At 61.5% G+C, this 229957-nt stretch carries 206 protein-coding genes, 6 tRNA genes, 1 pseudogene and 1 riboswitch (2 of these 214 running past the window's edge); of the genes and pseudogenes, 132 read left to right on the forward strand and 81 right to left on the reverse strand.

Annotated elements, in window-relative coordinates:
• The 4 genes from J2R99_RS14320 to J2R99_RS14335 all read left to right on the forward strand — a co-directional run.
• Positions 1-187 carry the end of an ABC transporter ATP-binding protein gene (locus tag J2R99_RS14320; protein WP_307155089.1) on the forward strand. The gene continues 599 nt to the left of window position 1, outside the view, so the window shows 187 of its 786 coding nt (coding positions 600-786); its start codon lies off the left edge, out of view; its stop codon occupies positions 185-187.
• Between the two features lie 2 nt (positions 188-189).
• Positions 190-618: a pseudoazurin gene (locus J2R99_RS14325; protein ID WP_307155090.1), complete on the forward strand. Its 429-nt coding sequence runs from the start codon at positions 190-192 to the stop codon at positions 616-618.
• Between the two features lie 150 nt (positions 619-768).
• The gene (locus J2R99_RS14330) at positions 769-1515 is read left to right on the forward strand and encodes a hypothetical protein (protein WP_307155091.1); all 747 of its coding nucleotides are present in this window, start codon (positions 769-771) and stop codon (positions 1513-1515) included.
• Positions 1516-1660: 145 nt separating this feature from the next.
• Positions 1661-2092, forward strand: a complete 432-nt coding sequence (locus J2R99_RS14335; RefSeq protein ID WP_307155092.1) for an OsmC family protein — start codon at positions 1661-1663, stop codon at positions 2090-2092.
• Between the two features lie 72 nt (positions 2093-2164).
• On the opposite strand, the gene J2R99_RS14340 is transcribed toward J2R99_RS14335, so the two are convergent.
• The gene (locus J2R99_RS14340) at positions 2165-3706 is read right to left on the reverse strand and encodes a gamma-glutamyltransferase family protein (RefSeq protein ID WP_307155726.1); all 1542 of its coding nucleotides are present in this window, start codon (positions 3704-3706) and stop codon (positions 2165-2167) included.
• Positions 3707-4083: 377 nt separating this feature from the next.
• On the opposite strand from J2R99_RS14340, the gene J2R99_RS14345 reads away from it, so the two are divergent.
• Both J2R99_RS14345 and J2R99_RS14350 read left to right on the forward strand, forming a co-directional pair.
• A complete protein-coding gene (locus J2R99_RS14345) occupies positions 4084-4389 on the forward strand; it encodes an ETC complex I subunit (protein WP_307155093.1) in 306 nt (101 codons plus the stop codon).
• 19 nt (positions 4390-4408) lie between these two features.
• A tRNA-Arg gene (locus tag J2R99_RS14350) sits at positions 4409-4484 on the forward strand.
• A gap of 71 nt (positions 4485-4555) precedes the next feature.
• On the opposite strand, the gene J2R99_RS14355 is transcribed toward J2R99_RS14350, so the two are convergent.
• On the reverse strand, positions 4556-5785 hold the full coding sequence (locus J2R99_RS14355) for a glycerate kinase type-2 family protein (protein WP_307155094.1): 1230 nt from the start codon (positions 5783-5785) through the stop codon (positions 4556-4558).
• Positions 5786-5941: 156 nt separating this feature from the next.
• On the opposite strand from J2R99_RS14355, the gene J2R99_RS14360 reads away from it, so the two are divergent.
• Genes J2R99_RS14360 through J2R99_RS14375 form a run of 4 tightly spaced genes read left to right on the forward strand, consistent with a single transcriptional unit; the run spans position 5942 to position 9537 of the window.
• Positions 5942-7666: an ArnT family glycosyltransferase gene (locus J2R99_RS14360; RefSeq protein WP_307155095.1), complete on the forward strand. Its 1725-nt coding sequence runs from the start codon at positions 5942-5944 to the stop codon at positions 7664-7666.
• Positions 7663-8484 (forward strand): phosphatase PAP2 family protein, encoded by an 822-nt coding sequence (locus J2R99_RS14365; RefSeq protein ID WP_307155096.1) that lies wholly within the window; start codon positions 7663-7665, stop codon positions 8482-8484. Before J2R99_RS14360 ends, J2R99_RS14365 begins: the two co-directional genes overlap by 4 nt.
• A complete protein-coding gene (locus tag J2R99_RS14370) occupies positions 8481-9224 on the forward strand; it encodes a glycosyltransferase family 2 protein (RefSeq protein WP_307155097.1) in 744 nt (247 codons plus the stop codon). The genes J2R99_RS14365 and J2R99_RS14370 overlap by 4 nt, the downstream gene beginning before the upstream one ends.
• The gene (locus J2R99_RS14375) at positions 9217-9537 is read left to right on the forward strand and encodes a lipid-A-disaccharide synthase N-terminal domain-containing protein (RefSeq protein ID WP_307155098.1); all 321 of its coding nucleotides are present in this window, start codon (positions 9217-9219) and stop codon (positions 9535-9537) included. The genes J2R99_RS14370 and J2R99_RS14375 overlap by 8 nt, the downstream gene beginning before the upstream one ends.
• 49 nt (positions 9538-9586) lie before the next feature.
• Here the strand turns inward: J2R99_RS14375 and metC are convergent, their stop codons facing one another.
• A complete protein-coding gene (gene metC / locus J2R99_RS14380; protein WP_307155099.1) occupies positions 9587-10774 on the reverse strand; it encodes a cystathionine beta-lyase in 1188 nt (395 codons plus the stop codon).
• A 228-nt stretch (positions 10775-11002) separates the two neighbouring features.
• Between metC and J2R99_RS14385 the strand changes: the two genes are divergently transcribed.
• The 5 genes from J2R99_RS14385 to J2R99_RS14405 all read left to right on the forward strand — a co-directional run bounded on the left by J2R99_RS14385 (position 11003) and on the right by J2R99_RS14405 (position 16972).
• A complete protein-coding gene (locus J2R99_RS14385; RefSeq protein ID WP_307155100.1) occupies positions 11003-12019 on the forward strand; it encodes an amino acid ABC transporter substrate-binding protein in 1017 nt (338 codons plus the stop codon).
• Positions 12020-12118: 99 nt separating this feature from the next.
• Complete coding sequence (locus J2R99_RS14390; protein ID WP_307155101.1) at positions 12119-13330, forward strand: amino acid ABC transporter permease; 1212 nt, start codon at positions 12119-12121, stop codon at positions 13328-13330.
• Between the two features lie 3 nt (positions 13331-13333).
• Positions 13334-14719 carry an amino acid ABC transporter permease gene (locus J2R99_RS14395; protein ID WP_307155102.1) on the forward strand — a complete coding sequence of 462 codons (1386 nt, stop codon included), beginning with the start codon at positions 13334-13336 and terminating at the stop codon, positions 14717-14719.
• A 68-nt stretch (positions 14720-14787) separates the two neighbouring features.
• Positions 14788-15537, forward strand: a complete 750-nt coding sequence (locus tag J2R99_RS14400) for an amino acid ABC transporter ATP-binding protein (protein ID WP_370872420.1) — start codon at positions 14788-14790, stop codon at positions 15535-15537.
• 241 nt (positions 15538-15778) lie between these two features.
• Complete coding sequence (locus J2R99_RS14405) at positions 15779-16972, forward strand: AI-2E family transporter (protein WP_307155103.1); 1194 nt, start codon at positions 15779-15781, stop codon at positions 16970-16972.
• Between the two features lie 4 nt (positions 16973-16976).
• Here J2R99_RS14405 and J2R99_RS14410 read toward each other — a convergent pair whose 3' ends face one another.
• Positions 16977-17474, reverse strand: a complete 498-nt coding sequence (locus J2R99_RS14410) for a MarR family winged helix-turn-helix transcriptional regulator (RefSeq protein WP_307155104.1) — start codon at positions 17472-17474, stop codon at positions 16977-16979.
• A gap of 130 nt (positions 17475-17604) precedes the next feature.
• Between J2R99_RS14410 and J2R99_RS14415 the strand changes: the two genes are divergently transcribed.
• Positions 17605-19260 carry an MFS transporter gene (locus J2R99_RS14415; protein ID WP_307155105.1) on the forward strand — a complete coding sequence of 552 codons (1656 nt, stop codon included), beginning with the start codon at positions 17605-17607 and terminating at the stop codon, positions 19258-19260.
• 73 nt (positions 19261-19333) lie between these two features.
• Here J2R99_RS14415 and J2R99_RS14420 read toward each other — a convergent pair whose 3' ends face one another.
• The 5 genes from J2R99_RS14420 to J2R99_RS14440 form a co-directional block, all read right to left on the reverse strand.
• Complete coding sequence (locus J2R99_RS14420; protein ID WP_307155106.1) at positions 19334-20374, reverse strand: OmpA family protein; 1041 nt, start codon at positions 20372-20374, stop codon at positions 19334-19336.
• A 770-nt stretch (positions 20375-21144) separates the two neighbouring features.
• Entirely contained in the window at positions 21145-21705 is a 561-nt protein-coding gene (locus J2R99_RS14425; RefSeq protein ID WP_307155107.1) for a GNAT family N-acetyltransferase, read from the reverse strand.
• Positions 21702-22550, reverse strand: a complete 849-nt coding sequence (gene sseA, locus J2R99_RS14430; protein WP_370872376.1) for a 3-mercaptopyruvate sulfurtransferase — start codon at positions 22548-22550, stop codon at positions 21702-21704. Before sseA ends, J2R99_RS14425 begins: the two co-directional genes overlap by 4 nt.
• Before the next feature lie 2 nt (positions 22551-22552).
• Positions 22553-23284, reverse strand: a complete 732-nt coding sequence (locus J2R99_RS14435; RefSeq protein ID WP_307155109.1) for an alanyl-tRNA editing protein — start codon at positions 23282-23284, stop codon at positions 22553-22555.
• A complete protein-coding gene (locus J2R99_RS14440) occupies positions 23281-24330 on the reverse strand; it encodes a cysteine synthase A (protein WP_307155110.1) in 1050 nt (349 codons plus the stop codon). The genes J2R99_RS14435 and J2R99_RS14440 overlap by 4 nt, the downstream gene beginning before the upstream one ends.
• Positions 24331-24648: 318 nt before the next feature.
• Between J2R99_RS14440 and J2R99_RS14445 the strand changes: the two genes are divergently transcribed.
• The 16 genes from J2R99_RS14445 to J2R99_RS14520 all read left to right on the forward strand — a co-directional run bounded on the left by J2R99_RS14445 (position 24649) and on the right by J2R99_RS14520 (position 38814).
• Positions 24649-25065 carry a HutP family protein gene (locus tag J2R99_RS14445; protein ID WP_092816060.1) on the forward strand — a complete coding sequence of 139 codons (417 nt, stop codon included), beginning with the start codon at positions 24649-24651 and terminating at the stop codon, positions 25063-25065.
• 1075 nt (positions 25066-26140) lie between these two features.
• Positions 26141-27130, forward strand: a complete 990-nt coding sequence (gene mdcB / locus J2R99_RS14450; RefSeq protein ID WP_307155111.1) for a triphosphoribosyl-dephospho-CoA synthase MdcB — start codon at positions 26141-26143, stop codon at positions 27128-27130.
• A gap of 123 nt (positions 27131-27253) precedes the next feature.
• Positions 27254-28462, forward strand: coding sequence for a Na+-transporting malonate decarboxylase, carboxybiotin decarboxylase subunit (madB, locus tag J2R99_RS14455; protein ID WP_307155112.1), 1209 nt, complete (start codon positions 27254-27256; stop codon positions 28460-28462).
• An 89-nt stretch (positions 28463-28551) separates the two neighbouring features.
• Positions 28552-29391: a biotin--[acetyl-CoA-carboxylase] ligase gene (locus J2R99_RS14460; RefSeq protein WP_307155113.1), complete on the forward strand. Its 840-nt coding sequence runs from the start codon at positions 28552-28554 to the stop codon at positions 29389-29391.
• A gap of 23 nt (positions 29392-29414) precedes the next feature.
• Positions 29415-31088: a malonate decarboxylase subunit alpha gene (mdcA, locus tag J2R99_RS14465; protein WP_307155114.1), complete on the forward strand. Its 1674-nt coding sequence runs from the start codon at positions 29415-29417 to the stop codon at positions 31086-31088.
• 17 nt (positions 31089-31105) lie between these two features.
• On the forward strand, positions 31106-31423 hold the full coding sequence (gene mdcC, locus J2R99_RS14470) for a malonate decarboxylase acyl carrier protein (RefSeq protein WP_128294183.1): 318 nt from the start codon (positions 31106-31108) through the stop codon (positions 31421-31423).
• Positions 31424-31434: 11 nt separating this feature from the next.
• Positions 31435-32391, forward strand: a complete 957-nt coding sequence (locus J2R99_RS14475) for a biotin-independent malonate decarboxylase subunit beta (RefSeq protein WP_307155115.1) — start codon at positions 31435-31437, stop codon at positions 32389-32391.
• 34 nt (positions 32392-32425) lie between these two features.
• Positions 32426-33319, forward strand: coding sequence for a biotin-independent malonate decarboxylase subunit gamma (gene mdcE, locus J2R99_RS14480; RefSeq protein ID WP_307155116.1), 894 nt, complete (start codon positions 32426-32428; stop codon positions 33317-33319).
• Positions 33320-33341: 22 nt separating this feature from the next.
• A complete protein-coding gene (locus J2R99_RS14485) occupies positions 33342-34442 on the forward strand; it encodes an acyl carrier protein (protein ID WP_307155117.1) in 1101 nt (366 codons plus the stop codon).
• Positions 34443-34444: 2 nt separating this feature from the next.
• Positions 34445-35221, forward strand: a complete 777-nt coding sequence (gene mdcG, locus J2R99_RS14490) for a malonate decarboxylase holo-[acyl-carrier-protein] synthase (protein WP_307155728.1) — start codon at positions 34445-34447, stop codon at positions 35219-35221.
• Positions 35218-35430 carry a biotin/lipoyl-containing protein gene (locus J2R99_RS14495; RefSeq protein WP_244514641.1) on the forward strand — a complete coding sequence of 71 codons (213 nt, stop codon included), beginning with the start codon at positions 35218-35220 and terminating at the stop codon, positions 35428-35430. Before mdcG ends, J2R99_RS14495 begins: the two co-directional genes overlap by 4 nt.
• 70 nt (positions 35431-35500) lie before the next feature.
• Positions 35501-35941, forward strand: coding sequence for a malonate transporter subunit MadL (gene madL, locus J2R99_RS14500; protein ID WP_307155118.1), 441 nt, complete (start codon positions 35501-35503; stop codon positions 35939-35941).
• Positions 35941-36702, forward strand: a complete 762-nt coding sequence (gene madM, locus J2R99_RS14505; RefSeq protein ID WP_370872421.1) for a malonate transporter subunit MadM — start codon at positions 35941-35943, stop codon at positions 36700-36702. The genes madL and madM overlap by 1 nt, the downstream gene beginning before the upstream one ends.
• Positions 36703-36908: 206 nt before the next feature.
• The gene (locus J2R99_RS14510; protein ID WP_128294176.1) at positions 36909-37589 is read left to right on the forward strand and encodes an energy-coupling factor ABC transporter ATP-binding protein; all 681 of its coding nucleotides are present in this window, start codon (positions 36909-36911) and stop codon (positions 37587-37589) included.
• Positions 37586-38284, forward strand: coding sequence for an energy-coupling factor transporter transmembrane component T (locus tag J2R99_RS14515; RefSeq protein ID WP_307155120.1), 699 nt, complete (start codon positions 37586-37588; stop codon positions 38282-38284). The genes J2R99_RS14510 and J2R99_RS14515 overlap by 4 nt, the downstream gene beginning before the upstream one ends.
• 26 nt (positions 38285-38310) lie before the next feature.
• Positions 38311-38814, forward strand: coding sequence for a biotin transporter BioY (locus J2R99_RS14520; RefSeq protein WP_307155121.1), 504 nt, complete (start codon positions 38311-38313; stop codon positions 38812-38814).
• Positions 38815-38840: 26 nt separating this feature from the next.
• Here the strand turns inward: J2R99_RS14520 and J2R99_RS14525 are convergent, their stop codons facing one another.
• From J2R99_RS14525 to J2R99_RS14535, 3 genes are all read right to left on the reverse strand, one after another.
• The gene (locus J2R99_RS14525; protein WP_307155122.1) at positions 38841-39191 is read right to left on the reverse strand and encodes an AzlD domain-containing protein; all 351 of its coding nucleotides are present in this window, start codon (positions 39189-39191) and stop codon (positions 38841-38843) included.
• Positions 39184-39927 carry an AzlC family ABC transporter permease gene (locus J2R99_RS14530; protein WP_307155123.1) on the reverse strand — a complete coding sequence of 248 codons (744 nt, stop codon included), beginning with the start codon at positions 39925-39927 and terminating at the stop codon, positions 39184-39186. The genes J2R99_RS14525 and J2R99_RS14530 overlap by 8 nt, the downstream gene beginning before the upstream one ends.
• A gap of 463 nt (positions 39928-40390) precedes the next feature.
• Positions 40391-40466, reverse strand: a tRNA-Asn gene (locus tag J2R99_RS14535).
• Positions 40467-40556: 90 nt separating this feature from the next.
• Between J2R99_RS14535 and J2R99_RS17755 the strand changes: the two genes are divergently transcribed.
• From J2R99_RS17755 to J2R99_RS14565, 6 genes are all read left to right on the forward strand, one after another.
• Positions 40557-40970, forward strand: a complete 414-nt coding sequence (locus J2R99_RS17755; protein ID WP_370872377.1) for a hypothetical protein — start codon at positions 40557-40559, stop codon at positions 40968-40970.
• Positions 40969-41180, forward strand: a riboswitch (cobalamin riboswitch). It overlaps the preceding gene by 2 nt.
• Positions 41181-41502: 322 nt before the next feature.
• Positions 41503-42033: a bifunctional adenosylcobinamide kinase/adenosylcobinamide-phosphate guanylyltransferase gene (gene cobU, locus J2R99_RS14545; protein ID WP_307155124.1), complete on the forward strand. Its 531-nt coding sequence runs from the start codon at positions 41503-41505 to the stop codon at positions 42031-42033.
• A complete protein-coding gene (gene cobW, locus J2R99_RS14550; RefSeq protein WP_307155125.1) occupies positions 42030-43064 on the forward strand; it encodes a cobalamin biosynthesis protein CobW in 1035 nt (344 codons plus the stop codon). Before cobU ends, cobW begins: the two co-directional genes overlap by 4 nt.
• Position 43065: 1 nt before the next feature.
• Positions 43066-46842, forward strand: a complete 3777-nt coding sequence (cobN, locus tag J2R99_RS14555) for a cobaltochelatase subunit CobN (protein WP_307155126.1) — start codon at positions 43066-43068, stop codon at positions 46840-46842.
• A complete protein-coding gene (gene cobO, locus J2R99_RS14560; RefSeq protein ID WP_307155127.1) occupies positions 46839-47462 on the forward strand; it encodes a cob(I)yrinic acid a,c-diamide adenosyltransferase in 624 nt (207 codons plus the stop codon). The genes cobN and cobO overlap by 4 nt, the downstream gene beginning before the upstream one ends.
• A 49-nt stretch (positions 47463-47511) precedes the next feature.
• Positions 47512-48987, forward strand: coding sequence for a cobyric acid synthase (locus J2R99_RS14565; RefSeq protein ID WP_307155729.1), 1476 nt, complete (start codon positions 47512-47514; stop codon positions 48985-48987).
• A 2-nt stretch (positions 48988-48989) separates the two neighbouring features.
• Here the strand turns inward: J2R99_RS14565 and J2R99_RS14570 are convergent, their stop codons facing one another.
• From J2R99_RS14570 to J2R99_RS14580, 3 genes are all read right to left on the reverse strand, one after another.
• A complete protein-coding gene (locus tag J2R99_RS14570) occupies positions 48990-49724 on the reverse strand; it encodes a cycloisomerase (RefSeq protein WP_307155128.1) in 735 nt (244 codons plus the stop codon).
• 225 nt (positions 49725-49949) lie between these two features.
• The gene (gene cbiB, locus J2R99_RS14575) at positions 49950-50915 is read right to left on the reverse strand and encodes an adenosylcobinamide-phosphate synthase CbiB (RefSeq protein WP_307155129.1); all 966 of its coding nucleotides are present in this window, start codon (positions 50913-50915) and stop codon (positions 49950-49952) included.
• Complete coding sequence (locus tag J2R99_RS14580; RefSeq protein WP_307155130.1) at positions 50912-51901, reverse strand: aminotransferase class I/II-fold pyridoxal phosphate-dependent enzyme; 990 nt, start codon at positions 51899-51901, stop codon at positions 50912-50914. Before J2R99_RS14580 ends, cbiB begins: the two co-directional genes overlap by 4 nt.
• Before the next feature lie 160 nt (positions 51902-52061).
• Between J2R99_RS14580 and J2R99_RS14585 the strand changes: the two genes are divergently transcribed.
• From J2R99_RS14585 to J2R99_RS14625, 9 genes are all read left to right on the forward strand, one after another.
• Positions 52062-52135 (forward strand) — tRNA-Cys (locus J2R99_RS14585).
• 194 nt (positions 52136-52329) lie between these two features.
• Positions 52330-52986: a protein-L-isoaspartate O-methyltransferase family protein gene (locus J2R99_RS14590; RefSeq protein ID WP_307155131.1), complete on the forward strand. Its 657-nt coding sequence runs from the start codon at positions 52330-52332 to the stop codon at positions 52984-52986.
• Positions 52987-53135: 149 nt separating this feature from the next.
• The gene (locus J2R99_RS14595; RefSeq protein ID WP_307155132.1) at positions 53136-54518 is read left to right on the forward strand and encodes a TolC family outer membrane protein; all 1383 of its coding nucleotides are present in this window, start codon (positions 53136-53138) and stop codon (positions 54516-54518) included.
• A 362-nt stretch (positions 54519-54880) separates the two neighbouring features.
• On the forward strand, positions 54881-55570 hold the full coding sequence (locus J2R99_RS14600) for a PopZ family protein (RefSeq protein WP_307155133.1): 690 nt from the start codon (positions 54881-54883) through the stop codon (positions 55568-55570).
• 151 nt (positions 55571-55721) lie between these two features.
• On the forward strand, positions 55722-58427 hold the full coding sequence (locus J2R99_RS14605) for a valine--tRNA ligase (RefSeq protein ID WP_307155134.1): 2706 nt from the start codon (positions 55722-55724) through the stop codon (positions 58425-58427).
• Between the two features lie 280 nt (positions 58428-58707).
• Positions 58708-60432 (forward strand): dihydroxy-acid dehydratase, encoded by a 1725-nt coding sequence (gene ilvD / locus J2R99_RS14610; protein ID WP_307155135.1) that lies wholly within the window; start codon positions 58708-58710, stop codon positions 60430-60432.
• On the forward strand, positions 60419-61192 hold the full coding sequence (locus J2R99_RS14615; RefSeq protein WP_307155136.1) for a tetratricopeptide repeat protein: 774 nt from the start codon (positions 60419-60421) through the stop codon (positions 61190-61192). The genes ilvD and J2R99_RS14615 overlap by 14 nt, the downstream gene beginning before the upstream one ends.
• A gap of 681 nt (positions 61193-61873) precedes the next feature.
• Positions 61874-62395 carry a copper chaperone PCu(A)C gene (locus tag J2R99_RS14620; protein ID WP_307155137.1) on the forward strand — a complete coding sequence of 174 codons (522 nt, stop codon included), beginning with the start codon at positions 61874-61876 and terminating at the stop codon, positions 62393-62395.
• On the forward strand, positions 62395-62997 hold the full coding sequence (locus tag J2R99_RS14625) for an SCO family protein (RefSeq protein WP_307155138.1): 603 nt from the start codon (positions 62395-62397) through the stop codon (positions 62995-62997). Before J2R99_RS14620 ends, J2R99_RS14625 begins: the two co-directional genes overlap by 1 nt.
• A gap of 15 nt (positions 62998-63012) precedes the next feature.
• Here J2R99_RS14625 and xth read toward each other — a convergent pair whose 3' ends face one another.
• Positions 63013-63795: an exodeoxyribonuclease III gene (gene xth / locus J2R99_RS14630; RefSeq protein WP_307155139.1), complete on the reverse strand. Its 783-nt coding sequence runs from the start codon at positions 63793-63795 to the stop codon at positions 63013-63015.
• A gap of 31 nt (positions 63796-63826) precedes the next feature.
• Entirely contained in the window at positions 63827-64204 is a 378-nt protein-coding gene (erpA, locus tag J2R99_RS14635) for an iron-sulfur cluster insertion protein ErpA (protein ID WP_307155730.1), read from the reverse strand.
• Between the two features lie 72 nt (positions 64205-64276).
• On the opposite strand from erpA, the gene J2R99_RS14640 reads away from it, so the two are divergent.
• From J2R99_RS14640 to J2R99_RS14700, 13 genes are all read left to right on the forward strand, one after another.
• Positions 64277-65482, forward strand: coding sequence for a deoxyguanosinetriphosphate triphosphohydrolase (locus J2R99_RS14640; RefSeq protein ID WP_307155140.1), 1206 nt, complete (start codon positions 64277-64279; stop codon positions 65480-65482).
• Between the two features lie 52 nt (positions 65483-65534).
• The gene (gene argS / locus J2R99_RS14645) at positions 65535-67301 is read left to right on the forward strand and encodes an arginine--tRNA ligase (protein ID WP_307155141.1); all 1767 of its coding nucleotides are present in this window, start codon (positions 65535-65537) and stop codon (positions 67299-67301) included.
• Between the two features lie 47 nt (positions 67302-67348).
• The gene (locus tag J2R99_RS14650; RefSeq protein WP_307155142.1) at positions 67349-69382 is read left to right on the forward strand and encodes an SPOR domain-containing protein; all 2034 of its coding nucleotides are present in this window, start codon (positions 67349-67351) and stop codon (positions 69380-69382) included.
• Positions 69383-69407: 25 nt separating this feature from the next.
• A complete protein-coding gene (nagZ, locus tag J2R99_RS14655) occupies positions 69408-70436 on the forward strand; it encodes a beta-N-acetylhexosaminidase (RefSeq protein WP_307155143.1) in 1029 nt (342 codons plus the stop codon).
• Positions 70433-71230 carry a segregation and condensation protein A gene (locus J2R99_RS14660; protein WP_307155144.1) on the forward strand — a complete coding sequence of 266 codons (798 nt, stop codon included), beginning with the start codon at positions 70433-70435 and terminating at the stop codon, positions 71228-71230. The genes nagZ and J2R99_RS14660 overlap by 4 nt, the downstream gene beginning before the upstream one ends.
• On the forward strand, positions 71223-71876 hold the full coding sequence (gene scpB, locus J2R99_RS14665; RefSeq protein ID WP_307155145.1) for an SMC-Scp complex subunit ScpB: 654 nt from the start codon (positions 71223-71225) through the stop codon (positions 71874-71876). Before J2R99_RS14660 ends, scpB begins: the two co-directional genes overlap by 8 nt.
• 368 nt (positions 71877-72244) lie before the next feature.
• Positions 72245-72472 (forward strand): twin-arginine translocase TatA/TatE family subunit, encoded by a 228-nt coding sequence (locus tag J2R99_RS14670; RefSeq protein ID WP_307155146.1) that lies wholly within the window; start codon positions 72245-72247, stop codon positions 72470-72472.
• 47 nt (positions 72473-72519) lie between these two features.
• Positions 72520-73011 carry a Sec-independent protein translocase protein TatB gene (gene tatB, locus J2R99_RS14675; RefSeq protein ID WP_307155147.1) on the forward strand — a complete coding sequence of 164 codons (492 nt, stop codon included), beginning with the start codon at positions 72520-72522 and terminating at the stop codon, positions 73009-73011.
• Positions 73008-73793, forward strand: a complete 786-nt coding sequence (gene tatC / locus J2R99_RS14680; protein WP_307155148.1) for a twin-arginine translocase subunit TatC — start codon at positions 73008-73010, stop codon at positions 73791-73793. The genes tatB and tatC overlap by 4 nt, the downstream gene beginning before the upstream one ends.
• Before the next feature lie 153 nt (positions 73794-73946).
• Positions 73947-75248: a serine--tRNA ligase gene (serS, locus tag J2R99_RS14685; RefSeq protein ID WP_307155149.1), complete on the forward strand. Its 1302-nt coding sequence runs from the start codon at positions 73947-73949 to the stop codon at positions 75246-75248.
• Positions 75245-76033: a 5'/3'-nucleotidase SurE gene (surE, locus tag J2R99_RS14690; protein ID WP_307155150.1), complete on the forward strand. Its 789-nt coding sequence runs from the start codon at positions 75245-75247 to the stop codon at positions 76031-76033. The genes serS and surE overlap by 4 nt, the downstream gene beginning before the upstream one ends.
• Positions 76030-76701 (forward strand): protein-L-isoaspartate(D-aspartate) O-methyltransferase, encoded by a 672-nt coding sequence (locus J2R99_RS14695; protein WP_307155151.1) that lies wholly within the window; start codon positions 76030-76032, stop codon positions 76699-76701. Before surE ends, J2R99_RS14695 begins: the two co-directional genes overlap by 4 nt.
• A 95-nt stretch (positions 76702-76796) precedes the next feature.
• Complete coding sequence (locus tag J2R99_RS14700) at positions 76797-78005, forward strand: peptidoglycan DD-metalloendopeptidase family protein (RefSeq protein WP_307155152.1); 1209 nt, start codon at positions 76797-76799, stop codon at positions 78003-78005.
• Positions 78006-78037: 32 nt separating this feature from the next.
• On the opposite strand, the gene J2R99_RS14705 is transcribed toward J2R99_RS14700, so the two are convergent.
• Positions 78038-78904, reverse strand: coding sequence for an ATP-binding protein (locus J2R99_RS14705; RefSeq protein WP_307155153.1), 867 nt, complete (start codon positions 78902-78904; stop codon positions 78038-78040).
• Positions 78905-79059: 155 nt separating this feature from the next.
• On the opposite strand from J2R99_RS14705, the gene yajC reads away from it, so the two are divergent.
• From yajC to J2R99_RS14730, 5 genes are read left to right on the forward strand one after another with little or no spacing between them, the layout of a single operon-like run.
• Positions 79060-79398 carry a preprotein translocase subunit YajC gene (yajC, locus tag J2R99_RS14710; protein ID WP_092816151.1) on the forward strand — a complete coding sequence of 113 codons (339 nt, stop codon included), beginning with the start codon at positions 79060-79062 and terminating at the stop codon, positions 79396-79398.
• A 19-nt stretch (positions 79399-79417) separates the two neighbouring features.
• Positions 79418-81022, forward strand: a complete 1605-nt coding sequence (gene secD / locus J2R99_RS14715) for a protein translocase subunit SecD (protein ID WP_307155154.1) — start codon at positions 79418-79420, stop codon at positions 81020-81022.
• Positions 81023-81030: 8 nt separating this feature from the next.
• Positions 81031-81969 (forward strand): protein translocase subunit SecF, encoded by a 939-nt coding sequence (gene secF / locus J2R99_RS14720; protein WP_307155155.1) that lies wholly within the window; start codon positions 81031-81033, stop codon positions 81967-81969.
• Complete coding sequence (locus J2R99_RS14725) at positions 81969-82382, forward strand: Mth938-like domain-containing protein (RefSeq protein WP_307155156.1); 414 nt, start codon at positions 81969-81971, stop codon at positions 82380-82382. Before secF ends, J2R99_RS14725 begins: the two co-directional genes overlap by 1 nt.
• Positions 82383-82399: 17 nt before the next feature.
• Complete coding sequence (locus tag J2R99_RS14730) at positions 82400-83239, forward strand: phytoene/squalene synthase family protein (RefSeq protein WP_307155157.1); 840 nt, start codon at positions 82400-82402, stop codon at positions 83237-83239.
• A 34-nt stretch (positions 83240-83273) separates the two neighbouring features.
• Here the strand turns inward: J2R99_RS14730 and trmFO are convergent, their stop codons facing one another.
• Positions 83274-84674 carry a methylenetetrahydrofolate--tRNA-(uracil(54)-C(5))-methyltransferase (FADH(2)-oxidizing) TrmFO gene (trmFO, locus tag J2R99_RS14735; RefSeq protein ID WP_307155158.1) on the reverse strand — a complete coding sequence of 467 codons (1401 nt, stop codon included), beginning with the start codon at positions 84672-84674 and terminating at the stop codon, positions 83274-83276.
• Positions 84675-84867: 193 nt separating this feature from the next.
• Here trmFO and J2R99_RS14740 point away from each other — a divergent pair, with 193 nt between their 5' ends.
• The gene (locus tag J2R99_RS14740; RefSeq protein ID WP_307155159.1) at positions 84868-85833 is read left to right on the forward strand and encodes a cation diffusion facilitator family transporter; all 966 of its coding nucleotides are present in this window, start codon (positions 84868-84870) and stop codon (positions 85831-85833) included.
• A 224-nt stretch (positions 85834-86057) separates the two neighbouring features.
• Positions 86058-87122, forward strand: coding sequence for a cytochrome-c peroxidase (locus tag J2R99_RS14745; protein ID WP_307155160.1), 1065 nt, complete (start codon positions 86058-86060; stop codon positions 87120-87122).
• 95 nt (positions 87123-87217) lie between these two features.
• Here J2R99_RS14745 and J2R99_RS14750 read toward each other — a convergent pair whose 3' ends face one another.
• Positions 87218-87706 carry a single-stranded DNA-binding protein gene (locus J2R99_RS14750; RefSeq protein ID WP_307155161.1) on the reverse strand — a complete coding sequence of 163 codons (489 nt, stop codon included), beginning with the start codon at positions 87704-87706 and terminating at the stop codon, positions 87218-87220.
• Between the two features lie 183 nt (positions 87707-87889).
• Here J2R99_RS14750 and J2R99_RS14755 point away from each other — a divergent pair, with 183 nt between their 5' ends.
• The 5 genes from J2R99_RS14755 to J2R99_RS14775 all read left to right on the forward strand — a co-directional run bounded on the left by J2R99_RS14755 (position 87890) and on the right by J2R99_RS14775 (position 93133).
• Positions 87890-88303, forward strand: a complete 414-nt coding sequence (locus J2R99_RS14755; protein WP_307155162.1) for a VOC family protein — start codon at positions 87890-87892, stop codon at positions 88301-88303.
• 117 nt (positions 88304-88420) lie between these two features.
• Positions 88421-91303 carry an excinuclease ABC subunit UvrA gene (gene uvrA / locus J2R99_RS14760; RefSeq protein WP_307155163.1) on the forward strand — a complete coding sequence of 961 codons (2883 nt, stop codon included), beginning with the start codon at positions 88421-88423 and terminating at the stop codon, positions 91301-91303.
• Positions 91304-91326: 23 nt separating this feature from the next.
• Entirely contained in the window at positions 91327-91779 is a 453-nt protein-coding gene (locus tag J2R99_RS14765; RefSeq protein ID WP_307155164.1) for an NUDIX hydrolase, read from the forward strand.
• A 269-nt stretch (positions 91780-92048) separates the two neighbouring features.
• Entirely contained in the window at positions 92049-92798 is a 750-nt protein-coding gene (locus J2R99_RS14770; protein WP_307155731.1) for a potassium channel family protein, read from the forward strand.
• Between the two features lie 176 nt (positions 92799-92974).
• Positions 92975-93133, forward strand: a complete 159-nt coding sequence (locus J2R99_RS14775; RefSeq protein WP_092816670.1) for a DUF1127 domain-containing protein — start codon at positions 92975-92977, stop codon at positions 93131-93133.
• Positions 93134-93223: 90 nt separating this feature from the next.
• Here J2R99_RS14775 and J2R99_RS14780 read toward each other — a convergent pair whose 3' ends face one another.
• On the reverse strand, positions 93224-93832 hold the full coding sequence (locus J2R99_RS14780) for a hypothetical protein (protein WP_307155165.1): 609 nt from the start codon (positions 93830-93832) through the stop codon (positions 93224-93226).
• 126 nt (positions 93833-93958) lie between these two features.
• Between J2R99_RS14780 and J2R99_RS14785 the strand changes: the two genes are divergently transcribed.
• Positions 93959-94522 (forward strand): type 1 glutamine amidotransferase domain-containing protein, encoded by a 564-nt coding sequence (locus J2R99_RS14785; protein WP_307155166.1) that lies wholly within the window; start codon positions 93959-93961, stop codon positions 94520-94522.
• 75 nt (positions 94523-94597) lie between these two features.
• Here J2R99_RS14785 and J2R99_RS14790 read toward each other — a convergent pair whose 3' ends face one another.
• Positions 94598-95233 (reverse strand): MarC family protein, encoded by a 636-nt coding sequence (locus tag J2R99_RS14790; protein ID WP_307155167.1) that lies wholly within the window; start codon positions 95231-95233, stop codon positions 94598-94600.
• Positions 95234-95498: 265 nt separating this feature from the next.
• Between J2R99_RS14790 and gyrA the strand changes: the two genes are divergently transcribed.
• The 7 genes from gyrA (at position 95499) to tgt (ending at position 102851) form a co-directional block, all read left to right on the forward strand.
• On the forward strand, positions 95499-98312 hold the full coding sequence (gene gyrA, locus J2R99_RS14795; protein WP_307155168.1) for a DNA gyrase subunit A: 2814 nt from the start codon (positions 95499-95501) through the stop codon (positions 98310-98312).
• A gap of 15 nt (positions 98313-98327) precedes the next feature.
• Positions 98328-98939, forward strand: a complete 612-nt coding sequence (locus tag J2R99_RS14800) for a LysE family translocator (protein ID WP_307155169.1) — start codon at positions 98328-98330, stop codon at positions 98937-98939.
• Positions 98940-99000: 61 nt separating this feature from the next.
• Positions 99001-99501 carry a pantetheine-phosphate adenylyltransferase gene (coaD, locus tag J2R99_RS14805; RefSeq protein WP_307155170.1) on the forward strand — a complete coding sequence of 167 codons (501 nt, stop codon included), beginning with the start codon at positions 99001-99003 and terminating at the stop codon, positions 99499-99501.
• A 46-nt stretch (positions 99502-99547) separates the two neighbouring features.
• Positions 99548-100096, forward strand: coding sequence for a peptidylprolyl isomerase (locus tag J2R99_RS14810; RefSeq protein WP_307155171.1), 549 nt, complete (start codon positions 99548-99550; stop codon positions 100094-100096).
• Between the two features lie 37 nt (positions 100097-100133).
• Positions 100134-100598: a peptidylprolyl isomerase gene (locus J2R99_RS14815; RefSeq protein ID WP_307155172.1), complete on the forward strand. Its 465-nt coding sequence runs from the start codon at positions 100134-100136 to the stop codon at positions 100596-100598.
• Between the two features lie 37 nt (positions 100599-100635).
• Positions 100636-101736: a tRNA preQ1(34) S-adenosylmethionine ribosyltransferase-isomerase QueA gene (gene queA / locus J2R99_RS14820; protein ID WP_307155173.1), complete on the forward strand. Its 1101-nt coding sequence runs from the start codon at positions 100636-100638 to the stop codon at positions 101734-101736.
• Positions 101733-102851, forward strand: a complete 1119-nt coding sequence (gene tgt, locus J2R99_RS14825; RefSeq protein ID WP_307155174.1) for a tRNA guanosine(34) transglycosylase Tgt — start codon at positions 101733-101735, stop codon at positions 102849-102851. The genes queA and tgt overlap by 4 nt, the downstream gene beginning before the upstream one ends.
• 103 nt (positions 102852-102954) lie before the next feature.
• Here the strand turns inward: tgt and J2R99_RS14830 are convergent, their stop codons facing one another.
• Together J2R99_RS14830 and J2R99_RS14835 are read right to left on the reverse strand one after the other, a co-directional pair.
• A complete protein-coding gene (locus J2R99_RS14830; protein WP_255701279.1) occupies positions 102955-103083 on the reverse strand; it encodes a hypothetical protein in 129 nt (42 codons plus the stop codon).
• Positions 103083-103625: a hypothetical protein gene (locus tag J2R99_RS14835; protein ID WP_307155175.1), complete on the reverse strand. Its 543-nt coding sequence runs from the start codon at positions 103623-103625 to the stop codon at positions 103083-103085. Before J2R99_RS14835 ends, J2R99_RS14830 begins: the two co-directional genes overlap by 1 nt.
• Before the next feature lie 351 nt (positions 103626-103976).
• Between J2R99_RS14835 and J2R99_RS14840 the strand changes: the two genes are divergently transcribed.
• Positions 103977-104198, forward strand: a complete 222-nt coding sequence (locus J2R99_RS14840; protein ID WP_307155176.1) for a hypothetical protein — start codon at positions 103977-103979, stop codon at positions 104196-104198.
• Between the two features lie 72 nt (positions 104199-104270).
• On the opposite strand, the gene J2R99_RS14845 is transcribed toward J2R99_RS14840, so the two are convergent.
• From J2R99_RS14845 to J2R99_RS14860, 4 genes are all read right to left on the reverse strand, one after another.
• Positions 104271-107423 carry an efflux RND transporter permease subunit gene (locus tag J2R99_RS14845; RefSeq protein ID WP_307155177.1) on the reverse strand — a complete coding sequence of 1051 codons (3153 nt, stop codon included), beginning with the start codon at positions 107421-107423 and terminating at the stop codon, positions 104271-104273.
• A 35-nt stretch (positions 107424-107458) separates the two neighbouring features.
• Positions 107459-108637 (reverse strand): efflux RND transporter periplasmic adaptor subunit, encoded by a 1179-nt coding sequence (locus tag J2R99_RS14850; RefSeq protein ID WP_307155178.1) that lies wholly within the window; start codon positions 108635-108637, stop codon positions 107459-107461.
• Positions 108638-108930: 293 nt separating this feature from the next.
• A tRNA-Lys gene (locus tag J2R99_RS14855) sits at positions 108931-109006 on the reverse strand.
• A 113-nt stretch (positions 109007-109119) separates the two neighbouring features.
• Positions 109120-110019, reverse strand: coding sequence for a DMT family transporter (locus J2R99_RS14860; RefSeq protein WP_307155179.1), 900 nt, complete (start codon positions 110017-110019; stop codon positions 109120-109122).
• Between the two features lie 103 nt (positions 110020-110122).
• Here J2R99_RS14860 and glmU point away from each other — a divergent pair, with 103 nt between their 5' ends.
• The 3 genes from glmU to J2R99_RS14875 all read left to right on the forward strand — a co-directional run bounded on the left by glmU (position 110123) and on the right by J2R99_RS14875 (position 114216).
• The gene (gene glmU / locus J2R99_RS14865) at positions 110123-111457 is read left to right on the forward strand and encodes a bifunctional UDP-N-acetylglucosamine diphosphorylase/glucosamine-1-phosphate N-acetyltransferase GlmU (RefSeq protein WP_307155180.1); all 1335 of its coding nucleotides are present in this window, start codon (positions 110123-110125) and stop codon (positions 111455-111457) included.
• Between the two features lie 113 nt (positions 111458-111570).
• Positions 111571-113397: a glutamine--fructose-6-phosphate transaminase (isomerizing) gene (gene glmS / locus J2R99_RS14870; protein ID WP_307155181.1), complete on the forward strand. Its 1827-nt coding sequence runs from the start codon at positions 111571-111573 to the stop codon at positions 113395-113397.
• Positions 113398-113478: 81 nt separating this feature from the next.
• Entirely contained in the window at positions 113479-114216 is a 738-nt protein-coding gene (locus J2R99_RS14875; protein ID WP_307155182.1) for a DUF502 domain-containing protein, read from the forward strand.
• A gap of 39 nt (positions 114217-114255) precedes the next feature.
• Here J2R99_RS14875 and recG read toward each other — a convergent pair whose 3' ends face one another.
• Positions 114256-116448, reverse strand: a complete 2193-nt coding sequence (recG, locus tag J2R99_RS14880) for an ATP-dependent DNA helicase RecG (protein WP_307155183.1) — start codon at positions 116446-116448, stop codon at positions 114256-114258.
• A 19-nt stretch (positions 116449-116467) separates the two neighbouring features.
• Here recG and J2R99_RS14885 point away from each other — a divergent pair, with 19 nt between their 5' ends.
• Both J2R99_RS14885 and mfd read left to right on the forward strand, forming a co-directional pair.
• Positions 116468-116764 (forward strand): FAD assembly factor SdhE, encoded by a 297-nt coding sequence (locus J2R99_RS14885; RefSeq protein ID WP_307155184.1) that lies wholly within the window; start codon positions 116468-116470, stop codon positions 116762-116764.
• On the forward strand, positions 116742-120251 hold the full coding sequence (gene mfd / locus J2R99_RS14890) for a transcription-repair coupling factor (protein ID WP_307155185.1): 3510 nt from the start codon (positions 116742-116744) through the stop codon (positions 120249-120251). The genes J2R99_RS14885 and mfd overlap by 23 nt, the downstream gene beginning before the upstream one ends.
• Here mfd and J2R99_RS14895 read toward each other — a convergent pair.
• On the reverse strand, positions 120248-120667 hold the full coding sequence (locus J2R99_RS14895; RefSeq protein ID WP_307155186.1) for a MerR family transcriptional regulator: 420 nt from the start codon (positions 120665-120667) through the stop codon (positions 120248-120250). The genes mfd and J2R99_RS14895 overlap by 4 nt on opposite strands.
• A gap of 67 nt (positions 120668-120734) precedes the next feature.
• Here J2R99_RS14895 and J2R99_RS14900 point away from each other — a divergent pair, with 67 nt between their 5' ends.
• Positions 120735-121376, forward strand: coding sequence for a cation efflux transmembrane domain-containing protein (locus tag J2R99_RS14900; RefSeq protein ID WP_307155187.1), 642 nt, complete (start codon positions 120735-120737; stop codon positions 121374-121376).
• 23 nt (positions 121377-121399) lie between these two features.
• On the opposite strand, the gene J2R99_RS14905 is transcribed toward J2R99_RS14900, so the two are convergent.
• Both J2R99_RS14905 and J2R99_RS14910 read right to left on the reverse strand, forming a co-directional pair.
• Complete coding sequence (locus J2R99_RS14905) at positions 121400-122083, reverse strand: DsbA family oxidoreductase (RefSeq protein ID WP_307155188.1); 684 nt, start codon at positions 122081-122083, stop codon at positions 121400-121402.
• A 37-nt stretch (positions 122084-122120) separates the two neighbouring features.
• Positions 122121-123950: an extracellular solute-binding protein gene (locus tag J2R99_RS14910; RefSeq protein WP_307155189.1), complete on the reverse strand. Its 1830-nt coding sequence runs from the start codon at positions 123948-123950 to the stop codon at positions 122121-122123.
• A gap of 194 nt (positions 123951-124144) precedes the next feature.
• Between J2R99_RS14910 and J2R99_RS14915 the strand changes: the two genes are divergently transcribed.
• Complete coding sequence (locus tag J2R99_RS14915; protein ID WP_307155190.1) at positions 124145-124783, forward strand: invasion associated locus B family protein; 639 nt, start codon at positions 124145-124147, stop codon at positions 124781-124783.
• A gap of 188 nt (positions 124784-124971) precedes the next feature.
• Positions 124972-126282, forward strand: coding sequence for an Nramp family divalent metal transporter (locus J2R99_RS14920; RefSeq protein ID WP_307155191.1), 1311 nt, complete (start codon positions 124972-124974; stop codon positions 126280-126282).
• Between the two features lie 25 nt (positions 126283-126307).
• Here the strand turns inward: J2R99_RS14920 and hspQ are convergent, their stop codons facing one another.
• Together hspQ and J2R99_RS14930 are read right to left on the reverse strand one after the other, a co-directional pair.
• Complete coding sequence (gene hspQ / locus J2R99_RS14925; protein WP_307155192.1) at positions 126308-126637, reverse strand: heat shock protein HspQ; 330 nt, start codon at positions 126635-126637, stop codon at positions 126308-126310.
• A gap of 66 nt (positions 126638-126703) precedes the next feature.
• Positions 126704-127609: a lysophospholipid acyltransferase family protein gene (locus tag J2R99_RS14930; RefSeq protein ID WP_307155193.1), complete on the reverse strand. Its 906-nt coding sequence runs from the start codon at positions 127607-127609 to the stop codon at positions 126704-126706.
• Positions 127610-127761: 152 nt separating this feature from the next.
• Between J2R99_RS14930 and J2R99_RS14935 the strand changes: the two genes are divergently transcribed.
• On the forward strand, positions 127762-128727 hold the full coding sequence (locus J2R99_RS14935; RefSeq protein ID WP_307155194.1) for an AEC family transporter: 966 nt from the start codon (positions 127762-127764) through the stop codon (positions 128725-128727).
• Between the two features lie 3 nt (positions 128728-128730).
• On the opposite strand, the gene J2R99_RS14940 is transcribed toward J2R99_RS14935, so the two are convergent.
• Positions 128731-129903: a UbiH/UbiF family hydroxylase gene (locus J2R99_RS14940; RefSeq protein ID WP_307155195.1), complete on the reverse strand. Its 1173-nt coding sequence runs from the start codon at positions 129901-129903 to the stop codon at positions 128731-128733.
• Positions 129904-130163: 260 nt separating this feature from the next.
• On the opposite strand from J2R99_RS14940, the gene J2R99_RS14945 reads away from it, so the two are divergent.
• Genes J2R99_RS14945 through J2R99_RS14955 form a run of 3 tightly spaced genes read left to right on the forward strand, consistent with a single transcriptional unit; the run spans position 130164 to position 132621 of the window.
• Complete coding sequence (locus J2R99_RS14945; RefSeq protein WP_307155196.1) at positions 130164-130901, forward strand: CDP-alcohol phosphatidyltransferase family protein; 738 nt, start codon at positions 130164-130166, stop codon at positions 130899-130901.
• Between the two features lie 17 nt (positions 130902-130918).
• The gene (locus J2R99_RS14950; RefSeq protein WP_307155197.1) at positions 130919-131647 is read left to right on the forward strand and encodes a TerC family protein; all 729 of its coding nucleotides are present in this window, start codon (positions 130919-130921) and stop codon (positions 131645-131647) included.
• On the forward strand, positions 131644-132621 hold the full coding sequence (locus tag J2R99_RS14955; RefSeq protein WP_307155198.1) for a quinone oxidoreductase family protein: 978 nt from the start codon (positions 131644-131646) through the stop codon (positions 132619-132621). Before J2R99_RS14950 ends, J2R99_RS14955 begins: the two co-directional genes overlap by 4 nt.
• Before the next feature lie 231 nt (positions 132622-132852).
• Here the strand turns inward: J2R99_RS14955 and doeB are convergent, their stop codons facing one another.
• Positions 132853-133857 (reverse strand): N(2)-acetyl-L-2,4-diaminobutanoate deacetylase DoeB, encoded by a 1005-nt coding sequence (gene doeB / locus J2R99_RS14960; RefSeq protein WP_307155199.1) that lies wholly within the window; start codon positions 133855-133857, stop codon positions 132853-132855.
• Positions 133858-134217: 360 nt separating this feature from the next.
• Here doeB and J2R99_RS14965 point away from each other — a divergent pair, with 360 nt between their 5' ends.
• The 6 genes from J2R99_RS14965 to J2R99_RS14990 all read left to right on the forward strand — a co-directional run bounded on the left by J2R99_RS14965 (position 134218) and on the right by J2R99_RS14990 (position 141708).
• A complete protein-coding gene (locus tag J2R99_RS14965; protein ID WP_307155200.1) occupies positions 134218-135603 on the forward strand; it encodes an aminotransferase in 1386 nt (461 codons plus the stop codon).
• A gap of 121 nt (positions 135604-135724) precedes the next feature.
• On the forward strand, positions 135725-136921 hold the full coding sequence (locus J2R99_RS14970; protein WP_307155201.1) for a M24 family metallopeptidase: 1197 nt from the start codon (positions 135725-135727) through the stop codon (positions 136919-136921).
• Positions 136922-137180: 259 nt separating this feature from the next.
• Complete coding sequence (locus tag J2R99_RS14975) at positions 137181-138296, forward strand: ABC transporter ATP-binding protein (protein WP_307155202.1); 1116 nt, start codon at positions 137181-137183, stop codon at positions 138294-138296.
• 101 nt (positions 138297-138397) lie between these two features.
• Positions 138398-139492 (forward strand): extracellular solute-binding protein, encoded by a 1095-nt coding sequence (locus tag J2R99_RS14980; RefSeq protein WP_307155203.1) that lies wholly within the window; start codon positions 138398-138400, stop codon positions 139490-139492.
• Positions 139493-139561: 69 nt separating this feature from the next.
• Positions 139562-140848 carry an ABC transporter permease gene (locus tag J2R99_RS14985; RefSeq protein ID WP_307155204.1) on the forward strand — a complete coding sequence of 429 codons (1287 nt, stop codon included), beginning with the start codon at positions 139562-139564 and terminating at the stop codon, positions 140846-140848.
• Between the two features lie 8 nt (positions 140849-140856).
• A complete protein-coding gene (locus J2R99_RS14990; RefSeq protein WP_307155205.1) occupies positions 140857-141708 on the forward strand; it encodes an ABC transporter permease in 852 nt (283 codons plus the stop codon).
• A 79-nt stretch (positions 141709-141787) separates the two neighbouring features.
• Here the strand turns inward: J2R99_RS14990 and J2R99_RS14995 are convergent, their stop codons facing one another.
• Entirely contained in the window at positions 141788-142285 is a 498-nt protein-coding gene (locus tag J2R99_RS14995) for an Hsp20/alpha crystallin family protein (RefSeq protein ID WP_307155206.1), read from the reverse strand.
• A gap of 286 nt (positions 142286-142571) precedes the next feature.
• Here J2R99_RS14995 and J2R99_RS15000 point away from each other — a divergent pair, with 286 nt between their 5' ends.
• The 8 genes and pseudogenes from J2R99_RS15000 to J2R99_RS15030 all read left to right on the forward strand — a co-directional run bounded on the left by J2R99_RS15000 (position 142572) and on the right by J2R99_RS15030 (position 152662).
• Positions 142572-143789, forward strand: coding sequence for an HlyD family secretion protein (locus J2R99_RS15000; protein ID WP_307155207.1), 1218 nt, complete (start codon positions 142572-142574; stop codon positions 143787-143789).
• Positions 143786-145357 carry a DHA2 family efflux MFS transporter permease subunit gene (locus tag J2R99_RS15005; RefSeq protein WP_307155208.1) on the forward strand — a complete coding sequence of 524 codons (1572 nt, stop codon included), beginning with the start codon at positions 143786-143788 and terminating at the stop codon, positions 145355-145357. Before J2R99_RS15000 ends, J2R99_RS15005 begins: the two co-directional genes overlap by 4 nt.
• 9 nt (positions 145358-145366) lie before the next feature.
• Complete coding sequence (locus tag J2R99_RS15010; RefSeq protein ID WP_307155209.1) at positions 145367-146893, forward strand: efflux transporter outer membrane subunit; 1527 nt, start codon at positions 145367-145369, stop codon at positions 146891-146893.
• 20 nt (positions 146894-146913) lie between these two features.
• On the forward strand, positions 146914-147645 hold the full coding sequence (locus J2R99_RS15015; RefSeq protein WP_307155210.1) for a TetR/AcrR family transcriptional regulator: 732 nt from the start codon (positions 146914-146916) through the stop codon (positions 147643-147645).
• Positions 147646-147770: 125 nt separating this feature from the next.
• Complete coding sequence (locus J2R99_RS15020) at positions 147771-148946, forward strand: alpha/beta hydrolase (RefSeq protein ID WP_307155211.1); 1176 nt, start codon at positions 147771-147773, stop codon at positions 148944-148946.
• 104 nt (positions 148947-149050) lie between these two features.
• Positions 149051-150112 (forward strand): annotated as a pseudogene (locus J2R99_RS17760) (quaternary amine ABC transporter ATP-binding protein); the annotation flags it as partial.
• A 981-nt stretch (positions 150113-151093) separates the two neighbouring features.
• Positions 151094-151660, forward strand: a complete 567-nt coding sequence (locus J2R99_RS17765) for an ABC transporter permease (protein WP_234629328.1) — start codon at positions 151094-151096, stop codon at positions 151658-151660.
• Positions 151661-151714: 54 nt separating this feature from the next.
• Positions 151715-152662 carry an ABC transporter substrate-binding protein gene (locus J2R99_RS15030; RefSeq protein ID WP_307155213.1) on the forward strand — a complete coding sequence of 316 codons (948 nt, stop codon included), beginning with the start codon at positions 151715-151717 and terminating at the stop codon, positions 152660-152662.
• Between the two features lie 65 nt (positions 152663-152727).
• Here the strand turns inward: J2R99_RS15030 and J2R99_RS15035 are convergent, their stop codons facing one another.
• Positions 152728-154419 carry an HAD family hydrolase gene (locus tag J2R99_RS15035; RefSeq protein WP_307155214.1) on the reverse strand — a complete coding sequence of 564 codons (1692 nt, stop codon included), beginning with the start codon at positions 154417-154419 and terminating at the stop codon, positions 152728-152730.
• Positions 154420-154650: 231 nt separating this feature from the next.
• On the opposite strand from J2R99_RS15035, the gene J2R99_RS15040 reads away from it, so the two are divergent.
• The 3 genes from J2R99_RS15040 to J2R99_RS15050 all read left to right on the forward strand — a co-directional run bounded on the left by J2R99_RS15040 (position 154651) and on the right by J2R99_RS15050 (position 158070).
• Positions 154651-155616 (forward strand): NAD-dependent epimerase/dehydratase family protein, encoded by a 966-nt coding sequence (locus J2R99_RS15040; RefSeq protein WP_307155215.1) that lies wholly within the window; start codon positions 154651-154653, stop codon positions 155614-155616.
• Positions 155617-156015: 399 nt separating this feature from the next.
• On the forward strand, positions 156016-157362 hold the full coding sequence (locus tag J2R99_RS15045) for an alanine/glycine:cation symporter family protein (protein ID WP_503167852.1): 1347 nt from the start codon (positions 156016-156018) through the stop codon (positions 157360-157362).
• A 147-nt stretch (positions 157363-157509) separates the two neighbouring features.
• Positions 157510-158070, forward strand: a complete 561-nt coding sequence (locus tag J2R99_RS15050) for a DUF2269 family protein (protein WP_307155217.1) — start codon at positions 157510-157512, stop codon at positions 158068-158070.
• A gap of 112 nt (positions 158071-158182) precedes the next feature.
• Here the strand turns inward: J2R99_RS15050 and J2R99_RS15055 are convergent.
• Positions 158183-158272: transfer RNA gene (locus J2R99_RS15055), tRNA-Ser, on the reverse strand.
• A gap of 381 nt (positions 158273-158653) precedes the next feature.
• On the opposite strand from J2R99_RS15055, the gene J2R99_RS15060 reads away from it, so the two are divergent.
• The 10 genes from J2R99_RS15060 (at position 158654) to mazG (ending at position 169031) form a co-directional block, all read left to right on the forward strand.
• Positions 158654-159658 (forward strand): septal ring lytic transglycosylase RlpA family protein, encoded by a 1005-nt coding sequence (locus J2R99_RS15060; RefSeq protein ID WP_307155218.1) that lies wholly within the window; start codon positions 158654-158656, stop codon positions 159656-159658.
• Between the two features lie 56 nt (positions 159659-159714).
• Positions 159715-160890 (forward strand): D-alanyl-D-alanine carboxypeptidase family protein, encoded by a 1176-nt coding sequence (locus J2R99_RS15065; RefSeq protein ID WP_307155219.1) that lies wholly within the window; start codon positions 159715-159717, stop codon positions 160888-160890.
• Positions 160881-161531, forward strand: coding sequence for a dTMP kinase (tmk, locus tag J2R99_RS15070; RefSeq protein ID WP_307155220.1), 651 nt, complete (start codon positions 160881-160883; stop codon positions 161529-161531). Before J2R99_RS15065 ends, tmk begins: the two co-directional genes overlap by 10 nt.
• Positions 161532-162623: a DNA polymerase III subunit delta' gene (locus J2R99_RS15075; protein ID WP_307155221.1), complete on the forward strand. Its 1092-nt coding sequence runs from the start codon at positions 161532-161534 to the stop codon at positions 162621-162623. It abuts the gene before it with no gap.
• 15 nt (positions 162624-162638) lie between these two features.
• Positions 162639-164201 carry a methionine--tRNA ligase gene (metG, locus tag J2R99_RS15080; protein WP_307155222.1) on the forward strand — a complete coding sequence of 521 codons (1563 nt, stop codon included), beginning with the start codon at positions 162639-162641 and terminating at the stop codon, positions 164199-164201.
• Positions 164201-164980 carry a TatD family hydrolase gene (locus J2R99_RS15085; protein WP_307155223.1) on the forward strand — a complete coding sequence of 260 codons (780 nt, stop codon included), beginning with the start codon at positions 164201-164203 and terminating at the stop codon, positions 164978-164980. Before metG ends, J2R99_RS15085 begins: the two co-directional genes overlap by 1 nt.
• 2 nt (positions 164981-164982) lie before the next feature.
• Positions 164983-165810 (forward strand): MBL fold metallo-hydrolase, encoded by an 828-nt coding sequence (locus J2R99_RS15090; RefSeq protein ID WP_307155224.1) that lies wholly within the window; start codon positions 164983-164985, stop codon positions 165808-165810.
• Between the two features lie 140 nt (positions 165811-165950).
• Positions 165951-166625 (forward strand): potassium channel family protein, encoded by a 675-nt coding sequence (locus J2R99_RS15095; protein ID WP_307155225.1) that lies wholly within the window; start codon positions 165951-165953, stop codon positions 166623-166625.
• Positions 166625-167974 (forward strand): TrkH family potassium uptake protein, encoded by a 1350-nt coding sequence (locus J2R99_RS15100; protein WP_307155226.1) that lies wholly within the window; start codon positions 166625-166627, stop codon positions 167972-167974. Before J2R99_RS15095 ends, J2R99_RS15100 begins: the two co-directional genes overlap by 1 nt.
• A gap of 223 nt (positions 167975-168197) precedes the next feature.
• A complete protein-coding gene (mazG, locus tag J2R99_RS15105; protein WP_307155227.1) occupies positions 168198-169031 on the forward strand; it encodes a nucleoside triphosphate pyrophosphohydrolase in 834 nt (277 codons plus the stop codon).
• On the opposite strand, the gene hflX is transcribed toward mazG, so the two are convergent.
• The 9 genes from hflX to dusB all read right to left on the reverse strand — a co-directional run bounded on the left by hflX (position 169028) and on the right by dusB (position 180543).
• Positions 169028-170353 carry a GTPase HflX gene (gene hflX, locus J2R99_RS15110; RefSeq protein ID WP_370872422.1) on the reverse strand — a complete coding sequence of 442 codons (1326 nt, stop codon included), beginning with the start codon at positions 170351-170353 and terminating at the stop codon, positions 169028-169030. The genes mazG and hflX overlap by 4 nt on opposite strands.
• Positions 170354-170418: 65 nt before the next feature.
• Positions 170419-170661: an RNA chaperone Hfq gene (gene hfq / locus J2R99_RS15115; protein ID WP_092812272.1), complete on the reverse strand. Its 243-nt coding sequence runs from the start codon at positions 170659-170661 to the stop codon at positions 170419-170421.
• 103 nt (positions 170662-170764) lie between these two features.
• Positions 170765-171628, reverse strand: a complete 864-nt coding sequence (locus J2R99_RS15120) for a D-amino-acid transaminase (RefSeq protein ID WP_307155228.1) — start codon at positions 171626-171628, stop codon at positions 170765-170767.
• 119 nt (positions 171629-171747) lie between these two features.
• Positions 171748-173124, reverse strand: a complete 1377-nt coding sequence (trkA, locus tag J2R99_RS15125; RefSeq protein WP_307155229.1) for a Trk system potassium transporter TrkA — start codon at positions 173122-173124, stop codon at positions 171748-171750.
• Positions 173125-173166: 42 nt separating this feature from the next.
• Positions 173167-174528, reverse strand: coding sequence for a nitrogen assimilation response regulator NtrX (ntrX, locus tag J2R99_RS15130; protein WP_307155230.1), 1362 nt, complete (start codon positions 174526-174528; stop codon positions 173167-173169).
• On the reverse strand, positions 174528-176807 hold the full coding sequence (locus J2R99_RS15135) for a sensor histidine kinase NtrY-like (RefSeq protein ID WP_307155231.1): 2280 nt from the start codon (positions 176805-176807) through the stop codon (positions 174528-174530). The genes ntrX and J2R99_RS15135 overlap by 1 nt, the downstream gene beginning before the upstream one ends.
• 96 nt (positions 176808-176903) lie before the next feature.
• Positions 176904-178439 (reverse strand): nitrogen regulation protein NR(I), encoded by a 1536-nt coding sequence (ntrC, locus tag J2R99_RS15140; RefSeq protein ID WP_503167853.1) that lies wholly within the window; start codon positions 178437-178439, stop codon positions 176904-176906.
• Positions 178340-179467: a two-component system sensor histidine kinase NtrB gene (locus J2R99_RS15145; protein ID WP_307155233.1), complete on the reverse strand. Its 1128-nt coding sequence runs from the start codon at positions 179465-179467 to the stop codon at positions 178340-178342. The genes ntrC and J2R99_RS15145 overlap by 100 nt, the downstream gene beginning before the upstream one ends.
• On the reverse strand, positions 179467-180543 hold the full coding sequence (dusB, locus tag J2R99_RS15150) for a tRNA dihydrouridine synthase DusB (protein ID WP_370872380.1): 1077 nt from the start codon (positions 180541-180543) through the stop codon (positions 179467-179469). The genes J2R99_RS15145 and dusB overlap by 1 nt, the downstream gene beginning before the upstream one ends.
• Before the next feature lie 42 nt (positions 180544-180585).
• Here dusB and J2R99_RS15155 point away from each other — a divergent pair, with 42 nt between their 5' ends.
• Both J2R99_RS15155 and J2R99_RS15160 read left to right on the forward strand, forming a co-directional pair.
• The gene (locus tag J2R99_RS15155; RefSeq protein WP_307155235.1) at positions 180586-181797 is read left to right on the forward strand and encodes a bifunctional 2-C-methyl-D-erythritol 4-phosphate cytidylyltransferase/2-C-methyl-D-erythritol 2,4-cyclodiphosphate synthase; all 1212 of its coding nucleotides are present in this window, start codon (positions 180586-180588) and stop codon (positions 181795-181797) included.
• The gene (locus J2R99_RS15160) at positions 181790-182290 is read left to right on the forward strand and encodes a CinA family protein (RefSeq protein ID WP_307155236.1); all 501 of its coding nucleotides are present in this window, start codon (positions 181790-181792) and stop codon (positions 182288-182290) included. The genes J2R99_RS15155 and J2R99_RS15160 overlap by 8 nt, the downstream gene beginning before the upstream one ends.
• 22 nt (positions 182291-182312) lie before the next feature.
• Here the strand turns inward: J2R99_RS15160 and J2R99_RS15165 are convergent, their stop codons facing one another.
• From J2R99_RS15165 to J2R99_RS15220, 12 genes are all read right to left on the reverse strand, one after another.
• Complete coding sequence (locus J2R99_RS15165) at positions 182313-182783, reverse strand: type II toxin-antitoxin system RatA family toxin (protein WP_307155237.1); 471 nt, start codon at positions 182781-182783, stop codon at positions 182313-182315.
• A gap of 4 nt (positions 182784-182787) precedes the next feature.
• Entirely contained in the window at positions 182788-183768 is a 981-nt protein-coding gene (lipA, locus tag J2R99_RS15170; RefSeq protein ID WP_307155238.1) for a lipoyl synthase, read from the reverse strand.
• Positions 183769-183777: 9 nt separating this feature from the next.
• Positions 183778-184098 (reverse strand): GlsB/YeaQ/YmgE family stress response membrane protein, encoded by a 321-nt coding sequence (locus J2R99_RS15175; protein WP_370872423.1) that lies wholly within the window; start codon positions 184096-184098, stop codon positions 183778-183780.
• Positions 184076-185497, reverse strand: coding sequence for a dihydrolipoyl dehydrogenase (lpdA, locus tag J2R99_RS15180; RefSeq protein WP_307155239.1), 1422 nt, complete (start codon positions 185495-185497; stop codon positions 184076-184078). Before lpdA ends, J2R99_RS15175 begins: the two co-directional genes overlap by 23 nt.
• A gap of 154 nt (positions 185498-185651) precedes the next feature.
• Entirely contained in the window at positions 185652-188012 is a 2361-nt protein-coding gene (locus tag J2R99_RS15185) for a glucose/quinate/shikimate family membrane-bound PQQ-dependent dehydrogenase (RefSeq protein ID WP_307155240.1), read from the reverse strand.
• 129 nt (positions 188013-188141) lie between these two features.
• Complete coding sequence (locus tag J2R99_RS15190; protein ID WP_307155241.1) at positions 188142-188567, reverse strand: rhodanese-like domain-containing protein; 426 nt, start codon at positions 188565-188567, stop codon at positions 188142-188144.
• Between the two features lie 152 nt (positions 188568-188719).
• A complete protein-coding gene (locus J2R99_RS15195) occupies positions 188720-188845 on the reverse strand; it encodes a hypothetical protein (protein WP_255701274.1) in 126 nt (41 codons plus the stop codon).
• A 466-nt stretch (positions 188846-189311) separates the two neighbouring features.
• Positions 189312-190709 carry a mechanosensitive ion channel family protein gene (locus J2R99_RS15200; protein WP_307155242.1) on the reverse strand — a complete coding sequence of 466 codons (1398 nt, stop codon included), beginning with the start codon at positions 190707-190709 and terminating at the stop codon, positions 189312-189314.
• Positions 190710-190799: 90 nt separating this feature from the next.
• Positions 190800-191603, reverse strand: coding sequence for a YdcF family protein (locus J2R99_RS15205; protein WP_307155243.1), 804 nt, complete (start codon positions 191601-191603; stop codon positions 190800-190802).
• Positions 191604-191699: 96 nt separating this feature from the next.
• A complete protein-coding gene (locus J2R99_RS15210; protein WP_307155244.1) occupies positions 191700-192533 on the reverse strand; it encodes an aldo/keto reductase in 834 nt (277 codons plus the stop codon).
• A gap of 80 nt (positions 192534-192613) precedes the next feature.
• Positions 192614-193918, reverse strand: coding sequence for a DUF2254 domain-containing protein (locus J2R99_RS15215; protein WP_307155245.1), 1305 nt, complete (start codon positions 193916-193918; stop codon positions 192614-192616).
• A gap of 107 nt (positions 193919-194025) precedes the next feature.
• Positions 194026-194646: a glutathione S-transferase family protein gene (locus J2R99_RS15220; protein WP_307155246.1), complete on the reverse strand. Its 621-nt coding sequence runs from the start codon at positions 194644-194646 to the stop codon at positions 194026-194028.
• Positions 194647-194892: 246 nt separating this feature from the next.
• On the opposite strand from J2R99_RS15220, the gene J2R99_RS15225 reads away from it, so the two are divergent.
• Positions 194893-195372 carry a methyltransferase family protein gene (locus J2R99_RS15225; protein ID WP_307155247.1) on the forward strand — a complete coding sequence of 160 codons (480 nt, stop codon included), beginning with the start codon at positions 194893-194895 and terminating at the stop codon, positions 195370-195372.
• A 30-nt stretch (positions 195373-195402) separates the two neighbouring features.
• On the opposite strand, the gene J2R99_RS15230 is transcribed toward J2R99_RS15225, so the two are convergent.
• From J2R99_RS15230 to J2R99_RS15250, 5 genes are all read right to left on the reverse strand, one after another.
• Positions 195403-195846 (reverse strand): VOC family protein, encoded by a 444-nt coding sequence (locus J2R99_RS15230; protein WP_307155248.1) that lies wholly within the window; start codon positions 195844-195846, stop codon positions 195403-195405.
• Entirely contained in the window at positions 195827-196264 is a 438-nt protein-coding gene (locus J2R99_RS15235; protein ID WP_307155249.1) for a GNAT family N-acetyltransferase, read from the reverse strand. The genes J2R99_RS15230 and J2R99_RS15235 overlap by 20 nt, the downstream gene beginning before the upstream one ends.
• Positions 196265-196268: 4 nt before the next feature.
• Positions 196269-197042 (reverse strand): glycoside hydrolase family 25 protein, encoded by a 774-nt coding sequence (locus J2R99_RS15240; protein WP_307155250.1) that lies wholly within the window; start codon positions 197040-197042, stop codon positions 196269-196271.
• A gap of 118 nt (positions 197043-197160) precedes the next feature.
• Positions 197161-198570 carry a magnesium transporter gene (mgtE, locus tag J2R99_RS15245; RefSeq protein ID WP_307155251.1) on the reverse strand — a complete coding sequence of 470 codons (1410 nt, stop codon included), beginning with the start codon at positions 198568-198570 and terminating at the stop codon, positions 197161-197163.
• A 101-nt stretch (positions 198571-198671) separates the two neighbouring features.
• A tRNA-Leu gene (locus tag J2R99_RS15250) sits at positions 198672-198756 on the reverse strand.
• Positions 198757-198941: 185 nt separating this feature from the next.
• Between J2R99_RS15250 and lipB the strand changes: the two genes are divergently transcribed.
• A complete protein-coding gene (lipB, locus tag J2R99_RS15255; RefSeq protein ID WP_307155252.1) occupies positions 198942-199703 on the forward strand; it encodes a lipoyl(octanoyl) transferase LipB in 762 nt (253 codons plus the stop codon).
• A 17-nt stretch (positions 199704-199720) separates the two neighbouring features.
• Here lipB and J2R99_RS15260 read toward each other — a convergent pair whose 3' ends face one another.
• The 4 genes from J2R99_RS15260 to J2R99_RS15275 all read right to left on the reverse strand — a co-directional run bounded on the left by J2R99_RS15260 (position 199721) and on the right by J2R99_RS15275 (position 203895).
• On the reverse strand, positions 199721-200152 hold the full coding sequence (locus J2R99_RS15260; RefSeq protein ID WP_307155253.1) for a hypothetical protein: 432 nt from the start codon (positions 200150-200152) through the stop codon (positions 199721-199723).
• A 75-nt stretch (positions 200153-200227) separates the two neighbouring features.
• Positions 200228-200512, reverse strand: a complete 285-nt coding sequence (locus J2R99_RS15265; RefSeq protein WP_307155254.1) for an acylphosphatase — start codon at positions 200510-200512, stop codon at positions 200228-200230.
• A gap of 19 nt (positions 200513-200531) precedes the next feature.
• Complete coding sequence (locus J2R99_RS15270) at positions 200532-201779, reverse strand: class I SAM-dependent methyltransferase (RefSeq protein WP_307155255.1); 1248 nt, start codon at positions 201777-201779, stop codon at positions 200532-200534.
• Between the two features lie 91 nt (positions 201780-201870).
• On the reverse strand, positions 201871-203895 hold the full coding sequence (locus J2R99_RS15275; RefSeq protein ID WP_307155256.1) for an acetyl-CoA carboxylase biotin carboxylase subunit: 2025 nt from the start codon (positions 203893-203895) through the stop codon (positions 201871-201873).
• Between the two features lie 196 nt (positions 203896-204091).
• Here J2R99_RS15275 and J2R99_RS15280 point away from each other — a divergent pair, with 196 nt between their 5' ends.
• Complete coding sequence (locus J2R99_RS15280; protein WP_307155257.1) at positions 204092-205219, forward strand: S-(hydroxymethyl)glutathione dehydrogenase/class III alcohol dehydrogenase; 1128 nt, start codon at positions 204092-204094, stop codon at positions 205217-205219.
• A 26-nt stretch (positions 205220-205245) separates the two neighbouring features.
• On the forward strand, positions 205246-206085 hold the full coding sequence (gene fghA / locus J2R99_RS15285) for an S-formylglutathione hydrolase (protein WP_307155734.1): 840 nt from the start codon (positions 205246-205248) through the stop codon (positions 206083-206085).
• Positions 206086-206135: 50 nt separating this feature from the next.
• Here the strand turns inward: fghA and J2R99_RS17770 are convergent, their stop codons facing one another.
• Positions 206136-206459: a YARHG domain-containing protein gene (locus J2R99_RS17770; protein WP_370872382.1), complete on the reverse strand. Its 324-nt coding sequence runs from the start codon at positions 206457-206459 to the stop codon at positions 206136-206138.
• Positions 206460-206673: 214 nt separating this feature from the next.
• Here J2R99_RS17770 and J2R99_RS15290 point away from each other — a divergent pair, with 214 nt between their 5' ends.
• Entirely contained in the window at positions 206674-208464 is a 1791-nt protein-coding gene (locus tag J2R99_RS15290) for a B12-binding domain-containing radical SAM protein (protein WP_307155258.1), read from the forward strand.
• Positions 208465-208480: 16 nt separating this feature from the next.
• Here J2R99_RS15290 and recJ read toward each other — a convergent pair whose 3' ends face one another.
• From recJ to J2R99_RS15315, 5 genes are all read right to left on the reverse strand, one after another.
• Positions 208481-210298, reverse strand: a complete 1818-nt coding sequence (gene recJ, locus J2R99_RS15295; RefSeq protein ID WP_307155259.1) for a single-stranded-DNA-specific exonuclease RecJ — start codon at positions 210296-210298, stop codon at positions 208481-208483.
• 126 nt (positions 210299-210424) lie between these two features.
• Positions 210425-211414, reverse strand: coding sequence for a class II fructose-bisphosphatase (glpX, locus tag J2R99_RS15300; RefSeq protein WP_307155260.1), 990 nt, complete (start codon positions 211412-211414; stop codon positions 210425-210427).
• A gap of 26 nt (positions 211415-211440) precedes the next feature.
• On the reverse strand, positions 211441-212757 hold the full coding sequence (locus tag J2R99_RS15305; RefSeq protein ID WP_307155261.1) for a homoserine dehydrogenase: 1317 nt from the start codon (positions 212755-212757) through the stop codon (positions 211441-211443).
• Positions 212758-212787: 30 nt separating this feature from the next.
• Positions 212788-214005: an LL-diaminopimelate aminotransferase gene (locus J2R99_RS15310; RefSeq protein ID WP_307155262.1), complete on the reverse strand. Its 1218-nt coding sequence runs from the start codon at positions 214003-214005 to the stop codon at positions 212788-212790.
• Between the two features lie 61 nt (positions 214006-214066).
• Positions 214067-214543, reverse strand: coding sequence for a hypothetical protein (locus J2R99_RS15315; RefSeq protein WP_307155263.1), 477 nt, complete (start codon positions 214541-214543; stop codon positions 214067-214069).
• 96 nt (positions 214544-214639) lie between these two features.
• Between J2R99_RS15315 and J2R99_RS15320 the strand changes: the two genes are divergently transcribed.
• From J2R99_RS15320 to J2R99_RS15330, 3 genes are all read left to right on the forward strand, one after another.
• Positions 214640-216490: a PHA/PHB synthase family protein gene (locus J2R99_RS15320; RefSeq protein WP_307155264.1), complete on the forward strand. Its 1851-nt coding sequence runs from the start codon at positions 214640-214642 to the stop codon at positions 216488-216490.
• 103 nt (positions 216491-216593) lie between these two features.
• Positions 216594-217727, forward strand: coding sequence for an aq_1923 C-terminal domain (locus tag J2R99_RS15325; RefSeq protein ID WP_307155265.1), 1134 nt, complete (start codon positions 216594-216596; stop codon positions 217725-217727).
• A gap of 101 nt (positions 217728-217828) precedes the next feature.
• A complete protein-coding gene (locus tag J2R99_RS15330; protein ID WP_307155266.1) occupies positions 217829-219805 on the forward strand; it encodes an aq_1923 C-terminal domain in 1977 nt (658 codons plus the stop codon).
• 115 nt (positions 219806-219920) lie between these two features.
• Here J2R99_RS15330 and aspS read toward each other — a convergent pair whose 3' ends face one another.
• Positions 219921-221705, reverse strand: a complete 1785-nt coding sequence (aspS, locus tag J2R99_RS15335) for an aspartate--tRNA ligase (RefSeq protein WP_307155267.1) — start codon at positions 221703-221705, stop codon at positions 219921-219923.
• Positions 221706-221941: 236 nt separating this feature from the next.
• On the opposite strand from aspS, the gene rnd reads away from it, so the two are divergent.
• Complete coding sequence (gene rnd, locus J2R99_RS15340; protein WP_307155268.1) at positions 221942-223132, forward strand: ribonuclease D; 1191 nt, start codon at positions 221942-221944, stop codon at positions 223130-223132.
• Between the two features lie 4 nt (positions 223133-223136).
• Here the strand turns inward: rnd and J2R99_RS15345 are convergent, their stop codons facing one another.
• The 5 genes from J2R99_RS15345 to J2R99_RS15365 all read right to left on the reverse strand — a co-directional run bounded on the left by J2R99_RS15345 (position 223137) and on the right by J2R99_RS15365 (position 229256).
• Positions 223137-224648 carry a Ppx/GppA phosphatase family protein gene (locus J2R99_RS15345; protein WP_307155735.1) on the reverse strand — a complete coding sequence of 504 codons (1512 nt, stop codon included), beginning with the start codon at positions 224646-224648 and terminating at the stop codon, positions 223137-223139.
• Positions 224644-226842 carry an RNA degradosome polyphosphate kinase gene (locus J2R99_RS15350; protein WP_307155269.1) on the reverse strand — a complete coding sequence of 733 codons (2199 nt, stop codon included), beginning with the start codon at positions 226840-226842 and terminating at the stop codon, positions 224644-224646. Before J2R99_RS15350 ends, J2R99_RS15345 begins: the two co-directional genes overlap by 5 nt.
• Before the next feature lie 85 nt (positions 226843-226927).
• Positions 226928-227611, reverse strand: coding sequence for an HdaA/DnaA family protein (locus J2R99_RS15355; RefSeq protein WP_307155270.1), 684 nt, complete (start codon positions 227609-227611; stop codon positions 226928-226930).
• Between the two features lie 5 nt (positions 227612-227616).
• On the reverse strand, positions 227617-228702 hold the full coding sequence (locus J2R99_RS15360) for an AI-2E family transporter (RefSeq protein ID WP_307155271.1): 1086 nt from the start codon (positions 228700-228702) through the stop codon (positions 227617-227619).
• Positions 228702-229256 (reverse strand): CDP-alcohol phosphatidyltransferase family protein, encoded by a 555-nt coding sequence (locus J2R99_RS15365; protein ID WP_307155272.1) that lies wholly within the window; start codon positions 229254-229256, stop codon positions 228702-228704. The genes J2R99_RS15360 and J2R99_RS15365 overlap by 1 nt, the downstream gene beginning before the upstream one ends.
• A gap of 90 nt (positions 229257-229346) precedes the next feature.
• On the opposite strand from J2R99_RS15365, the gene purM reads away from it, so the two are divergent.
• Positions 229347-229957, forward strand: partial view of a phosphoribosylformylglycinamidine cyclo-ligase gene (gene purM / locus J2R99_RS15370; RefSeq protein ID WP_307155736.1) — the 5' portion only. Its footprint extends 460 nt past the window's final position; 611 of the gene's 1071 nt are visible here — the first part of the coding sequence; its start codon is at positions 229347-229349; its stop codon lies beyond the right edge, outside the window.

Below are 229957 nucleotides of genomic sequence, written 5' to 3' on the forward strand. Positions count from 1 at the left end.
CTGCGACCGGCTGGGGTTGATGTCCCACGGGCGGCTGGAGGCGGTCGGAGCCCCGAAAGAGATCCTGACGGCGGCTCGGATCGAACGGGTTTTCGACGTCTGCTCGCGCTCAATCGGCGACCCGGCAAACGGCGAACCCATCCTGCGCTTTGTACTATCAGAAGAAAAGAAGCCTGTAGGAGATTGATTATGAGGGAGTTTCTGGCTTTGGCGTTTGTTCTGGCGAGCGGCATCGCGCATGCTGAGACCTTCGAGGTGCAGATGCTGAACCGGGGAGAGAAGGGCTCGATGGTCTATGACCCGGATTTCTTGCGCGTCGCGCCGGGCGACACGATCCGCTTCGTCGCGACGACGCCGGGCCATAACGCTCGGACTATCGCCGGAATGGCGCCCGAAGGTGCGGAGGAAATCAAGACTCCTCTCGGCGAAACGGCGGATGTGGTTGCCGAAACGCCTGGCATTTATGGCCTCAAATGCAGCCCTCACTATGCCATGGGCATGGTGATGATGGTTGCGGTCGGAGAAGAGGCCGACCCGGGGGCGTTTGAGCTTCCAGAGGGCTTGCCCTCGCGGGCTCGCAAAAGGTTGGAAGAGATCATCGCCGAGAATAGCAAGTGAGGCTGATCGCGGCCACGCGTGTCCGCGGAGGAACAAGGTTTCCGCGGGCTCGCCACTTTTTGATGGTGAAGCATTGCCGATCCGGGCGCAGGGATCGTTGTCCAACCCTCGGGCGTTTTCTCCGATTGCGGCGGCCAGAGATTGTTCATTATGCCTGCGAGCCTCGTTACGCTCAGTTTCTTCCGCTACCCGCGCAGGCAGGCGTGGGGGGCTTTTCTGCGCATGGGATTTCCGGGGGTGATCGACGGCCCGACACAGCGTTCCGGCCAATTGCGCTTGTTGGGTTGCGGAAGCGGCAGCGGCTTTTCAATTCTCCCGGACTTCACGCGCTACTGTCTCATGGGCGTTCCAGAGCGGCAGGAGGATTTGGCGGGGCTGCGCCACACCAAGCTTTACCGTAGCGTCGCTGGCCCGAGCATCGAACAGCTTCATTTTACCGTCCGTCCTGCGAGCGGACATGGCAGTTGGGACGGAGAGACGCTCTTCGATTATTCAGGACACGAGGTCGGGGAAGATCCGTTTGCGGTTCTGACCCTGGCGAGCGTCGCGCCGAAGCGTGTCCGATCCTTCTGGCGACAGGTTCCGCAGGTCGACCGTTCGCTCAGTCAGGCGGAGGGGTGCCTATGGCACGCCGGTTTCGGCTCCCATCCCTTGTTGCAGCTCGCGACCTTCAGCATATGGGAAAATATGGATGCCATGCGTGCCTTCGCCTATCGCGAAGGTCAGCATCCGAAGGCGATCAAGAAAGCGCGCGGCGAAGATTGGCTGCCGGAATCGCTTTTCGCCCGTTTCGAGATCGAGGCGATCGAAGGTGACGTGGATCGATATCCGGGGCTTGCGACGCTTGCCTCTTCAGATCGGATCCGGCAGCCCCAATCGCTCCCCATCGCATCCTAGGCGTCGCCTCTGGGAAGCGTCGCCTCTGACAGGCGTTGCCGCGGCCATGCCTTTGCAAGTGGTTGCGCTGGCCCATCTATCGTCTCGAAGCAATTGGCTCCGCTTCGCTCAACTTTGCGACGGAGCCCAGCACAGGAGCACTGACATGGCGATCACCAAACACGGTTCAGCAGTCTGGAAGGGCGGGATCAAGGACGGAAGCGGCACCATCTCCACGGAGACCGGGGCGCTTGATGCACATCCTTACGGGTTTGCGAGCCGCTTTGAAGGCGGCAAAGGCAGCAACCCCGAGGAGCTCATCGCGGCCGCGCATGCTGCCTGCTTCTCCATGGCGCTTTCGCTGATGCTGACCCAGGAAGGGATGGCGCCGGAAGAGCTCGATACCTCCGCAGCCGTCACCATCGAGCAGCAGGGCGAGGGCTTCGCCATCACCTCCAGCCGTCTGACATTGAAGGCAAAAGTGCCTGGGATCGATGAGGCGAAATTCCAGGAGATTGCCGGCAAGGCCAAAGAGGGCTGCCCGGTATCAAAGCTCTTGAATGCCGAAGTCTCGCTTGAGGCTAGTCTCGTTGGTTGACCCGGGCGGATTGACCCTGGAGATCTGACGACGCCGCAGCCTCCGCCCCGAGGCAATGGCTGCGGCGCGTGCCTAAAAGCCGACCGCTTGACCGTCCTTGCGGTGGTCGCTGCCGGCCACATAGCCGTCGGCGAGGCGATGAATGAGCTGCGCACCGCCGAAGCTGAAATCCGCATCCGGCGCGACACGCTCGATCTGATGGCCCATTTTCTTTAGCTCTGCCGCGACCTCGGCGGAGATGCCCGTTTCGAGGGCGACACGACGCCCGGCGATAAAGCGCCAGCGCGGCGCGTCACTCGCCGCTTGCGGGTTCTGTCGCCAAAGCTGCGTGCGTAGGACCATCTGAAGGTGGCCCTGCGCCTGCATCGCGCCGCCCATAACGCCAAAGCTCATGAGAGGGCCTCCTCCTCGCATGAGGAAACCCGGAATGATCGTATGGAAGGGGCGCTTGCCGCCTGCAACCTCGTTCGGGTGACCCGGGGCGAGGACGAAGCCGGAGCCCCGGTTTTGCAGATGGATGCCAGTCTCCGGCACCACTATGCCGGAACCGAAGCCCGCGTAATTTGACTGAATGAAGGAAACCATCCGACCGGCAGCATCGGCGGCGGTGACATAGACCGTTCCGCCCCGCCTCGGTGCGCCGGCGATTGCGTCGGCGGCCCGATCGCGATCGACCAGTGCGGCGCGGGAATCGAGGTAATCGCCGTTGAGAAGAATGTCGGGCGAGATCTCCATATTGGCAGGGTCGCCGACGAAACGATGCGCGTCGGCGAGCGCGAGCTTCATCGCCTCGATTTCAAGATGGAGGGTCTCGGCACTATCGGGATCGAGATTTTCAAGCTTGAGCCGATCCAGAATGCCGAGCGCGATCAGCGCGGCGATGCCTTGTCCGTTTGGCGGGATCTCGTGGAGTTCGGTCCCGCGGAACGGCTGGCTGATCGTCCCGCACCAATCGCAGGCATGGGCGGCGAGATCCTCTTCGTCGAGAACGGCATCATGTTGTCGAGCGAAATCCGCGATCTTGCGGGCGAGCTCGCCGCGATAGAAATCTTCGCCACGACTGTCGGCGATTTTTCTGAGCGATCGGGCGAGGTGCGGATTGCGATAGATTTCGCCGGACCTGGGAACTCGGTCTTCGATGAGGAAGTGGGGAGCGAAGCCGGGTTCGTGACGCAATCTGTCGGCGCCTCGCGACCATTGCAGCGCAATCGACGGCGATACCGCAAACCCCTCTTCGGCATAGGCGATCGCGGGCTCGAAGAGGGCCGTAAAGGGAAGGGCGCCAAAGCGCTCCGACAGAGCGGCCCAGCCCGAGATCGCCCCTGGAACGGTGACGCTTTCCCAACCTTGCTGCGGCATTTCGGAAAGTCCGCGGAAGCGCTCCGACGACCAGGCGCGTGGCGAGCGCCCGGAGGCGTTGAGGCCATGGAGCTCGTTCCCGTCCCAGACGATGGCAAAAGCGTCGGAGCCGAGACCGTTGCCCGTCGGTTCGACCACCGTCAATGTGATCGCTGCCGCAAGTGCTGCATCGATCGCGTTTCCGCCGGCAAGGAGCATACGCAGGCCGGCCTGCGCGGCCAGTGGCTGCGAGGTCGAGACAATGTTGCGCGCCATAATCGGGGTGCGCACGCTGACATAGGGATTGTCGTAAGAAAGGGCCGAGATGGTCGTTCTCCACGGCAGGGAAGCGGCGGGCGCTCGCAAAACTGACAATCTCGCGAGCTTCCTACAGCGACCACGGATCGGCAAGTCGGCCCCCGAGATTCTCGCTTTGCTGTCGGTATCCGAGATGGTGGACAGGAAACTCCATGCTCTGAGGAAGCGTTTGCTGGCAGACGGGACTTTTCGCGGCCCCGCCCAGATCCTATAGAGACGGGAACTGATCCTGCCGCGATGGCATGGAATTCGTCGGTATTCCTGCTAGTCTTCCCTCGAAGCGAGGCTGGAATCGGTGCGGAAGGTTTCGGCAAGGCAAAGGACGGCAGAGACGTATGCAGGCGCGCATCTACAAACCGGCTCGCACGGCGATGAGTTCGGGCCAGGCCAAGACGCACGAATGGATCTTGGAATTCGAGCCGGAAACACCGCGCTCGATCGAGCCCTTGATGGGCTATACCGCCTCAAGTGACATGCGCTCGCAGGTGCGTTTGCGTTTCCCCTCCAAGGAGGAGGCCGTGGCCTATGCGCAGCGCAACAAAATCGTCTACCGCGTCTATGAGCCGAAGGAAAAGAAGCGGGCGACGATCTCCTATTCCGACAATTTCAAATTCAATCGGCAGGTGCCGTGGACCCATTAGGCGCGGTTTTGCGCCTTCCGGCCCCGTAGCTCAGTGGATAGAGCACCGGCCTTCTAAGCCGATGGTCGCAGGTTCGAATCCTGCCGGGGTCGCCATTGATATTTTAGATCACGAAATGTCTCTAACCTGCTGATGTGGCGTAGTTATCGATCTCGTCAGCGCGAGGCTATAGAGCAAGAATCGCCCGGAAATCGTTGACGTTCGTCAGCGTCGGGCCGCTGATGACGAGATCGCCGAGGGCTTCGAAGAAGCCGTAGGCGTCGTTGCGCGCCAGGGCGGCGTGCGGGTCGAGGCCCAGGTTTCTGGCACGTGCCAGCGTATCAGGCGCACAAAGCGCACCGGCATTGTCTTCGGAACCATCGATCCCGTCCGTGTCGCAGGCGAGCGCATAGATCCCCTCTGCGGAATCGAGCGCGATCGCGAGCCCCAAAAGGTATTCCACATTGCGGCCGCCGCGCCCGTCGCCGCGCAGGGTGACGGTCGTCTCTCCACCCGAAAGAAGCACGAAGGGCCGCTCCAACTCGCCCCTGGCAAGCTTGATGCGGGCGAGGCGACCATGCTCGGCGCCGAGTTGCCGGGCTTCGCCTTCAAGGTCGTCTCCAAGAATGAGTGGCGTAACGCCACAATCGCGGGCGATCTTTGCCGCCTCCTCCAAGGAACGTTGCGGCGCTGCGACGAGGCGGAAGGCGCTACGGGAAAGACGCAGGGCACCCGGTTTTGGCGTTTCGGCCTGCGGGCGTGCAAGCCACGCCTCGGCCGCGGCGGGGAGCTCGATGCGGAAACGGGCAAGGACATTGCGTGCATCGGCGAGCGATGTCGGATCGGCGACCGTCGGTCCAGAAGCAATTGCCGCGGGGTCGTCGCCGGGAACATCCGAGATGGCGAGGGTCAAAACCGGAGCGGGCCAGGCCGCGGCCCCCAGGCGACCGCCTTTGACGGCGGAGAGATGCTTGCGCACGCAGTTCATGGCGCCGATCGGGGCACCGGAGGTGAGGAGTGCCCGATTGATCGCCTGCTTGTCGGCAAGGGTCAGGCCGTCCGCCGGAGCACTCAACAAGGCCGAACCGCCTCCCGAGATCAGGGCGATGACGAGATCGTCCTCGGTGAGATCACGGAGAAGATCGAGCATGCGTTTTGCAGCGTTTTCACCTGCGGCGTCCGGGACCGGATGGGCGGCTTCCACGATCTCGATCGATCGGCACGGCACCGCATGGCCGTAGCGTGTCACCACCAGGCCTTCGAGAGGCCCGTCCCAATTGTCTTCCAGGGCTTGCGCCATGGCCGCCGAAGCCTTTCCGGCCCCGATGACGATGGTGCGGCCGGTAGGCGGCGAGGGCAGGTGGGGCGGCAGGCAGGTCACCGGGTCGGCAGCCCGAACTGCCGCGGCAAAAAGCATTCGCAGGAAAGCCTTTGGCTGGGAAAGATTGGGAGCGCTCAACATCGAGATCGCATCGTCGCTGGCCCTTGTCTTTAGCACTGCCGCGCGCGGCGCTTGCGTGCCGGCTCTTGCCGGCTTAGCACCAGCCGCGAATGTTCAAAAGGCGAGACTTCGATGTCTGAGGCTCCGTTGGATGCGCGACGCTCGCGGCTTATCGGCTGGCCAAGCCGCTTTGCGCCCCTTGCGGGACTGATCACGATCCTCGTCGCGATCATCCTGTTCTTGCCCGGCCTGACGGCGCTGCCACCGATCGATCGGGACGAGGCGCGGTTCGTCCAGGCGACGAAGCAGATGCATGAAAGCGGCGATTTCGTCGACATCCATTTCCAGTCGGAACCGCGCTACAAGAAGCCGGTCGGCATCTATTGGCTGCAGGCGGCTGCAACCGCGCCTTTCGGTGGAGCCGAGGCGCCGATCTGGGCCTACAGGATTCCGTCGGCTGTCGGCGCCGTGCTCGCCGTTCTTGCCACCTATCTTGCCGGGCTGTCGTTGTTCGGCCGGCGCGCGGCCTTCATCGGCTCGCTGCTCATGTCCGCCACGATCCTTCTTGGTGTCGAGGCGCGGCTCGCCAAGACCGATGCGGTGCTGCTGGCGCTCACCGTTGTCGCGCAGGCGATCATGGCGCGTGCCTGGATGGGCGGGCGCGGCGAGACAGAAGAAAGTGTCGGACTATCGGCTCCGCCTTCGCGCGAGCCACTTTCCTGGCCGCTCGCGCTCGGATTCTGGATTGCGCTTGGCGTCGGGATCCTGGTCAAGGGCCCGGTCATCGTCATGGTTTGCGGCCTGACGCTGATTTCGTTGATGATCGGCTCGCGCTCGTTCGTCCCGCTCTTGCGGCTGAGGCCATTGCCCGGGCTCGTCGCGATGCTCATCGTGACGCTCCCCTGGTTCGTGGCGATTACGCTCCTCTCCGACGGCGCCTTTTTCGGGGATTCGCTGGGGCATGATTTGATGGCCAAGGTGGCAAGCGGGCAGGAGAGCCACGGCGCGCCTCCGGGAACCTATCTCGGACTTTTCTTCGCGACTGCCTGGCCTCTCACCCCCTTCGCGCTGCTTGCTCTGCCCATGATGATCCGGCAGTGGCGTCACCCTGACATCTTCTTCTGCCTGGTCTGGATCGTGCCGGCGTGGCTCGTCTTCGAGGCCGTGCCGACCAAGCTTCCCCACTACGTCTTGCCGCTTTATCCCGCTTTCGCGCTCCTTGCCGGTGCCGCGATCGCCCGGGGGGCGGTGCTCAGCCGGACCTCGCTGCGGATCATCATCGGGCTGTTGGCAGCGGCCGTTCCGGTCTTCGTCGCCATCGGCATCGTGGTCCTGCCGCTCTATCTGGAGAAACGCCTTCCCGCCGGGGCGGATGTCGCCGCAGTGGCTGCTGCAGTCATGGGGCTTCTCGCCGCGCGAGCGTTGATGAGGGGGCACGACGAGAGGGCCGTGGCCGCCTCGATCCTCTCCGCTGCACTCCTTTATGTCGGTGCTTTCCAGCTTGCCTTTCCGGGTCTCGATGCAATTCGCGTCTCGGAACGAGCCGTCGCTGAAGCCGACGACGTTTCTTCCTGCCCCGATCCGGAGCTGGCGGCTACGGGCTACACCGAACCGAGCCTCGTCTTCTTTGGGGGCACGGATGTCGTTCTCGGCTCCCCGGAAGAGGTTGCGGCATTCCTGCAGAAACCCGGATGTCGCATCGGTCTGGTGGAGGCGCGGCGGGACGCTGAGTTTCACGCATCGGCCGCCGAGACCGGGCTGAAGGTCGTGCGCCGTGGCGAGGTTTCCGGCTACAATTATTCGCGCGGGCGGCCCGTGACGGTCGGCATCTACGAGACGGCTCCGGCTGCCCAATGAGTGATTTCAAGGACCGCTGGAGCCATTCCGCGCGGCAGCATCTCGTGCGTGGACGCGAACGAGCGCTCGCCTTTTCGCGTCTTCTGAACGATAGGCAGCGCGATCGCCGTCATCCGCCATATCGTCCGACCCCGATCGGTTTTCTCAACGGCTTTGTCCTGGTCGGGAGCCTGCTCGTCATTCTTTTTATTCTGGCAGACCCCTATCTGACGTTGTTTCAGGCGACGATGCAGCCAGAGGTGCGCGACGTCCTCGAATTCGTGACCGACATCGGCAAGTCCGACTGGATGCTGATCGCCACCGGCGGGTTTCTCATCTACCAGATTTTTCGGGATATCTCGGTGCATGGGATCAGGCGGCGAGCCGCTGTCGTGCGGGCGTCTGCGACGGCCACCTATCTCTTCGTCTCCGTGCTGGCGGCCGGTCTCATCGTCGTCGTCCTGAAATATGTGATCGGGCGGGCGCGGCCGAAGCTTTTCGACACGGAAGGTCTCGCCGCGTTTCATCCGTTTTCGTTCGATCCAAGCTGGGCGAGTTTCCCGTCTGGGCATGCGACGAATGTCGCCGCACTTGGCGTCGCGCTCGCATTGCTGTTTCCGAAAGCGCGAATCGTCATCCTGACCGGAGCCTTCTGGATCGCCGTCAGCCGTCTTGCGACGCGTTCCCATTATCCGACCGATGTGGTCGCCGGGTTTCTTCTCGGTGGAGCGGTGGCCTGGCTCACCGCACGATTTTTCGCAGAACGCCGTCTCGTCTTTCGCCTGGACGAGGCTGGCCGCATTGAAAGGCGCCATGTGCACCAGAAAGGCACGTCATGACTTCGCCTCTCTCCCCGGAAGTCTCTGTCATCGTCCCGTGTAAGGACGAGGCGGGCAATATCGGGTTTCTGATCGACGAAATCGCAACGGCGCTTTCCGGGCGTCCTTTCGAGATCCTCGTCGTCGATGACGGGTCGCGTGACGGGACCGGTGAAGCCGTCCGCGCAAGCGCACGCCAGCACCCGCAGGTGCGTCTGTTGCGGCATGAGACGAGCGCCGGCCAAAGCGCCGCGATCCGCAGCGCTCTCGAAGCGGCAAAAGGGGATGCCGTCGTCACCATCGACGGAGATGGGCAGAACGACCCCGCTTATATTCCGGCGCTTCTCGATGCGCTCTCAGCCGGTGGCGATCAGGTTGGCCTTGCAGCCGGGCAACGTGTCGGGCGCAAGGCAAGCTTTGCCAAACGCTACGGGTCGCGTATCGCCAACCGGGTGCGGCGGGCATTGCTTGACGACCAGGTGCGGGATACCGGCTGCGGCCTCAAGGCCGTTCGCCGCACGCTGTTCTTGCGACTGCCTTATTTTGATGGTTGGCACCGCTTTTTGCCGGCACTGGTGAGACGCGAAGGCTACGAAATCGCACTCGTCGATGTGGCGGACAGGGAACGGCGGCACGGCACCTCCAAATATGGCATCTTCGATCGCCTCTGGGTCGGTATTGCCGATCTTTTCGGGGTGTGGTGGTTGGCCAGCCGGCGCAAGGTGCGTCCGCAGCTGAGCGAGGAGAAACTGGATGAGTGAGGTGTGGAACTGGATCCACGAGGTCTTTGTCGAGCAGTTCAGTCTGTGGATCGCGCTCGGCTTCGTCGCCCAGTTCATGTTCATGATGCGCTTCGTCATCCAATGGCTGGCGAGCGAAAGGGCAGGGAGGTCCGTCGTTCCCGTCGCCTTCTGGTTCTTCTCAGTCTTTGGCGGGTTCCTGCTCTTTATCTATGCGCTGCATCGGCAAGACCCCGTCTTCATCCTCGGTCAGGGGCTCGGCCTTTTCATCTATTTCCGCAACTTGTGGCTGATTTTTCGCGAAGAGAAATCACCCATGAACAGTGCCGGCTGAGACGCTCTCAGCCGGCCTGCCATTCACTCGTTCCGTGGCCTGAGATCGATCAGGCCGCGATCGCCGCAAGAGCCTGCTCAAGGTCTGCGATCTGGTCTTCGACGGCCTCCAGGCCGATCTGAAGACGGATCACCGGGCCTGCCTGCCAGGTTGTGACGCTTCGCGTCTCCCGCAGTTCCGCCAGGGTGGCCAGGCTCTCGAACCCGCCCCAGGAGAAGCCGAGGCCGAAGAGACGCAGGGCGTTCAGGAAGGTCGCGGCTTCGTCTTCGGTGCCGGCGAGCTCAAAGGCGAAGAGCCCGCTCGAGCGACCGAAATAGCGCTTCCAATTGTCATGCCCGGGACAGCTTTCCATCGCGGGGTGGAGAAGTCGGGCGACCTTCGGTTGGTTCGCCAGCCATTTCGCAACCTCAAGGGTCTGACCTTCGTGCTGATCCATGCGCAGCTTCATCGTGCGCAGGCCGCGCATGGCGAGGTAGATCTCGTCGGGACCCGCCTGGACGCCAAGATTGGCGTGCGTTGCGGAGAGTTTCGGCCACATCCTTTCACTGGCGCTGATCGAGCCGATGAGCACGTCGGCATGGCCGCCGACATATTTGGTGCCCGCCTGAATGGAGAGGTCGAAGCCTTCGGCGATCGGCTTGTAGAGAAGCGGCGTTGCCCATGTGTTGTCGATCATCGTGACCGCGCCGGCGGCTTTGGCGAGTTCGAGCGTCGCGCCGAGATCCGGAACTTCGAAGGTGAGCGAACCAGGAGCTTCGACGAAGACTGCGTTCGCTCCGCCCTCGAGACCCGACTTCAGAGTCTCGAGATCCATCGGATCGTAATAGCTTGTCCTCATCCCCCAACGCTTCAATGTCTGGTTGCAGAAACGTCGGGTCGGCCCATAGACGTTGTCCGGCACGAGGATCTCTTCTCCGGCCGAGAGTGCCGACAAGATCGCCACCGTGACCGCGGCGAGGCCCGAAGGGACGAGGACCGTTCCGGCGGCCTCTTCGAGTTCGGTCCAGACCTCGTTGAAGGCCTCGATCGTCGGCGTGTTCATTAGACCATAGGCGTAGCGGCTCTCGCGCCGGCCTTTCATCTCGTCCACGTCATTGAAGAGAACGGTCGATGCCCGAACCAGAGGCGGATTGATGAAGCCGTGAAATTCCTTGGGGTGGCGGCCGCCGTGGGTGACGAGAGTTGCCGCTTTGCGGGGGGTGTTGGACATGCCTGTCCGGGCCTTGTTTTCACTCATGCGGATCTCCGCGTCATTTGATCGCCTCTCGAAATTGCCTCTGTTTGCCTCAGACGACCGCAGGGTCGCAGGCTTGACCGGGGCCAGTAGATAGCTTTCGATGGCCGCATGGACGGGGTTGCGTCAAGCGGCGTCTGGCAGGGAAGAGCGAGGCGGGTCTGCTTCGCTTTGGATGCATGACTGCAAATCACCGTTCTAAGAACCAAACCGGTGAACAGGAATCGTCATATGAAGAAATCCATCGTACCGCTCGTAGCCGGAGCGGCCCTCGCTGTGACGGCCGTCTCCGCGTCTGCGGCGACGCTCGACGACGTGAAGGCCAAAGGCTCCGTGCAATGCGGCGTGAGCCAAGGTCTTCCTGGCTTTTCGAACCCCGATGCCCAGGGCAATTGGTCCGGCCTCGACGTGGACACGTGCAAGGCGATCGCCGCCGCAATTTTCGGCAATGGTGATGCCGCGAAGTTCACGCCTCTTTCGGCGAAAGAGCGCTTTACCGCTCTTCAGTCCGGCGAAGTCGACGTTCTCACGCGCAACACCACCTGGACGATGTCGCGCGATACCGATCTCGGGCTGAATTTCACCGGGGTGAACTATTACGACGGCCAGGGCTTCATGGTGCCGAAGGATCTCGGCGTGTCATCGGCTCTGGAGCTTTCGGGCGCCAGCGTCTGCACCAACACCGGCACCACGACCGAACTCAATGTCGCGGATTATTTCCGCAGCCATGACATGGATTACGAAGTGGTCGCCTTCGAGAAGGCCGACGAGGTCGTGGCCGCCTACGATGCCGGCCGCTGCGATGTCTACACGACCGATCAGTCGGGCCTTTACGCCCAGAAGCTGAAACTCACCAATCCGGATGACCACGTCATTCTGCCGGAGATCATCTCCAAAGAGCCGCTCGGCCCGGCCGTTCGCCAGGGCGACGACCAGTGGTTCAACGTCGTCAAGTGGACGCTGTTTGCGCTCATCAACGCCGAGGAGCTCGGTGTCACGCAGGACAACGTCGACGAGATGAAGAACTCCGATAATCCCTCGATCAAGCGCCTTCTCGGGACGGAAGGTTCGTTCGGCGAGTCGATTGGTCTCGACAAAGAGTGGGCGGTGAACGCGATCAAGGCCGTGGGCAATTACGGCGAGATGTTCGACCGCAATGTCGGCCCGGATACGGAGCTTGGCATCGACCGCGGGTTGAACAAGCTCTGGAGCGACGGCGGCCTGCAGTACGCGCCGCCGGTCCGCTAAGAATAAACATGGGCCCGGCCGAGCGATCGGCCGGGCCCCTTGCCATCAAACCGGGCGCTCACGATCCGGGGTGGCATGGAACCTGCTAGCCGAGGGGACATGGCTGTTCAGGACGTATTGCCGAGCCGCAAAGGCTCGAGTGGATTTTCTGCACTCAACGATCAGCGCGTGCGTGGGGCGATTTTTCAGGTTCTCCTGATCGTCGCCATCGTGAGTTTCGCCTGGTGGATCATCCACAACACCGCCGCCAATTTGCGGGCACAAGGCATCGGTTTCGGCTTCGGCATCTTGCGGGATTCGGCCGGTTTCCAGATCAATCAGACATTGATCGACTATCAGGAAACCTCGTCCTACGTCCGCGTCTACTTCGTCGGGCTGCTCAACACGCTGCTTGTGTCTTTCATTGGCGTGATCCTCGCTACGATCATCGGTTTTATCGTCGGGATCTCTCGCCTTTCCAAGAACTGGGTCGTGGCGCGGGCGGCCTATGTCTACATCGAAGTGTTGCGGAACATTCCGCTGCTGTTGCAGATCTTCATCTGGTATTTCGCAGTGCTGCGGCTCTTGCCGGCCAAGCGCGATGCGATCGATCTCGGACCCTTCGGGCTTCTCAACATCGCGGGCTGGTACGCGCCCAGTCCAGTTCTTGGGCGGGGCTTCGCGCTCGTGGTGGCTGCATTGGTCATAGGCATCGTCGCGACTTTCGTTCTTCGCGCCTGGGCAAGGCGGCGGCAGATGGCGACCGGCGAGATCTTCCCGCTCTTCCGCGTGGCGCTCGCTCTCATCGTAGGGTTGCCCCTCATTGCCTATTTTGTAGCCGGCTTCACGTTCGCCAATCCGCCATTCTCTTTGGAATATCCGACCCCGGGCAATTTCGGCCCGCGTGGCGGACTGCGTGTCTTTCCCGAATTCATCGGGCTTTTGATGGCGCTCAGCTTCTATACGGCGTCCTTTATCGCGGAGATCGTGCGCGCGGGGATTCTCGCTGTGCCGAATGGCCAGACAGAGGCATCTTATTCGCTCGGATTGCGGCCCGGTCACACTTTGCGGCTGGTGGTCATCCCGCAAGCCATGCGCGTGATCATACCACCGCTGACGAGCCAGTATCTCAATCTGACGAAGAACTCTTCGCTTGCCGTCGCGATCGCCTATCCGGATCTCGTCTCGGTTTTCGCAGGGACTGCGCTCAACCAGACGGGGCGCGCCGTGGAGTTCATTCTCATCACCATGGCGACCTATCTGACGATCTCGCTTGTGACCTCGCTCTTCATGAACTGGTACAACCGCAGCGTCGCGCTGGTGGAGCGCTGAGCCATGTCCGATATCCAATCCCAAACCGACCTCGTTTTTGTCCGCGACGAGATGCTGTCACAGGCTTCGCCGCCGCATCGCGAGAGAGGGCTCGTGGGCTGGCTGCGCAAAAATCTCTTCTCGAGCTGGTCGAACACCCTTTTGACGTTGATCGCGCTTTACGTGATCTGGATCGTCGTCCCGCCACTTGTCGATTTCGCCTTGGTTCAGGCCGTATGGTCCGGCGACAGCCGCGATGTCTGCACCACGATCAACCAGGGCGGCATCCAACCGAACGGATGGTTCGGGGCCTGCTGGCCATATGTGAAAGACTATTTTGCCCAGTTCATTTATGGGCGTTATCCGCTGGAGGAGCGTTGGCGGGTCAACATCGTCTTTGCTCTCTTCGTCATTGGCGTCGTGCCGCTCCTCATTCCGACGGCACCCTTCAAGAGCATGAACCTGATCTATATGGCCGTCGTCTTTCCAGTCGCGGCACTCCTGCTTTTGACCGGCGGCCACATGGAATTCGCGGGCATGATCGGCATCGGGCGCGAGCTTGCGCCGCTCGGCAGCGGGCTCGATTTCTGGATCGAATATGCGCTTTTGACCCTGATCGTGCTCGGGATCGCTTATGCGTGGGCGCGAGGAACCGGAGCACCGGCTGGTGGACTTTTGAAGCTCGTCCTCACGATTATGCTCGCGCTTGCTGCGGTCATCTTCGTGCTCAGCCTCGATCTTGGGCTTGAGTTCGTTCCGACATCCATCTGGGGCGGATTGCTCGTCACCCTGGTGATCGCCATCACGGGTATTGCCGCCTCGTTGCCGCTTGGCATCGTGCTCGCTCTCGGTCGCCGATCCGACATGCCTATCGTGCGTTTCGTCTGCGTCGTCTTTATCGAATTCTGGCGCGGCGTTCCCTTGATCACCGTCTTGTTCATGTCCTCGGTGATGTTGCCGCTGTTTCTGCCGGAGGGTGTTTCCTTCGACAAGCTCCTGCGGGCGCTGATCGGTGTGGCATTGTTCTCGGCCGCCTATATGGCCGAGGTCATCCGCGGCGGACTGCAGGCGATCCCGAAAGGGCAGTACGAGGGCGCGGACGCGGTCGGTCTTGCCTATTGGCAAAAAATGCGGCTCATCATTCTGCCGCAGGCGCTGACGCTCGTCATCCCGGGCATCGTCAACACCTTCATCGGTCTTTTCAAGGACACGACCCTCGTCTTGATCATCGGCCTGTTCGACTTTCTCGGCCAGATCCAGTCGAGCTTTACCGACCCCAGCTGGTCGACGCCGGTTCAGGCGACGACCGCCTATTTCTTTGCGGCCTGCGTCTACTGGATTTTCTGTTTTTCCATGTCACGGTATTCGATCTTCACCGAAAACCGTCTTCGCACTGGCCATGCGCGTTAGGAGCCCCTTTAATGAGTGATACCGAGACAAGCGCCCCCGTCTCCGCAGAAGAGAACGGTGCGGCCGACATGATGGATGTGAATGCCGGTCCGGCTGTGGAGATGCGCGGCGTCAACAAATGGTTCGGCGAGTTCCATGTGTTGCGCGACATCAATCTGAATGTGCGCCGCGGCGAGCGCATCGTGGTCTGCGGCCCTTCGGGCTCTGGCAAGTCGACTATGATCCGCTGCATCAATCGGCTCGAAGAGCATCAGAAGGGCGACATCATCGTCGACGGCATCGAGCTCACCAACGACCTGAAGAAGATCGACGAGATTCGTCGTGAGGTCGGCATGGTGTTCCAGCACTTCAATCTCTTCCCGCATCTCACGATCTTGGAGAATTGCACGCTGGCGCCGATCTGGGTGCGCAAGATGCCCAAGCGCGAGGCCGAAGAGGCGGCGATGCATTATCTGGAGCGGGTGAAGATCCCGGAGCAGGCCAACAAATATCCAGGACAGCTCTCAGGCGGCCAGCAGCAGCGTGTGGCGATTGCCCGCGCTTTGTGCATGAACCCGCGCATCATGCTCTTTGACGAGCCGACCTCCGCCCTTGATCCGGAGATGATCAAAGAGGTGCTCGACGTGATGGTCGATCTCGCCAAATCCGGCATGACCATGCTCGTCGTCACGCATGAGATGGGCTTTGCGCGCCAGGTGGCGAACCGGGTCATCTTCATGGATGCCGGTCAGATCGTCGAACAGAACGAGCCCGAGCAGTTCTTCACGAATCCTCAGCACGACCGCACCAAGCTCTTCCTGTCGCAAATCCTGCACTGATTGTCGGCAGGGGCGATTGATTATCGGCCGAGCCGGCGGCGGCTCGGCCGCGTTGCGACGTTCGGCAGACGAGCTGTTGCCTGTTCTCCGCAGTCTGCGCGGCTGCGGGCCTGGGAGGTTGGCGGCGAACCGTCGAGCACAATTTGAGGCAGCTAGGAAGTTATTCAAACTGCTGGCGATTATGGCGGAACTGAGGAGTTCGCAGGGCGTTTGAAGCGGGTAGCAGACACCCGCCAGGCCCATGACTTTAACCGATTCCGAAGCTGACGATCGTCCCTCGGAGGCGACGCCCCCACAAGCTGATGCTCCTGTCGAACCTCAGCGCCAGAGCGCGCCGTGGCCGCTGACCGGTCTGTTTCTGATCGCTCTCGTCGGTGCCTTATATCTGGCGAAGGGCTTCTTTCTGCCGGTCGTTCTGGCGTTTCTGTTCGCGCTCGTCTTGAGCCCCGTGGTGCGCTTTTTCTCTCGCCGGGGGATCGCGGAGTGGGTGACGGCAGCGCTTCTCGTCTCGTCCACTTTCATCATGCTTGTCGGCGGTTCCTACATACTGAGCGATCCGATCGGGGAATGGGTCGATCGTGCGCCCAGCATCGCGCGGGAGATGGAGCGAAAAGTCGGGTATCTGCGTGGCTCTGTCGAGCAGCTGCAGCGTGCGTCCAAGGAGGTGGATAAGTTCACCACTGGCAAGGGGGGCGCTGCGCCCGGCGCGGCTCAGGAGGTGGTTCTGCGGGAGCCGGGGCTCTTGTCGGATGTCGCGACCAGCACGCCCGATATCCTGGCGCGCGTTCTCCTGTGCCTCGTGCTGCTCTTCTTCCTACTTGCGTATTCGGAGCTCTTCTACGTCAAGCTCGTTCGATCGATGCCGTCCCTCAGTGACAAAAAGCGGGCATTGAGGATCGCTCACGACATCGAGCGCGAGCTCTCCCGCTATCTCTTCACCGTCACCTTCATCAATACGATGCTGGGCATTGCGATCGGCTCTGGCATGTGGGTTATCGGCATGCCCAACCCCGTGCTTTGGGGCATCTTGGCGACGTTGCTGAATTTCATCCCCTATGTCGGGTCGATGATGGGCATCGTGCTTTCCGTCGTGGTCGGCATCGTGACCTTCCCGACCCTCAGCGAGGCTTTCTACCCGCCGCTCGTCTATCTCTTCTTCACGGCAGTGGAAGGCAATTTCATTACACCGCTGGTGGTCGGTCGGCGCCTTGAGATGAACCCGGTGGCAGTGTTCCTGTCGATCGCCTTTTGGGGGTGGCTGTGGGGCTTCGTCGGCATGTTCATGGCCGTGCCGCTTCTGGTGGCGATCAAGATCTTTGCCACGAATATCCCGAGCCTTGGAGCGGTTGCAGAGTTTCTCTCCGGCGATCCGAGGCGGCCTGTCGAGGAGCCGGATGACGACGAGGGCGAAGCGAGTGCACCGAGCAGTGGATAACGCGTCACTCTTTCCGGGGCTTCGCCTTTCGCTGCCTCGCAGGCCTGGTGGGCTGCGGGGGCGGGGTGGGGTGGTCTTCCGCCAGCTCCTTGAGGGAGTCCGATAGGGCAAAGTTCACATGCGCAAGCATTTGCGCGAACTTCTCTCGGTCGGCCTGCTTCCAGGCTCCGAATAGCGTTTCGATACGTCCAAGCCGTGCAAGGCGCATCGTCTCGGCGCTCTCGGCGCCAAGCCGCGTCCGCTCGATCAGGGTGCTGCGCCCGTCGGCTGGGTTCTTGACGCGGCGGATCAGGCGCCGCCGCTGCATAGCGGCGATCTGCCTTGTGACGGTCGAATCGTCGAGATCAAGGTGGTGGGCGAGATCCGTGACGCTCGCAGGGCCCTCGCGCAATTGCAGCAGCAAAAGATAGTGGGCGCGCTCAAGGGGATAGCCGCGCTTGCGGTGGACCGCCTCCAGCCTTCGCGCAAAGAACGCCAGCTCGCGTTCCAGCTTCTCGATCACCGCTGTCGCCTCAGTCATACCAACCTCCCGCCCAGCGCGGCCTTTAAACTATCTGTATCATACAGCTTGTTCTCGGATGCCGACCGCGCATATGCTTGTATCATACACCTACTTTTGACTCAGGGTTCGTATGTCCGCCAATTCCGCATCCCCCCATTTTTTGGATCAGCCAAAAGCTGTATGGGCGACGGCTTTCGCATGTGTCGTCGGCTTCATGTCGATCGGCCTGGTCGATCCCATTCTCACCTCGATCGCAGCGGGCCTCAACGCATCCCCCAGTCAGGTATCGTTGCTGTTTACCAGCTACTTTTTCGTCACCTCCGTGATGATGCTGGTCACGGGGTTCGTTTCCAGTCGGTTGGGCGGTCGCAAGACGTTGATGGTGGGGGCACTCCTCATCGTTACGTTCTCCGCTCTTGCCGGAACCTCGCAATCGGTTGGCGAGCTGGTCGCGTTCCGAGCCGGGTGGGGCCTTGGCAACGCGTTTTTCGTGGTCACCGCTCTGTCCGTCATCGTTGCCTCCTCCCGCGGCGGCACAGCGGCAGCAATTTTGATGTACGAAGCCGCGCTCGGTCTCGGTATCTCAGCCGGGCCTCTCCTCGGCGCCGCACTTGGCGGTATGTCCTGGCGTTACCCCTTCTTCGGGACGGCGACATTGATGGCGATCGGCTTCGTCGCCGTCGCGGTGCTTCTTCCGGAACTGCCGAAGCCCAAGGAGAAGATCGCGATCACCGCGCCTCTCAAGGCGCTTCGCCAGCCGGGTCTTTTGACGACCGCGGTTGCGGCAGCTTTCTACAATTACGCCTTCTTCACGGTCCTCGCCTTCGTCCCCTTCGTTCTGCAAATGTCGGCACATGCGGTCGGATTGATTTTTTTCGGATGGGGGCTCCTGCTTGCGGTGTTTTCAGTTCTCGTCGCGCCGCGTCTGCAGGCGCGGCTGAGCGCTCCGCTCCTGCTCGCAGCATGTCTCGTTCTCTTCGCTGTCTTGCTCATGGTCATGGCTTTCAGCTCGGTTGAGATCGTTGCCGCTTGCGTGGTGCTTTCGGGCGCCTTGATGGGGGTCTGCAACACGGTCTTCACGGAGATGGCGCTGGAAGTCTCGACGGTTCCAAGACCGGTCGCCTCGGCCGCTTACAACTTCGTGCGGTGGTTCGCGGGCGTCGTCGCGCCCTATGCCGCGCCGCTTCTGGCGGAAAGTTTTGGCGCCCACATGGCCTTTTACGTAGCCTGTGTGGCCGCGCTCATTTCACCGATCGTGCTCTTTGCCCGGCGAAGCAGTCTCGGCCGTTATTCGGGATTGCGGGAAGGGGCCGGTGAGGCTCTTGGAGCCGTGCCGCCGATTGCGGCTCTCGCCGCGGTTGATGGAACGGACCAGGACTGGGGGGTTCTCAAGCGTGCTGCCGAGATCGCGCCGAAAGACGAGACCGTCTTCGTGCTGCATGTGCGCCCCTTCGAGGTGGTGGACGAAGACGCAGTCGATGCCGAGAGCGAGGCTGAGGCGGCGGCCGTTTTGGACCGCGCGCTCGTCTTTCTGCAAAAGCAGGGCGTGAGCGCAGAAGGAGAGGTGGTGGAGGCTGGCGCCGTTCATGTCGCACAGACCATTCTGGGCCGCGCAGAGGCAGTCGATGCCCCCATCCTGGTGATCGGGGAGCGGCACCGGGACGATATCGGAAATCTCGTCCACGGGAGCGTTGCCGACGCGATGGAACGTCAGGTTGAGCAGGGGCTGCGCCTCCTTACCGTAGCCGCGCCCGAGCTGCTCCGGGATGGTGCGACCGCCCGCTGAAAATAGGTCTCAACGAAAATGGGCCCGCCGTGGCGGACCCATTGGTGAGAGGCAGCGCTCGAAGAGAGGCTACTTACCGACTTGTGCTTTGGATGAGCGGTGTGATGCGGCGAACGGCGACACGCCGGTTCGCCCGTTCCGCGGTCTCCGTCGGGACTTTAAGGTATTGTTCGCCGTAGCCCTGGGTTACCAGATTTTCCGGCGGAATATCGAAATTCTCCGACAGCACGATCGCCACCGATTCCGCACGGCGGTCTGACAGTGCCAGGTTCGACACATCCGAGCCGATGGCGTCGGTATGTCCTTCCACGAGGAAGATCTCGTTGGGATTGCGCGACACCACGTCCTCGATGGCTTGGCCTATCGCGGAAAGCTGACCTATCTGGCTGCGTGAAATTGCGGCACTGCCCGTGTCGAATGTGATCGCATCCAGATCGACGCGACGGAGCTTGTCGCGCAGACGCGAGCTGTCGCGAACCTCCTCCAACGTATAGACCCGCTCCACGCTTTCGACCGGCGGCGCCATCAAGGTATCTTCGAGCTCGCCTTCAGATGCGCGCTGCATCTCGACGATGTAGCGATCTTGCGGCATCTGCAGGTCGAGGGGTGGCAGAGAGCGTTCGAAATAACCGGGCTCATATGCGCGATCGCTGTGATCGTAGCCGCGTTCGTCGATCAGCACGACCTGGTCGCCATCAGGGTACTGGCGGACGCGCCGAATGATCTCGCCATCATAATCCCGCTCCGTGATGACGCGGATTCCGTCCGAACGGGTGACGATGGTGCGCGTTCGTCCGCCCCCCAACTCGTCGACCGAGACATCCCGGGCTCGACGCAGAAGACGGTCGGTTTCGCTGTCGGACCGAATGAGAAGCTGGCCGTTGCGGCGAACGATGACGCGGTCGCCCGAATCTTGGACCACATCGCCGGAGGCGAAGGGCAGCATGAAGCCGCCGGCACCGCGGGGGGGGCCACGCCGATCGCGCCGGTCATCTTCGCCCGACCATTCACGACCATCCTGTCCGCGACGGCGGGCGTCTTCGCGATCTGGTCTATCGGCCTGCCGCACGGCGTCGCGCCGCTGCTGATGCAGTTTCTGGCGCAGCTCGCGCACCCTCGGATCTTCCTTCTCGCCGGCAATGCCGAGCTGGGGCGTTTGGGGAGAGGGCGCTTCGCCCGGCCGCTCCGCCTCCGGCCGCTGCTGTACGTTGCGCTTCGGTGGTGCTGCGTCCGGTTTCGGCGGGATTGGTGCCTTAGCGGGTGCCTCCGCGGGCGGCTGTCGCCGTTCCTTCGCCTGCTCCTGTTGCCGACGCAGGAATTCCGCGCCCGGTCCGGCTTTCTTTCGCTGTTGCTCTGCTTCGCGAGGCTGCTCTTCGCGCCGTGGTGGCGCGGCAGCAGGTTTTTCTGGACGAGCCGGTTCTGCACGCTTTGGCGAGGGCTGAGGCGCGGATTTCTGAGGCGGCGCAACTTGTTTCTGCGGCGCCTGTGGGGGCTGCTGTGGCCTTTCGGGCTGGGGCGTCGGCGCCGCACGCTGCTTTGGACCCGGGCCTTGGGGAGGTTTTTGGGGTGTGTTCGGTTGCGGTTGGGGAGCCTTTTGCGGAGGAGGGCCCGGTTGTCCGAGCTTTGGGCGCTCGCGGTTTTGCTCGCGCTTCTTCTCATCCTCGCCGTTGCCGCGTCTCGGACCGATATTAGGCGGCCAGTCGGGCTGTCCTGCCTGAGCAAGAACGGTGGGGTCCTCCATGCCGGCGGTGCCGGCGTAAGCGGGGTGGGCAAACGGCAGCGTGAGCGCCGTCGCCGCGAGCATAGCTGCAAATCTCATCGACGTATCCGTGTTCCGAGCCCCCTCGGACACGGCTAAATCCGTCGACGGCGAATTGTTCCGTCTTAAGGTGAATTCGCGGCCGGGACGTGGTTCGGCAGGCTGAAGCCTTCCGGGACCGGCAGCTGATGCTCTCGCCGCCCCACGGCCTCAAATCCGAGGCGCTGGTAGAGCGGCAAGGCTGCGGGATGATCCATCGTGCACGTATTGACGGTGACCGCTTCGGCGCCGCGAGAAAAGGCTTCATTGACGGCCGTGCCGAGGAGCCAGGGTCCGATGCGGCGACCCTTCCAGTCGGGCATGAGACCGAAATAGACGAGGTCGACGGTCATAGGGTCTGAAAAATTGAGCTCGAAGAAGCCAGCCGGTGCGCCGTTCCCATAAAGTACCCAAACTTCGATGCCGTCACCATGAATGCGTTCGGCCAATGTCGTATCGTCGAGCCCATGCCGTTCCACCCACAGATAGCTCCGACCAATCGTGGCGTAGAGATAGCGGTAGAAATGCAAGGGGCAGTTTTCGGCGCGCATCAGCGCCAGACGAATGCCGGCCGGGGGCGGGGGCAGATGCCGCGGAGGCGCAGTCATGCGCAGATCCGTAATCGTGGTCGGAACCAGACGCGTCATTCGCTTCCCCGTTCGATAGGTGTGTCGGTTCTGCCGCCCCATTCCGCCCATGAACCATCGTAAAGAGCGACATCCCGTTTGCCGGCAGTGGCGAGCGCGAAGCTCAAGACGGCGGCCGTCACACCTGAGCCGCAGGATGTGATGATGGGCCTGTGCCAGTCGACGCCGGCTTGCTCGAAAAGTCGACGGATGGTGCCTGGTTCGGCCAGGCTTTTGCCATCTTCCGCGAAAAGCGCGCCGAAAGGCAGATTGAAAGAGCCTGGCATGTGGCCGCTCTTGAGACCGGGGCGCGGTTCGGCCGCTTCGCCGCTGAAACGCGGCGCGGGGCGTGCATCGACCACCTGCGCATTCTTGTTGGCGATCGCATTGCGGACCCGCTCGAGATCGGCAACCGCGTCACGGTCGAACCGGACGTTAAAGGTTGTTTTGGGAGGCGAGGGTGTCTCCGTCTCCAGCGGCAGTCCCGCCGCACGCCAGGCCGGCAGGCCGCCCTCGAGAAGCCGCACATCTGTGGCGCCGAACGTCTTGAGCGTCCACCAGACCCGCGGAGCGGAGAAGCAACCCATTCCATCGTAGACGATGATGGTGTCCTTTTCCGAAAGGCCGAGCTTTCCCGCGGCTTCCGCAAAACCCTCATGGCTCGGCAGCATATGCGGCAGGTCTGTGTCGGGATCGGCGATCCGGTCGATGTCGAAATAGACCGCACCGGGTATATGTCCGGCCCCGTACTCCGCTTTGGCATCGCGCGCATGGGCGGGGAGGTACCAGGAGGCGTCGATTACTTTCACCTTTTCGTCCGCAAAGTGCTCGTTGAGCCACTTGGGACTGACCAGCATGGTGCCCATCGTCAGCTCGCCAGCTGCAGACGGATTCGGCGGTTCTGGCGGCCCTTCTTCTCGATCTTGCCGATCTTGAGGGCGCCGATTTCGCCGGTGGAGCGCACATGGGTGCCGCCACAGGGCTGAAGATCGACCGAACCATCGGCGCCGATCGCCACGAGCCGGACCTTGCCGGAGCCGGTCGGCGGCTTCACGCTCATGGTCCGAACGAGGTCCGGGTTGTCGGCGAGTTCTTCATCCGTAATCCAGCGTGTTGTCACGGCGTGGTCAGCTTTCACGAGTTCGTTGAGCGCATCGGTCAGCGCGTCTTTGTCGATGGCATCCGCCTCGGCGATATCGAAATCGAGCCGGCTCTCCGCCGCTCCGATCGATCCTCCGGTCACCGGGAAGGCGATCAGCGAGCAGAGGAGATGCAGGGCGGTGTGCATGCGCATATGCGCGTGACGTCGGTCCCAGTCGAGGATGACTTTCACGTGCTCGCCAACTGAAGGGAGTTTTGTCTCGCCAGCCGGCACATGCACGATCTCGGATTTGTCGTCGCCGTAGACGGTGGCGCCGATCGCGGCCTCTCCGTCGGCGAAGAGAAGGCGTCCTGTGTCGCCAGGCTGGCCGCCGCCGGTGGCATAGAAAACGGTCTTGTCCAGGATGATGCCGCCGCGATCGTTGATGGCGATAACCTCCGCCTCGCATTCCTTCAGATAGGCATCGTTGCGAAAGAGAAGTTCAGTCGGCGCACTCACTCGGGCACCTCCTCGAATGGGATATCGATCGCCGGCGGCTGTGACAGCCAGGCCGGCACCGGCAGGTTCTTAGCGCGCAGGAAGTCGGGATTGAACAATTTCGTGGCGTAACGTGCGCCATGGTCGCACAGAATGGTCACGATACGATGGCCTGGGCCCAGCTCGCGGGCCATGCGGATGGCTCCCGCGACATTGATCCCCGACGAACCGCCGAGACACAGCCCTTCCTTTTCGACGAGGTCGAAGAGGACGGCCATCGCTTCCGAATCGGGAATGTTGAAGGGCATATCGACGGGCGCGCCTTCAAGGTTGGCCGTGATGCGCCCCTGGCCAATGCCCTCGGTCACGGACGAGCCAGAGGATTTGAGCTCGCCATTGGCATAATAATTGTACAATGCCGCCCCGTCCGGATCGGCGAGCCCGATCTTGATCGAACTGTCCCGCTCTTTCAGGGCCATGCCGCATCCAGCGAGCGTGCCGCCCGTTCCGACCGCACAGATGAAGCCGTCGAGCTTGCCGTCCGTCTGCCGCCAGATCTCCGGACCCGTGGTTTCTATATGGGCGTTGCGGTTCGCAGTGTTGTCGAACTGATTGGCCCAGATCGCTCCGCTGGGCTCCTCCGCGGCGAGCCTCTCTGCAAGCCGGCCCGAGACTTTGATGTAGTTGTTGGGATTGCGGTATGGCACAGCCGGAACTTCAAGGAGGCGCGCGCCATGGAGGCGAAGGGCCTGCTTCTTCTCCTCAGACTGCGTTTGCGGAATGACAATGACGGCGTGGTAGCCAAGCGCCTTGGCGACGAGGGCAAGCCCGATGCCCGTATTGCCGGCCGTACCTTCGACGATGGTTCCGCCCGGCTGCAACAATCCACGCTTTTCCGCATCGCGGATGATGCCAAGAGCGGCTCGATCTTTGACGGACTGGCCTGGGTTGAGAAACTCGGCTTTGGCGAGGATTTCGCAGCCAGTTATCTCCGATGCGTGTCGCAGCCGCAAAAGCGGCGTGTTGCCGACCGTTTCGAGGACGGACGGGGTGATGGCAGCGGGCATCGGTTTTCCTCGCGTCTTGCTCCCGCGGCGGATCAGGGGTTGCGGCCGCAGAGTTATGGGGGATGGCGCAGGCGAACTCACCTTCGCTCGGGGCGTCTATCTTCACATTTATGCCCCTCGCACGCTCCGTAAAGGACAATCTCGATTGCAAGCCTGGAGCGATGTTTAGGGTTTACTGGAACCAAGCGACGCCCTATCGAGATGCCTCTCGGCACCGGCCCGACTGCACGCCTTGGGGGGCAGCATAGCGGAAGGGTTTCGCGCGATAACCTTGGGTTATCGCGGGCCGGGCATGTTCTCGCACAAGGAACTCCCCCAATGGACATCAATCCTGACCGTCTGGGTAAGGTCGCGATCATTGCCGCGATCAGCTCGCGCGAGGAGGAAGAGGTCTTCAAGCAGTATATCGCGGCGAGTACGCGCTTGAAGCTCGGCATCACCTTTGTCAGCGGTATCCGCACCGATGTGACGAAGACATTCGTGAAGTCGCTCGTCGCCTGCGCTCTCCAAAGCCATATCATTCACCACCATCACAACGAGATCCACGCGGTCATCCATGCCGGGCTCGAATGCCTGAAGGGCGTCAGCTCGGATGTTGCGGCAGAATCAAGCCTGAAGCTCAAGGTGGCCATCGTTTCAGACGGGAGGTGGCTCGCGATTGCCGCACATGGCGAATCTGCTTTTCATCCCGAAACAAACCATGAGCGGATGGGCTTCGGGGTCATGCATCTCTAGCGGCAGAGCCGCCGCTTTCTGAGACCGTCTCGGTCGTCGGGCGTGGCATGCCAGGTGGCCTTGTCTGTGTCACAGCTGCAATCCGGAAACATTCTCCACCTTCAGCGGTGTCACTTCGCTGGAGAGCGCGCACCGAAAAAGGCGAATTGCCTGATCGTTGGTCGTGTGAGCCTCCGGCTGTCCCGAGGGTGGAGGAGCGCATTCTCCGCCCTTGTTTCTGAACGCCACACCGATCGTCTGTGGGATCCGCCTGTCATTCCCGCCGATGCTTGTCACCCTTTTGCGTGACGGCGGATGAGGGAAGACAGCGATCGATGATCACAGGATTGTACGTGCATAACTATGAACGACTGCCTCGATCGTGTTCAATTTGGGGCTGACGAGCGGTGAAAACGTCGCGTTTTCAGATATTTGCGACGATTATTAGAAGTCGCAATTCTATGCCGCCACAACCGCATCGGAGGGCGCTCTGCGCGCCGGCGGGCTTCGGGCTTCTTCGCGTAATTTATTGAAAAACAACGATAATAATCTTTTGTGCGCCTGGCTTATAATGATGCCATTTTGCCGCAACCTATGTCCGGGCAGGGGTCTGGACTCTTCGGCTTCAGAGTGAGATATACGACTTAAGTCGGGGGTACCAAAACGGGAACCCGATGGGCCCTCGGGCCACGTGATGCTCCGCCTGGCGGAGATGTACTGCTCCTTCGGGAGCTAGTGATACAGTGATCAGGGGTGACGCCAACCGCATTCGCGGAGGCGGGCGCCTATCTTGAAAGCCCCTTTGGGGCGTGTGATCTCGTGATTGGAGCAGCTTGGGCGCCCCTTCGGGGAGTTCGTCTCATCCTTTGCTCACACCCATTCCTCACCAGTGAATCAGTGTTCTCCGTGTCGGTGAACTCCTGAATCTCCTTGCGGCTTTCGGCGCTTACCGGCGTTCGAGGTCAACGGGGAATTGCGCCCTCGCGCCGCCCGCTACGAGCGACGTTCGGACGCGGCGAAATCGCCAAAGCAGGTTTTGCGCGAACTGCGACCACCGTCAAAGCGCAGCCTGGGGAGGCGAAATGAGTGCGAGATTATGCAAGCCTCTCAGCAACTTACAGAAAACAAATCCGGGCAGACGCCGGCTTTCGAGGTCGGAGTAAGCGCTATCACCTGGCGCATCGGCTCGGCGTTCCTCGCCGGCGCATTGCTCGAGGTCGCCACGCATCCGAAGCCCGGGTTGGTGACTGCGCGCTCCAACGGTGCGCACCGCGACATGGACATCTCCACCTTCATGGTGTCCTCGGCTGCGATCGCTCCCTGTTTCTTCCAATGTGCCGACGCTGGCCAGCGTCATGAAGGGCCTGTGAGCAGCCTTCTGCCGAGCGTGCGCAACATCGGCTCGCATTATGAGGGCCTGCTTCTTGCCGCAACAGGCGGTGTCAACACACAACGTGGTTTCCTCTTTTCCGCCGGTATCTTGAGCGCTGCGGCTGGTCTGCTGGCGCGCGAACCGGCGCCTATCACTGCCGATGCTCTCTTCGCGACTGCTGCCTTGATGGTCGATGGGCTTTGCGCCCGCGAGCTCTGCAGTCTTGCCGGTCGCGAAGCTACGACGGCCGGCGAGTGGCTCTATCAGCGCTACGGTGTCCAGGGCATCCGCGGCGAAGTGGAGGCGGGTTTTCCGACCGTCGCCGAAGCCGGGCTGCCGGCCTTCCGAGCAGCCCGCGAAAAGGGAGCGTCTGTCCAGACGGCGCTCATCCATACGCTCATTTCTTTGATGGCTGTCGCCGAAGACACGACGCTCTTGTGGCGCGGTGGCTTTGCCGCGCTCGACTTTGTGCGCGCGGAAGCCCGCGAAGTGCTTCGTCTCGGCGGGGCGCTGAGCGAGGTCGGCATGGCCGCGATCCGCCGTCTCGATGCGGCATGCATCACCCGAAATATCAGCCCCGGAGGTTCGGCCGATCTTCTGGCCATCACCTTCGGCGTCGATGCGCTCTTGAGCGGCCATCCTGCCCCCGGAGCCGCTTTCACCGACCGGCCCCTCACGGCGGGTCAGTCTCCTAACCCCCCGAGGATCTCATGAACATCATTCTCTATGCCGGGATGTCCTACCTCATCACCGCAATCATCGCTTTCGGCGTGATCGGCGTGATCGTCGGCATCTCCAAATTCCTCTCACAGCCTTCCGAATAGACCGGCGAAAACAATGTTACATCAACTTCTTAGCATCTTCCCGGGCATCGGGACGCTCTTCGTTCAGGATCCGGTTATCGCGTTCTCGCGTATCGGTCTCATCATCCTCGGCTTCACACTTGCCTATCTCGGCTTCAAGCGGACGCTCGAGCCCTTGATCATGGTTCCGATGGGTCTCGGCATGATGGCGGTCAACGCCGGCGTCATGTTCCTGGAGGCCGGCAAGATCGGCACCCTCATCATCGCGCCGATGGTCTCCGAGACGGGCCCCTTGGTCGACATCATGCAGATCAACTTTCTGCAGCCGATCTACAACTTCACCTTCGTGAACTCGCTCGTCGCCTGCATGCTCTTCATGGGCATCGGCACGATGGCCGATATCTCCTTCATTCTGGCGCGCCCCTGGGCTTCGATCACGGTTGCGGTCTGCGCCGAGCTCGGCACCTTCGTGACGCTGGTGATCGGCTACTACTGCGGCCTGACGCCGGGGCAGGCGGCTGCGGTCGGCACGATCGGCGGCGCCGACGGCCCGATGGTTTTGTTTGCCTCGCTGATCATGGCGAAAGACCTCTTCGTCCCGATCTCCATCATCGCTTATCTCTATCTGTCGCTGTGCTACGCCGGCTATCCGTACCTTGTGCGCTGGCTGGTGCCTGAGAAGTACCGTGGCATCGAGGTCGAGATCGACTTCCCTGACGTCTCCCCGCAGGCGAAGTTCATCTTCACCATCGTTGCTGCGGGACTCCTCTGCCTGCTCCTGCCGGTGGCGTCTCCGTTGATCCTGTCCTTCTTCATGGGCGTTGCGATCAAGGAAGCCGAAATTGAGCCCTACCAGAAGCTCCTTGAGAACACGATCACCTATGGGTCGACCCTGTTCCTCGGCCTTGTGCTCGGCGTGCTTTGCGAGGCTTCGACACTCCTTGATCCGCGGGTCGCGATCCTGCTCGTCCTCGGCATCACGGCGCTCGCCGTCTCCGCTCTCGGGGGTATCGGTGGCGGCTGGCTGGTCTGGTTCCTGAGCAAGGGCAACTACAACCCGGCCACGGGCATCGCAGGTGTCTCCTGCATGCCGTCCACCGCCAAGATCGCCCAACGCTGCGCCTTCGAGGCAAGCCCCTACGCCATGATTATGCCTCTGGCCATGGGTGCTTCGATCTGCGGCGTCATCGTCTCCGCCATCGCCGTCGGCGTCTTCGCTTCGACGATCGGCCTGGTCGGATGACGGAGCGTCCGGTGTCTGCGCGCCCCCCAACCCTGCAGACACCGGACGCCAGTTTTCAAAGCATCGAAACCCTTACTCCGGACGAAACCATGTCCACCTTCTTCGCCCTCGCTGCCACGCCCACCGACCTCGCAAGCCATTGCGGTGTCGAGCGTCGGAACGGCGGGATCGACCCAGTCTACCGTATCTCCGCCGTCGATTCGACGAACCGGCTTATCCGGGATCTCGCTGCCGAAGGGGTGGCGCCAGGTCTTGCAGTGGTGGCGGAGCATCAGACGGCGGGCCGGGGGAAGGGCAAGCGTTTCTGGTTTTCGGAGCCGGGCAAGGGTTTCGCTCTGTCACTGCTGTTGCGGCCGACACGGCCGGTTGAAGAAGTCTCCCAGCTTACCCTCGTGCTGGGTGTGGCCGTCGCTGAGGCCATCGTGCAGGCGACCGGTGTCGCAGCCGAGCTCAAATGGCCAAACGATATCCTCGTCGACGGTCGCAAACTTTGCGGCATCCTGTGCGAGCTCGTTCTGACCCCGGAAGGGGACATGGCTCACGTGATCGCCGGTATCGGCCTCAACGTGAACGTCGCGGCCTCCGACTTCCCCCCGGTCCTTGAAAACATCGCCACATCGCTCGCGATCGAAGCCGGTCGGGCGATCGATGCCGAAGCGGTGCTGTCGGCGGTCCTCGTCTCGGTCGAGCGGTGGATGAAGCGCTGGGAAGACGAGGGCTTCGACCCCATTCGCCAGGCCTGGATTGCGCGCTCTTGCACGATCGGGCGGGAGATCTCCTTCGATGCGGGCGAAGCGCGCTGCCGAGGCGTTGCGACCGACCTCGGCCCTGACGGCAGCTTAAGTATTCGAGACGGAAGTGGCTCTCTACACCGCTTCTACTACGGAGAAGCGTGTCATTCGCCCGCCATTGCGAGCATTGTGCGCTAATAAAAGGAAACAGAGGTTGTTCCATGTCCACTAACTCTACAGAAAAGAAGTGGGACCGCCGCTCTGCAGATACTGCGGAGAGGCTGGAGGCTGCCTCCCGGTACATTGGTCCGGGAAAGCAGTTCAAGCCGGAGGACACGGTCGCGCTGCTTGAAGCGGTGATCCGCGCCGGCGACCGGGTCAATATCGAAGGCAACAATCAGAAGCAGGCCGATTTCCTCGCCGAGTGCCTCAACAAGGTGGACAAGTCGAGGATCCACGATCTGCACATGGTGCAGTCGGCCGTGCCGCTGCCCGTTCATCTGGACCTGTTTGAGAACGGCATCGCCAAGAAGCTCGACTTCGCGTTCGGCGGACCGCAGGCCGGCCGCGTCGCCAAGTTCATCAGCGAAGGCAAGCTCGAGCTTGGTGCCATCCATACCTATCTGGAGCTCTTCGGCCGCTACTTCCTCGACCTGACGCCAAAGGTGTCTCTCATCTGCGCCTACAAGGCGGACCGGCAGGGCAACCTCTACACCGGCTTCAACACCGAAGACACGCCGACGATCGTCGAGGCGACGAAGTTCCGTCAGGGCATCGTGATTGCCCAGGTCAACGAGATCGTCGACAAGCTTCCGCGTGTCGACATTCCGGCTGACTGGATCGACGGCGTCGTGCAGTCGCCGAAGCCGTTCTTCATCGAGCCCTTGTTCACCCGCGACCCGGCGCTCGTCACGGAAAGCCAGATCCTCCTCGCGATGCTGTGCCTCAAGGGCATCTACGCCGAGTACGAGGTGAAGCGGATCAACCACGGCATCGGCTTCCTGACCTCAGCCATTGAGCTGCTTCTGCCCACCTACGGCGAAGAGCTCGGCCTCAAGGGCAAAGCCTGCACGCACATGATCCTCAACCCGCATCCGACGATGATCCCGGCGATCGAATCGGGCTGGGTCGACACGATCCACTGCTTTGGTGGTGAGCTCGGCATGGAGAAGTACGTTGCGGCCCGCCCGGACGTCTTCTTCACGGGTCCCGACGGCACGCTGCGCTCCAACCGCGCTTACGCACAGACCGCCGGCCATTACGCCCTCGATATGTTCATCGGCGGCACGCTGCAGATCGACAAATTCGGCAATTCCTCCACGGCGACCGCATCGCGTGTCGCTGGCTTCGGTGGCGCGCCCAACATGGGTTGCGATGCCAAAGGCCGTCGCCATGCCACCGACAGCTGGTTGAAGGTCGGCAAGGAGATGCCGACGCTTGATCGTCAGATCGGCAACATGCCGCGCGGCAAACGTCTGGTCGTGCAGGGTGTTGAAACGTTCGGCGAGGGCAGGGCGCCCGTGTTCGTGGAACAGCTCGACGCCTGGAAGCTTGCCGAGAACGCAAATCTCGATCTGCCTCCGGTGATGATCTACGGCGACGATCTCACCCACATCGTGACCGAGGAAGGCATCGCCTACCTCAATCGCTGCGCGGACATCGAGGCGCGCATGGCCGCCATTCGTGCCGTCGCCGGCTACACCGAGATCGGCCTCAAGGCCAATCCGGACGAAACCCGGCAGCTGCGTGAAGCCGGCATCGTCAAGACACCGGAAGACCTGGGCGTCGACCGCTCCCGTGCCAACCGCTCGCTGCTTGCAGCCCGCAACATCCGCGACCTCGTGAGCTGGTCGGGCGGCCTCTACAACCCGCCGGCCCGGTTCCGCAACTGGTGACGAAGGACCTTTGAATCATGGCTTTGAATACCTTGGAATTCGACCTCAAGCTCGATGAGGTGACGCATTCGATCGACACGCCGATCCATCTCGGCGTCGTCGGCTCGGGCGACATGGAAGTCCTGATGGAGCCCAAGGATCTAAAGGGCGCCGTCTCGGTCCGCATCGTCACCCCCGTCGCTGGCTTCGACGATCTGTGGAAGCGCGTGGTGGAGAAGTTCGTCTCCGAAACGCTCCTCGGCGATGTCCACCTCGAGATCAACGACAACAACGCGACGCCCGCCGTCGTCCTGCTGCGCCTGCGCCAGGGCTTTGCGGAAGCGACCGGCGAGTAAGGAGAGATCTGATGCCGAAATGGAATGATCTTCAGGAGCAGAGCTTCCTGGAATCTGATGCACGCGCCCGGGCCGTCGGCCTGGTCGACGAGGGCACCTATACGGAACTCGCAGGTCCGTTCGACAGGTTCTACAGCCCGCACCTGGAAGTCCTGGGCGAAGCCGTCGAATTCGACGACGGGATCGTCACCGCGGTTGGCAAGATCGGCAAGACCCCGGTTTTCGTCATCTCGCAGGAAGGCCGGTTCATCGGCGGTTCCGTGGGCGAAGTCGGTGGCGCGAAGATGGTCAACACCATCCGTCTCGCCATCGAATTCCACGACAAGCTGGTGGCGGAGTATCCGGACATCTCCGACGAGGAGAAGCCGGTCGTCGTCATCTCTTTCGAGACCGGCGGTGTGCGCCTGCATGAATCGAATGCCGGTCTTCTCGCGCATGCCGAGGTGATGGACCAGTTGCAGAAGGCGCGCCACAAGGTGCCGGTCATCACGCTCATCGGCTCGAAGGTCGGCTGCTTCGGCGGCATGGGCTTTGTTGCGGCTGCGACGGACGCCATCGTGATGAGCGAGTTCGGACGTCTTGGCCTGACCGGCCCTGAGGTCATCGAACAGGAGATGGGCAAGGAGGAATTCGATTCCTCTGATCGTGCGCTCGTTTTCCGCACCACGGGTGGTCGGCACAAATACATCATGGGCGACTGTAACGTCCTCGTGCACAACACGATCGCCGCCTTCCGCGAGGCCGTCGCCAAGCTCGCCGTTCTGCCGGTTTCGGAATTCGAGAAGATGCGCCGCATCGGCTCGCCTGAGGCCGTCGAACGCCAGCTGCGTGCTGTTGCGCTTGCTGCCGAGATGCAGCCGCAGGACGCCCGTGACGTTTGGGCCAAAGCCGGCAATCCCGATCCCGTCGCTCTCACCGACATTCCGCTCGACGAGTTCATCGCCGACGTGAAGCGGCTGTCCGTCTGAGCCCGGTCAGAAATCCCATAATCAGGAGACAATCATGGAAGCCACTGAGACCATGATGGGAAGAGGTCGGGACGCGATCGACATGATCGTCGATGCCGACAGCTTCAACGAGGGCACCGTCGGTGCCAAAACCTTCGACGATCCCGAATTCGGTCCGGGTGCTGTTGTCGGGACCGCAGCCCTCAACGGCGAGGAGGTGACGATCATCGCCTCCGATGCCAACGCCTTCAACGAGAAGTTCCCCGTCGTCTATGCCGGCATCATCGGCATGGAGGAGGGCTACAAGATGGCTCAGGCCGTCTACGCCTCCCTCGAAGCCGATAAGGACAAGCCGGCTGCGCAGAAGCGTTCGCTCGTGCTCATCGTCGACACTCCAGGAAACGGTCCTGGCAAAGTCGAAGAGATCTTCGGCATGAACAAGGCGACCGGTGCCTATCAGCTGGCGCTCGCCGAGGCTCGGCTCGCGGGTCATCCGATCGTTGCCATGGTCATCGGCCGGGCGATCTCGGGCGCCTTCCTTTGCCACGGATTGCAGGCGGATCACATCGTGTCCCTCGACGCCAATTTTGGCACGATGATCCACGTGATGCCGCTCACCTCGGTGTCGCGCATCATCCGCAAGGATCTTGAGACGCTGCAGGAATTGTCGAAGGGCAATCCCGTCTTCGCGGCAGGACCGCGCTTCTTCTACGCCCTCGGCGGCGTCGAGGAGCTGGTCGGAACGCTCGACGGTATGCGTCCGACGATCATCGAGCACATCAAGGCGATCCGTGCCGCCAAGGCGGCCGGGGAAGCCGAGAAGCTCGGCCCGTGGGGCCGGGGCCAGCTCGGTGCCGAACGCGATGGCCGCAAGGTCCGGCCTGAAGTCATCAAGCTGATGAACCAAGAGTTCGCAGCAGTCGCCGAGAAATACGCTCCATCTCGCTGACGACCCCAAAGGGACGACGATCATGTCTGACGATCTGACGGTTCTCGAAGCAGCTCTGGACGCTTTCGGCACAGCTCCGACTTTGGAGGAGATGCCGCGGCGGACATTGGCGGACAAGGGTATCGACGGTCCTACCGCCGCCCATGTCATCGAGGAGGTGCATACGCCTTTCAATCTGGCGTATCTCACCTTCACGACAGGCTCTTCGGCGTTCCAGAATATCGTCGGCGTGGTCCATGGCGAGATTTCCGGCCGCTGCGCGGTGGCCCGGACCCTGTTCGAAAGACTTGGGTCCGGGCCAGGAGCGCGGATGCTTGTCAGCTATCCGCCTCTCGTCAATGTCTTCTCCGCAGAGGCGCTGCGCCAATGCGGGGTGGAATGGAGTTTCCTCAAGCGCTCGAGCCGCGATGCCTTCCTCGTCGCGGCCTGCCGTGAGAAACCTTCGATTATCCTTGGAGAATCCTCGTTCTTGCGGGCAAGCCTGGAGCAGGCGGGTCCGCTTGGACTGAAAGATGAATTGCCGGAGGGGGCTGTCCTCCTCACGGCCGGAACGCCGCTCGACGAAGGCCTGCTGCCGGTCGCGGAACGTTTCGGCTACACCGTCCATGACCTTTATGGCTGCCAGGAATTCGGCTGGCTCACCCTCGACGGCGTGCCGCTGCGCGACGACATCAGCCTCGTCGCATCACCCCGCGGGCCTTCGTATCGCGAACTCGTGGTCGGCGGCCTGCCGATGGGCGACAGCTTCATCGTCTCGCAGTCCGGGCATGTGTGCGACCGCGCGGGTGAAATCATCACCTATCGCCGCGAACGCACCTATCCAGAATATGAAGTCGTCGTCACCCACACGACGGCGAAGGCTGCCGAAACGGTGGAGAAGGCGGCTCGCACGATTTTGCGGATCAAAGGTCGGGTCGTGAAGGTGGCGCCGGACGTCGTGGTGGGCGCCCCGGCGACGCGGCTCAAGCTCATTCCCGGTCTTCCGGTCGGTGATGCCGCCACACATGCCGGCGTCGAGATCGTCGGACCTGAAAAGACGCGCCTCTTCGACGTGGTGGTCGAGGCGCAGGCCAATCTGCAGAAGACCGCAAAGACGGATCCTGCGTGGATCAAGAGGCGCTGATCATGCTGAACCGGCGCCATTTCCTCGCTTATCTCCATCCTGAGGCTCGTCAGGCGCTCGCGCCGGCACTCGTGGAAGCGCTGCCGCACACGATGCGCGACAGCGTCACTGAAACGGCGGTGCTGCACGGGTTCCTGACGGATCGGATTCCCGGCATCGTCTGCCGTCCGACCAGGCGTTGCACCGAAGGGCAGGGACAGCTCGGCTTTGCCTTCCCCCTTCGTGTCGGTGAAGAACGGGTGCGGAGCTCGGTTCTGGTCGAGCCGGAGCACATCGCGTCTTTCTTGTCGCCCTACGAGGTGATGGAGCGGGCGGCTCTCCGTTTTCCCCCACCGCATGCGGCTTTGCGGGTCGCGCTATCGCTCGCTCGCCGCTTCGATATCCGGCTCGGTCTCATCGGATCTGCAGCGCTCGCCGCGATGACTGGCCTTCCGTATGTGCGGCCTCAATCGGATCTCGATCTCTTGATCGATGCCGACCAAGGCGGCGACTTCCAAGCTTTTCATGCATCTCTTGCGACGATCTCGCGAGAGATAGGCGTTAAGGCCGATGTCGAACTGGAATTTAATTGTTCCGTCGGCGTCAAACTTTCCGAATATATTTCAGGAAGAGAAGTTCTTCTTGCGAAGACGATTAATGATGTGGAGCTCATAGACCGGATTGAATTGCAGAGTTGCTTGGCTGATGGGGCGCGAATTAACGCCTCTGTTGCCGGGCGTTGGGGGGAGCATTGCAAGGTCCCCACAACCGAAACCATCGAAAACCAATGGAGTGAATGATGGATATCAAAGTGAAAATGCCTTCGACCGTCGTGTCGATCGAGGTCGCCGTCGGAGATGCGGTGACGAAGGGTCAGAGCCTCGCAGTGGTTGAGGCGATGAAGATGAAGAACAACACGCCTTCGCCGGTCGACGGCACGGTCAAGTCGATTTCGGCTTCCGTCGGCGAGCGCCTGAAGCCAGGTGCCGTCCTCATGGTCGTCGAGTGATTGAGTGAAGTGGGGCGGCGCCTCGCGCCGCCCCCTCAAACGAAGGCTCCGATACTCTGGAGTAAGTGAAATGGTGATTTACGGACTAGCCCTAATGGGCGGATGCATGATCGTAGGTACCGGTCTCGGCTACCTGATCGGTCATCTCGTTGGCATTGACGCGAATGTGGGCGGCGTTGGCATCGCGATGCTGTTGCTCGTCGTCATCTCGCGCCAGCTTATGGACAAAGAGCAGCTTTCCAAGCTGGCCCAGGACGGCATCATGTTCTGGAGCGCGATGTACATTCCTATCGTGGTGGCCATGTGCGCCCGCCAGAACGTCATCGCGGCTTTCGATGCCGGTGCTCTGGCCTTCGTGGCTGGACTCGGTGCCGTCTTCGCCGGCTTCCTGCTGATCCGCCCGATTGCGGCGCTCAGCCCGAAGAGTGATCCGCTTCCGCCCCTCGACGCGGATAATGCTGCTCCCGCCGCCACCGTCGCGGTGCCTGAATCCGCGAAGGAGGTCAAATAATCATGGATATCCTGGTACAAGCAGTCTCCAAATATCCTCTGGTTACTGCCTTCGTCGTCATCGGCCTCATCATGTGGGTGTCGAGCTATATTGGCAAAATCTTCAACAACCGCATCCACGCTTCCGCGATCGCCATTGTCATTGGTCTGATCCTGGCCTTCATCGGTGGCAAATACACCGGCGGCAAGCATGGCATCTCCGACGTCGGATTGTTCGCGGGCATCGGCCTGATGGGCGGCAGCGTCTTCCGTGACTTCGCGATCGTTGCCACGGCCTTCGGCGTGAAGCTGGAAGAGCTGAAGAAGGCGGGCGTGCCCGGTGTGGTCGCTCTTGTCGTCTCGATGATCCTGTCGACGGCGATCGGTGCGGCGACGGCTTACGCGTTCGGCTACACGAACCCGGTCGACATGGCCACGATCGGCGGCGGTGCGGCGACCTTCATCGTCGGTCCGGTGACCGGTGCGGCTCTCGGCGCATCTTCGGAAGTTATCGCCCTGTCGGTTGCCGCCGGCGTGGTGAAGTCGATCTCCGTGATGATCCTGACCCCGTTCCTTGCCAAGATGGCGGGCCTCAACAACCCGGCTGCAGCGGCTGTGTATGGTGGTCTCATGGGAACGACCAGCGGAACAGCCGCAGGATTGGCTGCTACCGATCCGCGGCTGGTTCCTTATGGTGCGATGACGGCGACGTTCTACACGGGCTTTGGCTGTCTGGTCGTCCCCTCACTCGGTTACGCCGCGATCGTTGCCCTGGTTGGTTGAACCTTTTGCCGAAGGACCAGTCAGGGTTTCATCCTGCGCAACACACCTGAGAATGAGACACCTGAGACAGTGTTTCAAGCGATGGTGCTACGAATAGGGTTCTGGCGCACGAATATGTGAATGACGTTCGTATTCCGAACCTGCAGCCGCCGGCCTGTCTCTTTTACGAGAGATGCCGGCGGCGCCAACGCTCCAAGGGGCAGATTATGACGACGATCGAGATCCGCGCGGTTCATCAGCGCTTCGAGACCTTCGAGGCCTTGAAGGGCATCGACCTGACGCTGGACGAGAAGCGTATCGGTATCGTCGGCTCCAATGGTTCCGGCAAGAGCACGTTCGCCCGGCTCTTGAACGGACTTCTCATCCCCACCTCCGGACAGGTTCTCGTCGACGGCCTCGATACGGCCAAGTCGGGCAAGGCGGTTCGTCGCAAGGTGGGTTTTGTCTTCCAAAATCCAGACAATCAGATCGTCTTCCCGATCGTGGAAGAAGATGTCGCCTTCGGCCTCAAGGGGCTGAAGCTTCCCGCAGCCCAGCGTGGCGCCCTCGTCGAAGAGGTGCTCGACCGCTACGGGCTCGGACCTTTTCGTTCGCATCCGTCGCATACGCTTTCCGGCGGACAGAAGCAGCTTCTGGCCCTGGCGGGCGTCCTCATCACGCGGCCTGATTGCGTCGTTTTTGATGAGCCGACGACGCTCCTCGATTTGCGCAACGCCAGGCGGGTTGCCAAGGTCATCGACGAGATGGAAGAGACCGTCATCGTCGTCACGCACGACTTGCCGCTACTGGAATCATTCGACCGCGTCATCGTCTTCGACCAGGGCAGGGTGATTGCCGACGACGCGCCGAATTCGGCGCTCGCGCGCTATGTGGAGCGTATGCAATGAAATCCCGCGGCGAGATATCCTCATTCCTGCATGCGCTGCCGGCTGCGGCAAAGCTCCTGGTTCTGGCGGCCGCGGGCACAGGGCTGGTCCTCGTCGGCAGTCTTCCGGTTCTCGCCGGAGCGTTCCTCGGGACCCTGATCCTTTACTGGCTTGCAGGCATTTCGCAGCAGAAGGCATTCCAGCAATTGCGCCCGCTGTTGTGGCTGTTGGTGCTTCTCTTTGTCGTCCAAGGCTTCTGGCAGTCATGGGAAATTGCGGGACTCGTCGTCCTGCGGATCTCGACGCTCATCCTTCTGGCTGCGTTTGTGACGCTGACGACACGCACGGACGCACTGATAGCGGCTGTTGAAAGGGCGCTCACGCCGCTTCGGCGCTTCGGCGTCAATCCCGCCAAGGTCGGTCTCGCCTTTTCTCTGGCGCTCCGGTTCATTCCGGTCATCGCGCAACAGGCGAACGATATCCGTGACGCGCAGCGGGCGAGGGGGCTTGGGGCCAATCCCGTCGCGCTCGCCTTGCCGCTTATTGTCCGGACCCTTCGAATGGCGAGCGATGTTGCCGATGCGATCGATGCGCGCTCGCCCTACAGTGATCACTCTGGCGACGAAGGCGAGCTGCCGCCGCGCTTCGTTCTCGAGCCGAATACGTCCAATGCGAGGATGTCATGCAACGACGCGGAACCACAACTAAAGACATAGTCTACATCGCCCTTTTCGCCGCTTTCATGGCTGCGCTTGGGATTTTCCCGCCGGTGATGCTGCCGCTGATCGGCGTGCCCATCACCGCTCAGTCGATGGGACCGATGCTGGCTGGAGCCATCCTGGGGGCGCGCCGGGGCGCGCTGTCGATTCTACTCTTCCTCGCGCTCGTCGCCGTCGGACTGCCGCTCCTTGCCGCCGGTCGCGGCGGTCTTGGCGTCTTCTTCGGCCCGACCGCCGGCTACCTTTTCGGTTGGGTCGCGGCCGCCTTCGCCGTCGGACTTTTGCACGAATGGGGCTGGAACCGGCTTAATGTCGTCACGTCGTTCGTCTTCTGCGCGCTCGGCGGCATCGTGGTGCTTTATGCTATCGGTATCCCGTGGACCGCGATCAATGTCGGCCTGCCGCTGACGAAGACCGCGATCGCATCGGCAGCGTTTATCCCGGGAGATCTGGTCAAGGCCGGTCTCGCCGCCATCATCGCGGTTTCCGTAAAGCGCTCTTATCCGATCATTCAGCGGACGGCATAGATAGCGCGTTTCCGCTAACGGGGCGGTCAGCCGAGATAGAGGAGGCCGGCCGCCACGAAGCCCGCAAGGCCGATAAGGGTCGGCACGATGGTACCACCCTTCCACACGGCGATCGTGAAGGCGATGACGACGCAGATGATCGCGACCGCGGACCCGAGGAGCGGCGCATCGTGAAACAGGCCCTGGCCTGAGCGCAACGCCGATGTCGCGACGATACCGCCCAGAATGCCGTAACCTGCCCGGTCGAAGAATTCGCGGATGCGTTCACCTCCGATCGCCTCGCGCGCAAACAGCGGTACGAGTCGCAACAGCAGCGTTCCAAGGCCGGCGCCGACCGCAACCGCCCAAAGCTGCCAGTGAGAGAGAGCGTCAGGCATTCTTTTGTTTTCCTTGATCGACCAGCATGCTGAGGCCTGCCACGACGAGGGGCAGGACGAGAAGCGCGGATGCGCCCATGAAGGGCACACCGACCGGCACGAGAAGTGCGCCGAAGAGGGCGTTCACCATCAATGGTCGCAGCTTCTTTTGGCGGGCGATCAGCGTGGCGAAATAGATTGGGATCATCGCTCCCAAGGTGGCGCCAACGATAACTGGCACGGAGGCTGCGAGCTGGTGGCCAGCCACGGCGCCTATGACGGCGGAGAGCGAGCACATGCCTCCGACCATGCCGCAATAAAGAATCGGTCGTGGCGGCGGCTCCTCCATGAGGCGGGGGAGGATGACGGCGAAGGAACTCGCCGAAATCAGGCCGACACCGCCCAGGGCGCGCCAGAATGTCGTCTCCGGCAAGCGCGCCAGGACCGAGGCGACCATGACGATGAAGCGCAGATTGACGATGATGACGGCGACGACAGCTGCGGCCCATGCGGCGGCGGTTGCGCCTTCGCTCGTCAGGATCTGCATGGCGGCAGCCTGAGCGGGCGCGGCGACCGTCAGGCTGGTCATCAACGCTGTCTGCACGGCGTTGAGACCGGCTTCGGCGCTAAGCTGGCCGACGCCCATGAACATCACGAGGAAAGTGAGAATCACGACGAGAGCGTCGCCGGCGGCAATGCGGAAAACGTGTGCTGCGGACGTCTCTTCGTCGCTGGAGAGGTCTGGGGAGTCTGTCATCGCATCGGGGGATGTATCTCAATGTAGAATATTGGATACCCCTTTATTCCAGCTCAATTATTGTGTCCAGAAAAACTAATCGATATGAATAAACTTCATTTCGGAAAGTATTCACGCGTCTGTGCGTGCGACTACATGAGCCGTGTTTTCTTGTTCTGCGGTTTTGACTGCGCGTGGGCCGGCGTCACGAATCTCTATGCGATCGAGAGGCTCTTCTTAAATGAGGCTTGGGTGCTCAGATCACACCATGCGGGGTTTGTGCGCACCGCGAATCGCATTGGACTCTCGCCATTGAGGACGAAAGGCGATCGTTTCAGGTTTTTTGTGTCGATGAAGACGGGACCGAGCTTCGTGTGGCCTGGCCGCACTGCCCAAGGCGGGCAGATCCTGGCGCACATGGTTTCTGGCGCTCACCGTGCGGACACGGTTTCGACGATATCGTGGGATGAGAAGAGAAGGAAGGTGGCTCCCCGGGCCGGACTCGAACCAGCGACCCAGCGGTTAACAGCCGCTTGCTCTACCAACTGAGCTACCGGGGAATTGGGGCGCGATATACCAAACTCATCGGGCATTGCAAGCATCCTTTCGCAGCCCATTTTTGACGCATGCAAAACAGGCAGGAAGCCGAAGTGGTGAATAACGACAGCAGGCGGCGCTCGCGCCTCCATCTTTTTGGCCGGCAGATGCCTCTGCCGCACAGCCCGCTTTTGCGTGTTGGTATCGGGATTTTGCTGATTCTCGGCGGTTTTTTCGCGTTCCTGCCTGTGCTCGGCGTGTGGATGCTGCCCCTCGGCCTGATCGTGTTGTCGATCGACATTCCCGCGGTGCGGCGTTGGCGGCGACGGTTCACTGTGTGGATCTATACGCACTATCCTAGTGTGGCGCGGCGATTCGACGTCGCCGCGCCTGCGGGTAATGGCAAAGCGGCTGTCGCGGGTAAAATCGATTCGGAAACGCCCTTCGTTTCGCCGGATGAGACACGCGCGAGCGAAACGGAGCGGTCGACGGAATCGCGCTTGCGGCAGTCTTCCGATTCCGTTTAGTCTTTGAAATGGTTCCGGTTCCCGAAAGGTGCACAGCACCAGGGGATCAAAAGGGAATGCGACAGGGACGACCCAGATCGGGGTCCCTCATCCGCAGCTGCCCCCGCAACTGTACGCGGCGAGCCCCCTGCACAAGCCACCGGCAACGGGAAGGCGCAGAAGGGGCTGAGACCCGCAAGCCAGGAGACCTGCCGGACCAGGGCAACTCGAACGCCGTCGGAGGGACGGTAAAGGGGATAGCATGCAAGGTTCGGGAAAATTTCCCTCGGCAATTCTAGCCAGGACGGGTGCCGGGAGCGCTGCATCGACCTCGGGCGAACATCGCGCGAGCGTCGAGTTTGGTTTCGCGGGCATGCTCGTGCGGTGCCCTGCGCCTGACCTTTCAGGAAGCTCTTCCTCGCCGCACTGCCGCTGAGGCAGATATGTTTCTTCCCATTCAAGGTGTAGCCGCGGGGCAGGCGGCCCTCATGCCAACCGGCACGACGGCGAGCAGCCGGCCGCTTGAATTGCATGCCTTGTCCCTGGAATCCTCATGATGACGACGGCACTCGTTTTGGGGGGCGCCCGCTCGGGAAAAAGCGCCTACGCGGAACGTCTCGTGGAGGAAAGCGGGCTCACCCCCGTCTATGTGGCGACCTGTCCTCCTTCGCAGAACGACGCGGAGATGCGTGAGCGCATCGCCGCGCATCAGGCGCGACGCGGGCCGGCATGGCGCACGGTCGAAGAGCCGATCGCGCTTGCGGCAGTCATCGCCAGGGAGGCCGCGCCGGAGCACGCGCTGCTCGTCGACTGCCTGACACTCTGGCTCTCCAACATCTTGTTTGCCGAAGAGGACCTCGCGGCGCGCACGCGTGAGCTTTGTGCAGCCCTCTCCTCAGCGAAAGGGCCCGTCATCTTCGTTTCCAACGAGGTCGGCCTCGGCATCGTACCCGATAACGCCCTTGCTCGTCGCTTTCGCGATGCGCAAGGCCGTCTCAACCAGGAAATCGCCCGCTCGGCTGAGCTTGTCGTCTTCATGGCGGCCGGTCTGCCTCTGGCACTGAAAGGACAGCTTCCTTCATGACAAACACTTCGGAACGCATCCCCGCGACGATCATCACCGGCTTTCTCGGAGCCGGAAAGACGACGATCATCCGCCATATCCTCGAGAACGCGAACGGCAGAAAGATCGCGCTCATCGTCAACGAGTTCGGAGATACGGGCTTCGACGGAGGCATTCTCTCCGATTGCGGCAGTCCCGCCTGCGGCGAGGAGGACATCGTCGAACTTTCCAACGGCTGCATCTGCTGCACGGTGGCCGATGACTTCTTGCCCGCGATGGAAGGCCTCCTCGCTCGCGGACAGGCGCCGGACCACATCGTCATCGAAACCTCGGGTCTCGCTTTGCCGCAGCCGCTCGTCAAAGCCTTCGCCTGGCCTGCTGTCCGCGACCGGGTGACCGTCGACGGGGTGGTGACCGTCGTCGATGCCGAGGCCGTCGCGGCCGGGCGTATGGCGAGCGATGAAGCGAAGCTCGTCGCGCAACGTGAAGCCGACCAGTCGCTCGATCATGACGATCCGATCGAGGAATTGTTCGAGGATCAGCTGCGCTGTGCCGATCTCATCATCCTGTCGAAGAGCGATCTCGTCGATGAAGAGGGCATGATGCGCGTGGAAAAGCGCGTCGGAGAGGACAAGCGCGTGGCCGCGTCGCTCATTCGCGCCATACATGGCATCGTGCCGCCTGAAGTGCTTCTGGGCGTCGGAGCCGGGGCGGAGGACGATAGCGAGACGCGGCTTTCGCACCATGAGATGGAAGGCGAGGAGCACGAGCACGACGATTTCGATTCCTTCAGCATCGCCGTCACCGCACCCGACAAGGCCGAGGCCGAAGCGCGCATCGCCAAGGCACTTGCCATGCCCGGCGTCCTGCGCATCAAGGGACGTCTCGCGGTCGACGGCAAAAAGGTGCCGCTGGTCGTTCAGGCCGTGGGTCAGAGGCTGGAGAGCTGGTTCGACCGTGGCGACGGCGATTCGTCAGGCGAACCGAAGCTCGTGGTGATCGGCCTGTCCGATGTTGATCGGGCGGCCGTCACGGAGGCCCTCGGAGGCTGAATTGCATATCTTCAAGGGCCAGAGCCGGGGGCTCGACGCGGCCTCCGAAGCGGTCGATCTCGATCAAAGCCCGGGCGACATCGTCATCCTTTCTGCAGCTGATACGGAGATTGCCGGCTTGGCTGCGGCGGCGAACCGGCTGCCGGGTGATTTTCCGGCGACGCGGCTCGCCAATTGGATGGCGCTCGCGCATCCCTATTCGGTCGACCTCTATGTCGAGAAGGTGCTGGCCGAGGCGAAGCTGATCGTCGTCCGGCTTCTCGGCGGTGTCGGCTATTGGCGCTATGGCGTCGAGGAGACGCTGCGGATCGCGCGTGGCTCCGGCGCCAAAGTGGCGCTGATGCCGGGTGATACGAAATGGGACGGCGATCTTGCCGCCGAGGGCACGCTCGGCGCCGATGAAACGCGGCTTCTCTGGTCTTATCTGGCCGAGGGCGGGGCGGAGAATTTCGCAAACGCGTTGCGCTTTTCGGGCCATCTCCTCGGGTACGACGCTGCTCCTCCGCCGCCGAAGACGGTGCCGGCTTTCGGCGTTTACGAGGCCGGCCTAAAGCCGGATGCCAAGGGACCGACTGCGGCAATCGTCTTCTACCGCGCCCTCGTGCAATCGGGTCAGACGGCGCCGGTGGAAGCGCTTTCTACGGCTCTTGCCGAACGGGGACTGCGGCCGCTTCCGGTTTTCGTCTCAAGCCTCAAGGCGGCGGCGGACAAAGAGTTCGTAACGGGGCTGTTTCAGGAGCACGATCCTGCGCTTATCCTGAACGCCACTGCCTTTGCTCTCGGCAAGACCGGCGATCCGTCTGCCGAGACCGTTCTTGATGGCGGAAGGCGGCCGGTTCTTCAGGTGACGTTTGCGGGCGTGTCCGAGGCGATCTGGCGGGAGCATCCGCGCGGTCTCTCACCCTCCGATCTCACCATGAACGTGGTGCTGCCGGAGGTCGACGGACGTCTCATCACGCGCGCCGTCTCTTTCAAGGAAGAGGGGGCATTCGAGCCGCGTACGCAGTGCCGGCCGATGGCGCATCGCCCGCTTGCCGACCGCATCGCCTTCGTTGCCGATCTCGCGGCGGGCTGGGCGCGGCTTTCGGCAAAGCCGAACGCGGCGAAACATGTCGGCATCGTTCTGTCGAACTATCCCAACAAGGACGGACGGCTCGCAAACGGCGTCGGTCTCGATGCGCCCGAATCGACGGTCCGGCTCCTGTCTGCGATGGCCGAGGCCGGTTTCAACACCGAGGGCGCGCCCGGGACGGGCGAGGCCTTGATGCAGATGATTCTCGCCGGGCCGACAAACGCGATCGATGGACGCGTCGAGCGCACGGGCGGAGAACGGCTTTCGCTCGACGATTATCGAGAATTCTTCCGCACTCTGCCGGAGAACGTGCAGAGCGAGGTCGAGGCGGCGTGGGGGCGACCCGAGGATGACCCGTTCTTCGATCCTGACGAAGGTGCCTTTGCGCTCGCCCTGCATCGTTTCGGGCATATCACAATCGGCGTGCAGCCGGCGCGCGGCTACAACGTCGACCCCAAGACCTCCTATCATGACCCGGCGCTTGTGCCGCCGCATGGCTATTTCGCCTTTTACGCCTTTCTGAGGCACTCATTCGCGGCCGATGCGCTCGTCCATATGGGCAAGCACGGCAACCAGGAATGGCTGCCGGGCAAGGCGCTGGCGCTGTCACAGGATTGCTTCCCGGAAGCCACTCTCGGGCCTGTCCCGCTCATCTATCCCTTCATCGTCAACGACCCCGGCGAAGGGGCGCAGGCGAAGCGGCGCGCAGCTGCAGTCGTCATCGACCATCTGATGCCGCCGATGACGCGTGCCGAAAGCCACGGTGCGGCGGCCGAGCTTGAATATCTGATCGACGAATATGCGGCCGCCGATCTCGTCGATCCGCGGCGCTCCAAGAACGTTGCCGAAGCGATCGTGGAGCGGGCAGAAAGCGGAGGTTTCCTGGCCGATCTCGGTATTACCTCGGGCAAAGAATCGCGCGAGGAAATCATCCTCAAGCTCGACGAGCAGATTTGCGACCTGAAAGAGCTTCAGATCCGCGACGGGCTGCACATTCTCGGGCAGTCGCCATCCGGACGCCTGAGGACGGATACGCTTGCCGCGCTCGCACGTGTGCCGCGCGGCGGGCGCGAGGCGGGCGATGCCTCACTTTTGCGGGCTCTCGCCGATGATTTCGGCTTGCGCTTCGATCCGCTCGATTGCGTGCTGCATGAGCGCTGGGAAGGAAAGCGGCCAAAGCTCCTGGCGGATCTCACCAACGCCGCCTGGCGCACCAATGGCGACACGGTGGAGCGGCTGGAGATCTTTGCGGCTGCGCTCGTCGAGGCGCGGGTGCCGGAGATGCAAGAGGATGGCGCCCGCTCGGAAGCGCAAGGCGCGCTTCCAGATGTTCCTGGTCCGAAAACAATGGCCGTCCTGACTCAGTTGAGTGACGCGATCGCGCCGACGCTCGACGGGTCCGGCAGGGCTGAGATCGCGGCAACGCTCGCGGCCCTGTCGGGGCGTTTCGTGGCACCCGGCCCATCCGGTGCGCCAACGCGCGGACGCGCCGATTGCCTGCCGACAGGTCGCAATTTCTATTCCGTCGATGTCCGGGGCGTGCCGTCGCGTGCCGCCTTCGATCTCGGCTGGCGTTCGGCGCAGCTTCTGGCGGAGCGCTATTTCTCCGACGAAGGCGAATGGCCGACGGCCATGGCGCTGACCGTCTGGGGCACGTCGAACATGCGCACGGGCGGTGACGACATCGCCCAAGCACTGGCCCTTCTTGGAACACGGCCCGTATGGGAGCAGGCCTCGGGGCGTGTGACGGGTATCGATGTCGTGCCGCTCTCGGAGCTCGGTCGCCCGCGCATCGATGTGACGCTGCGGATTTCCGGCCTCTTCCGCGACGCCTTTCCACATCAGATCGATCTCTTCCATCAGGCGGTGCTTGCCGTCTCTGAGCGCGAGGAACCGGAGGACGCCAATCCGATCGCTGCACGTATCCGCCAGGACAGCGCCCGGTTGGGTGAGGCGGGGATGGCGGAGGACGATGCGCGCCGCGCCGCCTCCTTCCGCGTCTTCGGTTCCAAGCCCGGGGCCTATGGTGCCGGCCTGCAGGCCTTGATCGATGAAGGCATCTGGCAGGAGCGGGGCGATCTCGCCACAGCCTTTCTGGAATGGTCGTCCTATGCCTATGGCGGCGGTTCGGAGGGCGAAGGTGGCGAGCGCACACGGAAGCTCTTTGAGCGACGGCTCAAGACGACCGATGCCATCGTGCAAAACCAGGACAATCGCGAGCACGATCTTCTCGATTCCGACGATTATTATCAGTTCGAGGGAGGGCTCTCGTCCGCCGTCGAAACGCTGAAAGGGGCGGCGCCGCGGGCCTATCACAACGATCATTCGCGTCCGGAGCGGCCGGTGATCCGTGGCCTCGACGAAGAACTCGCACGCGTCGTGCGCGGGCGTGCCGCCAATCCGAAATGGATCGAGGGGGTTATGCGCCACGGCTACAAGGGCGCCTTCGAGATCGCGGCGACCGTCGATTATCTCTTCGCATTCGCGGCAACGACGCCCGCGGTCAAACACCACCATTTCGACCAGCTCTATGCCGCGTACCTCGAAGACGAGGATGTGCGTGCGTTTCTGGCCGACAACAATGCGCCGGCCTTGAAAGAGATCGCGGCGCGATTCAACGAAGCGATCGAGCGCGGCCTGTGGGCGCCGCGGCGCAACTCGGTCCACAATGAACTACACGAGCTCGCGAACGGAGGAAGTTTATGAGCAAGGCAGAGCTGAGCGAGGACGAGCTCAACCAGAAGCACGCCGAAAAGATGCGCCGAAAGAAAGAGGCGCGCGACAAAATCATCGCCACGAAGACGATCGAGAAGGGGCTTCTCGTCGTGCATACGGGCAAGGGCAAGGGCAAGACGACGGCGGGCTTCGGTCTCGTTTTCCGCGCGCTCGGCAACGGCATGAAAGTCGGCATCGCTCAGTTCGTGAAGGGCAAGCGCGACACCGGCGAACGCCATGCCCTGGAGAAGTTCTCCGATCAGATCACTGTCGTCTCGACGGGCGAGGGCTTCACGTGGGAAACGCAGGATCGCGAGCATGACATTGCCGCTGCGCGCGAGGTCTGGGAAAAGGCCAAGGCGATGATCGAAGATGGAGAACACGATCTCGTTCTCCTCGACGAGCTCAACATCGTTCTGCGCTACGACTATCTGCCGCTCGAGGAAGTGCTCGGGGTGATCGAGGCGCGTCCGACGATGAAGCATGTCGTCGTGACCGGCCGCAACGCCAAGGACGAGCTCATCGAGGCCGCCGACCTCGTCACCGAGATGACGCAGGTGAAGCATCCGTTCCGGTCCGGCGTGAAGGCGCAGATCGGAATCGAATTCTAGGTTCTCTCGCCAACCCTTCGGAGTTACCGTGTCTCGTACACCCGCCATTATGATCCAGGGCACCGGCTCGCATGTCGGCAAGTCGCTTCTGGTTGCCGGTATTTGCCGGGCTTTCAGCAATCGGGGTCTCAAGGTGAGACCCTTCAAGCCGCAGAACATGTCGAACAATGCCGGCGTGACGGCGGATGGCGGCGAGATCGGACGGGCCCAGATGACGCAGGCGCTGGCCGCCCGCGTGCCGCCATCCGTGCACATGAACCCGGTTCTGCTGAAGCCCGAAAGCGATATCGGCGCCCAGGTGATCGTGCAGGGACAGCGCGTAGCGACGCTGAAGGCGCGCGATTACACGGTGCGCAAGCCCGAGTTCCTCGGCGCCGTAATGGACAGCTTCAATCGGCAGCTCGATGCTGCTGATATCGTTGTCGTCGAAGGGGCGGGCTCCCCGGCGGAGGTCAATTTGCGTGAGGGCGACATCGCCAATATGGGCTTTGCGTTGGCAGCCGACGTGCCGGTTATTCTCGCTGGAGATATCGAGCGCGGCGGCGTGATCGCGAGCCTCGTCGGCACGCATGCAATTCTTGATGCGGCCGATCGCTCTCTCATAAAAGCTTTTATTGTCAATCGCTTTCGTGGCGATGTTACGCTTTTTGACGAAGGTATGCGGATCATCGAAGGGCGTACCGGTTGGGCTGGGCTCGGGGTCGTGCCGCATTTTCCGGGCGCTGCGAAGCTCCCGGCAGAGGATGTGCTCGGGCTCGAAGAGCCAGCGGAGACACCGAAAAAGGGTGCTGCCACGGTGAAAGTGGTGGTGCCGCGTCTCGGCCGGATTGCCAATTTCGATGACCTCGACCCGTTGCGGCAGGAGCCTGCCGTCGAACTCGTCATTCTTGAGCCGGGCGAGGCTCTGCCGGGCGACACGGATCTCGTGCTTCTTCCGGGCTCGAAGTCCACCATCGCGGATCTGGCGGTGCTGCGCGAGGCCGGCTGGGATATCGACATCGCGGCGCATGTGCGCCGTGGCGGTCACGTTCTCGGGATCTGCGGAGGGTTTCAGATGCTCGGCCGTCTCATCGCAGACAAGGACGGCATCGAAGGCTCTCCTCAGAATGTGCGTGGCCTCGGACTTCTCGACGTCACCACGAACCTCACCGCCGACAAGACGACGGTGCCGGTGCGAGGTGTGCACATGGCCTCGGGGGCCGAATTTTCAGGCTACGAGATCCATGTCGGCGAGACCGTGGGGCCCGGCCGCTCCGAACCTTTCGCCAAGCTCGAAGGGCGCCCGGATGGAGCCGTTGCCTATGACGGGCGCGTCATGGGCACCTATGCGCACGGCCTCTTCGGCTCCGACGCTTTCAGAGGGGCGTTCCTCGCCAATCTCGGTGCGACAAGCAGTGCGCGCTATGACGAGGGCGTCGAAGAGGTCCTCGACGCCCTGGCGCAGCATCTCGAAGAGCATCTGTCGCTCGACCAGATTTTTGAGATCGGCGCCTCTCGCGATTCGCACGAGCGCAAGAGCGCCTGAGATTATTCGGTGGCGGCCTGCTTTTTCGGCAGGTCGATGCGGGTCGCCGTGACCCGGCGTTCATCGCGAACAATCCCGTAGATGACGCCGGGCTCGGAACGGTCCCAGGCGATGCCCTGGCCGGCGATTTCCGCCGGGGCCGTGGCCACCCAGCGCATGACGGAGCCGAATTCGGGAAATTCCATCTTATAAATTTCGGCCGGATCGTGACCGGACAGCCAGAGATTGCCGTCGGGAGCGAACGAGCCACCCGAATTGCTCATGTCGTCGAATTTTTCCAGCAGCGCGTCGGGCAGGACCCAGGCTTCGGCGACGCGCCAATCGTCATCGAAACGCACGAGCTGGGTGGCGTATTTGTTGCCATAGGCCTGCTGGCTGCGCTCGAAGACACGATTGTAATTCGCAAAGGCCCCATACCAGACGCCGTCCTTGCGATCGAGCCAGGTGAGCGAGCCCCGATCGATCCCGAGGCTGTGGCTTTCCAGATGGTCGAGCGTTGCGGCGTCGAAGATCTCGACCGAACTCGTCATCGGCCATTCCGGATAATTGGAATGGGCGACATAGATCTTGCCGTCAACGACGGTGGCACTGTCGAAATGCTTCACGGCGCCGCCCTTGGCGCGGGCGAAGATTGCGACGCGCTCGCCCGTCTCCTTGGCGTATTTGGCGATGGTGCGATTATCGACCGCGTAAAAAAATGCCTCGTCGACCCCGACGGCCTGATTGGCCTCCGGCACGTTGTAAGAGCGAATGGTTTCGCTCTTACAACGTGCCGGTGGGTTCTTTGATGCCTTCTTGCGCCAGGGCGGAGGTGGCGAGAATGAGGAGGGCAGTGAGGGAGCAACACGCGATTCGAAACATGAGCGTCTCCTGAGAGATGGAACGCTCCGTCATTGCGATTTTGCGTGTCGCCCGTGCTTCACTCCTGTGACGCTTCGGCGAGGGCGCGTGGTCGCGCCCGTTTACCCCCAGATCAGAAGCGCGCCGACGGCCACGAGTGCCAGACCGAGCAGCCATGTCGCGTCGGCGAGCCTCAGCCCGCGGCGGAGATCCTTGAGCGTCACCTCGCGGCGACCTTCGGCATTCAACCAAACGCCCTCGACCGCTTCGCTTCCATATCGCCGTGGTCCTCCGAAGGCGAGGCCCAGCGCACCGGCGAGCGCAGCCTCCGGCCAGCCGGCGTTCGGGGAGCGATGGAGCGGTGCGTCGCGCCGTGCTGCTTTCAAGGCTTTTCCCGGGGAGGCTTCGGCAAAAATTGCGGCCGCCGCGATGAGGAGAGCAGAGAGGCGAGCGGGCACATAATTCGCCAGATCGTCGAGGCGCGCCGCGGCATAGCCGAAATCCTGATAGCGCTCGTTCTTATGTCCGATCATGGAATCGGCGGTGTTGAGCGCTTTGTAGGCGAGGAGGCCGGGAAGCCCGCCGATAAGGTACCAGAAGGCAGGTGCCACCAGCCCATCGGAGAAATTCTCTGCGAGCGATTCGAGTGCTGCGCGGTTGACGCCCGCTTCGTCGAGCTGCGTGACGTCGCGGCCGACGATCCAGGACAAGGCTTTCCGTGCCGGGCCGATGCCGCCCTCTGCCATGGCGTCGCCGACGGCCTGAACATGCTCCAAAAGGCTTTTCTGAGCGAGGAAGACGGAAACGATCAGCGCCTCGACGATCAGGGAGAGGGGAAGTGCTGTCGCGATTCGTTGCAGGACGACACCCGCGAAGACCGCTAGCCCAATCAGCACGGCGATGGCCAGCATGCCCCGCTTGCGGCGCTCCTCGCCGGTTTTTCGTTCATCGTTGAGGCCTTGATCCAGACCCTCGATCAAGCGTCCGATCCAGGCGACCGGATGGCCGATCTTCTTCCACAATTCGTCCGGATCGCCGACGAGCCGGTCGATCAGAAGGCCGAGGGCGAGAACGGCAAGACGGCTCATGACGGCAAAATCTCTTTTAAAGCGACCTCAAGCCGACGAAACTCGCTCTCGTCGCCTGGAAGCCCGAGGCGGAGCGAGCCCGGTCGGTCGGTGAAGATGCGGGTCCAAATGCCGTGCGCAGCAAGGCCTCGGTGCATCTCGGCCGCACGGTCGTCGCGGATCAAGGCCAGCAGCGGCGACTGGCTTTCGAACTGCAGAGCATGGGCCGCGAGGAGTGCCCGGAGTTCGTGTGCCTGCGTGTCGAGCCTGAGGCGTGTCTTTTCCTGCCATTCCCGGTCGGCGAGCGCATGACGACCGATGGTGATCGCCAGCTGCGAGACCGGCCAGTCTCCGAGGCGCTCACGCAGCGGTGCGATTGTTGGCGGATGAGCGATGATGAAGCCGAGGCGCAGCCCGGGCAGACCATAGAATTTGCCGAAAGAACGCAGCACGACGAGATTTTGCATCCGGCTCATGAGCGGGACCACCGAAGCCCGCTCGCTCAGCGCGTCCTCATAAGCCTCGTCCACCACGACGAGATCAGCGTCCTGCCGGCTCTCTGCGAGCGAGAGAATCGTCTCCGGCGATAGAATTCGGCCGTCGGGATTGTTGGGATTGACCAGGATGACGCTGGATCGCGCAGGGATCTCGCTCGGTCCGCGGAGGACGGGGATCTCGTCGTCGAAAGCCGTGCGATAGGACGCGTACGATGTGTCGAGAAGAACCGCCTTCCTCACGAGAGAGGGGAGTTGGCGGATCACCGGCTCGATGCCGGCAACGGGCAAGATCTCCGTCTCGTCCGGCACCCGGTAGGCGGCTCTTGCTGCGGTGGTGAGAGATTCCAGGTCACCCCGGGAAGGCAGCCGCTCGAGGGCGACATCGTCAAATTCGACACGTTGCCGCCACGGCCATGCGTGGGGATTGATACCCGTCGACAGATCGAGCCAGTCATCGCGCAAAATGCCGTAAAGTGCCGCTGCCGCCGCCGGGTCGCCGCCGTGATACATTTCGTTTCCCTTTGCCCGCGGGCCTCATAGCGCAAACAAAGGTCCTGCGACGAGAGCCGCGCTCCCCAAAAAGCGGGATGCAGCCCTTCGCAGCATCTTTTTGCCGCGGGGGCTGCTTGTGCTTGTCGGACCGGCAAAGCTTTGCTACGGGAGCGCCTCTGGCCTCGTGGCGGAGTGGTGACGCAGCGGACTGCAAATCCGTATACCCCGGTTCGATTCCGGGCGAGGCCTCCAGAGCCCTCCCATCCTCGCAGAGATGCCTCAAGCCTCCGACGACGAGTTTACAGCCTCTCGTTGAGATGCCGTAGACGGTCTCGAGCTACGATTTGCAGCTCTTTCTGCGGGCTTCGCCATGTTTGCAGGCGACCTTGCTTGTCGCACCGCTCGGCCCCCGCTAGGAAAGACGACGCAACGGTCAGGAACGAGCCATGACAGACAATGAAATCCTGCGTCAGCGGATGGTCGACAACCAGATCCGTACCCGGGACGTCACCGATCGTGAACTCATTCAGGCGTTTCTGAATGTGCCCCGCGAGCGTTTCGTGTCCGGCGTGCAGCAACCCTTTGCCTATTCCGACCTGGACCTGCCGCTCGAATCGCCAGGACGCGTGCTTCTCAATCCAGCGCTTATGGGCCGAATCATTCAGGCGATGGAAATCACGCCCAAAGAGGTGGTCCTCGATCTCGGCTGCGGACGCGGTTATGCCTCGGCGCTCATGGCGCGTCTTGCCGAAGCGGTCGTCGCCGTCGAGCCGGACGAGGAGCTTCGTCACGCTGCGGAGGCCAATATGGTCTCTTTGAAAATCGATAATGTCGCGATCGTCGAGGGATCACTCACCGAGGGCTATCCTTCCGAGGGGCCTTACGATGCGATTCTCATCGCAGGGGGAATCGAGGTGATTCCACCGGCTATTTTCGAGCAATTGAGCGAGTATGGCCGTCTTGCTGCGATCGAGATGAACAGCGAGGCGGGGCGCGTGATGCTCTATTCGCGGGTTGGCACCAATGTCAGCGGCAGGCCGGTCCTCGATGCGAGTGCGCCAATCATTCCGGGCTTTGAACGCAAGCGCGAATTCGTTTTTTAAGGCCTTTGATGCCCGATTGCCGGGTGTTGCAGAAGGGCCGCAGGCGAAAATAGAAATGCCGGAGGTCGTAGCAAAAGCGACGAGTTTCGTGCATCTGATGTTAAAACCCATATGACCGCGAGCGGCGGTCGCAGCTTCCGGTAGACGTCGTGCTTTTGACCCCGTGTAGATACTCCCTGGGCGTTGTTCTCGCCGCTACGCTTCTGGCTTCTCCGGCTGGAGCAGAGAGCATCACCGAGGCTCTCGCCTCAGCCTATTGGAATAACCCGACGATCAACTCTCAGCGTGCCGAAACGCGCGCGGTCGACGAGAACGTGCCGATCGCCAAGGCCGGCAATCGCCCTCAGGTCTCCGCCTACGGCGAAATCGATGGCACTCATACCGGCGGCTATGCACGTTCTGGGCGCGTCGGGGCTGATTTCAGCCGCAACACCTCCGACCTCGCAGTCGGCGTCCAGGTTCAGCAGAACCTGTTCAACGGGTTTCAAACCCGCAACTCCGTGAGCGGTGCGACAGCGAACGTTTATGCCAGTCGCTTCGCCCTGGAAAGCACGGTCCAGAGTGTCCTGCTCGATGCGGCCGAAGCCTATATGGATGTGCTGCGTGACGAGGCGTTGTTGCGTCTGCGGCGCCAAAATATCGACTTTCTCGATGAGCAATTGCGGGCGTCGCAAGACCGCTTCGATGTGGGTGAGAATACCCGCACGGACGTGGCGCAGACGCGCGCCGAGTTGAGTCTCGCCCAATCCAATCTCAGCCTCGCTGAGGCCAATCTCGTCGCCAGCAAGGCGATCTACCGACAGGTCGTCGGCCACGAGGCCAAAAATCTTCAGCTGACGTTCCCGTTCCGGAATAAATTGCCGAGCTCGCTTCAGCAGGCGCTTTCGCTCAGTCTCGACCGGCATCCGTCCATCATCGCCGCGCAATATTCCATGGACGCTGCCGCCTATGATGCAAAGCGCATCGAGGGCGAGCTTCTGCCGACGGTCAGCGTGACCGGCAATCTGCAGAAAGAGATCGGAGTCGGACGGCCTGACAATACCGAGACGGCGCAAATTATGGGCCGTGTCTCGATCCCGATCTATCAGGGTGGCTCGGTCTCGGCCCGGGTGCGGCAGGCGAAGGAGCTCCTTGGCCAGCGACGCATCGAGGTGGATGTGGCGCGCGAACAGGTGCGCGCCGCGACCGTTGCGGCCTGGGGAACTCTGGAGGCGACGAACGCCTCGATTCTCGCCGCGACGGCCCAGGTCGCCGCTTCGGATATCGCCCTGCAGGGCGTGATCGAGGAGCAGCGGGTCGGACAGCGCACCCAGCTCGATGTCTTGGATGCCCGCAGCACGCTTCTCGACGCCAATGTCAATCGCGTGGTCAGCCAGCGCGACCGCATCGTGGCCGCTTTCTCACTGCTCGCTGCCGTTGGCCGGCTCAATGCCGATGGGCTCAACCTGCCGGTCGAGCGCTATCACGCTGAAGCCCATTACGAGGCCGTGAAAGACAAGTGGTTCGGGCTGAGAACGCCTGACGGTCGCTGAGGCGAGCGACGCTGCTTTCCTAGTTGCTGCCGGCTCCCCAGGCGCGTAGGCCTGCCAGAGCCGGAGAAACGTTGCATTTTCTCTGTTTGGCGCGCTCCTGCGCTGCTTTATCGGTGCCGGTGTCGCCCGGCGCCCAGAGGCCTCCCTCTCTCTCCGCAGCCAGCCTAAAGAGATTCGTGCCGTCGGATGGTGCCGGCATCGGGCTCGCCCGTCCTGGGGATTATGCTCTTAAGCCCCTGGCGATGGGCTTTCTTTAACCTTCAAATGCGCATGTACAACCAAAGCGATTCGATGTGTGGAGGCTAAGGCCTCTGCCCAGGGAGCATTTTATGGCTAATCCGAGCGCGGCACAGGAACCGACCATGGAAGAGATCTTGGCGTCGATCCGCCAGATCATTTCCGAGGACGGCGACAAGTCGGAGGCGCGTGCTTCGAGGTCTCTGCGTGTTGCCATCGAGGATGACGAGGCGGAACCCGTTGCGAGTTCGCCTCAGCCTGTCTCCCCGCAACCTGTTGAAGCACCTGCCGCCGCCGAGGCGGAAGCCGTCTCGGAAACGTCTGGCGCCGAGGAAGCGGCGGACGATGACGAGGATGATTTCCCGGATTTCTCCGCCCCATTCGAGACTGCCGTCAGTGTTGAACCTCAGTCGTCGCAGCCTGAGCCGGCGGAGGAGCCTGAGCCGGTTGAGGAGCCGAAGGCTGCCGAACCGGCGATGACGGAAGCCGTGCAGCCTTCCTTTGGCCATCGCGCAGAGCCAGAGACATTCGAGACGGCAAGGCCGGCAGCGAAGGAGCCTAGCTCGATGACGACTTATGATGCGCGTATGCGCGCCGATGATCGGCTCTTGTCTGAGGACGCGGACGAGGCGGTATCCGGTGCCTTCAGTTCGTTGGCGCATACCATTCTGTCGCAGAACGCGCGCACTTTGGAGGATCTCGTTTCCGAGATGCTGCGCCCGATGCTCAAAGAATGGCTCGATGACAATCTGCCCCCGCTTGTGGAGCGGCTCGTCAAAGAAGAGATCGAGCGCGTTTCCCGCGGACGTCGCTGATCAAACCCGTCGCGGCCCTCAGTCGCGGCGACCCTTTTCTTCGCAGCCGTTACGGCTGCTGATCCAGACCGCTTGTTGACAGGCGGCGGGCGCACCAGTTTAACCGCGGCGGTTTCAGCGCCCGCTTCCGGGCCCATGGTGCGTTTCCCTCATGTTAGAAAAGACCTTCGACGCTCAGAACGTCGAACCTCGTATTTCCCAGAAATGGCTTGATGCCGATGCCTTCCGTGCCGGTTCCGGTGCGGAACCCGGCGCAGACACGTTCGCAGTCGTCATCCCGCCGCCGAACGTGACCGGCTCCCTGCACATGGGGCACGCACTCAACAACACGCTGCAAGATGTGCTCGTGCGCTATAACCGCATGCAGGGCAGGGACGTCCTGTGGCAGCCGGGCATGGACCATGCGGGCATCGCCACGCAGATGGTCGTCGAGCGGCAGATGATGCAGCGTCAGGAGCCTGGCCGACGCGATATCGGCCGGGAGGCCTTCGTGGAGAAGGTCTGGACCTGGAAGGCCGAGTCGGGCGGCATGATCCTCAATCAGCTGAAACGGCTCGGGGCCTCCTGTGATTGGTCGCGTGAGCGCTTCACCATGGATGAGGGGCTGTCGGCCGCGGTCATCAAGGTGTTTGTGCAGCTCTACAAGGAAGGGCTGATCTACAAGGACAAGCGCCTCGTCAATTGGGATCCGAAGCTTCTGACGGCGATCTCCGACCTCGAAGTGCAACAGGTCGAGATGAAGGGGCATCTTTGGCACTTCAAATACCCGATCGAGGGCGAGGAAGGCCGATCCATCACCGTCGCCACCACCCGGCCGGAAACCATGCTGGGCGATACGGGTGTGGCTGTGCATCCGGAAGACGAGCGCTACCGCGATCTCATCGGCAAGCACGTGATCCTGCCGCTCGTCGGGCGCAGGATCCCGATCGTGGCGGACGATTATGCCGATCCCGAAGCGGGCTCGGGCGCTGTGAAAATTACCCCGGCCCACGACTTCAACGATTTCGAGGTCGGGCGGCGGAATGACCTCGCTATGGTCAACGTCATGGATGTCGAGGCCAATCTCGTTCTCGATGGCAACGAAGACTTTCTGCGCGACGTGCCGCAGAGCGCCGAGCTCGCCGGGACTGTCGCGGCCCTCCACGGGCTCGATCGCTTCACGGCGCGCGACAAAGTCGTGGCGATGATGGATGTGCTGGGCCTTTTGGAGAAGGTCGAAGAGCACGTCCATGTCGTGCCGCACGGCGATCGCGGCGGTGTGCCGATCGAGCCGTTCCTGACGGACCAGTGGTACGTGGATGCCGCCACTTTGGCGAAGCCTGCCATCGCCTCCGTCCGTGAAGGCCGCACGACCTTCGTTCCGAAGAATTGGGAAAAGACCTATTTCGAGTGGATGGAGAACATCCAGCCCTGGTGCATTTCGCGCCAGCTTTGGTGGGGGCATCGGATTCCGGCCTGGTACGGGCCGGACGGCAAGGTCTTCGTGGAGGCTTCCGAGGAGGAAGCGGAGGCCGCCGCATCGCGTCATTACGGCAGCAAGGTGGAACTCACCCGCGACGAGGATGTGCTCGATACCTGGTTTTCCTCTGCACTTTGGCCGTTTTCGACGCTCGGCTGGCCAGACGAGACGGCTGAGCTCGCCCGCTATTATCCGACGAACGTGCTCGTGACCGGCTTCGACATCATCTTCTTCTGGGTCGCCCGGATGATGATGTTCGGACTGCATTTCATGAAGCAGGAGCCTTTCGCGGACGTCTACATCCACGCCCTCGTGCGCGATGAGCACGGTGCGAAGATGTCGAAGTCGAAAGGCAACGTCATCGATCCGCTCGAACTCATCGAGGAGTTTGGTGCTGATGCGTTGCGTTTCACGCTGGCAGCCATGGCGGCGCAGGGACGTGACATCAAGCTTTCTCCGCAACGTGTTGCAGGATATCGCAATTTCGGCACCAAGCTGTGGAATGCCGCACGCTTCTGTCAGATGAAGGGCTGTCGGCTGGACGCGAATTTCGATCCGGCTGATGCGAAGCTGCCCGTCAATCGCTGGATCCTGACGGAAGCTGCCCGCACTGTCGCCGCGGTCACCGAAGGGATCACCGCCTACCGCTTCAACGAGGCGGCCGACGCGATTTATCACTTCGTCTGGGACACGTTCTGCGACTGGTATCTGGAGCTCATCAAGCCGGTTCTCGAGGGCGACGATGAAGAGGCCGCCGCCGAGACACGGGCGGTCGCCGGCCGTGCTCTCGTCGATATCCTGAAGCTTCTGCATCCCTTCAGCCCATTCATCACCGAGGCGCTTTGGGATGAACTCGGTGGAGGGGAGGCCGGGCTTCTGGCTCTCGCGTCCTGGCCGGAAAGTGTCTTTGACGACAACGCTGCAGCTGACGACATCAACTGGTTGGTTCTGCTCGTGTCGTCAATCCGATCCGTCCGTGCGGAAATGAACGTGCCGGCGGGTGCGCGCACGCCACTCGTCGTCTGTGCGGCCTCGGAGCTGACGCAGGAGCGGCTTGCCCGTCATCAGGCGGCGATCGAACGCCTGGCGCGGGTGGATGCCATCTCGACCGCGCCGGATGTGCCCAAGAACGCGGCGCAGTTTCTCGTCGGTGAGGCGACCTGTGCGTTGCCACTTGAAGGCGTGATCGATTTCGATGCCGAACGCTCCCGCCTTGAGAAAGAGATCAGCAAGGTCGATGGTGAGATCGCACGCCTCGACAAGAAGCTCAGCAACGAGAAATTCGTCGCCCGGGCGCCTGAAGAAGTCGTGGCGGCAGAACGCGAGAAGCGGGCCGAATACGTGGCCGACCGAGAGCGTCTGGCGGCTGCGCTTGGACGGCTGAGCGACACGCACTGACCGGAGCATTTGACGGGGCCGTTGCGGCGGCCCCGTTGCCAATCCCTCTCGACGCCCTTGGCCACCTGCCGAAGCGTTTCTCGTCCTGCTCTCGTTTCGTCACGCGATCCGGCGTCGAGGGCAGGGTGCCGCTGTGGCCATTGCGCAACAGCCGCTTAGCGCAAGAAGCTCAGCCCCTTAGACCCATTAACAAGCGCCACGTTTCAGTCATAAACGAAGCGCAGGCGGAGCTTTATGACGAAGGCTCCACCTGGGGCATAAGTTCATGGGGCGTAGGGGCATGGACGCGAAAAGTTTTGATAAGTCACGTCTGCCAAGCCGCCATGTGACGGAAGGGCCGTCGCGTGCGCCGCATCGCTCTTATTACTATGCGATGGGTCTCGGGGCTGAGGAAATCCATCAGCCCTTCGTGGGTGTGGCGACCTGCTGGAACGAGGCTGCGCCGTGCAACATTGCGCTGTCTCGGCAGGCGCAGGTCGTCAAGAAGGGTGTTGCGTCGGCCAAAGGTACGCCCCGGGAGTTTACCACCATTACCGTGACCGATGGGATTGCCATGGGTCACGCCGGCATGAAGGCTTCCCTCGCGTCGCGCGAGGTGATTGCCGATTCCGTCGAGCTCACTATGCGGGGGCATTGCTACGATGCTCTTATCGGCCTTGCCGGCTGCGATAAATCTTTGCCGGGAATGATGATGGCGATGGTGCGGCTCAACGTGCCGTCGATCTTCATCTATGGCGGCACGATCCTGCCCGGGAGCTTTCGCGGCAAGGAGGTGACCGTCCTCGACGTCTTCGAAGGCGTCGGAAAGCGGCTGAGTGGCGAGTTTTCCGATGAGGATCTTGCCGAGCTGGAATCGGTTGCCTGTCCTTCGGCCGGCGCCTGCGGGGCGCAGTTCACCGCCAACACCATGGCAACGGTTTCCGAAGCGATCGGGCTGGCGCTGCCTTATTCGGCGGGCGCTCCCGCGCCTTACGAATTCCGGGACCGTTTCTGCTATGCGGCCGGCGAGCAGATCATGGAGCTTATCGCTCACCAGATCCGTCCGCGCGATATCGTGACACGTAAGGCTCTGGAGAATGCCGCGACGGTGGTTGCGGCCTCCGGCGGATCCACCAATGCCGGACTGCATCTTCCGGCAATTGCGCATGAATGCGGCATTGATTTCGACCTCTTCGAGGTCGCAAAGATTTTCAAGCGCACGCCTTATATCGCCGACCTCAAACCCGGCGGAAAGTATATCGCCAAGGATATGTTCGAGGCGGGCGGCATCCCGTTGTTGATGAAAACGCTCCTCGATAACGGATTCTTGCACGGGGACTGTATGACAGTCACCGGCCGCACAATTGCCGAAAATCTGGAACATGTTCAGTGGAACGATGAGCAGGACGTGGTTCATCCCGCGAACAAACCGATCAGCCCGACAGGCGGCGTGGTCGGTCTTTCCGGAAATCTCGCCCCTGATGGCGCGATCGTGAAAGTCGCAGGCATGACCAATCTGCGCTTCAAAGGTCCGGCGCGCTGCTTCGATACGGAAGAGGAGTGTTTTGAGGCCGTGCGGAGCAGTCAGTACCGGGAGGGAGACGTTCTGGTGATCCGCTACGAAGGCCCGAAAGGCGGGCCTGGGATGCGTGAAATGCTGTCTACCACCTCTGCCCTCTATGGGCAGGGCATGGGCAGCAAAGTGGCGTTGATCACTGATGGACGCTTCTCCGGCGCGACACGCGGTTTCTGCATCGGCCATGTCGGGCCGGAAGCGGCCGTTGGCGGACCGATCGCTCTCCTTAAGGATGGCGACATTATCGAGATCGATGCTGAGGCCGGTACGATATCGGTCGAGCTCGACGACACGGAATTGGATCGGCGACGCCAGAGGTGGACGCCGCGAGAGACGGATTATCGTTCCGGCGCTTTGTGGAAATACGCGCAGACCGTCGGAGCGGCGCGAAAAGGTGCCGTGACGCATCCGGGCGGCGCGGTGGAAACGGTGTGCTATGCGGATCAGTAGTGTTCTGCCTGCCGCGTGTCTGGCGGTGGCGATGGCGACGCCCGCTTTCGCCTTCGATCCAGATATGTCGGCTCGCGAGGCGTTTCGCGAGGGGTATCTCGCATACAAACAGGGCCATACTGCCGAGGCTCTGGAAGCTTTGTCCTATGCCGCGGACAAAGGACACACCGCCGCGTTGTGGAAGCTCGGGCGTATCTATGCCACGGGCGACGGCGTCAGCGAGGATGACGCGCACGCCTTTCGGATCTTCGCCAAGATCGCCAACGATTATGCCGACGGCAACCCGCGCGGCTCGGATGCGCGCTTCGTATCCGATGCCTTCGTCGCGCTTGCAGGCTATTTTCGCGACGGGATTGTGGGAACGGTCGTCGCCGATGAGGGGAAGGCACGGCGCTTTTATTCCTATGCCGCCTCCTACTTCGCCGATCCGGAGGCACAATTCCAGCTTGGCATGATGTATTTGAACGGCCGCGGCGGCGAGAAGAACGACCGTCAGGCGGCGCGTTGGCTGAAGCTCGCGGCCGATAAGGGACATGCGCAGGCACAGGCTGAATTCGGGCGGCTCCTTTTCGACGGCATCGGCATCCGGCGCAATGCAGTGAAGGGGCTGATGTGGCTCTCGATCGCGCGCAATTCCTACCGTGGCGATGATGCCATTCAATCGCTCCACGAGGAGGCCTTCGCGGCCGCAAGCGAGAACGACCGTCGCACGGCAATGGCTCTGGCGGAGGATTACCTCGCCAAGAGCAAGACGAAATAGCTTTTCTTCGCTCCGCCGTCTCGAGCTCCGTTTCCTCAGATACGTTCATCGACCAACACTGCCGCTGTCCCGTCGACGGCTGTCTCGATAGCACCTTTCTTTCTTTCTCTCTCTCTCTCTGCTGACTGTCTCGTCCACGCCGGCAGCCGGGCCGGACTGAATTCCTTCCTCTGAGTTTCCTCTTTTTGGCATTGGCTTCCTGTCCGTGATCGGGCAAGACTTCGCCATGCGCTTTATGAGGCAAGTGCTTGGTGACAGATTCGTCGGTGGCCTGGTCGCCGCCGTCGTCGCCTATATGCTTCTTTTGCAAGGTGTTTCAGGTGCTTATGCCATCGGCTTCATGGCCGGAGGTAGCGCGACGGTCCTGTGCAATCCGCTCGGATCACCTGACCAGAAGGGACAAGACAAGAGCCACGAAAACGGGGTATGCCCCTGTTGTTCTGCGCTCTGTCATTCCTCGAGCCTTTTGCAGCCCGCGGTGCCGCAAGATGGCACGATCCTCCTTGCAGGCTTCGGGCCATTTCTTGCGGTCGGCCGCGACGTTAGGCGCAGTGCCTCGCATCCGTCCGAGCTGCGTCTTGCAGCCGAAGCCCGAGCGCCACCCGCTCTCTCCAACTGACGCTTTTTTTCTTCCGTCCGACCTCTGTCGACGGTTCTCTTTATGCGCAGATGGAGAAATCGATGCGCCTCGTTACAAAGCTTTTTGCGGCTGCACTCGTCATTGCCGCCACTCCCGCTTTCGCTCACGGATACAAGCTCGGCAACCTTGAGATCGGGCATCCCTGGACACGGGCGACGCCGCCTTCGGCCACCGCCGGTGGCGGGTTTCTGAAGATCACGAATAACGGCGACGAGGACGATCGTCTCGTCTCCGCCTCATCGCCAATCGCCGCCCGGGTGGAACTTCACACCATGGATATGTCGGATGGCGTGATGAAGATGCGCCCGCTTGAAGATGGCATCCCGGTGCCGGCCGGAGCGACGGTCGAACTCAAGCCCGGTAGCCTGCATGTCATGTTCATCGATCTGACCGCTCCCATCGAAGAAGGTGAGAGCGTGCCGGCCACGCTCAATTTCGAGAAGGCGGGTTCGGTCGACGTGGAAATGTCCGCAACGGCCGTCGGCGCTCCCGGCCCGGACGCCAATGGGATGAAGATGGACGGGCACAGTATGGAAATGCCGGAAAACGACAAAGCGCAGTGATGTCGATGCGCAAAATCTGGCTGCTCGTTGCCGGAGTGGTTGCGATCCTGGCAGTTTCGGCGGTCTTTGCCGTTCTGCTAACGCCTCCTGAACGGTTGCAGCAAAGCGTTGGGGTGGCCGCCATCGGCGGCCCCTTCACGCTCGTCGATGAAGAGGGCAGGACGGTTACCGCGGAGGACTTCCGCGGCAAGCCGACGGTGATCTATTTTGGTTTCACCTTCTGCCCCGATGTTTGTCCGACCACGCTTTACGAGCTCTCGGGCCTGATCAAGCGTCTGGGCGATGATGCCGAGAAGCTCAATTTCGTCTTCGTCTCGGTCGACTGGGAGCGAGACGGACCGGAGAAGATGAAGGATTACGTCTCCGCCTTCGATCCGCATATCCGCGGGCTTTCCGGCAACGAGCAGCAGATCGAGGAAATCGCGAAGGCCTACAAGATCTACTACAAGAAGGTGCCGACCGAGGATGGTGACTACACGATCGACCACACCGCTTCCGTCTATCTGATGGATCAGGACGGAAAGTTCGTCGGGACCCTCAATTACGGTGAGGACAGCGACTCGATGTTCGCAAAGCTGAAGCGGCTTGCCGAGAATGCCTGACTTTCAGGTCGGTGCTCAGCTGAGCGCGCTCCACACCGGGACGTGATCTGAGGGTTTTTCCCAGGCGCGCACATGCTTGTCGATGCCGACGCCGGTGAGGCGGTCGGCCGCTTCGGGCGACAGGAGAAGATGGTCGATGCGGATGCCGTTGTTCTTTTGCCAGGCGCCGGCCTGGTAGTCCCAGAACGTGTAGATGTCGCCAGCATCGGCCACCGCACGAAGAGCGTCGGTCAGGCCGCGTGCCGTCAGCTTCCTGTAGGCATTGCGCGATTCGGGCTGGAAGAGGGCATCTTCCGTCCACCGTTCCGGGTGACGGGCGTCGATCGGCTCCGGAATGATGTTGAAATCGCCGGCCAGCACGAAGGGTTCTTCGAGTGCGAGACGCTCCTCAACCCAGGCCTCCAGGCGCTCCATCCAGGCAAGCTTGTAGGAGAACTTCTCCGACCCGAGCGGATTGCCATTCGGCATGTAGGCGGAGACGACACGGACGATACCGTTGTTTTCGTCCGGTACGATCGCCTCCAGGAAGCGGGCCTGGACGTCGTCCTCGTCGCCGGCAAGGCGGGGCGTGACGTCTTCCAGCGGCCGTTTGGACAGAACCGCAACGCCGTTGAAACCCTTCTGCCCATGCGTGGCGACATTGTAGCCGAGCGCTTCGATGGGGTCGCGCGGGAAGGCTTCGTCGACCGATTTGATTTCCTGCAGGCAAACGACGTCCGGGCTCGCTTCCCCGAGCCAAGTGACGAGGCCATCAAGACGCGCTTTCACGCCGTTGATGTTCCAAGTGGCAATCTTCAACGGCCTGTCCGATCTCTGCGCGTTCTTCGTGTCAGATTGAGAAGCTGGTGCCGCAGCCGCACGAGGCGGTAGCATGCGGATTTTTGATCTGGAAGGACTGACCCATCAAATCGTCGACGAAGTCGATCACCGCCCCCTCCATAAAGGGGAGCGACATGGAATCGATCAACACCGTCGCCCCGTCGCGCGAGAGCACGAGATCGTCGTCATCATGCGTGTCCTTGACGAGATCGTAACGGTACTGAAAGCCTGAACAGCCGCCGCCCTCGACGGAAATCCGCAGTGCCGTCTCCTCGGGCTCGCCGGAGAGAATCTTGGCGATGCGCTTTGCCGCACGATCCGTCAAAACAACCGCCGTCTCCGGGGCTTGTTCGGTCTTAGGGTCGTTGATCGTCGAGGCTTCGGTCATGGTGACCACCTTGCTCATCTCAATGCATCGTAGCTAAGAAGCACGGTCCCGCAAGTCAATCGCAGCAAGCTCATGAGTGCGAGCCTTCCTCGTCATCTCCTAAGACACGGCGCCCGTTGGAAAGCTCCCTACGCCACAGCTCCGGAAGAGGGGGGCGGCCGTGTGCATGAGGAGACGGAGGATCCGCTGCGCTCTCCGTTCCAGCGCGACCGGGACCGGATTGTGCATTGCACCGCGTTCAGGCGTCTGAAGCACAAGACACAGGTCTTCATCCGGCCGGAAGGGGATCATTTCCGAACGCGGCTGACGCATTCTTTGGAGGTCGCGCAGGTCGCGCGTTCGATTGCGCGCCCGCTCGGTCTCGACGAGGATTTGACGGAGACGATCGCGCTTGCGCACGACCTCGGGCACACGCCGTTCGGCCATGCCGGCGAGCGGGCTTTGTGTGCGGCGCTCAGCGAATATGGCGGCTTTGATCATAACCTGCAGAGCCTGCGCGTCGTCACGCGGCTGGAGCGGCGCTACGCGCGTTATGACGGCCTCAATCTTTCGCGCGCCTCTCTGGAGGGGCTCGTCAAGCACAACGGGCCGCTGAAAGGGAAGGCTTCGGCTCTCTCTCCGGTGGTGGTGGAGCTCAATGAGGCGCTCGATCTCGATCTGGAGAATTACGCGGGTGCGGAAGCGCAGATTGCCGCGATCTCCGACGATATCGCCTATGATGCGCACGATATCGATGACGGATTGCGCTCCGGCCTCCTGCATTCGGAAGATCTCGTTGAAGTTCCGCTGACGGCGCGCATCATCGCCGAGCTCGACCGGACGTTCCCCGCTCTGGAGCGCTCCCGATTTGCAGCCGAGCTGACGAGACGGCTGATCACCGTGATGATCACCGATGTGCTCGTCGAAACGGCCAGGCGGCTCGAGGAAAGAGGTGTGGCGTCAGCGCGCGCGATCACCCAGGCAGGGGAGCCGACGGTCGGCTTTTCTGAGAACCTGGCGCGCGAGGAGAAGGAGCTGAAAGGCTTTCTTTTTTCGCGGCTTTATCGCCATCAGAGTGTTATGCGGGCAGCCCATGCCGGTGAGGCGATCGTTACGGATCTCTTCAAACGCCTGCAGTCGGAGCCTGAGCTCTTGCCAGAGGTGTGGCAGGTGGAGCTCGACATCGCTGACGAACGAAGGCGGGCACGCCGTGCGGCCGATTATATCGCCGGGATGAGCGATGGCTTTGCCGTTGCCGAGCATCGGCGCCTGTTTGACCACACCCCCGATCTCGGCTAGGGGCCAAGCCTATCGAACGGTATGCCGCGTAGACGGCAACGGATATTCCAAAATGAACCTTTTTGATGATTTTGCGGAGCGGGTCCGGGCCGCTATCGCCCGGGTCGTAACGGAAGGCGAGATCGCGCCGGAGCTTCTTGCGCGGGTGGTGGTCGAGCCGCCGCGCGATGCCGCGCATGGCGACCTTGCCACCAACGCTGCGCTCGTGCTCGCGAAACCTCTGGCGATGAAGCCGCGCGATCTTGCGACCCGGCTTGGTGCGGAACTCTCCCAGCACGAAGACGTGGATGCCGTGGAGATCGCCGGCCCTGGCTTCCTCAATCTGCGTTTGGCGCAATCCTTCTGGGCGCGGGAACTCGCAGCCATCCTGAAAGCCGGCGACCGTTATGGCTACGTGCAGCCGGGGCAGGGTGCGGCCGTCAACATCGAATACGTCTCGGCCAACCCAACCGGGCCGCTGCATGTCGGCCATTGCCGCGGCGCCGTCGTCGGTGATGCGATCGCAAACCTTCTGGCGGCCTCCGGTCAGGCGGTGTCTCGGGAATACTACATCAACGATGCCGGCTCGCAGGTCGACCAGCTCGCGCGCTCGGTGCATCTGCGCTACCGCGAAGCGCTTGGCGAGACGGTTGGCGAGATCCCGAAGGGCCTTTATCCAGGAGATTATCTCGTTCCCGTCGGCAAGGCGCTTGCCGAAAAATACGGTGACGCGCTGCGGGACCAGGACGAAGGCGAGTGGCTTCCGCTGGTGCGCGACTTCGCCATCGCTGCGATGATGGAGAATATCCGCGAGGATCTCGCCAGCCTCAATATCCGTCACGATGTCTTCTTCTCCGAGCGCTCACTGATCGCGAACGGCCGTGACCGGGTGGCGGAACTCATTGGGTGGCTTGAAGAGCGCGATCTCGTTTACTGGGGAACGCTGCCTCCGCCCAAAGGTCAGGAGAACGATGACGAAGACTGGGACGAGCGCGAGCAGCTTCTCTTTCGGGCGACGTTGTTCGGTGATGATGTCGACCGGCCGCTGAAGAAGGCGGACGGCAGCTATACCTATTTCGCGTCCGACATTGCCTATCACTTCGACAAGTTCGAACGCGGCTTCGCTCATATGATCGATGTCTGGGGTGCCGATCACGGCGGCTACGTCAAGCGTATGACGGCCGCGGTTAAAGCCATTTCTGAAGGCAAGGGCGAGCTTGAGGTTCAGCTGTCGCAGCTCGTTCGGCTCTTTCGCGCAGGAGAGCCCGTCAGAATGTCGAAGCGGGCCGGCGATCTCGTGACGCTCGCCGACGTTGTCGACGAGGTGGGCCGTGACGCGGTTCGCTTCATGATGCTGACGCGCAAGGCCGATGCGCCGCTCGACTTCGATTTTCAGACCGTGACCGAGCAGTCGAAGGACAATCCGGTCTTCTATGTGCAGTATGCGCATGCGCGTACGGCCTCCGTGCGGCGGCAATTTGCGCAGGAAATGCCGGAGGTTAACGAGACCGCCGGAGAACTCGCCTCAATCGAACGACTTCTCCGGCTGGAGGATCCGGGCGAGCTTCAGCTCATCAAACATCTCTGTGACTGGCCACGTATCGTGCAGCTTGCAGCCCAGAGCAGAGAGCCGCATCGGATTGCGTATTATCTCTACGATCTAGCGAATTCCTTTCATGTTCACTGGAACAAGGGCAAGGAGTCGCCGCAATTACGCTTCATTAAGCCTGATGATGTAGAGATATCAAAAGCGAGGCTTGGCTTGGTGGATGCTGTTGGCATGGTGATCCGAGCGGGCTTGTCGGTGCTTGGGGTCGAGGCGCCCAAGGAGATGCGCTGAATCTCAGGGGCGCCCGGCGTTACCAGAACAACGCGTAAGGTTTGCCGATGGCGGATGAACGTCCGAAAACCTCCTACTCACATCACGGACCCGGCGGTGGACCTGCCGGCCCGGAGGAGGAAGATCCGCTCGTCGAGCTGGCGCGTATCGTCAGCGAAGACAGCTCCTATTATCGCCCGTCGCCCCGTGCCGAGGCTGCTCCTGCGAGGCGGGAGCCCGAGGTGGATGCGTTCTCGTCTGAGCTCGAGGCCGAGCTCATGCGGGAGTTCGAGCAGTCGAACCGTCCGCGCCAGCCCGAGACGCGCACGCCGGAGACCTACACGCGCGCAGAGCCCCGTTTTGCGCCTGCACCTCCCCAGGAGCCAGAAGCGGATGCGTCTTGGCAGAGTTATGAGCCGCGCGCCGAGCATCCGCTTGCATCCCTGGTGACACGGTTCCCGAGTGGTCCTGCCGCAGAGGAGGGGTATGACGACTCGCGGTCCGCCTCCGAGGATCGTTATGCATCCTCTGAGCCCTATGGCGCGCATGAAGATCCGCGTCAGTCGCCGGGTTATGAAGAGCCCTCGCAGGAGCCTTATGACCCTCCCGAGGGCGCTTACGCCGAATCCCACCGTGATGCGGCTCGAGATTTCGCCCATTGGATGGAGCACGAACTCCCGGGTGAGCTCGCGGCCCAATCTGTGAGGCAAGAGCCGTCGTGGACGGAGCCTGAGCAAGGCGGCGCCGATTATCGGTCGGCGGAGCGATCAGATTCTTTGGTGGGTGAGCGGGGCCCGCAGGCGCGCGATCCGTACGTCCCGCACGTTCAATCGGGCGCCCCGCGAGCGGAAGGTGACTGGCCCGCAAGCGATGATCTTGCCGACACGCCCGAGCCGAGCCCCGAAGAATTTCCCTTCCTGGTCGACAGTGACCCGCTCGTCAGTCGCGCCGACGGTGATCCCGACGGTCAGATCCGTATGGATGACGAAGGCGGTGAACGCAAAGGACGCCGCAAAGGATTGATGGTGCTTGCGGGGGTGTTGGGTGTCGTCGTGATCGGCGGCGGTGTCATCGCCATGCTCGGTGGAGGTGACGGCGATTCGGATGGTTCCGTCCCTGTCATCACCGCGGATGGGGGCGATGTAAAAGTCGCCGTCGAAAGCCCAGGCGACAACAAAGACAACGAGGTCGGCCAGGCCGTGTTCGACCGCGTCTCCGGTCGCAGTCCCGAGACGGATGAGAAACTCGTTGATCGCAACGAGGAGCCGCGCGAAATCGCTCGCATCGTGTTGCCGAATGCGCAGGACGGCGAGACCGCCGACGGTGCGGCCGCGACGGGCGATGACGAAGGCAAGATCTCGGCGCGCATTTCGGACGATACGGCTCAGCCATTGGTGGGGCCGCAGGTCACGCCGATCGGGCCGAAGAAGGTTCGCACTTTGACGGTCCGTCCAGACGGCACGATCGTGGAGAATGCTCCCAGCGCCGGGGCCGCGACGTCGCAAGAGCCGACGGAGCTTGCAGGCCCTGCGCCGGCGACAGATCCGGAGCCCGTTCAGGTGCAGAGCGTGCGCGTGCAGCCCGAAGATGGGGGCATGCCTGCTGATGCGACGGCCGGAAACGACGCGCAAGCGTCCGCGGAACCGAACGGACTGGGCGAAACGCCGACCTCTGCCGAAACTCCGAGTTTCGACATTGCGAGCCTTCCGCAGGCACGACCGACGGTGCCGGATCTCGTCGCGCCATCTCCCAGTGCGGCGCAGACCGCTCCGCAGCCCACGGCTTCTGCCGCGGCTTTGACCGCATCTGCTCCGGCTTCGAATGCCTCAGAGCCGCAGGTCGCTTCCACGGCGCCCGCCGGCTGGGCGGTTCAGGTCAGCTCCCAGCGTTCGGAAGAGCAGGCAAGATCGTCCTATAGCAATCTGCAGCGTCGATTCCCGTCGCTTCTCGGAGGGCAGGAGGCAATGATCCTGCAGGCCGATCTCGGCGACAAGGGCATCTATTACCGCGTTCGGGTCGGACCGATGGCCTCGCGCGAAGCGGCAATCTCGTTGTGCGAGAATCTGCAGAGCGCAGGCGGCAGTTGCTTCGTAACGCAGTAGAACTCCACGCAGGATATTGATCTGAATGATGGCGAAGGCCTTCGCTTGTGGCCTCGCCGGGCTCACGCTCGGCGAGGAAGAACGCGCGTTTTTGCGCGATGAAAAACCCTGGGGCGTGATTCTTTTTGCCCGCAATATTCAAGATGCGGAACAGATCCGACGTCTGACGGACAGCGTATGCGAGGCGCTCGAGCGTCCCGACGCTGCTATCCTTATCGATCAGGAAGGTGGTCGAGTGCAGCGCATCCGCCCACCGGTGGTGCGGTCGTACCCGCCAGCGGCGCGCTTCGGGGATATCTACAAGAAAGATCCCGTTTCCGGCATTGAGGCGGCACAGCTTGCCGCAAAGCTGATGGCGCTCGACCTCATTGAGCTCGGCATCAATGTGGACTGCCTTCCGGTCCTCGATGTGCCGGAGCCGGGCAGCCACGATATTATCGGCGACCGCGCTTACGGTGACACGGTGGAAATGGTGGTGACGCTCGGCGGTGCCGTCATGGCCGGACTGAGTGCCGGTGGCGTGACCCCGGTGATTAAGCATTTGCCTGGGCACGGTCGCGCGGCTTCCGACAGCCATGAGGAGCTTCCCGTCGTCGATGCGGATTTGGCGGCGCTCGAAGCCGTTGATTTCGCGCCGTTTCGGATGCTGGCCGGGCGTGCGTCCCTCGGCATCGTGGCGCATGTCGTCTATTCGGCAGTGGACGACGCACAGCCGGCCACGCATTCATCGACAATCATCGCTAACATCATTCGGGAGCGAATCGGGTTTGATGGTCTGCTGATGACGGACGACATCTCCATGAAGGCGCTGAGCGGCAGTCCGGCCGAACGCTCAAGGCGTGCGATTTCCGCAGGCTGTGACATCGTCCTTCACTGCAATGGCGAGATGGAAGAGATGCGCGACGTGGCGAATTCCGTTCCGGAGCTTTCCGGCGATGCGCTTACGCGCGCCGAGAAGTCACTTGTTGGCTGCGTAGCCGACGAGGTCGGAAATCGAGCCTTCTTGCACGAGCGGTTGTCGCAGTTATTAGGGTCGGACAGGGTGTGTGAATGAGCGTTGCGGCGGATGCCTTCGAGGAAGATACCCCCGTCGACGAAGCCGACGTGCTGCTTGTCGACGTCGATGGATTTGAAGGCCCGCTCGACCTGCTCCTTGCTCTCGCGCGCAGTCAGAAGGTCGATCTGACCAAAATCTCCGTTCTGGCGTTGGCCGAGCAGTATCTCTCCTTCATCGATCATGCGCGGAAGCTGCATTTGCAGATCGCCGCCGACTACCTCGTGATGGCGGCCTGGCTTGCTTATCTCAAGTCGCGGCTTCTCCTGCCTGATCCGGAACCGATGGAAGAGCCGTCGGGTGAGGAAATGGCGGCGAGGCTCGCTTTTCGACTGAAGCGCCTGCAGGCGATGCGCGAGGCGGCCGAGATGCTCTCGGAGCGCGACAAGCTCGGTTCCGGCTTCTTCGAACGTGGCATGCCGGAAGCCATCGCGAGCGACCGAACGATGCGATGGGGGGCGGAGCTCTACGACCTTTTGCAGGCTTATTCGGCTTTGCGTGCGCGTCAGTTTGCGAGCTTCGTCAAGGTGAAGAAGCGCAAAGTCATCGGTCTGCAGGAGGCGCGCGATCGCCTTATGCGCCTGATCGGCGAAGACGCGACCTGGATGCCGATGGACACGTATCTGACTGAGTTTTTGGCGAAGCCGGAACTGCGGGCGACTGCACGGGCGAGCGCGCTTTCGGCAAGCCTTGAACTGGTGCGAGAGGGCAAGCTGGAATTGACGCAGTCGTCCAATTTCGCACCTCTCTATGTGCGGCGGAGGTCAGTTTCGCTGGAGGCGAAGCGTGCCTGATCTTTTTGCCAGCGGCAGCAATGTCACCAGTCTGTCGCCGGAGGATCGCCGGCTGCATTTGCGTATGCTCGAAGCAATGCTGTTCGCCTCGGCGAAGCCCATGAGCGAGGCGGAACTCGCTGCCAAGATGCCGGAGGGCGTTACGGTCGACGTGCTCCTGCACGAATTGCAGACCGCTTATGCGAGCCGGGGCGTCAATCTCAGGCGCATCGGCGATTGCTGGGCATTCCGCACCGCGAGCGATCTCGGCTTTCTTCTGCAGGAGCACAAGGTCGAGGAGCGCAAGCTCTCTCGGGCCGCGATGGAGACGCTCGCTATCATCGCCTATCACCAGCCCGTCACGCGTGCGGAGATCGAGGAAGTGAGGGGTGTTTCGACCTCCAAGGGCACTCTCGATGTGCTTCTCGAGACGGGTTGGGTGCGGCCGCGGGGGCGTCGGCGTTCGCCCGGCCGTCCTTTGACCTTCGGGACGACGAGCGATTTCCTCGATCATTTCGGGCTTGCGGCGATCGGCGATCTGCCCGGTCTCGTCGATCTGAAGGCGGCCGGGCTTCTCAACGCCAACATTCCGCCGGGCTTCGAAGCTCCTCCCGCCTTTGGGAGCGACGAGCTGCGGGATGACGAAGAGCCCTTGGATCGCGACTGAGGAATTGATACGCCACCCCAACGCCCACGGGAATCCGCGTATTTTTCAGGAGCTCCCGATCTGCGGCAAAACGTCTGCTGTCCCGACCTCAATCGCACCGCTCTTGTGGACGCGCGTCGTTTGCCCAGGCGGACCCGACGGAAGGGTTCGCCCGATAGGACTGCGCAGAATTCGATGTGGCTTTGAATGATCGGGCCACCTATATCACTCCAAGACTGTTTGGAGGAAACGCCGGTCACCCGACCTGAATGCCCCCACCATTCTGGCGCGACGGGGCGGGGGATCGGAGAAGAGTGCGAGTTGATGCGAATCCGACGATTTGCAATAGTCCCGCGACCGGCCGTGGCGAGTTTTGAAAGGTTTATCCTATGTCGATAGGCTTCTGGCAGATCGTTATCATCGCGATCATCATCGTGCTCCTGTTCGGGCGCGGAAAGATCTCTGACCTGATGGGTGATGTCGCCAAAGGCATCAAGAGCTTCAAGACTGGCTTGCAGGAGGACGATGACACCACGTCGACCACGCAGTCCAGGACCATCGAGCACAATGACCCGGCCAGCGTTGAGCCGGCGGAGAAGAAGAACAAGGTCGGCTAACGTCATCGGCCACGGCAACCCGACACAATCTATGTTTGAGCTCGGCCATGTTTGATATCGGCTGGACCGAACTGGTGGTGATCGCCGGTGTGGCGATTATCGTCGTGGGGCCGAAGGATCTGCCTGGTATGCTGCGCACCTTCGGCAAGACGATGGGCCAGATCCGTCGTACGGCGAACGATTTCAAGCGCCAGTTCGACGATGCTCTGAAAGAGGCCGAGCGACAGGCCGGCCTGGATGAGACCCGCCAGTCGCTGCAGTCGATTTCCAAGTTGGACCCGCTTGCCGGCGTCAAGAAGGACGTCGAGGCTGCCGCCAACCGGCCGAGCCAGAAGCCGGCGCCGGAGACGGTGCCGTCAGCGCTCGTGGCAGCGGAGGATTCTCCTTCCGTGTCAGCCGAGCCTGTGACGGACAAGAACGACGAGACGTCACCGGCGGAAGAGCAGGCGCAAGACGTGGCATCGAGCAAAGATGACGGGGTGGCCGAAGAAGCCGCCGGCAACAGAGGCGGAAGCCCGCGTACGAGCGACGCAGCATGAGCGACGACGATATCGAAGCCTCACGGGCGCCGCTGATCGAGCATCTGATCGAACTGCGCCAGCGTCTTCTGCGCGCCCTGATCGCGATCGCCATCGCCTTCGTGGTCTGCTTCTATTTCGCCGACCAGATCTTCAATCTCCTGATTGTTCCCTATGAGCGGGCGGCTGGCGCCGACCGCAGCATCCGGTTGATTTTCACGGCCCCGCAGGAATATTTTTTCACGCAGATGAAGCTCGCCTTCTTCGGCGCGCTTTTCCTGGCCTTCCCGGTCATCGCCAATCAGATTTACAAATTCGTGGCGCCCGGGCTCTACAAGCATGAACGGCAGGCGTTTTACCCCTATCTGATCGCCACGCCGATCCTCTTCATCATCGGAGCGGCGCTCGTTTATTTCGTGGTGATGCCGCTTGCGCTCGCCTTCTTCTTGTCGATGGAACAGACGGGTGGCGAAGGCCGCGCATCGATCGAGCTTCTACCGAAGGTGAACGAGTATCTCAGCCTCATCATGACGCTGATCTTCGCCTTTGGCCTCGTGTTTCAGCTTCCGGTCATCCTGACGCTCCTCGGCCGCGTCGGGATCGTCGATGCGGCGCTCCTCAAAGCCAAGCGCAAATACGCCATCATGATCGCCTTCATCCTCGCGGCGATCCTCACGCCGCCTGATCCGATCAGCCAGATCGGTCTCGCGTTGCCGACAATTCTTCTCTACGAAATCTCCATCTACGCTGTTCGGCGGGTCGAGCTGAAAAACGCTGCAAGGGCCGATGAAGCTGCGACATAGTCAGGCCAACTTGGGCTGTGGCGGCTGATGTCATTCGGATCGGCGGATCTTCTTCAAAGCGAGACTTGACCGCGGCCGTCGTTGCGTTACGCCCTGCGGCGATAAACAAGCACGCGGAGTCGCCGCAAGGCGTCCAGCAGAGGTTCGCGAAAGATGCTCGACATCACATGGATTCGCCAAGATCCGCAGGCGCTCGACCGCGCTCTTGCTGATCGAGGGGCGGCACCGGCCGCTCAACGCCTGATCGATCTCGATGATGAGCGGCGCGCCCATATCCGGCAATTGCAGGAGGCGCAGAACGCACGCAACCAGGCTTCGAAGCAGATCGGCAAGGCGAAGGCTTCCGGCGACGAGGCCGCAGCACAAAACCTCATCGACGAGGTTGCCAAGTTGAAGAGTGCCATCCAGGAGGGCGAGGCCCAGGAACGGTCGCTGGAGGAGGCGTTGCGGACGGCACTTGCCGAAATCCCGAACGTCCCCTTGCCCGACGTGCCGGTGGGGCCCGATGAAGCGGCCAATGTGGAGCTGCGGCTCTTCGGCGATCCGATGTTGAGCGATAGCGCGCCGGAGCATTTTGAGATCGGCGAGGCCCTGGGCCTGATGGATTTCGAAAGTGCGGCGAAACTCTCTGGTTCACGTTTCGTGGTGCTGAAGGGCCAGCTTGCGCGCCTTGAGCGGGCGCTCGGCCAGTTCATGCTCGATCTTCACACGACCGAGCACGGCTATACGGAGGTCGCGCCGCCGATCCTGGTGCGGGACGATGCGCTTTTCGGCACCGCACAGCTTCCGAAGTTTGCTGAGGATTCCTACGCGACCGCGGCGGTCGATGACGATGAGGCCTCGGCCGCGCGTCTCTGGCTCATTCCGACGGCGGAAGTGCCGCTCACCAATCTCGTGCGTGAGACGATCCTGGACGAAGCGGAACTGCCGCTGCGCTTCACGGCGCTGACGCCCTGTTTCAGATCGGAAGCGGGCTCGGCCGGGCGCGATACGCGCGGCATGCTGCGGCAGCATCAGTTCAACAAGGTGGAGCTCGTCTCCATCACCAGTCAGCAGGCAAGCCTTGAAGAGCATGAACGGATGACGGCTTGCGCCGAAACCGTGCTCAAGAAGCTCGGATTGCCGTATCGCGTCGTCGTCCTATCGACAGGTGATATGGGGTTCGCCGCGCGTCGGACCTATGACATCGAAGTCTGGCTGCCGGGGCAGGGAGCCTACCGGGAAATCTCTTCATGTTCCGTCTGTGGGGACTTCCAGGCGCGGCGAATGAACGCCCGTTATCGGGCCGAGGGCGAAAAGCAGCCACGTTTCGTGCACACCTTGAACGGTTCTGGTGTGGCGGTCGGACGCGCGCTGATTGCCGTCATGGAGAATTACCGCAACGATGACGGTTCGATCACCGTACCGGACGTGCTGCGGCGCTATATGGGCGGCATGGAGCGGATCGGCGCATGAAGATTCTCGTCACCAACGATGATGGAATTTTTGCTCCCGGCCTGAAGGTCGCGGAGGAGATCGCGCGTTCGCTTTCGGACGATGTGTGGGTGGTTGCGCCGGAGACGGATCAGTCGGGCGTGGCTCATGCGTTGACGTTGAGCGACCCTCTGCGGTTGCGAGAGATCGACGATCGCCATTTCGCCGTTCGGGGAACCCCGACGGATTGCGTGATCATGGCCTTGAAGATCGTCATCGGCGAAAAACCGGACTTGGTGATCTCTGGTGTAAACCGGGGACAGAATATTGCCGACGACGTGAGTTATTCCGGGACGGTTGCCGGTGCGATCGAAGGGACGATCCTGGGGATCCGATCCTTCGCTTTGTCGCAGGCCTTCGGGGCGGACACGGTCGATGATCCGAGATGGGATTGCGCTCGCGCTCATGCTCCTGGAATCATCTCGCGCGTGCTCGATCTGCAGCTGCCGCCAGGCGTTCTCGTCAATGTCAATTTCCCCAACCGCGCGGCCGACGACGTCTCGGGCGTTCTCCTCACGCGCCAGGGCAAGCGTGCCGCCGACTGGATGCGTATCGATGAACGTCGCGATGGGCGCGGGCGGCCGTATTTCTGGATCGCCTTCAAGCACTCGAAGATGGATCCGCCTCCGGAGACGGATCTGGCTGCGCTCGCGCAGGGCTATATCTCGGTGACACCCTTGTCGCTCGACATGACCGATGAACCTGCGCGCCAGGAGCTTGCGCGCCATTTCTCTGCTCCGAGCGGGGCAAAACGGGCGTCTTCGTGAGCGACGAACCTGTCGTCGAACCTGATCCGGAGGCCCGCATTCGGCTGGCGAGCCTCATTCTGAGGTTGCGCGAACTCGGTCTTTCAGACCGGAAAGTGCTCGGGGCGATCGAGACGGTGCCGCGCGAGGCATTCGTTCCGTATGTGTATCGAGAAGATGCCTATCTCGATCGCGCCCTGCCGATCGAATGCGGGCAGACCATCAGCGCGCCATCGGTGGTGGCGATGATGACGGCGGCGCTCGAGCTCGAACCGCGCCACCATGTTCTCGAAATCGGTACCGGCTCGGGATACCAGGCCGCCATTCTCGCGAGGTTGTCTCGTCGGGTCACGACCCTCGAGCGCTATCGGACGCTGTTGGAGCTGGCGCAGACGCGCTGGGACCTTCTCGGCATTACCAATATCGCCGGCATCGTCGCAGACGGGTCAAAGGGATGGCAGACGCAGGCCCCCTTCGATCGGATCCTGGTGACGGCGGCGGCGGCCGTTGCCCCCGCCAAACTCGTCGCGCAGCTCGTCGACGGCGGCATTCTCGTTGCGCCTGTCGGCCCGGTCGATGCCGTGCAGCGCCTCACGCTCTTTCGCAAAGAGGGCACGCGGGTGGACACCCGCGATCTCGGCGCCGTCCGTTTCGTGCCGCTGATTGAAGGCATCGCCCGCAATCTTTGATTTTCGCTTCGTTTTGCCGGCGTCCCTTAACGCCTTTTCAATGTTAATGCTTTTACATCACGTCAGCATCCCCAATGCCTGCGTGAGTTTGTTCGATGAGGTCATACCGTCAGTCTGCCAGCTTCTGGTTCACCCGCATTAGTGCGCTTGCCCTGCTTGCCGGGCTAGGTGCCGGGTGCAGCGCCGATGCCATACGTCTGACTGAGCCCATCTACACCGGCTCTACGGCGAATCAGCAGCAAACGATTACCGCCCAGGCGAATGCCTATCAGGCGCCGCAACAGATCGCGGCTCCATCGCCGGCGGTCCAGTCTCGCCAATTGCCGCCGCCCTCCGGCGGTTATCAGACGGCCTACAATTATCCGGGCTCGGCCGGGGCGCAGCAGAGCTACTCGCGTGCGCCGACGAGCTCCCCGCAACAGCAGGCGGCTGCTCCGAAACCCTATACGCCGCCGGAGCCTTACGCGCCGAGCGGTATGCCAAAGCCGCTCGGAAAGCTGACTGTTGATTCGCAGGGGACGCCTCAGCCGCGCCGAGCCGAGCCCGCCGTTGCTCGAACCGAAGCGGCAACGCCGCAGTCGCGCCAGCAGAGCAATGTTGCTTCGAGCGGGGGATATACCGTCCGTTCCGGTGATTCGCTGTGGAGCATCGCGCATGCCCATGGTGTCACGACGAGCGAACTTGCGTCTGCCAACAACATTCAAGGTGGCAACATCCGCCCCGGTCAGACGCTAAGAATTCCGTCCGGCGGTGGGACGCAGGTCGCGCGGGTCGATCCCGGTGACGGAACGATGTCGGATGCCCAGCCGGAAGCCACGCCCGAGGTGCGGCCTGAAAAGACCCCGGTGAGCTATACGCCGCCGTCCGCTGAGCCCAAGCAGGAAAGCGCCGCTCCGGCGGCCGATACCACGGCGAAGTCCGGAGGCTCAGGCTTCCGCTGGCCGGTGCACGGACGCATCATTGCCGAGTTCGGCAGCAAGCCGAACGGCGAACGCAACGACGGCATCAATCTCGCCGTGCCAGAGGGCACAGCCGTGAAGGCCGCCGAAGACGGCACTGTGATCTATGCCGGCAACGAGCTGAAGAGCTACGGCAACCTGATACTCGTGCGGCATGAGGGCGGTTGGGTTTCGGCCTACGCCCACAACAGCGAGCTGCTGGTGAAACGCGGCGAGAAAATCCGGCGCGGTCAGATCATCGCGAAGTCCGGAATGAGCGGCAACGTGACTTCGCCGCAGGTGCATTTCGAACTCCGCAAGGGAGCTACCCCGGTCAACCCGGTCGGACATATGGCGTCCGCTTAAGCGGATGCCTTCCGGGCTCAATCTCGGGTCAGTCATCCGAGCGACTGACCCGTTCGGCCTGCGAGATCCTGGATGAATTGCCAGGCGACTCTACCGGAGCGACTGCCGCGCGTGGTCGCCCATTCCAGGGCTTGAGGACGCCATTCCTCTTCCGCCGTATCAATGGCGAAATGCGCCACATACGCGCGCACCATTGCCAGATATTGCGTCTGGTCGCAGTGGTGGAAGCCGAGCCACAGGCCGAATCGGTCTGAAAGCGACACCTTTTCCTGGACCGCCTCTGAGGGATTGATGGCCGTCGAATGCTCGTTCTCGATCATGTCGCGAGGGAGCAGGTGGCGGCGATTGGACGTGGCGTAGAAAATCACGTTGCGCGGCCGGCCCTCGACGCCGCCTTCAAGTGCGGCCTTCAAGGATTTGTAGGACGTGTCGTCCGCGTCGAAGGACAAGTCGTCGCAGAAAAAGATGAAACGCTCCGACCGCTCGCGGATGGTGTTCATCAAATCGGGCAGCGTGTCGATATCCTCGCGATGGATTTCGACGAGCTTCAGCGGCGTCTCGGGCGCTTCGGCGGCGACCTGCGCGTGAACCGATTTCACCAGCGAGGATTTTCCCATTCCGCGAGCGCCCCAAAGTAGGGCGTTGTTGGCCGCATAGCCCTTGGCGAAGTGCCGCGTGTTCTCCAGAAGCGTGTCGCGGGACCGGTCTATGCCCTGCAAAAGCTCGATTTCCAGGCGGTTGACGTGCTTCACCGGGATGAGGCGAGGCGGTTCCGGATCCCACACATAGGCGTCCGCGGAGAGATCGAGCGGAGGAGCTAGGGGCGGGGCAAGGCGCTCGAGAGCACCGGCAATCCGTTCAAGGAGCGGAATGAGGTTTTGCGTTTGGTCTTGAGTCACTTGGGTTCACGTCCTACAGGCGGGGCGTCTCGGTAACACAAGGATCGAGGGCTCGACAGATCGCTCGTGCCGGGACCGGTTGCAAAGGGGCGCGCCACAGCTATAGTCCGCGCCGGTTTGGACCGACGGGTCCGCAAGCAAATTCCGAGGCCTTTATGTTCGTGACTCCGGCCTATGCGCAAGGCGCAGGCGCAGGTGGCGGCGGTGAGATGTTGATTTCACTTCTGCCCTTCATCCTGATCTTCGTGATCATGTATTTTCTCATCATCCGTCCGCAGCGCCAGCAGGCGAAGAAGCGGGAAGAGATGCTGAAGGCGATCCGACGTGGCGACACGGTGGTGACCGGTGGCGGTCTCATCGGCAAGGTCACCAAAGTGATCGACGACAACGAGCTCGAAGTGCAGATTGCCGAAGGCGTGAAGGTGCGGGCGCAAAGAGGCCTCATTTATGAGGTTCGAGCAAAGGCCGAGCCGGTGAGCGGCTCAGCCGCCTGACACCAGGACCCGCCTTTTCATGCTCTATTTCGCTCGTTGGAAGATCGTCCTCATCGTCCTCGTCCTTGTGGCGGGGGTCATCGTGACGCTTCCCAATCTTTTTTCCGCCGCGACGGTGCAGGCGTGGCCGTCTTTCATGCCAAAGCGCCAGATCGTCCTCGGTCTCGATCTGCGGGGAGGCGCCCATCTGCTTTTGCAGGTGGAGCGCGATTCGTTGGTCAAAGATCGGCTTCAGACGCTGGTCGGCGATGTTCGGCAAACCTTGCGTGACGAACGCATCGGCTACCGCAATTTGCGTAGCCGCGGCGAAAGCGTGACGTTTACGTTGCGCGAACCGAGCGAAGCAGATCGCGTGATGCAGCTCCTGCGTCCGCTGACCAATCCCGTGCAATCGGGGCTCTTTGGACAGGGCTCCGTGAGCGAGGTGGAGGTTTCCCGGGACGGCGCGCAGGTGACACTGAACTTGACCGAGGCGGGGCTCGAAGAGCGCACCCGCTCCGCAGTCGAGCAGAGCCTCTCCGTTCTCGGGCGGCGTATCAACGCGCTTGGAACGACCGAGCCGACGATTCAGCGGGAAGGCAACGATCGCATTCTCGTCCAGGTTCCGGGTCTTGAAGACACGAGCCGGCTGAAGGAAATCCTCGGCCAGACGGCGAAGATGACGTTCCATCTGGAATGCCCGGAGGGCGATGTCGTCTCCGCGCAGCAAGGGCGTCCGCCCGCCGGATGTGAGATCGTCGAGCCGGCTGACCCCAATGACGGCCCGGTTCTCGTTGAATCGCGGGCACGGCTTTCCGGCGATGATCTCGTCGACGCACAGCCCGCATTCGATCAGCAGACGAATACGCCGATTGTCACCTTCCGCTTCAATTCCCGCGGCGGTTCGATTTTCGGACAGCTGACGCAGCAAAATGTCGGACGCCGCTTTGCTGTCGTCCTCGACAACAAATACATTACGGCCCCCGTCATCCGCTCGCCCATCCTCGGTGGTTCTGGACAGATCGAGGGCAATTTCACGGTCGAAAGCGCGCAAAACCTCGCCGTTCTGCTGCGGGCAGGCGCCCTTCCGGCCGACCTCACAATCGTCGAAGAGCGCACCGTCGGACCTAGCCTTGGCCGGGATTCTGTCGCTGCGGGCGAGATCGCCGCGTTGATCGGCACGGCCGGTGTCATCGTCTTTATGGTGCTCGTCTACGGTCTGTTCGGGGTCTTTGCGAATGTTGCCCTGATCTGCAACATCGTGCTCCTACTGGCGCTTTTGACGCTCCTGCAGGCGACGCTGACGCTTCCGGGTATCGCCGGCATCGTGCTGACCGTCGGTATGGCGGTCGATGCCAACGTGCTGATCTTCGAGCGAATACGCGAGGAAGCCAAACTGGGGCGGTCCGCGATCAACGCGATCGAGGCTGGTTTCAGTCGGGCGCTCGGTACGATCCTTGATGCCAACATCACGACCTTGATAGCAGCCTTTGCGCTTTTCGCCCTGGGCTCTGGGCCAATCCGTGGTTTCGCAGTCACCCTTGCCCTCGGCATCCTGACGACCGTCTTCACCGCCTTTGTTCTGACCCGTTTCATCGTCGCCATTTGGGTTCGCTCGCAGCGCCCCAAGACCGTGCCGATCTGAGTATCGCTATGCCATTCCGTATCGTTCCTGACGAAACGACGATTCCTTTCATGCGCTTTGCGCGCTGGGGCTTTCCCGCCTCAGTGGTCGCCATGGTGGCGTCGCTCGTCTTGTTTTTTGTCATCGGCCTCAATCTCGGCATCGATTTCAGGGGCGGTACCCTGATCGAGGTGCAAAGCCAGAGCGGGGCAGTCGACATCGGCGCGGTTCGGCAGACGCTGCAGCCGCTCGAGCTTGGCGATTTCGAGGTTCAGGGTTTCGGCTCTGGCAACGAGGCGATCATCCGCATCGCGACGCAGCCGGGGGGAGACGAGGCGCAGCAGGCGGCCGTGCAGAAGGTGCAGAACGCTCTTGGTTTCGACGCTTACAATTATCGTCGGGTCGAGGTCGTTGGGCCGCGTGTCTCTGGGGAGCTCGCGGAGACCGGGACGATCGCCGTTCTCGTGACGCTCGTCGGAGTGCTGCTTTATATTTGGTTCCGGTTCGAATGGCAGTTCGCCATCGGGGCCATCGCCTCGCTTCTCCACGACGTCATCTTGACGATCGGATTCTTCACGATCACCCAGATCGAGTTCAATCTGTCCTCGATCGCGGCGATTTTGACGATCGTCGGTTATTCGTTGAACGACACCGTGGTGATCTTCGACCGCGTGCGTGAAATGCTGCGGAAATTCAAGCAGACGCCGATCCGGGGCATCATCGATCTGTCGGTCAATCAGACCCTTTCTCGGACCTTGTTGACGTCTCTCACCACGCTGATCGCCCTTGCAGCCTTGTTCTTTTTCGGCGGAGCTGTCATCCGGTCGTTCACAGCCGCGATGATCTGGGGCGTCTTCATCGGCACCTATTCCACGGTCTTCATTGCCGCGCCGATGCTGATCTTCTTTAATCTGCGTCCTGAGAAGGTCGCCGCACCGGACGCCGCAAAGAAACCCGCGGCAAGCTGATGCCGGCCGGCGGAGACAGACAATCGGTGCCGCCTGAGGGCGGCCGTTTCCCCGGGCGTGCACCGGTCGATGCTTACGGGAATGGCGGTTTTCGGTTTGCCCGCATGTCGCATCGCGGGTCGATCCTGATGCTGCCTTCGGCGATCATCGGTTGGCATGTCACAAAGCCGGATGAGATCAGCCTCGAAGCACTTGAGCCAGCGCTTGCCGAAGCGTCTTCGATCGAGGTGCTTCTGATCGGGACGGGCCGCAATCTCGTTCCGCTCGATCCAAAAGTGAAATCGGATCTCGAAGCTGCCGGTGTGTGGCCGGAAGTGATGGCGACAGGCGCCGCCTCGCGGACCTACAACATCCTGCTTGCGGAAAAGCGGGCTGTTGCTGCGGCGCTGATTGCTGTCGACGATCCAGAATGAAACCCTAGCTCCGGCTCATGGCCGAGCCCGATCCCACCCTCGTTGAGCCCGTGCGCGAGCGCGATCTTCCGCGCTACTACTCGGTCTTGTTCGCGCCGCAGAATGTGCGTGAGGAACTCTTTTCGCTCTATGCCTTCGCAGTCGAGGCGGAAAAGGTTGCCGATGTCGTGCAAGAGGCGACTCTCGGAGAGATCCGTCTGACGTGGTGGCGCGATTCGCTCGACCTTGCGGTTGCGGGGCAGGCGAGCGGCTCTCCGATCGTCGATCGGCTCGCTTTGGCACTGCGCGAGCGAGGACTTTCCGCCGATGCCCTTGTGGCCCTCACGGAAGCGCGGCACGGCGACCTATACGCAGATCCTCCCGCAACGCTTGCCGATCTCGAAGGTCGGATGGGAGAGACGCAGTCGAGCCTCTTCCAGCTGGGCGGATTGTTTCTCGGGGGAGAGGCTGGCGAAATTGCCGAGGCTGCGGGGCATGCGGGCATCGCCTATGGGGTCGCCATGAGCCTTTGGGATGGCGCACGGGCGCGGGCGAGGGGGCGTCTCGTCATACCCTCTGAGCTTCTCCAGACGGTGGGTCTCTCCCCGCAGGAGGCTTATTCCGCCGAGGCGAAAGAGCTCGTCGCTCCAATCGGCGAGCTCGTCACTTTCGGGCGCATGCATCGAAGCCGCGCAGCGGCGGCGCTCAGGAACGTTCGGGGGCGCGCCCGCTCAGCGTTCTTGCCATTGCATGCGGCGGATGTCCTCCTCGCCCGAATTGCGCGCGATCCGACCAGATTTCTCGTTTCACCTCAGCCCATGCCGGCGCTCAGCGTGTTGAGCCGGATGGTGTTTGCCGGTTTCGGCATGGGCCGCTGAACGATCTGAGGTTGGCAGAAAGCCTCTTCGGCTCTCAGGCTGCCTTGCGCAATTCGTTCGCTGCAAGCCACGTCGCGAAATCGGCAAGTGCACGTGCGGCGAGCGCACGCTTGCGTGCCACGCCTCGCTCTTTGCCCTTCATTTTGCGCCCGTCCTCGCCTTTCACGGGCGCCGCGATCTCGGGGAAAAGGCCGAAATTGACGTTCATCGGCTGGAAGTCGCCATTCTCCTTATCCACGAGATTGCGGCCGGTAATGTGTGCGAGGAGCGCTCCGTGGGCCGTCGTGTCTGGGGGCAGGGCCGGTTGATCTCCCAGCGCTTCGGCGGCAGCGAAGCGGCCGGCGAGAAGCCCGATGGATGCCGATTCGACATAGCCTTCGCAGCCTGTGATTTGGCCGGCGAAACGGATATGGGGCTGTACCTTCAGGCGCATCGTTTCGTCGAGGATTTTCGGCGAACGTAGGAACGTGTTGCGGTGAATGCCGCCGAGACGGGCGAATTCGGCATTTTCCAGGGCCGGGATCATGCGGAGAATGCGTGTCTGTTCGCCGTATTTCATCTTGGTCTGGAAGCCGACCATGTTGAACAATGTGCCCTGCTTGTTGTCCTGGCGGAGTTGCACCACGGCCCAGGGTTTTTCCTCCGGACGGTGCCGGTTGGTAAGGCCGACTGGCTTCATCGGACCCCATCGCAGCGTTTCGGCTCCGCGCGCGGCCATGACCTCGATCGGAAGGCAGCCTTCGAAATAGGCCGTATCCTTCTCCCATTCCCGAAAATCGGCGGTCTCGGCCTGAAGAAGGGCCGCGATGAAGGCCTCGTACTGTGCGCGGTCCATCGGACAGTTCAGGTAGGCCGCCGTGTCGCCGCCAGGTCCGGGTTTGTCATAGCGCGACTGCATCCAGGCGATATCCATGTTGATGCTGTCACGATGGATGATCGGCGCAATGGCGTCGAAAAAGGCAAGCTGGTCTTCGCCCGTCGCCTGACGGATCGCGGTTGCAAGCGCTCCGCTCGTCAAAGGGCCGGTGGCGATGATGGTCGGCTGGTCCGAACTTGGAAGCGAGGAAATTTCGCCGCGCTCGATGTGGATCAAAGGATGGTCGGCAATGGCCTGTGTCACGGCTTCGGAGAAACCGTTGCGGTCGACGGCAAGCGCCGATCCGGCGGGCAATTGATGGCGGTCGGCCGCCCGCATGATGAGCGAATTGGCCGCCCGCATCTCTGCGTGGAGAACACCGACCGCGTTGCTTGTCGCATCGTCGGAGCGGAACGAGTTCGAACAGACGAGCTCGGCGAGGCCGTCGCTTTTATGCGCTGGCGTCTCGACCTCGGGCCGCATTTCGTGCAGCACGACGGCAATGCCTGCTTCGGCGATCTGCCAGGCGGCTTCGCAGCCGGCAAGGCCGCCGCCGATGACATGGATGGGTCTCGTCATTTCGTGTCTCTTAGCTTTTGCTGCATCGTTCGTTGCGAGGCGGAACCATCTCGCATGCAACGCATCACGCCCGCGCATGTTGACGCTTGCCAGCGAGATCGCAAGGGGAGAGGCAGGGTGCCTGCGCGAATCCATATGATGCTTGCCAGGCAGCGCAACAACAGCCGTCGAAGGCGACAAAACGGGGATTGAGATGGCGGGAAGCTCGAAAAAGGCGATTTATGCGGCGCTTGTCGGAAACCTAGCGATTGCGATAACGAAGTTCGGTGCCGCCGCCTATACAGGCTCCTCGGCGATGTTGTCGGAAGGCATCCATTCGGTTGTCGATACCGGCAATCAAGGGCTTCTGTTGTACGGGATGAAACGGGCATCTCGTCCAGCGGATCGTGCGCATCCCTTCGGCTACAGCGCGGAGATCTATTTCTGGGCCTTCGTGGTGGCGATCCTGATCTTTGCGGTTGGCGCTGGCGTCTCCGTCTATGAGGGCGTGCACAAGATCACCGACGCTAACGAGATTACGTCTCCGTTCGTCAATTACATCGTTCTGACGCTGGCGATCGTGTTCGAAGGTGTGTCATGGACCGTTGCCTACCGCGAGTTTCGTCGCCAGAGGAACGAAGGGCACAATTTTTTCGAAGCCGTTCGCCACTCCAAGGATCCCACTGTTTTCACGGTCCTTTACGAAGATACCGCCGCCCTGCTCGGTCTCGTCGTCGCGTTGATCGGCGTGTTCCTCGCCAGTTATCTCGGCCTTGCCTGGTTGGACGGTGCCGCCTCGATCGGGATCGGCATTATTCTTGGGACGACCGCAGTGCTCCTGGCGATCGAAACCAAGGGCCTTCTCATCGGCGAATCGGCAGCACCGGAGACGGTCGCCGCGGTGCGCGAGATCGTCGAAGCGGAGGAAGGCGTCAGCGCACTGAACGAGCTCAGGACATTGCATCGGGGGCCCAACGACATCTTGCTGGCGCTCTCAGTCGATTTTGAGGACGATATGCCGGCCGGGCGCGTTGAAGCCGCCATCACGCGGTTGGAAAAGGCGATCAAGGCGCGCATTCCCACGATCCGCCGCCTTTTCATCGAGGTGCAATCTGCGGGCGATCACAAAATCGCGGTGGAAGAAGAACTGCGGGCCGTCAACGCGTCGGCTTCCAACTAGCTCGAGGAGCGGCCGGATGCGACAGAATAGCGAGACTACCTTAGAATTGATCTAAGTCAAAAGTAGCCCATCCCGCACTGCTAGAGTTGGCCCGCGACCTGAGGCAGCGATCTGGGTCGCGGGCCTTGAACGCCAAAAGCCACGAGCCGACCCGATGGTCGCCGGTTGCGCTCGCCTTGACGTCTCATCTCCCGTGACTCTCTCGCAAATGAATGGAGAGCGCGATGACACGTTTGCTGGTCTCGCTCCTACTTACGGCCGGGCTAGGCACTGCGGCCTATGCTGCGGACGACCAGAAATTGATGGAAGACGCCAACGGATTTTTCGATCCGATTCCGACGATGGTGCAGGCGCCCGAAAACAACGCCATCACCCGCGAAAAGGTCGAGCTCGGCAAGATGCTGTATTTCGATCCGCGGCTGTCTTCTTCTCACCTTCTGAGCTGCAACACCTGCCACAATCTCGGCCTCGCCGGGACAGATCTGCAGCCAACCTCTGTCGGACACGGCTGGCAGCGCGGTCCCCGCAACGCGCCGACCGTCCTCAATTCCGTCTTCAACATCGCCCAGTTCTGGGACGGACGGGCGGCCGACCTGAAAGCGCAAGCCGTCGGGCCGATGCAGGCAGCGGTGGAGATGAACTCCACTCCCGATGAGGTGGTCGCGGTCCTGAACAGTATGCCCGAGTACAAGGATCGCTTCGACGTCGTGTTTTCCGGCGACGAGGATCCGATCACTCTCGACAACGTCGCAAAGGCGATCGAGGCCTTCGAAGTGACGCTGGTGACACCCGCTTCCCGCTTCGATCAATTCCTGGACGGCAACACGAATGCCCTGAACGACAAGGAGAAGCACGGTCTCTCATTGTTCATGGAAAAGGGCTGCGTGTCCTGCCATTCCGGCGTGAATGTCGGCGGTCAGGATTATTTCCCGTTCGGTGTCGTGGAGAAGCCAGGTGCCGACATTCTGCCACCGGACGACAAAGGCCGCTTTGCGGTGACGCACACGGCGACGGATGAGTATGTCTTCCGAGCCGGCACATTGCGGAATATCGCGCTGACGGCGCCTTATTTCCACAGTGGCCAAGTGTGGAGCCTGCGTCAGGCGGTGCAGGTGATGGCGACGGCCCAGCTTGGAACGGAGCTCACCGAGGAGGAAGTCGATTCCATGGTGGCGTTCCTGCACACCCTCACGGGCGAGCAGCCGCAGGTCGATTATCCGATTCTGCCGGCCAGCACGGCCGATACCCCGCGTCCGGTGCTGACCATTCCGGGACAGGAAAACAACTGAGCTAAAGGTTTTCCGAAAAGCCTCCCCCGGCAGATGAGCGAAGGGCCGCGTGAGCGGCCCTTCATTTTGTCTGCCGTGTCTCTTCCCGCCAGACTTCAGAACGGGATTTCGTCGTCCAGGTCGTCCTTGAAGGAGCCGCGGCCGCCTTCCATCGGACCGGACGAGCCGAAGTCCGAGCGGCCACCACGGTCGGAGGAGGGGGCGTCATAGCTGCCGCCACCGCTGCCTCCGCCGCGCGTGTCGAGCATGGTGAGGGCCGAATTGAAGCCCTGCAACACGACCTCGGTCGTGAAACGCTTCTGGCCCGACTGATCATCCCATTCGCGCGTTTGCAGCTGGCCTTCGAGATAAACCTTGGAGCCCTTGCGCAGATATTGCTCGGCGATTTTTGCCAGCCCCTCGTTGAAGATGACGACGCGGTGCCATTCGGTGCGCTCGCGCCGCTCTCCGGAATTGCGGTCGCGCCAGCTCTCCGAGGTCGCGATGCGCAGATTGACCACCGGACGACCGTCGTTCAGACGCCGGATTTCGGGATCGGCCCCGAGATTGCCGATCAAGATGACTTTGTTGACGCTGCCGGCCATGAAATTCTCCCTGGTTTCTGGAGCCGCCGAGAGCGGCCAAAGGTTGCCCCTTTTCACTCAAGCGCCGCCGGACTGTAAACGGGCCCTTGCAAACACGCTTGTCGCCGCTGGGCGTTCACTGTATGTTCCATATGGACGTCGTGCAAGATCCACGAACGAGGGGGCAGGCGTATGGAACAGAGAATGAGTGTCGTGACGCTGGGCGTCGCGGACTTGTCGCGAGCACGGCAATTTTACGAGGATGGGCTCGGCTGGCAACGTGCGAATGCCCACGAGGAAGTGGTATTTTATGATCTGAACGGCTTTGTCCTGGCGCTCTATCCGAGGACGTCGCTGGCGGCAGATGCCAAAGTCGACCCGGACGGAGACGGCTTTTCGGGCGTCACGCTCGCCTTCAATGCGAGAAGCCGCGAGGAGGTCGATGTCGTCTTGAAGGAGGTGGAGGCGGCAGGAGGCGAGATCGTCAAAACGGCCGAAGAAGTCTTCTGGGGCGGCTATTCGGGTTATTTTGCCGATCCTGATGGGCATTTGTGGGAAGTCGCCCACAACCCGTTTTGGTCAATCGACGCGGAAGGGCGCGTCCATCTCGGTGAATGACTGGGATCGAAGAGCGGGTATGGCGCGAAGCGGGAAGGACGGGGTTTTTCCATCACGCCCGCTGCACTAAATAAGCATCGGGCAAGCCTGCCCGCATCACCATCATCCGGAACGGCCATGACGGATCCGCAAAAGACGCTCTCCGTGCGGGGCGCGCGCGAACACAATCTCAAAAACGTCGATCTCGATCTGCCGCGCGACAGTCTGATCGTGATGACGGGCCTTTCTGGCTCCGGCAAATCCTCGCTCGCATTCGATACCATCTATGCCGAGGGGCAGCGGCGCTATGTCGAGTCGTTGTCGGCTTATGCGCGCCAGTTTCTGGAGATGATGCAAAAGCCCGACGTCGACCAGATCGACGGCCTGTCACCGGCAATTTCCATCGAGCAGAAGACGACGTCGCGCAATCCCCGCTCCACCGTCGGCACGGTGACGGAGATCTACGATTATATGCGGCTGCTGTTTGCCCGCGTCGGTGTTCCCTATTCGCCGGCGACGGGCTTGCCGATCGAAAGCCAGACGGTCAGCCAGATGGTCGATCGTATTCTGGCTTTGCCGGACGGTACGCGACTTTATCTGCTCGCACCGGTCGTGCGTGGCCGCAAGGGCGAGTTCCGCAAGGATCTCGCCGAGTATATGAAGCGCGGTTTTCAGCGCGCGCGGATCGATGGAACCTTCTACGAGATCGCCGAGGCGCCGGCGCTCGACAAGAAGCTGAAGCACGACGTCGACATCGTCGTCGATCGCGTCGTCGTCCGCGCGGATGCCGGGAGCCGGTTGGCCGATTCTCTGGAGACGGCGCTGCGGCTTGCCGATGGAATCGCCGTCGCCGAGTTCGCGGATATGGGCGAAGGCGGCAAGCCGTCGGCACCGATTGTCTTTTCCGAAAAATTCGCCTGTCCCGTTTCCGGGTTCACGATCCCCGAGATCGAACCGCGGCTGTTTTCGTTCAACAATCCCTTCGGCGCCTGCCCGACCTGCGACGGCCTCGGATCTGAACTGCGCATCGATCCCGATCTTGTGGTGCCCGATCCGCGCTTGAGCCTGCGCAAGGGGGCGATCCACCCCTGGGCGAAATCGAGCTCGCCTTACTATCTGCAGACGCTCGAGGGGCTCGCCCAGCATTACGGCTTCAGCCTGACGGTTCCGTTCGAGGAGCTTCTTGAGGACGCGCGCCAAGCCATCTTGTATGGGACGGGCAAGGAGAAGGTTGCGCTCGTCTACGATGATGGGCTTAGAAAATATCAGGCGAAGAAGACCTTCGAAGGCATCATCCCCAATCTGGAGCGGCGCTGGAAGGAGACCGATTCTGCGTGGATGCGCGAGGAGATCGGCAAATACATGTCCTCGACGCCATGCGCCGCCTGCAACGGCCTGCGGCTGAAGCCGGAAGCGCTCGCGGTGAAGATCGCGAGCCTCAACATCGGCGAGGTCTCGCATTTTTCGATCCGCGAGGCGAACCGCTGGTTCACGGAATTGCCGGAAAAGCTGAGCGGAAAGCAGAATGAGATCGCGCTGCGCATTCTCAAGGAAATTCGCGAGCGGCTTCGCTTTCTCGACGATGTTGGGCTCGATTATCTGACCTTGGCGCGCAATTCGGGCTCCTTGTCGGGTGGCGAGAGCCAGCGCATTCGGCTTGCCTCACAGATCGGATCGGGCCTGACCGGCGTCCTCTATGTGCTGGACGAGCCGTCGATCGGTCTGCATCAGCGCGACAATGCCAGGCTTCTGGAGACGCTCAAGCATTTGCGCGACCTCGGCAACACCGTCATCGTCGTCGAGCATGACGAGGATGCGATCATGGCGGCCGACCATGTCGTCGATGTGGGACCCGGCGCGGGCATCCATGGCGGTGAGGTGGTGGCGGAAGGAACGCCTGGCGATGTCATGGCAAGTCCGGCTTCGCTTACGGGCCAGTACCTTTCTGGGGCGCGCGCGATCGAGGTTCCGCAGACACGCCGCAAGGCCTCCAAAAAGCGCTGGCTGAAGCTCTCCGGCGCCACGGGCAACAATCTCAAGGATGTCACGGCGAAAATCCCGCTCGGCACGTTCACCTGCGTGACCGGTGTCTCGGGTGGCGGCAAGTCGACGCTCCTCATCGACACGCTCTATAAATCGGTGGCGCGCCGCCTCAACGGTGCGCGCGAACAGGCCGCCCCGCATGCGGACCTTGCCGGGCTCGAGCATCTCGACAAGGTGATCGACATCGATCAATCGCCGATCGGACGCACGCCGCGTTCCAATCCTGCGACCTATACGGGCGCGTTCACCCCCATTCGCGAATGGTTTGCAGGTCTGCCGGAGGCGAAGGCGCGTGGCTATCAGCCGGGCCGTTTCTCCTTCAACGTCAAGGGGGGACGCTGCGAGGCCTGCCAAGGCGACGGTGTCGTCAAGATCGAGATGCACTTCCTGCCCGACGTCTATGTCACCTGCGACGTCTGTCACGGCAAACGTTACAACCGCGAGACTTTGGAAGTTACGTTCAAGGAGAAGTCTATCGCCGATGTCCTCGACATGACCGTCGAAGAAGGCGTCGGCTTCTTCCAGGCAATCCCCGCGGTGCGCGACAAGCTGAAGACGCTCGCGCGTGTGGGCCTCGGCTATGTGCGGATTGGCCAACAGGCGACGACGCTTTCGGGCGGCGAAGCGCAGCGCGTGAAGCTTGCGAAGGAATTGTCGAAGCGTGCAACCGGACGCACGCTCTATATCCTCGATGAGCCGACCACGGGTCTGCATTTCCACGATGTGGCGAAGCTTCTGGAGGTGCTGCACGAACTGGTCGAACAGGGAAATACGGTGGCGGTGATCGAGCACAATCTCGATGTCATCAAGACGGCGGATTACATCATCGATCTCGGGCCGGAAGGCGGAGATGGCGGCGGCGAAATCGTGGTCGCCGGTACGCCGGAAGACGTGGTGGCGGAGCCGCGGAGCTACACAGGGCAGTTTCTGAAGCCGATTTTGGAACGTGGTATGCGGCGCTCCGAAGCGGCGGAATAGAGCGGTCGCTCGCGCGGCATGCGATGCCCCGGTCCGCAGGTATTTTGATGTTCCGCCGAAGACCATCCGGCCCGGAGGTGCTGCTCGTTCATCCGGGCGGCCCGTTCTGGGCGAAGAAGGATGACGGTGCCTGGTCGATCCCCAAAGGTCTGCGAGAAGAAGGAGAGGCTGCGGAGGTGGCCGCCCGACGCGAGTTTTACGAGGAAACGGGATGCGTGCCGGATGTTGATCTCATCCTGCTCGGGGAGTTCAGACAGGCGGGTGGCAAGCGTGTCGAGGCCTTCGCGTTGGAGGGGGATTTCGACCTCGGCGGGTTCAAGAGCAACCTCTTCGAAATGGAATGGCCGCCGCATTCGGGTAAGCGCCGGGTCTTTCCCGAGGCAGATCGGGCAGGGTGGTTTTCCATCGAGGCGGCGCGAAGCAAGATCCTCAAGAGCCAGCAGCCGATCCTCGGCGCCTTGGAAGAGGTGATTTGAGAGGTTCGCCCGGACTCCGGAGGCATGAGTGCCACGTTCAGGCACCGCGGCGATCACGGGGATGTGGCGGATCATGGACTTGTCTCAGAGCCCGCTCTGTCGCCCTGGCGCGTTGCGCAGCCATGACGCCGCGCCCATGATGGACAAGCGCATTGCCAGTAGGGCGGCGAGGGGGAATCGCTTTGGCCGAAAGACGAGAGAGGGGATTGCCCGATAAGCCACGGCGAGGCGCCTCTTCAGAGAGCGGCCCGCAGGGGCTTCGCCGCTTTCTGACGCAGCTTTACGAGGGCGATAGCCGCCGATCCCACCATTTTCGTGCTGGGCTTTTGATCTTCGACTGCGCGACCCTGCTCTTCGTCGTCCTCACATCCTTCGTGACTTACTCGAGATTCCTCATCTGGACGGACTTCGTCCTCGGCCTTGTCATCCTCGCCGACTTTCTGGCGCGGCTTTTCGTCAGTCGCCGCCGCCTGGCCGATCTCGCGAGCCCGACAACCTGGGCGGACGTCGCGGCGATCGTCTCGTTTCTCCTGCCCCTCGCTGATGAAGGGGCTGGCTTCCTAAGGGTGCTTAGAACCCTGCGACTTTTGCGCACGTATCATGTGCTGATGCGCTTTCGAGGACGCAGTCGCTTCTTCCGGCACAATGAGGAAGCGATCATCGCGCTCGCCAATCTCGCTGTGTTTCTCTTTGTCATGACGGGCATCGTCTACGAGACCCAACACCGGCAGAACCCGGAAATCAGCAACTATGTCGATGCGCTCTATTTCACCGTCACCGCATTGACGACCACAGGTTTTGGCGACATCACGCTCGGCGGAACGGGCGGGCGGCTCATTGCCGTCGTGATCATGATTTTTGGGGTCACGCTGTTCCTGCGCCTCGTGCAGGTGATCCTACGCCCCCGCAAGATCCGTTTCACGTGCCCAAGCTGTGGGCTGCAACGCCACGAGGTCGATGCGGTTCATTGCAAGGCCTGCGGAGAGCTCCTCAACATCCCGGATGAGGGGCGTTTTTGAGCGCATTCCCGCCCCAAACGGAAACTGCCTCTTACGCAGGCGGTGACCGTTACAAAATTGCGGCAACTGCCTTCCTTTTCGGCATTCCAGCCATGCGATTTGTGCACTGCAAAACTGCTCCCGGTATCGCTATATCCGCCTCGTCAAACACTAGATAAAACATTCCGAGGTTCATTATGGGCACGTCCTCCAAGGGCCTGCTTGGTCGCTTCCGCCGCTGGCGCCGCTATCAGCGCACTCTGAAGGAGCTGCAGGGGCTCTCCGTTCGTGAGCTGCACGATATCGGCATCACTCCGGGCGAAATCCGCCGCGTGGCGCGCGAAGCCACGTTCTGATTTTCGGCCTCCGAGGCCAGGTTTTGGGTTGAAGACCGCCGGCGAGCAATCGCCGGCGGTTTTCGTTTGTGGAGCGGTTCCGTCGCAGCCCTAGCGCGAGGCGAACCATTGCTTGAGCGGCATGATCACGGGCGGCTCGGCGTTGGCGTTGGGCCAGGAATCGATCGACCAGCGTTGCTTCGACTGGGTGTCGATCACAACGGCGGTGGCGTGGGGATAGCGGCCGTCGAGGAAGAATCCCCTGGCGACCGGTTCGGCCACGGTGTGATATCTGAGCGCCCCGTGCTCCTGCAGGAAAATCAGCAGGCTCGTCGTGTTGGTCGCCTCGTCGATACAGTCCATTTGGCTGGGATCCCCGCCGCCGACCTTCTCAAAGCCGCCCAAATCGCCTGATGTGCCGATCTTGTGTCCGACGTTCTCCTCGAAAATCTGCACGGCTTTGGAGATTGAACGGCGCTCCTCCTGCGCATTGGAGACGTCCCGGAAAGGCCGTGAGAGTTTGCTGATCTCCTTCGGTGAAAACCGCACCGGCGTCGTCAGGAGGCAGCTGAAGGCGTGGCAGACATAGATCTTATCCCCCTTTGGGGGCTGGGCCTTGCGGGCCTCGTACCAGCGCGTCCGCATCGCGGCGGAATCGCTCGTGCAGCCGGCGATGGTGACGCCGGCGAGCACAAGAAACAGGATCGTCCACCGCCACATACCGGGCAGTTTAGGTGAGCCGGCGCAATCAGAAAAGGCCGGAACTCGTATCCGGGTATGTCGTTGAATCATCGAAGAGACGGGCAAGCTCGTCGAAATATCCAACGATATTCAAGGAGTTGAGACATGCACAATATCACCGGAAAGAAAGTAGCCATCCTCGCAACGAACGGCTTCGAGCAGTCCGAGCTTGAGGTGCCGCTGAAGCAGCTGCGTGAGGCGGGTGCCGAAGTCCATGTGGTTTCTCCGCAGGAGGGCTCCATCAAGGGCTGGGATAAGGACAATTGGGGCGGCGAAGTCCCTGTCGACCGGAAGCTCGATGAGGTGAGCGCCAACGATTACGACGCGCTCGTTCTGCCGGGCGGCCAGATCAATCCCGACCTGCTGCGTGTGGAAGAGAAGGCGTTGTCTCTCATCCGTGCGTTCTATGAGCAGAAGAAGCCGATCGGCGCCATCTGTCACGCGCCTTGGCTGCTTGTCGAGACGGGTGTCGCCAAGGGGCGTGACATGACGAGCTACAAGTCGATCAAGACCGACGTGATGAACGCCGGTGCCAATTGGCACGACAAGGAAGTTGTCGTGGATCAGGGTATCGTCACCAGCCGTAACCCCGGTGATCTCGACGCGTTCTGTGCGAAGGTGGCTGAAGAAATCGCCGAGGGACGGCATACGCAGCGTCAGGCTGCGTAGGGGCGGCTCGCCTCGCAAGACAGCCTCGTCAGAGGAGATGGAAGGCCGGCGTTACGCCGGCCTTTTCTTTTGAGCTCAAAGAGCGCGCTGATGCGCATCCAGGAATGCGAGCACACCGTCGGCCACATATTGGACTGCGAGCGCCGCCAGAATGACGCCGAGAAGCCGCGTGATCACGATACGCCCGGTCTCGCCTATCAGCTTCTCGATGCGTTCTGCGAGCGAGAGGACGAAGAAGGTGAGCCCCAGAATGGCGAAAATGACCAGGATGAGCTCTGCCATGCCCACAAATCCCGGATTCTTGCCCGCGACGAGGATCGTCGCGGAGATGGCGCCGGGGCCGGCTATGAGCGGAATGGCCAGGGGGAAGACGGCGATGTGGCCGATATCTTCCGAGGTGAGGACGCGTGTTGCGCTGCGCTCGTGGCGTTCCTGGCGTTTTTCGAAGATCATCTCGAACGCGATGACGAAGAGAAGAATGCCGCCTGCGATCCGGAATGCGGGCAGCGTGATGCCGAAGACCGTCAGGATTGCTGATCCGGCGAGTGCGAAGATCACCAGAATGGGAAGTGCGATCAACGTCGCCCGCAACGCCACTTGTTGACGCTGGTCACGGTTCATTCCCGCCGTCAGTGCCAGGAAGAGTGGCGCCAATCCGGCGGGATCGATGGTGACGAAAAGCGTGACGAAAGCGGTAACGAGCTGTTCCATGCGCGAGCTCCTATCACTCCCTTGATAAGGGAGAAATGCCTGCGGCGGAGATCCCCTGAAAAGCCACGGCTTCGCGCCTGTCATCGTCGTTCCGGCCGGCTTTTGCGGGCGGAATCGCGGCTTTGGCGGAGCTCCGCGCAACGAAACTGTCAGACAGCTTTATAAGTCTTTGATTTGATTAATGTATTACTCTCGCCCTCGACTTGGCTTATCGGCCGATTCCAGCTAGAAAGAGGGCCACACATCACAGCATTCGATTCTTTCCTTGACTGACGCCAAGACTCCTTCCGACGGACGCCGCGGCGGCGACATCCGTTCCATCTCCATCACAGATGAGATGCGCACCTCGTATCTCGATTACGCGATGAGCGTGATCGTCAGTCGTGCGCTGCCTGACGTTCGCGACGGCCTGAAGCCCGTTCACCGCCGCATTCTCCATTCGATGAACGAAATGGGGATCGCCTCGAACCGAGCCTACCGCAAATGCGCGGGCGTTGTCGGTGAGGTGATGGGTAACTATCACCCGCACGGCGACCAGGCGATTTACGATGCGCTCGTGCGCATGGCGCAGGATTTTTCGATGCGCCTGCCGCTCGTCGACGGGCAGGGCAATTTCGGTTCGCTTGATGGCGACCCTGCCGCGGCGATGCGGTACACGGAATGCCGCCTGGCGAAGCCGGCGGAATCGATGCTGCAGGACATCGACAAGAATACCGTCGATTTCCAGGAGAACTATGATGGGCGCAAGCAGGAGCCCGTCGTTCTCCCCGCGCGCTTCCCGAACATCCTCGTCAATGGCGCAGGCGGCATTGCCGTCGGCATGGCGACGAACATTCCCCCGCACAATCTCGGCGAAGTGATCGATGGTTGCGTCGCTCTGATCGACGACCCCACGGTCTCCGATCTCGATCTCATGGATCTCATTCCCGGTCCGGATTTTCCGACGGGTGGTGTCATCCTGGGGCGGGCGGGCATTCGCTCGGCCTACGAAACGGGCCGCGGCTCGATCGTCATGCGCGGCAAGGTGGCTGTCGAGACGGGGGCGCGAGATCGCGAAGCGATCATCATCTCCGAGGTGCCTTATCAGGTGAATAAGGCGGCGATGATCGAAAAGATCGCCGAGCTCGTGCGAGAGAAGCGGCTTGAGGGCATCTCCGACATCCGCGACGAATCCGATCGGCAGGGCGTGCGCGTCGTCATCGAGGTGAAGCGCGACGCGGTGGCCGATGTCGTCCTCAACCAGCTTTATCGCTTCACGCCGCTTCAGACGACGTTCGGCGGGAATTTCGTGGCGCTCAACGGTGGACGCCCCGAGCAGCTTGGCCTCAGGGACATCCTGTCGAGCTTCATCTCGTTCCGCGAGGAGGTGGTCGGTCGCCGGACCAAGTTCCTGCTCGGCAAGGCGCGTGATCGCGCCCATGTCCTCGTCGGTCTCGCCATCGCAGTGGCGAATATCGATGAGGTGATTGCACTGATCCGGGCCGCGCCCGATCCGCAGACTGCGCGTGAGCAGCTGATGGCAAAGGCGTGGCCTGCCAAGGATGTCGCGCCTCTTGTGCGTTTGATCGCCGATCCGCGCCACATGGTTCTCGAAGATGGGACCGTGCGCCTTTCGGAAGAGCAGGCGCGTGCCATCCTCGAGCTGCGCCTGCAGCGCCTGACTGCGCTCGGCCGCGACGAGATCGCTGACGAACTGAATAAGCTCGCGGTTGAGATCAAAGAATATCTCGAGATTCTGGCTTCGCGGGCGCGGATCCTCGGCATCGTCAAAGACGAGCTGACGGCGGTGAAGGAAGAATTCGCAACGCCCCGTCGGACGGTGATCGAAGAGGGCGGCGGCGATCTCGAAGACGAGGATCTGATTCAGCGTGAAGACATGGTCGTCACCGTGTCCCATGCCGGCTACATCAAGCGCGTTCCGCTCGCCACCTATCGGGCTCAGCGCCGCGGCGGCAAGGGACGGTCGGGCATGTCCTTCCGCGAGGAGGATTTCGTCAATCGCCTCTTCGTGGCCAATACTCACACGGCCGTGCTGTTTTTCTCCTCACGCGGCATCGTCTACAAGCTCAAGGTCTGGCGTCTGCCGCTTGCCGCACCGCAGGCGCGCGGCAAGGCGCTCGTGAATATCCTCCCGCTGGAAGACGGCGAGACGATCACGACGATCCTGCCGCTGCCCGATGACGACAAGGAGTTCGAGCGGCTGGATCTGATGTTCGCTACGACGGGCGGAACGGTGCGGCGAAATTCGCTTGCCGATTTCGTCAACATCAATCGCAATGGCAAGATTGCCATGAAGCTCGAAGACGGCGATGCGATCGCGGGCGTCTGGACATGCTCCGAAGACGATGACGTCATGCTGACGACGGCTTTCGGGCAATCGGTCCGCTTCCCTGTGACGGATGTGCGTGTCTTTGCCGGACGCTCGTCCGTCGGCGTGCGCGGGATCCGGCTCGGCAAGGGTGATCGCGTCATCTCCATGTCGATCCTGCGTCACTTCGAGGCGACGCCGGAGGAGCGCAGCGCTTACCTGAAGATGCGGCGCGCCGTCGCCGGAGAGGCCGACAACGGCGATGCCGGAGACGTCATCGAGGAGGGAGACGAGGTCGAGGTGGAAGCCGGGGCCTTGTCGTCTGAGCGCTACGCCGAGATGAGCGCTGCAGAGGAGTTCATCCTCACCGTTTCCGAACATGGCTACGGCAAGCAGACGTCGTCGCACGAATATCGGATCTCCGGACGTGGCGGCAAAGGCATCATTGGCATGGTCGTGAACGAGCGGAACGGGCCGCTTGTGGCGTCTTTCCCCGTGGAGGAAGGTGACCAGATCATGCTCGTCACCGATCGCGGCCAGCTCATCCGTGTGCCGGTCGCCGGCATTCGCATCACCGGACGCGCGGCGCAGGGCGTTATTGTCTTTTCCACCGCGAAGGACGAAAAAGTGGTGTCCGTCGAGCGGATCACGGAGGCGAGCGCGCAGGACGAGCTCAACGGAAATGGAGAAGGTGGCGAAGAGGATGCCCCTGAATCCGATCCGCAGAACGACGACAGCGGTGGATCCGAGGGGGAGCCGCCAACGGAATAGAGGGCGAGGGGGCAGATGATCGATCTTGCAAGCTGGCTGACATATCTTGCGGCGTGCATTGCCGTTGTGATTGTTCCTGGACCGACGGTGACGGTCATTATCGCCAATTCCATGCGCCACGGCGCCCGGGCTGGCCTGATGAACGTCGCTGGTACGCAAGCGGGCATCGCGGTGATGGTCGCGATCCTCGCCTTCGGATTTTCGGCGATCGTCGCGCTCTTGGGAGAGGCGTTCTTCTGGCTTAAGCTTCTCGGGGCCGCTTACCTCATCTGGCTTGGGATCAAGCTCTGGCGTTCCGATGGAACGCTCGGAAATGCCGATGCCGCCAAGGCCACACGCAATTGGTTCTGGCAGGGTTTTATCGTCATCTGGTCGAACCCGAAGGCTTTGTTCTTCTTCGGCGCCCTTATTCCGCAGTTCATCGATCCGACCGGCTCGGCGGTGATGCAGACGCTTCTGCTTGGCGGCACCTTCATGGTGGTGGCGACATGCCTCGATAGCATGTACGCAATCGCCGCCGGGCGGACAGGCCTGCTTTTGTCCAGGCGCAACGTCCGACTCGTGGAGATCTTCGGCGGAACATGTCTGGTCGGAGGCGGCCTTTGGATGGCGTTGAGCCGCCGGTGAAGCGTTTCGAACCGACATCCCACACATTGCGGTTCGCCGCAGGTGACGCTAAGCGGGCCCAATGATTCGCACTGCACTCTACCCGGGCTCATTCGACCCGCTGACGAACGGCCATATCGATATCCTTCAGGCGGCCTTTGGGCTGGTCGATCGGGTGATCGTCGCGGTCGGACGGCATCCGACGAAGTCTGGCCTGCTGGACATCGACAAGCGTATTGCGCTCATCGAAGAAGTCGCGGGTCCGCTGGCGGAAAGCAGCGAGGTCACGCTCGAGGTGCTGAGCTTCGACAATCTCGTTGTTGACCTTGCCCAGGAGGTCGGTGCCACCATCCTGATCCGCGGTCTGCGCGACGGGACGGATCTCGATTACGAGATGCAGATGGTCGGTATGAACCGCACCATGGCGCATTGGCTGCAGACAGTTTTCGTGCCGGCGAGCCCGCACCACCGTCATATCACGGCCACGCTCGTGCGTCAGATCGCGGCCATGGGCGGCGATATCGGGCCCTTCGTGCCGGCTTCGGCTGCAGATGCCGTGCGTGTGGCACTCGCCGAACGCTGAACGATTGCACCGCCTGCGGGTTCAGATCTCAAGGAAGGACATTTTCATGCTGAAATGGCTGGCCACGCTCGCCTTTGCCGTCACCTGCACGCTTTCGCAGCCCGTGCTCGCGCAATCGGCGGATGCCGAGAACACGCTTTTGATGCAGTTGAAAGACGGTACCGTCAGCATTCACCTGCGCCCGGATCTCGCGCCGAACCATGCCGAGCGCCTGAAGACGCTCACGCGTCAGGGCTTCTATGACGGCGTGCCGTTTCACCGTGTGATCGACGGCTTCATGGCGCAAACGGGTGATCCGACCGGCACCGGGATGGGGGGATCGGATCTGCCAGACCTCAAGGCGGAGTTTTCGGATGAGCCTTTCGTGCGCGGCGTCGTCGGCATGGCGCGCTCCAGCAATCCTGACAGCGCCAATTCGCAGTTCTTCATCATGTTCGCGCCGGCACCGAGCCTCGACGGCAAGTACACCGTCGTGGGTGAAGTCACCGATGGCATGGACCTCGTCGACAATATCAAGAAGGGAAGTTCCAGTGCCAATGGCAAGGTGGACAACCCCGACAAGATCATCAGCATGAAGGTTGCCGCAGACCAATAGGCACCTTACCCGAGACCTCCAAATCAGGGAGATTCGAATGGCCGCCCAACCCGAAGACACACTCATCATGGAAACCAGCAAAGGGCAGGTGACCATCGCCATGCGCCCGGACCTGGCGCCCAACCATGTGGCGCGGATCAAGGAGCTCGTGCGCGACGGCTTCTATGACGGTGTGAAATTCCACCGCGTCATCGACGGCTTTATGGCTCAGACCGGCTGCCCCAACGGCAACGGCACGGGTGGATCCGGCAAGAAGCTCAAAGCGGAATTCTCGTCGGAGAAGCACACGCGCGGTACCGTCTCGATGGCGCGCGCTATGGATCCCAATTCCGGCGACAGCCAGTTCTTCATCTGCTTTGCCGAGGCCCCGTGGCTCGATCGCCAGTACACCGTCTGGGGCGAAGTGGTGGACGGCATGGATGTCGTCGACCAGATCAACAAGGGCGAGCCGCCGCGGCAGCCTGACACCGTCCAGTCGATCAAGGTCGCTGCGGACGCCTGATGATTTGGCGGCGGTCTCTCTCCGCCGCCTCTTTCCCATGCGTATCGATGCTTTCGATTTCGAGTTGCCGGAAGAGCGGATCGCGCTTCGTCCGGCGCGGCCGCGCGATTCCGCGCGGCTTCTCGTCGTGCCCACTGAAGGGCCTTTCCGCGATCTCCACGTCTTCGACCTTCCTAAATTGTTGGAGCCCGGCGATCTTCTCGTCTTGAACGATACGGCCGTCATTCCGGCGCGGCTTGCCGGGCGTCGTCTGCCGCGCACGCAAGATGGGCAGGCGATCCGCGTCGAAGCGACCCTCATCGAGCGGCTGGACGAGTCGCATTGGATGGCGCTCGCCAAACCGGGCCGAAAGCTAAAGCCGGGTGACATTCTGCGTTTCGGTGGCGAGGGCGAGACCTGTCTTGCCGGAAGCCTCGATGCGCGCGTTGTCGAAAAAGGCGAGGCCGGGGCGATTACGCTCGGCTTCTCTCTTTCCGGCCCCGTTCTCGATGAAGCCATCCACGGCCAGGGGGCTATGCCGCTCCCGCCCTATATCGCGTCGCGCCGTCAGGCCGACGCGGCTGATCTGGAAGATTATCAGACGGTCTATGCGGCGAAGGAGGGGGCGGTCGCTGCGCCGACGGCGGGTCTGCATTTCACCGAAGATCTTTTTGCCACTCTCGCCGAAAAGGGCATCGAGCGCCGCCTCGTGACGCTGCATGTTGGGGCGGGCACGTTTCTGCCGGTGAAAAGCGACGAGACGGATGACCACGTCATGCACGAAGAGTGGGGCGAGGTGAGCGAGGAGACCGCCGAGGCCGTTAACGAGACGCGCAAGCGCGGCGGGCGTGTTGTCGCGATCGGGACGACGGCCTTGCGTATCCTGGAAAGCGCCGGCGACGAAAATGGTCTCCTGCACCCATTCTCCGGCAAGACCGGGATCTTTATCACGCCCGGCTATCGCTTCCGCATCATCGACCGGCTTTTCACGAATTTCCACCTGCCGCGCTCGACGCTGTTCATGCTCGTCTCTGCGTTTTCAGGCCTCGATCGTATGAAGGCCGCTTACGCGCATGCGATCGAAGACGAATATCGTTTCTATTCCTACGGCGATGCCTCGCTGCTCGAACCCGCGACGCCCTCCATCAGGCCCAAATGACCGAATTCTCGTTCACTCTTCAGGCGCGCGACGGCAATGCCCGTCGCGGCGTGATCTCTATGCCGCGCGGCCTCATCCGCACGCCCGCCTTCATGCCGGTGGGAACACAGGCCACCGTGAAGGCCATGTATCCCGAACAGGTGAGGGAGCTTGGGGCGGATATCGTCCTCGGCAACACCTATCACCTGATGTTGCGTCCGGGCGCGGAGCGCGTTGCACGTTTGGGAGGCCTGCATTCCTTCATGCGGTGGCCGCATCCGATCCTGACGGATTCCGGTGGCTTTCAGGTCATGTCGCTCGCACAGCTGACGAAGCTCGACGAGGACGGCGTCACGTTCAAATCGCATGTCGACGGATCGACCCATCGTCTCACGCCGGAACGCTCCGTCGAGATTCAGGGGCTCCTTGGCGCCGATATCACCATGCAGCTCGATGAATGTCTGAAACTGCCGGCGGAATATTCCGAGGTCGAGCGGGCGATGGAATTGTCGCTGCGCTGGGGCGAACGCTCGAAGGCCGCGTTCGGGGGCGAGCCCGGACGAGCGCTTTTCGGCATCGTGCAGGGCGGCGACCAGGCTAACTTGCGACTGCGTTCGGCCGAGGGGCTGCGGCAGATCGGTTTTCATGGCTATGCGGTCGGGGGCCTTGCCGTCGGCGAACCACAGGCGGTTATGCTGGAAATTCTCGAGGAGACGGTGCCTGCATTGCCGGATGGCGCACCTCGTTATTTGATGGGGGTTGGGACGCCCGAGGATATCTTGCTGTCGATTGCGCGTGGCATCGACATGTTTGATTGCGTGATGCCGACCCGCGCCGGCAGGCACGGCCAGGGCTTCACGCGCTACGGGCGCCTCAATATGCGCAATGCGAAGCATGCGGAGGATTTGCGGCCGCTCGATCCTTCGAGCGATTGCCCGGCCGCGCGCGATTATTCACGCGCCTATCTGCATCATCTCTTCCGCACGCAGGAGACGCTTGGAGCGATGCTCCTGACGTGGTCGAATCTCGCCTATTACCAGACGCTCATGAAAGAAGCCCGGCACGCCATCAGCGAAGGGCGCTACACGGACTACGTGGCGGAGGTTCGTGAAAACTGGGAGCGGGGAGAGCCGTAAGCGGCAACCCTATCAGAAGGCGCACGTGGCAGAGATGCGTCGTGGAGCGGATGCGCGGATATGAAAAAGCCCCGGCGGTGCCGGGGCTCATACGTTCCAGAAATCAGCGGCTGATGGCAGCGGCGAGAGCGATGGCCGCTACAGCACCCAGGGAGCTCCACCAGAAGAGCTGCGCGCTTCGGGCCTCCTTGTCGGCCTGAACGGCGATGGCTTTTGCACGTGCTTTCGGCATCAGATCAATTCTCCCGGAGCCGGCCTCAATTTGCAGTCGACGATTTTCCAGTCGCCTGCGTCATCCTGCAGGAGAGCAAAATCGGCAGACCATTGCAAGCCAATGCGATCACGCACATAGGTCTTCACCATCGTTGCCTCGCCATCCTGGGTAACGCTGTCCACCGTCAGCCGCTTGGCATAGACGAGCGGCGGGTGGATCTTGGAGAAAAACGTGTAGGCCGCTTCTTCGGTTCCAAAGCGATCCTGCTCGTACTCCGTCGCAAAGCGCCACACGGCCTTCGGCTGCTTATTCGATAGTCCCCAGACGAAGGTCTCGACGGCGCCACGCACGGCATCTTCCTGTCCCTTGGTAAGCGCCCGGGTTTCTGGGTGGTAGGCCGCGAGGTCGAGGCGATCGGCTTTCGGAGCGGCCTGAGGGAGGATTTTGGGAAGAGGTGCGTTTAACGAATTCACTTGGACCGTGCCGATCAGCACAGTTGCCAGCACGCCTGTCGCAGCAATTGCCAGGTTTCGCCCCCAGCCTGCTTTCAGACTGAACATGGGATTGCACCTCTTCAAGAACATCGACAGGACAATTCGTTAACCCGTCGTTCAGTTCCGTGAAGATGTGGTCGTCGTTAAGAAGTTGAATTCTCGCCGTCCGGCGAATGCCTTAGCTGCCCAGGCGCAACCTCTGTTTCTAAGGCCCTGAGCTTGCCTTTGCGCCTGTTCACTTCCGCGTGAATCGGGATCGGGCCACGGCGATAAGAGCGGACCACGTCACGACGCCTGAGGCAGCAGCCTTAGGAGCGGTTTGGGAGGCGGATACGATCTACGCGCCGACTCAGCTATCTTGGGCGCAGTCAGTTGCGTTGTTCTGCGTTCCCCAAAAATAGCAGAGGTTTTGGCGCAATGACCGAAACGACCCTCTACCAGACAATCCTGCTCGAGCTCTATGCGCATACGCCCCGGGGCGCGCTTCCCAATTGGGTGATGGATGGGCTTGTCGAAGAAGGGCTCGCACATCGTGACGAGGCGAATGGCCTGGTGCTCAACGGCCCGTTTCGTCCCTTCGAGATCCGCAAGACGACCCTTCGACCGATCGAGTTACGGACGGCTGACGCCGCAGGCTAGGCGTCAGCATTGCCGTCGCGGAGAGGTTACTCCCAGAGGCCAGATCGCGGGCTGAACGAGCCCGCGATCTGATTATTCGGCAGGTTCCGGGCTTTCTTCGCTCCGTTCGGAAGCCGACGGATGCGGCTTCCACCCGGTCTTTTCGCGCATCCATTGGAAGACGCCGAAGAGGAGCGGGATCAGGAAGATGCCGATCGTCGCCGCACCGATCATACCGGCGAAGACCGGAATACCCACTGCCTGCATGGATCCAGCGCCCGGGCCGGTCGCTCGCACGAGCGGGATAAGACCGGCGATAAAGGCGAAGCTTGTCATCATCACGGGACGGAAACGCAGCCTTGCGCCTTCGACCGCCGCGTCGTGAAGGTCCATGCCGAATTCGCGTTGTTCCAACGCGAAGGCGTTGATCAGGATGGCGTTCTTCGCTGACAGCGCGATCAGAACGACGACACCGATCTGTGCATAGAGGCTGAAGTTCGCGCCAACCCACCAGATCGCAAAGATGGCACCGAACATGGCGCTGATCGTTGACAGCAACACCGGGATCGGCACGTTCCAGCTCTCATAAAGTGCGACCAGGAACAGGAAGGCGAAGACGACTGCCGCGCCAAGAACGATTGGTGTCTGGCCGGCCGATTGCTTCTGTTCAAGCGCCTGGCCCGTCCATTCATAGCCGTAACCGCTTGGCAGGGATTTCGCGACCTGTTCCATGGCGTCAGTCGCATCACCGTCGCCGAAGCCCGGCGCGGGGGAGCCCTGGATGGAGACCGAGCGGTAATTGTTGTAGCGCGTCAGGCTGCGTGGGCCGACGGTCAGTTCGGCACGCGCGAAGGTCGAAAGGGGCACCATCTCGCCGGAGTTGTTGCGCACTTCGATGTCATAAATGTCATCGATCGATGTGCGGAATTCCTTCTCCGCCTGCATGCGGACCGTCCATGTGCGGCCGAACAGATTGAAATCGTTGATATAATATCCGCCGAAGGTGGACTGCAGAGCGGCGAAGATCTCGTTGATCGGTACGCCGAGCGTCTGCGCCTTCGTGCGATCGATATCCAGACGGATCTGCGGCGTCTCGGCCTCGAAGTTCGCGTAGACACGCGTCAGTTGTGGCTGTTGGTTGGCCTGGACCAGCAAACCGCGCATCACGGCCGCAAGCTCCGAGGGCTCTTGTCCCTGCAGAGCTTCGAGCACGAACTCAAAGCCGCCGAAAGAACCCACGCCCGAAATTGCCGGCGGCTGCAGAGGAATGAACTGCGCGTCCGGAATGGTCGAAAGGCCGCCATAAAGCCGTCCGATGACGGAGCCGATCGCAAGGTCGGGTGACTGGCGCTCGTCGTATGGCTTCAATCCCAGGAACATCAGGCCTGCATTGGAGGCCGCGCCGCCGCCCAGAAGGTCGAAGCCGAGGACGGTGCCGATGCTCTCCACGCCCGGATCCTGACGGATGATGGCTTCCGCCTTCTGCGCCGCGATATCGGTGCGGTTCAGCGAGGCGCCAGGCGGCAGGTTCATGATGACAATGACGAAGCCCTTGTCTTCATTCGGGAGAAAGCCGGCTGGCGTGCGCAAGAACATGTAGCCCGTGGCCGCGCCGATCGCGACGAGGAGCACGAGCGAGATCACGGCCACGTTCATCAGCTTGCTGATGATCCAGGCATAGCCATGACCGACTTTGTCGACGGCATGGGTGATGCCGCGCATGATCTTGATCGGTTCGCCAGACCGCAGGAAAAGGGCGCACAGCGCCGGCGACAAGGTCAGTGCGTTGATGGCCGAAATCACCATGGCGGCCGAAATCGCGACGGCAAACTGGCGGAAGAGGGCGCCCGAGGAGCCCGGCAAGAAGGCGACCGGCACGAAAACCGACAACAGCACCAAAGTGATGGCAATGATCGGTCCGACGATTTCGCTCATCGCCTTATGAGTGGCCTCATTCGGCGTGAGATGCGGATCCTCCTCCATCACGCGTTCGACGTTCTCAACGACGATGATGGCGTCATCGACGACGATGCCGATGGCGAGCACCAGAGCGAGAAGTGAGATCGTGTTCGCGCTGTAGCCGAAGGCGTACATGATCGCGAGCGCACCGATGATGGCAACCGGCACGGCGATCATCGGAATGAGGGTCGCTCGGAAACGTCCGATGAAGATAAACACGACGATCGCGACCAGAACGAAGGCCTCGATAAGGGTCGACACGACCTTCTCGATCATCGTTCCGACAAAGTCGGCCGCGTTGTAGATGTATTTGTACTCAAGCCCCTCGGGGAAGCGCTCCGACAGCTCTTCGAGCCGATTCGTGACGTTGGTTGCGACGGTCACAGCATTGGCGCCGGGGGAGAGATAGGTGGCAACGGCGGCCATCGGCTTGCCGTTGTAGCGGGCAATGACGCCGTAATTCTCCGACGCCAGCTCGACCCTCGCCACGTCACCTAGCCGGACGACCGATCCGTCCGGGTTGGAGCGGAGGATGATATTGCGAAACTCCTCCGCGTCGGTCAGCCGTCCCTTGGTATTGATCGTCAGTTCGAGCCGCTGAGCGTCGACGAGGGGGGCTGCACCAACCTTACCCGCGGCCGCCTGCACGTTCTGCGATTCGACCGCAGCGGCGATATCGGCCGGCGTGAGCTCGAGATTGCTAAGCTTCTGCGGGTCAAGCCAGATCCGCATGGCGTAATCGCGCTCGCCGAAGACCTGAACGTTGCCGACACCGTTGACGCGTTTCAGCTCGTCTATGACGTTGAGGGCGACGAAGTTGGCGATGAACAATTCGTCGAAGCGATTGTCCGGCGAATAGAACAGGAAGACTTGGAGCTGGTCGCGCGAGGCACGCGCCACGTTGATGCCGACCGAACGGACTTCGGCCGGCAGCTGGCTTTCCACCTGTGCCACCCGGTTTTGCACGTTGATGGCGGCAACGTCGGGGTCTGTGCCAAGCTCGAAGGTGACGTTGAGCTCATAGGAACCATCCGAGCTCGACGTCGATTTCATGTAGCGCATGTCCTCGACGCCGTTGATGGCACTTTCGAGGGGCTGCGCAATCGCCTGTTCGACGGTTTCGGCGCTTGCACCGATATATTGCGTGGAGACGCTGATCGTCGGAGGCGCGATGTCCGGATATTGGGCAACCGGAATCACCGCGATCGAAATGAGCCCGACCAGTGTGATCAGGATCGAGATGACGAAGGCCAGTCGAGGCCGGCGGATGAAGACGTCAAAGATCATGCCGTGTGGGCCTTCAAAGTGTCACGCGATGTGGCTTACTTGTTGGTTGAAGGAGCTGCGGTCGACGCTTGCTCGTCCGGGGTGACGTCCTGTGGTGCGACTTGCATGCCCGGCTGTGCCTTCTGCTGACCTGCGACGATCACCCTGTCACCGGCCTCAAGGCCTTCGGTGACGACAATCGCAGGACCGCGCTGCTCACCTGTTTCGATGCGACGCTGCTCGACCTTGTTCTCGTCATTGACGATGAGCGTATAGGTGCCCTGCTGATCGATGAGCATGGCCGATTGCGGCATCAAGAGCTTTTCTTCGGGCTTACGTGCGGCGACGATCACGTCGACAAGCTGCTTGTCGTACAAGACGCGGTCGGGGTTTGCGACGCCCGCCCGCACCATCACCGAATCCGTACCCTCGTTCGCCTCGATGTTGGTGAAGAGAATCTCGCCTTGTTGGTCGTAGATGCTGCCATCGGCGAGACGCAACTTGATGACGACGTCGTTCCTTTGTTTCTCGGTCTGACCGATGTTGATGAGACGGCGCTGCGGCACAGGAAAGGCAACGCGCATCGGGTCTTGCTGGACGATTCGTGCAAGAGCTCCGCTATCGGGACCGATGAATGCGCCTTCCGAGAAGGCTGCAACACCGATACGCCCGCTGATCGGCGCCGTGATTTTCGTGTAGCCCAGATCGAGCTGCGCCAGTTTGAGAGACGCTTCGTTCTGACGAAGAGTGGCCTCGGCCTGATCTCGGTTGGCGCGCGCTTCGTCGAGCGAAGCCTGCGAGCCGGTATTGCGCTCCCGCAGCGTCTGCTGGCGCTCGTAGCTGAGGTTGGCGAGCTCGAGGGCGGCACGCGCATTCTGAACAGCCGCCTCGGCTTGGGAGACTGCCGCTTCGTAGGATGCCGCGCCGATGGTGAAGAGCACCTGGCCCTTTTCGACCTCGGCGCCTTCCTCGAATTGACGCGGCCCGAGATACCCTTGCACGCGCGCCCGGATTTCGACGCTTTCTGCGGCTTCGATCCGACCGGTGAAGACTTGCTGCTCGGTCACATCACCGAGTTTAACCTGCTCGACGTTGACCGCAGGCGGAGCTCCGGCCCCAGGTGCTCCCTGAGCCAACAGCGGGGCAGGTGAGAGCACCAGCGCCAGTGCGAGCGCGGCGCGCATAGGAAAGGTGCGACGCCCCGTTGCCGGGGAGGGAAGGCGAAGATCGATCATCTAGGAGCTACCAGTTCGAATGCACGCGCCACGTTCGGTGCGCTCACTTCCGGCGATGACATAATTCCTGCCATCAAAAAAGCAAACAGTTGAGTACCGATTCCAGTGTAGGGGTTACCAAATAGACGTATGGTGACCTTGGAGGCTGCGGCCTGACGCATCTACACAAATCTGTGATCCGACGCAGACGACACACTGGCGTCTCTGAGGCCACAGAGCCGCTCGGGTCGAGGTCGTCACCCGTATCTTAGGTACGATCTGTCCCCGTGCCTCCGGTGCGGACACGAGGAAAATGGTGAGCCCTGTGGGACTCGAACCCACGACCTACTGATTAAAAGTCAGTTGCTCTACCGGCTGAGCTAAGGGCTCTCAGCGCGGGCGGACCCTATGGAACAGGCCGTGGCGGGTCAAGCCGTTTTGGTTCAGGAGAGCCCCGTATACCGGGCTTTTGTCCATCGCCGGATGCCGAGCCAAGGTCGTGGTCATGTGGACGGCAGTGTCGCGAGTATCAAGCCGGGGAGAACAAGCCCCAGCCCCAGCGCATGATAGGTGTGGAATTCCTCCCCCAGGAAGATCATGGCGAGCAGGACCCCGTAGGGAGGCAGCAGGTAGAGGAACATGCCGGTGACCCCCGGTCCAAAGACTTTTACCCCGTGCTGGTAGGCAAGAAAGGCGAGGACGGAGGAGATGAAAGCGAGACCCGCGATCGACAGCCACGCGGACACGGAAGATGGAAATGCCTCCTGCACGACGGCTTCCACCGCAAAGAACGGCAGTAGAACGAGCGCCCCGGCCGCAACGATGGCTGTAAAGAGCGGCAAGGTCGGCACGGTGTGAAGTGAGCCGCGACGCAACAGGACCGAATAGACGGCCCAGGAGAAGGCGCACAGCGCGATCAACAGATCGCCTGCATTCAGTTCGAGAGCGATGAGCCGGCCGAGATCTCCACGCAGTACGATGACGGCGACGCCGATGAAGGCAAGCGCCACTCCGATTGCCTGGCGCAGTGCAATGCGCTTGCCGCGGAACAGCCATTCGAGCACGAGAATCATCACGCCGGACGAGGTGTAAATCAGTGTCGCGTTGGTGGCGTTGGTGTGGCGGAGAGCGAGATAGACGATCGCCCCGCACACCCCCATGCCGAGAAAGCCCAGAACAAGAAGCAGACGCCAGTTTTCCATGAGCGTCTTGCGGTGTTGTCTCAATCCCGAGGCGGCGAGTGGGAGCAGGAGGAGAAGTGCCATCGTCCAGCGCAAGAAGGCGAGGGTGAATGGCTCGACCGTGGTCACCGCCGCGCGTCCGATCACGAGATTGGAAGAGAAGAAGAGCGGCATGAGCGCCAGAAGAGTGATGTCGCGCAGGCGGTTTGAGGAAGCTTGCATTGTTTCGGAGGGGCTTTCGGCTTCGACATACCTGCGCTAACGGGCTGGCAGAATTTGCGCAAGCTGCGGCCCCTCAAGGAACGCTGCATCAGGAAAGGGACATATGTCTCCGCTTACGACCATCATTCTCGCTGCGGGCGAGGGCACCCGCATGCGTTCGGCCTATCCAAAAGTTCTGCACCCGATCGGCGGACTTCCGATGCTCGCCTTTGCGATGCGTGCGGCCCAGGCGGCCGGAGCGGAGCGTCTCGGCGTCGTCATCGGGCCGGGACACGACTCTGTCCGGGCCCTGGTTGCCAACGAAACGCCGCAAGCCGAAGTCTTCGTGCAGGAGGAGAGACGCGGAACGGGACACGCCGTCATGCAGGCACGTCCGCTTTTGGTGCGTGCGGAAGGTGTGGTGCTGGTGCTCTTCGGAGACACGCCTTTTGTGACGGCTGAGACGATCTCGTGTCTTGTCGGTCTGATCGACGAGGGGGCCGCCCTCGCCGTCGCAGGCATGCGCCCGCCGTCTCCTGCAGGCTACGGCAGACTTGTCACCGAAGAGGGCCGCCTTCTCGCGATCCGCGAGGACAAGGATGCTTCACCGGAAGAGAAGAAAATCGGGCTCTGCAACGCGGGGCTTATGGCGTTCCGTGCCGCCGACATGCTGTCTTTGCTCGAGGCGATCGACAGCGACAACGCGCAGGGCGAGTTCTATCTGACGGACGCGGTTGCGATCGCCAATCAGCGAGGCCTTGCGGTCAAAGCCGCGGAGATCTCTTTCGACGAGGTCTTCGGTGTCAACGACAGGGTGCAGCTTGCCGAGGCCGAAGCTCGTTTCCAAACCGGCCGCCGTCGACAGGCGATGATGGAGGGCGCCAGCCTCGTTGCGCCGGAGACGGTGTTCTTTTCGTACGACACCGAGCTTGGGCGCGACGTCACCGTCGAGCCGAACGTCATCTTCGGCCCTGGGGTCCGCGTTGAAGCGGGGGTCAAGATCCGGGGCTTTTCCCATCTCGAAGGCTGCGTCGTAAAAGCCGGGGCGGAGATCGGGCCGTTTGCACGCTTGCGACCGGGGGCCGATATCGGTGCGAAGGCAAGGGTTGGAAATTTCTGCGAGGTGAAGGCAACGACGCTGGGGGATGGCGCGAAGGTCAACCATTTGACCTATCTCGGGGATGCCTTGGTCGGCGCTGGAACCAATATCGGCGCCGGCACGATCACCTGCAATTACGATGGCTTCGGCAAATTTCGCACGGAGATCGGAGAGGACGCCTTCATCGGTTCCAATTCGTCTCTTATCGCGCCGGTCTCAATCGGCCACGGCGCTTATGTCGGGTCCGGGAGCGTGATTACCGATGATGTTGCTCCAGATGCGCTTGCGATCGCTCGCGGTCGACAGGTGCAAAAGCCGGATTGGGCGAAGTCCTTTCGGGCGCGCCACGGGAAAAAGTGAAGCTGCTGACCAGCGTGCCGGACGGTTTCGTCACACTGTGTCATGGCAATTGATTTCCTCGGTGCCGACAGCTTCGGCATGATCGCACCGATGGAAGGGGAGTACTTCTAAATATGTGTGGCATTGTCGGAATCGTCGGAACGACCCCGGTCGCTCCGCGGCTGTTGGATGCACTCAAGCGGCTTGAATACCGAGGATACGATTCGGCTGGTATCGCGACGCTGGAGAACAAGGAGCTCACGCGCGAGCGCGCCAAGGGCAAGCTCGTCAATCTCGAGAACCGCCTGCACCAGCACCCGCTTTCCGGTTTGATCGGCATCGGCCATACACGCTGGGCGACCCATGGAGCGCCGACGGAAGTCAACGCGCATCCGCATGCAACGGAAAGCGTCGCTGTCGTCCACAATGGCATCATCGAGAATTTTCAGGAATTGCGGTCGGAAATCCGGGCAGCCGGACGAACGCTGCAGACCGACACCGACACTGAGGTTGTCGCGCATCTCATCACTCTGGCACTCGCCCGCGGGCTCGATCCGGTGGCCGCAGCGGCGGAGACGCTGGCGAAACTCGAGGGCGCTTTCGCTCTCGCCATCCTCTTCGCACATGAGGACGACCTTCTCATCGCGGCACGCCGGGGCAGCCCGCTCGCCATCGGCTACGGCGATGGTGAGATGTATCTCGGCTCCGATGCCATCGCGCTTGCGCCGTTCACCAACCGGATCACCTATCTCGAAGATGGCGATTGGGCGGTCGTACGCCGCAAGAGCGTGACCATCTACGACGAGAACGGTGTCGAAGCACGGCGGCCGGTTTCGCACTTCGTCGCCTCGAATCTCATGGTCGACAAGGGCAATCATCGACACTTCATGCTCAAGGAGATCTACGAGCAGCCCGAAGTCGTGGCGCATACTCTCGGCCATTACGTGGATTTCGCGGAACGGCGTGTGGCGCTGCCGGAGGGAGCCGAGATCGATTTTGCGGGGCTCGACCGTCTCGCCATGTCGGCCTGCGGAACAGCATTTTACGCTGCTCTTGTCGGGCAATACTGGTTTGAGCAGCTGGCCCGCCTGCCGGTCGATCTCGATATCGCTTCGGAGTTTCGCTACCGGGAGGTTCCTCTCAGCGCCAATGGGCTGTCCCTGTTCATTTCGCAGTCCGGGGAAACGGCCGACACGCTTGCCTCGCTGCGCTATTGCCGTGCGCATGGGCAGAAGATCGGTGCGATCGTCAACGTCCCCACATCTTCGATTGCGCGCGAGGCCGATTACATTCTGCCGACACTGGCCGGCCCCGAGATCGGCGTCGCCTCGACGAAGGCGTTCACCTGCCAGCTCACGACGCTCCTCGCGCTTGCGATCGGTGCCGGACGGCAGCGCGGACATCTTTCGCGGGAGGATGAAGAAAAACTTGTTCAGGCCGCAATCGAGATGCCCCGACATCTCTCGCAGGCGCTCAAGCTCGAGGACGAGATCGAAGGGCTGGCGAAGGAGCTGTCACGTGTCAAACACGTGCTCTATCTCGGCCGTGGCAAGAGTTTTCCGCTGGCGCTCGAAGGCGCCCTGAAGCTCAAGGAGATCTCCTATATTCACGCCGAGGGCTATGCGGCCGGCGAACTGAAGCACGGGCCGATCGCGCTCATCGATGAGACAATGCCGGTCATCGTGGTGGCGCCTTACGACAAGGTCTTCGACAAGACCGTCTCCAACATGCAGGAGGTCGCGGCTCGCGGCGGGCGAATCATCCTCCTCACGGACGAAGAAGGAGCGCGAAGTGCCGCTGTCGATACGATGAAGACCCTCATCCTGCCGAGCATGCCGGCAGCGATCGCGCCCATCGTGTATGCTGTGCCGGTGCAGCTTTTGGCCTATCATACTGCGGTTTTTATGGGCACCGATGTCGATCAGCCCCGCAATCTCGCCAAGTCCGTGACGGTCGAATAGAGCCCAAAATTTTCGCGCGCAGTCAGGCGCGACGAGCGTTATGATGGGTGATCTGGCACCTTCGCCAGTGGGACATTGTGGATGGAAACCGAGGACGCAGAGCGGGGGGCAAGGCCGCAGCGGCGGCACTCGAAAGCGGGGCTCAGGCTCCGCAATTATTTCCTGACCGGTATCGTCGTTGCCGCGCCGATCGGCATTACGTTTTATCTGACCTGGGCGTTCGTCGCCTGGGTGGATGGATGGGTGAAGCCGCTCATCCCTCACGCTTACAATCCCGACAATTATCTGCCCTTCTCGGTTCCGGGTTTCGGGCTCATCGTCGCCATCTTCCTTCTGACGATGTTGGGATTTCTGACCGCCAACCTGGTCGGGCGCACTATTGTGGCCTACGGCGAGCTCCTGCTCGATCGTATGCCGCTCGTGCGCAATCTCTACCGGGCCCTGAAACAGATCTTCGAGACGGCTCTTTCACAGTCGAGCCGCTCGTTTCAGCAGGTCGGGCTGATCGAATATCCCAGGCGCGGGTTGTGGGCGCTGGTCTTCATCGCCACCGATACCAAGGGTGAGATCGCCGAGCGTCTCAAAGAAAGCGACACCGATACGATGGCCGTCTTTCTGCCGACGACGCCCAATCCGACCTCTGGTTTTCTGCTCATCGTGCCGCGCCAGGATGTCATCCTGCTCGATATGACTGTCGAGGAAGGCGCCAAGCTCGTCATTTCCGCAGGTCTCGTTGCCCCGGAATATCATCGCAAGACCAAAGCTCTCGCCCGTGAGGCCAAGGAAGCCGCGGATGATGAGAGAGAGGCGGCCGAATAGACGGCGCAGCTTTCTCGCGTGTTGCTTTTGCTGATGCGCTCAGCCCGAGCGCATCAGCCGAATCGCTTCGTCTCTGCCGAAAAGATAGAGAAGACAGCGGATGGCCTCGCGACCCGCATCTCCGCCTTTCTCTTCTCGGGCGAGGATGAGCTTTGCCTCATCGCGCGCAAGCGCCAGAAGGTCACCGTGGAATTCCGGCCGGGCAAGCCGGAAGCCCGGCATGCCGGACTGGCGTGTTCCGAGAAGATCGCCTTCGCCGCGAAGCTTCAGATCCGCTTCGGCGATGACGAAGCCATCATTCGTGTCCCGCATCACCTTCAGCCGTTCGCGCGCCGTTTCGCTCAAGGGCGGCTTGTAGAGGAGGAGACAGCTTGAAGGCTTGTCGCCACGTCCGACGCGGCCGCGCAGCTGATGCAGCTGTGCAAGGCCGAAACGTTCGGCATGCTCGATGACGATGATGGAGGCGTCCGGTACATCTACGCCGACCTCGATCACGGTGGTCGCCACGAGGACCGCGCCGCCCGCCTCCCGGAAACGTTGCATCGCCGCTGCCTTTTCGGAAGCCTTCATGCGTCCGTGGAGGAGGAGGGCCTGTGCGCCGAACATCTTTTCGAGGTCGCGAAAGCGTTCTTCGGCCGCCGCCACGTCGAGTGATTCCGATTCCTCGACGAGCGGGCAGACCCAATAGACCTTTTCGCCTTTGTCGATGGCCGAACGGATTCGCTCTTTCACTTCTAAGAGCCGTTCGGAGGAGGCGACGCGGGTGTCGATCGGGCGCCGTCCTGCCGGCTTTTCGCGCAGCTCGGAGATTTCCATATCGCCGAAATAGGTGAGAACGAGCGTGCGAGGGATCGGGGTTGCCGTCATGACGAGGAGGTCCGGCGCGCTTCCTTTGGCCGACAAGAGCATGCGCTGGTGCACGCCGAAGCGGTGCTGCTCGTCGACGATGACGAGACCGAGATCCTTGAAGGCCACGCTCTCTTGAAAGAGCGCATGCGTGCCGATCGCAATATCGATGTTACCGGCTGCGAGCGCTGCGAGCTTTTCGCCACGGCCGGCGATTTCCTTGCCGGTGAAGAGCGCGGCTTTCAGCCCAATCGATTCGGCAAGCGGCGCGATCGTCGCGAAATGCTGGCGCGCCAGGATCTCGGTCGGTGCCATCAAGGCGGCTTGTCCGCCATCCTCGCTGACATCGAGGATGGCGGTGAGAGCGACCAGCGTCTTGCCGGAGCCGACGTCGCCTTGAAGAAGACGCAGCATCCGCTCGGGCGCACGCAGATCTTTGCGGATGTGAGCGATGGTATCTTGCTGGGCTTGCGTGAGAGCAAAAGGCAAGAGCGCTTGCAGCTTGGCGGCGCGCTCGCCAGAAAACCGGCGTGCCTTGCCGGCAGTCTTGCGGGCGTTGCGGCGCACCAGCCCAAGAGTGAGCTGACTTGCCAGCAATTCGTCGAAAGCAAGGCGCCGCCAGGCGGCGGCTTCGGGAAGGAGTGCTGCGGCCTCCTGTGGCCTGTGCATCGTCGCGAGAGCCTCGGTAAGCGAGGGCCATTTCTCCCGCCCCATAAGGTCCGACGTGATCCATTCCGGTAATGTCGGCGCCCGGTCGAGCGCCGCCCTGACGATCTTGCCGAGGACTCGGGAGGAGAGGCCCTCCGTGAGCGGATAGATCGGCTCGACCATTTGGATCTTGTCGGCCTCGCCCGGCTCCATCACCTCTGGATGGACGATCTGGGCGCGATAATCGAACCAGTCGAGACGCCCCGAGATCGTGCGGGTCGCGCCGAGAGGCAGGATCTTTTCGATCCACTGGCTGCGGATGTTGAAGAAGATGAGCTCCACGGTGCCGCGGCCGTCGTCGATGATGACGCGATAAGGCGCGCGCGAATGCCGGCGTGGCGCTTCATGATGCTCCACTTTACCGGTTACGACGACATGGCCTTGCTGTGGAAGCTCGTCCAGGCTAGCGATCTGCTGTCGCGCAATCGCTGAAACCGGCAGATGGAAGAGCAGGTCGCGCACAAGAGGTGGCCCCTCGGCCACACCGGTCACCCGTGCGAGAAGCTTCTCCACTTTCGGTCCCACCCCAGGCAGCGAGGCGGCCTCAGCAAAAAGCGGATCGAGAAGGGCGGGGCGCATACCTCTTCCTGCCTTGCGCTGCGCGTTGCGGCAAGACGGATCTCTTGCCCGCTTGGTATGAGTGGATAAATCTTGGTGGGACGTGAGCTCCCGCCCCATAAGGAATGTGACACGCGATATGGCAGACGAAAAATTTGAAGAGCGGCGCCGACGCGCCCATTTTCGTGCCTGGCGCCGCGGTACGCGCGAGCTGGACCTTCTCGTCGGGCGCTTTGCCGACAGCGTCTTGCCATCTGCGGGCGAGCGGGAACTGGAGGAATTCGAACGACTTCTCGAACTGCCCGATCTTGCTCTCTACAGCTGGATCGTCGGGCGTGAAGAGGTGCCTGCCGACCACCAGAGCGCGATGATTTCTGGGTTGATTGCCTTCCACAAAAGAGAACGAAATTCGGATGTCGAAATCCTCCAGCGCTGAGCGGCTGAGCGATCTTCTGGCGGAAAACCGCCATCTCACCTTGTCCGGCGTGCCGGACGGGCTGGAGGGACGCGTCCTCGCCGATCTCGTGCGGTTGCGTCGCCTCCCAGTCACTTTCGTTGCGCGTGACGCACGCCATCTGGAGATGGCAAAACAGAGCCTGCGCTTCTTTGCTCCGGATATCCGGCGACTGACATTTCCGGCCTGGGACTGCCTGCCCTATGACCGCGTCTCGCCCAATGCCGACGTCGTCGCGCGGCGAATGGCGACGCTGAAGGCGCTCGTCGATGCCGGCCCCCAGGCGCCGCTCATACTTCTGACGACGGCCAATGCGATCATTCAGCGGGTGCCGCCGCATGAGTGGGTGGCGCGGCATGTGTGGAGTGCCGGTGCCGGTGACGTGACGCCCATGGAGGGATTGGTCGCGCGTCTGGCGGCAGACGGCTTTGAACGTGTGCCGACGGTCCGGGCGGTTGGCGAATACGCCGTGCGCGGTGGCATCGTCGACCTTTTCGCCCCGGGGGATACGGGGGCAATCCGCTGTGATTTCTTCGGCGACACGCTGGAGACGATCCGGCCCTTCGACCCGGAGAACCAGCGCACGACCGGCCAGGTCGCTCGGCTCGATCTCTTGCCGGCGAGCGAAATCATCCTCGATGACGAGGTCGTGGCACGTTTTCGTCAGAACTATCGCGAAGCCTTCGGCGCTGTAACGAGCGACGATCCGCTTTATGAGGCGATCAGCGCCGGGCGACGGTTTGCAGGCATGGAGCACTGGCTCGCCTTTTTCCATGAGCGGCTGGAGACTGTGCTCGATTATGCCGGCGACACATTGGTGGCCGTCGATCATCTGGCCGCAGACACGCTCAAGGATCGCTGGGAGCAGATCGGCGACCATTACGAAGCGCGCAAAGAAAACGCCGATCAGAAGCTTGCCGGCGCGGCACCCTATAAGCCTGCGGCTCCCGACAGCCTCTATCTCACGCTCGAGGAATGGCAGGCAAAGGTCGATGACCACGCGTCCGCGAGACTGACGCCTTTCGCGTCACCTGACGAATCGGGTTCGGTCCACGATGTGGAGGGCAGGGCGGGCCGCACCTTCGCCGCCGAGCGCACGGCCGGTGACGTCAATGTTTTCGATGCGCTCGTGGCGCATGTCGCCGATCGCCGAAAGGCCGGTAAGAGAATCGTGCTTGCGACCTGGAGTGTGGGTGCGCGAGACCGGCTCATTCAGGTCCTGAGCGACCACGGCATGGAGAGGCTGCAACCGGTCGAAACCTGGGCCGAGACGGAGGCACTCGCCAAAGGCATCACCGGTATGGCCGTGATGCCGCTCGAAACCGGGTTCGAGACACCCGACAGCGTCTTTATCGGCGATCAGGACGTGCTCGGCGACCGTCTCGTGCGCCCGGCACGAAAGCGCAAACGCGCGGCCGACGCTTTGACAGAGGCCGCGAGCCTCTCCGAAGGCGACCTCGTCGTTCATGTCGATCACGGCATCGGTCGTTTCGATGGGCTCGTTACGATCGAGGCGGCGGGGGCCCCGCACGACTGCCTCCAGCTCGTCTATGCCGGCGGCGACAAGCTCTTTCTTCCGGTCGAGAACATCGATCTCTTGACGCGCTATGGCGCGGAAGGCTCCGAGACCGCCCTCGATAAGCTGGGCGGCGTTGCCTGGCAGAACCGCAAGGCTCGCCTCAAGAAACGCATCCGCGAAATCGCCGATGCTCTCATCAAGACGGCGGCGGCGAGGCTTCTTCGCCAGGGCGAAAAGCTGGTCGTGCCGGAAGGTCTTTACGGCGAATTCGCAGCTCGTTTCCCCTACGAGGAAACCGATGATCAGGATGCCGCGATCGAGGCGGCGATCAGCGATCTCGGCTCCGGCAGGCCGATGGACCGCCTCGTCTGTGGCGATGTGGGTTTCGGCAAGACCGAAGTTGCGCTCAGGGCCGCCTTCGTTGCGGCGATGAGCGGCAAGCAGGTGGCGGTCATCGTACCGACGACCTTGCTCGCCCGTCAGCACTACAAGACTTTCGTCGACCGCTTTCGCGGTTTGCCGCTCCAGGTCGGTGGACTTTCGCGGCTGGTCGGCACGGCGGAGAAGGCTCGCGTTAGGGCTGGGCTTGCCGATGGCACCATCGACATCGTCGTCGGAACGCATGCGCTTCTGGCGAAGTCGGTCAATTTCCGTGATCTCGGCCTCGTCATCGTCGACGAGGAGCAGCATTTCGGCGTCAAGCATAAGGAGCGCCTGAAGGAGCTGCGGTCGGCCGTGCACGTCCTGACCCTGACGGCGACGCCGATCCCGCGCACGTTGCAGCTCGCTCTCACGGGCGTGCGCGACCTCTCCATCATCGCCACGCCGCCGGTCGACCGCCTGGCGGTGCGAACCTTCATATCGCCTTTTGATCCGCTGATCGTGCGCGAGGCACTTTTGCGCGAGCGCTTGCGGGGTGGTCAGTCCTTCTATGTCGTGCCGCGGATCTCCGATCTCGCCGAAGTGAAGGAGTTTCTGGACCAGAACCTGCCGGAGGCGCGGGTTGCCGTCGCACATGGGCAGATGGCCGCAAGCGAGCTCGATCAGGTGATGAACGCCTTCTACGACGGCCAATACGACGTGCTGTTGTCGACGACGATCGTGGAATCGGGCCTCGATATTCCGACCGCGAATACGCTCATCATCCATCGCGCCGACATGTTCGGCCTGGCCCAGCTCTATCAGCTGCGCGGTCGCATCGGTCGCTCCAAGAACCGCGCCTATGCCTATTTCACGGTGCCGGCGAAAAAGACCATGACGTCGACGGCCGAACGCCGCCTCAAGGTGTTGCAATCGCTCGATTCGCTCGGCGCGGGCTTCCAGCTTGCCAGCCACGACCTCGATATTCGTGGCGCCGGCAATCTTCTCGGAGAAGAGCAGTCCGGCCACATCAAGGAGGTCGGTTTCGAGCTTTACCAGCAAATGCTCGAAGAGGCCGTGGCGGGCCTCAAGGCGGGCGACGAGGAGCTGGCCGAGGGCAAGTGGTCACCCCAGATCACGATCGGCATGGCCGTCATGATTCCAGAGACTTATGTTCCGGATCTCACGCTACGCATGAGCCTTTATCGGCGCCTTGCCGACCTGGAAGATGCGGGCGATATCGATGCTTTCGGTGCCGAGCTGATCGATCGTTTCGGGCCGATGCCCGACGAGGTCGATCATCTGTTGAAGGTCGTCTACGTGAAATCGCTGTGCCGCAGAGCCAATGTCGAAAAGGTCGATGCCGGGCCGAAGGGCGTGGTCATCGCCTTGCGCAACAACGAGTTTGCCAACCCAGGTGGGCTTGTGCGCTATATCGGTGAGCAGGGCTCGATGGCAAAAATCCGTCCCGACCAGCGTATCGTCCTGTCGCGTGACTGGCCGCGGCCTGAAGACAGGCTGAAGGGGACGGCCTCTCTGCTGACGCGTCTTGCCAAGATCGCCGAGGAAGGGGCGCAGAAGGCGGCTTAGAGCGTGACAGGCTCTAAGGAGAGTGCCTCGATGATGCGGCATTGATCGATCGTGCCGCCCCGGCAGCTCTCCTTCATCCGGCGAAGCTCGCTCGCGAGACGCTGAAGATCGGCGATCTTGTCCTCCACCTCCGCGAGATGCGAGGTGACCAGACGGTCGACGGCGGCGCAGTCGCGCTCCGTCTCGGCCGAAAGATCGAGGAGTTCACGGATCTCGTCGAGTGTGAAGCCAAGCGCACGGGAGCGCCTGATAAAGCTCAATCGCTCCTGGTGCGTCTGCGAATAGGCGCGATAATTCCCGCCCGTGCGCGGCGGCGCGGGCAGAAGGCCGATTTTCTCGTAGTAGCGAATGGTGACGATCTTCGTGCCCGTTGCGGCGGCGAGATCGCCGATTCGTAGAAGCGACAGCTCTTTCACTCACTTGACCCTATAGCGGCTAGAGGGTGCAAGCGTACCAGCTTGTTGGATCGGATGTGAGGCCACCATGAGCGGTTGCTGCCAGGACGAATGTTGCGGGGAAGCAATCCGTGGCGACAACGGGCGGTTTGCGCGTCTCCTCTGGATCGCGCTTGTCGTCAATGCCGGGATGTTCGTCGTGGAGGCAGGAGCAGGATTTGCCGCGGGCTCTCTGTCGCTGCAGGCCGATTCGCTCGACTTTCTCGGCGACGCTGGAAATTACGCCGTCAGCCTGATGGTCGTCGCCTCTGCACCTGCCGTCCGTGCCAAAGCGGCGCTTTTGAAAGGCGCCACGATGGGGCTTTTTGGCCTATGGATCGTGGCGGCAACCGTCTGGCGCGCGTTCAATGCGGTTCCTCCGGATGCTTTCACGATGTCCTGGGTGGGGTTGCTCGCACTTATCTCCAATCTTGGTGTCGCAGCTCTCTTGTGGGCGTATCGTGGAGGCGATGCCAACATGCGCTCCGTCTGGCTTTGTTCGCGCAACGACGCGATCAGCAACCTCGTGGTGCTTGTTGCGGCAGCCGGGGTCTTCGGCACGCAGACGGCCTGGCCGGATCTCATCGTTGCGGCCGTCATGGCGTCTCTCGCACTCCAGGCTGCGACTATGATCGTGCGGCACGCTCTCCTTGAGCTTCGGGACGACATCCGAGAGCAAAAGCCAGCCTAGAACGCATTCGGCGTATGTTGGGTCTAGGCCGGTCCGTTGTCGTTGGCGTTGTGCGAAGCCGCCAAAGCGGCGTTGAAGGCCTCTAACAGAACCTCAGGGGCCTGTGCGCCGACGACAACATAGCGGTTGCCGACGACGAAGGTGGGCACGCCGCTCACGCCCATCTGGCGGGCGAGGGCGATTTCCTCCTCGACCAGCTCTCTGTCGGCGCCACTTGCCAGGAGCTCGGCAATGACGTCGGGTTCCATCCCAGCTTTGGCGGCGATCTCCGTCAGCGTCTCCAGCTCGTTGAGACGCCGGCCCTCGATGAAATAGGCGTTGAACAGCGCCTCTACGATCACGTCCTGCACGCCGGCGCTTGCCGACCAGCGGATCAGGCGGTGAGCGTCGAGCGTGTTGGGCGAGACCTCGATCGCGTCGAAATCGAAGGGAATCGCTTCCTGCGCCCCGGCGGCACGCACGTCGACATAGAGGGAGCGCGCCCTCTCGGCGGAACCGAATTTTTCCGCAAGATAGAGGCTTCGATCCTTGCCTTCCGGGGGCAAGGTCGGATCGAGCTGGTAGGGGCGCCAACGGATCTCGAGCGGGATATCGGTCTGGCTTGCGGCCCTTTCCAAGCGTCTTTTGCCGATGAAGCACCAAGGGCACATCACATCGGAGATGACATCGACGGAAAGGCGGTCGGTCGCAGGAAGTTCGTCTCTCATGGGACGAACTTAGCGCGGGGCTTCTTGGTGGCCAGCGTCAATTCTGCTGGGCCTCGCTCGACCACCATGTTGTGGGCTCCGGCCCATAAAGCGACCCCTGCGAGGGATGGGAAAGCCTGTTCCAATAGGCGACCCACTCGGCGGGGGCATGAAAGAGCGGCACAACGTAAAATCCCGAAATCAGCACGCGATCGAAAGCGCGCACCGCGGCGACAAAGCTCTCTCGGTCTTTGACCGACAAGAGTTGTTGGATCATCGCATCGATGGCGGGATCGGCGGCACCGGAGAAATTGAAGCTTCCGGGGCTCTCTGCGGCAGCCGACGACCAGCGGAAGGATTGCTCGCTGCCGGGAGAGAGCGATGCGAAGGCCAGATTGTACCGTATCATGTCGAAGTCGAACGATTTCAACCGCTCCCAATACTGGCTCGCATCCACCTGGCGGACATTTGCGGTGATTCCAACGAGCGCCAGCGCGTTCTGGTACGCCAGCGCCAGCCGCTCGTCCTCGCGCGTCATCACAAGAATTTCGAACGCGAAGGGCTCACCTGTCTCTTCGTTGACGATCTTGCCGCCCTGGCGGACCCAGCCGGCCTCTTTCAGCAAGGCGAGGCCCTTGCGGAAATTGTCGCGGTCGCGGCCACTGCCGTCGCCTTCGGGCGGACGATAGCTGCCGTCCATCACAGAGGGGAGCACCGCATCGGGGTAGGGCGCGAGGAGCTTTTTCTCGCCTTCGGAGGCGGGGCGGCCGATCGCCGAGAGTTCGGAGCCCTCGAAATAGCTAGCGGTGCGGTCATAAGCGCCGAGGAAGAGATTTTCGTTCAGCCATTTGAAGTCCAGGAAATAGCCGAGCGCCTGACGTACGCGCTTGTCGGCAAAAACCGGCCTCCGGGTGTTCATGAAGAAGCCGTTCATCCCCTTGGGGATGCCCGTATCGAACTTTTCGAGTTTGACCAGGCCTTGTTCCACCGCCGGGAAGCGATAGCCGGTCTGCCAGCGGCTCGGATCTTTTTCCCGATGATAGTCGAAGAGCCCCTTCTTGAAGGCTTCGAAATAGGTGTTGGTGTCGCGGAAATATTCCAACCGGATCTCTTCGAAATTGTCGAAGCCGCGCTTCGCCGGGATATCCTCGCCCCAATAATCGTGCCGCTTTTTCAGGATGATAGAGGTGCCGGGGCGGGTTTCGGCGACCTCATAGGGGCCGGAGCCCATAAGCGGCGTGAGGCTGCTTCGGGAAAACTCTTCTTCCGAAACGGCGTGTTTGGGTAAGATCGGCAGCAGTGCGACGAGAAGCGGCAATTCGCGGCTGGCGCCGTCATCGAAAGTGAAGCGGACCGTGCGTTCGCTCTCGGCCGTGACATCGGCCACCATGGCATACCAGGTTTTCGGGCGCCCATGGTCTTTCAAGAGATTGAACGAGTAGACGACGTCCGCCGCCGTCACCGGCTCGCCGTCGGCCCATTTCGCTTGCGGGCGTATGGAAAACGAGATCCAGGAGCGGTCGTCTGGAACGGTGACTGTCTCCGCGAGCAGCCCATAGAGCGAAAACGGCTCGTCGCGATTTCGCACCATCAGGCTTTCCCAGAGATTGTTGCCCCATTCGTCGTCCCACAGAGCGCGCGGCGCCGTTCCCTTGAGAATGAACGGATTGAGGCTGTCGAAACTGCCCACCATTGCGTAGGCGATGCGCCCTCCCTGCGGGGCCTCTGGATTGGCATAGGGGAGGTGATCGAAGTCCGCCGGCAGCTCCGGATCGCCATGCATGGCAATCGCGTGCTGGGGTTCTTGTGCGCTGGCCGGAAGGATCGACGCGACAAACCCCAAGAGCAGCGCCGCGAGCGCGCTCGTGAGGCGAGGGCAAGGCACCATTTGGGATGGCTCTCCAGTTATCGTCTATCGTTTAAGGGCGAGAATCGGACCTTGCGCCAATCTGGCATAGCGTGCAATTGCGGGCTATGGAGTTGGCCGCGGGGCTCCGACATGGTGTCGCCGCATTCTGAGGTCTTCCAACCCGGACAGAATGAAAGGGCGCCACGGGCGCCGAGTCAGTGCGAGGATCATCCATGCAATTTCTTCAGGCCGCGATGCGGCGGTCGCGTTCCATTGCGCAGGTCGCGGCGCCCTTGCTCCTGGTTCTTGCAGTCTCGCCCGCCTGGGCGCAGGACCAGCAGCCGAACCAGGATCAGCAGCAGCCGGAATGGGTTAAGCTGTGTAGCGAAAATCCGCAGAACAAGAAGCAGGTCTGCGTGGTCACACGCGAGCGTCGTGCGGCCACTGGGCAGTTGCTTGCAGCCGTCTCGTTGCGCGAGACGGAAGGCAAGAAATTCCTGGTTTCGGCCGTGCCGCCAGGAATGTTGTTGCGGCCCGGACTGCAGGTTCAGATCGATGGCGGCAAGCCGACCAAGGTGCAGTACTCGATCTGCTTCCCGAATCTGTGCTTCGCAGAAGCGGAAGTGAACGACGATTTCGTCGCCTCGATGAAGCGCGGCAGCAAGCTCGTCATCACGACGCTCAACCAGCAGGCCAAGCCGATTAATTTCGACGTGAGCCTGTCGGGCTTTACCTCTTCCTATGAGGGCGAAGCGATCGACCCGAAGGAGCTGCAGGCCGAGCAGCAGAAGCTGCAGGACGAGTTGAAGCGCAAAGCCGAACAGGCGCGCAAACAGCTCATCGAAAAGCAGCAGCAGAGTTCCGGCCAGTAAGCCAAGCTCTTGATGACACAGTTTCAGGCCTCGGCATTCGCCGGGGCCTTTTTTGTTGGGGGTGTCGGGTTACGCCTTCCGTGACGCATGGCAGACCGCAACAGGCGGGCAGGGGGGCCGCGGCGTGCGGTTGACAATAGTTTAGCCAGGGCTACATTTCTCGCCATCTAGCAAAAGAAGCCCAGCGCGTGACCGCGACCCCCCGTTCATCCTCTTTGTCCGACCGCACCACGACGGCCATCCGCGAGACGCTCGCAGGCAGGCGCCACGGACCCTTCTCTGGAATGGTCTTTGCCGGTCCCGCAGTGATCGCCTCGATCGCCTATATGGACCCGGGCAACTTCGCCACGAACATCCAGGCGGGGGCGAAGTACGGCTATACGCTGCTGTGGGTCGTCTTGATGGCGAACCTGATCGCCATGTTGTTTCAGGCCCTATCTGCGCGGCTCGGCATCGTCACCGGGCGCAATCTTGCGGAACTTTGCCGAGACAAGTTCCCGTTGCCTGTCGTTCTCGTGATGTGGGTCGTGAGCGAGATTGCTGCGATGGCGACCGACCTTGCCGAATTCCTCGGCGGAGCGATCGGGCTCGCGCTGCTCTTCGACATGCCTCTCCTCGTCGGCATGGGGATTACCGCTGTCGTCACGCTCGCGATCTTGTTGTTCGAGCGGGGCGGCTTTCGGCCGATGGAGCTTATCATCGGGTCGCTCGTCGGCCTCATCGGGCTTTGTTATCTGATCGAGATGTTCATTGCGCCCGTGGATTGGGCCGCGGCCGGCATGCATGTCTTCGTGCCGGAAATGCCGGACGGCGAGGCGCTTTTGATTTCCGTCGGCATCATTGGCGCGACCGTCATGCCGCATGCCGTCTATCTGCATTCGGGCCTGACACAGAACCGCGCCCCAGTCGCCAACGATCAAGAACGGCGCAAGCTCGTCCGATTCTCCAACCGAGAGGTGGTTTTGGCTCTGGCGGTGGCAGGGCTGGTGAATATGGCGATGGTTGTGATGGCATCGAGTGCCTTCCACGCCGGTCACAGCGAGGTCGCGGAGATCGAGACCGCCTATCACACACTGACCCCGCTTCTTGGTGTGGCGGCGGCTGAAGTGTTCCTGATCTCGTTGATCGCGTCCGGCGTGTCGAGTTCGGTCGTGGGAACGATGGCGGGCCAGATGATCATGCAAGGCTTCGTCGGCTTCAGTATTCCGATCTGGGTCCGGCGTCTCGTCACCATGCTGCCGGCCTTTATCGTCGTCGCTCTCGGCATCAACGCCACGAAGGCGCTCGTCATCAGCCAGGTGATCCTGTCGATCGCGTTGCCCGTGCCGATGATCGCGCTCCTCTATTTCACGGCCAGTCGCGATATCATGGGGCAGTTCGTGGCGCGACGCTCGATCAGTGTGATAGCCGTCACGGGAACAATCGTCGTTCTGGCGCTCAATATGGTGCTTTTGCTGGACACATTCGGCGTTGAGATGCCGGGCCTGCCGCCACTCTAGTCAAGCGAGGACGATACCTCGAAGCCTAGTTGATGGCCTCACGCATTTGGTACTGGCCGTTCTCGAACGAGGCGAACAGCTCGGTAACCTGCGGATGACGAACGGGCTCACCCGAATCGTCTGGGACGAGATTTTGCTCGGAGACGTAGGCCACGTATTCGGTTTCCGCGTTCTCCGCCAACAAATGATAGAACGGCTGGTCCTTCGACGGCCTGATCTCGACCGGGATGGCGTTGTACCATTCCTCTGTGTTGTCGAAGACAGGATCGACGTCAAAAATCACCCCGCGGAACGGCAGGAAGCGATGCTTGACGACGTCACCGATATTGAATTTGGCTGATCGCATGTTGTCCATAAGTTCAACCCAACAGCTCGAAGATCGGGCATCCTGAGGGAAAGTCAAGGCGCGCTCTCAGGCGCCTCAGCTCCGCGTGCGGGCTGGTTTCCAGCGGTCGTGAACCCACATCCACTCTCCCGGTCTCTCTCGGATCCAGGTTTCGAACTGTGTCTGGATCGTTTGAGTAAATACGGCCACATCCTCCATCTGGTTTCCAGTCTGGGGGCATTCGAGCACCACCGCCTGAACGACGAAGCGTGCGCCCCGACTTCGGAGGACGCGGCCAGCCACCACAGGATTATGCAAACGACGTGCCACCATCGCCGGAAAAGGATTGGCCGTTGTTTCCTTGCCGAAGACCGTGACCTTGATGCCTTTCGCTTCGCGCTGATCGCCGAGGAGCGCAACCGCACCGCCGGCACGCACATGAGCCATCACACGTTTCGGCGTAGACTTGGCTTTTGCGATGAGGCCGCCCGGGAAGACGTTCGACCTCAAGGTCGTGACATAGGCGTCGGAGTAGGGGTTCTTGAGCCTTTGGTAGAGCCCGACCCCATTGAGCTCTTTGGGGATGGCGATCGAGGCGATCTCCCAATTTGCCGAATGGAGGCCGACGACCAGCAGGCCCGCACCGCGTTCAACGAAGCTTTGACGTAACTTCGGATCGATATCGATCGTCACACGATCGCTTGCAACGATGCGGTCGATGAGAAAGCTCTCGGCAAAGGTTCGCCCGAGATTGTCCCATTGCTGGCGGGCGATCTCCTCGCGCTCCGATTCGCTCTTTTCGGGAAAGGCGAGGGCAAGATTGTGCATCACCCGGGGATGCCGATGCGTTCGTGGCCCGACAACACTCCAGGCGCGCCCCATCATGCTGGAGGCGAAATCGATCGGTAACGAGCGCAAAAGCGCCGCAACAAGACGCAGGAGCGCGTACTCGACGAAGTAGCGTGCACGGCGTGTCGGTGACAATGATCGGCCGGAGGTCATGGCTTGCCCGCGGAAGCCTGCGTCAATTGACGAGACGGGTCCAACCATCTAGCCCGCAGGGTCGGCGGACCGCTTAGCGAAGCTCGCACGCGGATGCAACACGAGCCGTCCCTCCGCCGGCAACCCTTGAAGAAGGAAAGTGCCCGTTCAGGATGAGTGATGTCGTGGGCCTCGCCCTGCCGTTCTTTGGTCTGATCCTTCTCGGTTTCGTCGCTGGCCGCATCTGGCACGAGGACGAGAAGGCGCTCGCCTGGCTGAACCTTTACGTGATCTATTTCGCGCTCCCGGCGCTTTTCTTCGAGGTGCTGTCGAAGACGCCGATCGAAGAGCTGACAAACGGCAGCTTCATATTCGCGACGACCTTTGCGACCTATACCGCGTTTGCTTTCGCTTTTGCGTTTGCGGTGCTCAGGAACGACGGTCGCATTCCTGAGGCGACCGTCCAGGGGCTTGTCGGCGGCTACGGCAATGTCGGTTATATGGGCGCGCCTCTGGCGATCGTGGCCCTCGGGCCGCAGGCAGCCGCTCCGGCTGCACTGATCTTCAGCTTCGATGTGACCCTCGTCTTTACGTTGGCGCCCCTCATGATGGCGATGAGCGGCGCCAGTCATCAGCCGATCGGCTCAATCTTGACGTCGATTCCCCGCAAAGTGCTCCTGCATCCTTTTATCCTTGCGACGCTTGCAGGTGTTGCGGCCGCTTTCATCGGCGTTGGCCTTCCCGCACCGCTGGAGCGGTTCCTTTCGCTCCTGGGCGGATCTGCCGCGCCCTGCGCGCTCTTTGCACTCGGGGTGACGGTCGGCCTAAGACCGCTGCGGCGGGTGCCCGGCGAACTGCCGGTTCTGATCGCGATCAAGCTTCTCGTGCATCCGCTGATCGCGTATCTCCTCCTCACTTGGATCGGAGGTTTCGATCCGATCTGGATCCAGACCGGCGTCTTGATGGCGGCGCTGCCTCCTGCGGCCACGATCTACGTCATCGCGGCGCAGTATCGTATCTATGTGCTGGAAGGCTCGTCGGGCATCCTGCTCGGTACCGCGGCCTCGGTGGTCACTCTCAGCCTCGTTCTTTATTTGGTCACCACGGGCCTTCTGCCGCTCGATCCGTTCGGATCTTAGGCTTCACAAACCCCGAAACGTTTTCGCCAGACCCTGCTGCATCAAAAAGCGACGGAAGGGCGCAAAGCCGCCGGCTGCCGAGAGTGCGACCGCGCGCAATGCCTGTACCGGCAGGAGCCCCGTCAGCAGCGACCGGTTCAGAAGATCGACGGCGAGGGTGCGGCTGCGGACATCGGCCTGACGCAGGCGATGAAACTCCGCAGCCGTGCCTTCGTCGAGCCGGCTGCGATTGAGCGACAGGACAGTTTTAAGAGCTTCGACGTCGCGGAGGCCGAGATTGAGGCCCTGAGCGCCGATCGGCGGAAAAATATGGGCGGCCTCACCGATCAGAAGTGCGCGTCCGGAGGCAAAGCGGTCGGCAAGACCAGCTGAAAGAGGATAGCTCACGCGAGGTGAGGTGACCTGCATTGCGCCCAGGAGCGAGTGCGCGGAGCGTTCCGCCCGCCTTGCGAATTCCTCGTCGGGGATCTCGCAGAGAAGAGCGGCCTCGCGCGGTCGTTCGACCCAGACCAGGCTGACATTGTTGCCCTGCATCGGGACGAGGGTGAACGGACCCCGATCTGTGTGGAACTCTGTCGAGACGGAATGGTGTGGGTGGGTGATGGACAACGTCGTCACCAGTGCCGATTGGGCATAGCGCCAGCGTCTGACAGCTATGCCGGTTTTGGCTCGAACGAGGGAGCGCACGCCGTCCGCGCCCACCACGAGGTCACTCTTCAAGGACGTGCCGCGCCCGGTGGTGATGTGAACGCAATCGTTGCGGAAGCTCAGTTCGCTGGCCGTATCCTCGAAGATGGTGATGTATCGGCTGTTGCGTGCGCGCTCGGAGAGCGCTTCGACGAGGCGACGGTTGGGAATGTTGTAGCCAAAGGCGTTCAAGCCGATCTCGCCGGCGTAGAATGTCACTTCTGGCGCGCGAATGAGCCGTCCGGTGTCGTCGATGAGCCGCATCGCCTGCAAAGGGGCCGCGGCCGAGGCGAGATCCGGCATGGCACCGAACTGTTCCAGAAGCTCGATAGAACCCGCGAAAAGAGCGGCGGTGCGTCCAACGGGAAAGGCCGCAGACGGAGCGATGATGGCAGTTGTCCGCCCGGCCTCTGCCGCCGCGAGCGCCGCCGCCCAGCCTGTGGCACCGCCTCCGACGATGCAGATTTCGAAATCGTCGCGTGGCTTCATCCTCAATCCTGCCATATCTTCGGTCGAACCAGATTGTCTGCTGAGCATTTATTGCCCTATGGGTTGCGTTTCCACGCATATGGCCTCTTGCGGGAGCGCAAGCAAAGACCACAACGAGGAAAAGAATCTCTGCGTGACGCAAAAAGCTTGCATCGTTTGCCGCAACCGGGCCAATGCCTCGCCGGCAAACAGCCGGTGGATCTTTTTGCCCTTGCCGGAGGGCTGGCGTTTTGACGCTAAAAGCGGCATGAGGAGCCACTATGTTGACGGGGTCTAGGGATTTGCAGCTCGGGCAGCAACTGGAGCATCTGCGCGCAGCCGCGTCGCTCTTCGCCATCCATCTGTTGACGGCAAGCGGGGCAGCGCTGGCGCTGCTTGCGACGCTTGCCGCTGCGCGCGGAGAATGGCGCGCAGCGTTCGTTTGGCTTGGGATCGCGCTCATCGTCGACGCGCTCGACGGTCCGATCGCGCGCCGCTACCAGGTCGGCTCGCGTCTGCCGCGCTGGGACGGCAGCGCGCTCGACTTCGTCATCGACTACACGACCTATGTTTTCGTGCCGGCCATCATCCTGGCGAGCGGCTGCGGGCTCGGAACATTCTTCGGCATCTTAGCTGCGATGATCGTGGCGATTACCGGAGCTCTTTATTTCGCCGATACGCGGATGAAGGAACCGGACAATTCGTTCCGAGGGTTTCCGGCTGCCTGGAACCTCGCCGTCTTTGTCCTCTTCGCTTTGCAGCCGCATCCTTTCGTGACCTTCATGGTGACGGTGCTGCTTGCGGTTGGAACGTTCCTGCCGGTCAATTTCGTGCATCCGGTACGTGTCACCAAATGGCGCTCGCTTACGCTGTTGATGATGGTGCTCTGGATGATCTGCGCCGGCATTTTGATCGCGACCGGTTTCGATCAGAGCTCGACTGTCGAAATGCTGCTGCTGGTCACGAGCTTCTACCTTCTCGGTGTCGCTGGCGTTCAGCAGCTTCTCGCACGCTTTTAGCCTCAGCCAGCTGAGACATGGAGCTCCTTTCGGATCCGCAAGTCTGGGCGAGCTTCCTGACGCTCTGCGTCATGGAGATCGTGCTTGGCATCGACAACATCGTCTTCATTTCCGTCGTCGTTAGCCGGCTGCCGGAGGAGCAGGCCAAAAAAGCACGCCAGATCGGGCTTTTGCTGGCGCTCGTCTTCCGCATCCTGCTTCTGCTGGTCCTGTCGTGGCTGATCGGTCTGACCGCCCCGGTTTTCACTGCGTTCGGTCAGGAGGTCTCCTGGCGCGATCTCATTTTGATCGGTGGCGGGCTGTTCCTGATCTACAAGGCGACGCATGAAATCCATGCGGAGATCGAGCATGAGTCCGCGGCGCTGACGGAGGCCAAGACCGCATCTTTTGGCGGGATCATCGCCCAGGTGCTCATCATCGACATGGTTTTCTCCGTCGATTCCATCATCACTGCGATCGGCATGGCCGAACATGTCGAGGTGATGATCGCGGCCGTCATCGTGGCGATCGCCGTGATGTACGCCGCGTCGGGCCCGATCGCGGAGTTCATCAAGCACAATCCGACCACCAAAATGTTGGCACTCGCCTTCCTGCTCCTGATCGGCGTGGCGCTCATCGCCGATGGTTTGGGTTTCCATATCCCGCGTGGCTATATCTACTTTTCCATGGCGTTTGCGGCGGTGGTCGAGGTGTTCAACGTCCTTGCGCGCCGCCGCCGTCAGAAGGTTGCAGGAGACAAGCAGTGACGATTGTCGTTCGGGTTCACGCGCATGGCGGACCGGAGGTGCTGCAGGTCGAAGACCAAAATGTCGGCGATCCGGGTGAGGGCGATGTCAAGATCCGGCACGAAGCGATCGGTCTCAACTACCTCGATACCTACTATCGAACAGGGCTCTACAACGCGCCGAACGGCTTACCTTTCACGCCTGGCAACGAGGGGGCTGGAACCGTCGTTTCCGTGGGAGCCGGGGTTTCGCGGTTTCGGGTGGGCGACCGGGTCGCCTATGTGGGCGGGCTCGGGGCCTATGCCGCCGAGCGGGTAATTGCTGCCGATAGTCTGGTGCGGCTTCCCGACGAGATCGACTTCAAGACCGGCGCGGCGATGATGCTGAAGGGGCTGACGGCCCAATATCTCCTGCGCCAGACGTTTCGGGTCGAGCGCGGTCAGACGATCCTCTTTCATGCGGCTGCCGGCGGGGTCGGGTTGATCGCCTGCCAATGGGCGAAACATCTCGGTGCGACTGTCATCGGGACTGTCGGGTCGGCCGATAAGGCGGAACTCGCGAAAGCTCACGGCTGCACGCATACGATCAATTATCGCGAAGAGGATTTCGTCTCTCGCGTCAAAGAAATCACCGATGGCAGGCTGTGCGACGTCGTCTACGATTCCGTCGGCCAGAGCACCTATCCCGGATCGCTCGATTGCCTGAAGCCGCGCGGCATGTGGGTGTCGTTCGGCCAATCCTCAGGGCCGATCAAGGACTTCAACCTCGGTCTGCTGGCCCAGAAGGGGTCACTCTACGCCTGTCGCCCGACCCTTTTCAGCTACATTACCCAGCGCGAGAGCCTGCAGGCGATGGCGGATGATCTCTTCCATGTCGTCGCTGACGGGATCGTCTCGATCAAGGTGAACCAGGCATTTGCCTTGAAGGATGTGGCAGAAGCCCACCGTGCGCTCGAAAGCCGGGAAACGACGGGAGCGACGGTTCTCATTCCGTAAGAGGGTGTGACTGCGTCGTGATAGAGCCTGACGCGTCACGATCCCGGGTTTCGCCGCATCCTTGCGGGCAGTTCGCTCGGCGCAACAAAGCTCAGCGCAACAAAGACGCCGGGCACAGAGCCCGGCAAGGATTTGGAGTGAGAAGGCTTCGACCTTAACAGGCGAGAGCGCTGCGGCGCCTATGGTGATCCGCCGCACCTTCAGAGACACTGGACCGTCTCAAAGCGCCCCTTAGGCCTGTGCACCGGGCTCGGTCGTTGCCACGACTGCGAGACAGTCGCCAAGACCGACGAGCCCTGGAAAATGACGAGCGGCAAGGATCCCGTCGAGACCGGCTCGATATTCCTGGGGCTGTCCGCCCAACCTTTCGATTGGGTGCACTGACAGAAGGAGATCTCCCTTTCTGACTTGCGCCCCGAGATCGATCTCGGGCTCGACGAAGCCTTCCGATTGGCTGAATGAGAAACACTCTGGCCCGGGCATATCGAGAAAGGTGGAGGGCTGGCGGTCGATCGGGCCCGCCAGAATGCCCGCATGTTTGAGGACGTTCGCGAGGCCGCGGCGCGCAATCGCCAATGTCCGCGCCGTCGCGGTCCCACCCCCACCAATTTCGGTCGTCACAAAGACCTTGCCCAGCGCCTCGGCGGCCGTATCGAGCATGCCCACCGCGTCGATTTCCAGCATCGTCATCGAATAGGGCGCGCAGAAAGCGTCGCGGGCTTCCCGACAGCGCGCCTCCTGCGCCTTGTTCTCCAACACATGGCAGGCCGCAAACGGCAGGAAATTCAGTGTTTTGCCGCCGGAATGAAAGTCCAGCACCAGATCTGCCATGGGCAGCAGAACGCGCTGAATGTAGTCGGCGATCTTCTCCGTCACGCTGCCGTCCGGCCGTCCTGGGAAGGTGCGGTTGAGATTGAACGTGTCGATCGGGGACAGGCGCGTTCCGGCCCGGAACGCCGGATAATTCATGAAGGGAACCAGGATGATGCGCCCCGTGATATCATCGCATGTCACCTTGCGGGCGAAATCGGCGAGGGCGATGGGGCCCTCATATTCGTCGCCATGGCTGCCGCCGGTGACGAGGGCGGTCGGGCCGGAGCCGTTGCTCACGACCGTGATGGGGATCATGAGATTTCCCCAGGCGCTTTCGTCCCGGCTCCAGGGAAGTCTCAAATAGCCGTGCTGGACGCCTTCGCGCTCAAAGTCGACGGTCGGGACGATGGGGCTGTCAATCATCGCAGGCTCGCTCGGACTTCCATGCTTTCTCGTCGAAAGCATAGGATTGGAGATCATCGCAAGCTTCAACGTGTCTATTGGAGAATTGCTTTCGAGCGTTGCGCACTGACCATGTCTGGGCTGCGGCCGCTTGCCCCATATCATCTCAACGCATAGGCTTTCTTTGCCGGTCTTCACACGGTGCGTGCCAGGCGTTGCGCTGCCTGCCGGACCGCTCGTTGCTGGAAGGAGCGACTTGCTGGCGCGCCCCGAGACGTCACGATCGTCAGCCGAAAACACCCATTTCGCACACAGCGCCGATCTGAGCGCGCCGACCCGGCCCGCGCAGCCGCCCAATCCGCGAACTGAAAGGACCTCGTCATGGACGAACACGTCACAGCCAATGACCTCGAAACGCTCGACCGTGCGCATGTCTTCCACCCTTCGACGCATCTTGCGCAATTCGCGCGCGGCGAAGCACCGTCGCGGATCGTGACCGGGGGCAAAGGTTGCACCATCGTCGATCGTGACGGGCGCAAAAGCCTCGACGCGTTTGCGGGCCTTTATTGCGTGAACGTCGGATACGGCCGGCAGGAGATCGCAGACGCGATATACGCCCAGGCGAAGGAACTCGCCTATTTCCACGCCTATGCGGGCCATTCCAACGAGCAGGTGATCCGGCTGTCGAGCCGCATCGTCGACCGGGTCGGTCTGGGGATGCAGCGTATTTATTGGGGGCTTTCCGGATCGGACGCCAACGAAACCAACATCAAGCTCGTCTGGTACTACAACAACGTCATGGGGCGGCCGGAAAAGAAGAAGATCATCTCCAGGCAGCGCGGCTACCACGGGTCGGGGATCATGACGGGGAGCCTGACGGGTCTTGCGCTCTTCCACAACGCTTTCGATCTACCGCGCCCGCCGATCCTGCACACGTCGTGTCCGCATTACTGGCGGTACGGTCAGGAAGGGGAAAGCGAGGCGGACTTTTCCAAACGCATGGCGGCGGAGCTCGAGGAGTTGATCCTTGCCGAGGGACCGGAAACGGTCGCCGCCTTCATCGGCGAGCCCGTCATGGGAACCGGCGGCATCATTCCGCCGCCCGAGGGATATTGGCAGGAAATTCAGGTGGTCCTGAAAAAGTACGACATTCTCCTGATTGCCGATGAGGTCGTCACGGGATTTGGGCGCACCGGCGAATATTTCGGTTCGCATACCTATGGCATCGAGCCGGATCTCATCACCATCGCCAAGGGCGTGACCTCAGCCTACCTGCCGTTGTCGGGTGTCATCGTGGGCGAAAAAGTCTGGCAGGGACTGGAAAAAGGGACGGACGATCTCGGCGTTATCGGTCATGGCTGGACCTATTCCGCCCATCCGACCTGCGCTGCGGCGGCGAATGCCAATCTCGACATCATCGACCGCGAGGATCTCACGGCAAATGCCCGAGAGACCGGCGCGTATCTGCTGAAATCCTTGCAGGAAGCGGTCGGCGATCACCGGCTCGTCGGCGAGGTGCGTGGCGTTGGTCTGATGGCTGCGGTCGAATTCGTCGGAGACAAGGAGACGAAGGCAGCGCCGGAGCCTGCGCTCAAGGTCGGCGCGAGAATCTCCGCGGCGCTCCTGGAAGAGGGGGTGATTGCCCGGGCGATGCCGCACAGCGAATGCCTTGGCTTCTCGCCTCCGCTCGTGATCACCCGCGACGAGGTCGACCAGGTCGTGTCGGCGACGAAGCGGGCTATCGAGCGCGTCTCGGAGAGCCTGTGAGGTCGCATCGATGCTTTTGCCCGGCTTGAAGGGATAGAGCCGCGGGGGCTTGGCCCGGAAACTGCACGGCGGTGGCAGACCGCCGTGGGCGGAGATGTCGGATCTGGGAGGGACGGCCGTCATGGAGTTTGGAAAAAACAACACTCCGTTCAGCGAAGATGAGTTCGCCCAGAGGCTTTCCAGCACGAAACAGGCGATGGAAGCGGCCGGCCTGGACGTTCTCATCGTCTGTGATCCGGCGAACATGAACTATCTGACCGGCTATGACGGCTGGTCGTTCTATGTGCACCAGGCCGTCATTGTCGCCCTGAGCCTCGACAAACCTTTCTGGGTCGGCCGCAATCAGGACGTGAACGGTGCGCATCTGACGACAGTTCTCCCCGAAGAAAATGTCATCGGCTATGCCGACGAATATGTGCAGTCGATGACGAGGCATCCGATGCAGGTGGTGGCGAGCACCATCGCCGAAAGAGGGCTCGGCTCGGGCAGAATCGGTGTCGAGGCCGATTCCTACTATTTTACGGCGCGGGCTCAGGCTGTGCTTGTTCAGGAACTACCCGACGCGGTCTTCTCCGATGCCGGCGTTCTGGTGAACTGGTTGCGGTCTGTGAAGTCGGACGCCGAAATTGCGCTGATCCGGCAGGCGGCTCGAATCACTGAACGTATCATGCAGAGGGCCGTCGACCTGATCGACGTTGGTGTTCCGCAAAGCGAGGTGGCGGCGGCGATTCTTGAAACCGGTGTTCGCGGCATACCGGGCGAGGGGGGATATGGGGGCGATTATCCCGCCATCATGCCGCTGATGCCGAGCGGTGTCGGCACCTCCTGCCCCCATATCACCTGGCGGGACGAGCCGTTTCTCGCCCAGACGGGGACGACGGTCGAGATCGCCGGGGTCAGGCATCGCTACCATGCTCCGATGAGCCGAACCGTCTATCTTGGAACGCCGCCGCAAAAGATGCTCGACGCTGCCAAAATCGTCGATGAGGGTATCGATGCGGCGCTCGCGGCAGCACGGCCTGGCGCAACCGCGCACGACGTTTATGCCGCCTGGAGCGCGGTGATTGCACGCTACGGCATCTTCAAGGAATCCCGTTGTGGCTACTCCTTCGGCCTCAACTATCCGCCGGATTGGGGCGAGCGAACTTTGTCGCTGCGGGCAGGCGACGAGACCGTGCTTCATCCGAATATGACGATTCACTTCATGCCAGGTCTCTGGCTTGATGATTGGGGCATCGAGATTTCGGAACCTATCCGTATCACCCAATCGGATGTGGAACAGTTTTGCACTTTTTCGCGTGAGCTAGTCGTCAAGTAGTTCAAGGGTTTGGCGTCGTTTATGGCGCTCGTCGTCGTTGGCAATTATCCCATAGTCGCAGCGGTTCTGCGTGGTACGGCTTGCTTTTGCGGCCATTTCTTGAAAAAGTGACGAAATAGAGACGAAGTCCTTCACCGGCGGCGACGCTCGGTGGAGGATACAAGACGGCTCAAGCCGTCCAAAAAAAGACAATGGGTTGAACAGCAGCAGCGTCGAGGCTTCGCTCGGGAGCCCTCGGCAGTGAGGCAGAAAGGCATTCATGCAGGACGAGAACGGCGTCGCGGAAGGCGCCGAAGATCGCGCCTATGTGCGCTTCGAGGACGTTCAGAAGAGCTATGATGGCGAAACGCTCGTCATCAAAAACCTGAACCTCGAGATCGAGCGCGGCGAATTCCTGACCATGCTTGGGCCTTCCGGGTCCGGGAAAACCACCTGCCTGATGATGTTGGCAGGTTTCGAATCCACCACCCACGGCGCGATCTACCTGAACGAGCAGCGCATCGACAATGTGCCGCCGCACAAGCGCGGTATCGGGATGGTGTTCCAGAATTACGCGCTCTTTCCGCACATGACGGTGTCGGAAAATCTGGCGTTTCCGTTGAAAGTTCGCGGATTGTCGAAAAGCGACACTGAGGAGCGTGTGAAACGGGCTCTGGAAATGGTCGAGCTCCCGCAGTTCGGCGACCGGCGGCCCGCACAGCTTTCAGGTGGACAGCAGCAGCGCGTGGCCGTGGCGCGAGCGCTCGTGTTTGAGCCGGACCTGGTCCTGATGGACGAACCCCTCGGCGCGCTGGATAAGCAGCTGCGCGAGCAGATGCAGTTCGAGATCAAGCACATCCACGACAATCTCGGGGTGACCGTCGTCTATGTGACGCATGATCAGACGGAAGCGCTGACCATGTCGGACCGCGTCGCCGTCTTCAACGACGGTATCATCCAGCAATTGTCGACGCCTGAAGTTCTCTACGAGGCGCCCGACAACGCCTTCGTCGCCCAGTTCATCGGCGAGAACAACCGCTTCCTCGGGCGCATTGTGGAGCGTGTGAGCGATCAGGAAGTGCGGGTGAAGCTCGATACGGGCGAAGATATCCGCGCGCTTCCGGTCAATTTGAATGGCGGCGACCGCACGACCTTGTCTCTGCGGCCCGAACGCGTGCTCATCAATCCGGACGAGGGCGCCACGCCCAACGTCCTGGAAGGCACCGTTCAGGAAGTGATCTATCTCGGCGATCACATTCGCACCCGGCTTGCCGTAGCAGGCCATGATGATTTCATCGTCAAGATCCCGAATGCGGCCGGGCATCCGAGCCTTCAGCGCGGCCAAGCCGCGCGTCTCGGCTGGACGATTGAAGATTGTCGGGCACTCGACGCCTGACAAAGCGCCCATATCTGGCGCCCATTTCCCGACCGGCAGGACAACGAAAATGCCGGCAAAAGCTCCCAAACGGGGACCAACAACAACGGAGGTCAGTCCGAATGAAGCGAACCCTATCCCTTATGGCCGCAGCGGCGATTGTGCCGAGCATGGCCTTGGCCGCAGAAGGCGACAGCCTGACGATCGTATCCTGGGGCGGTGCCTATACGATGTCTCAGGAAAAGGCCTATCACGAACCTTACAGCGAGAAGACCGGCACGCAGATCCTGCGTGAGGACAAGTCTGCGAATGCGCTTGCGGGCATTCGCTCGCAGGTCGAGGCCGGAAGCGTCACCTGGGACGTCGTTGATATGCTGCAGGCGGATGCGCAACGCGCCTGCGACGAAGGTCTCGTCATGGAGATCCCGCACGACGAGTGGCTTGCCCCGGCGCCCGATGGAGCCAAGCCCACGGAGGACTTCATCGACGGCACGCTCGGCGACTGCTTCATCCCGCAGATTCTCTACGCAACCATGTTCGCGTACAATGAGGAAGCGTTCCCGGATGGCGGTCCGAAGACGGTGGCGGATGTCTGGGATCTCGAAAAATTCCCTGGAACCAGATCATTACAGAAAATTCCTCAGAAAAACCTTGAGTGGGCTCTCATCGCCGACGGCGTGCCTGCAGACGAGGTTTACGAGGTTCTCGCAACGCGCGAAGGGCAGGACCGTGCCTTCGCCAAGCTCGACGAGATCAAAGACAATGTGATCTGGTGGTCGGAAGGCGCGCAGCCGCCGCAGATGCTCGCCGACCAGGAAGCCGTCATCGCCACCGCCTATAACGGCCGCATTTTCAATGCGCAGGTGAACGAGGACCAGCCCTTCAAGATCATGTGGGATCATCAGATGTTCGAGGTCGACGGTTGGGTCGTTCCCGTCGATCAGAGCGAAGATGATCTCAAGCTGATCAAGGACTACCTCTATTTCGCCACCGATACCCAGCGGCTTGCGGACCAGGCGAAATACATCGCCTACGCCCCGGCGCGGACCTCGTCTGTGCCTCTCGTCGGGAAGATGGAAGGCACCGACATCGATATGAAGCCGCATATGCCGACGACGCCTGAGAACTTCGAGACGGCGGTGCAGTTCGACACGTCCTTCTGGGCCGATTACGGCGACCAGCTCGAAGAGCGCTTCAACGCCTGGCTCGCGCAGTAAGCGGACCTGACAGGCAAGAAACGCCCGGCGCGGTGCCGCCGCGCTGGGCATGAAGGTGGAGCGCAGGATATGGCGGATATAGCGGCGGACGGCTACGTGCCGGAGCGAGACGAAAGCGGAGCGTTGACGACCGTCGACGGGACGCCGCTCAAAATCTCGTTGAGGAAGTCCCAAAGGCGGGCCAAGCGGCGAGCCTTCTATCTCGTCGTCCCGCTCCTTGCCTTCCTCTTCGTCACCTTCACGATCCCGATCGTCGGGATGATCGTGCGCTCAGTCTACAACCCCGAAGTGGCCAATTATCTGCCTGAAACCTCCGCGGCAATTGCTGACTGGGATGGAGAAGAGCTGCCGCCCGAAAAGGTTTTTGCGGCGATGGTGGCCGATATGGAAGTCGGTCTTGAAAACCGCACGATCGGGCGTGCCGCTGGACGGATCAATCGCGAAATTCCGGGTGCACGCAGCCTGGTGATGGGGACGGCGCGTCATGCCGATGAGATGCAGCCACCCTACCGCGAAGCCTTCCTGGCGGAGGACGAGGACTGGTCCGAGCTCGAATTCTGGCGTCTCGTCAAGCGAGAGACGCGGCTCATCACACCGGCATATTATCTTCTGGCGCTCGATTTCGAATACACGCCGCGCGGGGAGATCGTGGAGCGGCCTGAGATTTATCAGGTTTACCGTCTCCTCTTCATTCGCACCGCGTGGATGAGCATCGTCATCACCGGCGCCTGCCTCCTTCTCGGGTATCCCGTTGCGCATCTTTTGGCGACGCTGCCGCTCAGGACATCGAACCTGTTGATGATCCTGGTGCTGTTGCCGTTCTGGACATCGCTTCTCGTGCGGACTTCGGCCTGGATGGTGCTCCTGCAGCAGGAGGGGGTCGTCAACGACCTGCTCGTATGGGCCGGAATTATCAACGACAACGGCCGCATCCGCATGATCTATAACCAATTGGGTACGATCATTGCGATGACGCATATCCTGCTGCCGTTCATGATCCTGCCGCTCTATTCTGTGATGAAGACAATCCCGCCGTCCTACATGCGGGCGGCGCGCTCGCTTGGCGCCAACCAGTTTACCGCCTTCGTGAAAGTCTACATGCCGCTCACCATTCCTGGCCTTGCGGCAGGCGTTCTTCTCGTTTTCATCCTGGCGATCGGCTACTACATCACGCCGGCGCTCGTCGGTGGCGAGAGCGGTATCTTCATCTCGAATTTGATCGCCTCCAATATGCAGGGAACGAGCGCGCAGTTGAAACTGGCTTCGGCTCTTGCGACGATCCTCCTCGTGCTGGTTCTCTTCTTCTATTGGCTCTTCAACAAGCTTGTCGGTGTCGACCGACTGAAGTTCGGGTGAGGTAAGCCATGGCCCTTCCTTCCTATGCCGGTCCATTTGAGCGCACCTGGTATTACAGCTACCGCGTGATCTGTGCGGCGATCTTCATTTTTCTAATCGTGCCGATCATCGTGATCGTGCCGCTGTCGTTCAACGCGCAGCCATATTTCACCTTCACCAAGGAGATGCTCTCCTTCGACCCGGACGGCTATTCGCTTCGCTGGTACGAAGAGCTTCTTTCGAGCCGTGAGTGGATGCGCGCGATCGGCAATTCCTTCTTCATCGCTATCTCGGCAACGATCATCTCGACGACTCTCGGCACGCTCGCGGCGCTCGGCCTTTCGCGCCCCAACATGCCGGCCAAAGGCTTCATCACCGCCGTTCTGATTTCGCCGATGATCGTGCCGCTGATCATCACGGCGGCTGCGCTGTTTTCCTTCTATGCCCGGCTCGATCTCGCCAATTCGTATTTCTCGATCATCATGGCGCATGTGGTTCTGGGAACGCCCTTCGTCGTGATCACGGTGACGGCGTCGCTCTCAGGCTTCGACCAGCAGCTCATTCGCGCAGCGCAAAGCCTTGGAGCCAACCAGGTCACGACCTTTTTCAAGGTCATTCTGCCACTGCTTCTCCCGGGTGTCGTTGCCGGCGCGCTCTTCGCCTTCATCACGTCACTCGATGAAGTCGTTGTCGTCCTCTTCCTGGCCGGCCCGGAGCAGGTGACGATGACGGTGAGAATGTTCTCGGGGCTGAGAGAAGAGATTTCGCCGACGATCCTGGCTCTCGCGACCATCCTGGTCGCGATCTCGATCTTGCTTCTGTCATCGATGGAATTGCTGCGCCGGCGCTCCGAACGCCAGCGCGGCATGAGCCCGGGTTAGTCACAAAAAAGGAGGCGCCGAAGCGCCTCCGCGGATTCTCGACGGTGGCAGTCGTTCTCTTGCTGCCGGGCCGCCTCTCTCAATGGCCGTTGACCGCGATCTTGCGTCCCTTCGTCTCCAGCTCCTTCGCACGCGGAACCGTCACCTTAAGGATGCCTTTGTCGAAGCTCGCCGTCACTTCGTCCGCCTTCGGCTCGAACGGTAGAGCGAAACGGCGCATGAAGGTGCCGTAGGAGCGTTCGACGAGATGATATTGTTTCTTCTCGTCTTTTTCCTCTCGCTCGACCTTGTTTTCCGCCTTCAGAGTCAGCACGCCATCGGTGAGGTCCAGGTCGATATCCTTCTCGTCGATACCTGGAAGCTCGGCGGTGAGCTCAAGGCCTTTCTCGGTTTCTGCGACGTCCACCTTTGGCGACAGGAACCCGCCCGAACCATAGTTGGACGGAGCGCTCCAATCGCGTGTGAAATCGTCGAAGAGGCGGTCCATTTCGCGCCGCATTGCGAGGAAAGGGTCGGTCTCAGGCCCGCGCGTCAGCGCGGTCTGGCGACCAAATGGAATCATCGATCTGAAATCCATGACGTCACCTCCTGATAAAAAGGCCGACGCCGGACAACTGGGTGACCAGTGTCGGCCACGTCATCACGCGCTTTATGTGGCGTTGCGAATCCTGCCGTTCAAGCCTCCAGCCGAGCTCCGCTGACGTCTCTAGAGCGGGTTTTTTGCCTCGGGCCTCCTCATCAGCGAGCCAATCGGGCCGCTCTCATTGACTTGGTCTTTTGGGGAGGGACGGGTGAGCGGCCTTGTCTCTCTTTTCGCGCACCGATAAATGTACCCGAAGGTACCTTTCTTTTTCGGTGTGTCGATGAGTGAGCAAGCGTCCAACGCTGGCGACGGCGAACGGTCTCAAGCTGATGCTGAAGAGAGCGGAGAGAAGGGACGAGCTGAAGCTTCGCAATCGCCGAGCGAAGACACCAAGCGCTCCTCGCTGAAGAAGCCCTGGGTGCGGGTTTTCCTACTGGTTGTTGGCGTCGCGTTGCTCGTCGGTGGCGGTTGGTGGCTGTGGCACTACTGGACGGTCGGCCGCTTCATCGAGAGCACCAACGACGCCTATCTGCAGGCCGATCAGGTCACGATTTCGCCGAAGGTCGGCGGCTATGTCGAAGGTGTCATGGTCAAGGCCAATGCCAGTGTCGAAGCCGGCGACGTGCTCGTGAAGATCAATGACGAGGATTATCGAGCCGGCGTTGCCCGGGCGACTGCAGGTTTGCAGGCAGCAAAAGCGGATCTCGCCAAGGCGAAAGCTGAGGCGGGACGGTCCAGGGTGGCTGTCCAGCAGGCGGAAGCTCAGCTTGCTCAGGCAAAGGTGAATGAGACTTTTGCGCAAAGCCAGGTGGAGCGCTATGCGCCTCTCGTGAAAACCGGGGCGCAGCCGGAAGAGCGGCTGTCGCAGCTGATCAACCAGCGCGACCAGGCCGAAGCGCAGGTGAAGGTTGCTGCGGCCTCTCTTGCTTCTGCAAAGGAAGCGACCAACACGGCCGACGCTCAAATCCTCCAGGCACGTGCAGCCATCGGTCAGGCGCAGGCTCAGCTGACGGACGCCAACAACCAGCTGGCGAACACGCTGATCAAGAGCCCGATCTTCGGTCGGGTCGGCGACAAGACGGTCAATGTCGGTCAGCTCGTGCAGCCCGGAACGCGGCTGATGACGATCGTCCCGGTCAATCAGCTTTATCTGGAAGCGAATTTCAAAGAGACGCAGATCGAGCTGATGCGGGTCGGCCAGCCTGCGACGATCAAAGTGGACGCGCTCACCGCCGAAGAGCTGCACGGCCATGTGGAGAGCTTTTCGCCCGCAACCGGCGCGCAGTTCGCCCTGATCCCGGCCGAAAACGCCACTGGGAACTTTACCAAAATCGTGCAGCGCGTGCCGGTTCGTATCGCCGTCGATCCGGGGCCGGCTGCGAGTAAGGTCCTCGTGCCCGGCCTCTCAGTCACGGTCGAGGTCGACACGCGCGGCGCGCGCGACGAATACGAGGAGATGCAGGAAGAGGGCCGGCGTGCGGACGAGGCCGCGCAGTGAGCACGGCCGAGGCGACAGCGGAGGTGGACGCATCCGCCTCAACCGAACCGCGAGCGGATGCCGCCGCCTGGCTCGCAGTCGCCGCCGGCACGATCGGCGCGCTCATGGCGACACTCGATATTTCGATCGTTAACGCGGCATTGCCGGTGATCCAGGGTGAGATCGGTGCGAGCGGTACCGAAGGCACCTGGATTTCCACTGCCTACCTCGTCGCCGAAATCGTCATGATCCCACTGACGGGCTGGTTCGTGCGTGTCCTCACGCTGCGTACGTTTCTCCTGCTCATGACGATCTTTTTCGTCGTCTTCTCAGTTCTCTGCGGTTTCTCTTCATCACTGTCGATGATGATCATCGGCCGCGTCGGGCAGGGATTTACTGGCGGGGCGATGATACCGACGGCGCTCACCATCGTCTCGAAGCGGCTGCCATCGGACAAACAACCGATCGGAATTGCGCTTTTCGGCCTCACCATCGTGCTCGGGCCGATCCTTGGTCCTCTCATCGGCGGCTATCTGACGGAGCATGTCAGCTGGCACTATGCCTTTTTCCTCAATCTTCCGGTGGGGCTCGGGCTAGTCCTTCTGCTTGTCGTCGGCATGCCACCGGCGAAGGCGCATCTTCGCGCGTTCTTCAAGGCCGACTGGTTCGGCATTCTCGGGCTCGCGCTTTTCCTGGGCTGCCTGACCACCGTCTTGGAGGAAGGACAGCGCGAGCTCTGGTTTCAGTCGGAGCTGATCCTTGCCCTCAGCTTTGCGTCGTTGATCGGGCTTGTCCTGCTCATCATCGGACAGAGGAAGGCGACCGAGCCGGTTATCGACCTTTCGATCCTGTTTGAGCGGAGCTTTGGCAGCGTCTTTTTGATGAGTCTCGTCACAGGCGCCGCGCTTTACGGCATCCTCTACCTGATCCCTCAGTTCTTGGCGCAGATCCCGGACTATAATGCCTATCAGTCCGGTCTCATCGTGCTCATCAGCGGCATACCGACCCTGATGATCATGCCGTTCTTTCCGTTCCTTGTCCGGACCCTCGATCTCCGCCTGGCGATCGCGATTGGACTTTTTGTCTACGCGTTGAGCTGTTTCGCCGACATATCGATGACTGCCCAGTCGGATGGCGGCGATTTCTATTTCTCGCAGTTGCTTCGCGGCATCGGGCAGGGGTTCGCGCTGCTCTTTCTCAATCAGGCGGCGACGAGTTCGGTGATCCGGGAAAAGGCAGATGACGCGTCCGGTCTCTTCAATGCGGCACGAAACCTGGGCGGCTCTTTCGGACTTGCGCTCATCTCCACGCTTCAGGATCGTCGCGTCACGTTTCACGTCGAGCGGATCAGCGAGACGGTCAACGCCAATTCGGTCCAGGTGCAAGAGCGCCTGCAGGAACTTGGTGGGAATGACGCCTATCAGCGCCTGCAGGCATTGAAGCTGCTCTTCGGAACGATCCGCGAGCAGGCCGTCGTGATGGTCTACAACGACCTGTTTTTCATCTTCGGCATCATCCTTGTCGTTTCCATCCCGCTCGTTCTGCTCTTGCGGCCTTTGTCGCAGGGGCAGGGCATGGCGATGCATTAAGGGTCCGTCATGTCCCATTGGCGCCTGTTCGCACCTTTGGCCTGCAGCTTGGTTTTGTCCGGCTGCATGGTCGGCCCGGATTATCAGGGGCCGCCGGATGCTGCCCCCTTTGCGCGTCTGGCCGGTGCCTTCCGGCATGCGGACCGCACGACGCCCGCTTATTATCCGGCGGCCGCCTGGTGGGAGAGTTTGTCGGACAAACAGCTCGATGCGCTGATCGTGCTCGCTCTATCGAAGAGCCCGAATGTTGAACTTGCAACCGCGCGACTGAAGCAGGAGCGGGCGGGGGTGGCCGGTGCTCGTGCCGATCTCATGCCCAAAGCCGCCGGCCTTGGAGCGGCAAGCGGCGCCCGTTTAGGGCTCGGCGACACGGACGGTCTCAACAACAAGATCGCCGCAGCGGCGGCAGGCCTTGGCCCGCAGGCCGTGGCCGCGGCTCCAGAGATTCCCGAACATGTGAGCACGGGCCTCTACAATGCGGCTTTCGACGCATCCTGGGAGATCGACGTTTTCGGCGGTCGGAGACGCGCCGTGGAGCGCTCCAGCGCCAGAGCTCAAGCAGCAGAAGCCGCACTCGCAGACGTGTATGTGCAGCTATCGGCGGAGGTGGCGCGTGCCTATGTCGGTCTGCGAGCGGCACAGAGACAACTTGGCATCGTTCGCCACTCGGTATCGTTGCAGCAGAAGACGTTCGATCTGACCCGTCAGCAGGTGGAGCAGGGAACGTCTGCCGACCTTGATCTCGCGCGTTTGGAAACACAGCTCTCAAGTACGCAGGCCGACATTCCCTTGCTTGAAGCTCAGGTGGAAGAGGCGCTCGGTCAGCTTGCGGTTTTATGCGGACTGGAACCGGGTGCGCTCGACGCACGGTTGTCTAAGCCGAGGCCGATTCCGTCCCCACCAAAGACCGTGCCTGTCGGCGATCCAGCGTCTATGCTCCGAAGACGGCCAGATATTCGCCAGGCCGAACGTCAGCTCGCTTCGGCCAATGCCGCGATCGGTGAGGCCGTGGCGCAGTATTTCCCACGGATCAAACTCGTCGGCCTTGCCGTCTCCGGAGGGAATCAGCCCGGCGATCTCGCCGATACCGCCTCGCTCAGCCTTCTCGGGGGGCCCACGCTGCAGTGGAACATTCTGAGCTTCGGGCGGATCGACGCCAAGGTCGAACAATCCGAGGCCGCGACGCAGGCAGCCCTCGCCCAGTACAGGCAAAGTGTGCTTGCAGCTCTTCAGGATGCCGAATCCTCACTCATACAATTCCGCAAGCGAAAGGAGAACGTTGCCTATCTGGCGCGGGCGAGCGCGTCGGCGGCACGGGCGGCTGCTCTCACCCGCGATATGAACCAGGCGGGCGCCCTCGGCCTGATCGATACACTCGATATCGAGCGCCAGCGCTTGCAGACGGAACAGAGCCTCGCCCAGGCCGAGGCGGAACTAACAAACGCGTTCATTGCGTTAGAGAAGAGCCTCGGGCTTGGATGGGAACCGGCGACAAAGCGGCAACCGGCAGCGACCGCCGTGGCCAAGGCCAACTGAAACAACATGCAGAACTTACCATGACGCCGAAGCAAGATCAGTCCGAGGATAACAGACGCAGCTGTTGCGTCGTCGGTGCCTGTGGCGAGAACGAGTTTGTGGAGGCGGGTGGTGCTGCTCGTCGAGGTCGGCCGCGCAAAGGCACGAGCGGTCTCGTCACCGAGCGGATTGTGGCGGTCGCAACCGAGCTCTTTCTGGAACGTGGCTTCGCCGAAACCAACATGGATGCTGTCGCTGCGCGGGCGGGCAGTTCCAAGCGTACGCTTTATGCGCGCTTCTCCTCCAAGGACGCGTTGTTCGAAGCCGTCATTCTGAAGTTTTTGCGCGAGCGGCTGACGGAACTGCAAGTGACGATCAGGCGTGATGACGGGCTCGAAGAAACGCTCATAAGCGCCGGCGAACGGTTGCTGGAAGGTGCGATGACGCCAGAGGTCATCCGTCTTCACCGCCTGATGGCTTGCGAAGGAGAGAACTTTCCGGAGCTGGCGCGCACGGTCAACGAGCAGGCCTGGACGCAGTTTCGCCTTTTCGTGGCCGATGTCCTGCAGCAGGCGAGTGTTCGCTACGAGGAACCGTTCGAAGATTGCGAATGGTTGGCGACGCAGTTTTTCGGGATGATGGTAGAGCCGTATTTCCGGCGTGCGACGCTTGGCCTTGAGCCGGCCGAGGTGACCTCCGAGATGCGCAAAGATGTGCACCGGTCAGTGCAGCTCTTCTTGAACGGAAGCAGAGGCCTTTCCGGATCTGTGTAAAAACCGGCTTTCCTGTGTAATGCTGAGGAAAGGTCGCGTCGCCAGTGTGTTGCCTTCAGGCCATAGCGGAAGCTGTGACCAGACACTAAAAGCACCTGGCGGGTTTCATTTATTCGGAAGAGAGCATGCGGCATCGGGGCAGGAGCGGAGAACCGGGTCCAAGGGGCCTGTTTATTCCCGCGGGACTATCGGCACTTCTGGTCTTTTGTGTCGTCTCCGTATTGGCGGGATGCGCCGGACTGCCCGATGAAGCGGCGCTGACACCCGTTCAGGCGACCGTGCCGGGCGCACAGCTCGTGACCATCTATGCGGCTACGACGCGGGAGCGAAAGGGGCCTCAGAGCGTCCTCTATACGTCTGAGCCAGCTGCTGAACTCAATTTTTCTCGTTACACGGTCTCCGTTCCACCCGGCCATAAGCCGACGGAAATCGAGTGGCCGGATGGTAAGGCCGATCCAAAGCGAAGCTTTGCAACCGTCAAGCAAGAGCGACTGACTGAGTCTGAATTCTATCGTCAAATCACGGCGCGGAACGGAAAGGGTCAGCTATCGCCTGGTCGCGACGATGTTGGCGTTTTCGTGCACGGGTACAACACAAGCTTTGCCGAATCGCTGTTCCGTCTGGCCCAGATCACGGTCGATTCGAATCCGAATAACGTGCCGGTTTTGTTTGCGTGGCCTTCAGAAGCGGCGGTGACCGGATATGTCGCAGATAAGGACGCTGTGACCTATTCGCGCGATTATCTCGCCGGTGTGTTGACGCATCTCGCCAGAGACCGCGAGGTCGGCGACATCACTCTCTTCGGCCACAGCATGGGTGGTTGGCTCGTGATGGAAGTGTTGCGTCAGCTCCGCCTTTCCGGCCATGGCGACGTGATCTCAGGCCTCGACGAGGTGATCCTCGCATCTCCGGATATCGATATCGACGTCTTCAGAACCCAGATCGCGGTCGTTGGTCGCAATCACCCACCGATGACCATCCTCGTGTCGAAGCAGGATCGGGCTCTCGCGATTTCGCGGCGCGTGGGTGGCGGACGGGCAAGGCTCGGGGGAGTGGACGTCGACGACCCGGAGATCGAGCAGTTGGCAGTGAAGTACAATCTGCGGATCATCGATATCTCGCAGCTCCCGAAAACAGACTTCCTCGGCCACGACCAGTTCGTGACGCTTGCAGCTCGGCTGGGATCCACCGGGCGGCGTGGTTTCGGCCAGCTCGGCGAAGCCGGCGCCTTCGTTTTCGACGCGGTCGGCAACACCGTCGCCAGTCCGTTCCGGATCGCGAGTGAAGTGCTGTCGCAATGAAAGCGCCGCGCATCTTTTAGCTGTCTCGGTGTTCCGGCACTCGGCTACGTTGACATCCAAGCTTCGATCATGAGGATGGCGCCACACCGAACAAAGGAGCGCCCATGTCAATGCCGGGGGGCACGACCGACCCTGCGATCGTCTTGTCGAATGTCTGGAAGATTTTTGGCGAACGCTCGGAAGAGGCTCTTGAGGCGATTGAAACGGAGCAGCTCGACAAAGCCGAGGTACAATCTCGCTTCAACTGCGTCGTCGGCGTCGCCGATGCGAGCATAGAGGTCGCGCGCGGCGAGATCTTCTGCGTGATGGGATTGTCTGGCTCAGGCAAGTCCACTCTCGTGCGCCATATCAACCGCCTCCTCGAACCGACCTCGGGGCGGATCGAGGTCGAGGGCCAGGATGTGATGGCCATGGGCGACGACGCGCTGCGCCGTCTGCGAGCCCAGACAATTGGCATGGTCTTCCAGAACTTTGGTCTCCTGCCGCACCGCACCGTCCGCGATAATGTGGGGCTGCCGCTCGAGGTCCAGAGCGTTCCCAAGCTCGACCGTTTCGATCAGGCCGAACGCTGCCTCGACCTCGTCGATCTCGGCGATTGGGGCGACAGTTTCGCCCATGAGCTTTCCGGCGGCATGCAGCAACGTGTCGGTCTGGCGCGCGCTCTCGCGGCCGATCCCGACATCCTTCTCATGGACGAGCCGTTTTCGGCGCTCGACCCTTTGATCCGCCGGCAATTGCAGGCAGAATTCATGGCTCTGTCGAAAGAGCTGCACAAGACGACGGTCTTCATCACCCACGATCTCGATGAGGCGATTCGCATCGGCGATCGCATCGCCATCATGAAAGATGGCCGTATCGTGCAGACTGGGACGCCCGAGGAGATCGTGACCGACCCGGCCGATGATTATGTGGCCGATTTCGTCTCGGGCATCTCAAGGCTGAAACTGGTCCATGCCGCGAAGATTATGCGGCCGTTGCCGGCGCCCGGCGAGGCGGGCATGGATCTGACATCTGCGCCGCGCGCTCCTGTCGGTGCCGATCTCGATAGCCTCGTGGATCTCGTTCTGGCGCGAAAAGAAGACATCGTCATCGTCGACGAGAACGATGCAGAAGTCGGTCTCGTGACGCAGACGGATCTCCTGCGGGGCGTCCAGGGAGGCAAGGAGCAAGCGGTCGAGGTGGAAACACAATCGGCCGCCGCTTTCGAGGTGGGGGCGGCGACGTCCCGCAAGGAGCAGAACGCACTCATCGCCGATTTCGTGGGTCGCGGTGCTCGCCACTACATTCCTGCATTCCGCCGCATCGGCGAGGGGCGGTGGGGCGTCTTCAACATCGGTGCAGTCATCTTTGGGCCGATCTGGGCCGGGGCACGGTCGCTCTGGTCCGTTTTTTGGGCCTTCGTTATTCTGGAACTGATCGGCCTTGTACAAATTGGTCGCGGCTTTCTCGGTGATCTCGGCAGTGACGCGGCTCTCCGCGCGGCTTCGCTTCTTGCGCGTGCCGATGCCCGGGCGGAGCGCGCCGCCGAAGCGGCTGCTTCAGGCGCGGACAACGCCGCGCGTCTTGCGGCCAGCGCGGACAGGCTGCGTGATATTGCTGCCTCAGCGCAGACGGAAGCGGATGCTCTTTCGGCGCAGTCGACGCAGGTCGCTCTAATCGGTCTCGGCATCTTCGTTGTCGTCAAACTCATTGAAGGCCTGACCGCGGATCGTGCGCTCGAATGGCGCTTCACCCATTGGCGTTCGGACCGCTCGATACGCTCCGGACTGTCCTGGATGGGTGCGGCGATCGCAACCCTGCTGGTTGCCTTCATCTATCCCGTCACGATCTATCGGTTCTCGGCGGCCGAACCACCGGCATGGCTGACGACCTTTCCCGCTGACAGCGCGATCCGTGCGAGCGCGGCTCGGTGGATCGATCACGCGTTCGATTGGCTCGCGATTGCCGGCGAGGGATTTTTCGATTCTATCACGACGGTCGTTCGGGCACTCCTCGATACACTCGAACTGATGCTGGTGGCGACGCCCTGGCCTGTGGTCATGGTGGCGATTTGCGCCATCGCCTGGCTTCTCGCCGGCGCGCGGGTCGCGATTTTCACCGCTGCGGCGCTGGCCTATCTCGCATTCTTCGGTTTCTGGGAGAAATCGATGGCGACCGTGGCGCTGCTCGGAGCTGCCGCGGTGATCTGCGTCGTTATCGGCGTGCCGCTCGGCATTTGGTTTGCAAAGTCGGACCGTGCCTACACGGCCGCCAGACCGGTGCTCGATTTCATGCAGACCATGCCGGCCTTCGTCTATTTGATCCCGGTGATCGCATTTTTCGGGACTGGTAAGCCTCCCGGCATCCTGGCGACACTCGTCTTCGGCATGCCACCTGTCATCCGGCTGACCGCGCTCGGTATGAAAGGTGTGCCCTATGACGTCACCGAGGCGGCATCTGCCTTCGGCGCGACGCGGACCTTCCGGCTTTGGAAGGTCGAGCTGCCGCTCGCCATGCCGTCCATCAAGACGGGGATCAACCAGACCATTCTGATGTGTCTGTCGATGGTGGTCATCGCCTCGCTGATCGGTGCGAAGGGCCTCGGGGAGGATGTCCTCGAAGCTCTGCAATATGCGGCTGAAGGACAGGGGATGCTCGCGGGCCTCGCCATCCTTTTCTGTGCCATGGCGCTTGACCGGATCGTCGCCGGACGCGCGCCCGCAAAGTCGGCCTGAGGGCCCGCTGCGCTAAGGCGCAGCCTAAAAAACGAACCTATGAGAGGATACAGTATGAAGTCGCTTGTCTATTCCGCTGCTGCGGCAGCCTTGCTGATCGGCAGCAGCGCGCAGGCCGCCGATATCACCATCGGCGTGCCGAGCTGGCCGTCGGCCAAGGCCGGGGCCGCGATCCTGAAGAACCTCGCGGAGCAGGAGTTCGGCGCTAATGTCACGCTGACGCCAGGAACGAACCCCGTCATCTTCGCTGCCATGGCGTCCGGGAAAGGCGATATGGATGTGCATCCGGAAGTCTGGTTGCCGAACATCCAGAGCATTGTCGACGAGTACAAGGACAACGTTGTTCTCGGCGACACGATGTTCGAAGGCGAGCAGGGTGATTGCGTGACGAAAGCGACGGCCGACAAGCTCGGCATTTCGTCCATCACCGATCTTGCGGACCCGGAGATCGCAAAACAGTTCGATTCCGATGGGGACGGGAAGGGTGAATTCTGGGTGGGCGCGACCGGTTGGGCCTCCGCAAACACCGAAAAGGTCAAGATGCGCAGCTATGGGCTGGCCGAGCTCTACGAGCCTGAGACCATCGATGAAGCGCTCGCCTATGCGCGGATCGGGGAGAAGGAGAAGAAGGGCGAGCCTTACGTCTTCTACTGCTACACGCCGCACCACATTTTCGCGCAGTACGACCTCGTGATGCTCGACGAGCCAGCGCACGACGACGCGAAATGGAACATGATCCAGCCGGACGAAGATCCGCAGTGGTACGAGAAATCGAGCGTGTCGACGGCCTGGAAGCCGGCCGAGATCCATCTCGCCTACTCGAAGTCGCTCGAAGAACGCGCCCCCGAGCTGATCACGCTCTTCGACAATTACAGCCCCACGAGTGACATGGTCGCCGACTGGACATACCAGATCGCGGTTAAGGGCCGGGACGAGAACGAACTCGCCCAGGAATGGATCGCCGACCATCCGGATGTCGTGGACAAGTGGCTGGGCCTGTAGAGGGCTCGATCTGAATGAAGGACTGCTGCGCTTTCGAGCGCGGCAGTCTTTACTGCGCGCTCGACCTAGATGGTGGCGATGTAGCGCCGCCCGACGGCTTCACGAATGCGCCGGCGGCTTTCCTGAGGTGAGAGACTGCGATCGAATGAAATCGCCTCGCATTCTCTCGCCAGGGCCTCGTCTTTGATGACATGGCGGAACCAGGCCGAATAATCGCCCGCCCGCAAATGGTATTCCCAGGTTTCGTCATCGACCTGATAACCGAGCTCCAGGAAGCTTGAGAGGTTGTGGGCGCACAGGGAGATGCTGCCTCGCGCTCCGCGGAAATAGAAGCTGTGTTCGACCCCGACATCGCCGACCGCATATTTTCCGGAGTGGCGATGATGGAGCTGTTGCGGCAGGTCGATTTTTATCCGCCGTGGCACTTTCTCCCCGACGAACCAACAAAGCGCTTCGTTCTCGCCGCAGGCGACGGGAGGAGCGACGTCGCGCCCCTGGATGGCGGCGACGATTTCGATCACTTCCGGAGCGGTCTTGCCAAAAGCGAGGATCGTTTCTGCCGCTGCCACCGCCTGATGCGCGAGCGAGCGCGGACTGACCGTGATCATGACGGTGGCCGGGATACTCTCCGGAAGCTTGTGCACATTCTCATGGCCTGCCGGCAGGATGTGATGGGCTTCGTCGATGATGAGCCAATGAGGACGTCCAGTGTGACGGTGCAGCTCGGTGATCGCGGGCAGCAAATCCGCGAAAAGTTGCCTGCGTTCGGTGAGCGTCAGAGCGACCGCGTTGATGACGACGTTGAGGTCGGCGGCATGCAAAAGACGCAGCGCCTCCCCAGGAAGAGGAGGTGTTGCGAGACTGCCGATCTGGACGGCGTGGTCCAGGTCCTCATAATCCCCCTCGGGATCGATGACGCAAAACTCCAGGCCCCTTTCGACCATCCGTTCGCTCAGAAGCTTCGCAAAGCGTGACTTGCCGATCCCGGAATCGCCGCCGATCAAGACCCGTGTATCGGCCTCGATGTAGATGTCCTCGCCATCCGCGTCATTGCCAATTCTGAGACCGCGTCGGGCCGGCGGCAGGATATGCGCATCCTGGCAAAGGATTGCGTCGATGAGTTCCACCACCCCTGCACCGTGGTCACGCGTGAGGCGGATATCTGCTGCATTTCGAAGGGCGGGCAACGCGTTCGCAACGGCCGCCGAGCAGCCGCAGGCGCCAAGAAACGCGTGATCGTTTTCCGCGTCGCCCACAGCGACCACATTCGGCGCTGAAATGTCGAGATGCCGAAGGGCGGCCCGCAACCCCGAAGCCTTGTTCACGCCCGGCGGGAGAACCATCACGGCACCCTTGTTGAAGGTAATCTGGAGTTCCAGGCCCAGTTCATGGATGGCTGCGAGAACCTCCCGTTCATGTGGCTCCCAGGTGGCGAGAATGACGCGGCCGATGGAGATTGGCTCGACGTGGCGTTCGAGCAGCCTTTCGACGAGAGCGTGCGGGGGTGGTTCTGCCAGGGTCGTCTCGGTTCCGTTGCGCGGTTCATAGAGAACCGCACCGTTTTCCGCGATGATCAGGTCGAAGAGCGCAAAATCGGCGAAGGCGGCTTTGAGCGGCACCAGCTCGCGACCTGTCACGAGGATGAGGCGGCGCCCGCTCTCCTTGAGCCGTCGAAGCGCCTCGCACGTCTCGGGAGCGACGAACCCGTCATGGGCAAGCGTACCGTCATAGTCGGTCGCAAGGGCGAGGAAGTGCATGTACGATCTCCCTGCCTGTCGGCATCGCTTGTTGCAATGAACCAATGCCGATGCCCCATCATAAGCCCCAGCCTGGATTTCGCCATACCGCGAGTTGTCCCGTAGAAGCCCACCGCAGCCATCTCCGGTCGGTACGGATCTGATCTGGGACGGGCTTTCGTCTGCCGGCCGACTTCGTGCTATGGCCGGTTCGGTCGCGATCTCAAGACAGCGCGTTGAGGAGGGACGGAGATGCAAGCTCCGCTCATAGCTTTGACGGGAGCCTCCGGCTTTATCGGTCGTCACCTTCTCGATGACCTTCGTGCACATGGCTTCCGGGTCCGCGTGCTGCTGCGCCGCCCCATCAATGAGCTTCTGACGGCCGATTCCGCCTTGATCGGCGATCTCGCCCAGCCCGCCAACCTTGCGCGCGCACTGGAAGAGGTCGACGCGATCGTTCACTCGGCTGGGATCGCGCACGCCGCGTCCGGATTACCGGAAGTCGATTACCGCACCATCAACACGGAGGCGACCTTGAGACTGGCGGAAGCCGGAGCGCGGGCAGGAGCACGGCGCTTTGTGTTTCTGTCATCGGTGCGGGCCCAGAGCGGGCCGTCGGCGGAGGGTGTTCTCGACGAAACCCGACCGCCCGAACCCACCGACGCTTATGGCCGCTCCAAGCTTGCGGCCGAAGAGGGGCTTTCGAGCCTCGGTATCGATTTTGTCAGCCTGCGTCCGGTCCTGGTCTATGGGCCCGGCGTGAAAGGGAATATGGCGGCTTTGCTGCGTCTGGCGAAGAGCCCTTATCCGTTGCCGCTTGCGAGCCTCAAGGCGCGACGGTCGCTCCTGGCGGTCGAGAATTTGGCGGAAGCCGTGCGATGCGGCCTCGCCCATCCGAAACCTATCTCGGGCGCCTATCTCGTCGCCGACGACATGCCTTTGACGCTTCCGGACATGCTGCGGGCGATGCGTGTGGGGCTCGACCGGCCGCCTCGGCTCTTGCCGGTTCCTCAAGCTCTCTTCTCTGTCGGGGCGCGGCTCGTTGGACGGGCAGAAATCCTCGAACGGCTTGCCGGCAATCTGGTGGTTGATTGCAGTGCGCTCAAGCGCCTCGGTTGGCGGCCTCGGCTTGCAAGTGTCGAGGGGCTCGCGCGTCTTGCACGTTCAAGCGCTGCGACTGATGCCGCGGGTGACGGAGCGCGTGAAACCTCGGCATGAAGCGCTGGGTTTTCGCCTCGAGGCTCATCCGATCTTTGACCGTCGACGGCAAGCTGAACCTGTGAGGTGAGACCGGCGCCTCCTTCCGCCTGTTCGGTGCTCTCACAAAGTGATGCCACTCTGTCTGGCGGAGCAGAGATCCCGTCAGCTTCGGGCTCCCATCTCCGGCCGGCGCACCGACGCCTGCGCCAGACTCCTTTCCTTGCCGACGACATCTCTGCCTGCGACAATTTCGCCGGGCGGCTTGCCCCCACCATGTAGCCCTGACCTATACCGATGCTGGGAGATCATCCTTTGGGAGCTCAATAGGGCAATCGCCCGAGCGAAAGCTGTCTGACGCTTCGGGTCTCGCGGGATGGTTGAGGAGAGATCTGCAAGTCAGCGGGATAAACATACACAATGGAAGATTTGTCGTCTTTTTTGGCGAGTGTGAGCTCTTTTGTCTGGGGCCCGGTCATGCTCGTCCTGCTTTTGGGAACGGGCCTTTACCTCACGCTTGGCCTCGGCTTTCTGCCGCAAAGGAAGCTTGGTTACGGCTTCCGGCTCGCACTCGGCGGGCGTAAGGCTCAACATGGCGACGAAGGCGAGATCACGCCGTTTCAGGCGCTGACCACCGCACTTTCCGCAACGATCGGTACAGGAAATATCGCTGGCGTCGCGACCGCCATCTTCCTTGGCGGCCCGGGTGCCGTTTTCTGGATGTGGCTGACGGCCCTCGTCGGCATGGCGACCAAATACGCCGAGGCGGTGCTGGCGGTCCGGTATCGCGAAAGCGACGAGAACGGCCGCTTTGTCGGCGGTCCAATGTACTACATCCGCAACGGGCTTGGGCCGCGCTTCGCCTGGCTTGGCTGGCTCTTTGCGTTTTTTGCGACCATTGCCGCCTTTGGCATTGGCAATACGGTGCAGTCGAATTCCGTGGCGCGCGCGCTCGAGGGCACGCTCGGCGTGCCATATGTCGCGACAGGCCTCGTCCTTGCCGTTCTGACCTTTCTCGTCATCATTGGTGGCGTCAAGCGCATCGGCAGTGTGGCGGAGCATCTCGTGCCGCTGATGGCGGTCCTCTATGTCGGCGGTGCACTCATCATTCTGGCGCTCAATATCGCCGACGTGCCGGCCGCGCTTGCGACGATCTTCTCTGATGCGTTCAGCGGGACCGCCGCCGCCGGGGGCTTTGCCGGGGCAGGGGTGCTTGCCGCGATCCGCTTTGGCGTCGCGCGTGGCGTGTTTTCCAACGAAGCAGGTCTCGGTAGCGCGCCGATCGCCCACGCTGCGGCAAAAACCAGCGATCCTGTGCGTCAGGGCAGCATCGCGATGCTCGGCACGTTCATCGATACGATCGTGGTCTGCACCATGACGGCACTCGTCATCATCACGACGGGCGCGTGGACGAGCGGCGAGACGGGTGCTGAACTTTCTGCGCTCGCGTTCGACACCGGAATGGCCGGCGGCAGCTGGATCGTCACCTTCGGGCTCGTGGTCTTCGCCTTCACCACCATCCTCGGCTGGAGCTATTATGGCGAGAGGGCCGCAGAGTTCATCTTCGGATCGAAGGTCATCCTGCCGTTCCGACTTCTCTGGGTGGCGGCGCTCGTCGTCGGGGCTGTCGCGGACCTCGGGCTCATCTGGACCGTGGCCGATATCATGAATGCGTTGATGGCGATCCCGAACCTCATCGCCCTCATTGCGCTCAGCGGCACGGTGTTCGCCATCAGCCGGGCCTACTTCAAGAACGGCCAGAGCTGAGCATCCGCGGAGCCTGGACCTTCTTTTAAATGGAAGGCCGGTTGCAGGTGCTGCAGCCGGCCTTTTCGTTATGGCATCGTGCCCCCGCTCGCCCTGGGCAACGACCTGTGGTTGCCATCACAGAGGCGAGCCATGTAGAATTCGCGCATGCGCAAATTCCTCAAAGTCCTTCACACCTTGGCCTCTTGCGGCCTGATCGGTGGGATCGCCTGTTACATGATCCTGCTCATCTTTGCGCCCCAGGAAACGCCGGCCAATTACGCCGACATGCGCCAGGCGATCGCAGCCATCGCCGATTACGTCCTCATCCCCTCGATGGGTGTCGCCATCGTGTCCGGCCTCCTCTCAATGGCGGTCCATCGGCCTTACCAGGACAAAGGCTGGGCATTGCTCAAGCTCGCAATGGGCATCCTCATGTTCAAAGGCGTGCTGACGGTCGTGGGTGGCAAGGCGGATTATGTGGCTGCGGTCTCACGTCGGGTCGCAAATGGCGAACCGGCGGCCGACGTGCTGCAACAGGCGATCGGGCATGAATGGGGCGCCCTCATCGTGATCATGGCGTTGTCGGTCGCGAACGTCATTCTCGGCATCTGGCGACCAAAGCGCCTGCGTCCGAAATGGGCCAGGTCAGAAGAGCGGCCCCAGACGAGAAGACCCGCTGGCCACGACGCCGTGGGCGAGAGCGAGCACAGCCTGCCGGCGGCATAGAACTGCGGAGACGAGGGCCGCTCGACAGCGAAAACCCGGTGCGGTTCCAACCTCGTACGCGCCAGCCGTACGGCGGCGCGCTGACGACTTCTTGCTGGTATTCTCGGGCTTATGGCGGATGGGGTGGGATTCGAACCCACGGTACGCTCTCACGCACGCCGGTTTTCAAGACCGGTGCCTTCAACCGCTCGGCCACCCATCCGTCACGGGAGACATGGCAGAACCTTGTGAAAAATGCCAGCCCCCGAAGAGGGGTCCAAGGCTGCGGCAAAGATGGCGAAAGCGTGTGGCGGCGAAGCCACAATCTCGGAAAAACGCGCGAAATGCACAGTTGTGGCGACGCGGCCAGGACCGGGAGATTTCGGGGAGTTTCCGTAAGAACATCCGGCAAGGTGTCGCATGATGCAGAGCAGGGGTCGAAGATTTGCCCCAGCTTGGTCACAATTGCTCGCCAGGACCTCGCCGAGGTTAGGGGTTAAGTGCTTCGCCGAGACGGCCGCGTATAAGGCCGCAGGCGGAGAAACGAGGCGTCCGAATGTGTCGGTGAGTTTCGCCGGGCTTCGGAATATCGGGGAAGAACAGGGTGCAGGCAAAAACCCGCCGGCCGCATTTCGTCATCCATTTTGCTTTTGCAGCATCCTGCGCCGTCCTTGCAGGATGTGTGTCCTCGACCCAGGACGGGGCAGGTCTCGCCGACGGCGCCACTAAGACAGCGCAGGTTCAAGGCAGCGAGGCCGATGGCGAATCAAGCGACAATTCGCTGCGGGCCAATGCCCGACGTCATCTTGGAAAAGTCTACGAGGTCGCCGGGCGCCTCTATAAGCCTAAGCACGACGAAGAATATGAGCGCGTCGGCAAGGCATCCTGGTACGGTGACGCTTTCAATGGCCGGATGACGGCCAATGGCGAAATCTTCGACATGAATGGGCTCTCCGCCGCCCATCCGACCTTGCCGTTGCCGAGCTATGTGCGCGTCACCAATCTCGACAATGATCGTTCGCTGCTCGTGCGGGTCAATGATCGCGGCCCGTTTTCTTCCGATCGCGTTATCGACGTATCGAAGCATGCCGCTGAAATGCTGGGCTTCAAGCATATCGGCACCGCGAACGTAAAAGTGGAATATGTCGATGCGGCGCCTCTGAAAGAGGACGATTCGAAGTTCCTGCTTGCCTCTTACGTGGGCCCGGATGTTCCGTCTGGACCGGATCCGGCCGACGCGGCCGCGAATATCATGGTGGCCTATGCCGCCGAAGCGCCGACGACGAGCCCGGCCGAAAGCCAGACCACGGATGTGGGTGTTGCCGTGGACATGAAAGACGTCGCGTCCGGGACCCCGTTCGATCCCTATTCGGCTCTGATGGCCGCAACGCAGATGGCGGAAGCCGATACGTCGTTGCCTCAGGAGGCAAGTTTCGTGCTGCCGCAGGCGCGTCCGGCCGAGGCCGAGATGCGCAATTCGTTCTGGCCGACCGAGGCGGCCGATCAGCGGGTCTACGACGCCTTTTCGGCTTTCGACGAGGTTCTCGCTGGTGCTGGGACGACGCGTTTTACCAGGACGGCCGACGCTTCCGGGCTTGCGACCCGTTGATTCCCCGCTTTAAGCGCGCTTTATGGCGTGGAGGGGCAAAAACGACGTAAGCGAGTATGAAGAGCATCACCTTTCAGGTTCGCCGCATCCGTCTGCTCGCCTGCCTCCTGGGCAGTCTGTTGGCGCTGACGCCGCAGCTCGGGTCGGCGCAGACATTCGATACCCAGGCCCCTTTCGCCATTTTGATGGATTACGACAGCGGCACGGTTCTCCTCGACAAGAACGCCGATGAACCGATGGCGCCGGCTTCCATGGCGAAGCTGATGACGGTCGAGTACATCTTCCACGAGATCAAGGAAGGGCGCCTTTCTCTCGACGACGAATTCGTCATCTCCGAGCATGCCTGGCGCAATGGCGGTGCATCCTCCGGCGGGTCGACGATGTTCGCCAAGCTCGGCTCGCGGGTGCGGCTGGAAGATCTTCTGCGCGGCATCATCATCCAGTCGGGCAACGATGCGGCGATGGCGGTTGCGGAAGGCATCGCCGGCTCCGAGATTGCTTTCTCGGACCTCCTCAACAAGCGGGCACTCGAGATCGGCATGAAGAACTCGACATTCCGCGATGCGACCGGATTGCCCGATCCGGACATGCGGGTGACGGCCCGCGATCTGGCGATTCTCGCCCGCCAGATCATCTCCGAATATCCCGAGCTCTATAAGATGTTTGCTGAGCCGGAATTCACCTGGAACAACATCACTCAGCGCAATCGCAACCCGCTTCTGCGCGAAGGGATCGGAGCGGACGGGCTCAAGACCGGACACACGCAGGAATCGGGCTACGGCCTCGTTGGTTCGGCCGTCGCCAATACCCAGCGTCTGATTGTCGTCGTCAACGGGTTGAAGACCTCGCGCGAACGCGCGAGCGAGGCGCGCAAGCTGCTCGAATGGGGCTTCCGCTCATTCCGCCAGGTGACGGCATTTCAAGCCGACGAGACCGTGGCCGAGGCGAGCGTTTTCGGCGGCGAAAAGGGCCATGTCGAACTCAAGGCCAAAGGGCCCGTGCGCATCCTCGTCGCACGCGCCTCAGATGAGCCTTTGAAGGCTCGTGTTGTCTATCAAGGCCCGCTCGAAGCGCCCGTCCAGGCGGGCATGCGTGTCGGCAGTCTCAAGGTCTGGCAGGGTGATCGCCTGATCCAGGAGACGCCGCTTTATACCGCCGAGGCGGTCGGTCGCGGCAAGCTTCATCAGCGTGCCTTCGATGCTCTCGGCGAGCTTCTTCTCGGATGGCTCTAGATCCGCAGCGAGGCTTCTTCATCACGCTGGAAGGCGGTGAAGGCTCAGGCAAGTCCACCCAGGCGCGCCGTCTCAATGTCCTCTTGCGGCGCATGGGGCGTGATGTCGTTCTGACCCGCGAACCGGGAGGTACAACGCATGGCGAGGCGATTCGCGAGATGCTGCTTTCTGGCCTTATCCGGCCTTTCGGCAGCGAAGCGGAGGCGCTGTTTTTCGCCGTCGCGCGGCGCGAGCATGTCTTGCATCTCATTCGTCCGGCGCTCGAGGAAGGACAAGTCGTCGTCTGCGATCGGTTTGCCGATTCCACCCGCGCCTATCAGGGCGTCGCCGGCGTCCCACAGGAGACGATCCTGCGGCTGGAAGAGATCGCTCTCACCGGCACGCAACCCGACCTGACGCTTATCCTCGACATAGATCCAGCGGTGGGTCTGGCACGTGCCGCAGGGCGAAGTGCGGCCGACCGGTTTGAGGCTGATGAACTTGCGCTCCACGAAGCGAGACGGCACGCGTTCCTCGCCATCGCCAAGGCTGAGCCCGAGCGCTGTGTCGTGATCGATGCTAGCCTGACCGCGGACGAAATCGCAGCTCAGATCGAGGCCGCGGTGGGTGCGCGACTGCCTCGCGCCACCGGGACCAGCTAAATGGCACGTAAGCCGGCCGAGGAGGTGCCGAGCCTCAGCGCACTCGAGGGCGTGCCGCTGCCACAGGCGAATCCTCATCTCTTCGGACAGGAGCACGCCGAGGAACAGATTTTGACAGCCTATCGGGGCAACCGCCTGCCGCATGGGCTGCTTCTGTCGGGACCGGTCGGCGTCGGTAAGGCGACGCTCGCGTTCCGGCTCGCGAAGTTCCTGCTCGCCGAGCCCGATCCTTCCGCGGACAGTGTCAAGAATGCCACTTCGCTCGGGATTGCCCCAAATCATCCGATCCAGCGAAGGGTCGGGGAGGGCGCGCACCCCAACGTTCTGCATCTGCAGCGCCCGTGGGACGAGAAACGTAAGACCTTTCGCACCGTTATTTCGGTCGAGACAATCAGGCGAATCGTGCCGTTCGTCGGCACGACGGCGGGCGAGGGGCTCTGGCGTATCGTTATCGTGGATGGCGCCGAAGAGATGAACCGGAGCGCCGCGAACGCTCTCCTCAAGGCGCTCGAAGAGCCTCCGGCACGAACGATCTTCGTGCTCGTGACGGCGCGTCCGGGGCAGCTTTTGCCGACGATCCGTTCCCGCTGCCGCAGCTTTCACTTCGGTCTTCTCTCTCCGGAGGCGATCGCCAAAGTGTTTGCGGCACTCGAGGTGCCGCAACCGCCGGAAAAAGACCTTCAAACGATCTTGTCGCTCGCCTCAGGAAGCGCAAGGCGAGCGATCGAACTTGCTCGTGGTGACGGCTTGAATCTCTACCGGGCCATCAACCGGGCTTTCGCGAGTGATGATCATGAGGTTCTCACCACCGTCGCCAATCAGGCGGCCGCGGCCCGCGGCGCCGGCTGGGCGGAGTTCTTCGATCTCGTCGGCGGCTATCTCGACCGGCGCATTCGCCAGTTGCCGGAGCCCGAAAAGGGCGTTTCGCCGCCCGAGCTGCCGCTTGCCAGGTGGGCGGAGCTATGGGAAAAGATCCACCGACGCTCGGCGGAGGTGGAAACCTTCAATCTCGACCGCAGGCAGTTCGTGCTCAACGTCTTCGAGGCGGTGGCCGAGGCCGTGCGCCATCCCCACCGCCCTATTTTCATGTGACCGCGGGCACCACCCATGACCGGTAAGCCGACTTTTTACATCACCACGCCCATCTTCTACCCCAACGGTGTGCCGCATATCGGCCACGCCTATACGGCACTTGCGACCGATACGCTGGCGCGCTTTCAGCGTCTCGACGGCAAGGATGTGTTCTTCCTGACCGGCACCGACGAGCACGGGCTGAAGATGCAGCAGACGGCGGCGAAGGAGGGAATTACTCCTGGCGAGCTCGCCGACCGCAATTCGCAGCGTTTTCGCGACATGATGGACGTCCTCAACACGTCGCACGACGATTTCATCCGCACCACCGAGGAGCGCCACCACCGCTCTTGCGAGGCCATCTGGGAGCGAATGAAGGCGGCGGGAGACATCTATCTCGACAAATATTCGGGCTGGTACTCGGTCCGACAGGAAGCCTTCTTCGATGAGAAGGAAACCACCGTCGGCGAGGACGGAGTTCGGCGCGAGCCTCTCGGGTCACCGGTCGAATGGGTGGAGGAGGAAAGCTACTTCTTCCGTCTTTCCGCTTATCAGGAGAAGCTTCTCGCCCATTACGACGCGCATCCGGACTTCATCGGTCCGCAAGAGCGGCGCAACGAAGTCGTCAGTTTCGTGAAGTCGGGCTTGAAGGACCTTTCCATTTCTCGCACGACCTTCGATTGGGGCGTGAAGGTGCCGGACGATCCGCGCCATGTGATGTATGTCTGGGTGGATGCCCTGACGAACTACATCACTGCTGCCGGGTTCCCGGACGAAGAGGCTCCGCGCTGGCGCTACTGGCCGGCCAATATCCACCTGATCGGCAAGGATATCGTGCGGTTTCACGCCGTCTATTGGCCGGCTTTCCTTTTGTCGGCCGGTGTGCCGCTTCCCAGGCGCGTCTTTGCGCATGGCTTCCTGTTCAACAAGGGAGAGAAGATGTCGAAGTCGGTCGGCAATGTCGTCGATCCATTCGCCATCGTCGAGCATTACGGCCTCGATGCCGTCCGCTACTTCTTCATGCGGGAGGTCTCGTTCGGTCAGGACGGTTCCTACAGCCACGACGCCATTGCGGGCCGCATCAACGCCGATCTCGCCAACGATCTCGGCAATCTCGCTCAGCGCTCGCTTTCCATGGTCGGCAAGCATTGCGGCGCAAGCGTGCCTGAGCCTGGCGCCTTCTCGGAGGCTGACAACGAGATGCTGCAGGCTGCCGACGCTCTCTTGGAGCGCTGCCGCGAGGCCATGAACGAGCAGGCTATCCATCAGGCGCTTACGGCCATCTGGCAGGTCGTGGGCGATGCGAACCGCTATTTTGCCGGCCAGGAACCGTGGGCTCTGCGCAAGAGCGATCCCGCGCGCATGGCGACGGTCCTCTATGTGACTGCAGAGGTGGTGCGTCAGGTCGGGATCCTGATCCAGCCGGTCATGCCGGGCTCGGCGGGTAAACTGCTCGACCTTCTGGGTGTGGCTGAAGAGAACCGCACATTCGAATTCCTCGGGCAAACGGGGCGTCTCGTCCCTGGAACGACTTTGCCGCCGCCGTCGGCAGTCTTCCCGCGTTATGTCGAGAGCGAGGTTCCGGCGGGGGCGGACTGATGCTTGTCGACAGCCATTGCCATTTGGATTTCCCCGATTTCGAGTCGGAACGCGACGCGGTCGTGGAACGGGCGCGGGCGGCCGGCATCGTCCGTATGGTGACGATCTCGACGCGGGTCTCCGAGTTCGACAAGATTCGGAGCATCGCCGAAGCCTACGACGACATCTATTGCTCGGTCGGCACGCATCCGCACAATGCCGATGAAGAGCCGGACGTGACGACGGAGGACCTGGTCGCTCTGGCGGCGCATCCGAAAGTCGTCGGCATCGGCGAAGCCGGGCTCGACTATTTCTACGACAACGCCTCGCGCGAGGGTCAGGCCGCGGGCCTTCGCCGACACATCGGTGCTGCGCGTGAAACCGGTCTGCCGCTCATCATTCATTCGCGGGATGCCGACGACGATATGGCGGCGATTTTGAAGGACGAGATGGGGAAGGGGGCTTTCCCGGCTCTCCTCCATTGCTTTTCCTCCGGACGGGCTCTCGCCGAAACCGGCATCGAGCTCGGCCTTTATGTTTCTTTCTCGGGTATCCTGACTTTCAAGAAATCGACGGAAATACGTGAAATCGCACGCGATTTGCCGGCTGACCGCCTGCTTGTCGAAACCGATTCTCCGTATCTCGCGCCGATGCCTTATCGCGGCAAACGCAACGAACCGTCCTTTGTCGCCCACACGGCTTCGGTGCTGGCGGAATGTCGTGGGGTCTCGGTTGAGGAAATCGGTGAGCTCACGAGCGACAACTTCTTCCGTCTTTTCGGCAAAGTTCCGCGGCCCTGACAGTGACGGACGTTCTGCGTATCACCATTCTCGGCTGTGGCTCGTCGCCCGGCGTTCCGCGCATCGGCGGCGATTGGGGGGCGTGCGATCCGAGCGAGCCGAAGAATCGCCGGCGCCGCTGCTCGGTTCTGGTGGAGCGCATCGCCGCGTCGGGAGACAGGACGCAGGTCTTGATCGACACGTCGCCGGATCTCCGCGAACAGGCGCTATCGGCCGATCTTCAGCGCATCGACGGCGTGCTCTACACGCATCCGCACGCCGACCACATCCACGGTATCGACGATCTCCGCGGTTTCGTGATGATGATGAAGGCCCGTGTCGACATCTACGCCGATCGACCGACAATGGATCGTCTGGAAGAAGGCTTCGGTTATTGCCTGAAGACGCCGGCGGGCAGCGATTACCCGCCGATCGTCAACGCGCATGTGATCGAGGCCGGGACGTCCGTTACGATCGACGGGCCCGGCGGGCCGATTCATGCACTGCCTTTCGCTCAGCAACACGGCTCCATTCCCTCGCTCGGCTACCGGATCGGCGACTTTGCCTACTCGCCAGATGTGAACCGGCTGACACCTGAAGCCATGGCCACGATCGACGGCGCGGAGCTCTGGATCGTGGACGCGCTGCGCTACAAGCCGCATCCGTCGCATTTCTCTGTCGAGGAGGCGCTCCATTGCATTGAGGTGCTGCGTCCCCGTCGCGCGCTCCTCACACACATGCATGTCGACCTCGACTACAATACGTTGCGGGAAAAGCTGCCTGAAGGCGTCGAGCCTGCCTTTGACGGCCTGGCCGTCGAGTTGCCCTGGGTTGAGCTCCCGTCACGCTAAGCGAGCTGAACCTCATGTCGTGCGACGGATTGCGGACGGGCAGACCTTGCAGGCATTGGCGCGGGCATCGTCGAAGGCGTGGCTGGATCGCGCTTTCGGCTGCGATAAGTTCGGGCGAACAACACACATAAAGGGCTGCCATGACCAGGCGTAAAGACAGGAGTTTTGCCGTCATCGGCCTCGGCACATTCGGCAGCACCGTCGCATCTGAACTCGCCCGCTTCGGCAACCATGTTCTCGGTATAGATATCGATGAGCGCAACGTCGCGCGCCTCGCGGACGATATTGCCGAAGCGATCATCGCCGATGGCAGCGACGAGGACGCTCTGCGCGAGGCTGGCGTGGGAGCCTGCGATGTCGCCGTCGTGGCGATCGGAGAGGACCTCGAGGCGAATGTCCTGTGCACGATGAACGTGAAGCTGCTCGGCGTACCGACCGTATGGGTCAAGGCGACGAGCCGGACGCATCACCGCATTCTGGCGAAACTGGGTGTCGACCGGGTCATTCAGGCGGAACGCGAGGTCGGTCAGCATATCGCCCAGATGCTCTACAATCCGCTGGTGCGTGATTATGTGAGCCTCGGGAACGGCTTCCACATCATCGATCTGCGCGTGCCGGAGGAGCTCGATCAGACATCGATCGGTGAGCTGAAGCTTGGTGAGAAGTTCGAGGTTCGGTGCCTCGGTTTGATGCGCGAGAGCGATTACATTTCCTGCACCGGAGCCGACACGCTCCTTGAGACGGACGACAAGCTGCTTCTCCTTGGACGGCGAGAAAATCTCAGATCACTCGGCGACAGCCTTCGATTCGCGTGATGGTCTTTCCGCTTTCGCCGCGCTTCTGGCGTCGCACGGTCGATCTTCCGCCGCCAGCGGTCCTTTCCCTTCTCTATGCGGGGCTCGTTATCGTCGGCACGCTCGCTCTGAAGCTGCCATGGGCGGCGAGGGACGTGCCTGCCACCTGGTCCGAGGCGCTCTTCACCGCGACTTCCGCCGTGACCGTGACGGGTCTTTCCGTCGTCGATACCGGCAGCCATTTCACCTTTTTCGGCCAGCTCGTCGTGCTTGTCCTGATCCAGCTCGGCGGGCTTGGTCTCATGACCTTTGCCGTCCTCGTGCTGACCATGCTCGGCCTGCCCGTTGGCGTTTCCCAGCGCGTCTTCTTGCGCGAAGAGCTCAACCAGACGTCTTTCGCTGATCTTTTGCGCCTGGTGCGCCAAATCCTGCGTGTGGTGGTCGTCTGTGAGGTCGCCGGCATCGGCCTTCTGGCGTTCGTCTTCGTGCCGGATTTCGGGCCTTGGGAGGGGTTATGGCAGGCGATCTTCCATGCCGTTTCCGCTTTCAACAATGCCGGATTTTCGCTCTTTGCCGACAATCTCAGCGGCTATGTCTTCGATCCGATCATCAACCTCGTCGTCCCGGCGCTCTTCGTCATCGGTGGGATCGGCTTTATCGTGACCTCCGACATCATGCAGAAGCGCCAGTGGCGACGCTACACGCTGCATACGAAACTGATGCTCGTCGTCACGCTCGCGCTGATCGTGTGGTCAGTTGTGGGATTTGCCGCGCTGGAATGGAACAATCCAGCGACGCTTGGCCAGTATCATTCGATCGCGGAGAAGCTGACGGCGAGCTGGTTTCAGGGGCTGACGACGCGCACGGCTGGCTTCAACACGCTCGACATGTCGGGCATTCACGACGCGACGGCGCTGATGTTCATGTCCTTGATGTTCATCGGCGGCGGCAGCACGTCGACGGCAGGCGGCATCAAAGTCACGACCTTCGTCGTGCTGATGCTCGCCACGATCGCGTTTTTCCGGCAGCGGCCGAATCTGCATGCCTTCGGCCGGAGCCTCGGGCGCGAAGAGGTCATGAAGGTGCTGGCGCTCAGCATCGTGAGCGTCATGGTGGTGATGGGCGCAATCTTCACGATTTCGCTGTCGCATGACGGCGACTTCCTCGATCTCACATTCGAGGTCACTTCGGCGTTCGGTACGGTGGGGTTGTCGCGTGGCGCCACGACCGAGCTTGATACGCTCGGGCGGTGCGTGATTATCCTCGTCATGTTCATCGGCCGTGTCGGGCCGCTGACGCTGGGCTTCTTTCTCGCGACGAAAGTGCCGCCACGCATCCGCTATCCGGCAAGCCGGATCTATCTTGGCTGAGAGCGAGACCGAGAAGCGTCGCCTAGGCCATTCGGGTCGCTCTTGCAGGCTGGCTGCAGTTTCGGCTGGCCATGTCGCATTCGCGCAGTGGCAGATTTCTAGACAATCTGGCTATCTCATATGTTCCATAATGCATCTTATGCGAATCACGGTATTGCGCTGAGGCGCGTTCAGTCTGCTCTTCCCCTTGGCGCGCAGCCTGCGTAGCGCTAAGGCACTCCCCATGTCAGACCAGCGCCCCATCGATCGTCTCATCTCCGTTATGGCCAACCTGCGTGACCCTGAACGCGGCTGTCCGTGGGATGTGAAGCAGGATTTCTCATCCATCGCGCCCTACACGATCGAGGAAGCCTATGAAGTTGCCGACGCGATCGAGCGTGCCGATCTCGAAGATCTGCGCGAGGAGCTCGGTGATCTCCTCTTGCAGGTCGTGTTCCACGCCCGCATGGCCGAGGAAGCCGGCGCCTTCGCCTTCGACGACGTCGCCGATGCGATCGTGGACAAGATGGTCCGACGCCACCCGCATGTCTTCGGCGATGGCACGGCCGCCGACCCGGCCGCGGTTAAAGTCCGCTGGGATGAGATCAAGGCTGAGGAAAAAGCCCGGCGCCGCGAAAAGCGGCTGCGTCAGGGTCTTCCCGCCGATCCCGGGCTCTTGGCGGACGTGCCGCGCAGTTTTCCCGGTCTTCTGCAGGCGTTCAAGATGCAGGAGAAAGCCGCGAAGGTCGGTTTTGACTGGCCTGATGTTTCGGGCGCTGTCGACAAGCTCAAGGAAGAGATCGTAGAGGTCGAGGCGGAAATCGCCGCTGATGATCGCGAGCGGCTGGCCGGCGAGATCGGCGACGCCTTGTTCGCTATGGTTAACGTCGCTCGCAAAAGCGGAATCGACCCCGACGCCGCGTTGCGGCGCACGAACGAAAAATTCCGCCGTCGTTTCGAAGCTGTCGAACACGGGCTGTCGGAGGGCGGCCGATCCATGAAAGACGCCACGCTCGATGAGATGGAAGCGCTGTGGCAGGCCGCGAAATCGCGCGAAGGCGCGCTCGGATCCGACTAAGCGGTCTGTGCTTCCTTCGGCACGTTGAGCGTCACGCCGTCGCCTCGCGCACGTTCCTGCAGCTTCTGAAGACGCCCGCTCGGCAGACGCACAACGAGGCGCGTTTCGCCTGTCTTGGGGTCGTCGGAACGTGAAAGAACTTCGCCGTTGTCATAGAGCCAGGCGGCTTCGCCCGACCGGGCGGCCTGGAAAACCACCTCAACGACGGCGCGTTCCTTAAACAGGCGCTCTTCCAGCACATGGAGGAGATCGGACAACCCCTCGCCCGTCAGCGCTGAAACAACGACCTTGTCCGTCGCTCCGGCCGCCTTGCGCCTGAGCGCCTCGGCGACATCGGCGTCGAGAAGATCGATCTTGTTCCAGACCTCCACGAGACGCGGGTCGGACCCCGCTTCGATCCCAAGCTCGGACAGCACCTCGTTGACGTCTTCCGCCTCCGCCTGAGCATCCGGCGATGCGATGTCTCTGACATGAACGATGAGGTCGGCGTCGAGGACCTCTTCGAGCGTCGCTCGAAACGCTTCCACGAGGGACGTCGGCAGATGCGAGATGAAGCCGACCGTGTCGGAGATGATCAGTGTTTCGCCATGCGGCAGGCCGACCCGCCGCATTGTCGGATCAAGCGTGGCAAAAAGCTGATCTTCGGCGTGGACCGCGGCACCCGTCAGATGATTGAAGAGCGTCGACTTGCCGGCATTGGTGTAGCCGACAAGCGCTGCGACCGGATAAGGCACCCGCTGGCGCTTGGCACGGTGAACGCTGCGCGTATTGCGGACGCTCTCCAGCTGTTTCTCGATACGTCGAATGCGGTCCTGGATCTGGCGTCGGTCGGCCTCGATCTGCGTCTCTCCGGGTCCGCCGAGGAAGCCAAAACCGCCGCGCTGACGCTCAAGGTGCGTCCATGAACGAACGAGCCGGCTCTTCTGGTAATTGAGGTGGGCCAATTCCACCTGCAGCGTGCCTTCCTTGGTGTGAGCACGCTCACCGAAGATTTCGAGAATGAGGCCGGTTCTGTCGAGGATCTTGACGTTCCACGCCCGCTCCAGATTGCGCTGCTGGATGGGTGTGATCGGATGATCGATGATGACGAGGCCCGTCGCCAGCGTCCGCACGAGAACGGACAATTCCTCGACCTTGCCCGGGCCGAACAGTGTCGCCGGCGTCGCTTTTCGTAGAGGGACGGCAAGGGCCTCGGCAACGTCGAGCTTGATTGCTTCGGCCAGGCCGATCGCTTCCGCCCGGCGCGCCTCCGGTGGCCGTTGCTGGGTCGCCTCATCTTCACGCCCGCGCATCTCCGGTAAAAGTATGAGCGCCCGAGACATGTCGGGCGCATCATCTGGTCCGGTTTCCAGGTCGAGCGTGTTGCGGTCTTTGGGTTGCAAACAGCCTATCCGTTGTCGTCTTCAGGTTCGAACAACTGCACCGGCTGATTGGGCATCACCGTGGAAATCGCATGCTTGTAGACAAGCTGCGAATGCCCATCACGCCTTAGAAGCAAGCAAAAATTGTCGAACCACGTGACAATTCCCTGCAGCTTGACACCGTTGATGAGAAAAACTGTGAGCGGAGTTTTTGCCTTACGGACGTGGTTCAGAAATGTATCTTGCAAGTTTTGGTTTTTGTCGCCCATTGTCTCCGTCGACCTTTATTGTTGTTGCGCCGCGCGAAACAGATTGCCTGTTTCGCTTCGGCCTGTCACCCCTCAACAAGACCTACCCAGATATAGGTAGCGTCTAGTGCGCTTCCAGTTGCGCCACCTCATGAAAACGCTGTCGGAGAGCCGTCGCAATGGAGCCGGGGCGACCATTGGCCACGCTCTGCCCGTCGATCGCCACGATCGGCATGACGAGGGTCGTCGCTGCCGTCATGAACGCTTCGCGGGCACCCTTGGCTTCTTCTGGGGTGAATTTTCTTTCTTCAAGCTTCAGCCCGTCGCGTCGGGCAACCTCTTCCACCGTCTGCCGCGTCACTCCCGGCAAGATTCCCGTGCCGTTCGGACGGGTGACGAGCGCACCGTCCTGCGTGACGATCCAGGCCGTCGTCGAGGATCCCTCGGTGACGTAGCCCTCTCCGTCCACGAACCAGGCTTCTTTGGCGCCGGCCTCTTTGGCTTTCTGCTTCGCCATCGCATTCGGCAGGAGGCCTACGGTCTTGATGTCGACGCGTTCCCAGCGATTGTCCGGCGTCGTGATGACGGCAACCCCCTCCTCGGCCTGTTTGTCGGCCTTGCTGCGGTCAAACGCTTTGGCCGTGATGACCACGGCCGGGCGCGTGCTCGCTGGCGGGAAGATATGTTCGCGCGGAGCCACGCCGCGCGTGATCTGCAGATAGACCATGCCTTCAGTCACGCGGTTGCGGCGCACGGTTTCGCGCATCACCGCCGTCAGTGCGGCCCTTGTCATGGGCATGGCGATCGACAATTCACGCAACGAGCGCTCCAGACGATCGAGATGGCCTTTCATATCGACGAGACGGCCATGCCAGATCTCACAGACCTCGTAGACGCCGTCGGCGAATTGGTATCCGCGATCCTCCACATGCACCATCGCATGGGCGTGCGGGACATACCGGCCGTTGACATAGGCCACTCTCGACATCGGAAAACTCCTCCACAACGCAGGATTCGTGCGCGCGATTTACGCAACGGCACTAAGCAAGATTAAGGCCGCACGACAAGGCATGTGCCCTTTGACGCGCAGGTGCCGGCTATGCGCAATCAGAAATACTCGAGGCTCACCCGCGCCATTTGCTCGACGCGATGCACCTGGTTGGCAATCGCAAAGATGACGAGGCGGTCGCCCTTGCGGATCTGGCTTGCGCCGGTTGGCACGATGACCTCGCCGGCATGTAGAATGGCACCGATCCGGATACCGCCTGGCAGATCGAGCTCGCGCAAAGGGCGGCCGACAAGCGGCGATGTCTCCAGCGCTTCCGCCTCGATCACTTCGGCCGCGCCGTTCTGGATCGTGTGGACGTTGCGGATACGGCCGCGGCGGACATGCTGCAGGATGCGGGAAATCGTGACGGCGCGGGGGTCGACGAAAGCATCGATGCCGATTGTGCGCACCAATGGCGGAAAAGCGGAATCGTTGAGGAGGCTCATCGCCCGTCGGCAGCCAAGCTTCTTCGCCATGACGCAAGAAAGGATGTTGACCTTGTCGTCGTTGGTGAGGGCGAGCATCGTGTCGGCCTCAGCGATGTCGGCCTCTTTCAGAATGACGTCGTCCATCGCCGAGCCGTGCAGCACGACCGTGCGGTCGAGCGCCTCGGCGATCTCGACCGCGCGATCGCGGTCCATTTCGATCACCTTGATCTTGGCGCGCGGATTGCGCTTCTCCAGATGGTGCGCGACGTAATGGCCGATATTGCCGCCGCCGCCGATGACGACGCGCGAGCCGAGCGTCTCCTGCTTGCCGAAAATCGTGAGGGTGCGCTTCACCCTGCCCGTGTCGGTCATCACGTAGACGAGGTCTCCTGCCATCATCTGATCGGCCGAGCGGGGCACGAACAGGTTTCCGTTGCGAAAGACGCCCACGACGATGGCATTGAGATCGGGAAAGAGCTCGGTCAGCTGACGAAGAGGCGTGTCGATGACCGGGCAGTTCTCGTCGCAGACGATGCCGAGGACCGTCACCTTGTCATCGGCAAACGGGATGGTCTCGACGGCACCCGGCTGCGCCAGGCGGCGGAGCACCATCTCGCCCACTTCGACCTCGGGTGAAATGATCACGTCGATCGGCAGATGATCGCGTGAGAAGAGGTTGCTCCAGTGCTTGGCGAGATAGGTCTGGGAGCGGATGCGGGCGATCTTGGTCGGCAGATTGAACAACGAATGGGCAACCTGACAGGCGACCATGTTGACTTCGTCGTACAAGGTGACGGCGATCAGCATGTCGGCCTCGTCGGCGCCTGCACGCGCCAGAACGTCCGGATGAGATCCGTGGCCGACGAAGCCGCGCACGTCGAGCGTGTCGCGAATGGCATTCACAAGATGCGGCGAACGATCGATCACCGTGACATCGTTGTTCTCCGTCGCCAGTTTCTCCGCGATGCCGTAGCCGACCTGACCAGCACCGCAAATGATGACGCGCATGAAATGTCCTTTTTTGCGAGAGTCCTTGGAGACCCTGAGGCTCTATACCCCGAGGCTCTTCAGCTTGCGATGCAGTGCCGAGCGCTCCATGCCAACAAATTCGGCCGTGCGCGAGATATTGCCGCCGAAACGGTTGATCTGCGCCGAAAGATATTCTCGCTCGAACACCTCACGCGCTTCCCGCAAAGGCAGCGACATGATGTGGGCCGATCCATCGGCGGGGCTCGCAGGCAGGATCTCGCCAATCTCCGGAGGCAGCATGGCGGCCGTCACCATCGCTTCCGCATCTCCCTGGGTCAGGATCATCAACCGTTCGACGTTGTTGCGCAGCTGACGGATGTTTCCCGGCCAGTCGTGCGCCTGGAGCACGGCCATCGCATCGTCGGCGATGCGTCTTGTCGGCAGGCCGGCTGTCTGGGCGATCTGCGCCATGAAATAGTCGACGAGCTCCGGGACGTCTTCGCGCCGCTCCGCCAGTGACGGAACGCGGATCGGAACGACGCTCAGGCGATGGAAAAGGTCTTCGCGAAACCGCCCCTCTTTGATCTCCGCTTCGAGATCGCGGGCGGTGGAGGAGAGGATTCGGACATCGACCTTGACCTTCTTGCTGCCCCCAACCCGCTCGAACGTCTGCTCGACGAGAACACGCAGGATCTTGTTCTGCGTCTCGCGCGGCATGTCGGCGACTTCCTCCAGATAGAGAATGCCGCCATGGGCCTCTTCGAGCGCGCCGACGCGACGATGTTCGCCCTCGATGGCTTCCGTGCCGAAGAGCGCGATTTCCATGTTCTCAGGTGTGATGGCAGCCGAGCTCAAGACGACAAACGGGCCGTTGGCGCGCCGAGAGGCGGCGTGGATGGCGCGCGCCACGCGTTCCTTTCCCGCTCCGGAAGCCCCAAAAATCATCACGCGGCTGTTCGTGGGCGCGACACGTTCGATCGTCTGTCGCAGATGGTGCATGACGGAAGAGGAGCCGACGAGGTCGTTGGTGACACCTGAGCGCTGCTTCAGCTCGGCCACCTCCTTCTTCAACCGCGACGCTTCCAAGGCACGCTGCGCCACGAGCACGAGGCGGTCCGCCTTGAACGGCTTTTCGATATAGTCGTAGGCGCCGCGCTTGATGGCCGAGACGGCCGTCTCGATGTTGCCGTGACCGGAAATGATCACCACCGGCAATGCCGGATGCTCGGTGTGGATGGCATCGAGAAGCGCCAGACCATCGAGCCGGCTTCCCTGCAGCCAGATGTCGAGAAAGATGAGGCCGGGCCTGCGTTCCGCGATTGCTTCAAGTGCTGCGTCGCTGTTGGCGGCGGTGCGTGTTCCGTGGCCTTCGTCTTCAAGAATGCCGGCGACGAGTTCGCGGATATCGGCTTCATCATCGACGACAAGGATGTCGGTAGCCATCACTTGCTCTCCTGTTCGGCGCGTTCCGTAGGCAACGTGTCTGCCTCGGTCGCGGCCGGATGGTTGCTATGGGGGAAGTTCATTCGAACGCAGGCGCCGCGTGCATCCACGCCGGCTGCTCGTGCATCGAGAAGTTCAATGGAGCCTCCGTGTTCCTCCATTACCTTGCGTACGATCGCAAGGCCGAGGCCCGTGCCTTTCTGGCGCGTGGTCATGTAGGGTTCGAGAAGCTTCTCGCGACCCTCCTGTGGCAGACCCTTGCCGTTGTCGATCACATCGACGATGGCGTGATCGACATCGTCGCGCACGCGCACGCGGATTTCGCCGCTCACGTGTTCATCCTCCGGAACGGCCTCGATCGCCTCTGTGGCGTTCTTGACGATATTGGTGAGCGCCTGCGTGACCAGGCGATGATCGACCGGCGCCTCGACGGGCGTTTCCGGCAGATCGAGTGCAAAGCTGATGTTCGGATTGCCGACTTCCTGAAGGAAGACCGCTTCGCGGATGAGTTCGCGCAGATCGCGCGCTTCCATGACCGGCTTCGGCATCCGCGCAAAGGCAGAAAACTCGTCCACCATGCGTCGGATATCTCCGACCTGGCGAATGATCGTCTCCGTGCACTGATCGAAGACGACGCGATCTTTCTCTTCGTCGATCCTCGGTCCGAAGCGGCGCCGGATGCGCTCGGCGGAAAGCTGGATCGGGGTCAGCGGGTTCTTGATCTCATGGGCGATGCGGCGGGCAACGTCGGCCCAGGCAGACCGACGCTGCGCGGCGACGAGGTCGGTAATGTCGTCGAGCGTGACGACGAAACCGTCGTGTGAGCTGTCGTCGGACTGCTCGATCGTCACCTGCACATTGAGCGTGCGCGGTTCGCCATCGCGCGCAATGATGATCTGATCGCGTGCAGAACCACGACCGCGGTTGGCGACCTCGTCGAGAACCTCCTGCAATTCCGGTAGAATCTCGTTGACGTGACGGCCGACGATACCGGTCTCTTCTTCGCCGATCGCTTCGAGCGCCGGATGATTGGCGAGTGTCACGATACGGTCTGCGTTGAGACCGATGACGCCCGCCGAGACGCCCGACAGCACGGCCTCGGTGAAGCGGCGCCGCTCGTCGAGCTGGCTGTTGGCGGCAAGCAGCGCATTGCGCTGTGATCGCAGCTGGCCCGCCATTCGGTTGAAGGTTGCGGACAGAATGCCGAGGTCGCCGGCCTTCTCCTGTACCGGCACGCTGACGTCGAGATTGCCGCCCGAAATCTTACTGGCGGCGCCGATCAGATGTCGGATTGGCGCGACGAGCCCGTTGGCAAAGCCGAGACCGATCCAGATGGCGGACAAAAGCACCACCAACGCCATGCCGACGAAAAGAATGGCAAAGGCGATCTGCACCCCGAAGCGGTTTTCCTGCAATTGGCCGTATTCGGCGGCGCTCTCCTCCGTGAGCCGGACTTGTCGGGTCACCTTGGGGTCGAGCGGGCGCGCCAGATAGAGATAGACGTCATCGAGGCTGGTGATCTTCAACACACCGCCGACGAGATTGGTGGTGCCCGGCGCGATCAAGGCCGGGCGGCCTTCATCGGCATCTTCGAAGACCTGCTGCGGCGGCGGCGGGACCTTGAGGTTCGTGGAGGTCTTGCCCTCCACGATCACGGATCTGTCGCGCCGGATGAGTGCGATTGCAGACAGGCCGCGCAGCTGTGCCTGATTGGAAAGATAGGCGGCAATCGCCTTTTTGTTGAGCTCCAGATCCGGCGCGACGCGGTTGAACTCGCTTGCGATCGCCAGAAGATCGATCGCGAGGATGCGGCTGTGCTCCTGCACGTAGGCCTGAGCCACTTCCCGCGAATTCTCGATGATCGCTTCAGTGCGCTCGGCGAACCAGCGATCGAGGCCCTTGTTGAGAGTGATGGAGGCGATCCCGGCAGTCAGGATCGCCGGCAGAGCCGCGATGATCGAAAACAGCGCGACGATACGCACATGCAGCCGAGCGGCTGCACGTCCGTGTCTGCGCGCGATCCAAAGCCCGGTTGCCTCGAACGCCACCGTCCCGATCAGGAAAAGCACGACGATGCCGTTCAAGAGGCCCGCCGCACGCACGACCGCGGGCGTCGGCTCGATGCTGGTTTGTCCGGTCAGGATCAGAAACGTTCCGATGGCGCTCGAAAGCGCCAGCAGAACCGCGAGCAGGCCGACCATGCGCGCGATGCGGTTGCGTTCGCCAAAGCCCGGACGGATGCGTTCGGGTGGCAGATCAGGGCTAGTGGCGACGGACATGGATCCTACGGTCGATCGGAGTGATCGCTCATGCGTGGGCACAGAACGTGGCTAATATGTCACAAAAACGGCGCCCGCACAGTGCACGAGCCCCTTTTATCTCGGACCGCGCACAACCAGTATCTGTAGATCACGAATTTTCTTGCGCAGCGTGTTGCGATTGAGCCCCAAAAGCTCGGCGGCACGTATCTGATTGCCGTTCGTGGCGCCCAAAGCCGCGCCGATCAACGGAACCTCGATCTCGCGCAGCACGCGGTGGTAAAGGCCAGGCGGCGGCAAGGCATCACCGAACTCATTGAAAAGATTCGTCATGTGCCGCGCGACGGAATTCGAAAGGCTCTCTTCCTCCGCCGGGCGCGTGGATTCCTCCACATCTCCGATCGGATCGAGTTCGTGACGAATCAAGTCCGCGGTGATCGTCTCCTGCGGATAGAGCGCGGTCAGGCGCCTGATGAGGTTTTCGAGTTCCCGCACATTGCCCGGCCAGCGGTGGCGCTTCAGCACATCGAGTGCTTCATTTTCCATCGTCTTGACGGGCAGGCCTTCGCGCTCCGCCTGGACAAGGAAGTGGCGAACGAGATCCGGAATGTCGTCGGTGCGCTCGCGCAATGGCGGAAGACGGATCGGCACGACGTTGAGGCGGAAGAAGAGATCTTCGCGGAACAGTCCCTGACGAATGAGGTTCTTCAGATCCTTGTTCGTTGCGGCGACGATCCGGACATCGGTGCGGATCGGTGTGCGGCCGCCGACGGTCGTGTACTCGCCTTGCTGCAGAACCCGTAGCAATCGTGTCTGTGCGTCCATCGGCATGTCGCCGATTTCATCGAGGAAGAGCGTGCCGCCCTCCGCCTGCTCAAAGCGGCCGGCGGAGCGATGTTGAGCGCCAGTGAAGGCGCCGCGTTCATGGCCAAAGAGCTCAGATTCGATGAGCTCTCTCGGGATTGCGGCCATATTGACGGCGACGAATGGTCCCTTCCGACGCTTGCCGTAATCGTGGAGCGCACGGGCCACCAGCTCCTTGCCGGTGCCGGATTCACCGAAAATGGTGACGGTCAGGTCCGTCTGCATCAACCTGGCAAGAACGCGGTAGATGTCCTGCATCGCGGGCGAGCGGCCGACGAGCGGAATGGCTTCATCTTGCTGATCGTGATCGGCGATCACTTTCGAGCGCGGTTCCGACAACGCCCGCCCGATCGTCGCAATAAGCTCCTTCAGGTCGAAGGGTTTCGGCAGATAATCATAAGCCCCCCTCTCCGACGCCTTGATCGCGGTCATGAAGGTATTTTGTGCGCTCATGACGATGATCGGGAGCTCGGGCCGGATCCGCTTGATGCGCGGCAGGAGCTCGAATGCGTTCTCGTCCGGCATGACGATGTCGGTGACGACGAGATCGCCCTCGCCTTCCGCCACCCAGCGCCACAGCGTGGCCGCGTTCGATGTCAGTCGGACATTGTATCCGGCGCGCGACAGCGCCTGGTTCAAGACTGTTCGGATCGCCGTATCGTCGTCGGCGACGAGAATCGTGCTCTGACTCACGAGGTTCCATCCTCCTTCAGGTCGAGCTCGTCCGACGTCTGTTCGAGCGTCGGCATAAGAATGCGGAAAAGCGTGCGGCGGGGCTGGGATTCGCACTCGATGATGCCTCCGTGATCGCCGATGATCTTGGCTACGAGCGCCAATCCAAGACCCGTGCCATTCGCCTTTGAGGTGACAAACGGGTCAAAGAGATGAGGCAGTACGTCGTCGGGCACGCCCGGTCCATTGTCGATGACGGTGAATTCTAGCGGCAGGCTGACACGGCTTTGCGTCCCGGGGACCGACAGACGAATCCCAGGCCGGTAGGCCGTTCGGAACGTTATCTCCGAATCTTTTTGATCTGCAAGAGCTTCGGCCGCATTCTTCACTAGATTTATGAAGACCTGCAGAAGCTGGTCGCGGTTCGCCAGGACCGGCGGCAGCGATGGATCGTATTCTTCGGTGATGCGGATGCCGCGCGCAAAGCCGGAGGTGGCAAGCGTCTTCACGCGCTCCAGAACGCGGTGAATGTTGACCGGCTCGCGCTCGATCGGGCGGGCGTCGGTGAAGGTTTCCATCCGATCGACCAAGCCTGCGATGCGGTCCGTTTCATCGCAGATGAGACGGGTCAGCGGGCGATCTTCGGGGCTTGCAGACGCTTCGAGGAGCTGGGCGGCGCCACGGATGCCGGAAAGTGGGTTCTTGATCTCGTGCGCCAGCATTGCGGCGAGGCCGGTCACGGTGCGCGCGGCCCCGCGATAGGTGAGCTGTCGATCGATCTTTTCCGTCACCGAACGCGGAAGCAGGAGGACCGATACACAGGAATCCGTCATGGAGACCGGCGTTGCGTAGATATCGACGAGCTTGTCGGAGCCGATGCGCGGCGAACTCATGTCGACGCGGTACTCGGCGATCGCAGCCCCGCGCGCACGCACCTGGTCGAGCAAGGGAAACAGAGGGCTGCCGAAAGGCACGAGGCGTTCGAGGCCGTCGCGATGCATGACGGTGGAGCTTGCGCCGAAAAAACTCTCCGCTGCCTGGTTGGCGTTCAAAATGGTGTTGTCTGCATCGACCACGAAAATCGGATGCGGCAAGGCGTTGAGGATGGCGAGCGCCGGCACGCCCTCTTCTTCGTAGGGCTTCATCAGGCGGCCTCGCGCAAGGAGGCGGCATCCGCTCCAAGATCAGGCAAGAGGGCTGCCAGTTCCGTTTTGACGCGCTGTGGCTCTGTTTCGCGTAGAAGCTTCCCGCGAGCAGCTTGTGCCTGTGCGTCCATCGCAAAATCGTCGAGGTACCAGGCAAGATGTTTTCTGGCGATGCGAACGCCTGGAACCGGCCCATAGTGAGCCAGGATCATATCGTAATGCTCCATAATGAGGTCCGCACGCTCTCTCCCGGTCGGATCGGGTCGTGGGATTTTGCCTTTAAGGACGTCGCCCGTCTGACCGACGATCCAAGGACGCCCGTAAGCGCCGCGGCCGATCATGACCCCCGCCGCACCCGAGCGTTGCAGCATTTTCGGCGCATCTTCGGGCCGCGTAAGGTCGCCATTGGCGATGACCGGAATTCTCACCGCTCGGACAACCGGCCGGATGGCGTCCCAATCGGCCGCGCCCTTGTAGAACTGGCTGCGCGTGCGTCCGTGGACTGTCACCATGGCAACGCCGACATTTTCCGCTCGCTGCGCCAGCTGTGCCGCGTTGAGCGACGTGTGGTCCCAGCCGAGCCGCATCTTCAGCGTGACGGGAACTTTGGCGGTCCGGACGGCGGATGCGATCAGACGCTCGGCGATGTCGAGATCGCGCATGAGATGGGAACCGGCGAAGCCGCCAGTCACGCGTTTGGCCGGGCATCCCATATTGATGTCGATGATTGAAGCGCCTGCTGCTTCGGCAATCCGCACGCCCTCAGACATGGCCTCTTCGTCGCGCGCGGCGAGCTGCACGACATGCAGGGAAAGTCCCTCGCCTTCCGCACGCAGGCGTGCCTCTTCCGATTGCCGCTGCACGGCGTCGCAGGCGACCATCTCGGAAACCACGAGCCCCGCGCCGTAACGCGCAGCGAGCCGCCGAAACGGGAGGTCGGAGACCCCCGACATCGGCGCAAGCAGGGCGCGATTGGGAATCGACAGCCCGGCAATCTTCAAGCTATCGGTGGTGAGATCTGCGTCGGGCAATGATGAAAAATCCGGCAAAACTGCGTTTGCCGATAATCTAGTCATGTACACGGCTTCGGCAAGTCCGTGAGCGAGGTTTCGGTACACATGAACGGTCAAGAAGGCAATGTTGCGCCATGCTCGTCCGCACGACCCAGATATGCAGCTCTGATCGTGGCAGCAGGGCGGGGTCACAGATCCGGGCTCGGGCTGCCGAAGCAATATGCGCAAATCGGCGGTATGACGGTGCTGCGTCGAACCTTGCTTGCTTTCCAGAGGGCCGAGGAGATCGACGTCATCCGGTGCGTCATCCATCCAGACGACCGGGCTCTTTACGACGAGGCGGTGGCGGGTTTGTCCGGCATCGGGGAGCCGATTGCGGGTGGAGCCACGCGACAGATCTCGGTGCGCCTCGGTCTGGAAGCACTTTCGGATGAGCGCCTGGATGTCGTTCTCATCCACGATGCGGCCCGCGCTTTCGTCTCGCGCGAGTTGATTGCCCGGATGGCCACAGCGACCAACGAAAAGACCGGGGCGGTCCCGACGCTGGCGCTCTCCGACTCGTTGAAACACGTCGAGAACGACACCGTCTTAGGGACGATCGACAGATCGAGCTGCCGCGCGGTACAGACGCCGCAGGCTTTTCCATTCCAACCCATTTTGGAAGCGCACCGGGCCGCCACAGAACGGGACGATCTGACCGACGATGCGGCCGTCGCAGAGGCCGCCGGCCTCCATGTGCGCTCCGTTGAAGGCGATGAAAGGAACATCAAGCTGACAACTTCCGAAGATTTTGCGCGAGCTGCTGCCCATCTGGCTCCGGCGCGCGAGTTTCGCGCAGGCCAGGGCTTCGACGTGCACGCCTTTTGTCCGGGCGATCACGTCTTCCTGTGCGGTGTGAAGATCGATCATGACATGGCCTTGGAAGGCCATTCGGATGCCGATGTCGGGTTGCATGCGCTCACCGACGCCATCTACGGGGCGATCGGAGAAGGCGATATCGGACAGCACTTTCCGCCGAGCGACCCGCAATGGAAGGGCGCGGATTCAGAGATCTTTTTGAAGGCGGCGGTGGAGCGCGTGGCTGCCCGAGGCGGAGCCATCGTCAATGTCGACGTGACGCTGATTTGCGAAGCACCCAAGGTCGGACCGCATCGCGAAGCCATGTCGGAGCGGCTGTCACAGATGCTCGGGATCGCCCGCCATCGAATCAACGTCAAGGCGACGACGAGCGAGAAGCTCGGCTTTACCGGCCGCCGCGAGGGCATCGCGGCTCTTGCCGCCGTCAGTGTCGCGCTGCCAGGAGACGGCGATGCATGATCTGGAGAGCAAGGCGATCGAGCTTCTCGCTCTCTGCAAGGACAAGGGCTTCCGGCTGGCAACGGCGGAATCCTGCACGGGGGGCGGCATCGCGGCCGCCCTTACGGATATCCCCGGCTCATCCTCCGTCTTCGAGCGCGGCTTCGTAACCTATTCCAACGACTCCAAAGAAGAGCTTCTCGGCGTCCCGAAGACGCTCATCGACATTGAGGGGGCGGTGAGTGAAGCCGTTGCGCGGGCGATGGCGGAAGGTGCGCTCGCCCATTCGCACGCCGATATGGCCGTTTCAGTCACAGGTGTTGCAGGTCCTGATGGCGGGACGAGCGCAAAACCGGTCGGGCTTGTCCATTTTGCGGTGGCGCAGCACCATCGGGTGACCGTCCATCGTGAGAGACGGTTCGATCCCCTCCTCGGTCGCGAGGGAATTCGGCGTGAAAGCGCGATCCTCGCGCTCAACTTTCTCATCGAGACGGTGCAAAACGCGCCGGATTAAAAGGCGCAATAAGCGGGTCTGTTCAGGCGCGGGAGGGTGCGCCTTCGGTTCCGTAAAGGACATCAGCGCGGCGTTCGAAGGACGCAGCAAAGGTTCGGAACACGCGGTCGAACATCGCGCCCATCAACGTGGCGAGCGTCCGGCTCTTGAATTCGTAATCGATACAGAAATGGATCTTCGCCTGGTTTTCCCCGAGGCGCTCGAAAGTCCAGATATTTTCCATCGTACGAAACGGCCCATCGAGATAATCGGCCCGGATGGACAAATCCTCGCGGTCCAAGGTCACCTTGCTGGTGAAGGTCTCGCGCAGCATCTTGTAGCCGACGGTCATGTCGGCGACGAGAATCGTGCGGCCCTCGATCTGCTTTCGTCCCCGCACGTTCAGCCTTTCGCAGAAAGGCACGAATTGCGGATATTTCTCCACGTCCGCGACGAGATCGAACATCTCCTCCGCGGAATGATTGACGGTACGGGAAGTCTCGTGATGGTGCATGGGATCAGCTGGCGAGTGCAGCCCGGGCCTTGCGAAGGCGGGCGAAATCATCTCCGGCGTGGTGGGAAGATCGCGTCAATGGGCTCGCCGACACCATGAGAAAGCCTTTGGCATAGGCGATCGCCTCGTAACTCTTGAAGCCCTCAGGAGGGACGAACTCTTTCACCGGGTAATGCTTGCGCGAAGGCTGCAGGTACTGGCCCATGGTCAGGAAGTCGACCTCTGCCGTCCTGAGATCGTCCATCAGCTGCAGCACTTCGTTGCGTGTTTCCCCAAGGCCGACCATGATCCCGGACTTGGTGAACATCTCCGGATCGAGCTCCTTCACGCGCTGCAAAAGCCGGATGGAGTGGAAATACCGAGCGCCAGGCCGCACTTTGAGATAAAGCGACGGCACCGTCTCAAGATTATGGTTGAAGACGTCGGGGCGCGCTTCCACGACGATCTCGAGTGCGCCCTTTTTGCGAAGGAAATCGGGCGTCAGCACCTCGATCGTGGTCTCCGGCGTCGCCTGTCGAATGGCACGAATGACGGCTGCGAAATGTGCCGCCCCCCCATCCTCGAGGTCATCTCGGTCGACCGAGGTCACCACCACATGCTGCAGGCCCATCTGGGCGACGGCATGAGCCAGATTTTCCGGCTCGGCCGGGTCGACCGGCCCGGGCATGCCCGTGCGGACGTTGCAGAACGCACAGGCGCGGGTGCAGGTCTCGCCCAGGATCATGAACGAGGCGTGCTTCTTTTCCCAGCACTCGCCGATATTGGGACAGCCCGCTTCCTCGCACACCGTGACGAGTTTGTTCGACCGAACGATGCCGGCCGTATCGCGGTAGCCCTGTGACACGGGAGCCTTGACGCGAATCCAGGCGGGTTTGCGCTGGATCGGCGAATCCGGCCTGCGGGCCTTCTCGGGATGGCGCGGCCGGACGGGTGTCTCGGGCGCGCCATCTTCGGAAGGTTCGAGTGTGTTGATGAGAGTGACCAAAACTCTTGACTATCCGCGGCCGCGAATTGCGCGGTATCCAAAAATGAGGAGGCAGGCGCCGATCGCAGCTACGACGAGCTGACCGATGAAGCCGCCGAGGGTGGAACCGAACAACCCAACCAGTAAGGCATTCAGGATAACGGCGCCCAGAATGCCCAAAACGATATTTGTGAGCAGGCCGTGGTCGGCGCTCATAACTTTTTCGGCGATCCAACCGGCGAGACCGCCGATGATGATCGTCATAATCCAACCGAAACCTTCCATCCCCGTCTCCTCTAGATTGCTTTCGGCCCTGCCGGGCACGAGTTCATACGTGGATAACGCGGTCATACGCGTCAAGAACGCTCTCGTGCATCATTTCCGAGAGGGTCGGATGCGGGAACACCGTGTGCATCAACTCTTCTTCCGTCGTTTCGAGGTTCATCGCGACGACGAAGCCTTGGATCAGTTCCGTCACTTCGGCACCGATCATATGAGCACCCAAAAGCTCCCCTGTCTCTGCGTCAAAGATCGTTTTGACGAGCCCGTCCGGCTCGCCGAGCGCGATGGCCTTGCCGTTGCCGATGAAGGGGAATCGCCCGACACGAAGCTTGCGTCCGGTTTCCTTGGCTTTAGCTTCGGTCAACCCGACGGAGGCGATCTGCGGATGACAATAGGTGCAACCCGGGATCTTGAGCTTGTCCATCGGGTGCGGCTGCATGCCTTTGATCGCCTCGATGCAGATGACCCCTTCGTGCTCGGCCTTGTGCGCGAGCATCGGCGGGCCCGCAACGTCGCCGATCGCATAGACCCCCTCGACGCTCGTCCGACCGTAGGGATCGGCCGAGATCAGCCCCCTCTCCGTCTTTACGCCGAGCTCTTCCAGGCCGAGACCGTCGATATTGCCAACCACGCCGACAGCCGAGATGACGCGCTCGAAGGTCTTCTTTTCGCTTTTTCCGTCTTTCGTCTCGATCGTCGCCGTTACGTCGTTCGACCCCTTCTCAAGCTTGGACACTTTCGCCTCGGTGAGAATCTTGATGCCCTGCTTCTCGAAGCGCTTTCTTGCGAGCGATGAGATTTCCGCATCCTCTACGGGCAGGATTTGCGGCAGCACCTCGACGACGGTCACGTCGCAGCCGAGCGTGTGGTAAAAGGAGGCAAATTCGATACCGATCGCGCCAGAGCCGACAACGAGCAGCGATTTCGGCAAACTCTTGGGCGCCATCGCCTCGAAATAGGTCCAGACGAGCTTCTGGTCCGGTTCCAGGCCAGGAAGAACGCGAGGACGTGCGCCTGTCGCGACGATGATATGCTTGGCGGAGTACTGGCCGGGCTCGAGCGCTCCTTTCGGCGCGGGCTCGTCGCTCGGCGACACGTCGATCTTGCCCTTGCCTGCGAGTTTCGCCCTCCCCCAGATGACGTCGATCTTGTTCTTCTTCATGAGGAAGCCGACGCCTTGGTTGAGCTGGCTCGCGACGCCGCGCGAGCGCTTAACGACGGCGCCCATGTCGAAGCCGATTTTTTCCGCCGACAATCCGTAATCGCCGGCCTTCTGCATGTAATGAAAGATCTCAGCGGAGCGCAGCAAGGCCTTCGTCGGGATGCAGCCCCAGTTGAGGCAAATGCCCCCGAGATGGCGCGCTTCGACGATGGCGGTCTTAAAGCCAAGCTGCGCGGAACGGATAGCCGTCACGTAGCCGCCGGGTCCTGCACCAATGACGACTACGTCATAAGATTTATCCGCCATTTCGCCTCGCCTGATCCTCTTTTCACATTCCTGCCGGATCGCTCCGGAGGCTGCAAGGTAATGGCCGCAGCGTTTCGATCAAGCCGGAAGGGGGCGGAAGCTGCCATGCACCGCCCTCTCCTTTTCTCAAGCTCATCCATCACCGGAGACGAGATCAGTTCGACGGCAGTGCGTAGGCGATGATCGAGTCACCCGTTTTCGTGCCGAGGGATCCGTGACCCCCGGCCACCACCAGGAGATACTGTTTCCCGTCAACGGCGTAGGTCATCGGGGTTGCCTGGCCGCCGGCCGGGAGCCGATCGCGCCAGAGCTGCTCGCCGGTCGTCGCGTCAAAGGCGCGAACATAGTAATCGAGCGAGCCGCTCATGAAGGCGAGATTGCCAGCCGTCAGGATCGGGCCACCGAGATCCGGCACGCCCATCTTGAACGGCAGTGGGATGGGCGAACGATCACGCACCGTGCCGTTTCGGTGCATGTAGGCGACCTGGCCGGTGGTGAGGTCGGCGCCCGCGACGTAGCCCCAGGGCGGAGCCTGGCAGGGAAGCCCGATTGGCGATGTGAACGGCTTCAGGCTTACCGCAAACGGTGCCCCGTAGTTCTCGTTGAGCCCCGGCTTGCCCTCCGAAACGTAGTTCTTTTCCGGATTTTCGCGGGGGATGAGCTTCGAGACGAAGGCGAGATAGGACGGCGTGCCGAAGACGATCTGCCGGACCGGATCGACAGCGACACCGCCCCAGTTGAAGACGCCGAAATTGCCCGGATGGACGAGGCTGCCTTCCGTCGAGGGCGGGGTGAAGCGCCCTTCCCAGCGGTACTGGTGGAATTCGACGCGGCAGACGAGCTGGTCGAACATGGTCGCGCCCCACAGGTCGTGCTCGGTGAGCCGGGGCGGCTTCAACGAAAGCGCCGAAGTGGGCTGCGTCTTGGCCGCGTGATCACCCTTCGCGGCGCCTTGAGGTGCAGGCTCTTCGGTGACCGGGAGAATGGGTTCTCCCGTCCGCCTGTCGAGCACGTAGATGTCACCCTGCTTCGTCGCCTGAACGACGGCCGGAACCGTGTTCCCTCCGATCTGAAGGTCGATCAGGCTCGGCTGCGACGGCACATCCATGTCCCACAGATCGTGATGCACGGTCTGGAAGACCCAGCGAAGCTCGCCGGTGACAAGGTCGAGTGCGACAATCGAGGAAGAGAAGCGCTCAGTTTCCGGCGTGCGATTGCCGCCCCATTGGTCGGGCGGTGCGTTGCCAAGGGGCACGTAGAGCAGACCGAGTCCTGGGTCAGCACTCATGGTCGTCCAGGAATTGGGCGAGTTGGCCGTATAGGTCTCGCCATCAGCGATCGGCGTCGTCTCGTCCGGCCGACCGGCGTCCCAATTCCAAAGAAGATCGCCCGTGTCGATGTCGTAGGCGCGGATGACACCCGACGGCTCCGTCGTCGAGACATTGTCGTTGACCGAGCCGCCGACGACCACCAGGCCACGCGCGATGACGGGCGCGGAGGTCGAATAATAGAACCCATTCTGGAGGTTCGGCATGTTCGCCCAGAGATTGACCTGACCGTCCTCTCCGAAACTCCGGCACACCTCGCCTGTCGCGGCGTTGAGCGCGATCAGTCGGGCATCGGAGGTCGGCAGATAGATCCGCGCCGGACACTCGGTTGCGGTGGCGCTGTCAGCGCCTTCGGGCGATTGGTAATAGGATACGCCGCGGCAGGTCTGATGCTGGCGGCTCGCCTCTGTCCCCACCTCGGGATCGTAGCGCCATTTTTCCTCCCCGGTCGCGGCATCAAGAGCGATCGCGAGGTTGTGCGGAGTGCACAGATAGAGCGTGTCGCCAATCTTGAGTGGCGTGACCTCGTAGGTGGTTTCCTTCGGGTCGCCCTGCCGCCGTGTGTCGCCGGTATGATACTGCCAGGCGACCTTGAGATGCTCGACATTGCCGGCATGGATCTGGTCGAGCGGGGAGTATTTCTGTCCGAACTCGGTGCGTCCGTAGGCCGGCCAGTCCTCCGCCGGCACCTCAGCCGCTTCACCTGAAGGACCGGTCGCAGCATCGGCAACCCGAGCGGCCGGAAGCTGCCCCGGGAGGTCGCTGGAGGGCGTTAAGAGTGCATAGATCGCCACACCGACGGCAAAAACGAGAGAGAGGCCGAGCGGGATCCCCGCTCCGCGCCAGGCCGCCGGCCGCGGATCAAAAAAATCGCGCTTCAATGAGCGCGTTACGAAAGGCAGGAGCAGCCAGATACCGATGAGAACGACGATGTCGCCGCGCGGAGCCAATTGCCACCAATCGAAACCCGCCTCCCAGATCGCCCAGATGAGGGTGCCGAGGACGACGGCAGCGTAGACGTAAAGCGCGGCCGCGCGATGCATGAATAAAAGGATGCCGGTGGCCAAAAAGCCGACAGCGGCAAGAATATAATACCAGGAGCCACCGAGGGCTGCGAGCCAAACGCCTCCGACAGCGAGGGCGGCTCCCAGCAATGCGATGGCGATGCCAGTGATTGTGGCGACCAAATTCTCTCCTCCGGGATGGTTGATGTCTTACCAACACGGAAGGAGGCTCTCGGTTTCCAGCAGACGCCAGAATCCTTTGCCGGCGGAGATTGCGGGTTGCGACCCGGCGCCGGCCGACGCCGTTTCAGTTCATTTCTTCGGGCTTGGGCGTGCGTCTTCAGTTGGCGATTCAAGCGGCAGCCCGGCCTTCTTCCAGGCCCCGAAGCCGCCCTCGATATGAGCGACGGGCTTCAAGCCCATTTCGGCAGCGCGTCCAGCCGCCAGCGCCGAGCGCCAGCCTGCCGCGCAGAAGAAGATGAATGGGCGGTCTTCGGCGAAGACCGGCTTATGGTAGGGGCTCGCCGGATCGATCCAGAATTCGAGCATCCCTCGCGGGCAATGGATGGCTCCAGGGATCTTTCCCTCACGCTGCAGCTCTCGGATATCTCGCAAATCCACGAGCACGGCATCGGCCTTGTCGTGTCGCCGTAAAGCCTCATGAGGATCGACGGTTTCGATTGTCGCCTCGGCCTCGTCGATGAGCTGCCGGTAGCCTTTGACGATTTGCTGCGGCATTGGTTTCTCCTGTTGCTCCGCCTGCTTAGCAAGGCAGCCTTCAGGACGAAATGCAAACGCTTCGACGTGGGAGAGCCGCCGCGGCCAATGGCAATAAAAAACGCGGGACCTTTCGGCCCCGCGTACTGCGCGATTTCCTAGGATGAATGCGGTCAGCTGACCGCCACCGTAGTCGCTCCGCCACTGACCACCAGCGAGATCACCAACAGCAGTCCGGCACAGACCACGAAGGTGATCGCCGCCGCCCGCCAGCAGGACGGCTCGTTCAAATCGGGCATCAAATTCCCCTTTGTCCCCTGGTGTGCAGGGAGTCCTTGGACCCTCCCGACACCGCAAACCGTTACAATTTGCCAAAGGTGACTTCAAGCTTGAAGATGGCCAAAATTGGCCACTCTTTCGCCTCAATCGCGCCTGGCATCCACCTTTCCCGCCGTCGCCAAAGATCAACGCATGCTCTGCTTACGCGAGGCCTGCGCCGATGAAAAAGCGTTCGCGGCTAGAAAAGTTGGGCGGTCCACTTCATCCTTCGTTCCCGCCGGTCCGCCCCTGCGCAAGCTACGCTGCAGGGGCGTTCGAGGGTGACCGAGAGGCTGATGGCCTGGGGCCGATCAGCGGCGGGAATGTGGCGATGAGCGCGAGAGAAAGCAAGTCTTAATAGAGGTTAACGGCTGCGTCATCCACATAGCAGCCATACATAAGACGCTGGGCTTCTTTCTCCCTATAAGACGCTGAAACTTAACATGTTTAGAGTGGCGCCTTGGGGTCGGCATGTGCCCTCTCGCCGCCCCTCTCCCCGGTCGAGCGCTCTTTGTCCTTCGGCTGGCTCCCCGCGCTCGGGGGCTGTGAAACACGCACTTCGACGGGCTCACTCAAGATGACCTGCCGATGTGGGAACGGAATCGAGACGCCCGCTTCCTTGAACGCGTCCCAGCAGGCGAGAAGCACCTTGCCGCGCACATTGGTCAGGCCGTTCTGAGGGTCGCGAATCCAGAAACGAAGAATGAAATCGATGGAGGATTCGCCGAAACCCGTCAGCCAGCAAACCGGCGGAGGTGCCTGATGAACCCGCTCGACGGATTTTGCAGCGTCGATGGCGAGCCGGCTCACCTGGTGCGGATCGGAGCTGTACGCGACCCCGAAATGCACATCGAGACGAATCAAAGTGTCGGTGAAAGACCAGTTCACCACCTGCTGGGTGATGAAGTCCTCGTTTGGGATGAGGAATTCCTTGCCGTCGCGGGTGACGACGGACACGAAGCGCGCCCGCAGCTCTCGGATCCAGCCAAACGTCTCACCGAGCGAGATCGTGTCCCCCGGTTTGATCGACTTGTCGAGAAGGATGATCATGCCGCTGATGAAGTTCGACACGACCTTCTGAAGGCCGAAGCCAATGCCGACGCCGACCGCGCCGGAGAAGACGGTGAGCGCCGTCAGATCCACTCCGACGGCAGAGAGAGCCGTTGCCGCCGCCGCGACGATGAGCGCGAATTTGACGACTTTTCCGAGAAGCACGCGGATCGTGGGCGTCAGATCGCTCGCCCGGTCGAGCCGCTGCTCCACGAAATTGCCGAAGGTGATGGCGAGCCATAAAAGCCCACTCAAAAGCAGCACGGCCTGGATCAGGAAGAGCAGCGACAGCCGAAAGGAGCCGATCTGAAGGGCGGCGGCATCGAGCAATGCGGTCGCCTCATCGAGGAGACCCGTGATGCGCAAGGCTACGAAAGCCCAGGCCAGGATGGCCACGATCCGGGCTACCGGCCGATTGCGGATGAGCTTCGAGATGACCGAGATCAGAACCCAGGCGGCCACGAGCGAGGTTGCGATCGCCAAGAGGTAAGTACGGCTTGGCCAGGTCATCGTCCGCATGACGGTCAAAACCGCCAACAAGACGAGAGAAAGAACGATCCAGTTGGTGCGCCGTAGGAGCAGCGCGAGGAACCGCAGAAGCCGAGGCTGTCCTCGGATCGCCCTCACCCGAGGTTCGAGACGCGCTTCAGTGAAGCGCCCGACGACGAGACTGAAAAGGACGGCGGCGACGATGATGGCGACCTGGATCAGCATCCAAGGGCGCATGACCATGTCGACGAAAGCCATAAGGCCCGTCTCCGCATCGCCGAGCAAAGCGGCGAAATTCGCGTCCATCAACTCGTCCAAGGGCAAGACCTTCCGCTGTCGACGAGGTTCTTAACGCAGCCAACCTCGCAGACGATCCGTTGCAGGATAAGCGAAAACCTAGGTGCGAGGTGCTGGAAAGAGCGTGTCGATGCGCCCCGTCCAGTAATAGGCAAGCAGCCCGACCCATTCGCGAAACGCGATATCGGTCCGCCGCAATCCTTCGCTGATGCTGGCGAAGGGGCGCAGCCAGTCATCCGGCGCTGCCCGAAAATCCACCGGATAGGCCGTGACCGGAAAGCCGGCCGCCCGAAACACGCCGACAGCACGCGGCATGTGATAGGCCGAGGTCACCAGCCACCAGGCTTCATCCGGTTGAGGCTTGGCAAGTTCCTTGGAGAAACGAGCGTTTTCAGCCGTATTGCGCGATTGGGACTCGATCGTCACACGCTCCGGCGAGAGGCCGAAGCGCTCGATCGCCTCTCCGACGAATTCGCCCTCAGTCTTTCTGGCGCCGCCGGTCAAAGCATTGCTGCCACCCGTGAAGACGATGCGGGCCTGCGGATAGGCCCTCGCAAGGCGCAAAAGAGCGAGAATGCGGTCCCCAGCTTCGGTCAGCTCAAGTCCGGCATCGCGCGCTCCGCTCACCCGATCAGAGAGCGCACCTCCCAAGACGATGATGCCGTCGGGTGCGGCTTTATCCGGTAATGGCTGTTCGAAACGGTTTTCCAGCGGCAGGATCAACCAGTTGGCTACCGGGCCGAGACCGCAGGCCAGAATGCCGACGAGCCCGGCCGCTGCCACAATGCTGCCGACGCGAAACGACCACAGCATCTGAAGCAGGAAGCCGCAGATCGTCAGAATGACGAGGGCGTTCGACGGCGCGAGGAAGAACCCCGCGACCTTTGAGATTATGAAGAACATGTTTCCTGCCCGCTCGGGGAATCATCTCCGGCATGGCCGAAGATGATTGCTCATATCACGGGAAGGCGCAGACGGAGGGTCCCGTCATGCGTTGTCTCAAGCTGCCTCGTCCCATTCCGGCGCCCAGTCCGGATCGATGGTGCGGCCATCGGGACGTGCGAGCGCCGAGATACGCCCCATTTCATCGGGAGTTAGAGCAAAGTCATAAATGTCGTTGTTTTCATTTACTCTTTCTGCCTTTGATGAACGCGGTATCGCGATCACACCTTCCTGCTGGATATGCCAGCGGAGGATGACCTGGGCGGGTGTCCGGCCCTTTTCCTGAGCAATTTCCCGTACAATCTCTTCATCCAAGACCGCGCCGCGAGCGATCGGCGCATAAGCCGTCAGGGCAAGGCCATGCTTGCGGCAGGCGGCATGGACGATGCTCTGATTGAGATAGGGGTGATATTCGACCTGGTTTGCGACGATCGGCTCGTCCGCATGGCGCATGGCGGCTTCGATGAGAGCCGCAGGGAAATTCGAGACGCCGATATGTTTGGTCAGTCCCTGTTTCTTGGCCTTGCACAGGCTTTGGATCTGTTCGTCAAACGGGATCGAAGGGCTCGGCCAGTGGATCAATACAAGGTCGGCCTGGTCGATTTGGAGACGCTTGAGGCTCCCTTCGACAGATTTCTGGAAATCGCCGTCACGAAGGTTCTCGTGCCACACTTTGGTGGTGACGAAGATGTCGTCGCGCGGCGTGACGTGGTTGGCGAGCGCGTCTCCGACCGCTTCTTCGTTATCGTAGGCTTCGGCGGTGTCGATGTGACGATAGCCGGCATCGAGCGCGACCTCCACCATATGGCGGCAGACATCGTCCCGCAGCCGCCAGGTCCCGAAGCCGAGCGCCGGAATCTCTGCGCCGTTCGCCGTGACGGTGAGTGTCATATCGTGCTCCTTTGTTTCTTGTTGGAGCCGAAACTGGCGCGGTCAGGGCTTGCTTCAAGCGATTTGGAGCACGCGGATATTCAGCTCTCGTCCGTGGAGCGGTGGCTTTTGCGTTCGCGCTCGATCTTCTCACCTTCCGCGCCTCGTTCCTGAAAGCGCTGTAGCAGCGAATGGATGATGTCGCGCTCTTCATCCTGAAGATCAGTCATAAGCGCGCTCTCAGCCACGAGGTGTGCGTGGTGTTCATAGAGCTCGCGCAATTCGGTGTTCACCGAGGACGCAGCGAGGTCTCCCAATGTGCGCAAAAGAGCCTCGTTCATGACGAAGACCTCCTTGGCGGCCAGGCGCAACGGGCTGATGACCGCATTGACCAAATCCGCAAAGTGCATCGATTGTGGCACCAGGATCACGTCGCGCTCTTCGTTCCAGTGAATTGCCGGGGTTAAGTCGCGCCCGTCCAGGACAGCAAGCGATGCTGCAATGTGGTTGGCGCAGGCGACTGCCGTGAAGACGTCGTTGACGCCGGGTGACAGGGCACGCAGAGCGATCTCGACCAGAAGCCTGAAGCGTGCTGGGAGATCCTGAAAATAGGTGCGGGACGAACCGAGAATGATCGCATCACGCAGGAGACTGGCGAACCCATCCGGCATCTCCTCGCAATCGATACGCGCCAAAGGCTTGCGCTTGATCACGAAGTCACCGGGCTGCACGAGCAGCTCGATCACGCGGATGTCTCTGTGGGCACCATCGACGATCGATGAATAGCTGATGGACGAAACGTAGCCTTCGGAATCGGCGAAAATGATCGCACCATTGGCAGCCACCGGTGCCGGCAAGGTGAGAGCTTCCATCGATTTCGCATCTTTCAGATGAGTCAGAAGTGCGCTCTGAAGATTGCCGGCGACCCGCGCGACGATGTGATCGACGCTGACCTGGTCGGTGATGTGATTGACGAAGACGACGAGGAACGACAACGCGACGATGACGAGCAGAATCGCCAAGCCGATCGATATGGTGCGGGTCTCAATGAAGGTGCCGACGTAATAGAGGATCGTCAGACTGTAGGTGAAAACGGAAAGCTGTATCCCCAGCGTCAACCGGGTCAGCCGGTCTTGCCTCAAATCCTGAACGAGCCTCGGTCCGAGAGACGTGGCCGCGAGGTTCCGGATAAGGAGAGACAGCGAATAGACGATCGAGGTTGCCGAAATCGTCGCCGCGGCGATCGTGCTCAAAATCGATCGAGCCGTGTCCGGCTGGATCTCACGAAAAAAGTGATCCCCGAGCAATTGCTGCAGGGATCGCCACTGATCGAGCTCGAGCGAGATCAGAGCCCCAACCCATCCAGCCGCACCGATGACGAGGGGGATGAACCAGAAGCTCGTCAAAATATTCTGCAGGCGGAGGCGCCATCGCTCCAAACGCAGGAGGCCGCGAATATCTAAAAACAAGGTCGGCCTACACTTTCCGTCCCATGACCGGACGCTTCACGAGTTCAGCTCAAGGGCAGAACAAGCGCCTTCCGTGCTGCGGGACGCTCCATGATCCGCGCGCAATAGGCCTCAACGTTCGGCGCCGGCGTGCGTTCGAGCGGCAGGTTAAGCCAGCGCAAGACGATCGCACCTATGGCGATGTCGCCCATGGTGAACGTTTCCCCGCTGACGTACGGCCGGTCGCCCAGCCATTTCTCGAGAATCGCAGCGCAGGCTTCACCCTTCTTCTGGCTGGCCGAGACGGCCGCATGGTCACGCGCATCCTCGGGCTGACGAACGAGATTGTAGAATGCGGGGCCGATCGCCGGACCGAACGTCGTCGTCTGCCAGTCCATCCACCGGTCCGCATCGGCGCGAACTCTGAGGTCGTTCGGCCACAACGCGCCTGCGCTGTGTTGCGCGCAAAGATAGCGAACGATCGCATTTGATTCCCACAGGACGAAACCATCATCCACCAGAACGGGGACGAGGCCGTTGGGATTCATTTTGCGGTATTCGGGGGTGTCGACATGTCCGTGCTGGCGTCCCGCCAAAACGAGATCGTAGCTGAGACCGATCTCGTCCAGACAGAAGATCACCTTCTGGACATTGATCGAATTGGGGCGGCCATAGATTTTGAGCATGCTGGAAGATGCGTCGCCGCGCAGTGATCCGTCAATCATCGCGTAGGCTGATGTTCGAAATGTCCGGCCAGGAGCGTAGGCTCCCCCTTTCCCGCATCTCCGTATTCGGTGCGCCAGACCGGAGAACGCAGCGGATTACGTCGCAGCCGGGACGCCTTGGACGAACGCAAGTCTAATTGCAGGCAAGACTGCCTTGAGGCACCACGTAACCGTAGTTGGCGACCATAAGCCTAAATTGGGGGCACCGTGGAAAACGACTCAAACAAGCAAATCGCGCCGAGCTCACTCCCCTGGCCACCGATCATCGTGGCAGGATCGCTTTTTCTCGGGCTGATCCTTGCCTATATCGCGCCCCTTCCCTGGCCCGATGCCGACGGCACCCTGCGCGGGTTGGGAGGCTTGATCGTTCTTGCAGCTCTCGGGATCGACCTTTGGGGCTATCGGACCTTCGAGCCACACAAGACGACCTTGCGGCCCGATCGGGCAGCCTCGGCGCTCGTGACCGAAGGTCCATTTCGTTATTCCCGCAATCCGTTTTACGTCGGCAACGTCATGCTCGTTTTCGGCCTTGGGCTCGCCTTTGCCAATTGGTGGCTGGTGTTGCTCGCGCCGGTCGCATTTGTGTTGATGGATCGTCTCGCCGCGCGCCCCGAAGAAAAGCACCTCGAAGACCGTTTCGGGGCCGAATATCTCGCCTACAAAGCGCGTGTCGGCCGCTGGCTTTAAGCGACGCAGCGGCCGCGAAACTCGCGACGTTCAGAAATTTGGCCAAAGCCCACGAGTTGCGAGTTCAACGACGTTGCCATCCGGATCTCGGAAATACAGGCTGCGCCCGCCGCGTGGCCAGCTGACTTCGCTGAGGATGGCGATGTCTTTCGCCTGCAGGTGCCGCTTCCACTTACCGTAGCTGTCGGTGGCGATGCGGAAGGCGAAATGTGCCGGGCCCTCAGAATGATGGCCGGGAATCATTCCGCCCGCCGTCTTGGTGTCTTCCAACGTATCGCCACGATGAAAGACGAGGAGAACCTCTGATGGTCCCGCCGCGTAGGTCATCATCCGTGACGTGCCGGTCATACGCTCCAAACCGAGCGCTTCGCCGTAGAAGGCATGGGCTGCCGCCAAATCCGTGACATAGACGGCGGTTTCCAGGATGCCCTCGATCTTTGGGGCCGCAGCTTTCTCAACGTTCGTATCTGACATAGGCGGTCAATTTTCCAACTTGGTCATAAAGGGCACGTGCGCGTCGGTTCGAAGCCTCTGTCTGCCAGTAAACCTTGTCGGCATTCTGTGCTTCCGCTTCGGCGAAAACGGCGTCCATCAAAGCTCGGCCGGCACCGAGCCCGCGCGCATCCGCTGCCACGAAGAGGTCTTCGAGATATAGCCGATCGGCGATCGCCCAAGTTGCCGGATGAAGGAGGCAATGGGCAAAACCGACAAGCCGGTCGGCATCGTAGGCGCCAAGCGCGAACATCGCGCCCTTTTCCAGGACCAGCCGACGCCACGTCACATCGCACACTTCCGGCGCGAGATCGACATCATAGAAGGTGAGATAGGCCTGCCACAGAGGCTCCCAGGAGGAACGGTCGGCGGCCTCCAATCTGCGGATATTGACCGCCATCGGATCAAAGCCCCGTCTGACTTTTCAACCAGCGTCTCCAGTCCTTTTCGTCGCCGTTGAAGGCGTTTCGGTCAACAGCGCCTTTGATTCCGTCGACACGACCGGTGGCCGTAAACTGCCAGAACAGGAACGGGCGGTTCTTGAAGCGCTCCTTCGGCTCGGCAGCTACGCTGCGCAGCCAGAAGGGGTAATCCTTGTACCGTCCTTCCAGGATGTCCTTATGGAAGTTGATGTCGGTGTAGATGATCGGCTTCTTGCCGGTGTGTTCCTCCATCGCTTTCAGGATCACGTCGATCTTTGCAAGCGCCTCTTCCTTGGAGATCTTGTGCGGACAGCTGCGCGACTGATGGTTCCATTCGAGGTCGAGAACGGGAGGAAGCTGGGTCTTATCCTGCGGAACGGCGAGCTGGTACCACAAGGCCTGTTCGGCAGCTGTGCGGCACCAATACATGAAATGGTAGGCGCCGCGCGGCACGCCTGCGCGGGCTGCGGCTTCCCAGTTGTCGTAGAAATTCTCGTCGACGTGATCGCCGCCCTCCGACACCTTGATGTAGGCGAAGCGGATGCCATCGGCGCGGACCCGATTCCAGTCGATATCTCCTTGATATTTGGAGATGTCGATGCCCTGAACGGGCATCGCATGGGCACGCGCCACCCCCGGATGCGGGTCTGAGTCCGGCAGATATTTGATTGCCGCTCCGCCGCAGCCGGTAAGCAAGAGGGCCGCGAGAACAACAGGTGCCAGCCTGTGGCAGGAAAAGGGATATGCGCGCGTCATGTAAGCCGTCCCCAAGGATCGGCCCTTCATGGACGGTTAGCCTTTATCGGTCGTTAATGCCGCACCCTGGAAGCCCGGCCTCGCAGCAATCTTTTTTTTCTGCGTGGCCGCCGCGCCGTCACGAAATCGCAAACCACCATGCGGCGAGGCCTAGAAATGCGAAAAAGCCCACCACGTCGGTGACGGTGGTGACGAAGACGGAAGACGCGATCGCGGGGTCGGCCCCGGCTTTTTCCAAGGCAAGCGGAATGAGAATCCCGGCAAGCCCCGCAGCCACCATGTTGATGACCATGGCGACGGCGATAATACCGCCCAGTTGGGTGCTGGAGAACCACAACGTCGCCACAACGCCTATGATGATTGCGAAGAGCACGCCATTGGCGAGACCCACGAGAGCTTCCCTCGAGATGAAGCGGATCGGGTTGATGGTTTCGATGTCACGTGTCGCCAGCGCCCGGACGGCCACCGTCATCGTCTGAGTGCCGGCATTGCCGCCCATCGAGGCGACGATCGGCATGAGCACGGCCAGTGCCACCATCTGCGAAATCGTGCCATCGAAAAGACCGATCACCATCGAAGCAAGCAAGGCTGTCCCAAGATTGAGGAGGAGCCAGATGAAGCGCGAACGCACGGCACTGACGAAGGTGTCCGTCAGCTCTTCATCGCCGACACCCGCCAGCCGCTTGATATCTTCGTCGGCCTCCTCCTCGATCACGTCGACGATATCGTCAATCGTGATGACGCCGACGAGCCGATCGCTTTCGTCAACGACGCCGACGGACAGGAGGTTGTAGCGCTCGAACAGACGAGCGACCTCTTCCTGGTCGTCAGTCGCGGAGACCGAATGGGTGACCTCGCCCATGATGTCTTCGATGCGCACGGGTCGCTTGGTGCGCAGCAGGCGATCGAGAGGAACCGTCCCAAGGAAACAGAAGCGTGGATCGACGACAAACACCTCGGTGAAATCGTCGGGAAGTCGATCGTCCTCCCGCAGGAAGTCGATGGTCTGTCCCACAGTCCAAAAGGGCGGCACGGCTATGAAGCGCGTTGTCATCCGCCGCCCGGCGGACTCCTCCGGGTAGTCGAAGCTTCGCTCGAGTTTGATGCGTTCCGCGAGCGGCAGGGCCGCGAGGATTTCTTCGCGATCCTCGTCCGCCAGATCTTCAAGAATGCCAATCGCGTCGTCCGAATCGAGCTCGCGGACGGCTTCGGCGATCGCTGTATTGGGGATCGTTTCGAGAATCTCGTCGCGGACGGTTTCGTCGACCTCGGTCAGTGCCGTCCAGTCGAAATCGCCGCCCATGAGGGCGATCAGCGCCTCGCGTTCTTCGCGGCTGATCGCCTGCAGAACGTCGCCGAGATCTGATTCGTGCAGATCGCCGATCAGAATGTGCAGCCGCTCGGCGTCGCTCGTCTCGATCGCTTCAGAGACCGCTGCGAGGTAAGCGCCGTTCAGCGAGCCTTCCTCGTCGCGAACTTGCGGAAGCACCGTCTCTTCGTCTTCGCGTGGGAGCGTATCTGTCTGCATCGCACGTCTTTAGGGCTGCGGCCCTGCCGGGTCCAGCGGAGCCGGCCAGAAACGCCGATGTTACAGACAATAAAAAAGGTGGCCGAAGCCACCTTTTGAATTGGTGCGGTCGAGAGGACTCGAACCTCCACGGGTTGCCCCACAGCGACCTCAACGCTGCGCGTCTACCAGTTCCGCCACGACCGCGAAATGCTGCGCCGGTCAAGCCAGCGCGCGGTCATGTAGCAAATGGTCGGAGCCGAAACAAGGCCAGTCTCGCTACAAGATGCGCTTTCCCAAAATGACGCGGCCTGGGAGCCCGGATAGGCCTGCGCGTGCGACGCGGTCGTCGCCCCTCGCCTTTGTCTGCGCCGAGGATTATGTGAACCGCCATGACGTCATTGCCTGAAGCCCCCGCGTGGGGCATCGATTCTCCTGCTGAACGCGAGAAACCGAGTGAAAGCCTGTGGCCCGAGCCGGCAGATACGCCGGTCGAGTTGCGGATTTCACATGAACCGATTCCGTACGAGGACGCGCTTATCTTCATGGATGAGCGCGCTGCCGCGATTCGTGCCGGAGAGGCTCCCGAATGCCTGTGGCTTCTCGAACATCCCCCCCTTTACACCGCGGGAACGAGCGCTCGCGCTCAGGACCTGCTGACGCCTGAGCGTTTTCCGGTCTTCAAGACCGGCAGGGGCGGACAATACACGTATCACGGCCCGGGTCAGAGGGTCGCCTATGTGATGCTCGACCTGGAAAGGCGGCAAAGGGATATCCGAGTCTACGTACGCAGCCTGGAGGCGTGGTTGATCTCGGCGCTGGCGCGTTTCGGCGTCAACGGAGAACGCCGGGACGGGCGCGTCGGAATCTGGGTTCAAAGGCCGGACAGGCCGCCGCTCTTTGACGGTTCACCGGCCGAAGACAAAATCGCGGCACTGGGCGTGCGGGTCCGCCGCTGGGTTACCTTTCACGGCATATCGCTCAACGTGGCGCCAGACCTTGAGCACTTCTCCGGAATCGTACCTTGCGGCATCACGGGTTACGGCGTGACGAGCCTGAAGGATCTCGGCATGTCTGCGAATATGGCTGACGCAGATCGGGCTCTCATCGAGGCCTTCGAGGAGGTTTTCGGCCCCCTCGCCCGCACCCCGTAAAGAGGAAGCGACGCGGTTTACGGTGAAGCCATGACCGTCCAGGTCTCGGCGGTCTTGCGAATGTAGAGGTAGGTGCGGCTTTGCACTCGCTCGGCTCCTGATGGCGCCAGTTGCACCGTCACGGACACCCGCGTCAGGTCACTTGGCAATCCCGGCTCCTTAAGCGTCGCCAAAAAGGCCTGTTGCACAGCCTGACGCGCTTCAAAAAAAGTCAGCGGACGGCTTTCCGGTGTCAGGAGGACTTTCACATGCCCGTCGCGGGGATCGTCCTCTGGCATGAAATGCAGGCGCACATTGGCAATTCTGTCGCTGGAATGATCCGCGGCGAGCATTGCATTCTGGCCGTCCAATGGTCTGCCGAACGCCACACCAGATGTCGCGACTGTACCAATCGCGAGGCCAAAGAAGAGCGCCAAACGCAGCCGTGGGCCTGTAGAAGACGGCATCATCCCAACCCGTTCGCCTTGCCGGCGCCAGCATATCTTAACGAAGGGTTGACGCGCTAAATCAACTTTAAATCAAAGTTAACGATCAAGATATTCCACGCGGAAGGGACCGCTCTGTGGCTCCTCCTCGCCAATCACCTGGACGGCATCGACCGAAGCCAGAGCCGGGCCTGAGCGCAATGCTGCGAGCATCGCGTCCACCTGGTCGACCGAACCCGTGAATACAGCCTCGACCGCTCCGTCGCTCCGATTCGCCACCCAGCCGGAAAGGTCGAGATCATTCGCCCTCCCCTTGGTCCACGCCCGGTAAGATACACCCTGAACACGTCCTGTTATCACCACTCGAACGGTCTTTTCTGCCACGGTCACTGTGCCTTTGAGGTCATTGCGCTGCGTCGACCAAGAGTGAGCCTTGGCGCAGTTGCTTCTCGGTTTCTTCGATCCAATCCCGAACGATCGGCACGGCATCCCTCTGGCGTGCCAGAATGAGTTGGAAGACCATGTTGGAGCCGTGCACGAAGCCCAGTTCCACCGCCGCAAGATAGAATTCCCACATCCGGACGAAGCGCTCGTCCATCAATTCGATCGCCTTGTCGCGGTTGGCCTGGAAGCGATTGTACCATTCTCTGATCGTATACCCGTAGTGGAGACGGAGCACCTCGGCATCGCACACCCACAACCTGTTGCGTTCCGTGGCAGCAAAAACTTCCGATATCGCCGGCACATAGCCTCCCGGGAAAATGTACTTGTTGAGGAAGGGGCCCGTTATTCCCGGCGGTGACATGCGGCCGATGGAGTGCAGCACCATGAAGCCGTCAGGCTTCAACAAGCTGAAGACCTTGCGGAAGTAGGCGTCGTAGAAGCGATACCCGACATGCTCGAACATTCCGACTGAGACGATGCGGTCAAATTCGCCTTCGATTTCGCGGTAATCCTTCTCCACGAATTTGACGCGGCCGGAGAGGCCTTTTGCTTCAGCCCATCGGCGCGCCGCCGCGAGCTGCTCCGTTGCCGGATTGACGCCCATGACCTCGACATCGAAGGTTTCGGCCAGAAAGATCGCAAGACCTCCCCATCCGGAGCCGATATCCAGGACCTTCATTCCGGGCCGGAGCTGAAGTTTCGCTCCGATATGGCGCAGCTTTGCAAGCTGCGCGTCCTCCAACGTTTCGTTCTCGGGATCACGCCAATAGGCGCAGGAATACTGCATCCGCTCATCGAGAAAGAGGCGGTAGACATCCTCCTTGACGTTGTAATGATGTTTGGCGTTCTGCTTTGATCGCCCTGGCATGTTGTTCTGATGCCAGCGTCTCAGAGCGCGATAGCCCGTATTGACAACCGTCTGTGCCGGATGGGCCGAGAGGTAATCCTGGTTGATCGAGAAGAGCCTCAAGAATTCATGGACGGTGGCGCCGTTTTCGAATGTCAGCGTCCCGTCCATGTAGGCTTCCGGAGCAACGAGCTCCGGATTCATCGCTAGCTGCCAATGGAGTTTCGGATCATGCAGGCGCATGGTCACAACCGGGCCGGGCTTCTTGCCGCCAAAAAGATGCTCGCGACCTTCTGCGTCGATCAGAGTGAGCCGACCATTGCGCACGAATTGTCGAAGGATGCTTTTCAGGAGCCACATCGGGGAAAAGTCTCCCTTTTTGTCACACCCAATTTTATCGCGCGCAATCTGACGAGTGAAACCCCCTCCCGGTTGTGATCATTCAGGCGACTTACTCGAACTCGATGAGCACCTGATCGAAGGCCACCACGTCGCCCGGAGCCGCGCAGATCTTCTTGATGACGACATTACGCTCGGCCCGAAGGACGTTCTCCATCTTCATTGCTTCGACGGTGGCGAGAGTTTCACCGGCCTCGACCTTTTGTCCCTCTTCAACTGGAAGAGACACAACGATACCCGGCATCGGGCAGGCCAGGCGGTTGTCGAGTTCGCTCACCGCCTTTTCGGGCATATGGCGATAGATCTCGCCGACGGATGGACGGATAAGCTGGGTCATTCGGGCGACGCCGCGACGCTCGACACGCAAGGCAGCACCCCGGCGTTCGATCTGGGCGAACACCTCCTTGTCGTCGACGATCCCGTGCCACAGAAGATCACCCGGCTTCCACGCCGTCATCACCCGATGCTCGATGCCGTCGACGATCATTTCGACATCGAACGGAATCGAGGGCATTCCCGACGTGATGGTGATGTCGACCGCCTCTCCGTCGATCAGGACCACCCAATCCGGGCGAATGGTGCCGGGATGAGGACGCAGGCGGCCCGAGAGATCGTCCAGGCGAACGCGCTCGATCAATTGAACGCAGGTGGCGATCGCCGCCAGAATCCGCAGATCCTCGTCGCTCGCTTCGGCGCCTTCGAAGTTCTTGCCATATTCCTCGGCGATGAAAGCGGTGGAGAGATCGCCGCGACGGAAGCGCGGATGCGCCATCAAACCGCTCAAGAATGCGATGTTGTTGCGGATGCCGGTGATCGTGAACGCATCGAGCGCATCCGACATCACGTCGATCGCCTTTTCGCGAGCGGCCATCCCCTCACCTTCTGCGTAGGTGCAGAGTTTGGCGATCATCGGATCGTAAAAGAGAGTGATCTCGGAGCCTTCGACGACACCCGTATCATTTCGGATGATGGTGCCTTCGCGCGCTGCGTCTTCCGGGGGTCGATAGCGGCGCAGGCGGCCGGTCGATGGGAGAAACCCGCGGAAGGGATCTTCGGCATAGAGACGAGCTTCGATCGCCCACCCCTTCAGAACGACGTCTTTCTGCGCAAGCGGGAGCTTTTCGCCGTCGGCAATACGGATCATCAACTCGACCAGATCGAGACCCGTGACGAGTTCGGTCACCGGATGTTCCACCTGCAGACGGGTGTTCATTTCCAAGAAATAGAAGTTGCGGTCGCGGTCGACGATGAACTCGACGGTGCCGGCTGTCTCATAGCCGACGGCGGCGGCGAGGGCACATGCCTGAGCGCCCATAGCGGCGCGCGTCTCGGGATCAAGGAAGGAAGATGGCGCCTCTTCTATCACCTTCTGGTTGCGCCGCTGAATGGAGCATTCCCGTTCGCCCAGATGGATGACATTGCCGTGCTTGTCAGCCAGGACCTGGATCTCAATGTGGCGCGGCTGCTCGACGAACTTCTCGATGAAAATCCGCTCATCGCCGAAGGAGGACTTGGCTTCGCGCCGCGCGAGATCGAAACCTTCGCGCACTTCCTGCTCGTTCCAGGCGACACGCATTCCCTTGCCGCCGCCGCCGGCAGATGCCTTCAGCATGACCGGCAGGCCGATCTCGGCAGAGATACGTACGGCCTCATCGCCGCTTTCGATCAGGCCCATATGGCCGGGCACCACACTCACGCCGGCATCCTTGGCGACTTTTTTGGAGGTGATCTTGTCGCCCATCGCTTCGATCGCGCCGATCGGCGGGCCAATGAAGACGATTCCCGCCTCCGCGAGAGCCTTCGCAAAGTTCGCATTCTCTGACAGGAAGCCGTAGCCTGGATGAACGGCTTCGGCGCCGGTCTGGCGGCAGGCCTCGATGATCTTGTCGAGCTTCAGGTAGCTTTCAGCGGCAGGCGCCGGGCCGATCGCGACTTTCTCGTCCGCCATTTCCACATGCAGCGCATTTCGGTCCGCTTCCGAATAGACCGCAACAGTGGCGATTCCCATCTTTTGGGCTGAACGAATGATGCGGCAGGCGATCTCGCCGCGATTGGCGATCAATATCTTACGGAACATTCGAAAAAACTTCCCCCCTCTTGCGGTGGTGCCCGTTTATGTGAGCAAGGCGCGCCTCGACAAGCGAAAAGAGCGCAAGCGTGGCTCCGGGTCAAAGTGGTTTGCGCGCGAAAATGCATGTCATCCATGCGGCACGGGCTTGTCGTGGCACAATTGCCTCGCAAATGGACCAGCAGACTTTTGAGGAGATCGCAATATGGATGTGCGCGCCGCGGTGGCCTTCGAGGCCGGCAAACCACTTGAAATCACGAACGTTCAGCTCGAGGGCCCGAGAGAGGGCGAAGTGCTCGTCGAGGTGAAGGCGACCGGAATTTGCCACACCGACGAATTCACTCTGTCGGGCGCCGATCCCGAGGGACTCTTCCCGTCAATTCTGGGGCACGAGGGTGCAGGCGTGGTGGTCGATGTCGGGCCGGGCGTCACAAGCGTCAAGAAGGGCGACCACGTCATTCCGCTCTATACGCCGGAATGCCGCGAATGCCCCTCCTGCCTGTCCCGCAAGACCAACCTTTGCACGGCGATCCGTTCCACGCAGGGCCAGGGATTGATGCCCGACGGCACGTCGCGGTTCTCGATCGATGGCAAGCCACTGCACCACTACATGGGCACGTCCACCTTCGCGAATTTCACGGTGCTGCCGGAGATTGCGGTCGCGAAGGTGCGCGAGGACGCCCCATTCGACAAGATCTGCTACATCGGCTGCGGGGTGACGACAGGTGTCGGTGCCGTCGTCAACACGGCGAAAGTCGAGCCCGGCGCTACGGCCATCGTCTTCGGTCTCGGCGGGATCGGCCTCAACGTGATTCAAGGGCTGCGGCTGGTCGGCGCCGACATGATCATCGGCGTCGACCTCAACAATTCCAAGAAGGAATGGGGTGAGCGCTTCGGCATGACCCATTTCGTCAATCCGAAGGAGATTGGCGAGGACCTCGTCCCCTATCTCGTCAACCTGACGAAGCGCGGCGCAGACCAGATCGGCGGGGCCGATTACACCTTCGACTGCACCGGCAACGTCACGGTCATGCGCCAGGCGCTCGAATCCGCGCATCGTGGCTGGGGTCAGTCGATCGTGATCGGCGTAGCGCCGGCAGGCGCGGAAATTTCTACGCGGCCGTTTCAGCTGGTGACCGGCCGCACATGGAAAGGCACGGCCTTCGGCGGCGCAAGGGGGCGGACCGATGTTCCCAAAATCGTCGACTGGTACATGGAGGGCAAGATCGACATCGACCCGATGATCACCCACCTCTTGTCCCTCGAAGACATCAATCGCGGCTTCGATCTGATGCATGCGGGTGAATCGATTCGCAGCGTCGTCGTCTATTGAGGCGTTCGTCGCCGCAGCTAAGGGAGATCTCCGTGGAGACCATTTCGACCTGGGCCGCTCATGGCGGCACGCAGGGCGTCTACAGCCATGCCTCTGAAGCGACGGGAACCGAGATGACCTTTGCCGTCTTCGTTCCTCCGCAGGCGAAGGTCGCGCCCTGCCCCATCGTCACCTATCTGTCAGGGCTCACCTGCACCCATGCCAACGTCATGGAGAAGGGCGAATACCGCCGCGCGGCGGCCGAGCACGGCCTGATCGTCGTCTGTCCAGATACGTCGCCCCGAGGAGAGGGCGTCGCTGATGACGACGCCTATGACATGGGTCAGGGCGCAGGCTTCTATCTCGACGCGACGGAAGAACCCTGGGCGCAGCATTTCCGCATGGAAAGCTATGTCCGGGACGAACTTCCGGCGGTGATTGCAGCGAACTTTCCCGTCGATACCGAGCGACAATCGATCTTGGGCCATTCGATGGGCGGGCATGGGGCTTTGACGCTGGCGCTCAAAAATCCTGGACGCTACCGAGCATGTTCGGCCTTTGCGCCGATCGTGGCGCCGATCGAGGTGCCATGGGGCCAGAAAGCCTTGCCTACCTATCTCGGGAGCGATGAGCAGAGCTGGAGGCCGTATGACGCCTGCGCGTTGATCGCCGACGGCGCGCGCTTTTCAGAATTTCTCGTCGACCAGGGAACGGGTGACAATTTTCTGGCTGAGCAGCTTAGGCCGGAGCTCTTCGAAAAGGCCTGCGCCGCAGGAGGCATCCCGCTGACGCTTCGTATGCAGCCGGGCTACGATCATTCCTATTATTTCATCTCCACCTTCATGGAGGATCACCTGACCTGGCATGCCAAGCGCCTGAAGGGCTGAGGGCGTGTGCAAACGAGCCCTCTCCTCAATGCGTGCGCATCTGGCAGCCTTTATCGGCAGCCAAGCGCACGCTCGGCGCGAATGATCGCCTCGACGTTCCCTCGCTCGATCGCGCTCATTCTGACGCGGCTTTGATCTCGCTCCCAGCAGTCAGAATTGTCGAAGTTTACCTGCCCGCGCGCAGTGCGGAAGCAATACCCATTCTCGTCGAAAATCCTGTTGCGGATATACCAGAGATCACTGCACCGCATCGAGCGTAAGGCGCCCTGCTCGAAACGATGCGTGTCGGTGCAACCAAGCCCATCGAAGCAATCGGCTCGCGCACCACCGCCGAGTGCGATCAGAAACCCTATTGGCAACAGGAACTTCAACATAGACGCGAGCCTCCAACGCGGTTCGTCGAGCGGTCTGAAAAGGCAAATCCTCAGACTGAAACCGCCCGCCTTTTTTTCTCAAGAACTATTCCGGACTATACAGTACTATAATTTTGAAAACATCTGCGTTTATTGATGCTCTTACTGTCTCTCCACGAGACCGGCAAATGATATCATGCTATGTCTTGTGCGAATGTCGTAGAGGGAGGGGCTCGTGCGCACATTCCATATCGAGATCATCAAGCCGTCGCATTACGATAAGGATGGTTATGTCATCCAGTGGTGGAAGGCGTGGATTCCATCCAATTCACTCGCCTGCCTCAATGCCATTGCGCGTGCGAGCGCCGAGCAGCAAGTGCTCGGCTCGGATGTTGCAATTGAGGTGAATGCCTATGACGAGATGAATATCCGGGTGCCGGTGGAGGAAATCTCCGCGAAGATCGGGCAATCGGGGCATTCCGGTCTCGTCTGTCTCGTCGGCGTGCAGTCCAACCAGTTCCCGCGGGCAATGGCCCTCGCCAGGCGTTTTCGAGCTGCGGGCGTGCCGGTCGCCATCGGTGGCTTTCATGTTTCCGGCTCTCTCGCGATGCTGAAGGAATTGTCGCCGGAACTTCAGGAGGCGCTCGATCTCGGCGTCATCCTGTTCGCCGGCGAGGCCGAAGAGCATTTCGACAGCTTGCTCTGCGACGTCGATAACGGCGCAGCGCGGCTGATCTACAATTACATGGACGACCTTCCTAATCTGCAGGGCCAGACGACGCCCTATCTGCCGCAGCGGCTCGTCAAGCGCTATGACGGCGTCGTCTCTTCCTTCGATGCCGGGCGCGGCTGTCCGTTTCAGTGCTCGTTCTGCACGATCATCAACGTCCAGGGCCGCAAGAGCCGCTGGCGTGACGCCGACGATATCGAAGCGTTCGTGCGGAAGAACCGCGCGGACGGGATCAGGCGCTTCTTCGTCACTGATGACAATTTTGCGCGCAACAAGAACTGGGAGGCGATTTTCGATCGCTTGATCGCGCTGCGCGCCGAGGGATGTGGCATAGACTTCCTCATTCAGGTCGACACCTTGGCGCACAAGATCCCGGGCTTCGTCGAAAAGGCGGCCCGGGCCGGCTGCAGGTTCGTCTTCGTCGGGCTGGAAAGCGTCAATGCCGAAAACCTTCTTCAGATGAAGAAGAACCAGAACCGGATCACCGAATACCGAAAAATGTTTCAGGCGTGGAAGTCGGCCGGCGTCATCACCTATGCCGGCTATATTATGGGGCTGCCGGGTGACACGCCCGAGACACTGAAGCGCGATATCGAAATCGTACAGCGCGAGCTGCCGGTCGACGTTCTCGAATTCACCATGCTGACACCGCTGCCAGGCTCGGAAGATCACAAGAACGGCGTCGAGGCCGGCACCTGGATGGATCCTGACCTCAACAAATACGATCTGGAATCGGTGACTATCGGGCATCCCAGGATGAGCGCCGATGAGTGGCAGCGGGCCTATCGCGACATTTGGGACTGGTACTACACAGACGAGCATGTCGAGCGGATCATGCGCCGCAACGTCGCCTACGGCATCAAGCCGGTGAAGATCTGGCACTCCGTTCTGCAGGTTTATGGGGCGCCGAAGTTCGAAGGCGTCCATCCGCAGCAATGCGGCTATTTACGCCGCAAGGACCGTCTTGAAAGGCGCCCCGACATGCCACGGCCGGCAGCGGCTGTCTTCTATCCTCTCTATCTTGCCGAAAGCGCCGCAAAATATCTGCGCTTCGGCGCCTATGCCTGGAAGATCCACCGGATGCGCAAACGCATTGCACGTGACCCTGAGGCGAAATCCTACAGCGATCTTGCGATCACGCCGGTCATCGACGCGGAAACGGAGACGCTGGAGATGTTCGCGCTCAATGATCAGGCGCGGGCCGCAGTGGAAAAGGCGCGACGGCAGGCGCAGGAACGACGCCAGAGAGACATTCTGGCATCGAACGAGGCAGACCCGCTGGCGAACACAGGTTGATCTCGCGCGTTGGCTTTTAGGCCGGGGCTGCGTCGAGAAGCTTCATTTCCACCTTCTCTTGTCCGCCCCAGCGGTTGAGCGAGAGCGTGCCCGCAATGTGCATCGCCTCCCCTCTTGCCGACAGAAGGGCAAGGCCGAGCGGTGTTTCGGCTTCGCGAAACGCCATCACCTTGATCTTTCCTCCGCCGCCGGAGCGAAGCTCGAGACGGATATGCCCGTTGCCGACGGTGTCGACATAGGCGATGCGATGGGCGGGCAATACGAAGACCGGCGACGGGTGCCCGGCACCATAGGGGCCGCATTTTTCAATCTCGGCAAAGAACTCCTGGCTCGCCCCATCGGCGGTGACGAGGCCGTCGATCTCCAAGCAATCGTCGATGAGGGCTGTTTCGACAGATCTTTCCAACTCTGCAGTCAAAAAGCTCTGTAGCGCGTCAAGCTTTTCCCTGAGAACGGTCACACCCGCCGCCATTTTGTGACCACCGCCTTTTTCCAGAAGCCCCGCACCAAGCGCGGCACGAACAGCGGCTCCGAGATCGACGCCCGCGATCGAACGGGCTGACCCAGTGCCTTTCCCGCTCGGACCGTCGAAGGTGATGGCGAGGGCTGGGCGTTGGAAACGCTCTTTGAGACGCGAGGCGACCAGACCGACGACGCCCGGATGCCAGGTCTCACCGACCACGACGAGAATGGACGGTGTTTCTCCCGTCCGAGCGATGGCCGCGTCCGCTTGCGCGCAGGCGTCAGCGACGGCGTCAGCCTCGATCGCCTGGCGTTCCGAATTCAGGCGTTCGAGCGTGGCGGCAAGGCTTTCGGCTTCGGCGGCGTCCCGCGTCGTCAGGAGCCGCGCGCCAAGACCGGCTTCACCGATGCGTCCGCCGGCATTGATGCGCGGTCCGAGGAGAAAGCCGCAATGGCTGGTTTCGACGGGTCCTTTGAGGCGCGCTGCTGCGGCCAGCGCCTGCAGTCCCGGACGTCCCCCGTGGCGTAACGCGACGAGACCCTTGGTCACGAAGGCCCGGTTGAGACCCGTCAGCGGAACGACGTCACAGATCGTGCCGAGGGCGACGAGATCGAGGCCAGAAAGGAGATCCGGCAGAGCGCCATTGTAGCGACGGCGGCGCAATTCCCGCAGGAGGGCGACGGAGGTCATGAAGACGAGACCGACGGCTGCGAGATGTCCGAGGCCCGACAGACAATCCTGCCGGTTGGGATTGACGAGAGCGACGGCTTTCGGTCGATCGAGCCCCATCTGATGATGGTCGATAACAACGACATCGACGCTGCGCGCATGTGCGCGCTCCAGAGCTTCAAAGCTCGTCGCGCCACAATCGACCGTGACGATCAGCTCTGCACCGGCATCGATAAGACGGTCGATCGCCTCCGGGTTCGGCCCATAGCCTTCGATCAGCCGGTCGGGAATGTAGATCTCGGGCGTGAGCCCCAGCCCGCAGAGCGTGTCTGAAAGAAGGGCTGCCGAGGTGGCGCCATCCACGTCGTAATCGCCGAAGATTGCCACTTTCTCGCGACGCTCGACGGCATCCGCGAGACGCTTTGCGGCCAGATCCATATCCATGAGACAGGAGGGGTCCGGCATGTCTGTCTTCAGCGACGGACTCAGAAACGCTTTCGCCCCGTCGTCTGAGATGCCGCGCCCGGCAAGGACGCGACAGATGCTCTCGGACAAGCCGGTGCGTTGCGCGAGAGCCGTCGCCGCCGCCTCACCACGCGCATCCAAGCGCATGCGCCAGGCCCGCCCCTTCAGGGACGCTTCGACGCCGAGACAGACCCCCGGCGCTTCAAGGTTACGAGATGATTCGGGTCGACCCCACATCTGGGCATTATGCGGCAGCAACCGGCCCCCTACTACCACCGCGCCACGAGGTAGCGACGACGGTCCCCGCCTTTTCTACGGCGACGCAGTGGTCCAGGATCGAAGGTTTCGCGCAAATGCCGTGGATCAGTCGATGAACTCGAACTTATCTTCCACAATGTGCTTGGCGCGCACCCATCGCTGCGTGCCCGTATGCGAGCGGGTGACGATGGTGTGGGTCATGGCAACACCGCGGCGGAAGCTTACGCCCTGCAGGAGATTGCCATCCGTCACGCCGGTGGCTGCAAACAGAACGTCGCCTGACGCCATATCTAGCTTTGAGTAGATCCTGCGCGGCTCGCTGATCCCCATGCGTTCGGCTCGTGCGCGCTTCTCGTCCGTATCGAGGGTGAGACGGCCCCAAATCTGTCCGCCCATGCAGCGCAAAGCGGCTGCGGCCAGAACACCTTCAGGCGCACCGCCTGAGCCGATGTAAAAATCGATCCCGGTCGTCTCCGGATCTGTTGTGTGAATGATGCCCGCCACATCGCCGTCACCGATCAGGCGGATGGCCACACCCGTATCACGCACCGCCTCGATCAGTTTCTGATGACGCGGCCGGTCGAGAATGCATGCCGTAAGCTCATGCGGACGGACGTCCTTTTCCTTGGCGATGCGGCGCACGATCTCCGCGGGCGGCATATCGAGCTCAATGAAATCTTCCGGAAAGCCCGGGCCGATGGCGAGCTTGTCCATGTAGACGTCAGGCGCGTTCAGCAGGCCATTGCGATGCGTGATCGCAATGACGGCGAGAGAGTTGGGAAGATTCTTCGCGCAGATCGTCGTGCCTTCGAGAGGATCGAGAGCGATGTCCACTTCGGGGCCGTCTCCGTTACCGACCTCTTCACCGATGAAAAGCATCGGCGCCTCGTCGCGTTCGCCCTCTCCGATGACGACACGGCCGCGAATAGACAGGCGGTTCAGTTCGTTGCGCATCGCGTCGACAGCAGCCTGATCGGCCGCCTTTTCATCGCCGCGACCACGCATCATGGCGGCCGCAACGGCTGCGCGCTCGGTCACGCGCACCAGCTCCAGCGTCAGAACTCGGTCCATCGCGGATAAATCGATATCGGCCATTTAGCCCTCCCTCAAAATGTTGGCGCTTAAAGCGCCTCAATCCGGATCATTTGGGGCCGGCCGACGATGTCACCCTCCCCCTCGATACGGCCCAATGCGTCACGCACGGCCTGCTCGGTCGTATCGTGGGTGATGATGGTCACAGAACGCAGATCGTCGGGGTTGCCGCGTGGCGCAGCGCCCGCAGGCCGATTTCTCTGCACGATTGAATCGAGCGAGATGCCGCCGTCTGCCATAGCGCGCGCGATCGCGGCGAAGGCGCCGACGCGGTCAGGCACCGACAAGCGCAGATAATAGCCGCCGGCATGGGCCCGCATCTGGGCCCGCTGATAAGGTTTGAGGCTCGCGACCGGCCGCCCGAAAGGCGGCGCGCGGAAGCCGCGAGCGCAATCGACGATATCGCCGACGACGGCAGACGCTGTTGCGTCACCACCAGCTCCCGGGCCTGACAGGACGACCTGTCCGATGAAGTCGCCTTCGACGGCGACCGCATTGGTGACGTCGGAGATCCGCGCGAGCTGCGAGTTTTTCGGCAGCATTGTCGGATGCACGCGCTGCTCGATGCCGCTATCCGTTTCCTGGGCGACGGCGAGAAGCTTGATGCGGTAGCCGAGCTCTTCAGCGGCTGCGATATCCTCGGCCGTGATCGAGGCGATGCCTTCCACGAAGATCGCGTCTTTGTTGAGCTCCACTCCGAACGCCAGAGAGGTGAGAATGGCAAGCTTATGCGCCGCGTCCAGACCGTCGATATCGAAGCTCGGGTCGACCTCCGCATAGCCGAGCTCCTGCGCATCGGCGAGACATTGCTCGAAGCTCAGCCCTTCGGCTTCCATGCGCGTCAGGATGTAGTTGCAGGTGCCGTTCAAGATACCGAAAAGGCGCGTGATGCGATTGCCGGCGAGCGCTTCTCGCAGCGCCTTGACGATCGGGATGCCCCCGCCGACGGCCGCCTCAAAGGCGAGTACGCCGCCGCCAGTCTCGGCAGCGGCAGCGAGTTCCAGCCCGTGCTTTGCCAGAAGCGCCTTGTTTGCGGTCACCACCGACTTGCCGGCATCGAGAGCGGCGCGCGTCGCCTCACGGCAGACGCCGTTTTCGCCTCCGATCAACTCGATGAAGCAATCGATGTCCGGTGATGACGCCAGCGCGACGGGATCGCTGTGCCAGCTGAGCCCGTCGAGCGAGATGCCTCGGTCCTTGTTCGGGTTGCGCGCGGAGACGGCGACGAGCCGCAACGGTCGTCCGGCACGGTCCGTCAGCGCCTCTTCATGATCTCGAAGAAGCCGTATGACGGATGTGCCGACCGTGCCCAACCCGGCCAGTCCGAGCCTGAGCGGCTGATCCATGGATGCCTTCCCGGAGAGAATTGGTAATTGTCAGGCCTTCGCCTTGAGCGGGACGACGTTGTGCAACGTTTCATCGGCCGTGGCAAGAAAACGCCGAAGGTTTCGCGCCGCCTGACGGATGCGTTGTTCGTTTTCCACGAGTGCGATCCGGACGTGGCCGTCGCCATGTTCGCCGAACCCGATGCCCGGAGCGACAGCAATATCTGCCTTCTCAATCAAGAGCTTAGAGAATTCGAGTGAACTCACGCCCTGAAAGCGCTCCGGCAAGGGCGCCCATACGAACATCGATGCCGCAGGCGCCGGAATGTCCCACCCTGCACGCGAGAACGACTCCACGAGGCAATCGCGCCGGCTCTTGTAGATCTCTCGCGCTTCATCGGCCGGGCTGTCGTCCTCATTGAGCGCTGCTGCCGCAGCCACCTGAATGGGCGTGAACGCACCGTAGTCGAGATAGGACTTCACCCGCGCAAGCGCTGCAATCAGCCGCTCGTTGCCGACGGCAAAGCCCATTCGCCAGCCGGGCATCGAGAAAGTTTTGGACAGCGACGTGAATTCAACGGTCACATCCATCGCCCCCGGCACCTGCAGAACCGACGGCGGCGGATTGTCGTCGAAATAAATCTCCGCATAGGCAAGGTCGGAGAGAACGAAGATGTCGTTGCGGCGAGCGAAGGCGACGACGTCGCGGTAGAATTCGAGATCCGCGACATGCGCCGTCGGATTGGACGGATAGCAAAGAATGACGGCGATCGGCTTCGGGATGGAATGGTGCACGGCCCGTTCCAGCGCGTGAAAGAACTCCGGGCCCGGTTCGGCCGGCACGTGACGGATCGCTCCGCCCGCCATCAGGAAGCCGAAGGCGTGAATCGGATAGCTCGGATTGGGAACGAGAACGACATCGCCCGGCGCGGTAATGGCCTGAGCCATATTGGCGAAGCCTTCCTTGGAGCCAAGAGTCGCCACGACGTGGCGTTCCGGATCGAGCTTCACACCGAAGCGGCGTTCGTAATAGGCCGCTTGTGCACGTCGAAGTCCCGGAATGCCTTTGGAGGCCGAATAGCGATTGGTGCGCGGCTTCTGGACGGTCTCAATCAGCTTGTCGATGATGAAGGCCGGCGTCGGAAGGTCCGGATTGCCCATACCAAGATCGATGATGTCGGCGCCGCCGGCTCGAGCGGCGGCCTTGAGCCTGTTGACCTGCTCGAAAACATAGGGTGGCAACCGCTTGATCTTGTGAAATTCGTCCATTGTCCTTCATCCATTTGCAATCGAAGACTGGGTTCGCCGTTCCAGCTTCGCTGCCGTCACGTTATTGCATGTTTGCAGAGTTTTCGCGAATTTTCTCAGCCGTCTCTTTTTGATTTTGCTGAACAAGGCGCCGCAATTCCGCTTCGCGGGCAGTGAGTTCTTGCTGCTTGCGGCCATTGGCGCCACGACGCGCGGCAGCAATCTGTTCAAGCTCCGCCTTCAGCGCGGCGACGTTGCGGGTCGGTCTGACGAGCATCCTCGGCGGCACGGCCGTGTCGAACACACCCGGGAACTCCCGAGGGTTCGCATCTTCGGCGGCAGCGCGCGCACGGATATCTGCGACGGTGTGATCGAATGCCGCCGCCTTTTGAGGATCGCTCGGCCTTTTCGGCGGCGTGCTGCTCTCTTTGAGTCCCGTGAGCGCAGGGCTCTCGCAGGCAGTGAGCGCGAAGAGTGCGACGGCAGCAACGCCCAGCCCTCTCCATCCGCCGATCGGACGCAGGCGACTATGACGACAGTTTTGAGCTAGGAAACGCAATTGACGCTCTCGGCCTTGCTGAGTTCGAAGGAGGCGGCTGCTGTGCTATATCGCATAAGGCGCTCGGATCACCCCTAATAAGGTAATTGTGTCAGGATGGCGGAGAAAAAATCACGCAAAGAGCGGGAGGATGTCACAGAGGAACGGTCGGACAAGCCGCTGCCCACCTCTTACATCGCTGCCGATCCGGAAGTCTTTGCCCGCAATATGGCTCGCGCCTTCGAGGAGGGCGGAAAGGCGCTCGCGGCCTATCTGCGCCCCCGCGAAACGGGACAGACAGGGGCCGACCAGCTGGCCGAGCACACGGCTGAGGTGATGAAGACGATCAGCCATGTCGGGCAATATTGGATGTCGGATCCGGCTCGAACCATCGAAGCGCAGACCAAGCTCTGGGCACAATATCTGTCGATCTGGAACAACGGCCTGCGCAAAGCCATGGGCGATGGCGCGGAGACGCAGCAAAACGCTGTTCCCGACAAGCGCTTTGCAGACCCGGACTGGTCGCAGAACCCGATGTTCGACGTCTTGAAACAACTCTACCTTGCGACCTCGCGCTGGGCCGAGGACCTTGTTTCGGATGCCGAAGACGTCGATCCGCACACACGCCAGAAAGCGCGTTTTTATGTGCAACAGATCGCCAACGCGCTGTCGCCTTCGAATTTCGCCATGACCAATCCCGAGGTGCTCCGCGCGACCGCAGAGAGCAACGGCGAGAATCTGGTGCGAGGCATGCACATGCTGGCGGAAGATATCGCCGCCGGCAAAGGCGAGCTGCGTGTGCGCCAGACCGATGCGACAGCATTCAAGATCGGCGAGAACATCGCCACGACGCCTGGGAAGGTCGTTGCCCAGAACGAGCTCTGCCAGGTGATTCAGTACGAGGCCACGACAAAGAGTGTCTTGAAGCGACCGCTCCTGATCGTGCCGCCATGGATCAACAAATTCTACATCCTCGATCTCAACAGCGAGAAGAGTTTCGTCCGCTGGGCGGTCGAACAGGGACACACGGTCTTTGTCGTCTCGTGGGTCAATCCCGATCGGCGGCACGCGGACAAGACCTTCGAACATTATATGAAGGAGGGCATTTTCTATGCCCTCGACGTCGTCGAACGCGCTACCGGTGAGCGCAAGGTGAATGCGATCGGCTATTGCGTCGGCGGCACCCTTCTCGCAGTCGCCCTCGCCTACCTCGCAAAGGGACGCAGCAAGCAGCGAATCGCCAGTGCGACGATGTTCGCCGCCCAGGTCGACTTCACCTATTCGGGTGATCTGAAACTGTTTGCCGACGAAGAGCAAATCGAGACGCTGGAGGAAGACATGGCCGAGCGCGGCTATCTCGACGGCTCGAAGATGGCGACGGCCTTCAATCTTTTGCGATCGAACGATCTCATCTGGCGGTATTTCGTGAGCGACTACATGCTCGGCAAAGAGCCGCTGCCTTTCGACCTTCTCTACTGGAATTCCGATTCCACGCGCCTGCCCGCAGCGAACCACTCCTTCTACCTGCGCAACTGCTATCTTGAGAACAACCTGTCTCAGGGGCGCATGAAGATCGGTGATAAGATGCTCGATCTCAGCCGGGTGACGATCCCCATCTACAATCTCGCCACCAAAGAGGACCACATCGCGCCGGCACGCTCGGTGTTTTTTGGCAGCCAGTTTTTCGGCGGACCCGTGCGCTTCGTCCTCACCGGCTCTGGTCATATCGCGGGCGTCATCAACCCGCCGGCGAAGAACAAATATCAATACTGGATCGATGGCGATGCCAATGGCGACATCGAATCCTGGATGGAGAAGGCCGAGGAGAAGCCTGGTTCCTGGTGGCCGGATTGGCAGCGCTGGATCGAGACGCTGGACGACAAACGTGTCGACGCCCGCGAGATCGGCGGGGGCAAGCTCCAGGCGCTCGAGGACGCTCCGGGCTCCTACGTCAAAATGAAGTGCTGACCTTGCCGTATTGTCGTCGCGACCCGATGTGAGAGCGTGCCCTTGCCCTCGGCAAACGGCGCATCATCATGCGCCGCATGATTCCATACCGCGAAGGACAACTATGCGCGTTCAAACTCCCCTGGTCATCCCGGCGCTCGCTGCCGGTTTTCTAAGCCTCACCGGCACGGCTTTCGCTCAGGATGCAGAGGCGGTCGCCCGCTCGCTCGAAGCGACCTTGTCACAGGGCGGCAAGATGACGGTCTCCCATGAGGGCGAGGTATCGGGCGGTGGCGATGAGGTCGCCATCAACGGCCTCACCCTGACGCCGAAGGACGGCGGCACCGTGATTGCATTCGATGAGGTGACCCTCACCGGCGTGGCCCAAGAAGACGACGGGTACACGGCCGACGAAATCGTCTTCGACGGCGGCTCTCTCTCCGGCGATGCGACCGGCACGATCGGCAATGTGAGGCTAGAAGAAGCAACTTTCGGTGAGAAAGCGGAAGCTGAGCAGGAAACGCCGGGTCTGCTGTTCCATCGCCTCGTCGGCAGCGACGTCAGCATTACGCCGGAAGACCGCAGCGAGCCCGTCACGGTGTCAGGCTTCACCATGACGAGCGAGGATATCGTCGACGGCGTGCCGCAGACGAGCCAGGGCAGCGTCGAGGATCTTATTGTCCCCGGTAGCTATGTTCCGGCCGACCAGAAGATGAAGCCTTCCGATCTCGGCTACGACGAGCTCGCTTTCGACATCGAATGGGCCGGCTCACGTGATCCTGAAAGCCAGGATTTGAAGCTCGACAAGATGTCACTCACCCTTAAGGACGGTGGCACCTTGATGATCGATGGCAATCTCGGCAACGTCGCCATGCCTGGGGCGGATGCGGCGGCCCAGCCGATGGCGGGCATTGCCACGATGAATGTGTCTGACTTCACGCTGCGCTACGAAGACGATTCGCTGACGGGGCGCATTCTCGACTATTTCGGCAAGCAGCAGGGCATGGACGGCGACAAATATGCTGAGCAGCTGGCTGCCGCGCTCCCCTTCATGCTGAGCGCCATGCAGAATGCCGATTTCCAGAAAGAGGTCTCTGATGCTGTCAGCACCTTCCTGCGTGATCCGCAGTCGCTGACGGTCGCGATCGCCCCGGATAAGCCCATGTCCGGTGCCGAGATCCTGCAGATTGCAGGCTCCGCCCCACAGACCCTTCCGGATGTCTTGAACGTCTCGGTCACCGCCAACCAAAACCGCTAACTCCAGACCCGTCAGAGCCGAGAGACAGTTCTATGCGTTGTTCATTTTCTGTTCGCGCGCCGCTTCTTTTGGCTTTGGCGGTGCTGCCGCCGAGCGGGGCCGTGGCAGATCCGGTTGGCGAGCAGGTGTTCCGTGACCTCGTGAGCGAGCTCGACGGCGTTCCAGGCTGGAGTGCCAGCGTCGGCAAGATCACGAGCGATGACGACGTGGTCGTGGGAACGGATGTGCATTTCGTTCGCACCGAGCCGCCGCTCGACGTCACTTTCGATGAGCTGCGGCTGGACCAGCCCCGCGAGAATGCAGGAGGGCTGTCGGCCGATAGCATCCAGGGGTCGGGCCTGAGTGTTGTCGGTGAAGATGTGTCTGTCGATGCACCGGTCCTTTCCGTCACCGGAATTGACGTGCCGAGCCTCGCGGATCTGAGTTTTGACCAGGACCGCCCCTTCTCTTCGCTGCGAACGCTGTATCAGCATCTTTCGGAAGTGTCGGTTGAACACGCCGAGATTCCGAAGCTGCATCAGGTTGTCCTGCCGCGCCTGACGACATCGCGTAAGCAGAGCGTTACCTATGAGGGGCTTGAGCTTCGCGACTGGAAGGACGGCGTTATCGCCCATTCGGCGGCAGGTCCGATCACGATGCGCACGGAGGGGGACAATCCGTCCACTGCCCGCGTCGCCTCGGTGCGCGTCGAGGAGACAAATTTTAACAGCGTGCTGCGTCTGCTTTCCGATGATGTCACCGGATCAGCCAGCGACGGGTCTGACGAATGGCAGAATGCCTTTGCTGAGATCTCCTATGCCGGCTTCAGCATCACGACCGAGAAAGGCGTTCGGGTCTCCATTGATGATATGAACCTGGCGGGCATTGAGACCCGGCGTCCGGACCAGCCCTATATCGAGACCCTCGAGCAGGCGATGCGAGAGGCGGATCGTGGGACCGACGGCGACACCGACGACCGGCAGGTCATGGAAGCCCTCACGACCTTCTTTGATGCGATGCGGCTCGGCGAATTCAAGATGCACCGCCTGGTCGCAGAAAAGACCGGAGAAGAGGCGGGGCGCACAGAAATTGCCGAGATCGGTGTGTCGAACCTCACAAGAGATGGTTTCGAACGAGCCTGGGGAACGGGTCTTCTGTCGGATTTTCCCGGTGCCTACATCAAACTCGACCGCTTTGCGCTCGCAGATCTCGTCTTTCCGCTGCCAAGCTCGGAGAGTCTTGCCGCCCTGGAAGGGGCCGAGACTGGTTCCCTGACGGAGGAAGAGAGACGGGCTTTTGCCACTCTTCCCTTCCAGATGGCACCGCAGATCGGCAGCCTCGACATGGAGGGGCTAGTCGTCGGCCAGAGCCGGCTTATGGCTGTCTCTGTCGATCGTATACAAACGAAGAGCGTTCCTTCGGATCGTCTTCTGCCTGAGCGGGGGGAGTTCAAAATTTCCGATCTTTTCGTGCCGGGCACCCTTTTGCGGCGAGACCCAAAGTCGGCCGTTCTCTTCGACGAGCTTGGATATGACGGGCTTCACATCAACCTCGACGGTGCGAGCCAGCTTAGCGAGGATGGAAGCCTTGAGACGACCACAGCCTCAGAGATCGCGGACGCAGCGGGATTGCAGATCGGGGCGAAGCTTACCGGCATCACCGAGGAGTGGGTCGTCGATCTGATGATGCAGCAGTTCGAGAATGACGATGACCCCGCGCCGCTTTTCGCGCTTCTGTCGAAATTGCGCCTGGAGCAAATGACCGTCGCGCTCACCGACCACTCCCTGATCGATCGGTCGTTCGCCTTTGCCGCGGAGAAGCAGGGCCAGCCAGCCGACCAGTACAAAGAGCAAATTGTTGGAGCACTGCCATTCCTGATCGGCACCGCAGCTCCGCCGAAGGTCGCTCAGTTCTTGGCGGGCCCTCTCAAAGACTTCCTGGAAAATGGGAACACGCTCGTCCTGACGCTGGCACCGCGAGCACCTCTGCCCTTGTCGGCTCTGGTGGACGTAGAAGACGATCCAGAAGCCCTACTCAAATTGCTCGGCGCGTCATTGGAGACAAGCGAGACGGCGCCGGAACGCCCACTCATCAAATAGGTGGACGTCCAGTCAGGATCCTTTCCGGCCGGCTCATCTGCCTGCGCGAAAGGACCTCCCTAACCTCGGATAATGTTGTGGAGCCGAGAGAGCCGCCTTTTGGCGGCTCCTGACGTCAGTCCTGCGGCGCAGTTACGCGAATGGAGAGCTCGCGGAGCTGCTTCGGTGTGACGGAGGACGGAGCACCCATCAAGAGATCGAGCGCCTGCTGGTTCATCGGGAACATCGTCACTTCGCGCAGGTTCTTCGCGCCGACGAGAAGCATCACGATGCGGTCGATGCCTGCCGCCATGCCGCCATGCGGAGGTGCGCCGTACTGGAGCGCCCGCAGCATGCCGCCGAACTTCTCCTCCAGCACCTCTTCAGGATAACCGGCGATCGCGAAGGCCTTCTTCATGATCTCCGCCTTGTGGTTGCGGATCGCGCCAGAGGCGATCTCGTAGCCATTGCAGACGCAGTCATACTGATAGGCCGGGATCGTCAGCGGGTCTTTGGTCTCGAGGGCTTCGAGACCGCCTTGCGGCATGGAGAACGGGTTGTGCGAGAAGTCGACCTTCTTCTCCTCGTCGTCCCATTCGTACATCGGGAAATCGACGATCCAAGCGAGAGCAAAACGGTTCTCGTCGATGAGATTGAGCTCACGTCCCGCCCGGTCACGCGCCTTGCCCGCGAAATCCGCGAAGATTTTGGGATTGCCGGCAACGAAGAAGACGGCGTCGCCCTCTTTGAGGCCGAGCTGGCTGCGGATCGCTTCGGTACGCTCTTCACCGATATTCTTGGCGACCGGGCCGGCACCCGTCAGCTTGTCCGCCTCGTTGCGGAAGAAGATGTAGCCGAGGCCGGGCTGACCCTCGCCCTGCGCCCAGGAATTCATCCGGTCGCAGAAGGCCCGCGAGCCGCCGCCAGGTGCCGGAATCGCCCAGACTTCAACCTTCGGGTCACGCTCGATCATGCCGGCGAAAACCTTGAAGCCGGAGCCTGCGAAATGCTCCGTCACCGCCTGCATCTCGATCGGGTTTCTGAGGTCCGGCTTGTCGGTCCCGTATTTGCGGATGGCATCGGCATAAGGGATCCGCGGAAAGACCTGGGTCACCTCGCGACCGTCAGCGAAGCTCTCGAAGATGCCCCGCATCACTGGCTCCATCGCCGCGAAGACATCGTCCTGCGTGACGAAGCTCATCTCGATGTCGAGCTGATAGAACTCGCCCGGTAGACGGTCGGCGCGCGGATCCTCGTCGCGAAAGCAGGGAGCGATCTGGAAGTAGCGGTCAAAGCCCGCGACCATGATCAGCTGTTTGAACTGCTGCGGCGCCTGGGGCAACGCGTAGAACTTGCCCGGATGGATGCGCGACGGCACCAGGAAGTCGCGCGCCCCTTCGGGCGACGAGGCGGTGAGGATCGGCGTCTGGAACTCGTTGAAGGCTACCCCGCCCATTAGCTCCCGCAGACGCGAGATGACGGCCGAGCGCTTCATGATGTTCTTGTGCAGGGTCTCGCGACGCAGATCGAGAAAACGATAGCGCAGGCGCGTATCCTCTGGATATTCCGGCTCGCCGAAGACCGGCATCGGCAGCTCCGGCGCTTCGGAGAGGATCTCGATCTCGTTGGCAAAGACCTCGATCTCGCCCGTCGGCAGATTTGGATTGACGACTTCCGGGGCGCGCGCCTTCACTTGGCCGTCGATGCGCACGCACCATTCGGCACGCAGTTTTTCAGCGCTCGTGAAGGCGGGCGAATCGGGATCGGCAACGATCTGCGTCAGACCATAATGATCACGCAGATCCATAAAGAGCAGGCCGCCGTGGTCGCGCACGCGGTGGACCCAGCCGGAGAGACGAACATTTTCACCGACATCGCTGGCGCGAAGCGCGCCGCAATGGTGGGAACGATAGCGATGCATGTTACCGCTTCTTTCGGGTTTTGAGACAGTGGTCCGAAACGGACAAATTCGGCCGGAGAAGCACAGAAGCACGGGCGTGTGTCAAGGGAGCGGGCGCTTCAGATTGGCTAGACCGCAGCTGCGATACGCCCCGCTGGATGGTGGGCTGGAACTGTCCCGCGAACTGCCAAAATCTGCCCAGGTGCGCCACGAAAGCGTGGCGACAGCTGCGTCGAGATTCGCTATAGAGCAGCGCAATGAGTGCCAAAAACGATTATCAAGTCATCACCGAAAGCGCGCAGCTTGCGGAGATTTGCCGCCGCTTTTCCGACTCGCCTTTTGTCTCGATCGACACGGAATTCATCCGTGAGACGACCTTCTGGGCTCGCCTTTGCCTGATCCAGATGGCGGATCCAGAAGTCGCGGTCATCGTCGACCCCCTGGCTGAGGGGCTGGATCTTGCACCCTTCTTCGAGCTGATGCGCAACGAGAAGGTCACCAAGGTCTTCCATGCCGCGCGGCAGGATGTGGAGATCTTCGTCAAGCTCGACGGCGCGGTCCCACAGCCTCTGTTCGACACCCAGCTTGCGGCCATGGTGTGCGGCTACGGCGATCAGATCAGCTACGATCAGCTCGTCTATCGCGTCACGGGCGTGCGGATCGACAAATCCTCCCGTTTCACGGATTGGCAACGGCGACCGCTCAGCCAAAAGCAGCTCGATTACGCTGTTTCGGACGTGACGCATCTTTGCGACGTCTACCGCTTCCTCAAAGCCAATCTGGAAGAACAGCAGCGAAGCGACTGGGTGGCAGAGGAACTGGCCGTTCTCAACGACATCGAGACCTATCGGACGCATCCAGAGAACGCATGGAAGCGGCTGAAGATGCGTGTCAGGAAACCGCGTCAGCTTGCGGTGATGCAAAAGGTTGCCGCCTGGCGGGAGAAGGAAGCGCAGCTCCGAGACGTTCCGCGTCAACGCGTCCTAAAGGACGAGGCGATCTACGAGATTGCGCTGCAGCAGCCGCGAAACGCCGAACAGATGGCACGATTGCGCGCCCTGCCCCGCGGCTTCGAGCGCTCGCACGCCGCTCAGGCGCTGATTGCAGCGGTCGAAGAGGCGCTCGCCGTTCCGGACGCAGACCTTCCGTCGATCCCGAAACCGCGCCCGGCCCCTGAGCATGCGAGCGCTTCGGCAGAGCTTCTCAAGGTGCTGCTGAAGATGGTTTCGGAGAAGCACGGTGTCGCTTCACGGCTTGTTGCGACGGTCGACGAGCTTGAGAAGATCGCCGCAGATGATGATGCCGATGTGCCCGCCATGAAGGGATGGCGGCGGCAGCTCTTCGGAGAACAGGCGCTCGCGTTGAAGCGTGGAGAAATGGCGCTCTTGCTCGGCAATGGGCGCGTGCGTGCTGTGTCGGTCGAAGATATGCAGATCGCCGCCGAATAGCAGCTCAGCCGTCTGTGACGATGCGGCTCTCCAGTCCAACGAGCGCCGCCAGTTGTTTCAGCCGGGTTTCAAGACGCCCGCCGGCAAGTTCGATGAGATCCGGCGGCAAAACGAGTTTCAGCTCATTGTCGGTGCGGCGCAAGGTGGTGCGCGGCACCACACCCGGCATCGAAGCCGAGACGAGATAAGCGACCCGAAAGATCGCGGCGAGCGCCCTCGCCCGCTCCTTATAGCGCGTCGGAACGATCTCCCGCAGACCCGGCCCGAGTTCATCGTCTGAGAGGCCAGAATGGCGGTAATAGACCGACAGGCCCAGATAGGCGCGTCCTGGATGATCGACCCCGACGAAGCCCGCATGGGCGATGATATTCAGGCTCTGCTCGCCCCGGTAATCGGGATGCGCACGCCAGCCGATATCCGCCAGTAGGCAGGACGCAGCGCGCAACCGTTCCTCTTCCTTTGTCTCGTCGATGCCGAGCGCCTTCATCGCATCGCCTGTCCAGGCGATCAGCTCTTCCGAATGCGCCGGCGAGCGCGAGCGTAGAAAGCAGAGCTCACGAGCGGCGGCGATGAGCGCGTTCTTATCCTGCTCTTCCGCGGGCAGGCGCGAATAGAGAAAGCCCTCCCGCAGGCCGAGGGCGGAAATGACGATGCGGGCAGGTTTGCCGGCACGCACGAGTTCCGACAAGACAAGGCCACCATATGCCAGGAGCGGCTGTCGCTGCTTGGAGACGGCATCGATGGAATCAATCGATGCGACCGGCTGGCGGTAAAGGCTTTTCAGGAAATCACGACTGCGATCGGTCTCCAGCGTGTAGCCATGCATGACGTGGAGCGGATAGCCGGTCTGGCGCATATGCAGTTTTGCGATCGACCGCCAGGTCCCGCCAATCGCATAGAAGGTGCGGCCTTCCAGGTGCGGCAGGACCTTGGAGTTCTCCAAGGCCGCACGAGCGATCTTTTTGGCGGCCTTGAGATCGCCCCCTGAATCGTCCTTGAGACGCAGGCCGCCGAGCGGAAAAGTCTCACCATCGCCGATGCGGCTGCCGCGCACATTGGTGAGTTCGAGACTGCCGCCTCCGAGATCACCCGCGACCCCTTCCGGGATCTCAAAGCCGTCGACCACGCCGAGAGCCGCATAGTAGGCTTCTGCAGGGCCGGTGAGCACGGTGACATCACAGCCGCAGATGTCCCGCACCTTGGCGATGAACTTCGAGCCGTTTTCCGCTTCACGCGTCGCGGCCGTCGCCAGGACGCTGAGTTCCACAACTCCTATCTGGCGACAGAGAGCTGCAAAGCGCTTGAGTGCGGATAGGGCTTTGTCGACAGACGCATCCGAAAGGCGTCGGGAGGTGGCAACCCCCTCGCCCAACCCCGCGAGAACCTTCTCGTTGAAGAGAGGCGTCGGTGAACGCGCCATCCTCTCATAGACAACGAGACGCACCGAGTTGGAGCCGATGTCGATAACGGCGACGGGCCCATAGCCGGCGATACGGCCGGGCGCATCAGGCTCAATTATCAAGCCGGTCGGCGAAGGTGCGCGGGGTGTCGGATTTGAGAGATTTTCCACGGCCGGAGAGACTTGCATTGGTCATAAAATACCGATGGGCGTTAAAGAGTTCCTCTCCCTCTTCCGGCTCGATGCGCCGGGAGGTGCCGTCGGAGAGGATTTCCCAGCTTTGCTGGTTGTCCTTGAGGTTGGCGACCATGATCTGGTCCAGGATCTGCATATGCACCGTCGGATTGGTGATCGGCACCATCGTTTCCACGCGCCGGTCGAGATTGCGCGGCATCAGGTCGGCGGAGCCGATATAAAGGAGCGCCTCATCCGATGGCAGCCCATGGCCGTTGCCGAAACAGAGGATGCGCGAATGCTCCAGAAAACGGCCGACGATTGATTTCACCCGGATGTTTTCCGACAGGCCGGGAAGGCCCGGCCGCAGGCAACAAATGCCGCGGATGACGAGTTCGACCTTCACCCCGGCGCCACTCGCCCGATAAAGCGCGTCGATGATCTGCGGATCGACCAGAGAATTCATCTTCATCCAGATGCGGGCGGGACGCCCTGCAGCCGCGTGACCGATCTCGGCGTCGATATGCTCCAGGATGCGAGAGCGCAGCGTGTATGGCGATACGGCGAGACGCACCACGTCCTGCGGCGGAGCATAGCCCGTAATGAAGTTGAAGACGCGGGCGACGTCGCGGGCGATCGCGGGATCCGCGGTGAAATAGGAAAGGTCGGTGTAAATCTTGGCCGTGATCGGGTGATAATTTCCCGTGCCGATATGCACATAGCTGACGAGCCCGTTCGGCTCGCGACGCACCACCTGGCTGAGCTTCGCGTGCGTCTTGAGTTCCATGAAACCGTACACGACCTGCGCGCCGGCGCGCTCCAGATCGCGAGCCCAGCGGATATTGGCTTCCTCGTCGAAGCGTGCCTTGAGCTCGACGAGCGCCGTCACCGACTTGCCCGCCTCGGCCGCTTCCGTCAGCGCTTTGATGATCGGGCTGTCGTTAGAGGTGCGATAAAGGGTTTGCTTGATCGCCATCACGTCCGGATCGCTCGCTGCCTGGCGCAGGAACTGCACCACGACGTCGAAGGATTCGTAGGGGTGATGGACGACGATGTCCTTCTGCTGGATTGCGGCAAAGCAATCGCCCGCGTGCTCGCGTATCCGTTCCGGAAAGCGCGGCGTGTAAGGCTTGAATTTGAGATCGCGGCGGTCGATCCCGACGAGCTGTTCGAGATCCTTGATCCCGAGCTGACCATGAATGACGTAGACCTCGTCATTGTCGACGGAAAGCGATTGCTGCACGACCGCGCGCAAATCTTCCGGCATCGAGGATTCGACCTCCAGCCGGATGACCGAGCCACGGCGGCGCTGCTTGAGCGCGCGCTCGAAGAGACGCGCGAGATCCTCCGCTTCCTCCTCGATCTCGATATCGGAATCGCGAATGACCCGATAGACGCCCTTTCCGACGACCTCATAGCCTGGAAACAGGCGGTCTATGAAAAGGCCGACGGTTTCTTCCACGCTGATGAAGCGTGTCGGATGCTTCTCGTCTTGGCGCGGCAGACGGATGAAGCGCGCCAATGTGTGCGGCATGCGTACCAGCGCACGCATGAAACGATGATGGACCGGATCGGTCAGCGAGAGCGCGAGCGTGAAGCCCAGATTGGGAATAAAGGGAAACGGATGGGCGGGATCGATGGCGAGCGGTGTCAGGACCGGGAAAACCGTCTCCATGAAATATTCCGCAAGCCACTCGGCGTCTTCAGACGTCACCTCCTCGCCACGAACGATCGAGATCCCCTCCTTGTCGAGGAGCTCGCGCAAGACGATCCATTGCGTCTGCTGATCGTTGACGAGCGCTTCGACTTTGCGGTCGATTTCCGCAAGCTGCTGCGAGGGCGTCAATCCGTCGGCGCTGACGGTTGCAATCTTCTCGCGCTCCTGGCCCTTCAGTCCGGCCACGCGCACCATGAAGAATTCATCGAGATTGTTCGCTGAGATCGACAGAAAGCGCAGCCGCTCCAGAAGCGGGTGATTTGGGTTCTCCGATTCCTCGAGCACGCGGCGATTGAATTCCAGCCACGAGATCTCGCGGTTGATGAAGCGTTTGGGATCACCAAGAAGCTCGCTGGTCGCTACGGCGATCGTCCCATTCTCGGAATCACCAGGATCAGTGGCTATCGAGCTCTCTTCCATCAATCCTCTCTAGGTCTGCGAACCGCGTTGATCGCAGTGGAGCGTAACACTTGGATGACACCTGCGGAAACCGAGGTCTTGTATCTCAGGAGCCGGTCGTCTGAATTTCACGTCCCGCAAGAACCTGCGCCACGAGCGGTCGCGTAATGCGCCGCCCTTCACTCAGCGCCTCTTCGTCGATGGCTGCGACGAGAGCCTGCGCCTCCCGCAGAGAGCGCTCCATCCGGACGACCATGTAGTCGATGACGTTGCGCTCGACCGCGAGCTGGCGGTCGCTGAAAAGCTTGACCAGGACCTGCCGCAACAAAGGTTCGTCGGGCCGGTCGATGGAAATTGGGACGGCGAGCCGCAGACGCGAGATCAGATCCTTGAGCGACAGCTGCCAACGCGCAAGCGGTTCGCGCGCCGTAATCAGAATCGTAAAGCCTTCCTCGCGAGCCCGATTGATCAGATGGAAGAGCGCGCGCTCGGGAACGTTGTCGGCGGCGACATCTTCGACGAGAACGGGACGCGTGGGGCCACCCACCTCGGTTTTCTCGAGCATTGAGCCGGCGACAATTTCGGCGGCTGCTCTTTCCGCCCAAAGGCCGGCGAGATGCGTTTTGCCGGAGCCTTCCGGCCCGCATAACAGCACGACTGGGGCTGACCAATTCGGCCAGCTCATGATGACGTCGTAGGCCGCGCGATTCGCATCCGTCACAAGATAGCTGTCACGGTCATAGGCGGCTTCATGGGCGAGCGGGATCGGGATCTGGCGTTGCGAGTTCATGGCGTTCACTGCAACTCGCTGGGGGGCGGCGGTGGCGGATCGCCGGTGCCGAGATAAATCCGGCTCTCGCGATATTGTTCAAGTCCGAAGCGGACAAGCACGCCGATCGCGGCCGTGACAGGGACCGCAACAAGCAGGCCGACGAAGCCAAACAAGGCACCGAAGGCGAACATCGCAAACATCAGCCAGACCGGATGGACACCAACGGAATGGCCCACAATGCGCGGCTGCAGAAGGTTGCCTTCCACCACCTGTCCGGTGACGAAAACGCCTGCGACCACCACGATCCAGGGCCATTCCGGCCAAAACTGCACGAGCGCCACGCCGACAGCCAGAATGAAGCCGACCGTTGAGCCGATATAAGGAATAAAGTTGATGACCCCGGCGACGAAACCGATCAGAAGCCCAAAATTCAGCCCGACCGCTGTCAGGCTGACGACGTAGAAGCCTCCCAGCAGCGTGCAAACGAGACCCTGGCCTCGGAGAAAACCCGACAGCGCCTGATCGATATCTGCGGCAAGCGCTCGAATGACATCGGCATGCTCGCGCGGAAGATAGCTGTCGACCATCTTCACCATCCGATCCCAATCGTAGAGAAGATAGAAAGCAACGACCGGGGTCACGATGAACAGGCTGGCGAAGCTGATCAGAGCCTGGCCGCCGGCGAGAATTGAAGAGACCAGACCGCCCATCCAGGTGGCGGCACTCTTCAGAAGCGGCTCGGCGTTGAACTCTCCGCTGGAGGGCAGATACTTGGCGAGCGGCGATGCGAAGACCTCGCTGCCGAGATGCCGAAGTCGCTCGATGAGATTGGGCAGCCTGGCGGCAAAATCACTCGCCTGACCGACCAGCGGCGGGATAATCGCAACCAGCACGACGATAAATAGGACGAGCGCAAAGATCAGGATCGCTAGCGTCGCCAGGAGGCGGTTCATGCCGAGCTTTTCAAGCCAGTCCGCGACTGGGTCGAGAAAATACGCGAGCGCCATGCCAAGCAGGAACGGCAACAGGATGCCGCTGAAAAGCCAAAGGAAAACGATGAGAGCAGAGAGCGCTCCCAGCCAGAAGATCGCCTGCCGCTGGGCCGACATCAACCCTCCTCCCGCCGTGGCTCTTCGCCGGCCATGTGGCGCAGCCACTCCGCGAGATAGGCACCGGCTGAGCCGACGGTCAAGCCGGCCGTTGTGATGATCATCGGCCAGATTGCGATCGAAAGCGATTTGATGCCGGCGTGTTCGGCCAGAACCAGCGCGAGGAGAACGATCTGAGAGGTCGTGTTGAACTTCGACACCCATAGCGGCCGCATCGCGATCGGATTGACGAGCATCCATGCGAGGATCACGCCGCCGACGATGAGAATGTCCCGGCTGACCACGAGAATAATCAGCCATGGCGGCAGGACTCCCTGGAAGCCGAGCACCAGAAACAGCGAGACGAGGAGTGCCTTGTCGGCGATCGGATCGAGATAGGCGCCGAGATCGGAAGACGCACCGAAGCGTTTGGCAATCAGGCCGTCGATGCCATCGCTTATCCCCGCGAGAAGGAACACGATGGTCGCGCCTGTCCAATTCTGGATCACGATCAACCAGACGATCAACGGAACGGAGACGAGCCGCGCGAGAGTGATGAAATTCGGAAGGGTCAAGGAGAACGGTGCCTGGAGCCAAAAACGCAGTGCCAAATGGCACAACGCCGCTTGCAAATTCAGGCTATCGCCTCTACCCGCTTTCGGGCCATGGGGGAAGACCGCACCACACTCAGCTATCGCCAGGCCGGCGTCGATATCGACGCGGGCGCAGCGCTCGTCGACCGCATCAAGCCGCTTGCTGCCAGCACCCAACGTGCCGGTGTCATGGGCGGACTTGGCGGTTTCGGCGCGCTTTTCGATCTCAAAAAGACCGGCTACCGTGATCCGGTGCTGGTGGCTGCGACCGATGGCGTCGGCACGAAGCTCAAGATTGCCATCGAGAGCGGGCATCACGACACGGTGGGAATCGATCTCGTTGCGATGTGCGTCAACGATCTCATCGTTCAGGGCGCAGAGCCCCTCTTCTTCCTCGATTATTTCGCTTCCGGAGCCCTCTCGGTCGACGAGGCGGCGTCTGTGGTTTCAGGCATCGCCGAAGGTTGCCGACAGGCGGGTGCTGCCCTCGTCGGCGGCGAGACGGCGGAACTGCCCGGACTATATGCCGCCGGGGATTATGACCTCGCAGGGTTCGCCGTTGGCGCCGTCGAGCGGGACGAGATCCTGCCGCGTGCGGTGACGGCGGGAGACGTCGTTATCGGCGTGGCTGCGAGCGGCGTTCATTCGAACGGCTTTTCGCTGGTGCGCCGGGTGGTCGAGCG

This window comes from Rhodopseudomonas julia, from assembly GCF_030813515.1.
Classification (GTDB): domain Bacteria; phylum Pseudomonadota; class Alphaproteobacteria; order Rhizobiales; family Afifellaceae; genus Afifella; species Afifella julia.

Bases quoted from the DNA above. Each gene is read 5' to 3' on its own strand.
- J2R99_RS14325 (WP_307155090.1), top strand. From the start codon at position 190: ATGAGGGAGTTTCTGGCTTTGGCGTTTGTTCTGGCGAGCGGCATCGCG.
- mdcE (WP_307155116.1), top strand. From the start codon at position 32,426: ATGGAAGCCACTGAGACCATGATGGGAAGAGGTCGGGACGCGATCGAC.
- metG (WP_307155222.1), top strand. From the start codon at position 162,639: ATGACCGGTAAGCCGACTTTTTACATCACCACGCCCATCTTCTACCCC.
- tatB (WP_307155147.1), top strand. From the start codon at position 72,520: ATGTTTGATATCGGCTGGACCGAACTGGTGGTGATCGCCGGTGTGGCG.
- J2R99_RS14785 (WP_307155166.1), top strand. From the start codon at position 93,959: ATGCACAATATCACCGGAAAGAAAGTAGCCATCCTCGCAACGAACGGC.
- J2R99_RS14495 (WP_244514641.1), top strand. From the start codon at position 35,218: ATGATGGATATCAAAGTGAAAATGCCTTCGACCGTCGTGTCGATCGAG.
- J2R99_RS15275 (WP_307155256.1), bottom strand. From the start codon at position 203,895: ATGTTCCGTAAGATATTGATCGCCAATCGCGGCGAGATCGCCTGCCGC.
- ntrX (WP_307155230.1), bottom strand. From the start codon at position 174,528: ATGGCTACCGACATCCTTGTCGTCGATGATGAAGCCGATATCCGCGAA.
- mgtE (WP_307155251.1), bottom strand. From the start codon at position 198,570: ATGCAGACAGATACGCTCCCACGCGAAGACGAAGAGACGGTGCTTCCG.
- aspS (WP_307155267.1), bottom strand. From the start codon at position 221,705: ATGCATCGCTATCGTTCCCACCATTGCGGCGCGCTTCGCGCCAGCGAT.
- J2R99_RS14640 (WP_307155140.1), top strand. From the start codon at position 64,277: ATGAGTGCGAGCCTTCCTCGTCATCTCCTAAGACACGGCGCCCGTTGG.
- J2R99_RS14360 (WP_307155095.1), top strand. From the start codon at position 5,942: ATGTCTGAGGCTCCGTTGGATGCGCGACGCTCGCGGCTTATCGGCTGG.
- J2R99_RS14790 (WP_307155167.1), bottom strand. From the start codon at position 95,233: ATGGAACAGCTCGTTACCGCTTTCGTCACGCTTTTCGTCACCATCGAT.
- J2R99_RS14740 (WP_307155159.1), top strand. From the start codon at position 84,868: ATGGCGGGAAGCTCGAAAAAGGCGATTTATGCGGCGCTTGTCGGAAAC.
- tatC (WP_307155148.1), top strand. From the start codon at position 73,008: ATGAGCGACGACGATATCGAAGCCTCACGGGCGCCGCTGATCGAGCAT.
- J2R99_RS15310 (WP_307155262.1), bottom strand. From the start codon at position 214,005: ATGGACGAATTTCACAAGATCAAGCGGTTGCCACCCTATGTTTTCGAG.
- J2R99_RS14565 (WP_307155729.1), top strand. From the start codon at position 47,512: ATGATCCAGGGCACCGGCTCGCATGTCGGCAAGTCGCTTCTGGTTGCC.
- J2R99_RS15155 (WP_307155235.1), top strand. From the start codon at position 180,586: ATGAACGGTCAAGAAGGCAATGTTGCGCCATGCTCGTCCGCACGACCC.
- J2R99_RS14850 (WP_307155178.1), bottom strand. From the start codon at position 108,637: ATGATCGATCTTCGCCTTCCCTCCCCGGCAACGGGGCGTCGCACCTTT.
- J2R99_RS15305 (WP_307155261.1), bottom strand. From the start codon at position 212,757: ATGGATCAGCCGCTCAGGCTCGGACTGGCCGGGTTGGGCACGGTCGGC.
- cobW (WP_307155125.1), top strand. From the start codon at position 42,030: ATGACAAACACTTCGGAACGCATCCCCGCGACGATCATCACCGGCTTT.
- J2R99_RS14400 (WP_370872420.1), top strand. From the start codon at position 14,788: ATGATGGATGTGAATGCCGGTCCGGCTGTGGAGATGCGCGGCGTCAAC.
- J2R99_RS15020 (WP_307155211.1), top strand. From the start codon at position 147,771: ATGCGGCATCGGGGCAGGAGCGGAGAACCGGGTCCAAGGGGCCTGTTT.
- J2R99_RS15040 (WP_307155215.1), top strand. From the start codon at position 154,651: ATGCAAGCTCCGCTCATAGCTTTGACGGGAGCCTCCGGCTTTATCGGT.
- J2R99_RS15045 (WP_503167852.1), top strand. From the start codon at position 156,016: ATGGAAGATTTGTCGTCTTTTTTGGCGAGTGTGAGCTCTTTTGTCTGG.
- J2R99_RS15010 (WP_307155209.1), top strand. From the start codon at position 145,367: ATGTCCCATTGGCGCCTGTTCGCACCTTTGGCCTGCAGCTTGGTTTTG.
- lpdA (WP_307155239.1), bottom strand. From the start codon at position 185,497: ATGGCGGATAAATCTTATGACGTAGTCGTCATTGGTGCAGGACCCGGC.
- J2R99_RS15175 (WP_370872423.1), bottom strand. From the start codon at position 184,098: ATGACCGCGTTATCCACGTATGAACTCGTGCCCGGCAGGGCCGAAAGC.
- J2R99_RS15320 (WP_307155264.1), top strand. From the start codon at position 214,640: ATGGCGGAGAAAAAATCACGCAAAGAGCGGGAGGATGTCACAGAGGAA.
- serS (WP_307155149.1), top strand. From the start codon at position 73,947: ATGCTCGACATCACATGGATTCGCCAAGATCCGCAGGCGCTCGACCGC.
- J2R99_RS14460 (WP_307155113.1), top strand. From the start codon at position 28,552: ATGTCCACCTTCTTCGCCCTCGCTGCCACGCCCACCGACCTCGCAAGC.
- J2R99_RS14830 (WP_255701279.1), bottom strand. From the start codon at position 103,083: ATGCCGAAAGCACGTGCAAAAGCCATCGCCGTTCAGGCCGACAAGGAG.
- J2R99_RS14765 (WP_307155164.1), top strand. From the start codon at position 91,327: ATGCCCCGGTCCGCAGGTATTTTGATGTTCCGCCGAAGACCATCCGGC.
- cobU (WP_307155124.1), top strand. From the start codon at position 41,503: ATGATGACGACGGCACTCGTTTTGGGGGGCGCCCGCTCGGGAAAAAGC.
- hflX (WP_370872422.1), bottom strand. From the start codon at position 170,353: ATGTCTCGGGCGCTCATACTTTTACCGGAGATGCGCGGGCGTGAAGAT.
- J2R99_RS14395 (WP_307155102.1), top strand. From the start codon at position 13,334: ATGTCCGATATCCAATCCCAAACCGACCTCGTTTTTGTCCGCGACGAG.
- surE (WP_307155150.1), top strand. From the start codon at position 75,245: ATGAAGATTCTCGTCACCAACGATGATGGAATTTTTGCTCCCGGCCTG.
- J2R99_RS14845 (WP_307155177.1), bottom strand. From the start codon at position 107,423: ATGATCTTTGACGTCTTCATCCGCCGGCCTCGACTGGCCTTCGTCATC.
- metC (WP_307155099.1), bottom strand. From the start codon at position 10,774: ATGAGTGAAAACAAGGCCCGGACAGGCATGTCCAACACCCCCCGCAAA.
- J2R99_RS14340 (WP_307155726.1), bottom strand. From the start codon at position 3,706: ATGGCGCGCAACATTGTCTCGACCTCGCAGCCACTGGCCGCGCAGGCC.
- J2R99_RS14940 (WP_307155195.1), bottom strand. From the start codon at position 129,903: ATGAAGCCACGCGACGATTTCGAAATCTGCATCGTCGGAGGCGGTGCC.
- secD (WP_307155154.1), top strand. From the start codon at position 79,418: ATGCTCTATTTCGCTCGTTGGAAGATCGTCCTCATCGTCCTCGTCCTT.
- J2R99_RS14345 (WP_307155093.1), top strand. From the start codon at position 4,084: ATGCAGGCGCGCATCTACAAACCGGCTCGCACGGCGATGAGTTCGGGC.
- J2R99_RS17765 (WP_234629328.1), top strand. From the start codon at position 151,094: ATGGCGACCGTGGCGCTGCTCGGAGCTGCCGCGGTGATCTGCGTCGTT.
- J2R99_RS15085 (WP_307155223.1), top strand. From the start codon at position 164,201: ATGCTTGTCGACAGCCATTGCCATTTGGATTTCCCCGATTTCGAGTCG.
- J2R99_RS14965 (WP_307155200.1), top strand. From the start codon at position 134,218: ATGGACGAACACGTCACAGCCAATGACCTCGAAACGCTCGACCGTGCG.
- J2R99_RS14985 (WP_307155204.1), top strand. From the start codon at position 139,562: ATGGCGGATATAGCGGCGGACGGCTACGTGCCGGAGCGAGACGAAAGC.
- mfd (WP_307155185.1), top strand. From the start codon at position 116,742: ATGTCGAAATCCTCCAGCGCTGAGCGGCTGAGCGATCTTCTGGCGGAA.
- tmk (WP_307155220.1), top strand. From the start codon at position 160,881: ATGGCTCTAGATCCGCAGCGAGGCTTCTTCATCACGCTGGAAGGCGGT.
- J2R99_RS17770 (WP_370872382.1), bottom strand. From the start codon at position 206,459: ATGTTGAAGTTCCTGTTGCCAATAGGGTTTCTGATCGCACTCGGCGGT.
- J2R99_RS14405 (WP_307155103.1), top strand. From the start codon at position 15,779: ATGACTTTAACCGATTCCGAAGCTGACGATCGTCCCTCGGAGGCGACG.
- J2R99_RS15195 (WP_255701274.1), bottom strand. From the start codon at position 188,845: ATGCCCGATTTGAACGAGCCGTCCTGCTGGCGGGCGGCGGCGATCACC.
- argS (WP_307155141.1), top strand. From the start codon at position 65,535: ATGAACCTTTTTGATGATTTTGCGGAGCGGGTCCGGGCCGCTATCGCC.
- J2R99_RS14330 (WP_307155091.1), top strand. From the start codon at position 769: ATGCCTGCGAGCCTCGTTACGCTCAGTTTCTTCCGCTACCCGCGCAGG.
- J2R99_RS14950 (WP_307155197.1), top strand. From the start codon at position 130,919: ATGGAGCTCCTTTCGGATCCGCAAGTCTGGGCGAGCTTCCTGACGCTC.
- J2R99_RS14800 (WP_307155169.1), top strand. From the start codon at position 98,328: ATGATCGATCTTGCAAGCTGGCTGACATATCTTGCGGCGTGCATTGCC.
- J2R99_RS14970 (WP_307155201.1), top strand. From the start codon at position 135,725: ATGGAGTTTGGAAAAAACAACACTCCGTTCAGCGAAGATGAGTTCGCC.
- J2R99_RS14910 (WP_307155189.1), bottom strand. From the start codon at position 123,950: ATGGTGCCTTGCCCTCGCCTCACGAGCGCGCTCGCGGCGCTGCTCTTG.
- J2R99_RS14750 (WP_307155161.1), bottom strand. From the start codon at position 87,706: ATGGCCGGCAGCGTCAACAAAGTCATCTTGATCGGCAATCTCGGGGCC.
- J2R99_RS14385 (WP_307155100.1), top strand. From the start codon at position 11,003: ATGAAGAAATCCATCGTACCGCTCGTAGCCGGAGCGGCCCTCGCTGTG.
- J2R99_RS14440 (WP_307155110.1), bottom strand. From the start codon at position 24,330: ATGCCCGCTGCCATCACCCCGTCCGTCCTCGAAACGGTCGGCAACACG.
- J2R99_RS14425 (WP_307155107.1), bottom strand. From the start codon at position 21,705: ATGACGCGTCTGGTTCCGACCACGATTACGGATCTGCGCATGACTGCG.
- J2R99_RS14885 (WP_307155184.1), top strand. From the start codon at position 116,468: ATGGCAGACGAAAAATTTGAAGAGCGGCGCCGACGCGCCCATTTTCGT.
- cobO (WP_307155127.1), top strand. From the start codon at position 46,839: ATGAGCAAGGCAGAGCTGAGCGAGGACGAGCTCAACCAGAAGCACGCC.
- J2R99_RS15210 (WP_307155244.1), bottom strand. From the start codon at position 192,533: ATGACACTCACCGTCACGGCGAACGGCGCAGAGATTCCGGCGCTCGGC.
- J2R99_RS14935 (WP_307155194.1), top strand. From the start codon at position 127,762: ATGAGTGATGTCGTGGGCCTCGCCCTGCCGTTCTTTGGTCTGATCCTT.
- mdcG (WP_307155728.1), top strand. From the start codon at position 34,445: ATGCTGAACCGGCGCCATTTCCTCGCTTATCTCCATCCTGAGGCTCGT.
- J2R99_RS14650 (WP_307155142.1), top strand. From the start codon at position 67,349: ATGGCGGATGAACGTCCGAAAACCTCCTACTCACATCACGGACCCGGC.
- nagZ (WP_307155143.1), top strand. From the start codon at position 69,408: ATGATGGCGAAGGCCTTCGCTTGTGGCCTCGCCGGGCTCACGCTCGGC.
- J2R99_RS14900 (WP_307155187.1), top strand. From the start codon at position 120,735: ATGAGCGGTTGCTGCCAGGACGAATGTTGCGGGGAAGCAATCCGTGGC.
- J2R99_RS14590 (WP_307155131.1), top strand. From the start codon at position 52,330: ATGACAGACAATGAAATCCTGCGTCAGCGGATGGTCGACAACCAGATC.
- J2R99_RS15350 (WP_307155269.1), bottom strand. From the start codon at position 226,842: ATGGAAGAGAGCTCGATAGCCACTGATCCTGGTGATTCCGAGAATGGG.
- J2R99_RS15160 (WP_307155236.1), top strand. From the start codon at position 181,790: ATGCATGATCTGGAGAGCAAGGCGATCGAGCTTCTCGCTCTCTGCAAG.
- J2R99_RS14815 (WP_307155172.1), top strand. From the start codon at position 100,134: ATGGCCGCCCAACCCGAAGACACACTCATCATGGAAACCAGCAAAGGG.
- J2R99_RS14485 (WP_307155117.1), top strand. From the start codon at position 33,342: ATGTCTGACGATCTGACGGTTCTCGAAGCAGCTCTGGACGCTTTCGGC.
- J2R99_RS15240 (WP_307155250.1), bottom strand. From the start codon at position 197,042: ATGACGCGCGCATATCCCTTTTCCTGCCACAGGCTGGCACCTGTTGTT.
- erpA (WP_307155730.1), bottom strand. From the start codon at position 64,204: ATGACCGAAGCCTCGACGATCAACGACCCTAAGACCGAACAAGCCCCG.
- J2R99_RS14600 (WP_307155133.1), top strand. From the start codon at position 54,881: ATGGAAGAGATCTTGGCGTCGATCCGCCAGATCATTTCCGAGGACGGC.
- sseA (WP_370872376.1), bottom strand. From the start codon at position 22,550: ATGGGCACCATGCTGGTCAGTCCCAAGTGGCTCAACGAGCACTTTGCG.
- J2R99_RS15050 (WP_307155217.1), top strand. From the start codon at position 157,510: ATGCGCAAATTCCTCAAAGTCCTTCACACCTTGGCCTCTTGCGGCCTG.
- J2R99_RS14780 (WP_307155165.1), bottom strand. From the start codon at position 93,832: ATGTGGCGGTGGACGATCCTGTTTCTTGTGCTCGCCGGCGTCACCATC.
- J2R99_RS14745 (WP_307155160.1), top strand. From the start codon at position 86,058: ATGACACGTTTGCTGGTCTCGCTCCTACTTACGGCCGGGCTAGGCACT.
- dusB (WP_370872380.1), bottom strand. From the start codon at position 180,543: ATGACTAGATTATCGGCAAACGCAGTTTTGCCGGATTTTTCATCATTG.
- J2R99_RS14915 (WP_307155190.1), top strand. From the start codon at position 124,145: ATGCAATTTCTTCAGGCCGCGATGCGGCGGTCGCGTTCCATTGCGCAG.
- tgt (WP_307155174.1), top strand. From the start codon at position 101,733: ATGACCGAATTCTCGTTCACTCTTCAGGCGCGCGACGGCAATGCCCGT.
- J2R99_RS14520 (WP_307155121.1), top strand. From the start codon at position 38,311: ATGGCTGCGCTTGGGATTTTCCCGCCGGTGATGCTGCCGCTGATCGGC.
- J2R99_RS15035 (WP_307155214.1), bottom strand. From the start codon at position 154,419: ATGCACTTCCTCGCCCTTGCGACCGACTATGACGGTACGCTTGCCCAT.
- glmS (WP_307155181.1), top strand. From the start codon at position 111,571: ATGTGTGGCATTGTCGGAATCGTCGGAACGACCCCGGTCGCTCCGCGG.
- J2R99_RS14335 (WP_307155092.1), top strand. From the start codon at position 1,661: ATGGCGATCACCAAACACGGTTCAGCAGTCTGGAAGGGCGGGATCAAG.
- J2R99_RS15190 (WP_307155241.1), bottom strand. From the start codon at position 188,567: ATGCCGCAGCAAATCGTCAAAGGCTACCGGCAGCTCATCGACGAGGCC.
- J2R99_RS14525 (WP_307155122.1), bottom strand. From the start codon at position 39,191: ATGCCTGACGCTCTCTCTCACTGGCAGCTTTGGGCGGTTGCGGTCGGC.
- doeB (WP_307155199.1), bottom strand. From the start codon at position 133,857: ATGATTGACAGCCCCATCGTCCCGACCGTCGACTTTGAGCGCGAAGGC.
- J2R99_RS14615 (WP_307155136.1), top strand. From the start codon at position 60,419: ATGCGGATCAGTAGTGTTCTGCCTGCCGCGTGTCTGGCGGTGGCGATG.
- J2R99_RS14945 (WP_307155196.1), top strand. From the start codon at position 130,164: ATGTTGACGGGGTCTAGGGATTTGCAGCTCGGGCAGCAACTGGAGCAT.
- J2R99_RS15200 (WP_307155242.1), bottom strand. From the start codon at position 190,709: ATGGACGCGAATTTCGCCGCTTTGCTCGGCGATGCGGAGACGGGCCTT.
- J2R99_RS14390 (WP_307155101.1), top strand. From the start codon at position 12,119: ATGGCTGTTCAGGACGTATTGCCGAGCCGCAAAGGCTCGAGTGGATTT.
- J2R99_RS14995 (WP_307155206.1), bottom strand. From the start codon at position 142,285: ATGGATTTCAGATCGATGATTCCATTTGGTCGCCAGACCGCGCTGACG.
- ilvD (WP_307155135.1), top strand. From the start codon at position 58,708: ATGGACGCGAAAAGTTTTGATAAGTCACGTCTGCCAAGCCGCCATGTG.
- uvrA (WP_307155163.1), top strand. From the start codon at position 88,421: ATGACGGATCCGCAAAAGACGCTCTCCGTGCGGGGCGCGCGCGAACAC.
- J2R99_RS15145 (WP_307155233.1), bottom strand. From the start codon at position 179,467: ATGAAGCCCTACGAAGAAGAGGGCGTGCCGGCGCTCGCCATCCTCAAC.
- trkA (WP_307155229.1), bottom strand. From the start codon at position 173,124: ATGCGCGTCATCATTTGCGGTGCTGGTCAGGTCGGCTACGGCATCGCG.
- J2R99_RS14775 (WP_092816670.1), top strand. From the start codon at position 92,975: ATGGGCACGTCCTCCAAGGGCCTGCTTGGTCGCTTCCGCCGCTGGCGC.
- J2R99_RS14875 (WP_307155182.1), top strand. From the start codon at position 113,479: ATGGAAACCGAGGACGCAGAGCGGGGGGCAAGGCCGCAGCGGCGGCAC.
- J2R99_RS15065 (WP_307155219.1), top strand. From the start codon at position 159,715: ATGAAGAGCATCACCTTTCAGGTTCGCCGCATCCGTCTGCTCGCCTGC.
- J2R99_RS15165 (WP_307155237.1), bottom strand. From the start codon at position 182,783: ATGCACCATCACGAGACTTCCCGTACCGTCAATCATTCCGCGGAGGAG.
- J2R99_RS14605 (WP_307155134.1), top strand. From the start codon at position 55,722: ATGTTAGAAAAGACCTTCGACGCTCAGAACGTCGAACCTCGTATTTCC.
- hspQ (WP_307155192.1), bottom strand. From the start codon at position 126,637: ATGGACAACATGCGATCAGCCAAATTCAATATCGGTGACGTCGTCAAG.
- J2R99_RS14930 (WP_307155193.1), bottom strand. From the start codon at position 127,609: ATGACCTCCGGCCGATCATTGTCACCGACACGCCGTGCACGCTACTTC.
- J2R99_RS14580 (WP_307155130.1), bottom strand. From the start codon at position 51,901: ATGTATCACGGCGGCGACCCGGCGGCGGCAGCGGCACTTTACGGCATT.
- coaD (WP_307155170.1), top strand. From the start codon at position 99,001: ATGATTCGCACTGCACTCTACCCGGGCTCATTCGACCCGCTGACGAAC.
- J2R99_RS14530 (WP_307155123.1), bottom strand. From the start codon at position 39,927: ATGACAGACTCCCCAGACCTCTCCAGCGACGAAGAGACGTCCGCAGCA.
- J2R99_RS15270 (WP_307155255.1), bottom strand. From the start codon at position 201,779: ATGTGGCTCCTGAAAAGCATCCTTCGACAATTCGTGCGCAATGGTCGG.
- mazG (WP_307155227.1), top strand. From the start codon at position 168,198: ATGTCAGACCAGCGCCCCATCGATCGTCTCATCTCCGTTATGGCCAAC.
- J2R99_RS15360 (WP_307155271.1), bottom strand. From the start codon at position 228,702: ATGTCGGCCCAGCGGCAGGCGATCTTCTGGCTGGGAGCGCTCTCTGCT.
- J2R99_RS14840 (WP_307155176.1), top strand. From the start codon at position 103,977: ATGACCGAAACGACCCTCTACCAGACAATCCTGCTCGAGCTCTATGCG.
- secF (WP_307155155.1), top strand. From the start codon at position 81,031: ATGCCATTCCGTATCGTTCCTGACGAAACGACGATTCCTTTCATGCGC.
- rnd (WP_307155268.1), top strand. From the start codon at position 221,942: ATGAGTGCCAAAAACGATTATCAAGTCATCACCGAAAGCGCGCAGCTT.
- J2R99_RS14990 (WP_307155205.1), top strand. From the start codon at position 140,857: ATGGCCCTTCCTTCCTATGCCGGTCCATTTGAGCGCACCTGGTATTAC.
- J2R99_RS14625 (WP_307155138.1), top strand. From the start codon at position 62,395: ATGTCGATGCGCAAAATCTGGCTGCTCGTTGCCGGAGTGGTTGCGATC.
- J2R99_RS15120 (WP_307155228.1), bottom strand. From the start codon at position 171,628: ATGTCGAGAGTGGCCTATGTCAACGGCCGGTATGTCCCGCACGCCCAT.
- glpX (WP_307155260.1), bottom strand. From the start codon at position 211,414: ATGGCCGATATCGATTTATCCGCGATGGACCGAGTTCTGACGCTGGAG.
- glmU (WP_307155180.1), top strand. From the start codon at position 110,123: ATGTCTCCGCTTACGACCATCATTCTCGCTGCGGGCGAGGGCACCCGC.
- J2R99_RS14700 (WP_307155152.1), top strand. From the start codon at position 76,797: ATGAGGTCATACCGTCAGTCTGCCAGCTTCTGGTTCACCCGCATTAGT.
- J2R99_RS14510 (WP_128294176.1), top strand. From the start codon at position 36,909: ATGACGACGATCGAGATCCGCGCGGTTCATCAGCGCTTCGAGACCTTC.
- J2R99_RS15000 (WP_307155207.1), top strand. From the start codon at position 142,572: ATGAGTGAGCAAGCGTCCAACGCTGGCGACGGCGAACGGTCTCAAGCT.
- J2R99_RS15280 (WP_307155257.1), top strand. From the start codon at position 204,092: ATGGATGTGCGCGCCGCGGTGGCCTTCGAGGCCGGCAAACCACTTGAA.
- yajC (WP_092816151.1), top strand. From the start codon at position 79,060: ATGTTCGTGACTCCGGCCTATGCGCAAGGCGCAGGCGCAGGTGGCGGC.
- J2R99_RS15030 (WP_307155213.1), top strand. From the start codon at position 151,715: ATGAAGTCGCTTGTCTATTCCGCTGCTGCGGCAGCCTTGCTGATCGGC.
- J2R99_RS14515 (WP_307155120.1), top strand. From the start codon at position 37,586: ATGAAATCCCGCGGCGAGATATCCTCATTCCTGCATGCGCTGCCGGCT.
- J2R99_RS15075 (WP_307155221.1), top strand. From the start codon at position 161,532: ATGGCACGTAAGCCGGCCGAGGAGGTGCCGAGCCTCAGCGCACTCGAG.
- mdcB (WP_307155111.1), top strand. From the start codon at position 26,141: ATGCAAGCCTCTCAGCAACTTACAGAAAACAAATCCGGGCAGACGCCG.
- J2R99_RS14620 (WP_307155137.1), top strand. From the start codon at position 61,874: ATGCGCCTCGTTACAAAGCTTTTTGCGGCTGCACTCGTCATTGCCGCC.
- J2R99_RS14415 (WP_307155105.1), top strand. From the start codon at position 17,605: ATGTCCGCCAATTCCGCATCCCCCCATTTTTTGGATCAGCCAAAAGCT.
- J2R99_RS15260 (WP_307155253.1), bottom strand. From the start codon at position 200,152: ATGATGCCGTCTTCTACAGGCCCACGGCTGCGTTTGGCGCTCTTCTTT.
- J2R99_RS15325 (WP_307155265.1), top strand. From the start codon at position 216,594: ATGCGCGTTCAAACTCCCCTGGTCATCCCGGCGCTCGCTGCCGGTTTT.
- J2R99_RS15135 (WP_307155231.1), bottom strand. From the start codon at position 176,807: ATGTCCGTCGCCACTAGCCCTGATCTGCCACCCGAACGCATCCGTCCG.
- J2R99_RS14445 (WP_092816060.1), top strand. From the start codon at position 24,649: ATGGACATCAATCCTGACCGTCTGGGTAAGGTCGCGATCATTGCCGCG.
- J2R99_RS14475 (WP_307155115.1), top strand. From the start codon at position 31,435: ATGCCGAAATGGAATGATCTTCAGGAGCAGAGCTTCCTGGAATCTGAT.
- J2R99_RS15095 (WP_307155225.1), top strand. From the start codon at position 165,951: ATGACCAGGCGTAAAGACAGGAGTTTTGCCGTCATCGGCCTCGGCACA.
- J2R99_RS14660 (WP_307155144.1), top strand. From the start codon at position 70,433: ATGAGCGTTGCGGCGGATGCCTTCGAGGAAGATACCCCCGTCGACGAA.
- J2R99_RS14975 (WP_307155202.1), top strand. From the start codon at position 137,181: ATGCAGGACGAGAACGGCGTCGCGGAAGGCGCCGAAGATCGCGCCTAT.
- J2R99_RS14725 (WP_307155156.1), top strand. From the start codon at position 81,969: ATGCCGGCCGGCGGAGACAGACAATCGGTGCCGCCTGAGGGCGGCCGT.
- J2R99_RS14755 (WP_307155162.1), top strand. From the start codon at position 87,890: ATGAGTGTCGTGACGCTGGGCGTCGCGGACTTGTCGCGAGCACGGCAA.
- mdcC (WP_128294183.1), top strand. From the start codon at position 31,106: ATGGCTTTGAATACCTTGGAATTCGACCTCAAGCTCGATGAGGTGACG.
- mdcA (WP_307155114.1), top strand. From the start codon at position 29,415: ATGTCCACTAACTCTACAGAAAAGAAGTGGGACCGCCGCTCTGCAGAT.
- J2R99_RS15355 (WP_307155270.1), bottom strand. From the start codon at position 227,611: ATGAACTCGCAACGCCAGATCCCGATCCCGCTCGCCCATGAAGCCGCC.
- queA (WP_307155173.1), top strand. From the start codon at position 100,636: ATGCGTATCGATGCTTTCGATTTCGAGTTGCCGGAAGAGCGGATCGCG.
- J2R99_RS15205 (WP_307155243.1), bottom strand. From the start codon at position 191,603: ATGTTCTTCATAATCTCAAAGGTCGCGGGGTTCTTCCTCGCGCCGTCG.
- lipB (WP_307155252.1), top strand. From the start codon at position 198,942: ATGACGTCATTGCCTGAAGCCCCCGCGTGGGGCATCGATTCTCCTGCT.
- madB (WP_307155112.1), top strand. From the start codon at position 27,254: ATGTTACATCAACTTCTTAGCATCTTCCCGGGCATCGGGACGCTCTTC.
- J2R99_RS14980 (WP_307155203.1), top strand. From the start codon at position 138,398: ATGAAGCGAACCCTATCCCTTATGGCCGCAGCGGCGATTGTGCCGAGC.
- J2R99_RS15015 (WP_307155210.1), top strand. From the start codon at position 146,914: ATGACGCCGAAGCAAGATCAGTCCGAGGATAACAGACGCAGCTGTTGC.
- J2R99_RS14375 (WP_307155098.1), top strand. From the start codon at position 9,217: ATGAGTGAGGTGTGGAACTGGATCCACGAGGTCTTTGTCGAGCAGTTC.
- J2R99_RS14730 (WP_307155157.1), top strand. From the start codon at position 82,400: ATGGCCGAGCCCGATCCCACCCTCGTTGAGCCCGTGCGCGAGCGCGAT.
- J2R99_RS15235 (WP_307155249.1), bottom strand. From the start codon at position 196,264: ATGGCGGTCAATATCCGCAGATTGGAGGCCGCCGACCGTTCCTCCTGG.
- recJ (WP_307155259.1), bottom strand. From the start codon at position 210,298: ATGTGGGGTCGACCCGAATCATCTCGTAACCTTGAAGCGCCGGGGGTC.
- J2R99_RS14355 (WP_307155094.1), bottom strand. From the start codon at position 5,785: ATGCTTTTTGCCGCGGCAGTTCGGGCTGCCGACCCGGTGACCTGCCTG.
- J2R99_RS14370 (WP_307155097.1), top strand. From the start codon at position 8,481: ATGACTTCGCCTCTCTCCCCGGAAGTCTCTGTCATCGTCCCGTGTAAG.
- J2R99_RS14905 (WP_307155188.1), bottom strand. From the start codon at position 122,083: ATGAGAGACGAACTTCCTGCGACCGACCGCCTTTCCGTCGATGTCATC.
- J2R99_RS14365 (WP_307155096.1), top strand. From the start codon at position 7,663: ATGAGTGATTTCAAGGACCGCTGGAGCCATTCCGCGCGGCAGCATCTC.
- cbiB (WP_307155129.1), bottom strand. From the start codon at position 50,915: ATGAGCCGTCTTGCCGTTCTCGCCCTCGGCCTTCTGATCGACCGGCTC.
- J2R99_RS14835 (WP_307155175.1), bottom strand. From the start codon at position 103,625: ATGTTCAGTCTGAAAGCAGGCTGGGGGCGAAACCTGGCAATTGCTGCG.
- J2R99_RS15220 (WP_307155246.1), bottom strand. From the start codon at position 194,646: ATGCTCAAAATCTATGGCCGCCCCAATTCGATCAATGTCCAGAAGGTG.
- J2R99_RS15230 (WP_307155248.1), bottom strand. From the start codon at position 195,846: ATGTCAGATACGAACGTTGAGAAAGCTGCGGCCCCAAAGATCGAGGGC.
- trmFO (WP_307155158.1), bottom strand. From the start codon at position 84,674: ATGACGAGACCCATCCATGTCATCGGCGGCGGCCTTGCCGGCTGCGAA.
- J2R99_RS14860 (WP_307155179.1), bottom strand. From the start codon at position 110,019: ATGCAAGCTTCCTCAAACCGCCTGCGCGACATCACTCTTCTGGCGCTC.
- J2R99_RS14810 (WP_307155171.1), top strand. From the start codon at position 99,548: ATGCTGAAATGGCTGGCCACGCTCGCCTTTGCCGTCACCTGCACGCTT.
- J2R99_RS14670 (WP_307155146.1), top strand. From the start codon at position 72,245: ATGTCGATAGGCTTCTGGCAGATCGTTATCATCGCGATCATCATCGTG.
- hfq (WP_092812272.1), bottom strand. From the start codon at position 170,661: ATGGGCGACAAAAACCAAAACTTGCAAGATACATTTCTGAACCACGTC.
- recG (WP_307155183.1), bottom strand. From the start codon at position 116,448: ATGGGGCGGGAGCTCACGTCCCACCAAGATTTATCCACTCATACCAAG.
- madL (WP_307155118.1), top strand. From the start codon at position 35,501: ATGGTGATTTACGGACTAGCCCTAATGGGCGGATGCATGATCGTAGGT.
- J2R99_RS15100 (WP_307155226.1), top strand. From the start codon at position 166,625: ATGGTCTTTCCGCTTTCGCCGCGCTTCTGGCGTCGCACGGTCGATCTT.